This is a genomic window from Nocardia sp. NPDC049149, assembly GCF_043197455.1.
In the GTDB taxonomy this organism is placed as follows: Bacteria; Actinomycetota; Actinomycetes; order Mycobacteriales; family Mycobacteriaceae; genus Nocardia.
This window is the reverse complement of record NZ_JBICTD010000002.1, coordinates 755,365-978,756: the sequence shown is the minus strand read 5'-3', so window position 1 is coordinate 978,756 and position 223,392 is coordinate 755,365. Positions and strand designations below refer to the sequence as shown.

Here is a 223,392-nt window from a genome sequence, read left to right as displayed (position 1 = left end):
CCCGCACAAGTTCGCGCTCGGCGTGATCGGTGTCGGCGTCTCGTTCCTGCTGTTCATGCCGCTGTCCACGTTCAGTGGGCGGTCGGTTCCCGTGCTGCTGGTCTTCGTCGTGCTCGCCGGGTTCGTGATCTCGGAGCTGCTGCTCTCGCCGATCGGTCTTGCGGTCACCACCCAGCTCGCACCGGAAGCTTTCCGGGCACAGATGATGGCGCTGTACTTTTTCTCGCTTGGCATCGGCACGTCGATGTCGGGTACCTTGGCCCGGTTCTATGACGCGGACCACGAAATCGCGTACTTCGGCATCACCGGAGCCGTCGCGGTCTGTGCCGGACTGATCGTGGCCGCACTTTCGCCGTGGATCAGCAAGCACATGGAAGGCGTGCATTAGCCTGCGTGCCGGGCACGTAGGACAGCTCGACAGAATTACCTGAGGTGAGGAGAACGTGTGGCGATCCGCAAGCCGGACGGCGCGACAGGGCAGGCGGCTGCTCGATGGGGCGGTCTGTTCCGCACCAAATCCGTCGAACAGTCGATCAAGGACACCGACGAACCGGATTCGAAGCTCCGCAAGGACCTGACCGCCTGGGACCTCACCGTCTTCGGCGTCGCGGTGGTGATCGGTGCGGGCATTTTCACCCTCACCGCGCGCACCGCGGGCAACGTCGCGGGGCCGTCGGTGTCGCTCGCGTTCGTCTTCGCCGCGATCGCCTGCGGACTGACGGCGCTGTGCTACGCCGAATTCGCGTCGACGGTGCCGGTGGCGGGCAGCGCGTACACGTTCTCCTACGCCACCTTCGGTGAGCTCGTCGCCTGGATCATCGGCTGGGACCTGATCCTGGAATTCGCGCTCGCCACCTCGGTGGTCGCCAAGGGCTGGTCCCAGTACCTCGGCGAGGTGATGGGCACGACCCCGGTGGTGCACCTCGGTTCGCTGAGCTTCGACTGGGGCGCGGTGCTGCTCATCGCGATCCTCGGCCTGCTGCTCGCCACCGGCACCAAGGTGTCCTCGCGGGTGTCCGCGGTCGCGGTGGCGATCAAGTTGAGCGTGATCGCGCTGGTGCTGATCGTCGGCGTCACCTACTTCAAGTCGGAGAACCTCACGCCCTACATTCCGCCGTCGCAGCCAGGCGCCGAGGGCGAAGGGCTGCGGCAGTCGCTGTTCTCCTTCCTGACCGGTGCTGGCCACAGCAGCTTCGGCTGGTACGGCCTGCTCGCCGCGGCCAGCCTGGTGTTCTTCGCGTTCATCGGTTTCGACGTCGTCGCGACCACTGCGGAGGAGACCAAGAACCCGCAGAAGGCGGTGCCGCGCGGCATTCTCGGCTCGCTGCTGATCGTGACGATCCTGTACGTCGCGGTGTCGCTCGTGCTCACCGGCATGGTGCCCTACACCGAGCTGTCCGGTGGAAACGCCACTCTGGCAACGGCCTTCGCCATCCACGGCGACACCTGGGTGAAGAACATCATCTCCATCGGCGCGCTCGCCGGGCTCACCACCGTCGTCATGGTGATGTTCCTCGGCCAGACCAGGGTCCTGTTCGCGATGTCGCGCGACGGGCTGATGCCGAGGAAGCTCGCGCACACCGGCAAGCACGGAACGCCGGTGCGCATCACCGTGATCGTCGGCATCGTCTGCGCGGTGCTCGCCGGGTTCGTCGACTTCGGCACGCTCGAGGAAATGGTCAACATCGGCACGCTGTTCGCGTTCGTGCTCGTCTCGATCGGCGTGCTGATCCTGCGCCGCACGCGTCCTGAGCTGCCGCGTGGCTTCCGTGTTCCGCTGGTGCCGGTGATTCCGGTGCTCGCGGTGCTCGCCTGCCTGTGGTTGATGCTGAACCTGTCCGTGGAGACCTGGCTGCGGTTCCTGGTCTGGATGGCGCTCGGTTTCGTCATCTACTTCGCGTACAGCCGTAGGCACTCGGTGCTTCGCAACACTCCCGTGGAATAGCTCGTGCGACGACGCCCCGCCGCCTGCGGTTGCCAGCGGCGGGGGCGTCGTTCGTCCGGCGGCGCGCGGTAGCGTGACACGGTGTCGCAGCGGGAACTCGTCGTCCTCGGTACCGCCAGCCAGGTACCGACCAAGCAGCGCAACCACAACGGGTATCTGCTGCGCTGGGACGCCGAAGGCGTGCTGTTCGATCCGGGCGAGGGGACGCAGCGGCAGATGACCTACGCCGGGGTATCGGCCACCGACATCACGCGCATCGCGATCACGCACTTCCACGGCGATCACAGCCTCGGGCTCGCCGGTGTGGTGCAGCGGATCAGCCTCGACAAGGTGCCGCACCCGATCGACGTGTGGTTCCCGGCGTCCGGAGCGCAGTTCTACGACCGACTTGTCAACGCCACCTCCTACTTTCACCAGGCCGAACTCCGTCCGCGCCCGATCGGCGAGCCCGGGGTCCTCGATGTCTCCGACGCGCCGTTCGCCGTGTCGGCCGTCCGTCTCTCGCATCTCATCGACACCTACGGCTATCGGCTCACCGAACCGTCCGGCCGTCGCATCCTCCCGGATCGCCTGCGCACCTTCGGGCTGAGCGGTCCGATCGTCAGCGAGCTGCAACGGCTCGGCAGTGTCGAAGTATCCGGCCGCACAGTCACACTCGACGAGGTCAGCGAACACCGCCCGGGCCAGAGCTTCGCCTTCGTCATGGACACCCGCCTCTGCGACGGCGTCTACGAGCTAGCCGTGAACGCCGACATGCTCGTGATCGAGGCCACCTTCCTTGACTCAGACGCCGGCCTCGCCGCCGAGTACGGTCACCTCACCGCAGGCCAAGCCGCCCGCGTCGCCGCCGAAGCAGGAGCGAGAACCCTTGTCCTCACCCACTTCTCCCAGCGCTACCGCGACCTGTCCGCGCATCGGGCCGAAGCCGAGAAGCACTTCTCCGGCGCGATCCACATCGCCGCCGACCTCGACCGAATCCCGCTGCCGCCCAGACGATAACCCCCGCTCACCGCAGGTTCCGGCCGCCGCCATTTGGTCATATGCCCGATTAATCCGGACTTTGGTACGACACGGTGCACAAGTTGAAAGGTCAGAATTCCGGTACACCCGTACGAGTCGGTACGCTGTCCCAGGCGCGCCCCCATAGCCCAATTGGCAGAGGCAGTGGACTTAAAATCCATTCAGTGTCGGTTCGAGTCCGACTGGGGGCACAAGATGGCTCTGACTCGGGCTCAGCTCGGGGTGGGTAGCGCTTCGAGCGGGATGCTGGAGCGGTCCGGTCGGTCGACAATCCGCGTCGCCCGGCCTTGCTGGATGGCGGTGAGGATCTCGGCCGCCCACTGTGCCGGATTGTGGTGTCCGAGAAGAGCGCTGAGTCGAGCCAGTCGTTTCCGGCGTTCCACGGCGGGCAGCGTCAGTGCGCGGTGCAGGGTGTCGACCAGGTCGGTGGGTGAGTTCGGTTCGGTGAGTAGGGCTCCCGCTGCCAACTGGTCGGCGGCTCCGGTGTGCCGCGAAAGCACGAGCACGCCGGAACCGCCCGTCGCGGTCTGGGCGGCGATGAATTCCTTCGAGGTCAGGTTCATGCCGTCCTGCAGTGAAGTCACCCAGAACACATCCGCGGCGAGGTAGTGGTCGATCACTTCGGGGAAACTCAGGAATCGCGGGACGTATTCGATGGGTTGCCACGCGCCGACGGCCCAGGCGCGGTTGAGCTCATCGATGCGTCGCTCAAGCACCTGTCGGGTCGCGTCGTAGGCGGTGATGCCCGGCTCGGGTGGCGGGCAGACCAGCCGGAATCGGAGCGCACCGCGCAGCTCGGGATAACGGAGGAGCAGCCCGGCGACGGCGTCGACCTTTTGCACCGGAGCCTTGATGTAGTCCAGGCGTTCGACTGAAAGCACAACGAGCCCAACGGTTTTTCGGCGACCGCGCGGTCTCGTTCGTGCCAGCTTCTCGATGGCCGCGCGGTCGATACCCAGTGGATGGACCCCCACCCGCGGTGGTTCGGCGAGGTCGGCGAGTGACCCGAGGAAGCGCTCGGCGAAGACGTCGGTGTGGAAGCCCGCCCAGTCCAGACAACCGAGCGCGGTGCGGATCTCGGCGGCGGGCGGCAGTGCCGCGAAGACATCCGGCTCCGGGAACGGTGTGTGGTGGAACAGGCCGATCCGTAGGTCGGGGCGTGTTTCGCGGAGTCGGGCCGGTACCAGCCACAGGTTGTAGTCGTGCAGCCAGACGGTCGCGCTCGGTGCGGCCCGGACGCTGATGTGGTCGGCGAAGCGGGTGTTGACCGCGCGATACGCGGCCCAGGCGGTGGGGTCGAAGCGCAGCCGATGCGGTTGGGACATCAGGACCGGCCACAGTGCTTCTTTGCAGGTCCTGTGAAAGTAGCCGCTCCACTCGGCCGAGCTCAGCGGGAGGAAGGCGAGGGGAAGGCCGGTGTTGTGCTCGTCGAGGTGCGCGACGGATTCGTTGGGCTCGATGACCACGCTCGTCGCCCACACACCCTGCAGATCCGCGGTGAACAGGTTGTTCAGGGTGGGCAGGATGCCGTTGGGACTCGTCGGCGTCCGCCAGCCCTCCGGAGTCCAGGTGACCGGTGCGCGGTGATATCCGACCACCAGGGGGTAGTCGGCTGCGACCCAGCCGAGTTCGTGCAGTGCCGCGAGGATGCCCGCGGCACCGGCCTGGTCCGGTCGATGCGCCGCTTCCGCCGCGGGTACCTCTGCCGCCAGGGCGCGTTCCGCGTTGCCGACGATCACGCCGTGTGCGCCGCGGCCGAACATCGAACGATCATTGCCGGAGTCGCCCGCGACCAGTATCGAATCCATCGGCCAGCTCTGGTCTTCGGCGAGCGCGACGAGTGCGTTTCCCTTGTTCGCGTGGCGGGGCAGCACGTCGAAGTAGGTGTTCGCCGAGTACTGCCATGAGCAGCCCAGTGCACCGACGGCGTCGATCAGTTCTCGCGTCAGCGCTGCGGGTGGCAGGTGGAACGAGCAGCGGCCGTGCTGGGAAACTTCCTGATAGCGCAGTGCCGGAAACTGATTCAAGGCAACGCGGACTCGGTCGGCGCCTGGCCAGCCCGCGCGTAATCCCGCCTCCAGCTCGGTGACGGGGGTCAGGTCTTCGCCGTCGATGATGCTAGCGCCGACATCGGCGATGATCCACCGCGGGTGCGGCACAAGAGGATCGCGCAGCACTTCACGGATCGACTCGATTCCGCGACCGGTCGCGAAGACTACCGTCACCTCAGGATGACGGGTCAGCGTGTTCCGCAGCCGTAGCCGATCGGCGGCGCTGCCGCCGAGCAGGGTGCCGTCCAGGTCGGTGACCAAGACCTTGCCACGACCGCTCGCAATGGTGCCGCACCATCGATTGCCGGGTGAACTGGCTTCCGGCTCAACTATTTTGGAACCCTCGCCGGTTGCCATCCACCCGATAATAGCAGGGGCACATCATCGAATCGGGAGAGACTTCAGACCAAGCGTGCGCGCGGCACTCGATCCAGCCACTGTGCGAGCTCCGTCAAGTCCGGTGCGGCACTGGATCCCAGCGCCGTGGTAGCCGCCGCGCCGCAGGCCACCGCGGTGGCCAGGCAGTCGGGCAGCGGGTGTCCGGCCAGGTGCGCGTGCAGGAAGCCCGCATTGAAGCAGTCACCCGCGGCGGTGGTGTCGACGACATCGACCGGGATTGCGTCGATCTCGCACCGTTGGCCCTGCCGGACTGCAATGGCGCCACCGCTGCCCCGCTTGACGACTACCGTATCCACCAGGCCCGCAAGGATATCGATGGCCGCGTCGAGGGTCGGCGCGCCGGTCAGTCGCTGTGCCTCGTCGGCGTTGGGTGCGAAAATGTCTACGGTAGTGAGGATCTCGCGCACCGTTGGCGTGTCGAGCGTGCACGGAACGTCCTGACAGTCCATGAACACCAAGGTGTCGAGCAGCTGGGCGACCTGGACGGCGGCCAGCACAGATTCGCCGTAGAGCAGCTGCGGCAGGATCACTAGTCGTGGCCGATGCTCCCGCAGCACCGCCGCGAGCGGGTACGGCGCGATCGGGTCCTGATAGCTCACCATCGCCCGATCCTCGGGCGAGGACAGTGCCGCAGTGACGCTGCGCACCGGCACAGTGTGGAACCGAAATCCGGTGTCGTCCAGTCCTTCTGCCCGCGCGGCCGCCAAGACCTGCGCACTGAACAGATCGGTGCCGAAGTCGGTTGACCAGACCACCTTGTGCCCCAGTCTTCGCATCGCCATCGCGGGCGTGAACGCTCCACCGGGCAGTAGTGCGAAGCCGCGAGCAAACACCTCGGTACCGGGCCGGACGGGCCGGGACAGGCCGTGAAAGACGAGATCGGCGTAGTAGGCGCCGACGACGAGCACCTCGCCACGGTGGCGGCGACTGTTGGATGAGGTAGCGGCATCGACCCGCCCCGCCGGGTCCGTTCCCATCCGGCGACACTAGCAAACGGCGCGGCTCCACCGCCGATTTCTCGAACGAGGGATTCATGCGCACCAGCTGGTCCGGCACTCGCCTGCCGGACATTATCTTTTGCGATTGTGTAGGGGCGTGGCAATTCTTGTCAGGTACGCGTTCGGCCACTAGCCAATGAATAGCTGTGACAACAGTTAACTCGGAGTAATTCGGCGCACGCCATCGTGTACGCACTCGAATATCAGGGAATTCACCCTGCGAGCTTCGAATTACTTATGTACTCATTGGAACTGCGAGCGCGATAGCTGTTGACGCCGGCGCGCAGCGCGGTGATCTTCGCTTGGACCGGGTTGCGTGGATTCCAGACGACGCCGAATGTGCACTCGGTGAGGTCCTCGACGTGGAGATAGTGGAGATCTGGTCGCGGATACAGGGTGGCCGTGACGGCAGGCACGAAGACGATCACGCCGCCGAGTGAGACCGTGGACAGCACGGACTGGAAGCTGGAGCCTTGGTGGGCGGCGAAGCGAACCGGGGTGCCGTCGGGGCGGGGGTTGGCCGCCCAGAAGTCGTGCCCGGCGCGGAAGGTCGGCGGCACCAAGCTGATAACCCGATGGTCGGCAAGATCCGCCAGGCATACGGAGGTGCGGCCGGCCAGTGGATCGTCGCTCGAGACGCACACCATCCGAGGTTCGATGCTCAGCGGTTCGCTGTGCAGGTGTTCCGGTACGGGCAGATGGGTGAAGGCCGCGTCGATCTCGCCGGACTCGAGCGCGGACAGCAGGTCGGTGAGCCGATCCAGCACCCGAACATCCGGGCCGGGAACGGGATTGGGGTCGGTGAGCGCGGCAATGACGCCGCGGGCGGGTGGCACTGCCGCGAAACTCTCGCAAACCCCCAGCCGCAGGCGTTCGCTGCCTGATGTCATGCGGCGCACGATGTTTCGGAGATAGTCGGCGGCATCGACGACATTCCTGGCCGCGACAAGCACTGCTTGACCCGCGGCGGTCAACTCGACGCGGCGGCTGGTCCGGTGGAACAGCTCGACGCCGAGTCGATCCTCCAGCGAGCGGATCTGCTGGCTCAGCGCAGGCTGGGTGAGATGCAGCTTGCTGGCGGCGCGCCCGAAGTGAAGTTCCTCGGCAAGCGTCAGCAGCAGTCGGAGCTGATGGGCGGTCGGATCGTCTATGCCGGCCAGCGGATTATGAGCTTGATCCATAGCCGATACATTATCAAACTGCGCCGAATTCTAATCGTTACTCCATTGTCTGGTCGCATGCACAACTGGCAAGCTGTTGAAGACTCGCCGCGCAGCAGCAGAGTCCGCTCCGCTAGATGAAGGCACGCCATCGCGACCATTCGATCGGCCATCCGCTAGCTCGGGGATTGCTGTGCGCCGGGTCGGTGTAGTTCGGTCGATGGGTAGTGGCAGAAGCAGCTATTTCCCAGTGTATTCGCCCGAGGGGAAATCGAGCTAGAAATTGGGGGTGATGCCGTGCCTATGGCCGATTTGGACAAGCCGTGGGTGCGCATGCGCACCGAAAACGATGAAGACACCTCGCTGAAAGGCTGGACTAACCAACCCGGGAACGCGGCGGCGTCGATCGCCGCGACGCGGACGGCGAGGAGCCGACGATGACCGTCAAAGTTGGGTTGGTGTGGGACGCAGCCGGACCCGTCGAGGCCGGGCGCGGTCTGTTGGAGTTCGCTCAGGTCCACGGGCTCGACGCCTTCATGGTTCTCGACCACCTGATCAACACTTTTCCGAGCCAAGCCTGGGATACCGACTTCACCTACTTGGCGTCCGCCCTGTCCACGCCGGACCAGTGCCTCGACTTCGCAACGGTGCTCGGCAGTTTCGCGCCGCATGCGGGTCCGGTGCAGCTCGTCGTCGGTGTCACCGACCCGCATCGCAGGCACCCTGCGGTGTTGACGCAAACGGCGCTCACGCTCGCGCAGTTCGCCGAACAGCCGCCAGTTCTCGGGATCGGGACGGGAGCGCTGGAAAACCTCCAGCCGTACGGAGTGCCGCACGATCATCAGGTCGACCGGGTCGAAGAGGCACTGCAGATCATGCGGATGCTGCTGGACGGTGCGGGCCCGCACGACTTCGAGGGCAACCACTTCACCCTGGATCAGGCACTGATGGGCCTGCGCGCCCCCGAAGGTCGAGAACCGCGACTGTGGGTCGGCGCCAACAGATCTCGGATGCTCACACTGACCGGCCGCTATGCGGATGGCTGGCTGCCATCGGAACTCGTGGCACCGGACGAGTACGCACGCAGGCTGAGTGTCGTCCGGAAGGCTGCGGTGGCGGCGGGCCGGGATCCGAGCGCGATCGTGGCTTCCGGCGGTGTGCCCATCGTGGTCGCCGAAACCGATGCGCAGGCCCATGAACTGTTGCAGGCCAACCCGATTCGTTTCCTTGCTCTGCATGCGGGCGCCGATGCGTGGGCACGGCGCGGTGCCGTGCATCCGTTCGGTGCCGAGTACCGGGGACTCACAGAACTGTTGCCCCATGCGCTGACTCGTCATGAAGTACAGCAGGCAATGGCCGCCGTTCCTGAACAGGTGGTGGCCGATCAGGTGCTTGTCGGAAGCAGGGAGACGGTGCTCGACCGGATAGGTGAGCTCGTCGAGGCAGGCATGGAACACCCGATGCTGATTCCGGCTTCCGCGTTGGCCTCTCCCGAAGCCGCGGCATTCACCCTCGAAACAGTGGCCTGGCTCGCTCGCGAACTCCGGGCGCCCGCACCGATTGGCGAAACAATCTCATGAGCAGTATTGGCATTGTCGGGACCGGGATTTCCGGGTTGCAGCTCGCATTGCGGCTGCAGCAACTGGGGATCGATGTCACCGTCTACTCCGCGCAGGATCCCGACCAGCTCGCATCCGGGCGGCCCCGCAATTTCCCAGCACGATTCGGCGCGACCCAGCAGCGCGAGGCGCAACTCGGCGTCTTCGACTGGGATTTCGCCGACGCACAAGTGCACAGGTGGGATGTGGCGATCCAAGCGGGCCCACACGAACTGACGTTCAGCGCGGATCTGCGGCCGCCGTCGAGCGTCGTCGACTTCCGCGTCTACCTGCCACACCTGTGCGCCAAGTTTGTCGAACGGGGCGGGAATGTCGTGGTCGGCGAACGGCCGATCACCGAGTTGGCCGCGCGGCACGACCTGATGGTTGTCGCCAATGGCGACCGCTCGATGCGGGAGCTGTTTGCGCGGGACGAGACCCGATCGGTGTTCGACGGTCCGCAGCGGATCCTCTGCAGCGGTTTGTATTTCGGGATCAGCGAGGAAACACCGCATTCGCTGGATCTGTTCCTGCTCGCCGGTGTCGGCGAGATCTTGCGGATGCCCTTCTACTCCCCGCAGGGGCGGGCCGACGTGCTGGCGTTCGAGGCCGTCCCCGGCGGACCACTCGAAGCGATCTCGCACGTCGACTCCGACGCCGATCCCGAGGCCTTCTATCGCGATGTGCTCAAGCTGCTCGGCGAATTCGCGCCTGGGCTGCGGGAACGCATTGATACGCAGGCGTTCTCACTCATCGGACCGGGCGAAGTTGCGCAAGGCGGCATCACCCCGGTGGTCCGCCAAGGGTGGGCAAGCCTGCCGGACGGCAAGTCCGCGCTCGCTATCGGCGATGCGTGGATCACAAACGATCCGCTGACCGCGCAGGGCGCGAATCTCGGCTCCTACACCGCATTCGAGCTCGCCGACTTGATCAGCAGAGCATCAGGTCCGTACGACGAGCGATTCTGCCGGGAAACATCCGAGCAGCTCTGGGCGCACGCACGCGACGTCGTCGACTGGAGCGCCGCATTCCTCGGGCCGCCGCCGCCCCATGTGGTCGGGCTGTTCGGGAAGGCGGCCGAGGACAAACGGGTCGCGGAAGCCTTCGTCAACAACTTCAACGACCCGGTCACTATGTGGCGCACCCTGTCCAGCCCAGGAGGAACCGAGTCGTTCCTCGCAGAGTTCAGCTACACCAGTCCTGCGTCAACGCCGTAGCACGGATCGGGTGGCGTTCGCCGATCCTTGCTCTGACAGAGAAGAGAATCATGCGGCTCAGTATTGCTTCACTTGCCTTGTGCGTCTTCGGAATTACGACCGGTGAGTTCGTTATCGCCGGCATTCTTCCGGATCTCGCGACCGATCTCGGTGTGTCGATCCCGGCTGCGGGTCTGCTGGTCACGGCGTACGCCATCGGAATGATCGTGGGCGGGCCGACGTTGACCGCGCTCACCACACGGTATCCGCGGAAACCCTTGATGGTGGTGCTGCTCGCCGTCGCCGTCGTCGGCAACCTCGTCTCGGCCCTCGCGCCGTCCTACGCAATCCTGTTCGTAGCCAGGGTGATTGCCGCGAGTATCACCTCGACGTTCTTCGCCAACGCGGTCGTCACCGCCATCGCGACGGCGCCGGAGGGCAAGCAGGCGTCGACGGTGTCGAAGCTGGTCTTCGGCATGAACGTGGCAATGATTCTCGGCGCCCCCCTCGGCACCTTCATCGGTTCCCATTACGGCTGGCGTGCCACCTTTGCGGCGATCGCAGTGGTGGGTGTGATCGGGTTGCTGCTCGTGCTGCAGCTGGTGCCCTCCGTGCCGAACTCGGGTGGGTCGGTCGCCAGTGAGCTGCGCGCATTCCGCAATCGCGACTTGCAATTGGCCCTTGCGGTGTACGCGGTCGCCAATGCGGGGATCTTGATGGTGTTCACCTACTTCGCACCACTGCTCACCGACGTCAGCGGGTTCTCCAGCGGCAGCATTGCGATATGGCTGCTGGTGTACGGCGTCGGCGCAACGGTCGGCAACCTCGTCGGCGGTCGACTGTGGGACCAGGCGAAGATGCCCTCACAGATCGGGCTGCTCACGCTGATGGCCGTCGCGCTCGCCGTCATGTGGGTGACGAGCAGCAGCACGGTGATCATCGGTGTACTGGTGTTCATCATCGGCGCACTCGGCTTTGCGGTGATACCGGGGATGCAGGCTCGCGTGCTCGGCATCGCCAGTGCGGCACCAACTCTCGCCCTGGCGGTCAACGCGTCGGCCTATCAGGTGGCGGCCGCGTTCGCGGGGTGGATGGGTGGCCAGGTCATCAATACCAGCGGGCTGCGGTCGATGTATCTGGTGGCAGCCGCGATCACGGTGGCAGGCATCGCGCTGAGTGGCCTGGCGTGGTATCGGGATCGTGTCGCTGTGGAAGCCGAGAGCGCGCAAGTGCCGGTGGCCGAGCCAGGGAAGGCAGAAACTCACTAGGCGCAATCGGGCCTGGTCAGCGTCGACACCGCCGAATAGCACTTCGGCGGTGTCGACTTTGGTGTTCAACAACAATATGGGCTCCGCTCGATTCGGGGGCTTGGTCGTCGACCAAGCCCCCGAAAGCATGTCATCGATACCACCGATGTTTGATCAGCACTTTCTGTCGAAACATTCGCGCCACGACCAAAAGGCGACAATGGCCTTTCCGTCCAGTGTTGTGATCGCCGTGAACATTACCCTCATGCCCATGGTATGGGGGTCTTGTGTATTCTGGGCACGCTATGCTTTCCCGGCTGCCATATTTCTGATTCGTTTGCCCTGGTCAGCCCATCCGTTGCGACGGCATATTCGCGAAATAGAATCGCGGAGAATTAGTTCTTTTATTTCACGGCGAGTTCGCTGAGCGTGAAACTCTACACCCGGTGTCCGAGACGGGTATATGACAAAGTTCAGTCGGTGAAACAGACTTGCAGGCTCAATTGAACAGAGTTACGATGATGATGTTCTTCGATTTGAGCGTGTAGAGATTGGGGGGCCGTTTTCTGGCCGCACGCCCGGGGGTTTAGATCGTCTCCCGTGCTTTAACGGCCAAGTCGTATATCGACATTCTTCGATGCATGCTGTTCGGGCGTATGCAGATAGCGGCGGCAAAGATTCCGCTAATAGGCAACGCGATACTTGATGGCCACCGCGGAAGGATCCGCAGTGTTCATAGTTACATTGTATGCAGCCGATTGCGCCGTGGATCCGATATTGAGCTCAACAATATGCGGTGACCAGGCGATCTTTCCAGCACAGGTGCTCGGACGGACTCGGGCGGTACGCCAAGAAGCGACCGCCAGCTTTCTGTGCCGGCCGTATGGGTCCGTGCCACCGTAAGTCATCGAAAGTAGTTATGAGCGTAACCGTCGGTAATAGTTCTGAATTTGTTCACAAGCCTATGTCGGAGTCGATAACACCTCCGCTTCCCCTGGCCGCCGAGGCAGTCGCCACAGACGTACTCCGCCTGGTCTTCGCCAGGCGTCGAAGCGCCGAACCGGACGCGGCCTGCGATGTCGGGCCCTGTGGCGAGTGTTTCGCGCCGCATCTGAAGAAGGTGATCGGGTTTGTCGAGGCGGGCAAGCCGGTGCACTTCGTGATTCCCGCCTTTCCGGCCAAGTCGCGCAATCGTCGCAAAACCCTTGGGCGACTGCCGGATATGGCTGAGACGTTGGCGATCGAGTCGCTGCAGGGATTCTGCGATCAGGTGTCAGCGGTGTATGCCCCTGGCGCGATCGTCACGATCTGCTCGGACGGTCACGTCTTCAGTGACTCGCTGGGCATTCCTGACCCGAACGTCGACGAGTATGCCGCTGAGCTGCGCCGGGTGATCCGGTCCACCGGCGGTGGCTCGATCGGCTTGTACGGGTTGCGTGATGCGATGCCGGGTCTGTCGTGGGATGCGCGGCGTGCTCGGCTGCTCGAGGAGTTCGCCACGAGCATCGAGGCGATTCGTGAGTCGGTGAAGACGGATCCGGCGATGCGGCGGATGTTCAACGGGATTCACCGGTTCATGGTGGAGGACAACACGGCACTGATGCCGGAGTTGAGCGCGACCCAGCGGCGGAATCGGTCGAAGGAGACCGCCTACGAAGTGGTCCAGCGCAGTCAGGCATGGAGCGGCCTGGTCGCCGGGGTGTTCCCCGACGCAGTGCGGCTGTCCATCCATCCGCAGACCCATCACAGCGGCAAGATCGGCTTCCACCTGCTGCGGACCCCGGACAACTGGCTGACCCCGTGGCACGGCGTCGTGCTCGACGACGGCACGAAGTACACGCTGATCAAACGCGCCGAGGCGGAAGACCTTGGCGCACGCCTGATCTGGCGCAACAGCCGGCCGAGCCATTTCGTACTCGCAACCCGAGGAACACTATGACCAACCGCGTCCATTCGTCCGTGCTCGACGGGACGGATCTCTCACCCTTTGCCCGTATTGTCACCGCGCCTGCCGCCGGGCAGACCCTCGCCGATCTGCCGATCGAAGATCTGCTCGCGACCGTGCTCGCCACCAAAGTGACGGTGCTGCGTGGTTACGGTCTGCTCGACAAGCCGGAGCTCGAGCAGTACTGCCGCGCCGCGGGGGAGCTGTTGAAGTGGGACTTCGGCACGATCCTCGACCTGGTGGTCCGGGACAACCCGCAGAACTATCTGTTCGACAAGGGTGACGTGCCGTTCCACTGGGACGGCGCGTTCGCGGCGCAGGTGCCGCGGTTCTTCCTGTTCCAGTGTGTACAAGGCAGTGCACAAGGTGCGGGCGGCGAGACCGTGTTCTCCGATACCACTGAGGTGTATCGCGAAGCGCCGCAAGAACTCAAGGATCTTTGGGCGCAGACGACGATCACCTATCGGACCGACAAGCTCGCCCACTATGGCGGACTGGCCAAGTGGCCGCTGCTCGGTACGCACCCGGCCACCGGTGAGACCACCATCCGCTACGCCGAACCGCTTGATCCCACAAAGTATCTCAACCCGCTGTTCCTCACCCTCGAGGGGATTTCACCCGAGGACGGCGTCCGGGTGATGGAGGACCTGCGCGAGCGGCTGCACGACCCGCGCTACTGCTACGCCCACCCCTGGGAGACCGGCGACATCGTCGTCGTCGAAAACCACGCGCTGCTACACGGACGCAACGGATTCAGCGGATCCGCCGAGCGCCACGTACAGCGCATCCAGATCGTCTGATCGTCTGCTCGTCGAAAGGTCTACTATGCCAACACCTGTCACCGAAATGGCTACCGAGTACGACGTCGTGATCATGGGCGGCGGCCCGGCCGGGTCGACCCTCGCCGCCATGCTGTGCCGCGACACCGATCTGCGGGTTGCCGTCTTCGATCGGGAAGTGTTCCCGCGTGAGCACATCGGGGAATCCGGCGCACACCCCCTGGTGCCGGTCCTGCAAGCCAGTGGAGCCCTGGAGAAGGTGCTCGCCAGCCAGTGCTGGATTCAGAAGTTCGGCGGAATCTTCCAGTGGGACAACGATCGACCGTTCGTTTCGCTCTTCGAGCACGCCGACTACCTGGTCGACGGGGTGAACCGCTGGTCGATTCACGTCAACCGGGAAGAGTTCGACACCGTTCTGCTCGATCACGCCGAGGACAGCGGCGCACATGTCTTCCAAGGGGTCCGGATCACCCAATTCGGGTACGGCGAAGGTCACGCGACCGTCGTACTGGAAGACGGCACCGCGATCCGCGCAGGCTATTTCATCGACGCGTCGGGCCGGGCGAATTCGGTGGCCGCGCGTGGATCGCAGCGGGACAAGCAGTGGCTCTCGGAATACCGCAACATCGCGGTGTGGTCGCACTTCCGCAACTGCATTCCGGCGCAGCAGATTCCGGGTGACTGGAATGTGTTCCGGGAGAAGAACCAGTCGCCCATCTACTGCACAGCCTTCGAGCACGGTTGGGTCTGGTACATCCCGACCCCACGGGACATCGATGGGGTGCGCGAGAACGTCTGGTCCATCGGCATCGTGACCAACCCGGACACGATATCGCGGGTGAACCTGCGTGATCCGGAGATCTTCGTCAAGGCACTGCACTCGATCCCGGTGCTGCGTGATCTGATCGTCGATGCGGAGCCGATTCGCCCGGAAATGCTGACGGCGACGAACTATTCGCGGATCAGTGACCATTTCGGGTCGTTCGATGAGCGTTGGCTCGCGGTCGGGGATGCCTCGTACTTCGTGGATCCGTTGTTCTCGTCCGGGATGTCGTTCGCGGTGACCCAGGCGTGGGCGGCGGCGCTGGTGTTGCGCAAGAGTTTCGATGCTTCGGTCGATGAGCAGACCAAGCGCGACCTGTGGCGCGACTACGACGTCGAATGGCGGGCCATGGCCGAGACATTCGCGCTCGGCATCGACCAGTGGTACCACGAGATCTCGCGCACCCATCCGACCAGTACGTACTGGCAGCGCGAAAATCGCACCGGCACATTGGAAAACGCCACCGAGGCCACCTTCCAGGCGTTGCTCAACACGGCGCTGGTCCCCGACCTGCTCAACGTGATGACCAACGGCAGCCGGGATCCACGCGATCTGGCCACCGAGGGGCCTTACCTGCAAGCTGTGAGTGCCGCCGACACCGTGGAACTCGCCGCGGCGGAACGGATTTCGCTGGCGCCACAGACCAGGATTCGCGCGAGCGTCGCCGCCGACATCCCCGGATTCAAGGGCATGTCACCACCATTCGAGATCCCGCAGGAAGCACGCGACGGACTCGCCCACTATTGGCTCGATCCGATCGCCAACACCGATTCGGCGCCGTCCCCGCTGGTCGATACGGTGCCGTGTCACCGCTTCTACTCCAGCGAGGACCCCGAGATCGAGGTGCGCTGCCTGGAACGCGATGGCGGACAGGCACTGTGGGACGCGCTCTCGAACGGTCCGGTGCTGTGGTCCGAGCTGGCGCCGACGCTGTCGGCGCTGCAGGGGCGGGCGATCAAGCGATTGCTCCGCGCGGGCCTCGTTGTCACCGAAACCAATGGTCAGAGCGGCGGTGCGCAGTGACCGCCCCGACCACCCCGATCCTGAGGAGAGTGCGATGAGCTCCGACTTGCTCACCACCATCGGTGCATTGGCGCCACAGCTGACCGGCGCTGCCGACAAGGCCGACACGGACCGCAGGCTGTCCGACGAGACCGTCGCTGCGATGCAGGCGGCGGGTGTGTTCCGGGTGTCGGCGCCCAAACGGTATGGCGGCGGGGAGGCTTCACTCCGCACCCACCTCGAGGTGGCCTCTGCCGTTGCCGCGATGGACGGCAGCGTCGGCTGGCTGACCGGGCTGTGGAACGGCAACAACTGGTGCGTAGCCCATTTTCCGGAACAGGCGCAGGACGATGTGTGGGGCAGTTCGCCCGATACCTTGATCAGCGGCACCCTGAAGCCCAGCGGCCCGGTCCGCCAGGTGCCCGGTGGCTACCGACTCAGTGGCGCATGGAGTTATGCCTCCGGGATCTGGCACGCGTCGTGGGCGATCGCGTCGGCGGTCCTCGAGGATGGTCCTGCGGCTTTCCTGGTGCCGCGTGAGGACTTCGAGATCGTCGACGAGTGGCACATGACGGGGATGCGGGCGACAGGCAGCAACCGTTTCGTGGTCGACGACGCCTTCGTGCCTGAGCATCGCGTCATGCGGCTCGGCCCGCTGGTGGCGGGTGCGAACGCTACCGACGCCGGCGCCGCTGCGGCGTTCCGCACCGCCATGGTGCCAACGCTGGTGTTGATGGTCGTCGGCCCGCAGCTCGGGCTCGGCCGCGCTGCCCTGTCCCACGTCATCGCCGGTGCGGGGAACAAGGGCATCGCCTTCACCAGCTTCGACCGCCAATCCGACTCTGTCGCTTTCCAGCTGCAGATTGCTGAGGCGGCCACCGCATTGGACACCGCCGAACTGCATGCCTACCGTGCCGCTGATGCCATGGACGTGCACGCCGCCGAGGCCGTCTATCCTGACGAGCTGCTCCGTGCTCGCTACCGTGCCGACGCCGCGGTAGCCGCACGCAGCGTGAACCGTGCGCTGGAAGTCCTGATGACCGCACACGGTTCGAGCGGCTTCGCCGATGCCAGTCCGCTCCAACGCATTTGGCGTGATGCCAGCGTGGCCGCCCGCCACGGCATGCTCATCCCGCAGGTCAACCTGGAGATCTACGGCGCGGCGCTGGTCGGCGCAAAGAACACGGTGAGCCCCTTCGCCTGATTGTGGAAATTCGAATGGCCCCGCGAGCCAAGTCAATTCGCCCAAAGGGGCCATTCGGATCCACCGACCTCGCTGCGGTCAGCCCCACCACTCGCCGGTGGGGACGCCGTGGGAGGTGGGGGTGCCTGGTTCGTTGGCGCTGGTGACGATGACGGTGTTGCCGCCGAGACGTTTTGCCACGTACATGGCGTCGTCGGAGAGTTGGAGTAGGTGTCTGCCCGCTGGTTCGGTGCATTGGGGGTCCATCCGGGTGCCGTCCCAGAGGGCGACGCCGACGCTTGCGGTGACCTCGACGGGGAGATTCGGCATGGTCGCGATGGCGGCGCGGAGGCGTTCGCCGATCTCGTCGGCGGGGTCGAGCAGGTGACCGACGAGCGCGAACTCCTCACCGCCGGTGCGGGCGACGAGGGCATCGGGGTCGACGGTCGCGCGTAGGCGTTGCGCGGTGGACACGAGGACGTCGTCACCGACCGCGTGCCCGAAGGTGTCGTTGACGGTCTTGAAGCGGTCGAGATCCACTGTCGCGAAATAGCATGCCCGCGTTTCGCGCCGCCGAGAGAAGCGGCGGCGCGAATCCGAGCAGTCGACGTGGCGTTGCATGTGGTAGTCAAGGCCGCGCCGATTCATCAGGCCGGTCAGCGGATCGGTCAGGGCGTCGCGGCGCAATACCCAATGGCAGAACTGCACGATCGGCAGCACGAAAATATCGACGACAAACGACACGAGCACCACAACGACACCGAGCGCGACATCGCCGGCCCCGTGCCCGTTGCCGAGCACCATCATCAGCGACAACACCACGATCGACAGCAGTGACCAGCCGACGTGCCACAGCAGAAACCGCGGCCCGTGGAAAATGGTCACATAACCCCCGGTGACCACGAGCAGCGCACTGCCCATCGCGCCGAGCAGCCGGTCCTGCACCATGACGTTGTTGGCGGTGATGGCGATATCGACCATGGCGATCAGCACCAGTGATTCGGCTTCGCCAGGCCACGGCAGCAACCACCAGCGCAGCGTCCACAGCACCGCGGTCGTGGCGACGATGCCGCCCTGGATCTCGCCGGCCGTTCCGTGCTGCCCGGCGGGGGAGCACAGCGCGACGATCGTGATCGCCAGCATGACGAGACCCGCGCAGCCGACCATGATCTTCAGCGGCCGCAAGGCCGAATGCGCCCCGATCGTGTCGACCAGCCAGCGATAGTCGATGCGCTCGCTCCACCAGGATCGGAGCACCGACCGACTATCGCCCACCAATTCACCGCCTCACACGGCAACCGCGCCCGATCGGGTTGCGCAGATTGTTGGAACGAGCACCGGCCATAGGCGCGGAGCGCAACCGACCCTACCAAGATTCTTCCATTTGGCAATACTTGTCTGGGGCAACCCCTACGCCGCCAACGTCATTCGCGAGAATTGTCCTTATATCCTGCCGTGCAATTCAATCGCAGTATTCGGCTCCGCTGTCTGCACACTGCTGAATAAGCGTTGCCGCAAGCCATTTCTCGTAATGATCGGACGACCAGCCGCTCCGGCGTACCAGGAGGTCGTACACCTCAGGACCGGACAGGGCATACACGGCGGTGGCGAAGGACTCGATGTCCGCGATCGGCGCGGGGGCCCCGGCCGCCGCGGCCTCGACGATCAACCGCATCCCGGCGGCCCGTTGCTGATGCGCCTCGCTGTACAGCTCCCGCAGCGCAGGCTCGGCGTCGGCGGCCGCCGCGAGCACGCGTTCGATGCCTGCCTCGCGGTCGCAGATGATGCGCATGTTCCGCGCGTGCAGCCGCAGCACCTCGTCTCGGTTCGTGGCTTCGAGCGCCTCGCGGAACCACGGTCGATCGAGCATCGGAATCGGTTCGTCGTCGCCGACGAGCCGCAGGTCCCGCAGCGATTTCAGGATCTCCACCTTGGATCCGCACGCAAGAAACACGGTCGCACGGGCGACGTTGGCCGCTCCGGCGATCGCGTCGACGGAGGTCGCCGCGTAGCCGCGCTCCAGAAACAGCGTCTCGGCCGCGTCGAGGATGTCGGACCGCGTCGCGGCCGCTTGGAGCTGACGACGAGTGGAGCGTTGTCTGGGTTTGACTTCGCCGGGCATAAGTCAACACTAGCCATATAGTGACTAGCATGGCAGTCTAGTCAAAAGACTGGCAGTCCGGAGGAGGCGGCGATGGATGCGCGAGAGATCATGGAGGGGGAATTCCAGATGCTCGCGACGGGCGACCTCGAGCTCGCCCGTCAGGTGATCGCACCGGATCACATCAACTACATGGCGGTCGACGAACCCCCGGCCTGTCGCGAAGTCGGCGTACCCGGCCTGATGGCCACCGGCGTCTGGCTGCGCACGGCCTTCTCCGGCCTGGGCTGGGACATCCTCGACTTCATCGAATCCGACGATCGTGCGTGTATCTTCGCCGAGATGTTCGGTGTGCACACCGGACCCTTCATCGTCTACCCACCCGGCGAAAAGCCCAAGGTGTTTCCGGCGACCGGGCGGGAAATCCGGGTGCGGCAGGCGCATTTCGCCACGTTCCGCGACGGAAAGACCACCAGCCACGTGGCCGTTCGCGACGACATGACGATGATGACCCAGCTCGGTTACCTGCCGCCCAATCCACGGTCGGCGCTTAGACTCGCCAAACACGCACTGCTCGGTTACAACAGGCGAGCGGTCAGCGAGGTCACCCGCGCGGCGGCCGAGGCCGCCCGCGACGCCGCCACGGTTGTCGGCGCACCGGTCCCGCAGTCACCAGGACCGCACTGACGTCGGCCCACGGCCTGCTCTCGGGCGGGCGCAACCCCGGGAATGCCCGGTGAGCATCGGACGGCCTTTCCGGACAAGAGGATTCGCAATGCCAGAGGACAAAGGAAACCGACATACTTCGCCCGAGGGCGGGCATCAGCTCACCGCGTCGCACCGTCGGCGCGCGGTAGGTTCGCCACGTCCCCTCGCGCCGGTGCGTGATTTCTACGGCAGGGAGCGGGAACTGGCGACGGTCGCGACGCTCCTGCTGGACGGCACTCGACTGATCACCCTGGTCGGCCCCGGCGGAATCGGCAAAACCTGTCTGGCCAACGAAGCTGTCCGGAAATACCAGAAGTCGCGCCGGGTGCCGGTCTACTGGGTGCGGTTGGCCCGATTGGCCAGAAACAGCGACGTACATGTCGTCGAGGAGGAGTTCGCCAGGGCCGTCGTCGATGCGGGCTGCTCCGGCCGATCCGCCTGGGATGCCCTGGTCGAGACGCTGAGTGACCCGGCGGGCGGCCGCGCCGGCCAGGCGATCCTGGTGGTGGACAACTGCGAGCACGTGCTGGCGGCGGCGGGCCAGGTGATCAACGATCTGCTGGTCGCGGTGCCGGGGTTGACGGTCCTTGCGACCAGTCGCGAGCCGATCAGCTGGTCCGATGAGCGAGTTCTCGAAGTCCCGCCGCTCGCGCAGGCGCAGGCGCTCGCGTTGTTCCGCCGTCGCGCCGAGCTGGCAGGCCACCTGATCGCCACGCACGAACAGATCCAGCACGCCACCTCGATTTGTACCCGGGTGCACAACAATCCGCTGTATATCCGGCTGGCCGCGGCGCGGCTGCACCGGCAGCCGTTGTCGATGCTGCTCGGCGAGCTGACCGGTGAATCGGGCGACCGCCGCCTGCGCTGGTCGGACGGGCCTCGGTTCGGCACCGAGGAACGACATCGCCGCATCGCCGATGTGATCGCCTGGTCGTACAACCTGTGCACCGCCAAGGAACGGCTGCTTTTCGAGCGGCTCGCGGTCTTCGCCGCGGGCAACGACACCCAGTCCGAGGACGCTGTCGGCGCCGAGCTCGAGAGCGGCGGCGCGGGCAGGGAGGCGATCGAGGCCGTGTGTGCCGACGAGCATGCCGACCGCGGCCCCGAAGTGCTGACCAGAGCCGAGATCGGCGAGCTCCTCGAACGGCTGGCCGACCAATCCCTGGTCTTGCGGCACCGCACGCGGACGGCGGTGCGCTATTCGCTGGTGGAGAGTTTCCGCGTCTTCGCGACCGAACGGATCCGCGAGCGGGCCTCGCGCAGCGCGCCCGACGAGTGGGCGCGGTTGGTCGCCAGGCACCGCCGCTATTACCGGGACAAAATCGTTGCGGCACAAGCTGAATGGTTCGGTCCCGCAGAGCAGGAGCTGCTGCGGTGGGCGCAGACCGCAAGGACCGATTTGCGGTGCGCCATCGACGAGAGCCTGCACACGCCCGAAGCCGCCGCTGAAGGCCTGCAGATCGCCATCGGCATCGTCACCCTTCGGCTGCCGATGCTGAACGGGTCGCTCGGCGAGGCACGCACCATGATCGAGCGGACGGCGGCGCATACCAGGCCGGGATCCGCGCTGCACATCGAAGCAAAAGCGTTGATGGCCTGGCTCAGTTTGATGTGCGGCGGATACCAGGATGCCGAGCGACTACTCGATGAGTGCGTCGCGTTGTGTCTGCCCGACCCGGCGGCGTGTGCGGACTGGCGCGCGTGCCCCGAACGCGATCACGGCCTGCCCGCGCGGGTGGAATTCGTGCGCGGCGCCGAGTTGTTCCTGGTGCAGCATGACCCCAGAGCGCTGCTTGTCCTGCGCCGCGCGCGGGAAAAGTTCACCGCGGCAGGCGATCTCAGTGGCGCGGCGACCAGCGAGCAGGCCGAGGCGCTGGCGGCCGGGATGCTCGGCACGCCTGAGCAAGCGCTCGAAACCGCCAACGCCTATCTCGAACGCGCCAGTAGGGCGGGGGCCAGGTGGGCGACGTCGTGGGCACAGTGCATTCTCGCGCTCGCGCTGACCAAGTACGGCGATCCGCACGAGGCGCTGGCGATGGGCAGCAAGGCGCTGCACGGTCATCTCGCCATCGGCGATCGCTGGGGAGCGCTGATGGGGGTTCGCATCCGGATGTCGGCGCTGGCCAGGTTGATCGAGGACGCCCGAACCGGGGGAGGGTCGGCACGCTCGCGGCAGCTGACCGAATGGGCGACCGACATCGCCCGGCTGTTCGGCGGCGCCGCCGAACAGCACAAACGGATTCCCGCCATGCAGGGCAACCTCGATCCCTTCGCGGCCAGCACCGAGGCGGCCGCCGCTGCCGCGCGAACGGTGTTGGGCGAGCGCGCTTTTGCCCTCGCCGCACACGAAGGCGCCGCGTTGCGGCCCGAGCTCGACGAGGTGACCAAGCTTGCGGTCGGCGACCTGCCACTCGATCGGTCGTCGACCAGACTCCGCACCCAGCACCATGCCGTCGCGCAGTGGCACGGGTTGACCGCGGCCGAGCAACAGGTCGCGGTGCTCGCGGCCGCGGGCTGGACCAACACCGCGATCGCGGCCAGGCGCGGCAGTTCGACCAAGACCGTTGACGCGCAAATGGCATCGATCTTCGACAAGCTGCTGATCAACTCCCGCGGCCACATCGCAGAACTGGTGCCGGTCGAGATGCGCCCGAAAGTCGCCGAGGAGTCGAACCGGCGCCCCAGGCGCGCCGACCGGGCGCGGCGCGCGCGTTACGCACGCACGGCACGGTAGTCACGCCAACCCCAATACCGCCTCGCGACCTGCGAGGCGGTATTGGCGTGTGCGCACCACTGCACTATCGAAGCCGAGCGCTGGCTTCGAGCTGCCCGCGATCAGGGGGGATATCTATCACCACCGGTGGTGATATCCCTACGTAGCCGCGTGGTTTACCGATGCCCCGGGTTTGCCTACAGGCTCAGTCTGATTGACGTGCGCTGAACGAGGCACCGGGCGGAGCGTCCCGAACCCATTCCGATTGCGGCCATTGCGGCGCGATCGTGACGCGAGGCTTGGCCCGACATCAGTACTTCGCCGCGTCGACTCGCGGTGCGAGCGATAGGAAATACATGTCTGTCCACAAGGCGGTAATTCTCGCAGCAGGAGTCGGCCGGCGGCTCAGCGGTGCGGTGCCCAAGGCGCTCACTCCGGTGAATGGGGTGCCAATCGTCCACCGAGCACTTGCGCGATTGGCCTCGGTCGGTGTCCGGGAGACCGTCCTGGTGGTCGGGCATCGGGCCGACGAGGTGCGCGCTGCGGTCGGTGTCGAATTCGCGGGAATGCAGGTGTCATACGTCCTGGCGGACCGCTATGACACGACGAACAACGCGTACTCGCTGTGGCTTGCCAGGCGGCACCTGACCGACGATGTCTTCGTCCTCGACGGCGACGTGGTGTTCGACGCCGAAGTCCTGACCCGCCTTGCTGATTCGCCGGAATCGGCGGCGTCGGCCGTCGCCGCATGGCAGCCGGGCATGAACGGCGCGGGCGTGATCGCGAAGCCCGACGGCCGCATCGACCGTTTCCTCACCGCATACGACAGCACCGAGGCGCCGCACGGCGCGCTCAAGACGATCAATGTGCATCTGCTCCGTGCGCAGTACCTGCGCGCCGAATTCGTTCCGGTGCTGGAAGAACTCATCGACCGCGGCCAGGAGAACGAATTCTACGAGTCCGTGCTCGCCGTCACCGCGGCAAACGGCACCGTCGGGGTGCACGCGGTCGACTGCACCGATCTGCGGTGGTGCGAGGTCGATGACACGAGCGATCTGATCGCGGCGGAGTATTCGTTCAGTGAAGCGGCGCAACGATTGTCGTTCCTCGAGCAGCTGCACGGCGGCTATTGGCGATTCGATGTCGCCGATCACTGTCTGATGATCAATCCGTACTTTCCGCCGAAACCATTGCTGCGCAGGCTTGCCGCCGACCTCGAGACGTCGCTGCTCAACTATCCACTCGGTCAGGCCCCCCTGCGGCAGCTCCTTACGGCGGCAACCGGCACCCCCGAGCATCAGCTGGTGGTCGCCAACGGCGCTTCCGAGCTGATCACCGTGCTCGGCAGGTTGCTCGACGACGTGGTGCTGATTGTGCCGGGGTTCAACGAATACGAGGCCGTGTTCGCCCGCAAGCGACGGCATCGCGTCGAGCTCGCGCCGCCGGACTTCGCGTTCGAGGTGGATCGCTGCGTCGACACCGCCGTGCGGGCGCAGGCGAAGGCGGTGATCCTGACGTCACCGAATAATCCGACCTCCCGGGCGATTCCGAAGGAAGACCTGCTCCTGCTCGCCAAACAATTGGCCGACCACGAGATGCGGCTGCTGGTCGACGAGTCGTTCATCGAGTTCTGTCCGCTGGAATCCACCGTGCAGACCGAGCTCGACACCCACCCGAATCTGACGGTGATCAAGAGCATGAGCAAGGCTTACGGCGTCGGCGGCCTGCGATTGGGGTACCTGGCCACCGCGGATACCGAGCTCCGCGATCTGGTGCGCGCGGAATTGCCGGTGTGGAACATCAACGGCCTTGCCGAGGAATTCCTGCGCAGGCTGCCCGGATTCGCCACGGAGTATCGGGCGAGTCTGGAGCGGGTGCGATGCGACCGCGACGAGTTCTATCGCGAGCTCTGCGCGGTGCCCGGTCTCACCGTCATCGAGCCGGATGCGAACTTCATTCTGGTCCGCCTACCCAACGGATGGCACGCCCGCGAGGTCGCCGAAGCGATGCTGAGCCGGTTCGGCATCCTGGTCAAGGATTGCTCGGGCAAATCCATGCCGGATGCCGATCGCTACGTGCGCATCTCCTGCCGAACCGCTCCGGAAAACCACCGGGTGGCAACGTCTTTGGCAGCGGTGCTGGCCACGGCGACCGCCGGACTCGATGCGGCAGTTGGTTTTTGACATGGACGTGCCACACACCAGGCAGGACATCATCGACCGGCTCTACCATGCGGGGGCCGTCACGCACGCCCTCTTCGCTGCGCTCGGCATTCGCTACACGATGCTCGGCGGCACGCTGCTCGGCGCCTTCCGGCACGGCGGTCTGATCCCATGGGATGACGACATCGACTTGGCCATGCGCATCGAGGACGTCGAAATGCTCACGGGGCCAGGCTCGTATCTGTTGGCCGAGCGCGGATTCGCGGTCGCGGACTCCGGGCACTTCCTCAAGATCTTCGCGCTCGACAGCCCGCTGGAGACGCTCGGTGACCCCTTCGACACCGTGCCGTTCCGTTATCCGTTCGTGCACCTGTTTCCCATGGCCACGATCGACGACAAGATGGTCTACCACACCGCGGCGGCCCGCTTCCGCTGGCCGCACGACTATTTCGAACCGGCTGAATTCGATCGGCTGGAGCGCAGGAACTTCGGTCCGCTGCGCCTGTCCTGCGTGCCGGACGAGGCCGCCCGACGGTATCTGGACAACCTCTACGGCGCCGACTGGTGCACCCGAGTCCAGGTGCACGAACCGCACGGCACGAACGGACACACCATGTGGAACGCGCCAGTCGGCGTGTTCGCCCCGGCCATGCCCAGCTCGAAGGAAGGTTACTGATGAACCCATCGTCCACCTGGAAGCAGGTCTGGGACAACCGAACTCTTGATCGGACGGCCGGGTCCACCCTGGCTCAGCTGATGGCGGCCGACGGTCTCGACAGCGCGTTCAGCCGGCTCGGGACGGTGGCCTGGACCGACTTCGTCGGCGAGGTCGTCGCACGGGTCGCCATCACACCCGACCGCTCTGTCTTCGAAGTCGGTTGTGGTGCAGGGGCATTCCTGTACGGACTCGATCAGATGGGCTGCCGGGTCGGCGGCATCGACCAGTCGGCCGCCCTGGTCGACATCGCACGCGACGCGTTGCCCCGTGGCGAATTCGCGGTCGCCGACGCGGCGGACATCGAGCCGGAGCCGCAGGCCGACATCGTCATCTCGTGCGGCGTGTTCCTGTATTTTCCCTCGCTCGACTATGCACGCACCGTGATCGCGGCGATGGCCGCGAAGGCGCGGCACGGCGTCGCCATTCTCGACGTGCCCGATGTGGCCAAAGCCGATGCTGCACAGCAGTTCCGGATCGAGGCAGCTGGTGGGGAGGAGGCATACGCCGACCGCTACCGAGGACTGGAGCACATGTACTACGAGCGGGGGTGGATGCGCCGAGAACTTGCCGCGGCCGGTTTGACGAATATCGCCATCGTCGACCAGCACATCGAGGGCTACGGCAACGCACCATTCCGATTCAACGCCTTCGCCTTTCGGCAACCGCCTGGCCCTTCGACGGATTCCGCGGCGTAAGGATCGGGTGGGCGCGATGCGTCACTTGCGTGCCGTGCTCTGGGATCTGGACGGAACGATCCTGGATACGGAGAAGCTGTGGTGCGACGCCGTCGACGACTTCGTCGTCGAGCGAGGCGGCACGATGACCGCGACGGACCGCGGGCGGCTGGTCGGGGCGACCGTCCCCGAGGTGCTGCATACGATGCTGGAGCTGTCCGGGGTTGCCGCGAGCCCGCCTGCGCTCCGGGATGCTGATGCGTGGCTCGGCCATCGATTGGCAGGCCGATACGCCGACCCGGTGCCGTGGCGGCCGGGCGCGCAAGCGGCGCTGCGCACCGTTCGCGCCGGAGGTCTGCGCCAAGCGCTGGTCACCAACACTTCGCGGGAACTGGCGGATATCGCGTTGGGCGCCATCGGAACCCAGTATTTCGATGCCTCGGTCACCGGCGACGACGTTGCGCACGGCAAGCCGGCACCCGACCCCTATCAGCGCGGCGCCGAACTGCTCGGCGTGCCGCCGGACGAGTGCGTCGCGATCGAGGATTCGCCGACCGGCGCGGCGGCGGCGAGCGCGGCGGGCTGTGGTGTGCTCGTCGTGCCCTGCGACGTTCCCGTCACGGCGATCAAGTACGGCCAGGTACGGCGTTCGCTGGACCACCTGAGCGTTTCGGATCTGCAGCGGGTGCCTACTCCAGCCAGGTACCCGCTTGGTGCGCCTGCCAGAATTCGTCGGCGACAAGACCGAACCACGTTGTGAGGTCGACGTTGCTCTTCCCTGGCACCGGCACGAGCTGACGCCCGACCACGCTGCCCATCTCTTGTATGGCGGCGTCCGGCATGGCGGCGCCCGGTACGGCGTCGGGCGAGAGGGAGTTTTGGGCGAACCAGCGAAGAAGAAAGTTCGACGATCTTGTTGATGCGAGGGGTGATCGCTGGGGTGTGGCCTGGTTGAGCCTTGAAGTCGACTAGGCCCGATGGCATCGCCCACCAATCATTTTCACCGAACTTGGCAACCGTATCGTAGATTATCCGTACCGGTGCTTGATGGTCGTTGTACCGAACGATCTCGATGTTCTTGACGAGGTTCTTCAGGCGTTCGACCAGCGCCCGAAACACCCAGCCGTCCCAGCTCACTTATCGCCCGTCACCTTGTCGACCACGTTGGCATCGCAGTGCCAACGTGCTGAAAGATCAACTGATTGTAATCAATCCCCAGCTGTGGAAAGCCTGGCGGCGGGCGGCATTGAAACTTCTGCACGCCGACATGCGGCAAGCGGGTGCCTGATTTGAGCTGTGAGTTAGCTATGGTGTGGTGGCTTTCGCTGGTGCGCTTCGGTATTTGGCCCTGTCGTCGACACATGCGAGGTTGCTGTGCAGTATCTGGCTTCGAGGATTGCCCGCTGGGTTGTTGCGCTGGCCGTGGTCGCGATCGGGTCGACCGTGGTGGCTTGGCCTGTTGCCGCACAACCGGATTCGGTGCCGGTGCAGCCGGTGCTGCCGTTCGGGGTGCTGCCCGCCGCGCCAGAATACGATCCGGGCTTCTACCAGCCGCCCGCCGAGGTGGTCGCCGCGAAGCGGCCGGGGGAGATCATTGCCGCGCGGGAGGTACACCTGGGCTTCTACTCGGTGTTGCCGATCAACGTGGATGCCTGGCAGCTGTCGTTTCGCTCGACCGACCATCTGGATCGGCCGATCGCGGCCGTGACGACGGTGATGAAGCCCCGTGGCGGCGACGGCGGTCAGCCGTGGAACCTGCTGTCGTATCAATTCGCGGTGGACAGCGAAGGTCCCCGGCACTGCGCGCCGTCCTACGTGCTGCGGCAGGGTGCGATGCCGCCTGCGCCGGTGATCGGCTCGCTGCTCGTCGGCACCGAATTCCTTTTTCCCATCACGGCTTTGGGCGCCGGGTGGGTGGTGAACATGCCCGACTTCGACGGGCCGGACATGGCATTCGGCGCCGGCCCGCTCAACGGACGCATCACGCTGGACAGCATTCGCGCGGCGGAGAACTTCGCACCCCTCGGCTTGTCCGGTCCAGAGACGAAAACGGCGTTGGCCGGGTACTCCGGCGGCGCGATCCCGTCCGGCCATGCCGCGGAACTGCACTCGTCCTACGCCCCCGAGCTGAACATCGTCGGCGTCGCCGCGGGCGGCATCCCCGCCGACCTCAGGGCCATGCTGCTACAGGCCAGCGGCAATTTGGCTTCCGGACTGCTGCTCAGCGGAATATTCGGTGTCGAGCGGGAATATCCCGAGTTGGCGGACTACCTCGAACGTCACATGAGTGCGCCGTTGAAGGCATTGCGCTCGGTCAAATCCGGTCTGTGCTATCTGTATTCGCTCCCGGTGCTCCCATTCCTGCCCTATGAGCAGATGTTCGACATTCCCGATCCGTTCCACGGCCCGGTGCCGGATCAGATCTTCGACGCGCTCCGGATGGGCCATGCGGTGCCGAAGGCGCCGATGTTCATGTTCAACGCCAACCCCGACTGGGTCGTCCCCGTCGGCACGGTCAACGCGCTTGTCGACTACTACTGCCGTGATCCCGAGGCGCGCGTGCGGTACACGCGCGACCACTTCAGCGAGCACATCACGGCCGAATACTTCGGCATGGCACAGGAATTCCTCTGGCTGAAGGAGCGCTTCGACGGCGTCCCGGTGGCCGCCGGGTGCGAAATCCGTGACGAGGGTTCGATGCTGCTCGATCCCGCGAGCTGGCCGACCTGGCTGCAGACCGCGGGCACTCTGCTCGCGGCCGCCGTGCAACAGCCCATCGGCCAGCGCTGAGTACTACTTCGAGCCCTGGAACCTGCGCGTCGCGTCTCGTGGCTCGGATGTGACGGCCGCACGGGCATATTCGCCGATGCGGGTGTGATTGAAGAGCAGGTTGAGCACGAATGCCGTTCCGGCGCCGAGGGTTACGCCGCTGGTCAGCAAGATCTGTGCGGACGTCGGGAACTTGCTGAACATGCCGGTGGCCATTTCGGGCACGAGGCCGACGCCGACCGAGGTGGCCACAATGGTGGCATTGATTCGGTCGGCGAGGTCGGCTTGCAGCAGGGTTTGGACCCCGACCACGGCCACCGTCGCGAACAGCACCAGCCCGACGCCGCCGACCACCGGCTTGGGTATCAGGCCGGCCACCACCGCACCGAAACGCGGTAGGACACCCAGCATTACGAGGATGACGCCGCTGGTGGCGGTGACGTACCGGCTGACCACCCTGGTGGCCGCGAGCGACCCGACGTTCTCGTTGAAGACCGTGTCGATGAACGAGACGAAGACGCCGCCGAGCACACCGGACAAGCCGTCACCGACCAGCCCGCGCGCGACATCCGCCTTGCTGATCCGTTTTCCGGTGATCGCACTGACCGCAAGCATGCTGGCCGTCGACTCGGCGAACGCCACGGCCATCACGATGCTCATCGACACCACCGCGGTGATCGGGAACTCCGGTGCGCCGAAGTGGAACGGCGTCGGCACGCCGACCCAGGCGGTGTCGCCGAGATCGCCGATCGCAACCAGCCCCATCGGGATGGCGATGACAATGCCGATCAGCAACGCGATCAGCACGCCGAGTTGCGACCACACCCCGCGGCCGAGGCACAGGAATCCCACCGCGATCGCGATCACGGCCGTGGCCAGCCCGATATTCGACGGTGTCGCGAAGGTCGGCGCCGTCGCGTCGGTGCCGACGATCAGGCCGCCTGCCACGCCGATCAGTGAGATGCCGACCACCGTCAGCACCGTTCCGGTGACCAGCGGCGGAAAGAACCGCACGATGGCGGCGAACGGCCACGCCAACGCCACCCCGATCACGCCGCCCGCGAGCATGGCGCCGTAGACCGCATTCAGCCCGTACTCCTTGGCAATGAGGATCATCGGCGTCAATCCGACAAAGGTCGACCCGCAAACGATGGGCAGCCGCACGCCGGCCAGCTTGCCTAGCCCGAGGCTCTGCACGACGGTGATGATCCCCGCAACCAGTAGGTCGGCACTGATCAGCAATCCGACGGTCGCCTGATCCAGCCCGATGGCCGCGCCGAACACCAGCGGAAGGGTGATGCCGCCGGTGTACATGATCAAAACATGTTGAATGCCGAACGCCAGCTGCCGCCCGAACGGCAACGGCATATCGACGGGATGCACTGCGGTCATCGCTACAGAGATACCACTCTTCAGTTAATTGTCAGCACACTTGAAGTTTCTAGTTGGCGACGTACTCCGCACCGCCGCCCTCTCTTCTATGTGATGGACGGGCGTCATGGCGTGAGACTCAGCCCACTCTTGCTCATGAGACATCGGCGGTCTAATGTCTCTAGTGAGACACTTTGTATCCAGTGTCTCGATGGGCAGGGTTTCTGAGGAGTCAGAGAAGGGCTTGCGCATGACCGATTCGACGATGACGGATCCGTGGGGATCGCCGCGGACCAAGACGGTGACCTGGTACGACCCGGCGGCTCTCGCGGCGGCCGCGAAGGGCATGTCGGGTCTGGAGTTTTTGCGCGCCATGTCCGAAGGGAAAGTTCCGCCTGCCCCGATTTCCAGCCTCGTCGCGCCCAACTGGAGTGAGATGAATCCCGAGCCAGGGAAAATCAGCTTCAGCTGCACGGTGGACGAATCGACATACAACGCCAATGGTTTGGTGCACGGCGGACTGGCGTGCGCCCTGCTGGACACCGCGGTCGGCTGCGCCGTGCAGACCACGCTACCTGCCGGGGTCGGCTACACCTCCGTCGAGTTGAAGGTGAACTATCTGCGGCCACTGCGTCCCGAGGCGGGGCCACTTCGCGTCGTCGGCCGGGTCACCAAGCCGGGGCGGCGGATCGCCTTCGCCGAGGCCGAGATTCGTGATGCTGCGAATGCTCTGCTGGCCACCGCGTCCAGCAGTTGCTTGATCATCGGTGGCTGAGGCGGATCAGCCCGGGTTGTCCGGGTTCTTACCTGCCCCGAGTCGTGCGGCCAAATCCGTTGCGAGCTGGTCGAATCGGTCGTCCCCGGTGCGCCAGGTGAGGGCGGTGTGCATCTGCAGGGGTAGGTCGTCGATCGCCAGGACGACGAACTCCGTAGTGTCGATTCCGGGGCGTTGTGCGAAGGTCGCTGGAACCAGGGCGAACCCGTGGCTGTGCCGCAGCGCTACCAGCATGCCGCCGATGTCCTTGTAGCGGTGCGTGTCGTCGTGGACCACGCCGGCGTCCAGCAGCCTCTCGTAACTTTCGGCGAAGACGTCGAGTTCCCAATGCTTCGGGCCGCGGATCCAGGTGAGGCCGAGCAGGTCGGACAGCTGCAGCGAGGTCCGGCCCGCAAATCTGGTGACTTCGACGAGGGCGTGTAGCGATTCGGTGGACACCCTTCTGGTGCGTAGGCCGGACCCGTGCGAGGTGATGTGCGACAACCCGATGTCCACGCTGTTGTTGTGCAGGCCGCGGTCGATGTCGACCGAGCTCATCTGGGCCACGGAAAAGGCATAGCCGCCCGAAAGCTCGGTGATGGCATGTGAAATCTGCTGTACCAGAACGGGATGGAGCACTTCGGGAATGGCAAGGCGGACGGCGGTCTTTCCGTCCTTGGACGCGAGTCGTGCCGGGATGGAATCGAATTCGGCCACCACGGTCTCGGCCATCGGTAACAGCTTCTCGCCTGCCGGGGTGAGCCGGACGTGGTGGGTGGAGCGATCGAAAAGTGATACGCCGAGTTCCTTCTCCAGCGTCCGGATGCGCTGACTGAGTGGCGGCACGGAGATGTTCAAGGTGCGTGCGGCCCGGGTGAAGTTCAGCTCCCTGGCTACGGCGAGAAAGTACCGCAGGTGGTGCATCTCCATGCCACATCGTAGCCAGATCTTCGCTGGTGTTATCGGCCTGGTTATACCGGGGCGTATCAGATGGTCATTCCGTTAGCTCAGGTAACTATCTAACGTCGGAGAGGACGTAGAGGTGACCGACGGAAGGACGAATGATGAGTGCCGCGATCGACATCGGCGGACCCGCGACAGGGCCGCTGCAGGGTGTGCGGGTAATCGACCTGTCCACCGTGGTGATGGGCCCGATGGTCGGCCAGATCCTCGGCGACTTCGGCGCGGACGTGATCCGGATCGAGCCGCCGTTCGACACCGCCCGCATCTCCCCGGCGAACCAGAGCCGAAACCCGGGAATGGGACCGCTATATATGCAGGTCAACCGGAACAAGCGCAGTGTGGCGCTGAATCTGAAGGATCCCGACGGGCGGGCGGCGTTGCTCGACCTGATGGACGAGGCCGACGTGCTGCTGACCAATATGCGTGGCGATGCGCTGGAACGACTCGGCCTGAGCTACGAACAGATCAAGCAGCGTTGCCCGCACCTGGTGTATGCCCACGCGCAGGGCTTCAGCTCCGAGTCCTCGCAGGCGCGTCGGGCCGCCTACGACGAGGTGATGCAGGCGGTGACCGGTCTTGTCGATCTCAACGACCGCGCCGCGGGCTCTGTGCAGTTCTTCCCCACCTTCATCGCGGACAAGACCACCGGGCTCTATCTGCTCGGCGCGCTGCTCGCCGCGCTGTATTACCAGGCGAGAACCGGTGAGGGGCAGTTGATTTCGTTGGCGATGGCGGACACGGTGATCGCGGTCAACCTGCTCGAGCACCTGGCCGGTGGGATGTTTGTCCCGCCAACGGCGCCGATGGGCAACCCGCTGAGTCTGAGCCGTGAGCACGTCGCGCTGCGCACCGCCGACGGCGCGATCGCGGTGTGCGCCTACAACTACGACGACATTCGCAACCTGCTGATCGGTGCGGGATGCCGGGATTTCGCGGCCGATCCGCGGTGGGATTCCACGACCATCGAACGCGAATCGTTCTACGAAGGCATGCAGGCGGTCATCGCGCACTCGACGTCCAGGACGACCGCTGAGTGGGAGTCGTACCTGGCCGGTCTGGACATGGCGTTCGGCCGGGTGGTCCGCATCGACGACCTGCCCGAAGACCCGTACGTCCGGGAGGTCGGACTGATCGACGAGGTCGAGCACCCCACCGAAGGACGGATCAAGGTGGTCGCCAACCCGGCCCGCTTCTCCCTGACTCCGGTCAACATCCGCCGACTGGCCGAGCAGGCCGGGGCCAGCACCGATGACGTTCTCCAGCAACGGAAATCAGCCCCGGTCGCCTAGACCTCCGCACCCGTCGACGACGACAAAGGAAATACACACAATGAAACTCGAACTCGCTCCCGAGGAACTGGCGTTCCGCGACGAACTGCGCGCGGTGTTCTACGACGAGGTCCCCGCCGATATCCGCGAACGCTCGGCGCACGGTCAGGCCACCCGTGACGACCTCGTCACCGCACAGCAGATCCTGAACAAACACGGTCTGGCCGTGCCGAACTGGCCGGTGGAATGGGGCGGCAAGGACTGGAGTCCGCTGCAACGGCATCTCTACACCGCCGAGCTGCAGCGTTCCGCGGTGCCAGTTCCGTTGGCGTTCAACGTTTCCATGGTCGGCCCCGTCATCGCGGCGTTCGGCAGCGAGGCGCAGAAGGCCCGATTCCTGCCCGCCACCGCCAATCTCGACATCTGGTGGTCGCAGGGGTTCTCCGAGCCGGAAGCAGGCTCCGACCTGGCGTCGCTGAAGACGACCGCGGTCCGCGACGGCGACCACTACGTGGTCAACGGTCAGAAGACCTGGACCACCCTCGGCCAGTACGGCGACTGGATGTTCCTGCTGGCGCGCACCGACCCGCAGGCCGCCCGCCCGCAGCACGGCATCTCGTTCCTGCTGGTCGACATGGCGACGCCCGGTATCGAGCGGCGGCCGATCCGGCTGATCGACGGCAGCGTCGAGGTCAACGAGTTCTTCTTCGACAACGTCCGAGTGCCGGTGCAGAACCTGGTCGGCGAGGAGAACCGCGGCTGGTCCTACGCCAAGTTCCTGCTCGGCAACGAGCGCAATGCCATTGCGGGGGTGGGGTATTCGCAGCGTGTCTTCGGGGAACTGGTGCAGCGGGCCGCGGCGGTCGACCTCGGCGCCGGTCCGCTGACCGAAGAGACCGGTTTCCGGAGCAAACTGCACACCGTCCGCTTGCGCCTGCTGGCCCTCGAAGCCACTCAGCTGCGCGTCACTGCCTCCTCGGCCGACGGCAAACCCAATCCGGTGTCGTCGATGCTGAAGCTCGAGGGCAGTCGCCTGCAACAGGAGATCGCCGCCCTGCACTTGGAGGCGGTCGGATCCGACGCGCTGCTCGTCGGCGGCCGCGACGGCGGTGACCCCGCCCTGCACACCGAACTCGCCGACAACGTCGCGGGCTCGCACTACCTGAACCTGCGCAAGGTGTCGATTTTCGGCGGCACCAACGAAATTCAGCGCACTGTCATCGCCAAGACCATCCTGGGCCTGTAAGGAATCGCCGTGAATCTCGAACCGAACGAAGACCAGAAACTGCTGTTCGACACCGTCGATGCCTTGCTGGCCAAACACTATGCTCCCGAATTCCGGGCGCACGCGGTCACCAGTGACCTCGGCTGGAGCGCGACGGTGTGGTCGGCCCTTGCCGAACTCGGGCTGACCGGCCTGACCATCGCGGAGGAGTACGACGGTGTCGGCGCCGGACCGGCCGAAGCCTATGTCGTGCTGCAGGCGCTCGGCCGCCACGCCGCGGTGGAGCCGCTGCTCGACGGTGTTTTCGTGCCGTCGTGGTTGATCGGCGACCTCGGCACCGAGGCGCAGCGATCCGAGCTGCTGCCGCGGTTGGCCGCGGGCTCGGACATCTTCGCCGTAGCGCACGCCGAACCGAACCGTGTCTGGGACCGCACCCCGTCGGTCACCGCGACCGCCACCGAGGACGGTGTGGTGCTCGACGGCGTCAAAGCCCCTGTGCCGCATGCCGATCAGGCCGCGGTCCTGCTGGTCACCGCAGTCGACGCCAACGGCCGGGTCGGTGTCTACCTGGTGGACAAGGCGGCATCGGGTATCGCCCGCGTCGACGGTCGGGCCACCGATTGGACCCACGCCTCGGATGTCACGTTCACCGCCACCCCCGCCACGGTACTCGGTGTCGTCGGTGACGCCGCGAAGGATGCGTTGGCGCGCACGTTCGCCCGCGCTCGCATCGCCGTGGGCGGTGAGGCGATCGGTCTTGCCGAGTCGGCGCTGCGGGACACCGTCGAATATCTGAAGCAGCGCAAGCAATTCGGCGCGCCGCTCAAGGTGTTCCAGGCGCTGGTGTTCCGTGCGGTCGATGTGTACGCGGAGGTCGAGCTCGCCCGGTCGTTCGCGCTGTGGGCGACGGCGGTCACCGAGGCAGGCGGCGTCGACCCGGCCGTTGCCGACGACAGCTTCGTGTTCGTCTCCGATATGGCTAAGCGCGCGGCGGAGGAATCCATTCAGTTGCACGGCGGCATCGGCATGACCTTCGAGGCGGCGGTCGCGCACTACGCCGCCCGCCTGGTCGGGATCACCCAGAGCTATGGCGGTGTGGCCGCCACCCGTCGCCGCGCGCTGTGGAGCACGCAGCTCGTCACGACCCCCGAAGCGTTGGTCAATTAAGGCCGCGAGCGCGCCGACCGACGTGTCCGCTCGGCGCGCTCGTTCCGCTTCTGCCGGATGCCGTTGTGCGGCAGGGGCCTTCATCAACAGGAGGACAGGAAGATGTCGAAGGTAGCTATCGTCGGCGCAGGCGTGATCGGCGTGTCGTGGGGGCGGCTGGCCCGCAGGCACGGCTGGTCGGTCGTATTCAGTGATCCACGGCCGGATCTGGCGGAGCTCGTCGCGAAGAACTTCCCCGGCGACGCAGCCGTCACCGTCGCGGCCGATCTCGCGACGGCGGTCGCCGGAGCCGACCTGGTGCAGGAGAACGGCCCGGAACGGCTCGAGATCAAGCAGCAGCTGTTCGCCACCATCGTCGCGGCCACCGGCCCGGACACCGTGCTGGCGACCTCTAGTTCGTCGATCGCGGCCACCCTGATCGCCGCCGAACTCGACGACGCCGCAGCAGCCAAAATCGTTGTTGGCCATCCATTCAACCCGCCGGAACTGATGCCGCTGGTGGAAGTGGTTCCCGGCGAACGAACTTCGGCGGCGACCACGGACCGGGCGGTGGCGATCTACCGCAGCTGGGACCGGACTCCGGTGGTGCTGGGCAAGGAGTTGCCAGGTTTCGTCGCCAACCGGCTGCAATCGGTGCTTGGCCGGGAAGCGCGATGGTTGGTCGAGCAGGGCGTGGTCGATGTCGCACAGCTGGACACGATCCTGCAGAACTCATTGGGATTGCGCTGGTCGACGATCGGGCTGTTCGAGGGCAACGTCCTCGGCGGCGGTCCGGGCGGTGCCAGGCATCTGTTCGCCGGGGTCGGCGCCGTCACCGGCAAGATCCAGTTCCACGACCCGGACCCCGCACAGGTGCCTGCGCTGATCGAGCAGATCGAGGCGACTTACGGCACCGGGCAGGACGTCTACGACGAATTGTCCGCGAAGCGGGACACCCGCACCACCGCGGTGCTTGCGGCGCTGGCGGCCACCGAGGCCCGAACGGGCAACTGACACCACGAGATCGAGGAGTTCAGATGTTCAATGCCTTGCTCGCCTTGGATTTTCTCGGTGGTCGTATCGAGCGGATCGAGCTGGCGGATGGCGCGGTCACCACGATCGTGTCCGACACCGGGCCCGCGCCCGACGGCGTCGGGCACGACGCGACCACCGGCCGCATCTACTGGACCACCATGGGGCGGCCCGAGAAGGTCAGTGCACCAACCAGTCTCGGCGAGGAATACGACTTCTCGAAGCCGAACGGTTCGCTGCGCTCGGCCCTGCTGGACGGCTCCGACATCCGAGTCGTCGTCCCGCCCGACGGCACGATGACCACCGGTAAGCAGCTCACCGTCGACCCGGCGGCCGGGTACGTGTACTTCGCCGATCGGGAAGGCAGCCGGGTCAGCCGGGTCGGCATGGACGGCGCAGGCAAGGTCGACCTCGTCGTGAACCTCCCTGCCGACGATCCGGCCAACAACTGTGTCGGTGTGGCTGTCGACTCGGCGAACGGGCACCTGTACTGGACGCAGAAGGGCCGCGCCAAATCCGGCGAGGGCCGAATTCTGCGGGCCGGACTGACGATTCCGGCCGACCGAACCGCCGAGAGCCGCACCGATATCGAGACACTGTGGCGCCAGCTGCCCGAGCCGATCGATCTGGAGATCGATCCGATCGCCGGGTACCTGTACTGGACCGACCGCGGCGCACCTCCGAACGGCAATACCCTCAATCGCGCACCGCTGCCCCAATCAGGTGACCATGGGCTACAACCCGAGATCCTCGCCGACGGGTTCGCGGAAGCCATCGGCCTAGCTGTCGATTTCGACGCGGGTATCGCCTACGTCGCGGACCTCGGCGGCACCATCCGAGCGGTCGCGCTCGACGGTTCCGGCTCCGATCGTGTTGTCGCGCACAGAGACAAGCGCCCGTTCACCGGCATCACCGGAGTATGAGACGTCGAATCCGGTTTTGCACCAGTGTCATTCGACGTTCCGCTGTCAGTTGTGCACCGTGTGCTCGCCGATTATTCCGCGAAGGGCGTGCCTGGCGGTGGCGTCGACCGCGTCGGGGCTGTCCAGGTAGCCGGCCATCAGGATGCCGTCCCGCAAGTACACCAGTTGGCGCGCAGTCGATTCCGGTTCGGGATGGTCGAGTGCGGTGAGTAGTCCGGACAGGGTGGTGCGCAGCCAGGTGCGGTGTGCGGTGACGGCTTGCCGCACGGGGTGTGTGCGGTCGGGGTATTCGCTGGCGGCATTGATAAAGGGGCACCCTCGGAAACCGGGGCCGCACGAGTATGCGGCGATCGCGGCGAAGAGGGCGGGCAGCGCCTGCTGCGGTTCGAGGTCTGCGGTAGCGCCGAGCAGCGCGGCCCGGGTGGTCGTGTCCTTGTGCGCCAGATAGGCGACCACCAAGTCGTCCTTGGATCGGTAGTGCCGATAGAAGGTGGCCTTGGTGACGCCGGCCTCGGCGATGAGCCGTTCCACGCCGACGGCGTGAATCCCTTCGGCATAGAAGAGCAGGACCGCCGCGTCCAATAGCCGTTGAGCTGGGGGAATGCCTTTCTCCGACACCATGGCGGTCAGGGTATCAGACCGGTCTTTCTACTACCCGGATCCGAGGTGGTCGCCCCATTTGACAGAGAACGACCGGTCTGTCTACTGTTCCTCTCGCAAGTGGAGATACCGGTCGTTCTACCAGTGAGGAAGAATCATCATGAACAGCGCCAACTCGTCCAGCAACTTCCGTCGTCGCGTCGGCCTCGTTGCCGCGTCGGCCGCAGCCGCAGGCGTGGTCGCCGCGACGCCTGGTATCGCCGCGGCTCAGCCGGCCACCGGATCGGCCGGGGGACAGCGGCCGACCGTGGTGTTGGTGCACGGCGCCTTCGCCGATTCCAGCAGTTGGAACGGCGCGATCGGTGATCTGTCCAGGGACGGCTACCGGGTCATCGCGGCCGCAAACCCGTTGCGCGGCCTCGACAGTGACGCCGACTACGTCGCCAGCATCGTCAAGGATGTCGCCGGTCCTGTCGTGCTGGTCGGCCACTCCTACGGTGGATCGATCATCAGCAAGGCGGCCCGCGAGGCCGGAAATGTCAAGAGCCTGGTCTACATTGCCGCCTCCGCGCCGGACGAGGGGGAGAACACCCTCACCGCGGGCGGCCCGGATCTACCGCACACCGAGGTCGGCAAGGCGCTGTGCCCCCACCCCATCCCGGATGGCGTCGACCTTTACCTCGATCACGGCAAGTTCCACGACACCTTCGCTCAGGACGTGCCTGTCGAACAGGCCGCACTGATGGCTGCCACCCAACGGCCGGTCAAGGCGGGCGCTTTCGAGGGCGTCTTCACCGGTCAGCCCGCATGGAAGTCGCTGCCGTCGTACTACCTCGTCTCCGGCGCTGATCACGTCATCCACCCCGACGCGCAGCGCGCCATGGCCAAGCGCATCGGCGCCAAGAAGGTCGTCGAGGTCGACAGCTCGCACGCCGTCGCGGTGTCGCATCCCCGCGAGACCGCCGACCTGATTCGCGCTGCCGCCCAGTAAGTAAGTCGAGGCCCGTTGCAGCGCAACGGGCCTCGACCTGGTGGCTGGGCTCGGTCAGGCAGCCGCGAGGCGGCGGCGTTCGAGCACGGAGGCCACGAGGTAGCCGCCTCCGCCCGCGACGGCGAGCACCCAGAAGAGTCCGGGCGTGCCGAAAAACAGTGCGGCAGTGGAGGTCAGCGCGAGCCAGGTGCCGAGGGTGTAGTGCAGGACGTTGCGGCGCACAGCGCCCTCGCCGAGGTAGAGCAGGCCGACGATGAGGCCGGAGCCGACGGGCCACAGCATGGTCTGCAGGTCGGGGTGTTCCACCACGGCGGCAAGGCCGGTGATGGCGAGGAAGAGGGCGACAAAGGCGCTGGCCCAAGAGAATCCGAGCAGTTTGCCGGAAAGGATGTCGGCCGTGCTCGCGCCGCGCTTGGCACGATTGGCGGCGCGAATGCTGTAGCCGATGCCGACGGCGAGTCCGCTGCCGAGCAGGGCAAGCGGCAGCCAGCCGGGCAGGGAGAGGAACGGATCGTCGCCTTTGGAAAGGGCTGCAGCGCCGTGTCCGAGCAGGTAGGCGGCTCCGAAGCTGACGTAGGCCGCGAGGTTGTCGACTTCTCCGACCCGGATGGTCGCGAGTTCCCGTGGGTGACCGGCGTCGGTGGCGTGGGTGGTGAGGGTGGTGTTCATGGCGGACTCCGAATCCGATCGCGTTGGGTTACGACTGTAAGGCTACGCATGTAACCTTATGAACCGCAATGGCTAACACCGATAAGCTTTCGCCTGTAAGCTAACGGCATGGCAAACACTGTGACCGGCGCGGACGCCCCGACCAGGGCCCGCAACCGCCGAGGCGAGGGTGCGCGCCTGCGCGACGAGATCGTGCAGGCGGCCGTCGAGCTACTCGATGAGCACGGGGACGAAAGCGCGATCACGTTGCGGTCGGTCGCCCGCCGCGTCGGGATCGCCGCCCCCTCGATCTACCGTCACTTTCCCGACCAGCCGACCATCATGCTTGCCCTCGTCCAGCAGGCTTTCGCCGAGTTGGAGCAGCGGCTGCGCGCGGCGAGGGACGATGCTGGCGCGGATCCGCGGCAGCGGCTGTTCGCCGTCTGCCACGCGTATCTGGACTTCGCGCAACAACATCCGCAGCGCTACCGCACCATGTTCGGCGGTGTCTGGATGCCTGCCCTCGGCGAAAGCGCCGTGACCGCAACAGATATGCACCTGCTCGGCCAGCAGAGCCTGCGGCTGCTGAGTGATCTCCTCGACGGCTGCGTCGCCGCAGGCCATGCCACCAGCTCCGACGTGTCCGCCGACGCCGTCGCCCTGTGGCTCGGGCTGCACGGCCTCGCTCACCAGCGCGCATCGACCGTCGCCTTCCAGTGGCCCGCCGACATCGCGGACCGCCTCATCACCACCCTGGCGCACCTGCACGACTGACGCGCTCGTCCGGTGTGCGTCCTGCGATTTCGGGTACTCAGGTCTTGGAATGGTCATGTGCGGGAGGGTATTTCGATCATGTACCGAGACCAGATCGAAATCGTGTGAGGAGAGGCCATGTCATCTGATCAGAAACAGCCGAAACGCGACCGGCGTCGGTCGAACAGGACGATCCGGGGCGTCACCGTTCTCGCGCTGCTCATTGCTCCGACCCTGGATCCGCTCGGCGCGGCGGCCCGGCCGATCGGGCCCTATGACGTCGGCGGCGCGATCGAGGTCGAATACGACGAGTCCGGCGGGTTCACCTTCTTCGGCAACCCGGTGAACCCGGAGTCCGATGCTGCACGCGGCGGACGGTGGCAGGCCTTCGAGAAGGGCAGCGCGATCTACTGGCATCCGCTGGTGTCCGGCGCGCACGCCAACCAGATCGGCGGCGCGATTCGCGCCAAATGGGGCGAGCTCGGCTGGGAGAACGGTGCATTGCGGTATCCGACCACCAGAGAGTTGCCGACGCGAAAGCCCGGACGGTTCAACCACTTCGAGGGTGGGACGATCCACTGGTCGAGCGCGACCGGTGCGCACAACACGTGGGGCGCGATCCGCGACAAGTGGGCCACCCTCTCGTGGGAGGACGGCCGACTCGGCTTCCCGGTCACCGACGAGTTCGTGGCCAGAGGCAACGGGGCGGGACAGCATTTCCAGGGCGGCTCGATCTACTGGTCGTCCAGCACCGGGGCCCGCGTGGTGGTCGGCGCGATCAGAGATGTGTGGGCCAACCAGAATTGGGAGAACGGCCGATACGGATACCCGATCAGCGACGAATACGACTACAACGGTGGCCGCGCCCAAGATTTCCAAGGCGGCCGCATCGAGTGGTATCCGCAACCCCGCTGATCCGATCAGGGGCGATGATTTCTCGAGATGCACGGCGTCCATTCACACGAGGACCACACAGGAGGGATCGCGATGACGGATGCACAAGACCCACAGCCCTCGGACATCCCCGACGACCGGGATGTCTCGCTCGATCGCCTCGAACCGTTGCTGGGTGCATGGGGAGTCGAGGTCTTCTTCGCGGCAGACTTCTTCGGCCCGGGCAGCCCGGCCGTCACCGACCGGAGCGGCACGACCACCTACGAGTGGATGAAGACCAAACGCTTCCTGGTGGAGCGTTCGATCATCGACAACCCTGCGGCACCGGACACGATCGTCATCATCGGCGCCGCAGGGGACGGGGAGTTCGTCAGGCACCACTACGATTCCCGCGGCGTCAGCCGCACCTACCAGATGAGTCTGGACGACGGCGTCCTGCGCATGTGGCGCATGGAACCCGGCTTCTCCCAACGCTATACCGGCACGTTCAACGAAGACGGCAGCCGGATCACCGGCGCATGGGAGAAATCAGCCGACGGCAGCACCTGGGAACACGACTTCGATCTCACCTACTTCCGCAAGGAGAGCTGAGCTACCAGCGCCCGCAACCCGCATGGGCCTGCGCGATGCGGCTAGCTCGTGCCTGCGGGGAGCTGGCTCCAATCGATACCCAGCTCGCCCTTGTCCGCCAGAATCGCCTCCCACCAGTCGCGGTGGTCGCGGTACCAGGCGACCGTCGCGGCCATCTCGGGAGCGAACTCGCGGGTGGGCCGCCAACCGAGTTCGGTTTCCAGCTTCACCGGGTCGATAACGTAGCGGCGGTCGTGGTTCGGCCGGTCGGGGACGTGCTCGATCCATTCCTCGGGATCCAAGCCCAGTTCCGTCACCACGAGGGTGGCGATGTCGAGGTTGCTCACCTCGTGCCGGGCGCTGATGTCGAAGATCGGCAGGAGGCCGGGATCGGTCGCCGCCGCGGCCGGAATCGGATCGAGTTCCGCATGCAGCACCCGATGCACCGCGGCGCAGTGGTCGGCCACGTGCAGCCAGTCCCTGGACTGCAGCCCGTCCCCGTACACCGGGATCTTGCGGCCGCGCAGGACGTTGGTGACCGCCAAGGGAATCAGCTTCTCCGGCAGCTGGTACGGCCCGAAGTTGTTGGCGCAGTGCGTCAACCGGATGTTCATGTCCGGATAGGTCGCCATGTAGGCGCGCACCATCTGATCACCTGCTGCCTTCGCGGCGCTGTAGGGCGTCTTCGCGTTCAGCGGTGACCGCTCGGTGAACCACCGCGCCTCGGCGGGCAGCTCGCCGTACACCTCGATCGTCGACACGTGCAGATGCGACCGCACCGGATGCAGTCGACTGCATTCGACCATCACCTGCGCACCGAGCGCATTGGACCGCATGAACGCCGACGGCGCCAGGATCGCCCGGTCGTTGTGCGACTCGGCCGCGAAGTTCACGACATGGTCGGGCCGATACCGCCGATACAGCGCGTCCATCGCCTCGAAGTCGGCGATATCGGTCTGCTCGAAGGTAATTCGGTCGCGCACCGGGTCGAGGTTGGCCCGATTTCCGGCGACGCCGAGGTAATCGACCGCGATCACCTGCGCGTCGGGTTCCCACTCCAGCAGCAGGTGCACATAGTTGGCGCCGATGAAGCCCGCGGCACCGGTGACGAGATAGACGGCCATGGTGATTCACCCTATAGGCCTGCGTCGGCGCTACGGGAAGGTCAGCGGATCCTGGATGTTGAAGGTGTAGAACTCGCTGCCGTACCAGTACAGGACGGCCATCGACGCTTCCGGCGGCTCCACCCGGCAATACTCGAGATGGGTCATCGGGATGGATTGCCTGTCTGCGAGACAGACCCACGGATTCTCCGAATCCGGATAGGGGCCATTGACCGCGAAACGCTGCCAGGAAATCGCGATGGTCTCCGGTCCATTCCACATCCAGTCCGGCCTTCCGAATGTCCACCAGAAATAGCCGAATGAAGCCGAGAGCGCGAGAACCGTGGCAGCAATCGTCGCCCTGAACAGCTTCAGCAGCATTGGACTCCTCGCAAGCGGTGGAATGGTTCGAAGAATCCTACGATGACGATCCGAGTTTTTCGGACCCCGTCGACCACCGTCCGCGTTGCGTTTATGGAAAGGGGTAATTCCGGCCCACGCCACAACTATTGGCAGGTCGGCGGCGCAATGATGCCGCGCTGGCAGCGACGAGCTACCCTGGAATCGTGGGCGTGATCGGCGAACTATTTCCGGGGCAGAAGCTGGCCGACGAGGGCAGCGAGGACAGCGACGGGCAGCAGCATCGTCCCCGCGTCGATCTCGACCTCGACGCCGGCGTCGTCCGGCTGCGGAGCGCGCAGGCGCCGACCGAAGAACCGGCAGGCGACGACTGAGACGGGGTATCCCCTCAGCCGCGTTCATCTTTGATCGTCCGGACCACCTCGGCGATCCGGATGTTGATCAGCGACGTCAATTGGCGCAGATCCGCGGGCGCCGCGATCGGCGCCGACTGATCGGCGATCACATAGCGCCCGTCCTCGTCGAGATCGCGCCAGTGCAGCCGGTGGCGGGCGATGCCGCGCGGGCCGAACCGTGATCGGCCCTGCACGACCTCGATGGTGCCGAGACGCGTCACCGGATGCGCGAGGAATTCCGCCGAGCGATCCCACGTCGTCCCACCGGCCACCGCGCGGACGATCGACTCGCGGACCCGATAGTCCAGTTCGTCGTGCTCCGATGGCGCGATCAGCTCGACGTCCGACCGCCTGCCCGCGCAAGCCGCAGGCAGGGCCGCTGCTACCACTCGAGCCAAATGCAGTGCCCCGCACTCGGTTACCGTGAACCCGGCGCTGTGCCGCAACGTTTCCCCCGGTGCCTGCACCACCAGGCAGCCTCGCTCACCGGACCGCACCGCGAGCATTCGAATACTGCAGGCGGGGTCGCTGGGGTCGCGGCCGCCGTGGCCGCGCACCTCGATCGCGATGTCCGGCTCGGTCAACATCGCGAACAGTCCGCCGAGTGTTTCCTTCTCGTGGCGTAACCGTTCGCGGGTCTCGGCCTTCTCCTGCAGGAAAGCGCGATAGCTCGGCGTCCGGCTGGTGAAGGTGAGCGGCGCTGGCAGGAAATCCTGGCGCATCTCCTCCCACAGCACGAGGAAATCCAGGTCGGTGAAGGTCCGCGCGCAAGTCATTGCTGCAGGACAGCGTGATACGCCACGGGGTCGCCACCGATCGCTTCGTCGATGTTGTCTTCCGAGCTCAGGAATTCGGCCCGCTTGTGTTCCGGACGACCGCCCAGCAAGCCTGCACCACCGATCGGCGGCGCCATCCCCGGTATGCCCGGCGACATTGCGCCGGCCGAGCCTGCGGAGACCACCGGCGTGGCGGGGGCGACCGCGGCGCGGGGGAACAGCTTTGCCGACTGCTGGACGAGGCTGCGCGGCATCGGCCCTGGACCGGGACCGCCGATCCCGCCGGTGGGTTTGCTCGGTTTGGCTGGGTCGAGCGCGGACGAAGGGAGCGGCGGGAGAACCGGATTCGGGGCGAGAAGCGGCTGCGCCAGCTGGGTGCCTTGCTGCAGCAGCGAATTAGCCTGGGAGAACAGGCGGTCCAGTGACGGTTCCGCCCGTTGGTTGGCACGGGCCTCGGAGGTCGGCTTCGGGTCGCGGTCGGTCGTCTCGGTCGGACTCTGCTGAATCCGTATCTCCGGCGGGGTACTTCGCGCCTCGGGCAGGATCGGTATCGCGAGGCTGGAGCCTGTCAGCCCCGGCTCATAGTGTTTCAACCAGGCGAGGATGGCGTCGTTGACGATCTTGTCCTCGGCCGCGCTGCCCGGCTCGGCGGGGCGGGGGCTGGTCGGCATCGCCACCTTGGTGTGCGCCAGCCAGCTCGACGCGTAATTCAGGCTGCCCGCGACCTGGCGCATCGCACCGGACAGGGCATCAACGTTGTCGCGGTACGCATTTGCCGCGTCGATGGCGGCGTTGATGGCTCTACCCGTCCATGCGCCCTTCTGCTCCATCTCCTGGAGCTGGTCGGCGAACGTGGTGAACGCCGTGTTCAGTCGTTCGGCCATCCACCCCCAGGTTGCCGCGGTGTCCGTGGGTGGTTGGGGGTGCATGCCCGCGCCTGCGAGGTAGAACCACTTGACCGTCTGGCCGTAGGGGTTCTCCGCGTCGATGGGATCTGTGCCTACGGGTTGGGGCTTGGGTGCGTCCCGCGGCGGCGTGTTCTTGCCTGCGACGGGCGCCGGCGGATAGGCGGCGCCACGTAGCTGCGCGCCGGACGCGATCTGGCCGATCGTGACTTTCCCGTCCTCTTCGGAATCACGGAACAGTTTTCCCGCGACGACGAAGTGCTCGCTCATCGCGGTCAGAATTTCCTTGTGCGCAACCAGAATTCGACCTAGGTCGTGCGCGGATCTGTCGTACCTCGCCGCGAGCGTCATCGCGGAGTTCAGATGGCCGTTGTCGCTGAACCCGGTGTGTACCCGGATGTCGCTGAGCCGATCTTCGACCGCAAGCACCGCATACAGCGCGTCGGCGGCATACTCCGCCGCAGTGCGCGCCGCCTCCGGGTCGAGCCGCAGTTCACCCTCGCGTGCCCGGTGTGTCAGTCCGGGCCACGGGTTGACCGACGAAGCGTCGCTGTCCATCCTCGACTCCTGAACTCTCGCATTGTGCCGCCCCTCAATATCGGGCGTCACCCACGTGAATTCAATACGAGCCCGTCAATTCCACATCCATCCCGAATAATCGAAAAATCATCGAGCACCACCGGGACCGAACCGCGCAACGGCATCGTCGACGATGGCGCTGAGGCGAGCGTGATGGGCGCCCTTCCAGTAGGCCTGGCCGCAGTCGACACACTGCGCGAAGGTGTCGTAGGTCCGCTCGGTTTCATCCGGAATCTGTTCGCGCACCGCAGCTTTGTCCGCGTCGGCGAGCTTGCCGTTGCAGGCCGTACAGCGAGTCCACGGGGCCAGCGGTGGTGCGAAGCGAGACAGTACGTCATCGAGCTGCTCAGCCGGGCGATGGCTGTATATGTAAGCGCCCGCGAAGATCTCTCGACGGCGCAGCAGTCCGCGATCGCGTGACAGCAGCACGCGCTGCTCGGTCGCCGACCGCGTGGCTAATGCGGCATCCCCGATATCGGGGTTCTCGTACACAGTGTCGATCCCGAGTAGCCGGAGCCGCCGCGCCAACGTCCCGAGGTGAATATCGAGCAGAAGGCGCAGTGGCTCAGTCGTATTCAGCGGGCGAACCAAGCCGTGCACCTCGACCACCTCGCCATCGGACGGAATGTGCGACCGGCCCGAGGGCCGCCCGTCGACCAGCAGCGCGCCGACCTCGGTGAGCGGTACCCCGAGTGACTCGACGACGTGTCCGAGGGTCGACATCCCGTCGATCCGCACGGCGGTTGGCCCGCCGCGCAGTGCGGCAGCGACGAACACATGCAGGTCGGGTGCGAAACCGATTGCTATCTCCCCAGCATTCACCTGGCAAGCATGACAGGAGAACCTGGAGCCGCCGTCTTCCTGTCAGTCCTGAAAGCGGCAGGCGCCTGCGTAGGGCATTGTTGCCATGGGGGATTCGACTACGCCGGTGCCGTAGGTGGAGGCGTGGATGACCTTGCCGTCGCCTGCGTAGATGGCGGAGTGGCCGCCGCCGTAGAACGACACCACGTCGCCGGGGCGCAGATCCTCCTGTGCGACAGGGGTTCCGGCGGCAAGCTGGTCGTAGCTGGTGCGGGGCACCGAGACGCCTGCCTGCTCGTAGGACCACTGGACCAAGCCGGAGCAGTCGAAGGCGTCGGGGCCTGCCGAGCCGCCGCTGTAGTTTGCGCCGAGCTTGGCGCGGGCCGCGTCGACCGCCATCTCGCCGGTCGACTTGTGCGGGGCGAGTTTGGGCTGCACGGGTGTTGGTGAATTGAAGCCGGGAAGCCCTGTCAGGCCGAGCTTTTCGAGGCCTGGGAGGGCTGGGAGCGCGAAGGTGATTCCGGGAGCGGAGAACTCGATCGGCGCGGGAGCTGCGGGTTCCGCGCTCTCCTGCTGCGGTATCGAGACCGGCATTCCGGGAATGCCTGCGGGGATGGCGATTTCGTTCGGCACTTCGATGTTGCCGAGGCCGGGGACGGTGACCGTCTGTGCCGAAGCCTCTCCTGCGGTGCAGAGCAGGGCGCCGAGTGCGGCGACGAGGACAACTCCTGCGGCAAGTGCCCACCAGAGCAGCTGCGGCAGGAAGCGGGTAGTTCGGGGTTCGTCGTTCTTCGAAGCCATGATCAGGTCCTCCGATGGTCATATCGAAGGCCTTGGCGGGCCACGCAACGCCGCACCGATGGCGAACCGGACTTCACCAAAGTCTTCGAATAGATTCGAGAACATCACGGTGAGCTGTCAGTCCAAGCCGGATCCGATTTCCCATCATTCGACACAAACCCGCCGAAACATATTCAGACACACGCTAAAACAATAACAAAACGATAACGTCTTGCGTTATTGATGGCGAAAACCCTTTTTGACCTGGGGATATGGCAATGATAATTTCCGCCGTATTTCGCGGGTGGAGTCCGTTGCGGCTCCGGTCATTCCGGCTCCGACCTGCGTCGGACACCGCAAAACACCTGTTGAACGGCGATTTTCGTCGGTTATGGGGCATTGCCGTCGATACCCGGCAGGGCCGAGTCGCCAAGGTCGCGGATGCGCCTGCGCCAGCCTGGACGCGGTGCTCGGGCCGCCTTACCGTCGAGACATGGCTTCCTCTACTGCGGCACCGCTGTCCACCGCGGACTTCTGGGCCGACGCCGACCGTCACCTGGTCCGCTACGCGGGCGCGGGCACCTTCACTCCCGAGATCATCGCCCGTGCCGCAGGCAGCTTCCTGTACACCGAAAGCGGCAGGGAGATACTGGATTTCACCTCGGGCCAGATGAGCGCGATTCTCGGCCACGCACATCCGGAGATCGTCGCGACGGTGCGGCGCCAGGTCGGCGAGCTGGACCACCTGTTCAGCGGCATGCTCAGCCGCCCTGTGGTCGATCTGGCCCGCAGGCTGGCGGCGACGGTGCCTGCGCCGTTGGAGAAGGTGCTGCTGCTGACCACCGGCGCCGAATCCAACGAGGCCGCGTTGCGCATGGCCAAGCTCGTCACCGGCAAGCACGAGATCGTTTCCTTCGCCCGTTCCTGGCACGGCATGACGCAGGCGGCGGCGAGCGCGACCTACAGCGCGGGTCGCAAGGGCTACGGCCCTGCCGCGCCGGGGAACTTCGCGATTCCGGTGCCGAGTGCGTTCCGGCCCGACTGCACCACCGCCGGTGATGATTTCGACTGGCGTCGCCAGCTCGACCTCGCGTTCGAGCTGATCGACGCCCAGTCGGTCGGTAGCCTGGCCGCCTGCCTGGTCGAGCCGATCCTGAGCTCGGGTGGCGTCGTCGAACCGCCGCCGGGGTACTTCGCCGCGCTCCAGCAGAAGTGCCGCGACCGCGGCATGCTGCTGATCCTCGACGAAGCGCAAACGGGCTTGTGCCGCACCGGAACCTGGTACGCGTTCGAACGCGACGGCGTGGTGCCCGACATCCTCACCCTGTCCAAGACGCTCGGCGCCGGGCTGCCGCTGGCGGCCGTGCTGACCAGCGCGGAGATCGAGCAGGCCGCGCACGAGCGTGGCTACCTGTTCTTCACCACACACGTGTCGGATCCGCTGGTGGCCGCGGTCGGCAACACCGTGCTCGACGTACTCATCCGAGACCGGCTCGACGAGCGCGCCGCCGAGCTCGGTGGTGTACTGCGCCAAGGGCTTACCGACATCGCCGAACGGCATGACGTGGTCGCCGACATCCGCGGCCGCGGCCTGCTCGCCGGTCTGCAACTGCATGAAACGGCAAGGGGCTCTGATGAACTCGGTGCGCTGATCACCCGCCGCTGCCTGGAGCTTGGCCTGCACATGAATATCGTGCAGCTGCCAGGAATGGGCGGTGTCTTCCGCATCGCCCCTGCGCTGACCGCAACGGAGGGGGAGCTGTCGCTCGGCCTGTCCATCCTCGACGACGCGATCGGTTACGCTTCGGCGCGCCTCTGACGCGCTGGTCAGGTGAGGTTGCCGTCGATGCAGAGGCTCGCGGTTCGGCCGGACGGGCCGGGCCGGGTGGCGCCGGAGTCGAAGGCCCACTCGGAGATCGGGGCGGCGGCCTTCCAGAAGACGGCGCCGTTGCGGGCGGTCACCACCTGATAGACGTCCTCGTGGCCGCCGATCAGCTGGCTGCCGACGCAATAGTCGTTGTAGCCCGTGCCTGGTTGCCGCGCGCCCGCGCTGAACAGGCCGGTGGGGTTGGTGTAGGAGCCGGGGTTCGCGACGGTGCTCGACGCTGAGTCGGTGCGGCCCCGCGACCAGAACGGTGCGCCGCGGTCCGTGCCGCACCGGTAGTTCTGGCCGCCCGCGACGATGGTCGTGCCGGGCGGGTAGGCGGTGCCCGCCCATAGGCATGGCTGGTTGCTCGCGGTTGCCGTTGTCGCCGTTGCGGTTCCGGCGCCGATGACGGTGCCGCCCGCGACCGCAGCGATCGCGAGGAGCGCGAGGGCTCTGGTCCGCGCGGAGTGGCGTGCGGCCCGGTGGGTGGTAGTCGGTTCAATGGGGGAGGGGTGTTGCGTCATGGCCTCGTTGCCTTTCTGCATATCTACTGAGATCAATAGTAGATGACGCGGAGATGCACTTTTGCTGTCGACCAGGTGAGACGTCAGAGAAGTGACCGACATCGCAGCTTGAATAAGATTTTCCTGAGTATCCGGCATGCCTGACGTGACACTGCCCGCGTCAATCTCACGTTGAGTGCTCAAGCAAGGTACGCATCTATCTAGTAGATCGCCTGCCACTGAGAGAGTTGGCCCAATAAGTCGGGGCAGTCCCGACGGTAACCGGGCCACCACTGCGCCCGATGTGCCGACCAGAACCGGTTGAAATGGGGAAGTGGCGTGCGTCGTTCGCTGAAAAACACTGTGCTGTCCGCGATCACGGCAGCGACACTGCTGATGGGAGCCGAATTGCCGGGCGGCACTGCCCATGCCGCGCCCTTGGGGCCGAAGGAGTGCGAGGTCGTCGACGGACGACAACCGCAGACTGCCACGCCTGAGGAGGTGGGGCTCGACGCCGACGCGTTGCGTGCGGCGATGGCCTTGGCGGCGGACCGGAGTCGACGCAACATCCAGGTGTTCCGCAACAACTGTCTGATCGCCGCCGGTCCGAACAATGCGCACACCGGCGGGGTCCCGTGGAACCTGTGGAGCGGCACCAAGAGTGTGGTCTCGCTGATTGTCGGCATCGCCATCGATGAGGGCAGGCTGCGGCTCGATGACCCGATCGATCGCTACTTGCCTGCCGGGGTCGGGGACGCCGCGCACCGCGCGATCACCATCCGCAGCCTGCTCACCGAGACCTCGGGCCTGCGCGTCGCGGTGGCCGCCGAGGGCGTCACCGGGGTGGCGCAACTCGACCCGAACGTGGTGGCGCAGGCGATGGCGATCCCGATCGACCGCCCGCAGGGGGTGGAATGGCGATACAGCCAGCGCGGCGTCGACCTGCTGCTCGCGGTGGTGCAGCAGGCGGTCGGGATGGATGTGCAGGCCTATGCGCAGCAAAAACTGTTCGCCCCGTTGGGTATTCAGCGCACCGACTACTACTGGGGACGTGATCGCGCCGGGAACACCTATGGTCACGCGCACCTGTTGCTGCCGCCCGACGACTACGTCAAACTCGGCCTGCTCGTCGTGAATCGCGGTGACTGGCACGGCAATCGGGTCGTCTCCGCCGACTACCTGGCCCAAGCTGCCCAGCCGACCATGGCGGCCGAATGCTACGGCTTCCTCTTCGTCGTCAACCCATCCCGCTGCACCATCGATCTGCCTGGTCTGCCCGCGGACGCGATGAAGATCTCGGGGATGATGCGCCAAGACAGCTTCATCGTGCCGAGCATCGGCCTGCTGATCACCTCGACCGGTGTTGCCGATCCCGATGGCACGGTGAGCTATACCCACGATGTGCTGCGCGGCATCGTCGGCGCGTTCAGGGAGCCGCGGCTGCCGGACCCCGGACCCTATGTGCCACACCCGGATACCAGCATCGCCGACCCGTCGATCTCGAATCCGGCTGCCGTTCTCGGCGCGCTGGGCATCGGGTCGTACGCCTATCCGGGCTGTGGACAACTGGAGTGCCTCGGCAGGCCGCTCGCGGCGCCGTTCGGCGACTGGCCGCCCGGCTGCTTCGTGGTCGGTTGTTTCGGCCCGCACCCGGACACGCCTGGAATCCGGTAGTCGCGGTGAGCGTCGTCACAGGAAATTGCACTTTCTGAAATTTTGCAGTTCGTGCTAGATTTTTTCGCATGTCATCGCCCTCCCGTGACGAGGCCCCGCTCGGTCTGCGCGCCCAGAAGAAGCGCAGGACCGCGCTCGATCTGTGCATGGCCGCGCGCAGGCTTGCCGTCGAGCGCGGGCTCGATGCGACCACCGTCGAGGACGTCGCGAAGGTGGTCGGGGTTTCGCCACGCACGTTCTTCAACTACTACGAGACCAAGCTCGACGCGGTGGTCGGCCCGGTGCAGGACATCGGCAGCCCGGAAGGCCGCGAGGTGTTCATCGCCGGCGGGCCGAGCGGCATCCTCATCCAGGACCTCACCTGGCTGTTCGCCGCCACCCTCGAGCCGGAAGCCGAAGTGCGCGAAGCCATCTCGCTGGTGGTCGAGCTGATCAAGACCGAGCCGCGGGTGCTCACGGCATTCATGGCCGTCGGCGTACGGCAGGAGAACGCGGTCGCCGAACTGCTCTCCGCCCGCGCGGGCGCACCGGTCACGCCCGAATTCGCCTCGCTCGCTTCGGGAATCATGACAACGCTCACCACGCGGGCCGCGATGTCCTCGACCGGTGACTCGGCCAAATCGCTGACCGCCGCATTGCACGAGCAGTGCGCGATGGCCGCCCAATTGTTCGAAGGGCCTGACGACAGCAGCACAAGGAGAGGTGTCAAATGACAACGGCTGACTCGCCGCCCACCCCAATTGTCCTGACCCAGAAGCGCATCTGGCTCATCTTCGGCGCGCTGATCGCGGGGATGTTCCTGGCCAGCCTCGATCAGATGATCGTCGGCACCGCCATGCCGACCATCGTCGGCGACCTCGGCGGCGTCTCTCACATGGCGTGGACCGCGACGTCCTACCTGCTGGCCACCACCATCGTGATGCCGATCTACGGCAAGTTCGGTGACATGTTCGGCAGGCGTTGGCTTTTCCTGTTCGCGATCACCGTCTTCACCGCCGCGTCCGTCGGCGCCGCCGTGTCGACCGGCTTCTGGGAGTTCATCGTCTTCCGCGGCCTGCAGGGTGTCGGCGGCGGCGGTCTGATGATCCTGGCGCAGGCCGTGATCGCCGATGTGGTGCCCGCGAAGGATCGTGGCAAGTACATGGCGCCGATGGGCGCCGTGTTCGGCATCACCTCGGTGGCCGGACCGCTGCTCGGCGGCTTCTTCGCCGACACGCTCGGCTGGCGCTGGTGCTTCTGGATCAACGTGCCGATCGGTATTGCGGCGCTGGTCGTCGCCTTCCGCTACCTGAGCATCCCGAGCCATCGGCCCAAGACCAAGCCCGACTACCTCGGCGTGGTCCTGATGTCCGCCGCGACAACGCTGTTGATCCTGATCACCGACTGGGGCGGCAAGCAGTACGCCTGGGGGTCGACGACGATGGTGACGATGATCGCCGCGCTGGTGATCGTGGTGGCGACCTTCGTGCTGGTGGAGGCGCGGGCCGAAGAGCCGATGCTGCCGCTGTGGCTGTTCCGCAACCGGACGTTCGTGCTGACCTCCGCGATCGGCCTGCTCGTCGGCCTGGTCATGTTCGCCGCGCTCGCGTTCATTCCGACCTACTTGCAGATGGCCACCGGCGCCTCGGCCTCGGTCTCCGGCCTGCTGCTGATCCCGATGATGGTCGGCCTGATGATCGCGTTGATGGGATCGATGACCGCGATCACCAAGACCGGTAACTACCGGATCTACCCGCCGCTCGGCGCGCTGATCATCATCGTCGGGATGCTCTGGCTGACCCAGCTCGCGGCGAACACCCCGATGTGGGTGGTGTCGGCCATGCTGTTCGTGATGGGCGCAGGCCTCGGCCTGATCATGCAGATCATCGTGCTCGTCGTGCAGAACGCGGTGGCGCCGGACCAGATCGGCACGGCGACAAGCGCGAACAACTACTTCCGTGAGATGGGTGGTGCGATCGGTGTCGCCATCTTCGGCTCGATCTTCACCAGCAGGCTGACCGAGGGACTCACCGACGCGTTCGTCGCCAACGGTCCCGCGGTGGCCGCCGCGAAGCTCGATCCCGGCGCACTGGTGCCCTCGGTGGTCAAGAATCTGCCTGCGCAGCTGCACGACGCGATCGTCGGAGCCTATGTGCACGCGCTGGTTCCCGGCTTCTGGTACCTGATTCCCGGCGCGGTGCTCGCGTTCCTGCTCGCGCTGTTCATCCCGCAGTTGAAGCTCTCCGACGAGGCGGGCATGATCGCGCGCGGCGAAGCGGTGATGGCGGAAACGGTGTCGGGCGAGCAGGTCTCGGACGGCGACGACGAGCCGGATCCGCGGCTGGTCGCCGAACGTCGCTGACTCGCGGCACCTGGGCGGTAGGGCAGTTGCCCTGCCGCCCAGGTGCTTTCAACGTCGAGGGCAGGGGTTTCCGGTGAAGGCAGGGTCGAGCGCCTGCTCGATGATGTAGGCGACGGTGGGTGACTGCGGCAGCGTGTCGTGTTTGAAAGTGTCTGTGGGGCACAGGTCTTGGACCCAGACATTGTGGACGGTCGCGCCGGGCCCCGCGGCGAGGAAGGTAGCCTCCGGCGGGACGGAGGCGTCGTCCTGAGTGCTGGCGATCACGGTGTAGTCGACGCCGGGATCGGTGTCGCCGCCCGCATTGACGCTGCGCACGAAGTCGCTGCCGGCGAGCTGCTGCGCGGCCGCGGCGCCAACGATGCTCGTCAGCCCGGCGTCGAAAACCGGTGCGCTACCTGGCGGTAGCCGCTCGGCCACCGCACTGAGGGCGGAGCCGGAGCCATGGTTGGTGCCGACGAGCGAGATCAGCTGCCCGACCTTGCTCGCACCGCCGTTGAAGCGCAAGTACTGCCGCGACATCAGCGCACCCTGGGAGTGGCCGACGAGATCGACCCGCGCCGCGCCGGTGGCGCCGAGGACGCGGTCGACGAAGGCCGCGAGTTCGCCTGCGGACGACCGGATGTCGCCGGTCCCGTACACACCGCGGAGGGCGCCGAGCGCGCTCGTGGTGTCGCGGCCGTAGTTCACCGAGAAGACGCAGTAGCCTTCGGCTTTCAGCTGCGGCGCGAGCACGTCCCAGTCGTTCTGATTGCCCCAGGTGCCGTGCGCGAGCACCACGGGCCTCGGGTGGACGGCGGTGGGGACGCACGACCAGTCGTTCGATCCGGCAGGCGAGATGCTGCCATCCGGGTTCTTGCCGACGCCGAGCCCGGGGTCGGCGTCCTCGGCGGTGGTCGTGCCGCCGGGCCGGTCGGTGTGTTCCGGCTGCGGGTGGGCGGCAGCCGAGGCGGGCACGGCGCAGAGCAAGGCGGCGGCCAGGACTGTCACGCCTAGGTCGTGCGGACGGAATCGCATCGGGTGTGTGCTCCCGTTCGTTCGAGGACGAGCCCGATCGATGCGCCGCCGGGAGGCCGGCGCGGACGGCTCGCCCGCCACCGTGCAACGGGGCTACCTGGCCTGCTCGGCCAGCGAGCCGGGAGAGTGGGACAGACGGGAGGCTGCGGTACTACTCGTCCTCCAGCCGCAGGCGGTTGGCCTGTTGCAGGGTCGACAGCAGCGCCAGCGTCGACTCGGCGCCTTGATTCTCGTTGATCCCGGTGGGTTCCAACCCGTCGCAGCAGCCGCCGCTCGCCGGGTCGATCAGCGGTGTGGAGATGTCGTTCGCGCCGCGGAACCAGGCCTCGCACATCCGCACCGCGTCCTTCCAGCGTTGGTCGCTGGTGTCGTCGTAGGCGCGGGCGCAGGCGTCGGCCAATGCGCCGACCTCGATGGGCTGTTGATCGAAGCCCGGCCGCCGCTCGCCGGCGGCCCAGCCGTCGATCGGCGTGACCGACAGGTGGTCGCCCGCGGTCTCGATCTCGAGGAGCCAGCGCAGCATCGCGAGCCCGTCGGCGTGCGTGCGGCCCTGTCCCGGCTCGGCACCTGCCACCAGAAGTGCTTCGGCCAGCACCGCATTGGCGTAATGCAGCCGAGGTTCCGGCCACCGCCAGTCGAGCCTGCGGGTCGGCGGGCCGATCACCGTCGCGGCGTCGGCCAGCAGTGCGCGAGCCGCCGCGTTTCCGGGATCGGCCGTGCGCACCTCGGCCGCGCCGAGCGCGGCGTAGGCCATCGCGCGCCGCGACCGTGAGCGCTGCCGTGCCGCGATGGTGAAGTGCGGCAACGCCTGCTCGGCCAGTTCCGGCTTGCGCGCGACGACCGAGCCGAGCGCCCAGAGCGCACGACCCCAGTGATCTTCGACGCCCGGTTCGTCCTGCCAGCTCAGATCGGCGCCGCGCCGGTTGTGGCAGCGGCCGTCCTCGGTGAGCGCGTCGATGACGAAACGCGCGTAGATCGTTGCGAGTGCGTCCAATTCCGGCGTCGGTTCCGGTTCGCGGACCACCACGACGAGGGCGCGAGCGACGTCGTCGAGGCTGTAACCGTTCTCGTGCCGGGGTGTGGTGAATTTGGCGTGCTCGAAGATGCCGTGCTCATCGCTCAGTCGTAACAGGTGGGCGTAGGAGATGGTGCTCGTACTCTTGCTCTTCGCTTCGGACCGAACTGACACAATGTCAGCCTTTCTGCTTCGAGGCAGCGCCGACGGTGCCGCTGTCTGCAGCCATTCGATTGGCTGATCGTGTCGCACTGAATCGCTCGGAATCCACGCCGGAGTACGACACGGGCGGATCGACCACTAGGCCACGATCTTAACACCTGAGCCGTGCCAGAAAATCGGCGCGCCCGGTTCCGGCGCGAATTGTATTGTGCGGACATGAGTTCAGTGAGACTCGCAGATGAGTTCTGGAGTTGGCGGTTGGCCACCCTGCCCGACTCCAGCGACGACCTGCCGAGGGTGGAACGGCCGAACGGATGGTTGCCCGACTGGTCGCCCGCGGCGATCGAGCGGCGCAGGGACGTGCTGGCCGACCTGACTCGCAGGCATCGTGGGCTCGATCTGTCCGCGGCGCCGGTCGCGGAACAGGTCGACGGCAGGTTGCTCGGCGTTGCGCTCGCCAAGGTGCATTGGGAGCTGGAGGTGATCCGGGCCTGGGAGCGCGATCCCGGGTTCTATATCCAGCAGAGTCTCGGCCCGATCTACGTGGCGCTGCTTGTGCCGCCGCCGTTCGACGACGCCAGGGCGGCGACGATTCTCGCGCTGCTGCGCCACGTTCCGGTCGTCCTCGACGACGCGCGGGCGAATCTTGCCGACCATGCGAGCGCGCCGTTCGCGCAGAGCGCGGTGCGGCTGCTCGACGAAGCGGCCGGTTCGCTCGATATCGCGATGACGGCGCTGATTCCTTTCCTGCCTGACGAATTCGCTGCCGAGCTCCCTGTTGTGGCCCGAGTAGCCGCCGATGCCGTTGCGACTTATCGGGATTGGCTCGTGTCTGCACTGCCTTCATTCGGCAATGCAGAACCCGTCGGGCCGAATGGTCTCGACTACTTTCTGCACCACGTTGCGCTGCTTCCCTATTCGGCACAGCGGGTGCGCGCGATGGCGCGGCAGGAATGGCATCGAGCCATCGCCACCGAGGCCGTGCTTCGTACCCGGCATCGCGATGTGCCTGCGGCGCCGCTGCCCGCCGATGTGCCCGAGCAGGTGGAACGCCAGAGCGCCGACGAGGCGCAGGTACGCGAGTTCGCGGCCGAACGCGGCCTGTTGAGTCAGCCGAAGACGTTGCGACACTATCGATTCGCACCGCTCCCGCCCTATCTCGCGCCGCTCACCTGGCTCGGCGTGTCCGACGACCTGACCGGGCCGAGTAGAATGGACGACGACGCCACCCGCTATGTCCCGCCGCCGCACGACGAACTCCCGTATTTCGACCGGGCCGCCGCGGTCGACCCGCGCACTGCGATCGTGCACGAGGGCGTGCACGCCCAGCAGGTGGCGATCGGCTGGCACCACGACAATCCGGCCCGTCGCCGGTTCTACGACTCGGTGCCCAACGAGGGCATCGCCTTCTACTACGAAGAGCTGATGCTGCAGGCAGGCCTGTTCGACGACGCACCGGCGAGCGCGATCTTCGTGGCAAACGCCATGCGGCTACGGGCCTTACGCGTCGAGATCGATATCGCGCTCGCGCTCGGCGAGCTCACCATCGAGGACGCGGCGCACCGGCTGGCGGTCACGGTGCCGCTCGATGACGAGACGGCCTGGGACGAGGCGGTCTTCTTCGCCGGCTTCCCCGGCCAGGCGCTGAGCTACCAGATCGGCAAACTGCAGATTCAGGACCTGCTCGCCACCGCGGTGCGCGAACACGGCGACGCGTTCGACCTCCAGGAGTTCCACGACCGCCTCTGGCGCGAAGGCAACGTCCCCCTCGCACTGCAGCGTTGGGAGCTGCTCGGCCTCCGCGACCACCTCGACGAGGCCGACCGGCTCGCCCAGCCGTAGCGCTCAGGCGTTCGCGGGCAGCTCGGTGCCTGCGCCCCGGCGGCGGATGGCGACCAGGTCGTGGCGGGCCGCCGGGAGTGTCTGGTCCTCGACGCCTTCGACGAGAAAGCCTGCGTCGGCGATCATTTGACGGTCGTCGACACCGGGCTGGCCCTCGCTGGTGAGGTAGTCGCCGAGGAACATCGAGTTGGCCAGGTGCAGCGCCAGCGGTTGCATGCTGCGCAGGTGGATCTCGCGCCCACCGGCCAGGCGCACCTCCACGTCGGGAAAGTAGAAGCGGAACAGCGCGAGGATGCGCAGACAACGATCCGGTGTCAGGTCCCAGCGGTCGCCGAGCGGCGTGCCGTCGAACGGGATCAGGAAGTTCACCGGCACCGAGTCCGGATCGAGATCGCGCAGTGCGACAGCGAGATCCACGATGTCGTCGTCGGATTCCCCCATGCCGAAGATCGCCCCGGAACAGGGGGATAGGCCTGCCGTTGTGGCCCGGCGCAGGGTGTCGACCCGATCGTCGAAGGTGTGGGTCGAGCAGATGTCTGAGTAGCGCGCCTCGCTGGTGTTCAGGTTGTGGCTGTAGGCATGCGCGCCTGCGGCGGCGAGGCGTTCGGCCTGCCCGTCGGCCAGCAGTCCGAGGCAGACGCACACCTCGACCTGGGGATTGTCCTCGGTGATCGCGGCGATCGTGTCTTCGATGCGCCGGATGTCCTGGTCGCCGGGACCTCGGCCGCTGGCCACCAGGCACACTCGCTTTGCGCCTGCCTTGACCGCCTGGTTCGCGACCTCGGCGGCCTTGGCCGGGGTGATCCACGAGTACTTGAGCACCTCGGACGCGGAGCCGAGGCGCTGCGAGCAGTAGCCGCAATCCTCCGGGCACAGGCCGCTTTTCATGTTCACGATGGTGTTCAGCTTCACCCGCCGCCCGAAGAACTCACGCCGCACCCTGGCGCCTGCCGCGACCACGTCGAGCAGTTCGAAGGATTCGGACAACACCGCGAGCGCCTCGGCACGCGTCGGGGTCTCGCGTCGTATTGCTTTGTCCGCCAAGTGATCCAGTTGTTGAGCCGTCATGGCGGCCACCGTACCAACAGACTTGAACAGTGTTCAAGTATTTTCTTGAACGGTGTTCATGTGTACCCTTGTTCAGGGGAAATGCTGCTGGCTTTCGGGTATCACCACCAGCCGGTGGCCAGTTGGAGTGCGAGACTGGAGGTGCCGAGGACGACGGCGAGGATGCCGCCGAACAGCAGTGGGCGGGCGCCTGCGGTGCGTAGTTGCTGCCAGGTCAGGCCGGTGCCGATGGCGGCGAGGACCGCGGCGATGAGCCATCCGCTGAGCCGGGCCAGCGGAGCGGTCAGTGAGTCCGGCAGTATGCCGAGTCCGGCGATGAGGGATGCACCGAGGAACAGCACGACGAACAGCGGAAACACCTGGCGTAGTGGTGTGTTCGCTGCGTGATCGGGTGCGCTGCGGCGCTTCGCGAGGTGCAAGCCGACGCACAGCGGGACGATCATCAGGCTGCGGACCAGCTTGACGATCACCGCGAAATGCGCTGCGGCAGGACCGAAGACGACACCGGCAGCCAGCACCGAGGAGGTGTCGTTGATGGCGGTACCCGCCCAGAGCCCGAATGCTTCCTGTGACAAGCCGAGTAGCCGACCGAGCGGTGGATAGACCAGAACCGCAACGACATTGAAGACGAAGATGGTGGCGAGCGCGTAGGCGACCCGGTGGCGATCCGGCTTGAGCACCGCGGTGGCGGCCGCGATGGCGGAGGCGCCGCAGATGGTCGTGCCGACCGCGACCAGGGTCGCCGACTCACGATCGAGGGCGAGCAGCCTGCCGACGACCACCGCGGCGACAGCGCCTGCGACGAGCGTGCCGATCAGCACCACGGCGGTGTCCCGGCCGACAGTGAGCACCGAACCGACCGGCATGCCGAGGCCGAGCAGCACGATGGCGGCGGCGAGGAACCGCTGCTTGGTCAGCGTCAGCCCCGGCCCGAGCGGTCCGGTGTCGGCGACGAATCGGCGTCCGACGACACCGACGGCAACACCGCCGAACAGGGCGAGCACCGGCCCGCCGACGATCGGCAGCACGGTGCCGAGCAGGGTCGCTACGGTCGCCAACGCCGCCGCCACCAGCAGGCCGGGACCGAATCGACGGAGATGCGTCATCTCTCAGACGATCGTGCACGCACCGCGGGCCGGGTAGCCGCCGATTCGCGACGACCCCATCAGCGCCGCTGATGAGCACCCGTGCGGTTGAGGGGATGCCAACAGTGTTGGGCGCGACCATAATCGGTGTGATGACGCTATCGCCGGGGACGCCTGAACTGGAGGTGCTCGATCTGCTCGTCTCCGTCGCGGAGCTCGGCAGTCTCGGCGCGGCCGCGCGCAGGCACGGCATCAGCCAGCCCGCCGCGAGCATGCGGATCAGCACGCTGGAGCGTCGGCTGCGGTTGCGCCTGCTCGACCGCAGCCCGACCGGGTCGGCGTTGACCGATGCCGGACGCTCGGTGGTCGGGCACGCCCGCTTGGTGCTCGAGGCCGCGCAGGCCTTCACCGCCGGTGTCGCCGCGCTGCACGCCGCCGAGGTGCCCCGGCTGCGGGTCGCCGCGTCCAAGACGATCGCCGATCATCGGATTCCGCAGTGGCTCAACGCGTTGCGGGCCAGCTGTCCGGAGGTGGCGGTGTCGCTCGAGGTGGACAACACCCGCCACGTCGAGGCGCTGGTGCGTGACGGCGCGGCCGATATCGGATTCGTGGAGGGCCCGCACCCGCCCTCCGGCCTCGGCAGCCGGGTGCTCGGCGCGGATGAACTGGTGGTCGTCGTCGGGTCGGCCCATCCGTGGGCGCACCGCCGCACGCCGGTCACGCTGCGCGAACTGGCGACCACCCCGCTGCTCTGGCGCGAGCCGGGTTCCGGCACCAGGGACACCGTCTGGGAGATCCTCGGCGCCGAATGTCAACCGGCCAGGCCCGCCGCCGAGTTGGGCTCTGCGGTGGCGATCTCCGCCGCGGCACGGGCTGCGGTGGCACCTGCGGTGCTGAGCAGGCTGATCGCGGCGCCCGATCTGACGAGCGGCACGCTTGTTGAAGTGCCCGTTGCGGATTCGGTGGTGCTGTCCCGGAAGTTTCGCGCGATATGGCGGCGTCAAACACCGCCGTCCGGCGCGGCGGGAGTGCTGGCCGAGCATGCCGCGCGGCTGGAGGCGCGCGACGCGCGGCATTGGTGATTCAGCAGGCTTGGGCCCGACGGGTTATCGCGCCAGTCCGTGGGCGCGCGCAATGAGTCGTTCCATCACTGTGCGCGGCAACAACTTACGCACCGCGAACAGGACGGGGGCGTTGCTGCCGACAGCGTAGAGCGGGCCGGGGCGCTCGGCCTCGATCGCCTTGACGATGGTGTCCGCAACCCGTTCGGCGGTAATGCCTTTCGCCTGCTGCTCATCCAACTTGGCCATGAACGAGGTGAAGTCGGCGGTGTGCGGCGAGCCGTCGGTCAGGTACTTCGTCCTGCGCTCGAACAGCCCGGTATTGATCTGACCTGGCTCGACCGTGGTGAGCCACACGCCGAACGGCGATTCCTCGAATCGCGCCGCCACTGCGAAAGCCTTCAATGCCGCCTTGGTCGCCGCGTAGGAGGAGCGGTACGGCATCGGGAAGCTCGCGATCATCGACCCGACCATCACCACCCGCCCGTACCCGCGCTCACGCATGCCGGGCAGCACCGCCTGCGTCAACGCCACCGGCCCGAGCACATTCAGCCGGAACAGCCGCTCGATCGCGTCGGCGGGCAGCTCGGCCAGCGGACCCGCCTGGCTTTCGCCCGCATTGTTGACCAGCACATCGATCTCGCCGAGCCCGGCGACGAACGCGTCGATCGACGCGCTGTCGGTCAGATCGAGCGCCCGGTACTCCACTCCGGCGGCGCGGGCGTCCTCGCCGAGACCTTCAGGTTTCCGGCTCGTCCCGATCACCCGATAGCCCCGCGCGACCAGTGCGGCTGCCGTCGCCTTCCCGATCCCGGACGAAGCGCCGGTGACAACTGCGGTGCGCGGCATAAGCATCTCCTTCGGCAGCGGCCTCTGCCTGACGATAGCGCGTTCGGCGTACGCCGGTGTTTGTCGATGCCAGGAATGGCGGCTGCGCGCCGACCGGCGTAGGCGCGGTGGTGGGGCAAACACGAGCGCAACAGCGGGTAGCGCAGGGGAGATGGCGACTTGAATTCTGCGGACGGGTGTGCGAGCGGTCGTTCGGGGTTCTGCGGTATCGGGGAGTGCGGGCCTCGCCACAGGCAGGCACCGCCGCGGCGCTCTGAGCTGGGACAACACACTTAGGCTGCGGACGGCGGACGCGTGCCCCATGGCGATCCGTGCCCGGATTGGGCTGTTTTTCAGCGGTTTCCGGTCGGGTGTGTTGGGGCTAGGGTTGGCCGGTCGCGACGGGGCTCGCCATCGTCGCAGGATGCTGGCCGATGTGATGCCCGAGGAGCATGTAGTGGTTGCCGACACTGTTCGGGAGGAGCAGGCGATCCGTCAGCTGACGGATCGGTTGGTCGAAAACTTCAGCGGCACTTACTCGGTGGAGCAGGTCGAGGCGGCGGTGGCGGCCGCCCGCAGGCGATTCCAAGGCCATCCGGTGCGCCAGTTCGTCCCGATCCTGGTGGAGCGCACCGCGCGCCGACAGTTGGAACGCCCGGCCGAGATGGCGGGTGCGGTTGCGGTGCAGGCCGATCCGGCGTACACGACGATGCCGCCGCACCGGTGGCCGACGACGGATGAACGCCTCAGGAAGCAGGTGCCCGAGCCCGCGGAAGGCGGTCTGCCCGAGTCGCGGCGGGAAACCTGGTCCGCGAACAAGCGTTTCGCGCCCGCGGCGGTCGCTGCCGTGGTCGCGGCGCTTGTGGTGGTGACCGTCGTGACGCTCGCGCTCGCGATCCGCAAGCCCGGCCCTGCGCCGACGCCTTCGCTCGCCGCGCCGGTCGGCCCGGTCAAGGTGGTGCGCGGCGTGGTCGGCTCCGAGAAGCTGCCGTTCTTCCAGGATCCGAAGGTCGCCGAGGTGCTGGCGCGCAACGGGGTGAAGGTCGAGGTCGATCCGGCGGGGTCGCGCGAGATCGCCACCTCGATCGACCTGGCGAAATACGACTTCGCCTTTCCGTCCAGCGAACAGTCGGCACAGCGAATTCAGCGGCAGCGCAACGTGACCGCGAAATACACGCCGTTCTCCTCGCCGATGGCGATCGCGACATTCACGCCGATCTTCGACCTGCTGACCAAGGCAGGCGTGGTGCGCCCCGGTCCGGTGCCGACGTTCGACATGGCCAAGTATCTGACGATGGTCGGCAACCGCACGCGGTGGGACGACCTGCCGGACAACACCGCCTACCCGGTGCACAAGAACTTGCTGATCTCCACCACCGATCCGCGCAGCTCCAACTCCGCCGCGATGTACCTCGCCATCGCGAGTTATGTCGCGAACAACAACGCGATCGTGCAGGGCGACTCGGCCGAGCAGAACGTCATCCCCACGGTGGCAAGGCTTTTCGTCGGCCAGGGGTACACCCAGAACAGCAGCGAAGGCCCGTTCGAGAACTACCTCACCGGCGGCATGGGCCCGACGCCGATGGTCTGGATCTACGAGGCGCAGTTCGTCGAGGCCACCGTGCGCGGGCAGGTCAAGCCCGACATGACGCTGCTGTACCCGTCGCCGACCATCCTGTCCCGGCACACCGTTGTGCCGTTCGACGATGCAGGGGATCGGCTCGGCAAGCTGCTGGCCACCGACCCCGACTTGCAGCGGCTCGCCGCCGCACACGGCTTCCGCACCGGCGACGCCGCTCAGTTCGGCACAGTGGCGGCCGAGCACAACATTCCGGTCGCCCCTGACGTCCTCGACGTGATCAGCACGCCCACCTTCGACACCCTGGAGCGCCTTCTCGACGGAGTCGGCAAGTCCTACAACTAGATCCAGCGTCGGCGATCGCACGGCTCAGCTGATTCCCGCTGCGCGCGCGGCGATTCCGTCGAGCACGCAGTTCAGGCCGAACTCGAAACGCTGATCCGCGTCCGGATCGACGGCATCGCGCACCCGGCGGCCGAACTCGGGATACTCGCCGCCGGCGAGCACCTCGTGAAGGTAGGGCGCGACGGCCTGCTGCCATTCGACCTCGGTGAGACCGGTTCGGTGCTGGGCCCTTTCATCGGCCAGCTGCTGGGCGACGGCGCCGAACACGTAGGCGTGCACGGTGTCGACGATGGCCGCGGCGAGCGTGATGTCGCGGGTGTGCGCGCCCGCGGCGGTGAGTGCCACGTCCTGCAGGCGTAGGGAATTCGCGCCGAGTGCCGGGCGGCCGGTCAGTTCGGAACCGAGCCACGGATGCCGGACCAGCGTCGCGCGCAGGTGTGCGGCGACCGCGGTGAGGTCGGCGCGCCAGTCCCCGGTGAGCGCGGGCGGTGCGTTCTTGCCGTGCACCGCATCGATCATGAGATCGACCAGATCGTCCCGGCTCGCCACGTAGCGGTACAGCGATGCGGTGCCCGAGGCGAGCGCGGTGGCGACTCGGCGCATGGAGACCGCGTCGAGGCCCTCGCTGTCGGCCAGGTCGATGGCGGTGTCCACGATCCGCGCGACGCTGGGCGCGCGGCGGCTAGGTGCCCGTTGCTCCTTGGTCCACACCAGCCCCGGCGTCTTGGTCATCGCATCCTCCATTGCACAGTTCTCAGCCTTATGGTTACAGTGTAGCCGTAATGAGCACACTGTAGCCATAAGGAGCGCGCATGGCCGAGACAAGAGTTCCCGTGCTGATCGCCGGTGCCGGGTCGGTCGGCATGAGCGCCGCGGTTTTCCTTGCCTACCACGGGGTTTCCGCGCTGGTAGTGGAGCAGGAGGCAGCGCGGTCGATTCACCCGCGGGCCACCGGGCTCGGCCCACGCACCATGGAATTCCTGCGCCAGGTCGGGCTCGCGGACGAGGTAGACGCGGTGGCCGTCGACATGTCGGCGGGCAGCCTCGGCAAGATCTCCGGCCCGACGCTCGCCGCGGTGGACCTGTCCGGGATCCCGGACGCCCCGCCGATCCGGACCGGCTGGGGCTCCGGCCAGATCAGCCCGGCCTCGATCCGCGGCGTCTGCGCGCAGGACCGGCTGGACTCGGTGCTCGCGCCCGCCGCGGTGGAACGTGGTGCGGCGATTCGGTATTCGACGCGGTTGGTGACGTTCGAGCAGGACGCCGACGGCATCACCGCGCGGCTCGACGACGGGACGACGGTCCGCGCGGACTATCTGATCGCGGCCGACGGAGCGCGCAGCGGAGTACGCACCGCGCTGGGCATCGGCACCACCGGTCCAGGGGCGCTGGGTAATCCGAAGATCAGCATGCTCTTTCGCGCCGACCTGCGGCCGTACACCCAGGGTCGGCACTTCACCACCTGCGACATCACCGGTCCGGACGCGCCGGGCATGGTGGTGACGGTCGATGGTGCGAAAGAGTGGATATTCCATACCGATTACCACCCGGACGCGGGACAGTCGCCCGCCGACTTCACCGAGCAGCGGTGCCGCGCGTTGATCCGCACCGCGGTCGGCGACCCTACCTTGGATGTGCAGCTACTCAGTCGGTTGCCTTGGCGGGCACGGGGTTTACTTGCCGACACGTTCCAGTCGGAGCGAGTCTTCCTGATCGGCGACGCGGCGCACACCGTACCGCCCCAGGGCGCGTTCGGTGTGAACACCGGTGTCGCCGACGCACACAACCTTGCATGGAAGCTGGCCGCGGTCCTGCACGACCAGGCCGGGCCCGCACTGCTGCGGACCTATACGGCGGAACGTCGATCGGTCGCCGACTACACCCTCGGCCAAGCGTTGCTGCGGGTGGCCAACCCACGGCTGCACTGGGATACCAGCCCCGAGGCCGGAGCCGCCCGCACCGCCGTCGGTATGGCCGCCGCGCCGGTGGTGCAGCTCGGCGGCCGCTACGACTCGACCGCGGTGATCGATCCCGACGTCCGGTTGCCCGATCTCGAGGACATCGATCGCGTCCTGGACGGCACCCCCGGCTCCCGGCTCCCGCACCTCTGGATCGGCGAGCGCCGATCCACCCTCGATCTCGTCGCGACGGGCTTCGCGGTGCTGGCAGGCCCGGCCGGTGACCATTGGGTGCCTGCGGCGCAGCAGGTCGCCGATCAGCTGCGGATCCCGCTCGTGGCCACCGTGATCGGCGTGCCGGAGTGGCCGGGACGGGTCGGTATCGCCGCCGACGGGGCGGTGCTGGTGCGTCCGGACCAGGTCATCGCCTGGCGGTCGCCGACCGCACCCGCCGATCCGGCCGGTGCGCTCGAGCGCGTGCTCCGCCAGGTCCTCGATCGCTGAATGCGAGCCCGACCTGCGCGTGCGCGGGTTCGCCTCGGTGCTCGGAGCAGCTGAGATGTGCATGAAAGGCCGGTGAGACGTCCGCGCTGAAGTATTGCCGACAGCACAAGTCGCCACTACTCGAAGGAACGTCCATGCATCGCCGAATTCTCTGCACGATCGCGCTCGCCGCCCTGGTCACCGCCGCAGGCGCAGGCTGCTCCGACGACAAGAGCAGCAGCGCGGGCACGAGCAGCGCGCCGGGAACGAGCAGTGTGGCGGCGGCCGGCTCCGCCGGTGACTACTGCCACGCGGTGGTCGAACTGTCCCGCAGCACCCGTGACCTGGCCTTGAAGCCGGATATCTCGCCTGCCGAATACGGCAAGGCGGCCGATGAGTTCGACAAGGTGAAGGCGATCGCGCCCGCGCAGGCCGCCGCCGACCTCGACACGATCGGTTCTGGTTACCGCGCGATCTCGAAGGGGCAGGCCACCATCCAGTCCATCGGACCTGACATCGCCAAGGCGAGCCTGCACCTGTCCGAGGTCAACCGCACCGAGTGCATCCCCGGTGCGCCCAAGTAGTTCGGCGCCAGGGTGATTCGGTTCCGCGGCGGACACAGCGCCACCGGAGTCGCTGCGTCAATGGCGACGCACCGCCACGGAACCGAAGCCGCATCGTGACGACAGTCAGTGAAGGAGGTCGAGGTGGACTCGACGAATTCCGCTATCCGCCTGCATGTGCACCGGTGGGGCGACGGACCACCGGTGGTCTTGGTGCACGGCAGCATCCTCGGCGGTCGCGAGGCCTGGCGCGCCCAGCGCCCGCTGACCGACCGGTGGACGCTGCTCGCGCCGGACCGCCCCGGCCACGGCGGAACACCCTACGCGCGACAGGATTTCGAGCCGGAGGCGCGGCTGGTCGCCGATCAACTGCTCGACCGGCCCGTGCATCTGGTCGGGCTGTCCTACGGCGCGATCGTGTCGATGTACGCCGCAGCACACCGGCCCGAGCACATCCGCTCGCTCACCGTTGTCGAGCCACCGTTGTTCGGCATCGCCCGCGGTAACCCCGACGTCGATGCCATGGCCGCGGCGACGCGGGAGCTCATCGAAGGCGTCGATGTCCCCGCGGACGTGGCGTTGCGTGGATTCTTCGACCTTGTCGGAGTTCCGGTGGAGCTCGGCGAGCCGATACCCGAGGTGCTGCTCGCGGGAATGCGGCAACTCCAAGGCGCGCGCCCGCCCGACGAGGCAGCGCCGCCGGTGCATGTGCTGCGAGCGGCGCAGTTCCCGATCCTGTCGGTCTCCGGCGGGCACGCGCCCGCCTTCGAGGCCGTGTGTGACGCCATCGCCGAGCAGACCGGCGCCGAACGCGCGGTGTGTCCGGGCATGGGCCACCTGGTTCCCGATACCGGCGAGCCGTTCAACGCCCTGGTGGAGAAGTTCTTCCATCGTGCGTGACCGGAGCGGCCGGAGGGGAGTCGGTCCGGAGTGGTGCCTGCCGCACCGGGGCAACGAATGTCCCGGTGCGGCCGACTGATCCGATCAGCGCTGGCCGAGCATGCCTCGCATCATGTCGATTTCGGCGCGCTGGCCGTCGATGATGGCCTTGGCCAACGCCTTCGACTCGGCATTCGTGCCGCCCGCGAGTTCGGTCTCGGCCATCGCGACCGCACCGGTGTGATGCTCGATCATCATGGTCAACCACTGGCGATCGAAGTCGGGGCCGGACGCGGCCTGCAATGCGGTCATCTGGTCAGTGCCCATCATTCCCGGCATGTCGTGACCGCCGTGGCCGCCCGCGCTCGGCGCAGGCTTGCCGAAACTCTGTAGCAGCGTGGTGATCTGCTGCATCTCCGGTGCCTGCGCCTGCTCCACCTTCGTGGCCAGTGCGCGCAGCTCCGGGTTCTGGGTCCGGCTCGGCACCAGCTTCGCCATGTCCACCGCCTGCGCATGATGCGGGTACATCATCGTGAGGAAGGTGACGTCGGCATCGTTGAAATCACCACGGGCCGCGGGCGCTTTCGATGATGCGGGGGTGCTCGACGTGCTGTGATCCATGCCCGGCATGGAGTTGTTCGTGCCGGAGTCGTTGTCGCTACAGCCCGCGACGAGCAGGGCAGTGGCGGCGACGGCCGCGGTGACGGCGGACGTGATCCGGGTACGGGTGATGAACATGGTTGTGCTCCTTGCGATATGCGAATGATGGGGACAGGCACGACTCAGCGGCGACCATCGGAAACGGTCGCCGGGTACCTGTCAGATCCGCAGAATCGACAATTCGGCAAGGGAGAGCACCGTCCACGGCGGTGCCCGCTCGCGCCGCCGCCGCAGAGACCGGGGCCGCGCGAGGCCGGTGCCCGGCCGATCGAGGGCCATCCGATAGAGCAGGACCAGCCCGAACAGCAACGCGATCGTGGACAGGATGAACACGCATCCGTGCATCCCGCCGTGGGCGCCCGCGCAGCCGCCGCCCGCGCAATCCGCCCCTCCCGCACCATGATCGGGCATCGGGAACATCGAGCCGAGCGCGGACATCGCCATCGGTGGGGTGGCATCGTGCGCAAGCGGCTGACCGAGCCCATGCCCGGCAGCTGTGGCCGTAGCGTCTGGTGCGCCGATGCTGTGCCTGCCGACTGCGCCGGGCTGTCCTGGCGAGCCGTGCTGAGCGGCGGCCGTGCCATGAGCGGTGGCAGGCAGCCGACTGCTGTGCTCGTGATCCGGCCGCGCGAACACTGCCGCGTGCATCGCCACGATCCCCGCGAGCAGCAACAACACACCGACTGCCCGGGCGAACCGGGTCACCCTGTGTGGGAGCTGCTGTTCGAGCACGCGGCCAGTCTAGCGTCGGCTCGCAATACCCCCTAGTGGTACTCGCCCTATCCGGTGTAGATGTCGATGACCAAGCGGGTCGGGTTGCTGAGCGTGCTGACCGCGAACCCGGGCCGATCCGCGTTGACGCCGATGAACGACTGGGTGGTGCCTTCGAACACGAGGGTCCGATAGACGCCCGCGATCCCCGGCGCGCTCGGATCGGTCGCGGGGTCCGGCCCGGCATACGGCGTCACCGCACTGTCGAACGGGTATGCCGAGCCGAGGATCTGCACCTCCAGGATGGAGACGCCCGCCACGTCGACGACCTTGCCGCTGCCGTCCTGCACGGCCCGGTCGGCGTACTGCACGACCCAGCCGGGTGTGCCCTGACCGCCGAGGTCGTAGACCACCCGGTCGAAGCCGGGCTGCCTGCCGATTCTGATGCCGGTGACCGTGAGGCCCGCGCCGTTGGAAGCCGTGCTGCGTTTGGGATGCGCATCGCGCGGGGTGGTCGGCTCGACGGCGAGGGTGCCGGTCGTCGTTCCCGGCGCCACGCTGTTCGCGCTGGTTCCGTCGATGTCACAGCCGCTGAGCAGCGCTGCCGTCAGAAGCAGTGCCGCGGGAGCGGTGATCATCCCCACCATGCTGTTGCGCATGGGGCTGATGGTAAACGCCGCGCGGCACGGCATGCGGGATTTCGCGAGGCGCGACGTCTGCGGGGCTGTGGGGTTTCTCGATGTTTGCCAATGGACATCCATGGCGGATGAACCGGGCATGGGTCTGGCTCGTTGTTGTTGATGACCGGACGCGACCAAGCGTCAATTGATCCCTCCGGAGGACTCGAATAATGCTGTCGACCAAGCACTTCCATCGCGCCGCGCTGCCATTCGCCGCTGCCTCGGTCATTCTCGCCGGTGCGCTGAGTGCCTGTGGAAGCTCGGGCACCGCGAAGCCTGCCCCCGCTCCTGCCCCGGCGCCCGCGGCGGCGACCTCGGTCGTTGCGCCCGCGGGCGCGCCGCAGAGCCAGGCGCCCGCCAAGACCCAGGGCTGGCTGAAGGTCTACCGCGGAACCGCGCCGACCGGCACGAATGCCCTGCAGCTCGCGATCGCCGACAATAGTGCTGTCGGACAGTACGTTACGGCGACCGACCGCGCGGTCTACCGCTTCGACAAGGACACCAACAACCCGCCCGCCTCGAACTGCGCAGGCGAGTGCGCCACCACCTGGCCGCCGCTGCTCGTGCAGCGGGATCAGGCGGTGTACGCGGCGGGTGTCGACCCGCAACTCGTCGGCTTCATCGAACGTGCCGACGGCGCATGCCAAATCACGATTGCGGGCTGGCCGGTCTACTTCTTCGCGAAGGACCAGAAGCCTGGCGATCTGCTCGGGCAAGGCGTCGGTAAGGTCTGGCACGCGGTGACCCCTGCTGGCGGCAAGGCTGGCGTCAATTAGTCGAATCCGGTGCAGTGCTGGCGATTTCGCTGTACGCCTGGCCGCAGGGGAGGTGCGGAATCGCCGATTGACCGGCCCAGGTGTGACGAAGGGGCAACGATCTAGCACACTTGAGAGGTGACAGATATCGAGGAAGTGCTCGGCCGGCTGCGGCGGTATCCCGATGTGGAGGCATTGAACCTCTACGCCGTGGATGCCGCCGATCGGCTGATCCTCGATGTGGCCGCCGATGCTCTCGCCAGCGCCGATAGCGGAAAGATAGCTGTGATCGGTGACGCCTACGGTGCACTGACCATCGGCGCGATCGCGGCACACGACCTGCGCGGGCTGCGGGTACACCAGGATTTACTGACCGGTGAGCTGGCGCTTGCCAACAACGCACGGGCGCTCGGGCTCGCCGATCGCTACACCGCGCACCCGCTCGGTCGAGCCCTGCTTGCCGACGCCACCGTGGTGTTGCTGCGGCTCCCGCGCGCGCTGGCCGGGCTCGTCGAGGTCGCCGACGCCATCGCGCGCTATGCCGATCCCGAGGTGGTGGTGTTCGCGGGTGGCCGGGACAAGTACCTGACGAAGTCGATGAACGACGTTCTCGCCGCATCGTTTTCCGAGGTCAGGGCGAGCCGCGGCAGACAGAAGTCGCGGACCCTGCTGGTCAGCGGGCCGAAACCGGTGGGCGATCCGCCCTTTCCGGTCTGTGAACGAGTCGAGGACCTCGACATCGACGTGGTCGCGCACGGCGCCGCATTCTCCGGCACCCGCCTCGACATCGGCACCCGATTCCTGCTGCAGCACCTGAAATGGATGAAGCCCGACGCACGCGAAGCCGTCGATCTGGGCTGCGGCACCGGGATACTGGCCGTCGCACTGTCCAAGGCGCGGCCGGGCATCAAGGTGCTCGGCACCGATCAATCGGCGGCCGCGGTCGCCTCAGCCCAGGCGACGGTCGCCGTCAACGGGGTCGCCGACCGGGTGACCGTCGTCCGCGACGACGCGATGTCGACGGCGGCGGACAACAGCGCCGACCTGGTGCTGTGCAATCCGCCGTTCCACGTCGGCGCCGCCGTGCACACCGGATCGGCGATCAAGATGTTCGCCGAAACCGGCCGGGTGCTGCGGCCGGGCGGCGAGCTCTGGACGGTCTTCAACTCCCATCTGAACTATCGCGGGGTCATCGAGCGCATGGTCGGCCACACCGACGTGATGGGTCGAAACCGTAAATTCACGGTCACTCGGTCCGTGCGTGGTTTACACGACGCGCCGCAACGGTAGAGTCCGAAATGTCCGCCTGGTCACGCCCCCGTGGGAACTTGTGCCGGGCAGCAGACGTTGGACCAGACAGTTGGTATCGAGCGAAGGCTCGACGGACAGCGGCAACGACCAGAAAGGGACGCACGTGCGTACCACTTCGAATCCGGTTTTCAGAAACCTGCCTCGGCAAGAGGGCGGTGGCTACGCCAATTTCGGTTCGGGCGTCGCCGGTGCGGGCCAAATGGGCCAGCTGGGACAGCAATACGGGAACCAGTACGGCCAGCAGTACCAGCCGCAGCCCTACCAGCAGGCGCCCGCCACCCGGGCGATGACCATCGATGACGTGGTCACCAAGACCGCGATCACGCTCGGCGTGCTTGCGCTGTCGGCGATCATCTCCTACGGCCTGACCAACGCGAACACCTCGCTGGCACCGCTTTTCGTCATCGGCGGCGGCCTCATCGGCCTGGTGCTCGTGCTCATCGCGACCTTCGCCAACAAGATGGACAACCCGGTCCTCGTGCTCTCGTACGCGGTCTTCGAGGGTCTGTTCGTCGGTGCGCTGTCGTTCATGTTCACCAACATCGAGTTCGGTGGTGTCGGCGGTAGCGCGATGATCGCGCAGGCGGTGCTCGGCACCTTCGGCGTCTTCGCAGGCATGCTCGTCGTCTACAAGACCGGCGCGATCCGCGTCACCCCGCGCTTCACCAGGATGATCGTCGGCGCCATGATCGGCGTGCTCGTGCTCGCGCTCGGCAACTTGATCGCCAGCTTCTTCATCTCCGGCGGCCTCGGCCTGCGCGACGGCGGCCCGATCGCCATCATCTTCAGCCTGGTGGTCATCGCAATCGCCGCGTTCAGCTTCCTGCTCGACTTCGACGCCGCCGACCAGCTGATCCGCGCCCAGGCGCCGGAGAAGGCGGCCTGGGGCGTCGCGCTCGGCCTGACCGTCACCCTGGTCTGGCTGTACGTCGAGATCCTGCGCCTGCTGAGCTACTTCAACAACGACTAGTAGTCCGAAAGCTAATGGCCCCCTTCCTGACTCAGGAAGGGGGCCGTTGCTTTTCAGCTTCTCGGGCTAGCTCAAGCGCTCGATGACCATCGCCATGCCCTGGCCGCCGCCGACGCACATGGTCTCCAGACCGAACTGCTTGTCGTAGGTCTGCAGGTTGTTGATCAGCGTGGTGGTGATGCGGGCGCCGGTCATGCCGAACGGGTGGCCGAGCGCGATCGCGCCGCCGGAGACGTTCAGCTTGTCCTCGTCGATCTTCAGCTCGCGGGCCGAGCCGAGCACCTGCACCGCGAACGCCTCGTTGATCTCGACCAGGTCGATGTCGTCGATCGACTTGCCCGCCAAGGCGAGCGCGCGCTTGCACGCCTCGATCGGGCCGAGGCCCATGATCTCCGGGGACAACCCGGAGACGCCGGTGGACACGATGCGAGCCAGCGGAGTCAGGCCGAGCTCCTTGGCCCTGGTGTCGCTCATCACGACCAGCGCGGCGGCGCCGTCGTTGAGCGGACAGCAGTTGCCCGCGGTGATCGTGCCGTCGGGGCGGAACACCGGCTTCAGCTGGCTGACCGCCTCGTAGGTGACGCCCGCGCGCGGGCCGTCGTCCTTCGCGACGATCGAGCCGTCCGGCAGCGTGACCGGGGTGATCTCGCGTTCGAAGAAGCCGTTCTTGATCGCTTCCTCGGCCCGGTTCTGCGAGCGGACGCCCCAGCGGTCCTGCTCCTCGCGGGTGATGCCGGTGAAGCTCGCCACGTTCTCCGCGGTCTGCCCCATCGCGATGTAGGCGTCCGGGAGCAGGCCGTCCGCGCGCGGATCGTGCCAGGCGCCTGCGCCGCCCTCTGCGGTCTTCGCGGTGCGCGCCTCGGCGTCGGCGAAGAGCGTGTTCTTGGTGTTCGGCCAGCTGTCGGCGGAACCGTTCTTGTACCGCGACACCGTCTCGACGCCCGCGGAGATGAAGACGTCACCCTCGCCTGCCTTGATCGCGTGGAACGCCATCCGGGTCGACTGCAACGACGAGGCGCAGTAGCGGTGCACGGTGGTGCCTGGCACCAGGTCGTAGCCGAGCTCGACCGCCACGATGCGGGCGATGTTGAAACCCGACTCGCCGCCGGGCGAACCGCAGCCGAGGATCAGGTCATCGATCGTGTTCGGGTCGAGGGCGGGCACCTTGTCCAGCGCCGCGCGGACGATCTGGGTGGTCAGGTCGTCGGGCCGCATGTCGACCAGTGATCCCTTGGCCGCCCGGCCGATGGGGGAGCGGGCGGTCGAGACGATGACAGCCTCAGGCATGAGGACTCCTTTGTCGGAAGGTACGTGCGAACCGTTGTTGTTACTCGCGAGTTCGTATCGAATCTACGTCGCGCCCCGATGACCGGGAAGCGGCGGGGGTCGCCTCGTCGAGTGCCGTCAGCAGCACCGGAAGTAGTTGCGCCGCCGCGAGTTCGTAGCCTGCGGCCGACGGATGGAACCCGTCGGCGGCGAACAGCAGTTCGGGCTGTGCCCGGAACTCGGGAGCGAGCAGATAGCCCATCGGGACCGGCCGCCCGCCCGCGACGGTGGTGGCCACCGTCTGCGCGCGGGCCAGCCGGACACTCCAGTTGTGCACCACGGTGCGCAGCGGCTGCGGAATCGCGGTCACCGTGCCGAGATTCGGGCAGGTGCCGACCACGACAACGGCGTCGGCCATGTGCAGCCGCGCGACCGCGGCGGCCAGCCTGCGGGCCGAGGCGCGCACCGAATGCTTCTTGGTGATGTCGTTGGCGCCGATCAGGATGACCGCCGCGTCCGGCGGCGGGCCTGCCACGAACATGGCATCCACCTGACCGGACAACCCCTTGGAGGTGGCGCCGGAGATCGCCTTGGTGCTCAACCGGATTCGTTGCCCGGTGGCCACCGCGAGGCCACGGGCCAGTCGCACGCCGGGCACCTCGTCGGCGACCACGCAGCCGACACCGGCCGCGGTGGAGTCACCGAAGATCATCAGGTGCAGGTCCGCGTGCTTGCCGGTGCGCCACCGCTCCGGCTCGAGGCAGCCCGCGGTGTAGATGCCGTCGGCCTCAGGGGGTTTCGAGGTATCGCGGCCGATCACGCCACGGGCGACGCCGGCCTGTGCCATCAATAGTTTGGACGCTGCCCACCATGCCGTGGTCGCTCCGGAGCCGGCCAGCACGGTCGCGGCACCGGTCACCGCGGCGGTACGCCAGCCAATGCGTGGTGCACTCACAAGAGAAAATGTACCGACTTTAAGCAGGCGGGGCAGCAGGAGCAGGAACGTTGAACCAGCCGTAAGCCGGGATACTCGCCGCGTCGGTGGTGACGGTGACCTCGATGCGGCCCGGCCCGGTGTCCTGGAACAACGCGTACTGCATGCTGCCGTAGAGCCCGGTCACCACGGTGTTGTCGTAGCGGCCCACCGCCCCGGTGGTGGTGTTCCGCCAGGCCACCGTGGTGTTGACCTCGCACAACGGAGCCAGCGGGTAGTCGCCAGGCCCGATCCCGATGACGGGCAGTGCGCGCACGTTGAGGATCGCCCGCCCAGGCCAGGCGGGGCTCACGTCGGCCCAAGTGCGAATGGTGGTCCCGCACAGGCCGCCATACGCGAGCGTCGGCACCTGCGGGAACTCGATGGTCACTGCCTTGGCCTGTGCGCCAGGTCCGACCAGTGCGGTCACTGCCGCGCCGGCCAGAACAACGCCGGCACGGGCGATGTTCGGCTGCTTCATGCTCACGAATCCTAAACGGAGGTTGAACAGTTCCCCCTGTTTGTCGAGCTCTGGGGTTTTCCGCGTGGCGTGCGCGAACTCACACTGCGGTCATCTGGAACGATGGGGCCCATGCGCATCGCCGACCATGTCGTGGACCTCATCGGCAATACGCCGCTGGTCCGGTTGAACTCCGTTGTAGGCCCCGATGCCGGACTGGTGGCCGCCAAGATCGAATACCTGAATCCGGGCGGTAGCTCCAAGGACCGGATCGCGGTGAAAATGATCGATGCCGCCGAGAAGTCCGGCCAGTTGCGGCCAGGCGGCACCATCGTCGAACCGACCTCAGGCAACACCGGAGTCGGGCTCGCGCTGGTCGCCCAGCAGCGCGGCTACCACTGCGTCTTCGTCTGCCCGGACAAGGTCAGCGAGGACAAGCGCAACGTGCTGCGTGCCTACGGCGCCGAGGTGGTCGTGTGCCCGACCGCCGTGGCCCCGGAAGACCCGGCCAGCTACTACAGCGTCTCCAATCGCCTGGTCGGCGAGATCGATGGCGCGTGGAAGCCGGACCAGTACTCCAACCCCGGCGGCCCGGACAGCCACTACGAGACGACCGGCCCGGAGATCTGGCGCGACACCGAAGGCAAGGTCACCCACTTCGTCGCGGGCGTCGGCACCGGCGGGACCATCACCGGCACCGGCCGCTATCTCAAAGAGGTGTCCGGCGGCAAGGTGCAGATCATCGGCGCCGACCCGGAGGGCTCGGTGTACTCCGGCGGCACCGGACGGCCGTACCTGGTCGAGGGTGTCGGCGAGGACTTCTGGCCCTCGGCCTACGACCCGGCCATCCCGGACGAGATCATCGCGGTCTCCGACGCGGACTCGTTCGACATGACCCGCCGCCTCGCCCGCGAGGAAGGCCTGCTGGTCGGCGGCTCGTGCGGCATGGCCGTTGTCGCGGCCATCGAGGTCGCGCGGCGCGCCCCGGACGCGGTCGTCGTGGTGCTGTTGCCCGACGGCGGCCGCGGCTACCTGTCGAAGATCTTCAACGACCAGTGGATGAGCTCCTACGGGTTCCTGCGCGACCGGCTCGACGGCAGTGCCGAACCGTTGGTCGGGGATGTGTTGCGCGGCAAGTCGGGTGCCTTGCCCGACCTGGTGCACACCCACCCGTCGGAGACGCTGCGCGACGCGATCGAGATCCTGCGCGAGTACGGGGTGTCGCAGATGCCGGTCGTCGGCGCGGAGCCGCCGGTGATGGCAGGCGAGGTCGCGGGCAGCGTGTCCGAGCGGGATCTGCTCTCCGCGGTGTTCGAAGGCCGTGCGCACCTGACGGATTCGGTGGCCAAGCACATGAGCCCGTCGTTCCCGTTGATCGGCGCAGGCGAGCCGATCTCCTCCGCGACCAAGGCGCTGTCGGACACCGACGCGCTGATGGTGGTCGACGACGGCAAGCCGGTCGGCGTCATCACCAGGCATGACCTGCTCGGCTTCTTGAGCACCGGCAGCCTGGGTCGTTGATTCGGAACTAACTGTTGCCCTTGGCTTTCCGCCCACCGAACCCGTCTCGGTTCGGTGGGCGGCGGCCAGCGGCTCAGTCGCGCCGGACCATGCCTGCGATCGGCACCAAGAGCAATACCGTTGCGCCACCGAGTAATCCGAAGGCGAGCCGGAAGTCGCCTGTCTCGTCGCGCAGCGCGCCGACCAGGACGGGTGCCACCGCCGCGGCGGCGTAGCCGACGAAAAACGCCATGGCGCTGTAGCGTCCGGCTTCGGCCACATCGCGGCTCATCGACACCGGCACGGTGAGCACCAGGGTGAACAGGCCGCCGTGGCCGATGCCGAGTGCGACGATCCAGAGCCAGGTGGCGGTGGCCGGGCTCAGTGCGAGCCCGAGGAAGCCGACGGCCGTCAGCACTGTGGTCAGCGCGAGCCCGACGCGCTTGTCCCTGTGCTCACCGAGCAGCGCCGGAACCGCGAGCATCGCCACCACCTGGATCGAGATCATGGCGGTGAGCAGGAAACCCGCGTAGGCCTCGCGATATCCGGCCGCATCGTGCAACAGCGGTGCGACCCAGGCCAATTCGCAGTAATACAGCGCCGAGTTGAGCGCAGCGAGCACGGTGATCCGCCATGCCGTCACGCTGCGCAACGGCAGGCCCTTCGTCGCGGGCCCCTGCGGTCCCGACACATCGTCCAGGCGCAGCGCGGACCGCGCCGCAGACCACAGCAGGATGCCTGCGACGGCGAGTACCGCCCACGACGCCAGCGCGCCCGGCCAGGAATCCAGCGCGTCGGCTAGCGGCGCGCTGCTGCCTGCGGCGACCGCGCCGCCCAATCCGAGTCCCGCGGTATAGATGCCGGTGACCAGCCCGGCGCGCTCGGCGAACCGCGACTTCACCACCGCGGGCAGCAGTGTCTGCGCGACGGCGATGCCGGCGCCGACCACGGCGGCGCAGCTGAGCTGCAGCCAGGTTGCGGTGCCGAATCCGCGTGCGGCAGTGGCGATTGCGACCACCACCAGGCCGATCAGTACGCCGCGTTGCAAGCCGAAGCGGCGGCCGATCGCCGCCGCGACGGGCGCGCACAGACCCATCGCCAGGGTCGGGACGGTGGTCAACAGGGCGACCCCGGTAGAGGACAAGCCGAGGTCTAGGCGAATCCGATCGACCAGCGGGGACACCGCGGCGATGGCGGGGCGCAGATTGGCCGCGGCGACGAACAACGCCATCGTTGCAAAGGCGAGGGCGGCGCGGTCTTTGGTGGTCGGTGTGGGGCGGTCTCGAAGTGTGGTCATGACGGGTACCTCAATCTCGGACATTTAATGTCCAAGTTATAGCACAGTCTCGGACATTTTCTATCCGAGATATGCTGTCCGCATGAAGATGTCCAACGGCGTCGAATGGGCCATGCACTGCTGTGTTTCTCTCGGTCAGGCGGTCGACCCGGTGCCCGCCGCCCGGTTGGCCGAGTTGCATGGCGTGCCGACGGCCTACCTCGCCAAACATCTCCAGGCGCTGTCCCGGGCCGACATTGTGCGCTCGGTCCCCGGCCCGGCCGGCGGCTACGTGCTCACCCGTGCCGCCGACAGCATCACCGCCCTCGAGGTGGTCGAGGCGGTAGACGGCACCGACCCGGCCTTCCGCTGCACCGAGATTCGCCAGCAGGGCCCGCTCGCCCTGCCCGCGAAAAGCTGCCGTGTGCCCTGCGCGATCGCCCGCGCCATGGCCGCCGCCGACGCGGCGTGGCGGGCGGCCCTCGCCGCCATCACCATCGCGGACCTGGCCGCGAACATCGACGCCGACAGTAGCGGCACCGCGCTGACCGACCTGCGTGACTGGCTGACCACCGGCACGCGCTAACCCTCGAATGCCTGTGCACTCCAGGACTGTTCGGCACGTCGACTCGGTGCGTCGCTGACCTGGATGCTTACCTCCGCGTTGGTATTGGACGGAAAAGTGCGTACTTGCCGGTCCGTTCGGTGTGCACCAAGACTGAAGTCGGTAGTCGGCGACCGTCGTCGAAATATCTTGGAGTGGAGCGACTATGACCGACCGCACGCCGGTGACCGTGGTTGGTCTCGGATCGATGGGCAGCGCGCTGGCGAAAGCCTTTCTCCGTGCCGGGCATCCGACCACGGTGTGGAACCGCAGCCCGGAGAAGGCGGCATCGTTGGTGGCGCTTGGTGCCAGGCACGTCGGCGAGATCGCCGAGGCGGTCGCCGCGAGTCCGCTGATCATCAGTTGCCTCATCGGATTCGAGGCCACCGCCGAGACCCTGGCGCCGGCCTGCCATGCGATCGGTGGGCGCACGCTGATCACGGTGAACAGCGGGGCTCCGGCAGGGGCAAGGGCACTGGCCGCATGGGCCGCAGAGCACGACGCCGGTTTTCTGGGCGGCGCGATCAAAAATGTGCCTGCGGCCGTTGGTAACCCGGATACGCTGCTGTACTTCGGCGGTAGCCGTGCGCTCTTCGACGAGCACGCCGAAACCCTGCGGGTGCTCGGCGGCGACCTGGAGCATCTCGGTCCCGAGCCCGATCTGGCTGCCCTGTACGAGGCCGCCGTCGGCGCGACCCTGCTGCCCGCGCTACTGGGGTTCTTCGAAGGCGCCGCGGTGCTGTCCGCGCGTGGCTTGCCTGCGAGCTCGATGGTGCGGCACGCGACCAAGTGGCTGCAGATGATCGAATCCCTGCTGCCCGTCCTCGCCGAGGAGATCGACACCCGCGACTACACCAAGCTCGGCTCCTCGGTCGCGTTGTTCCATTCGGCCAACGACGACGACCTCGCCCTCGGCACCGAAACCGGCGTCGACATGGCCTGGCATCGGCCGATGTTCGAGCTCCTCGGCCGCGCGATGGACCAAGGATATGGAGACAACAGCATCACCGCGCTCTACGAACTGCTCCGCGGGGATCGAGCCGACGAGCACGATCTTCGCGGCAGGCTCGCGGCCGGGGCCGACTAGCTTCGTCGCGTCGCGTCGCGTCGCATCCGCACGCTCAGCGGGCAGTGCGCTGCGTGGTGATCCGGCCGACCACCCATGCGACCAGCAGCGCGACGAGGAACGACAGGAGGGACGCGCTCATCCACGCCTGCTTGGTGAAGTGCAGGCGCTCTTGGATGTTCACCCAGAAGTCGGTCCACACGCCGGCATCACCCGGATTGATCAGCTGATAGACGGTGAACCCCGCGAGCCAGGCGACGATCATGCCCCACCGCGACGGTGCGTCGGCGGCGGTGTTCCACTCGCCCTTCGCCCGCAGGAAGAAGTCGCCGACGAGCACGCCGAGCATCGGCACGAACACCGAGCCGATCAGCCCGAGGAAGCCGAAGTAGTTGCCCATGTTCAGCAGCAGCGCGAGCACGGTGATCAGCGCGCCGAGGCCTATCGACAGGACCCGGCGGTCCAGGCGCGGCGCGAGATTCTGGATCGAGACCGCGGTGGAGTACACGTTGGCGAACGACTGGTCGGCCTCGCGAAGCACGAACACAAAGAAGAAAAGGCCGCCGAGAGTGACAGCGAGGAAGGGCGAGTACTGGCCGCCGCCGGTCGCCCGCGCCAGCGCGAACAGCCCGAGGATATAGGCGACGATCTGGGTGAGCGCGTAGGCGCCGCTCGCCGCGCCGAACGCGGAGCCGGTGCTGCGCGAATGCCTGGTGTAGTCGGCGGCCACCGGCACCCAGGAGATCGACACCGCAAGCGCCGCGTCCGTGGCGATCCAGAAGAGGTTCCAGTCGACGCCGAACGGACCGCTGCCGTGCGGGCCGGGATTCGCGGTGAGGTCGGGCAGACCCGCGCGGAAGAACTGGATGTAGAACCAGATCAGCGCGATCACCACGCCAGCGGTGACGAACCGGCGCAGCATCCGCACCGAGCCGAGCGGCCAGATCGTCAAGACTGTGGTGAGGACGCCCGCGGCGACGACATACAGCCAGTGCGGGCCGCCGCCGAACAGTTCGTCGGCCGCGTCACCGATGACGATCAGCTCGAAGGTGCCCCAGCCGATCAACTGCGCGATGTTCAAAACCGTTGGCAGGTAGCTGAGTTTCGCGCCGAACAGGCCGCGGAGCAGCACCATCGCCGGTTTGCCCGTCTTAGCGCCAGGCACGGCGGCCAGGCCGAGCATGACGCCGCCCGCGACCGTGCCGACGATCATCGCGAGGATGCCCGCGGCGATCGAGAGCTGCGGTGCGCCCTCGGCATTCGGCGCGAGCACGGTATATGCGCCGGAGAAGGCGATGAGGCTGACGCCGAGATTTGCCCAGAATGCGCTCTGGTCCCAGAAGGACAGCACTTTCGGGGCGGGTTCGTCGAGGGTGAACGGAGCTTCGTGCCGTTCGGCGGTGGGCAAGGTCGAGGCAGACATGACCGAAACGCTCTTCCTACGCCGGCATTACCCGGACAGGTTCAGGCGGTCGGCGAAGCGTGGGGTCCGCCCTCTCAGCCCGGCCGTGCCCGAGCTCCCGCGATAGGGGTTTGTTCGGGCAAATGGTACACGTGACGGCTTCGCGCGTGGTCCGGTCCGTAGGTGGCTGCTAGGTGAACAAATCGCCAGCTGGGCATTCGCTCAATTATTTCCAGATAGAATCATCGGGGACACGAGGTTGTAACAAGATCCGGCAATCCTGCGTCTGAGCAGGGAATTGATGGCATGCGTCGGGGATCACATTAGCTGTTAACCCTGATAACGGAGTCGTAACGGTCTGTTCATTCGCTAGGGCAAGGATTCTCAGGTATGACTCGGAAGCAAGGGATCGGTTGGGTCGCTCTGCTGGCCTCGGTGCTTGCCGGGGCGGAGTTGCTCGACTGGATACATTTTCCAGCGCCCCAAATGATCCTGGCGATCGTCGTCGGTGGCGCGCTGGCGTTGATGGGGAAGCTGCCAGCCCCGCTGCCTCGCCAGGTTTCGGTCGGCGTGCAAGCCATGCTCGGCGTGCTGATGGGTAGCTATCTCGAGGTCTCACTGCTGTCCAGCATCGGCTTGGCGCTCATTCCGGTGCTTGCGGTCACGGTGATGACGCTGGTGATCAGCCTGCTGGTCGCGGTGGTGTTCGCCCGAGTTGCCCACGTGGAGTTGCCAACCGCCACGCTCGGCCTGCTGGCCGGTGGATCCGCGGCCGTGGTGGCCTGCGCCGACGACATGGACGCCGATCCGCGTCAGGTCGCCTTCATGCAGTACCTGCGGGTCGCCCTCGTCGCAGTGAGCGCACCCGCCCTCGGCGCCTTTCTGAACAACAGCAGTAGCGGATTGAGCTCCGAGCGAGTCACTCTCGGTGGCGCGGTCACCAACCCTGATCTGCCCTACTGGATGATCGTCGGTCGCGGCGATCAGGTTGCCGGACTGTCCATTGCGGTGATGCTGTGCATCGTCGGCACCAAGCTCGGCAGGCGGCTCAACATGCCGAGCCCGGCACTGATCGGGCCGATGCTGGTGACCGCGCTGCTCACCGCGCTCGGCGTCAGCCACGGATACGCGCCGACCAACCTGTTCAAGGACCTGCTGTTCGTGCTGATCGGCTTCGAGGTCGGCACCCGGTTCACCAGGACCGTCGTCACCGAGATGGCCAGGATGATTCCCGGCATGACGGTCACCATCGTCGCCCTGTCTGCGATCGTCGCCGGATTGGCTTTCGCCGTAGCGACCTTCGTCGATCTCGAGCTCTCCGACATCTATCTGGCCACGACCCCCGGCGGCATCAACGCGGTGCTGGCGACCGCCGAGTCGATGGATGCGAACCTTCCCCTGATCACCTGCGTGCAGAGCATGCGATTGCTCCTGATGGTGCTGATGCTTCCGCTGTTGACCCGCGGCATGCGCTGGCTGTCCGCGCGCCAGATCCGCATGATGCAGCCAGAACTGGTCGCCTGAGGTCGTTCTCAGACATCCACGATCAAGTCCGTCCATTCGTCGGCGAGCGACGCGAGCCGGTACCACGCCGCGTGCACCCGGTCGTCGGACACCTTCTCTGCGGTGTGCAGGAGATGGCTGGCGTGCACGTGCGCCGCGGCCATCCGATCGACGGTCGCGCCGAGTGATCGGGCGCGCAGCTGCTCGGTGTACCGGCGGCGCGGCAGCTTGGTGGCCACCCACGCGTCGATGGCGGCCACCAACTCGGCACGGCGGCAATCTATTCCGGCGGCCCCCAGCGGATCGCGGTGGCGCTGCCTGTGCAACGTGGCCAGCGCGCGGGCCCAGTCGATGAGCGGATGGTCGGTGACCGGATCGCTTGCCTGGCCACCGAAGGCGGCGACCAGTTCGCGTTGATCAGGCAGCGGCCGCGTGCCGCCACGGCTGGGGCGATGGCCACGATCACGCACGAACATCGCGGGCTCCTCGGCGCATCGCGATGCGGGGGATCGGGGTAGTGCCGACGGCGTCGGCGGACAGTGGGGTCATGGTGCACCTCCAGGTGTCGGGCGGGAGGCATTGCCCTGATGCCGGATCCGGAGCTAAGCGTGCGCCAGCTGTCTCGGCGTGTCGGTGTCGGACAGATGGCACGTCGATGACAGGTCGTAACAATCTTCTCCGCAAACCGTCGGGTCGGTTGTGAGGTTGGCGAACCGAACGGCGCGGGCTACGCGCCTGGAAAAGGTAGATGTCGCGCCGAATGCGCCGATGTGGCAAATTATCTGCAAACAGCTGGTTCGAGTAATGTCGCCGGGGTATAACCGGCCATGAAGCCGCCTCGGCAAACTGCCTTGGCGTAATCGGATAGCGAAGGGACGGGCATGTACACCTCCAGTTTGGCTATCGATTTCCAACAAGGCCTCTCGGACGCGTGGAGCTCCGTCGCCACGTTCGTCCCCAAGCTGGCCGGATTCCTTGTCATCCTGATCATCGGCTGGATCGTCGCGAAGATCGTCTCGACGATCGTGGACAAGGTGCTCGACCGGCTCGGCTTCGACCGGCTGGTCGAGCGTGGCGGACTCAGGCAGATGATGTCGCGCAGCCGCTACGACGCCTCGGATCTGCTGGCGAAGCTGGCCTACTACGCGATCCTGCTGATCGCGCTGCAGCTCGGCTTCGGCGTCTTCGGTCCGAACCCGGTGAGCGATCTGCTCGACGGCATCGTCTCGTGGCTGCCGAAGGCGGCGGTCGCGATCATCATCGTGGTGATCGCGGGCGCGATCGCGTCCGCGGTGCGTGACCTGGTCGGCAACATGCTCGGCGGGCTGTCCTACGGCGCGATGATCGGCCGCGTTGCCGCGGTGTTCATCTGGGGCGTCGGCCTGGTCGCCGCGTTGAATCAGATCGGCGTTGCCACCTCGGTCACCATGCCGATCCTCATCACCGTGCTCGCCACCATCGGCGGTGTCCTGGTGGTCGGCATCGGCGGTGGCATGATTCGGCCGATGCAGCAGCGCTGGGAGAACTGGTTGAGCGGGCTGGAGGAGGAGATGCCCGCGGTCAAGGGGCACGCGGAGGCGTACTCGCGTGGCCGCGAGGATGCCTCGCGCGAACAGCTCTGGATGGACCAGCAGGCCAGCCGTGGTCAGCACGGGCAGCAGTGGGATCAGGGCGCGATGCAGGGCGGCGGATCCTACCGGCAGTCCGGTGAGTACATGGGCTACCGCGATCCCGGCGACGCGCGCTGATCTCAGGTTCAGGTCACAGTGCGTCCGCGCTCGGTTCCGGCCGAGCGCGGACGCACTGTATCGAAGTCGTTGTGCGGCAACGCGGTATCCGGCGGTAGCAGGAAATCAGGCAGACACGTGCGCCGCGTGCAGGCACACGCTCGCCAGCCGCAGCTGCGCCCAGCCAGCATTCGCCCAGCTGTCGAGGTCGTCGGGCGCCGCGCTGGTCAGCGCCTGCCTGCCGGGTTCCTGTGCTTCGCGCACCTGATCGACGAGCCCGCGGGCGTATCCGGCAAGCAGCACGCTGACCGGGACCTTCGCCGCGTCCTCGACACCGTGCTCGAGAATGTCGCGCACGGCCGCCGCATGCTGGTCGAGGGCGGCCGAGAGCGCAGGCAGCTCGGCGGCGGCGGCCAGTGCGGGCACCCCGTGCGTCTTGTGTAGGCGGGTCAATATCTTGCGTGCCGACACTTCGAGCAACGCCGGGCCGAGCGAAAACATGTCTCATGCTAGCAATCGCTCAGTATTTATGAAACTGTGATGCTCCACTACGTCAGATATGTCGTATTAGTGCGGCTCAGCAAACATGCCGCACGAAAAGGCTTGCCGGAGAACCGGATTCTCCGGCCCGGGCGGGCCGCCCGGACCGGCAGCGAATCCGCCGCACCGACCCGCCGGGTTACCGGAAGGCGTTCGCGTCGGTCAGTGCGCGGCCGAGCACCAGCTGGTGCACCTCGGCGGTGCCCTCGTAGGTGAGCACCGACTCCAGGTTGTTGGCATGCCGCAGCACCGGGTAGTCCAGCGTGATGCCGTTGGCGCCGAGGATGGTGCGGCACTCGCGGGCGATCGCGATGGCCTCCCTGGTGCTGTTCAACTTTCCGGCGCTCACCTGCTCCGGGGTCACCGCGCCGCGATCCTTCAGCCTGCCCAGGTGCAGGGCGAGCAGCTGGCCCTTGCCGAATTCGAGGGCCATGTCCGCCAGCTTGGCCTGGGTCAGCTGGTAGCCGGCCAGCGGCTTGTCGAAAACCTCACGGGTGCGCGCGTATTCGATGGTCGAGGCCAGGCAGTCGCGGGCCGCGCCGAGGGCGCCGAAGATGATGCCGAAGCGGGCCTCGCTCAGACAGGCCAGCGGCGAGGCGAGCCCGCGTGATTCCGGCAACACCGCCTCGGCGGGCAGCCGGACGTCGTCCAGGTCGAGTTCCGCGGTGATCGAGGCGCGCAGCGACAGCTTGCGGTGCATCTCACGCGCGTTGAACCCGGGCGTCCCCGCCGGGACCAGGAAGCCGCGGATCCGCTGCGTGCCCTCGTCCTCGGTCTGCGCCCACACCACCGCGACGTCGGCCACCGAGCCGTTGGTGATCCACATCTTCGAGCCGTTGAGCACCCAGTCGGCGCCGTCGCGCTTGGCCCTGGTCCGCATGCCGCCGGGGTTGGAGCCGAAGTCGGGTTCGGTGAGCCCGAAACAGCCGATCGCGCGGCCAGCCGCCATCTCGGGCAGCCACTGCTGCTTCTGTTCCTCCGAGCCGTACTTGTGGATCGCGGTCATCGCCAGCGAGCCCTGCACCGAAACCATGCTGCGCACACCGGAATCGACCGCCTCCAGCTCCTGGCAGGCGAGGCCGTACATGGTGGCCGACATGCCCGCGCAGCCGTAGCCGTCCAGATGCATGCCGAGCAGTCCGACCTTGCCGAGTTCCGGGGCGATCTCCCGAGCCGGGAAGGTGCCCGCCTCGAACCAGTCCGCGATGTGCGGGCGCAGACGTTGCGCCGCGAAGGCCGCGACGGTGTCGCGGATCTCGCGCTCGTCGTCGGACAGGAGGGTATCGATCGCGAACAGTTCTTCCACAGTGACCATGGGTCAAGACTAAAGGGGCCGGGTGCGGTTGAGAGCAGGGTCACTAGGCTTCGATGCCGTGAATTTTCCGACACATGCCCTCTAGCTGTGTAAATAGATCGGTTTCTGGCTGAAGGAAGGGCGATCCATCCTGTCGGCTGGTGGACGTGATCCAGATCTTCGTCACTGTCGGGTATGTCTTCGGGGCCCGCCGGTGTTGTCGACTGTGTGAAACGGGGCCTTCCCGTCACGCGCCGGTGCGACCGAGCTTGGAGTTGCCGGTTGATCGCTCCCAATTAGGCTGGGGTTCATGAGTGAGCTGGGGTTCTCCACACGTGCCGTGCATGCCGGATTCGATCCAGACCCGCAGACCGGTGCGGTGAACGTACCGATCTACGCGAGTTCGACGTTTGCCCAGGACGGAGTCGGCGGTCTGCGCGGCGGTTTCGAGTACGCCAGGACCGGAAACCCGACCAGGTCGGCGCTGGAAGCGAACCTCGCCGCCCTCGAATCGGGCACCTACGGCCGGGCCTTCGCCTCGGGCATGGCCGCAACCGACTGTGCGATCCGCGCCACGCTGCGCCCCGGTGATCACATCGTCATCCCGGACGACGCCTACGGCGGCACCTTCCGGTTGATCGACAAGGTGTTCAGCCAGTGGGGTATCGAGCACTCGCCCGCCCACGTGTTCGACGTGGACGAGATGCGCGCGGCGATCCGGCCGAACACCAAGCTGGTCTGGGTGGAGACGCCGACCAACCCGCTGCTGAGCATCGGCGATATCCCGGCGCTGGCCGACATCGCGCACGCCGCGGGCGCGAAGCTGGTGGTGGACAACACCTTTGCCACCCCGTACCTGCAGCAGCCGCTGCTGCTCGGCGCGGACATCGTGACGCACTCCACCACCAAGTACCTCGGCGGCCACTCCGACGTCGTCGGCGGCGCGCTGATCACCAACGATCCCGAGCTCGACGCGGCATTCGCGTTCCTGCAGAACGGCGCGGGCGCGGTGCCTGGCCCGTTCGACGCGTTCCTCACGATGCGCGGCACCAAGACACTGGCCGTGCGGATGGATCGGCACTGCGACAACGCCGAGACCCTGGTCGAGTTCCTGTCCGGGCATCCGGCCATCGCCAAGGTGATCTACCCGGGCCTGCCCGAGCACCCCGGCCACGAGATCGCCACCAAGCAGATGCGCCGGTTCGGCGGCATGATCTCGGTGCGACTACACGGCGGCGCCGACGCGGCCCGCGAGTTCTGCTCGCGCACCAAGGTTTTCACGCTTGCCGAGTCGCTGGGCGGGGTGGAATCGCTGATCGAGCATCCGGCCGCGATGACGCACGCCTCCACCGAGGGCTCCGAGCTGGAGGTGCCCGCCGATCTGGTGCGGCTCTCGGTCGGCATCGAGGATGCCGCCGACCTGCTCGCCGATGTCGCCCAGGCGCTGAAGGACTGAGGCCGACCGAGATGGCGAAGCGGCCGCACCTGGGTTCCGGGTGCGGCCGCTCGTGTCTCAGGGGACGTGCTCGGGCGAGTCGCGGTGCGACCAGGCCCGCAGCGTCAGCTGTGGTAAGGCTCCGCGCTGACCAGGGTGACCTTCATGGTGTTGCCGTTGGGCAGCGTGTATTCGCGGGTCTCGCCGACCTTGGCGTCGATGAGCGCGCCGCCGAGCGGGGACGCAGGCGAGTAGGTCTCCAGCTTGGAGTCGTTCAGGCCCTCTTCGCGGGTCGCGATGAGGAAGGTCTCGGTGTCGGACTCGTCGCCGTCGTAGTAGACCTTGACGACCGAGCCGGGGAGTGCGACGCCGGACTTGGTCGGCGCGACGCCGACCTTGGCGTTGTTCAGCAGCTCTTGCAGCTGGCGAATGCGCGCCTCCTGCTGGCCCTGCTCCTCGCGCGCGGCGTGGTATCCGCCGTTCTCCTTGAGGTCACCCTCTTCACGACGTTCGTTGATCTCGGCGGCGATGACGGGACGATTGGCGATGAGCGCATCGAGTTCGCCCTTGAGCCTGTCGTGCGACTCCGGGGTCAGCCAAGTCACTTGCGTCTCAGTCATCTCGATCACTCCCTAGTAGTTGTTCCCGGCAGGCCGGGATTCCCTGATAACTGCCGCAGTACCCACCCGTGGGGCGGGCACGCACCAGTCGACGGCTAGAGCGATCCTGGGAAGTTCGTCGAACCCCGACAGGCTTTAGTTCCGGGCAAACTGAGAACCCGGAACTGATAGCGCTGGCCGCCAATGCAGCAAACACGGCTCCGAACCCCGGAACCGTGTATCAGGCCATTTTAGCATGAATCACAAACATGCAGGTCGGAGTTAATTTCGAGGAACAATGGTACGGCAAAAGGGGCAAATCACCCTGCTCGAAGATAGCTGGGCACCTGCCCGCTGCACGCGTAGATGCTGCTCGAGGCGGGGCGCGAGGACGCCTTGACCGTCGTGGTCAGCTCGATCGTGCCGCTGGTCGACGGCTCGACCAGCACCTCGCGCCTGCCGACCTCGACGCTGTCGCGGGCCATCGCGCGGACGAAGCAGACCACCGGCTTGCTCGGGTCCTTGCGGGTGACCTTGATCCGGACGCTCATCGTGGAATCGTCGAGGACGGTGTAGCCGAGCTGCTCGGAGTCGATGTCCTTGGGGCCGTACTTCTGGTAGCCGATGAAGGCGACGACACACCCGAGCAGCACCACGGCAACGGTGAGGGCGACCGGTGTCCAGCGACGGCGTACCGCCGGGCGTGTCCCATACCGGTCGGTCGGCCTTTGGCTCGTCACCGGAGTAGCCGCCTCTTCGCGCTCGGTCAAAAGATCGCTCCCGGGGGGTACGTCGGAACAAAAGTCGGTCGAATGGAACTATAGGGAACGAAGACCCGACACCCGCGAGCGAGAGCGACGGTGAACGAGACGTGAGTGGCCTTCGCCTCATGGCGGTCCATGCCCACCCCGACGACGAATCCAGCAAGGGTGCCGCGACGACCGCACGCTATGCCGACGAAGGACACGAGGTCCTCATCGTCACGCTGACCGGTGGCGAACGTGGCAGCATCCTGAACCCCGCGATGGACACCCCTGGCATCCTCGACCGGATCGACGAGGTCCGCCGTGAGGAGATGGCCGCGGCGGCGCGTGCGCTCGGCGTGCGGCAGCAGTGGCTCGGCTTCGTGGATTCCGGCCTGCCGGAAGGTGACCCGCTGCCGCCGTTGCCGGAAGACAGCTTTGCCCTGGTGCCGTTGGCTGAGTCCACCGAGGCCCTCGTCCGGGTAGTGCGCGAGTTCCGGCCGCACGTGATCGTCACCTACGACGAGCTCGGCGGTTACCCGCACCCCGATCACATTCGGTGCCACGAGGTGTCGGTCGCGGCCTACGAGGCGGCGGGCGATCCCGAGCAGTTCCCCGAGGCCGGTGCGCCGTGGACGCCGCTGAAGCTGTACTACACCCACGGGTTCACCGCGCGGCGGATGGAGGTCTTCGCCGAGGAGTACGAGCGCATCGGCGAGCCGTTCCCGTTGCAGGAGTGGCTGGACCGGATGCGCAAGTACGTTCCCGAGCGTGGCGACGTGTTCGCCAGGGTCACCACCCAGATCGACTGCGCCAAGTACTTTCCGCAGCGCGACGATGCCCTGCGCGCGCACGCGACGCAGATCGACCCGAACGGTGCGTTCTTCGCCATCCCGCTGGAGATGCAGCAGCGGCTGTGGCCCACTGAGGAATTCGAGCTGGCCAAGACCAGGGTGCGCACGGCGCTGCCGGAGACCGACCTGTTCGCGGGTATCGAAGACGAGCAGCGGTGATGCTGGTACTGCTCGCTCAGACCCCAGGCACCCCGACCGGACCCGAGTTCGGCAAGGCGTCGCCGCTCGGGTTGGTCATCATCCTGATCCTGCTGGCAGGCACCGTGCTGCTGGTGCGGTCGATGAACAAACACATCAAGAAGTTGCCTGCGACCTTCGAGCCGGAACATCCCGAGCCGGACCAGGAGGCCGACGAGGGGACCGAGCACGGCATCACCACCCGGCCCGACGAGTCCGGGCCGGGCGGCCGGGCCGACAAGACCTGACCTCGGGTCGCTGAGCTGTTGCTTGTCACGTTTTCGCGTGCTGTGTCGTCAATGGGGTAGTCGCGGCACGAACCACAAAATCGCATGAGCCCGGCGGACGAGAAGCGGTGCCATGCAGGGGCTCGAATTCACGACGTCGAATTGTCGATTTAGGTGTTTCGCTGCTTCGCGCCAATTTTGATCATGGACAGCAGTGAAAGTTAGGAATCGGCAATGGTATTCGAAGAACTGCGTAGTGCACTGCCCGGCCGGGTGCTGCTTCCTGGCGACGAGGGGTTCGACGGGGCCGCCCGTCCGTGGTCGCTCGCGGTGACCCAGCCGGTGGCCGCGGTGGTGCAGGCCGCGGACGCGGATGATGTTGCCGCAGTGGTGCGGTACGCCGCGCGGGCAGGCGTCCCTGTGGTGGCGCAACCCACCGGGCACGGTGCGTCCGGTGGGATCGATAACGCGATCCTGCTGCGCACCAAGGGGCTCGGTGGTGTGTCCATCGATGCCGAGCGTCGGATCGCGAAGGTGGGCGCCGGCGCGCAGTGGGGGCAGGTGCAGGCCGCGGCGTCCGCGCACGGGCTGACCGGTCTGGCGGGTAGCAATCCGGTCGTCGGGGTCACCGGGTACACACTCGGCGGCGGGCACGGCTGGTTCAGCCGCAAGTACGGGTGGGCCTCGGATGCGGTGCGCGCGTTCGAGATCGTGGACGCGACGGGCGGGCAGGCGCGGGTCACCGCCGAGAACGATCCCGAGTTGTTCTGGGCATTGCGTGGTGGCGGCGGCGACTTCGCCGTCGTGACCGCGCTGGAGTTCGAGTTGTTCCCCGCGCCGGAGTTCTACGGCGGCCGGATGATGTGGCCTGCCGGCAAGACCAGGGCCGTGTTCGAGGCGTTCCAGGAGATCACCGCGGCGGCGCCGGACGAGCTGTCGGTGTGGTTCCATCGCTTCCAGTTCCCGGACGCCCCGCCCATGGTCGCGATGGATGTCGCGTACCTCGGCGCGGCCGACGCGGGCCGCGCGCTGGTCGCCGGTCTGGACGCGATCGGCGATGTCATCGTGGACAAGCGCGGTGTGCTTCCGGTCAGTGCCGTCGGCGACATCACCGCCGAACCCACCGACCCGAGCGCGTCGATCTCGCGTGGTGAACTGCTCACCGATCTCGGCGACGCGGTCGTGAAAACTCTGGTGGACGAGCAGATTTCCCCGCTGGTCGACATCCAGATCCGCCATCTCGGTGGTGCGCTGGCGCAGGCTGATCCTGCGGCGGGTGCGCGGGGCCCGGTGGCCGAGCCCTACCTGCTCTACACCCTCGGCCTGGCGCTGCCGCATCTCGTCGACGCGATCCATGCCAGGAACGCCGAGATCGTCGACGCGATCGGCGGGCACATCAGCGGGCTGAAGCCGTACACCTTCCTGACTCCGGCGGAGTCGGCCGCGGCGGCCTTCGACGAGGCGGTGCTCGCCCGGTTGCGCGCGCTCAAGCAAGCGCGTGATCCGCAGTCGACTATTCGGGCCAACTACCCAGTGCTCGGGTAGTTCAGGCGGGGCCGCCCGCGGGTATACGAAATGGCCGCGACTCGGTAGGCGTGCTCTGGTCTCGGCGAAGTGACGAATTCGACGCCGCACGACACCATTCGGTGGAATGCGGCGTCGAAATCGTCTGCCCCGAAGAAAGAATGTGTGGTGCACCCTACGGTCACAACAACGGGGAGACAACAGTTTTCATGTCTACTAAAGACCCACGTTGCGTGTGTACCGCCCGCATTGCACACTGTACCGAGATGTATTCGGCCTGCGACTCCGCTTTATCCATCGGTCATCGAGAAGCACACTGCTGGCAACCTATTTCGCGTCGAGCAGCTTTCGCAACGGCCTCCATATGTCGCCCGCCTGTGTTACCAATTCAGCCAGACCGTTCGACCGAAGGAAGCTCATGGACAACGTGATCGGACAGATCGACCGTGCACTCGACGCGACGAGCGTGATCGTCGCAGCCCTGGACGAGAGTTCCTTGGCCGCGCCGACGCCGTGTCGGGAGTGGGATGTGCGTGCCGTGCTGAACCATACGGTGGGCGGCATGCACATCTTCGCGGCTGCGCTGAGCGGCACGGATTCGGGCGCCGATCACGAATCCGATTGGCTCGGCGGCGATCCGCAGGGCGCGTACGCGGCGGCGGCGGAGGTGGATCGGGCGGCCTGGCATCGGCCAGACGCGCTGGACAACACGGTGAGCATCTCGCTCGGTGCGTTGCCCGCGCCGATGGCGGCGCTGGTGCACCTGACCGAGCTGGTTGTGCACGGGGTCGATATCGCGGTCGCCATCGGCAGGGCGGATCTGGCCGACGACGTGCTGTGTGGCGAACTTCTCGCGACCATGCAGGCCAGGGGCGGCATCGACCAGTTCAGGGCGCCGGGCATCTTCGGCGCCGAAGTTGTTGTCGAGGAAGGGCAGCCCGCGCATCGCAGGCTGCTCGGTTACGTCGGACGTGAGGTGCTGGCGCGGACCCCGTAGCGGCGGGGCCCGCGTCGGGCTAGCGGATCCGCACTACCGACGAGGCCGCGAGGAGCAGCAGCTCGTTCGATGCGGGTCGCTGGTAGCTGAGCCTGCCGGCGTGGCTGCGGTGCAGTGCATGCTGCTCGGCATGGCGCGAAGACGTCGACGCGTCGCAATTTCGGACATTTCGGGCTGCGTCGTCGTCGTTCGGACGTGCGATGGTGAATTTACGCATGGCAATTCCGCCCTTTCCGGCGAGAGGTAGGTTTATCGGCCCGATTTCACGCGCGCCCACGACATTTCGGACACACGCGAAAAGCGTGCGCCACGGGGTGCGCGTTCAGGCGCGTCGGAGTTCGGCAGCACAACAGCCGCAGGCCCGAGGAACAATCGAGCCCGCGGGTCGATCGGCGGCGGGCAGCTCTACCGGTCGAGCTCCCGAATCCCGCCGACTCGGCCATGACTTGAACCCGCGCCCCGAGGGCGCGGATCAACCGTTGTCTGCGATCTTGACGCGCTCTGCACTGTATCCATTCGAATTCCCCCGGCGCATCCTATTTTCGGCGGGCTCGTGGACGCCGCACGTCCACCGGCCGCCCGGTCAGTGCCGAGTGTCCGCAGCGGAGGTCGGCACGGCTCAGTATGCGGCCGTTCTTCCTCGGGTCCACCCACGCGAGCGCCGTCCCGCTCCGCCTTCGGAATCCCAGCGCTGTTCTGCGGTGGTCATGTCACTCGCGGCGAGGGGTGTGATGACCTGGAGGGTCAGGTGGGCGCCGCTGACTCCGAGGATTTCGAGAGTGCGTGCGGCCATGTGCCGATAGCCGTCGAGCCGCACCTGACGCCCGGCGAAGTCGAGCTTCCTTGGCGCGGTGGCCCATTCATCGGTGTGGTAGATCACTCGATGAATCGAGCCGAGCCGGGGAACCAGCGTCGTGAGCAGACCAGGCAGCTCGCTGGCGAGGTCTCGACTGTGTGGCCACCAGAACCCGTCGTAAGCCCCGGTACCGCGACCATCGAGCTCGAGCCGCAGTCGGTGGGTGGGCGACGCGTGTGGACCTGGGTTGGTTTCGGTTGATTGTGACGTCATGATCGACACCCCTCTCGCGGGCTCTACAGTGTCATTCTACGCTGTAGGCCTCACTTGTAGTTGAGTGCAAGTCTGCTGGTACGCACCTCGATAGCGCCATGTCTACATTGTAGGACTACACTATGAACCTACGGTCGTTGAGCGGCAGGGGTTTGCCTCCTGCTCTCCTCTGTCCGTTGACCGCGCACCACCTCGAGATCGGACGCGAAGTCATGAGGACTTCTCTTGTGAAGCAATTGCCGTCGACCGTGCGCGGCCCCGCCGAGATCGCCACATCGAGCGAATCCTCTTGTCTGGCATGCCCGCACGCGTGGGAAGCGCACGATCCGATAGGAGTCCGGTACTGCGCCGCGACGAAGGAACGTGGGCTGGATCGAGCGTGCGTCTGCGCCCGCCCGGCCGGTCACGAGAACACCTACTACCGATAGGAAACACGTCAATGACAGTGCAAACGCCGTACGAGCGTCGAGTGATTCGGGTGAGGGACGTCGTCAAGGCGCACTCGGGGCTCGACGACAACGCTGCGAACGAACTCGCCGTGCAGGTGCTACACGCACTCGATTCGATCCCCGAGAAAATTCGCTGACTCGACACGCAGAGACCGGCGGTGCGGACCGCCGGTTTCCGGCTGCGTGGCGAGCCCGGCGATGGTCATGGTGATTCGGGCGGCGATGGCAGGGCGCCGGCGAGCCCGGTGAGCAAGATGTCGAGACCGCGTTCGAGCTCTTCGACGCCGTCGTAGTCGGCCAGCTCCGAGGCGAGGCTACGGAGCATCGGAAATTCGCCGATCGGTAGGCGATACAGGCCCAGGCGCAGCAAATCGGTTGGCTCCTCGGGGCGTTCGACGATTTCCTGCAGTTCGGTGAGGACGTGGCCGTAGAGGAATCCGAACAGCGCGCGGTAGATGTGCAGGGCGTCGATTCCGGTGAAGTCCGCCTTGGTGAGCAGGCTGAGGATGTGTTCCAAGGGCCGTAGGGTGCCGACCGGGCGCAATCCGAGCGGGGTGGCCAGCGGATGGGTGACCAGCAGTGGAACCATGTGGGGGTGGTCGACCGCGATGCGGCGGAAATCGCGCGCGATCAGTCGCAGTTGATGACGCCAGTCCGGATCGGCAGTGTCGACGGTGATCTGTTCCCACATGATCTCGGCGACGCCGTCGAGTACCGCGGCTTTGTTTGCGGCGTGTCGGTAGAGCGCCATCGGATCGCGGCCGAGCATGTCGCCGAGGCGACGCATGGACAGTCGGTCGACACCGCCTGCGTCGATGATTTCGAGCGCGGCCGCCAAGACCGCGGCCCGAGTAAGTGGGCTGTGGTGAGTTCGTGAGCCTTCGACGGGGGGCCCGTCGCGCGTTTCGTTCATTCAGCACCTCTCGACCCGAATTCCGAACACTGGCCGATCGGTCCTCGTCGCGGCCTTCCTCGTGTCCACTGGGACGTGGACGTACCTCAAGTAGACGCCGCGCGGTATCAGCTGTCAACGTTGTAGGGCTACGTTTTTGAATACAACTGTAGGTCTACAACGTTGACATAACGTTCGAGCTGTCGTCTACTGGGATGGGCCACACCGAAATCGCCGCTGGCGCATGGCGTATTCCCACCGGCGATTCGGTGTTCGACCACATGGAGGTGGGCAACGTCATGCAGGACGCGCGATGGTGGATCCGATTGTCGGCTATCCAGGTGCGTTGGTCGGAGGCCGACACCGCGTTCGTCGCCCGGTCCGAGCAGCTTCCCGGCCTGACCTTCGCCGATTCGTGCTCCTCGCTGGCGGCGGTGGACGGACTGCTCGAACTCATCGAACGTTCCTGTGCGACAGCCGGGGTGCCCGAACCTGGGTGAGCGCTGCTTTCAAGAGTGTCAACGCACTTGCTGCGCCGACCACCGCCATCCAGGCCGGTAGCGGGTAGAAGACGAGACGTTCGGTGATTCCGACCTGCAGGCCGATGGCAAGCAGTACCGCGCCGGTGATTCCGGTCGCAGCGCAGAGTGCCGACCACACCGCGACGAGTCGCCGCTGCTTCCAGAGCCAGACCGCAAGCAGGATCAGTACGATGTGCCGCGAGACGAATGCGGGAAGTACTGCCAGAAAGTGCACGACGGCACCGTCATTGGACGGGAACACGGCCGTTGCCGCCGTGCTGAGTCCGATGATGACGGCGAGCACGACAATCGACCACTGCCGTCGTCCGTGCGGAATATAGTCCCGGAATCCGATCGCACCGACGATCGTGATCAGTCCGAGCGCGACGAACGCCGCGTTCATGACCACGTGCAACGGCGAGCACATATTCGGGGTGCAGGTGGTGACCCCCAGATCGCTGATCGTGTCGTGGCGGAAGCTGTAGGCGGTCGGCCAGGCGGTCGCGGTGACGAGTTCGGCGAGCAGGTAGGCGAATATCAGCGTCCACGCGAACCCGGCGGCGGCATGGCGGAGAAGATGTGGTCGACCGGGGGTGTCCGATCGAGACGTCGCCGAGTCGGCGAGATGGATCAAGGGGGTCACGGGGTCTGGTTTCGCGGTTGGCTGGTGGCACATGTCGATGACGTTGGGGTTCCTGGCCAGGTCATACCCGATCTCTATGCGTGCAGGTCGAGCTGATGAAACTCCGTAGGTTCATAGTGTAGACCTACACTGTTGACATGATCTTTCCGGTGGTGTCTACTTGGAGAGAGTCAGCAGATCCGTGCGAAAGGTTTCGACGTCGACCCTGTTCGCCGTCGTCGATGCTCGGGTATCCGCCACCGACTTAGCCGGATTCGAGGCAGAACCCATGAGCAAGCAATCGGTATCGACCCTCACGAGGACGCCGAGTAGTCGCCTTCGCGCCGACTGCTACGACAATCTCGAGCCGTTGTTCGCCGAGCTCGCCGCGTTGGAGCCCACCGATCACCGGCGAAAAGCCTTGCGGGATGACCTGATCGAACGATGCCTGCCGCTGGCCGAACATCTCACTCGCTGGTTCACCGCCCCTGCGGAGAACGTCGACGATGTCCGGCACTGTGCTCGGGCAGGGGCGGTGCTTGCCGTCGACGGATTCGAACCAGACTGTGGCACACCGTTCCTGGCCTTCGCGGTGCCCACGATGATGGGCGAGATTCGCCTGCGCTTCCGGGGCGCCACCTGGTCGGCGTGGATGTCGCAGCGGCGTGAGCACATCCGGCAAACGATCGACCCTGTCGTCGATATGCTGTGCCGGCGCCTCGGTCACATGCCCACCGTCACGGAAATCGCCGACGAGCTCGGCGTCGACCGCGTCGATGTCACTCAGGCGCTGGTCGCCCGCAACGCTTCCCGCGCTTCCTCGTTCGGGGAGCGCGGCACGGATGTCGATTCCTGCGCGCCGGGCAGCCTCGGTGCGGCGGAATCGGACTACCGTCTCGTCGCTGACCTACTGAGCGCGCGACCCTTGAGCAGTGCGCTCGCCGAGCGGGAACGCCAAGTACTGATCCTGCGGTTCGCTCAATTCCAGCGCCAGATCGCCGCCGCCGAACTGTTCGGCGTCTCGCCGACGCAGGTCGCCAGTGCCTTGACCAGAGCGCTGAACATGTTGCGTGAGCAGACAGTGCACGACTGACCAACCATTGCCGACGCCGCTTGGCGTGCAACAGGTTTCGCTGAATCTGCGGCAGTCTCGCCGGCGCAACCGGGTCGACGCCCCCTGCTTGGCTGCGTCGACTACTACAGGAGGTATGAAATGAGATCATTCGCAACCAATCGCGGGCAGACACGCAGAATCAGCCGGTCGAGAATGCCGGGCCTTGTCGCGGTGCTGCTGCTCGTGTGGCTGATCATCGGTGCCGTCGCCGCAGGGCAACGGGACTATTTCGACAGTGCACCGACCAACTGTGCAGGCACCGGGACCATCGCGGTAACCATCCTTGCCGGACCGCTCAACTATCTCGGCATGAACCCGAAAGTCGGCGACTGCCACGTCGACGTGCCGCAACCCAGTCAGTAACCCCCTTCGGTGCCGGGTCGGCTAATGGTGCAGGGCGGCTGCCGTGCGCAGCGCCGCATGGCCCCGTCCGCGCCTGACGTCGGTTCCAGCGGAGAATCCGTTGCGGCCGTGGCGATCTGGCTTCGGCGCTGCTTCGGGTGCCTTGCTCAGGAGATGGTCGGGCATGGCGAGCTTGTTGATGGTGCGCAAGGTCTGCAGGTATTGGTGCAGCAGCGGGCCGGTGGTGTAGGGGATGTTGTACTTGTTGCACAGCGCCCTGACCCGCACGGCGATTTCGGCATAGCGATTGCTCGGCAGGTCGGGGAACAGGTGGTGTTCGATCTGGTAGCAGAGATTGCCGCTGAGGAAGGCCAGCACCGGGCCCGCGTCGAAATTCGCGGTGCCGAGCATCTGTCGTAGATACCAGTCCGCCTTTGTTTCGTGCTCCAGCGCTTCAGGCGTGAACTTCTCTGCGCCGTCGGGGAAATGGCCGCAGAAGATCACCACGTAGGCCCAGAGGTTGCGCGCGATATTGGCCGTCAGATTCGCGGCGAGGGTGCGGCGCCAGCGGCGCCCGCTCAGGCTCGGAACAAGGACGTAGTCTTTGCCGGTCTGCCGGGCGATCTTCTGGATCAAGGCCTTCGTCTCGGCGGTCCGCGCGGCGGGAGTCGCTACGCGCTCCTGCTCGGAGTACAAGTCGTGCAGGGCGATGCCCCATTCGAAAGTGGCTGCCAGTAAGAGGTTTTGCAGCGGTTGCAGCAGCAAGCGCGGCCGCCACGGCTGGTCTCGGGTCACTCGCATGACGCCGAAGCCGATGTCCTCGTCCATACCGAGCACGTTCGTATAGACGTGATGACGGAAGTTGTGCGAATACCGCCACTGCGACGACAGCCCTGCCATATCCCATTCCCAAGTGTTGGAACGGATTTCGGGATCGTTGAGCCAATCCCATTGGCCGTGGCCGACATTGTGGCCGATCTCCATGTTCTCGATGCTCTTCGCGGTCGCCAAACCCGCGGTGCCGAGCAACCAGCCGAGCTTGCCCCGGCTCACGGCGATCGTCAGCCGGGACGCGGCGTCGAGGATGCGTTGAAAGGTGATGGTGCGCCGGATGTATCGCGCATCTCGCGCCCCGCGTCGCGCCTCGATATCGCGGCGGATCTCATCGAGCTCGCGCCCGAGCGCCTCGACATCGGCGGGGCTCAGATGCGCGTAGACCGCGACTTCTGTGATTGCCATATGTTCCTCTCCCGCCTCCCGGTACCGGCCGTGTGGACAAGCCGAGGAGAATTCGACATGCACCGGGGCGGAGTGCGGGTTCAGCGCCGCAGCGTGTTCCGCACCATGTCTAGGGCGCGCTGCAACGCACTCCGCCCGTGCGCCGGTGCGGCGCCAACGGGCCCGCGCTGCCCGGTGTCGAGGTGCTTGTCGAGGTGGACCCGCGCCGTGCGCAGTCGGTCCGTGAGCTTGTTCCTGCTGGTCATGGATTGACTTCCAGTCCCCGATTCCGCGGTGTCGGCTGCGGAGAGCCTGTTTCGAATACGCGAACCGGTTGCCTTCAGCCTATGCGCGAAGACAGCGTATGTCTACGTCGTAGTATTACGGCGTAGACTCAGTGCTGATCTGCGCCGTTATTGCGGGGTAGGTTCGCAGCGAGGCCGGTGAGCAGGATGTCGAGGCCGCGCTCGAGTTCGGCGGCGCCGTCGTAGGCCGCCAGTGTCGGTGCGAGTCCACGGAGCAGCGGGAACTCCCCGATGGGCAGCCGGTACAGGCCGAGTCGCAGCAGATCGTCGGTCTCCTCGGGGTTCTCCACGATCTCCTGCAGTTCGTTGAGCACATGCCCGTACAGGAACCCGAACAGCGCGCGATAGATATGCAGCGCATCGGGTCCGGAGAAACCGGCATGCGTCAGCAGCGTCAGCACATCCTCGAGTGGCTGCAGCACCGCCTTCGGGCGCAAGCCGAGCGGTGTCGCCAGCGGCCGGGTCACCAGCAACGGCACCACTCGGGGATGTGTCAGCGCGAGTTCCCGGAAATCTCTTGCCACCGAACGTAACTGGGACATCCAATCCGAATCTGTGGCATCCACCGACAACTGCGCGAAGACGACCTCGGCCACGCCGTCCAGCACCGCGGCTTTGTTCGGCACATGTCGGTAGATCACCATCGGATCCCGCCGCACCGCCTCGGCCAGTCGCCGCATCGACAGCCCGTCGACCCCGTCCCGATCGACGATCTGCAGTGCCGCCGCCAGCACCGCCGCTCGCGTGATCGGGCCATCACCCTTCCCGTCGCCGGCGTCGGCGGAGCCGGATCGGGTGCGGCTGTTCGGCTTGTCGGCCATATCGGGTGCCTCCTTCAGTGGAAGTTGCCCACTGTACTACGAGGCAGTAGACCTACAGTGTTGACACCCTGTTCGCGCACGCGTGTACTGAGAGGAACGCACCGCGCGACCGGGCACTCGGCTCGGCGGTCGAGGGCAGGAGTTCCACCATGACACCGATGCGGTTGTATCACCGGCATGCCACGCGTCATCGCGTCCGGCCCGAGTACACGCCGCGGCTGCGGCTGCGCCCGAAGGGCAGGCCGGACGCGTACATCGACGGCGCCTGGTGGCCCCGATCCGACGATCTCAGTGCCGAATTGCCGGACCTACTGGCGGTTTTGGCGGTTCGACTCGGGCTGGTCTCACGCGTTGTCTACGACCAGGCGAGCTGGCCGCCCGCCCCCAGGCAGATCGCAGTGAACGACCATCCGGTCCTACTCGATGCCTACCCGTTCGAACTCGGCAACACGATGTACGTCCACGGCAGCGCCGGAGAAATGATCGTGCTCCAGGTGATCTCGTCGACCACCGACGCCGACACCGCGCACACGGCCCTGATGGCCGCGGTCGAGCTCCCGGACCCCGCCGATCCGGTCGTGATCTGAAGGGGCAGTCGTAGCGCGCAGGTCAGTCGGTCGCGATGGCGAGGGTCTGCTTGCGCGCGTGCTCGTACTCTTGGCGAGTCTGTGCGATCAGGTCTGGGGCTGTGCGGGTTTCGGTGACTCCGGAGACGCTGTGGCCCGCGCTCCATGCGTCGCGCGGATCGAGTAGTCGCTGCTGATCGAACCCGCCGTTCGCTTGTTCGCCGTCGACCGACTCCAGCCAGGAGCGCAGCACATTGGTGGGCAGGCCGGTCAGCTTTGCCGACGTGGTGACGTCGTCCATCGTGGCATCGACCAGGGCACTGCGGTATTCGTCGCCGGCCAGACTTTCGGTGGTCGCGATGAATTTCGTCCCCATGTAGCCGAGGTCGGCGCCGAGGACCCTGGCCGCCCAGAGCGCCGCACCGTCGCTGATGCCGCCCGCCAGCACGATCGGCCCGTCGAACCGCGCACGCACCGCCCGCACGAACGAGAACGGATTGGCCCACCCGGTCTGCCCGCCCGCGCCCGCGGTGAGCAGGACAAGGCCGTCCACACCGGATTCCAGCGCCCGATCCACGTGCCGCAGGCTGGCGACGTCGGCATAGACCTGGCATCCGGCGCGATGCAGCGGCTCGACGATCGGGCCTGGCGCGCCGACGCTGGCAATCACCAGTTCGACGCCGTGCTCGATCAGGCAGGCCACATCCTCGTCGCGGCGGCCGTTGCTGCGGTGCGCGATCACGTTGGCGGCGAAGGGGATACGCAGGTCGGCGGCGGAGATCCGGGTCAGCCAGCTGCCGAGTTCCTCGGTGCTGTGCGCATTGTGCGTCGGGAACGAGCCGATCACGCCGCCGCGGCAGGCGGCGATGGTCAGCTCGGGACCGGAGACCTTCGTCATCGGCGCGACGATGAGCGGCAGCGCCAGCTCGGTGAGTGCGATCATGGTGTCAGGCCGTGCCTTCCGGGGTCGTCTGCTTGACCAGTTCCGGATCGTACAGCCGCGCTATCGTGTCGGCGTACTTGTCCGCGATGGGCTTCGTGATCTGCTCATGACGCCGGTCGCCACGGCGCGCAGCATCCCTCGAGGTCTGGTGGGCGCTGCAATACCGAAAAGTCCTCGAACGCTGAACCTTCCGGCTATCGGTCGACCTGCGCGATCATCCCGTCGCGGCGGCGGTGAGTGCGCTGTCGAGCACCGTCGCCGCGCGCTCGGCCTGAGCCATGGTCACCACCAGCGGAGGTTTGATCTTCAGCACGTTGTCCGCGGGTCCGTCGGTCGACAGCAGTACGCCTTCGCGTTTGGCCAGTTCGACAACGCGTTTGGCGAGAGCACGGTCCGGATGTTTGCTGCGCCTGTCGGTGACCAGATCGACGCCGAGGAACAGGCCGCGGCCACGCACGTCGCCGATCGCAGGGTGCCGGTCGGCGGACGCGGTCAGCATCGCCTCGAGCCTGCCACCGACGAGCTGCGCGTGCGCCATCAGTCGTTCGTCCTCCACCACGTCGAGAACGGCCAGCGCGACCGCGCAGGACACCGGATTCCCGCCGAAGGTGTTGAAATACTCCATGCCCGTGACGAACTCACGTGCCACCCGAGCGGTGGTGATCACGGCGCCGATGGGGTGACCGTTGCCGATCGGCTTGCCTACGGTGACGATGTCGGGAACGACGCCGTGGCGCTCGAATGCCCACATATGGGTGCCGACCCTGCCGAAACCACACTGCACCTCGTCCGCGATGCACAGTGCGCCCCCGGCCCGCGCGGTCGCGTACGCGTCCGCGAGATACCCGTCGGCGAGTTCGATCTGCCCGGCACAGCCCGGCATCGACTCGTGGATGAACGCGGCGGGCGGGGTTCCCGCGCCGGTCAGATCGGCGCAGTGCGCGGCGAGCTCGGCCACGTATCGCGGCCCGTCGGCGCCGAACTGTCCGCGGTACGGATCGGGCACCGGGCACACGCGGACCCGTGCGCCGGGGCCGCTGCCACCGGACCGGTTGAACTTGTACGGGCTGATCTCGATGAGCGAGCTCAGGTTGCCGTGGTATGCCCAGTCCAGCACCAGCGTGTGATCGTGCCCTGTCGCGGTGCGGGCGAGTCGCAGCGCGAGGTCGTTGGCTTCGCTGCCGGAGTTGGTGAGAAACACCGTATTCAGCGGGTCGGGGAAGGTGGCCGCGAGACGGCGCGCGTATTCGGTGATGTTCGCGTGCAGGTATCGCGTGTTGGTGTTCAGCGTGTTCGCCTGTGCCGATAGCGCTTCGACCACGCGAGGGTGACAGTGCCCCACATGGCAGACGTTGTTCACCAGGTCGAGGTAGCGCCTGCCGTGCGCGTCGATCAGTTCGGCGCCTTGGCCCGCCACGATGTGCAGTGGCTCGGCGTAGCTCAAGGACAACGTGCCGGACAGGTTCGCTCTGCGGCGCGCGGCGATGGCGGCCGCGGTGCGGTGTGGTCTGGCCGCCGCCATCGCCGGAAGGCGTAGCAGGAGGTTCGGATCCGGGGAAATGCTCTCCCAGACATCCACCTCGCTCGGGTGCACGGCGTCCGGGAGATCCGCGGCTCGGTCGAGCAGTGTGGTGAAAAGTTGCACATGCACAGCTGATTCGCCGTCATCGATGCGACCGAGTAGGTCGCCACGCTGAACACGATCGCCTGCGGTGACGGTTCGCGCGCCACAATGCCTGAGGCGCAGCCAAAATGGCGTTCCATCTGCGGTGCGGTGCTCGAGCAGCAGCGTTGCGCTCTGATCGTCCACCGCGGTCACGGTCCCGTCGAGTGGGCAGCACACTGGTTCGCCGGCAATGCCCGACAGGTCGACACCGATATGCACACCAGTTTCGTGCTCCCCGCGATACCGGCTGACCGTCGCAGGCGCCGTGTGCAGTATCGGCGCGGGATCGCAGTCCGCCGAACGCAGCCACGACACGATGGCGCGTTCGACGGCGACGGGCCGGTACCCGCAGGCATCGCGTAGCCGTGCGTGCAGCAGTGGTCGTGGGTAGCCTGCCAGCGCGGCGACGAGTTGCCGGATCTGCGGCTGGCTGATGTCGAGATACTCGTTACCCGGGTCTGCGGCGCGCTGTTCGGCAGCATTGGCGATGCTGATCGCGAGCCGGATGTCGACGAGATCGGGTAGCAGTGCCAGTTCGGTTGCGGTCAGCGGAGATTCGCCGTGGTACCCGGATACCACGGCTGCTGCGGCCGACAGCGGGTCGGCGACACCCAACTGGGCGTAGGTCATCGCCACCGCCACACCGCACACCCGTGGTGCGCGGACGATATCGCCGAGATCGATGATGCCTGCGATGGCGCCGTCGTCGGCGACGATCACGTTGTAATCGTTGGCGTCGTTGTGGATTGCCTGTTGTGGCAGCTGTCGCAGGGTGGGCAGCAGTTCGGCCAGCCGGGCCAACGCGTGGTCGACCACCGGACGGTCTCGATCGGTCAGCAAGGGCAGCACCCGGGTCAGCTCGGTGGCGTGCAAGGGATTCCAGCGATACGGACGGTCGAGCCCGGGGTGCTCGAAGCCGGCCAGCGTCGCATCGAGCCGGGCGACGGTGGCGCCGAGGGTGAGGAGTTGCCCAGTATCGGCGGGCCTGGCCTCGGCCCATACCCGGCCGTCTACCCAGTCGAGGAGATGAACCACCCTGGGCATGCCGTCGACCGTGGTGGTCGCCGAGTTCCGCAGCGTCGCAGTCGGAATCGGTGCGGCCACGGCCCCGAGGTAGGCGTGCACCGCATCTTGCAGCGCGACCTCGGGTGCATCGGCTTCGGCGGCATACACCTTGAGCAGGTATTTCGGCCGCCCATCGACATCGAGCCTGGCATTCACCTGGCACTCGCCCGGCAGTGGGGTCGCCGTCGCCACCACGCCGAACAGATCTTCGGCAAGGGGTGCAAGTGTCTCGGCGGACGGCACGGCAAGGCGCTCTCTGGTCATGGGATCAGAAGTTATGCGGCACAACGGTTTATGTCGACAGATACGGAAGGTCCGGTGGCGAAGTACCCGCAGGTAGGCCATGTCGGGCGGCCTATCGGGACGATGAGTGTTGCTTCGATGATCGAGCGGTGACGGTGTCGAGTATTCCGTCGCTAAGGGAGTGCGCGGTCGCCCCGCCAGTCCGCGATGCGCTGGCCGATGTCGGTGGCGGGTGGATCGCCGTCGAGCCACTCGCGTGCGATGCGGTACCAGTTGGCGGTGGCGCCCAGCTGGCCGAGGATGCCGAGCACCATGAATTCGACGCGGCGGGGGAGCGCGTGCTCGGCAGGCAGGCGGAGCGCGTCGACACCAGGCTGGGTGCGGCGCGGATCGACCGCCGCGGCGAACGCGCCGGTGGCCAGTGCCGGGGTGATGGTGATGTCGGCGTCGGTGAGCGACCAGTCGACGGCGGCATTGATGTAGTCGAGGCATTCGGCGGCGGTGAGTCCGGCTGCGGGGTCGAAGACGTTGCCGTCGACGAGCATGGCCAAAAGGTCGTCCGCACGGCCCGCCGCCGCGGCCCGCAGGCATCGGCGTTCGAAATCGACCAGGTCGGGGTCCATCTGCCGGTAGAGGCCGAAATCGAGGAAGGCGAGCGTGCCGTCGTCGCCGAGCAGCATGTTGCCGGGGTGCGGGTCGCCGCAGAACTCGTTGTCGGTGAAGATCGAGCCGATGTAGAAGCGAAAGACCAGTTCCCCGATGCGGTTTCGCTCGGCGGCGGGCAGCTCACGCAGGTGTGCGAACGAGTGGCCCGCGAAGTATTCGGTGACCAGGACTCGTCGGCTGGACAGCTCGGGGAGGCTGTCGGGGATGCGGATGAAGGGATGATCGCGGAACGACTCCGCGACCCGGTGCTGCGTGAGTGCCTCTGCGCGATAGTCGAGTTCGCTCTCGATGCCGAGCCGGATCTCTTCCATCAATGGAGTCGAGGTGAACGCGGGCAGCAGCGAGCGCGAGAGCTTGGCGAACAAGGCGAGGTTCTGCAGATCCGCTCGCACGGCACGGTCCACCCCGGGGTATTGCACTTTCACCGCCACCACGCGCCCGTCGTGCAGGCGTGCTCGATAGACCTGGCCGATGGATGCCGCGGCCACCGGCTCCGCCTCGAATTCGGCGAAATGCGTGGCGATCGGGCCGAGGTCGGCTTCGATGACCTTGCGCATCGAGGCGAACGGAACTCGGGGCGCCTGGTCGCAGAGGGTGCTGAGGGTGGCTCGGATCCGGTCGCGATGCGGTTGCGGCAACAGCTCCAGATCGGCAAGCGCCAGGGTCTGCCCGATCTTCATGGCGGCGCCCTTCATGCTGCCGAGCAATGCCACCAGGTGTTCGACTGCCTGGATCGTTGCTTGTTCGGCCAGCAGTTCCCTGGCCCGCTCGGAACGTCCGATCATCGACAGCCGGGTCTTCGCCACGCGCATCGCGTGCGTAGTGGCCGCGCCACCGAGCATTCGGCCGCGGTCGAGCCTGCCGGTGGGCATCGAATCGTCGATCATGATGGGCGCCAGGACTATTGGGGGCCGAGCAGGGTGCGCGCGGTGGCGACGGCGGATTCCACGTACTTCGCGCGGACGGCCGGGTCGGTGAGATCGCCGCGGAGGATGCGCAGCAGTCCGCCGAGTGCGAGGCTCAGCAGCAGGTGTGCGGCGAAGTCGACATCGGCATCCGCGCGGAGGGCTCCGGCGTCGACCCCGTGTCGCAGCGTGATGGCCGCTGTCGCTTCCAGATTCGCGCTCAGGCCGAGCAGCCTGGCTCTGATGTCCTCGTCCTGAATGCCCTCGACGAGCATGCGCACGGCGTGCGGTCGTTCGTCGGCCATGGTGAACAGGCGGGTGGCCACGGTGCGAATGCTCTGCTCGAGATCGTCGATCGAACCGTGTGCGAGCGTGCGGGTTTCGGTCACGATCAGCAGGCTGACCTCGTTGACGGCTTGGTCGATCACGCCGTCGAAGACGTCCTTCTTACTGTCGAAATACTGGTAGAACGTGCCCTTTCCGAGTCCAGCGCGCTGGGTGATGTCGGCGATACCCGCCTTCGTGTAACCGATTTCCGCGAAGACCTCCGTCGCGGCCTCGACGAGGTCCGCATGCCTGCGTTGCACGAGGTCGGGGTCGACGGGTCGGCCCCTGCCTCGACGTTCCGAAACGGTCACTCCGGTAGCTTACCGGCTCCCCATGCCCGATTCATATTGACGACCGACGCGTCGGTCGATAAATTAGAGCCAGGCGGAATTGTCCCAGACAGAGTGGTGGCGGACATGGCAACAGCAACGAGCAACGACCGGCGACCTGCGGCATACCCCAAGGTCAGACGCATCAAGTTCCGCTTCGGCGCGACCGAGTCGCACGGGAAGTACTTCGTCGAAAACGACATGGTGTTCAGCCATTTCGTCGCAGGTCTCTCGGCGGGATTCCCGGCCGGGGAGGAGAGCTTCATCCGATCGGTGCGCCGGTTCGCCGACCAGATCACCGATCCGGTGTTGAAGAAGCGGGTGGCCGCGTTCATCGGACAGGAAGCGATGCACGGGCTCGAGCACCGGCAGCTCAACGAGCGCCTGTTCGCGCTCGGCTACGACTTTCTCCGATGGATGGACACCGAGGAGTACCGCGCCGGGCTGACCCGGCTGGAGCAGCGGCTGCCCGCGACCGTCCACCTCGCCATGACGGCCGCGGCGGAGCACTACACGGCGGTGCTCGCCGAGCGGATGTTGACCAGCGAAGAGATCCAGGCGATTCCGGCGGAGCCGGAGATCTGGAACCTGATGTATTGGCACGCCTACGAAGAGATGGAACACAAGTCGGTGGCCTTCGATGTCTACCGCGAGGTGGGCGGATCGGAGGCCACTCGCATCGGGGTGATGCTCGCGATGTATTTGCTGACGATGCCGCTCACCTTCAGCAATCTGCTGGTGTCGCTCGCGCGGGACCCGATCGCTCGCAGGCAGCCGGTGGCCGTGGCCAGGCAGAGCTGGGAGCTGTTCCGCGGTCCGGTGTTTCGCGGAGTGCTGGTCGAACTCGCCAAATACCTGCGGCCCGGTTTCCACCCCGACGACATCGACACCACAGCGGTGCTGCGGCGGTGGCAGGAGCAGCTCTTCGGCCCCGACGGCACGCTCGTCGATCACCTCAAATAGGTCGCGGAATCAGCGCCTCGTCAATCAGCTTGTCACGCAAGGAATGTCATGAGTAAACCAACAGCGTCGTTGCCAACCTCGGTCGCCTACCCGAAAGTTCGGCGGATGCGCTTCCGGTTCGGACAGCCGGAGCCGATCCAGCGGCATTTCATCGAAGGCAATATCGTCCTGAGCCATCTCGTCGCCCTGCTGTCGGGCGGCTTCCCGCCGGGCGAGGAGTCCTTCATTCGTTCGGTGCGCCGCTTCGCGGACGAGATCACCGACCCGGCGCTGAAGAAGCGGGTGGCCGGATTCATCGGGCAAGAGGCGGTCCACGGCAATCAGCATCGGGTGCTGAACCAACAGCTCATCGAGCTGGGTTATCTGTTCGTCAAAGTGGCTGACTTCCCCAAGGATTCCCGTCGGGAGAAGACATTCATCCGCGCGGAGCGGCTGCTGCCGCGGCACCTGCACCTGGCGTTGACCGCCGCCGCCGAGCACTACACGGCGACCATGGCGCAGCGGGTGCTGTCCAACGAGGAAATCCGGGCCATACCGGGGGATCCCGAGGTGTGGCATCTGCTCGACTGGCATGCCTTCGAGGAGCTGGAACACAAATCCGTGGCGTTCGACGTGTTCCGTGCCGTCGACGGGTCCGAGGAGACGCGCATCCTGGCCATGGCGGTGATGTATTACGGGGTTATCCCGTTTCTGTCCATCGCCGTGATCGCCTCGATCCTCGCCGATCGCACTGCATGGCATCCGATCACGGTGACCAGACAGGCGATCGAGCTGTTCCGTGGCCCGGTGGTGCGCGGGTTGATGAAAGAGCTGCGCACCTACATGGTCCGCGACTTCCACCCCGACGACATCGACACCACCGCCCTCCTGGAGCAGTGGCGGCTCGAATTATTCGGGACCGATGGCCAATTGCGCGATCGAGTCAAGTAGCAGGCGCGGGAACCGGGATCGGATCAGACCATGGGTAACAAGAACGGCAATACCCCTGTGCCGGTGCAGGCACGGCCGGACCACGAGGTCGTCGTCATCGGCGCCGGGTTCGGCGGGATCGGCACCGGAATCGCATTGCAGAGAAAGGGAATTCACGACTTTCTGATCGTGGACAAGTGGGACCGGGTCGGCGGCACCTGGCACGCCAACACCTACCCGGGTGTTGCCGTGGATATCCCGTCGTTCATCTACAGCTTTTCCTACGAGCAACGCGGCGACTGGTCCCGGATCTACGCTCCCGGCGCCGAACTGCGCGACTATGCCGACGGCATGGTGGACAAGTACGGGTTGCGTGCGAAGCTCAGGCTGAACACCACCATCGTCGCCGCGAATTTCGATGAGGCCAACAGCATCTGGCGGCTGGTCACCGACGGCGGTCAGGAGATCACCGGGCGCTACGTCGTCATGGCGGTCGGCGGGCTGGAACGCCCGAAGATGCCGGACATCGCGGGGCTGCACGATTTCACGGGCAGCCTCGTGCACACCGCGATGTGGGATCACGATCTGTCGCTCGCGGGCAAGCGGGTCGCGGTGATCGGCACCGGTGCCACTGCGTTACAACTGATTCCGGCGATCGTCGACGATACCGCGCACCTCACCGTTTTCCAGCGCACCCCGATCTGGGTCTTCCCCAAGAACGACGCGGAAGTGGGTTCACTCGGCCGCGCCCTGCTGAGCAACAAGCCGTTGCGCTCGGCGGCGCGCTTGCTCGGCACCGTGGCCACCGAAGTAGCGATGAGCGGGAATCTTGCCGGGCCTGCCTGGCTCGGCACCGCGCTACGCCAGGCCGGTGAGATCCCGGTGCGGCGGTGGATGCGCAACCAGGTCGACGATCCGGTGCTCCGGGAAAAGCTCACGCCGAAATACGGATTGGGCTGCAAACGGCCCTCGATGTCGAACGACTATCTGAAGACCTTCAACCGTGCCGACGTCAGCCTGGTCACCGATTCGATCGAGCGGATCACCGAGCGCGGGGTGCGCACCGTCGACGGGGTCGAGCACGAGATCGACGTCTTGGTCTGCGCGACGGGGTTCAAGCTGTGGGACCGTGGTGCGGTCCCGCCCTTCCCGGTGCGCGGGCGCGGCGGCATGGAGCTCGGTGCCTTCTGGGACGCCCATCGCTTCCAGTCGTATCAGGGCGTGTCGGTTCCCGGCTTCCCGAACGCGTTCACCATCACCGGGCCCTACGGGTTCGTGCTCGGTTCCTACATCTGGATGATCGAGGCCACCGCGGCGCACCTGAGTCGCACGATCGCCGAGGCGGGCCGCCGGGGCGCCGACGTCGTGGAGATCCGGCAGGAAGCGCACGACCAGTACTTCCGGCACTGCCTGCGGCGCCAGGAACGGAACTTCCTGTTCACCCCGACCTGCGCCGGTTCGAACACCTACTACATCGACAATCACGGCGACTCGCCGTTCCGCCCCACCACGCACGGCGAAATGTACTGGCACAACCGGCATTTCGATCTGGATGTGTACCGCTACTCGATCGGCTCCTCGCCTGCCGCCGAGGTCGTCGCCACTGCCAAGGAGTCGGTGTGAAACTCAACAATCTGCAGCCTCGCCTCGTCGTGGTGACCGGTGCGGGCAGCGGCATCGGCCGGGCCATCGCGATCCGCTTCGCGCGCAAGGGCGCACACGTCGTCGTCTCCGACATCGATCTGGACGCCGCCTCGGCCACCGTCGCGATGATCCAGGCAGCGGGCCGCACCGCGAGCCCGGCCCGGCTCGACGTCACCGACCCCGCGGCATGGCGCACCTTCGCCAGGGACGTCCTCGCCGATCACGGGGTGCCCGATGTGCTGGTCAACAATGCCGGGATCATGGTCGGCGGCGCGTTCGTCGACCTGGAACCCGAGGACTGGGACCTGCAGCTCGGCGTGAATCTGATGGGCGTGGTGCACGGCTGCCGCACGTTCGGCGCGATGATGATCGAGCACGAGATGCCGGGCCATATCGTCAATATCGCCTCGGCCGCCGCATTCACGCCGACACCGGCCTTTCCCGCCTACTCGGTGTCGAAGGCGGGCGTGAAGATGCTCACCGAGTGCTTGCGGCTGGAGTTCGGGCCGAAAGGCATTGGCGTCAGCGCGATCTGCCCCGGCGTCATCAACACCGACATCGGCAAGCACGCCACCTACGTCGGCATCGACCAGGACCTCGTCGCCAGGGGATTGCAGGTCAGCGAGAAGATCCAAGAATTTGCCGCCAAGCTGCCGTTTTCGCCGATGAGTCCCGACCTGGTTGCGCGGGCCGCGGTGCGCGCCATGCGATTCGACTTGGCCGTCGTACCGGTTCGTGCTGAGGCTTGGCTCGGCTACTTCCTGTTGCGCCTCGCACCCGGCATCAACCGGAACATCGCCCGGTCCTTCACGACGCAGCGGCTCGAGGAGCTCGGTGTGCGCGCACTGCGCTTGCTGGGTACCGAACCCGTAGCGCAGGGCACCGCTGTGCCCGCCGCGGCGACACCGGCCGGAGCCCGGTCATGACCGCGAGGCGCGAGTACCGGTTTCCGCGACCCGGTGGGGTCTGGCTGCACATCACCGAATGGGGCGCGCCGATCGGCAAGGTCACCGTGCTGCTCCTGCACGGCTGGGGGCTGTCGAGCCGGTCGTGGGAGGACGTTGCCGAGCTGCTCGTCCGGGCCGATCCGGCGCTACGCGTGATTGCGTACGACCATCGCGGGCACGGACTTTCGGCACGGACGCGGGCCAGTCTGGAAATGCTGGCCGATGATCTGGCTGACGTGGTCACCGACCTCGCGCCGAGCGGGCCGGTGGTATTCGGTGGTCACTCTATGGGCGGCATGACGCTGATGACGTTGGCTGAACGGCACCCCGAGCTGGTGCGGTCCCGCACCCGAGGGGTCGCCATGGTGGCCACCGGGGCAGGCGAGCTGCCTGCGACGGGTCGTGCACTGCTACTGCGCTTTCCGGCACTCGAATCCCTGGTCGCCGGTCTGATCGCGCGCACGAGAATGCCTGCCCGGCCGCTGTTTCTGCTGCGGCAGCTCAACCGGTTCGGCATGTTCGGCGCCAACCCGCGCCGCCACGACCTCACCCGCGTTGTCTGGCAGGCGGCACAGGCGCATCCACGGGCCGTCGCCGACATGGGCTCGTCTATGTTACGGCACAACCGTTTCCACGTCCTTGCCGGGTTCGCGGCGGTCGAGACCGTCATCCTGGCAGGCACCCGCGACACCATCACCCCCGTGCGCTACGCGAGGGCCCTCGCTGCGCAGCTGCCTGATGCGCGACTGATCGAGTATCCAGGTTCCGGTCATCAGCTGCCGTACGAGCGGCGCGAGGAGATCACCGAGCACCTGCATGTGCTCTGTGGCGCCGTCGCACCGCGCGAGGAGGTGGCGGTATGAATCCCCGTGCGCACCAGGTGAAGATCTGTGACGTCATCGCCGAGACCGCCGACGCCGTCACGCTCGTCTTCGACATCCCGGAGGATCTCGCCGGGCGATTCAGCTATGCGCCAGGCCAATTCCTCACGCTGCGTGTGCCGAGCGAACGCACCGGCTCGGTCGCCCGCTGCTATTCGCTGAGCAGCAGTCCGCACTGCGATGACCGGCTCGCGGTCACCATCAAACGCACACCAGGGGGATACGCCTCGAACTGGTTGTGTGACAACATCACCGCGGGCTCGATGATCAGCGTCTTGGAACCGGCGGGCGCCTGCACGCCGCGCTCCCTGGACGCCGACCTGCTGCTGTGCGCGGCGGGCAGCGGCATCACCCCGATCATGTCCATCATCCGATCGGTGCTTACGGCGGGCACCGGGCAGGTCGCGCTGCTCTACGCCAACCGCGAGCCGAGCTCGATCATCTTCGCCGACGAGCTCGAGCGGCTGGCCCGTCGATTCCCCGAGCGCTTGACCGTTACGCACTGGCTCGAATCCGGTCGTGGATTGCCGACCGTGGACGGCGTTGCGAACCTGCTGGTCCCGTATCGGACTAGGGATGTATTCCTCTGCGGCCCCGCCGGATTCATCGACGTCGCAACGGCCGCGGCGGCGCAGCTTGGCCTGCCGCAGCGCAATATTCACCAGGAAAAATACCACTCGCTGACCGAAAACCCCTTCGAAAAAACAGCACTCGCGCCGGTGCGCCGCGCGACCGGCGACTCCGCCACCGTGCGCGTCGACATCGACGGAGAGACGGTCGTACTCGACTGGCCGCGAAACCGGAAGCTCCTGGACGTCCTCCTCGACCATGGTCTCGACGCCCCCTACGTCTGCCGCGAATCAGCCTGCGGAACTTGCGTCTGCACTGTCCGGCAGGGCCGCACCCGCATGCTCATGAACGAGTCCCTCATCGCCGACGAGCTAGCCGCAGGGCTCACCCTGGCCTGCCAAACCCTGCCGGAGTCCGACGACCTGCACATCGCGTTCGACCAATAGCGCCCGCGAGCACTCTGATTCGTTACCGCGAACCGGCGTTGTCGCGCAGTGTGCTGGCCTGCGCGGCGGTGGTTTCCTGCGCTACCGGTCGGCGGTGATGAGGGCGTGGAGCTCGTCATGCCGATAACCCGGCGCATTGGCGGGAGTGGGACGCAGAGGCGCTGGCGGCGGCGACGGCGCGGGATGTGCCGATCCTGTTGTCGATCGGGTAGGCGAGCTGTCACTGGTGTCATGTGATGCGCAAAGGCTACTAGCTGCGTTTGTGCAGGTAGCGCATCTTATTCGAGGAAACGCAACCAGATTTGGTTGCGTTTCAGTTGCGTTTAAGGTAGCGTTTCCCCGATGGCCCGGACTTTCGCACAGCTTCTGGACACGCTCCGTTCGCTCGGTGGTGACTTTACCGATGTTGAGGTGAAATCCGCTGCCGGCGGTCTCCCGGAGTCACTTACTTCGACGCTGTCCGCCCTGGCGAATCAACCAGGTGGCGGAACGATAGTCCTCGGCCTGGACGAGAACCGCGGCTTTCGACCGGTCGGGCTGACCAACACGCAAGAGTTGAAGCAGGGCTTGGCGAAAAAGGCTCGGGCATTCACGCCGCCGATCCGGCTGACGATCGCCGACGAGACTGTGGAAGGGCAGCCGGTCGTGATGGCAATCGTTCACGAATGCGACGAATCTGCGAAGCCCTGCCGAATAAGTGCGACCGGTGCGGCGTTCATGCGTGGCTACGATGGCGATTTCAAGATGTCGGCTTTGGAGGAGCAGGCGTTTCTGTCGGCTCGGAATCCGCCGATGTTCGATCGCGCTCCGGTGCTGGGTGCGACCAGGGCGGAACTGGACGACCAGCTGGTCGAGGACTTCACACGCAATGTTCAAGACCGTGATCGAAATGGGCTGGGACGCTTCAGCGGGGACGAACTGCTCCGGCGGGCCGGGGCGTTGACCGCTGACGGAATTCCCACTGTGGCTGGACTGCTCGCCCTTGGCATCTACCCTCAAGAATGGCTGCCGCGCTACGTAATACAAGCTGCTGCCGAGCCGTTGGCAACCGATCGCCCCGGGACGCGTGCACGCAATCAGGTAACTATTTCGGGTCCGATACCAAGGATGCTGGATGCTGCTCTGGACTGGGCTCGGCAAACCTTCGACACCGCGATCGTTTCACAGCGGGATGGCACCGTTGTCGACGTCCCCGCATATCCCTTGGCGGCGTTCCGTGAGCTGATCGCGAACGCCCTTCTCCATCGCGACCTCGACAGCTGGTCAGCTGGAATGGCCATCGAAGTACGTCTTCGCCGGGACCGGCTCGTTGTTACCAATCCCGGTGGTCTCTACGGAATCACATTGGATCGGCTTGGTAAGGAAGCGGTGACATCGGCCCGAAACATGTGGCTGGTCAAGATCTGCCAATACCTGAGGTCGCCCGAGTCCGGAGGGCGAGTCATCGAGGCGTTGGCCACCGGAATTCCCACCATCACCGAGGCGCTCGACGCCGCCGGACTCCCTCCGGCTCAATACGCCGACTCCGGGATCCGATTCACAGTTGTGTTGAAAACCGGAACCTACACCGGCGCTCCACAGGTCGGTAGCAAGGCCGACCTTATTGGTCACACTCCAGCCCAGACCGACCGGCCGACGCTCAACTCGACCCAGCAGAAGATCGCCGACCTGCTCGCCGAAGGACCAGCTACCGTTCCCGAGTTGCAAGCCACGGTAGGACTCTCGGCACAAGGAATCCGGAAGGCGCTCAACGGAATGCGACAAGCAGGGTGGGTTGAACAGGTAGGTGGCGCGGGCCGGCGCACCACCTACCGGTTGACGAAATAGCCTCGGCTTCCTCGACCGCGTCATGTGATGGCGCACTACTCTTCAGGTGATGGCGCACGAGTCCGCAGCCTGGTGGCGAGACAGGTTTGTCATTCTGGCAAGTCCGGATTTGTGGGTCGAGGTTGAGCGGGCGGAGTGTGTTGTGTGTCGGCGCAATACAGGAGGGTTGATGGGTATGAACCAATTGGCAAGTGCGACATCGCCTTATCTGCGTCAGCACGCTGACAATCCGGTGCATTGGCGGGAGTAGGACGCTGAGGCGCTGGCCGAAGCGGCCACCAGGGATGTGCCGATTCTGCTGTCCATCGGGTACGCGAGCTGCCACTGGTGTCATGTGAGTTGCGAAGTACCATAGTCTTCGAAAGGTGTTGCTACCTGCGGAGATGCGATGCAACCTGACGAAGATTCCCGACTGTCGATGGTGTCGTCCTCGCCAGGTTGGACACGGAGATCCGGGGAGTGTGCCCCGTAGTTCGTGTCGGCAACCCAGAACAATTCGCCGACACGATCGCCGAATGCTCCGGGCCGCCATCATTTCAACTGGCCGTACGGAACGATGTAGTTCTGCGCACCCAGGCTCCGCCAACCGGTCTCGGATGGTTCCAGGGACGAACCGCTCCTGGTGCGATCTTTGGGCCACGGCTCTCTCAGATGAATCTGTATGTCATCCTGCAGAATTCGCGCCAGCTCCATCGCGAAGCCTTCCGCCGAGGTGCTCTCCGATTGGCTCGGATCGAGGGCCGCCGAGGTGCCCGCGTCCGGAACGGCGACACTCACCCATGCGCTCGGTGCAGGCCGACCGATCTCCTCATGGAACTCCCGCCAGTCATCGGGATACCCCGTGTCGACCCGCGCCCGTATACCAAGGGAATTCTCGATGTCAGCCGCAAGGCCGTTTCAGCCGACGAGGCCAAGCGGATTTCCACGGAGCGGTATGAGGAGTTCGATATGCGGCGTCGGCAGATCGAGAACGAAGCCGACGCCGTCGAGCTCCTTGAAGCCATGCAGCGTGAGATCGAGAAGCGTGCCGAATAGCTGACGCAATGATGCCGCGGCATGAGGCGCGATCATGACCGCGGCATCATCTCTCGCTGTGTTGACCAGCGAATCAGTTGGGCGCTCTGCGCGTCGAGCGGGATAGCCGTGGCGCGCAGGAGGGCGAGCACCTCCTGGATCGCGTCGAGAACAGTCGAGGTAGTGCGTCGCTGATGGTGTGGTGGCATCATCAGCGACGCTGTCGGCAGGGGATGCAGTCTGTGTGGATCAGCGAGCGATCGAGATTGCGAAGGGCGCGAAACCGCTGGATCGGATCACGTGGGGTACGAACAAGATTGCGGCTTCGGTGGCACGTGCGGTCTCGATCCCGCCGAGGTCCGTGATCCACTCTTGGTGCCAGCCGAGGTCCGTGAGCAGCCCTCGGACTACCTGTTTGGCCTCCGGGTCTTTGCCGGAGAGGAACGCGGTCGGCGTCTGGGTGAGCGCGGCGGGCGCGGTCATCACCGAGTGCAGCATTGTGTTGAGCGTCTTGACGACGTGGGTCTCGGGGAGCGCCTCCTGGAGTTGCTCAGCGAGGCTCGAGCCGGGGTAGAGGAGATCGGCGGGCAGTCCGTCCGGTCCGTCGACGGTGGCGTTGGCGACGTCGACGAGGATCTTGCCGCGCAGTTGCTCGCGCAGCGCGGCGAGCCGCTCCAGCGAGCCGGCGCCCGGCGTGGCATTGATGACGATCTGCGCTGTCTGGACCGCGTCGGTGGCAGCGCCCGGCGAGCGGTCCGCCACGGTCACTGTGTGCCCGGCCCGGGTGAGGGCGGTGGCCAGGCCGCCGCCGACGCGGCCGCCGCCGAGAATGGTGATAGTGCTCATGCTGAAGTCCTTACGGTTTCTGTTCTGGTCTGGTCAGCGGGAGAGGGTGGCGACCGCAGTGGCGTGCACGCCGGGCGCTGCGGCCAGGAAGCTGTCGCTCTCCAAAGTCCAAGGGCGGCCCTCGGCGTCGGAGATCTGTCCGCCGGCCTCGGCGACGAGCAGCGCCCCGGGAAGCAAGTCCGCGCGGGCACCGGCGAACTGCCAGAAGGCGTCGATCCGGCCGGCGGCCACGTTCAGCAGGTGCAGGGTGGCGGGCACGGCTATCCGCACCACGAGCGCGTCGACGAGCATCTCGGTGATCGAGGAGCCGATCCGCCGCACGACATTCTCGTCCTCGTCCGGCCTGGCCTGGCTCGTGGCCACGATGCTCAGCCCGAGGTCCGTGGTCCCCGACACGTGCAGCGGCTTACCGTCGCGGTGGGCGCCGGCGCCGGCGAGCGCGGTGTAGGTCTCGCCGGTCAGGGGCAGGTGGACCGCCGTGAGCACCGGTTGGTTGTCGCGTACGAGGGTGGCGGTCACCGCCCACTCCGGCAGAGCGTGCAGGTGGTTGATGTTGCCTTCGACCGGATCCACGATCCACCATTCGCCGGCTGGCAGAGCGCCGCCGTCCAACTCCGCCTCGACCCAGCGGGCGTCCGGGCGCAGGGCTTCGAGGCGGGGGCGCAGGATGTCGAGAACTGTGTCGTCGTTGGCGGCGAGCGCGCGCATCAGCTCTTCGCGGGTCTGGTAGCGGACTACGTCGCCGAAGCGCTCCCGCAGTGCCGAACTCGCCGTGCGTACGGCGATCGCGGTCTGTGCGAGCAGGTTGGCGTCCGAGGCGGCCGCTGTGACAACACCGGTGTTTCGAATCGTTTCGGGCATGGTGGTGCTCCAATCCGAGCAAGGGGTATGAGGTCAATCGGGCGGAAATCGTGGCTTCTTGCGCCCGCATCTCGAACATTAGGAGCAGTCATCATTAACATCAAGTGCATGTAAAGCACGGCTAGCATGACTCTCATGCAATTGGATTTGAATCTGCTCGCCGCGCTCGACGCTCTCCTGGAGGAAGGCAGTGTGGCCGGCGCGGCCGACCGACTCCACGTCACCGCGCCCGCGATGAGCCGAAGCCTCGGCCGAATCCGGCGCACGACGGGGGATCAGATCTTGGTGCGCACTGGACGCACGATGACCCCGACGCCCTACGCGCTCGCGGTCCGGGAACAGGTGCACGACCTGCTGCGGCAGGTCCATGGTGTGCTCGCGCCAAGCCGTGAACTCGACCTGGCGACGCTCGAGCGCACCTTCACGCTGCGCTGGCACGACGCACTGGTCGCCCTCAGCGGCCCCGCCCTGCTCGCTGCCGTGCGCGAGCAGGCGCCGGGCGTTCGTCTGCGCTTCATCGCGGAATCGAGCATCGACACCCCCGAGTTGCGGCGCGGCGAGGTCGACCTCGCCGCGAACGCGGACCGCCCGACCGCACCGGAGATTCGCTCCGCTGAGGTGGCCGAGACCCAGCACGTCATTGTCGTACGGCGGGGGCACCCGCTCACCCAGGTCGAGACCGTCACCGCCGCGCGGTATGCCGCGGCCGAGCACATCACCGTCTCGCGGCGCGGAAAGCTCGGCAACATCCTCGACGAGGCTCTCGCACGGCTCGACCTCGCCCGACGCGTGGTGGCGACCGCGCCCACCGAACGAGCCGCGCTCGAGTTCGTGCGCGGCTCCGACCTTCTCGTCACCGCCCCCGAATCCACGACGCGTTCGGTCGCCACAGATCTCGGCCTGGTCCTGCTCCCGCTCCCGTTCGACCTGCCGCCTGCCCGGGCGTACCTGTCATGGCATCAGCGCTATGACACCGACCCTGCGCACATCTGGCTACGCGATCTGGCGCGGACCGCGTTGACCAGTGCGATGAGGGCTCCCGCCTCGGTCAGTGCGTGATCCCGCCGGCGAATTCTTTCGACCGATCACCAAACCGCATCCGGGACAGCGCTTTCGGCTGCATAGGAGGGCCTCGAACAAACAGTGATCCGGAAATGACGTGCGCGAGCAGATGATGGATGTCGCCTCTTCGGAGGATGCAGAGGAAGAACGTGCTCTGCCGACCATGCATTAGATGAAGCGGAGCAAAGACGCGATGTACCCCGTATCCGGCGACGGTCGCAGGCTCGCGCGCCATATCTTGCTGTTTGCCGCGGTGTTGACTCTGGTCACCGGTGGTATCGCCGCTGCAGTGATGGCATCGTGGTCCGGGCCACCGCGGATCGAGGTCGGCCAGTGCGCGAAGCTGTCCGGCCTCAACTACCGGCCGGAGCTCGTGCCGAAGGAGTGCGGCGATCCGGACGCGAATTATGTAGTGGCACTGCGGGTGGACCGATCGAGTCGGTGGTTGTTGTCGAATACCCCTGTGTCGCAACGGGTCGACCACGCCAGCCCGGACTGCCCGAATCGGGACTACGTCAGCTTCTATGAGGCCAGCCCCGACGATTACACGCTGTGTCTGCGCCTCAACGTCGCCGAGGGCGACTGCGTCAGCGACGATGCCTTGCTGGCCGCCGCCAAGGTGTCGTCCTGCCGCCCGGGCGTCGATTTCAAAGTGAATCAAATATTCGCCGGGCGCGCCGACCGATCCGTGTGCGGCATCACCGCGTCCGCGCGCGACACCATCCTCTATCCGAAGCCGGATCCGTTGACGCTGTGCTTGACTCGGGTCCGATAGTCACGGCCGTGTGTCGGACGAGCGGGGTAGAGCCTCGGAACGTCCGTTCTATGCCGCTGCTCGGGCGTTCGGGAGCGGGGTCGGTGGCCCCATCCCGGTTCTGCGCCGAGTTCGCCGCCTGTTACCGGCTCGGCGCCAACCACACGATCCCGAGGGACTCAGCGGCTCGGATCGAGGGCGGCTGAGGTGCTGCGGGGTTTCGGCGGGCACGCGCTGCGTCGGAGTCTGCTGGGTCGCCTCGTCGGAGGTGATGCCTGCGGGTCATCGTGTGAGACGGTGGAGGTATGAATCGGCTCGGGAACGCGACTTCTCCGTACCTGCGACAGCACGCGGGCAATCCGGTGCATTGGCAGGAGTGGACTGCCGAGGCGTTGGGGGAGGCGCGGGAGCGGGATGTGCCGATCTTGTTGTCGGTGGGATACGCGTCGTGCCACTGGTGTCATGTGATGGCGCACGAGTCGTTCGAGGATGCGGCGACTGCGGAGCTGATGAATGCGAATTTTGTCTGCATCAAGGTGGATCGGGAGGAGCGGCCCGATCTGGATGCGGTGTACATGAATGCCACGGTTGCGATGACGGGGCAGGGCGGGTGGCCGATGACGTGCTTCCTCACGCCTGCGGGGGAGCCGTTCTACTGCGGGACGTACTACCCGAAGCAGCCGCGGGGTGGGATGCCGTCGTTCACGCAGTTGCTCACCGCGATCACCGATACCTGGCAGCACCGGCGGGGCGAGGTGGACCAGGCGTCGGCGCAGGTGACCGAGGCATTGCAGGCGCAGGCGGCCGGACTGCCCGATGCGGATTTCGCGATCACCGCGGAACTGCTCGATCATGCGGTGGCCGCGGTGTTGCGCGACGAGGATCCCAAGCATGCCGGTTTCGGTGGCGCGCCGAAGTTTCCGCCTTCGGCGTTGCTGGAGGGCCTGTTGCGGAGCTGGGAGCGGACCGGTGCCGCGAACGTCCTCGGGGCGGTGCATCGCACTGCGGAGGCCATGGCGCGCGGCGGCATCTACGACCAGTTGCGGGGTGGGTTCGCGCGGTATTCGGTCGACGCCGCCTGGGTGGTCCCGCATTTCGAGAAGATGCTCTACGACAACGCCCAATTGCTGCGTGCCTACGCGCATTTGGCGCGGCGCACGAAAACCGACGCCGGTGCACCGGAATCGCTCGCGCATCGAGTCACTCGGGAGACCGTGCAGTTCTTGCTCGACGATCTCGGCACCGAGCAGGGTGGGTTCGCGTCTGCTCTCGACGCCGACACTCATCTCGAACCCGGTAAGCCGGGGGTCGAGGGCGCGACGTACGTGTGGACGCCTGCCGAGTTGATCGGCGAGCTGGGTCCCGACGACGGCGCTTGGGCCGCAGCGGTTTTCGGCGTCACTACCGCCGGGAACTTCGAGCACGGTACCTCGGTGCTCACCCGGTACACCGATCCCGACGACCATGTTCGGCTCGAACGAATCCGCGACACCCTACGCAAAGCGCGCGACGGCCGTCCGCAGCCGGACCGCGATGACAAGGTGGTCACCGCGTGGAACGGCATAGCCATCACCGCTCTTGCCGAGGCAGGTGCCGCATTCGATGCGCCGGAGTGGGTGGCCGCCGCCGCTCGCTGCGCGCGATTCCTGTTGTCCGAGCACGTGATCGACGGCCGGGTCCGCCGCGCCTCGCTGAACGGCGTCGCTGGATCATCGCCCGGCGTGCTGGAAGACTACGCCTGGCTGGTGACCGGCCTGCTCGCCCTGCATCAAGCCACCGGCGAACGTACCTGGCTCGACGACGCACAGCGCTTGTTGGACAAGGCGATTCAGCATTTCGCCGACCCCACTGTGTCCGGCAGCTGGTTCGACACCGCCGACGACGCCGAAACCTTGGTCACCCGCCCGCGCGACCCCATCGATGGCGCCACCCCGGCCGGTGCGTCCTCTCTCGCCGAGGCACTGCTCACCGCCGGTGCCGCAGGCGACGTCGACCACGCCGTGCCTTATCGCGCCTTGGCCGCCCAGACCCTCCAGCGCGGCGCGGTCGTGCTGGCCCGCGCCCCACGGTCGGCAGGCCAGTGGCTCACGGTCGCCGAGGCGGCCCTGCGCGGCCCGCTCCAGGTCGCCATCGCCACCGAAGCACCTAGCAAGCCAAGCGAATTGCTCACCACCGCCCGCGCCACCGCTCCGGGTGGCACGGTGATCCTTGCGGCCCCGCCGAACTCGGCCCCGCTCCTGGCCGACCGCCCCCTGCTGCATGGCGAACCCGCCGCCTACGTCTGCCGCGGCACCGTCTGCGACCTCCCGGTCGCCACCGCTGCCGAGCTACGCGCCGCCCTCGAACGCCCCTGACGTCCACAGAGGTTCGACACGGTGCACAGCACCTACAACTGCTGTGAACCGTGTGGACCCTTTGTGGTTCCGTCGTTCACGCGAGACGGTCAGTCGGTTTCCGTTGGGGTGGTGGAGACTTCGACAATCGTGCTGGGGTCGATGGCCGGTTCGGGGTGAACGATGGGCGCCTCGGGCCGGGTGGTGTTCCGGGTCTTTGTGACGGCACGCTTGTCGATATCGGTCCAGCACGCGGTCGGCTGCTTCATACCGCGCAGCAGGATCGTTTCGTACAGAGCCCATTTCGCGCGCTCGTGCGCGGCAGCGGCCTCGATGACGGAGCCGCTCACCAGGATTCGGCGCGGCACCTCTTTCGCCTCGGTGGTGAGCCTGGCCGCCTCGTTGACGGCGTCGCCGATGACGGTGTATTCCAGGCGGGTGTCGGAGCCGACATCGCCTGCGAAGACCGGGCCGTGTGCGACACCGATCCCGATATCGAGTTCGCCGGCGGCGACCACCTCGTCCCGGATGCGGCGGGCCGCCCGCAGCGCGGGAGTCGCGTTGTCGCGCAGGGCGATCGGGGCACCGAAGATGCACAGCGCCGCGTCGCCCTCGAACTTGTTGACCAGTCCGTTGTTCTCCTCGGTGGCCGCGACGACGGTCGCGAGCAGCCGATTCAGCTTGGCGACGAACTCTTCCGGCGGCAGCCCGGTGGACAGTTCGACCGAGCCGGTCACATCGACGAACAACGCGGTCACCGTGCGCACATCGCCGGTGAGGTCGAGGCCACCGGCGAGCGCGCGCTCGGCCACCTCGGTGCCGACGTGCCTGCCGAACAGATCGCGCATCCGTTGCCGCTCGGACAGATTCGCGGCCAGCTCGTTGACCGAGTTCTCCAGCCGCCCGATCTCGCTGGTGCTGCCGACCGGAACCCGCACGTCCAGATCGCCTTGGGTGATCCGGTCGAGCGCCGCGCGCAGCATGCGCATCGGCGAAGCCACCGCGCGGGCCAGAAAGGCGGTCGCCAGCGCACCGACGCCGAGTCCGACGATCGACAGATAGATGGCGGTGCGCACCCGATCGTGCGGGTCGGCCACCGGATTGGCCAGCACCACGATCAGCATCAGCAGCGGAAGTGCGGACGCCACGGCCCAGCTCACCACGACCCGGACGAGGACCGAGGAACTCCAGTGCATGGTCGGCCCGAGCACGGCGGCCACCACCGGGATGGTCGGCCGGATCAACCGATCGACGATGAGGAAGGTCAACCCCACTGATTCGAACCCGCCGAGGGCGAACAGTGCCGCTGTCACCATCGGATCGGTGTTCGGTGCCAGCTGGACGAGGATCAGCGGCCCCAGGATGATGCCGATGCTCCACACGGCCAGCGCCCGCGTGGTGATGATGATCGGCAGGCGAAGCACCTGTCGCGCTTCCGCTTCGGTCGGTCTGCGTCCGGCGTCCAGCCAGCCGAAATGCTGGCTGCGGTCCCGGACGGCGAGCACGACCCCGAACGCAAGGCCCAGCGCGGGATAGATGCCAACCACCGCCGTCGACCGCAACCATTCGGCGCCGAGCCTGGTGAGCGAGCCGCTGAGCCACAACTCGATCACGATCACCGCGAGACCGCTGAAGTTGGTGGTGATCACCACAGCAGCCAAGCCCGCACGCGCTTTGAGCGCCCAGATGACGAGGCGCGCGATCATGTCGCCAGGCTTCGGGACGACAAGAAACCCGCTGCGGGGGCGGTCGATGGGATCGGCACGATGGCCGTCGATGGGATCGGCACGATGGCCAACGCCGACAGCGCGGCGCTAGGGGCGGCACCGAGGTAGAACACGAACAACGAGCTTAGAACCAGCCCGACCGCAAAAGCCGGTTTCCCGGTGATCTTGTCGAACGCGTCGGCCGCAGGCTCTCTGCCGCCGGACGGGTTCGTGCCGGTCAGCGCAACACGACGAGCCAGACCGCGACGTAGTGGGTCAGCGCGGCGAGCACCGTCGCGGCATGGAAGAACTCGTGATGCCCGAACACGGTCGGCCACGGGTTCGGCCATTTGGTCGCGTAGAGGATCGCGCCGCCGCTGTAGAACAGTCCGCCGATCAGCAGCAGGATCAGCGGTGCGATGCCGATGTTGGTGTTCAGCTGCCCGGCCACCGGCACGATCGCCCAGCCGAGCAACAGATACAGCGGCACGCCGACCCAGCGAGGCGCGGTGGGCCACAGCAGTTTCAGCGCGACGCCTGCCAGCGCGCCCGCCCACACCACGATGAGCAGCCTCTGCCCGGTGCGACCTGGCAGGCCGAGCAACGCGAACGGCGTGTAGCTGCCCGCGATGAACAGGAAGATCATCGAGTGGTCGGCCCGCTTCATCCGGATGCGTGCCTGCACAGTCGGCCAGGTGACCCGGTGATAGACCGCGCTGATGCCGAACAGCCCACACACCGTCAGCCCATAGACGAGGGTGGACCAGCCCGCGGTCGCCGAGACGGTGGCCGCCTTCGCGATCAGCACGATGGCGGCGACGGCCGCGATGCCGACCGCCCAGGTGTGGATCCAGCCGCGCATCCGCGGCTTGAAGAGCGCATCGATCGGCGTGCCGTCCGCCACTCCGGTGTCGGTGACGCCGATGGATTCGGACACGAGCTACCTCCTGGTTGAACCGCCCGGTAACCTACGGCGCCGTAGGTTACGGCCCTGGCGTCACTGTACCGGGATATGCGGTCGCTGCCGAGATCGCGCCGCTAAGGCGTAGGGTGGCCCGCGTGGAGCTTCCGGTTCAGGTGCGGGGTTTGCCGTATCGCATCTACGAGGCCCGGCTGACCAAGCAGCTGGCCGGCAAACAACATCCCCGCCATGTCGCGGTGATGTGCGATGGCAATCGACGGTGGGCCCGCGAGAACGGTTTCACCGATGTGAGCCACGGCCATCGGGTCGGCGCGGTGAAGATCGCCGAACTCGTCGGCTGGTGTCAGGCCGAGGGCATCGAGATGGTCACCGTCTATCTGCTGTCGACGGAGAACCTGCTGCGCGATCCCGACGAGCTCGAGACGCTCTTCGAGGTGATCACCGACGTCGTCGAGGAACTGTCGGCGCCGGAACAGAATTGGAGCGTGCGGGTCGTCGGATCGTTGGACGGGCTGCCCGAGCTGGTCGCCAAGCGGATCCGCACCGCGGCTGAGCGCACCGAGGGTCGCGATGGCGTGCACGTGAACGTGGCCGTCGGCTACGGCGGCAGGCAGGAGATCACCGACGCGGTGCGCTCGCTGGTCCGTCAGGAGATCGCTGCGGGCGAAACCGGCGAGGATCTCGTGCAGTCGATCACCGTGAACGCGATCGGTCAGCACCTCTACACCTCGGGCCAGCCGGACCCTGATCTGGTCATTCGCACCTCCGGTGAGCAGCGCCTCTCCGGATTCCTGCTGTGGCAGAGCGCATACTCGGAGATATGGTTCACCGAGGCGTACTGGCCGGAATTCCGGCGTGTGGATTTCCTGCGGGCGCTGCGCGACTACGCGGCCAGACACCGCAGATTCGGCATCTAGCGCCGCCGATCAACGCACCAGGCCGCCCGGAAGGGGCTCTGGCTCAGCGGCGTTCGAGCCTGCCCCGATCGGCGGACCGATGAGCGACCTCGACAGCCGATCCGACGGTTTCCGGGACCCGGCGGCCGACGACGATCGTGCGCCGGTGTCCTACATCAGCTACGAAGACTTCGGGCGCCGGTTCCTCGAATACGCGGCCACCGAGGAGCGCATCCTCGGCGCGTTCGACCAGTTGACCGGCGCCGCATTCGATTTCGGCCCGATCGGGGTCGGCCCAGGCCGGTTGGCGAAGGCGAGTGCGCAGGTGCTGCTCGGACAGGCGCAGGTGCACCGCGATATCGAGGACGTCATCTCGTTCCAGCTGAAGATTCCGCTGAGCGTCGACATGCTCATCGATCTGGCGTTGGACAAGCACCGCTTCGAGGTCGACGGCCACATCCACCTGCACCTGATCGTGCGCGCGGCCGCACCGCTGCGGGTCGTCATCGAGATCGCCACCCCGCGCTCGAGCGACGTCAGGATCAACGTCGCCACCGGCACTGTCCGCGGGCAACTACTGCGCATCGTGGCCAGCGTCGATCAGGAGATCCGGCGATTCATCGCCCGCTATATCGCCAAGGAGATCCGCAAACCGCACATTGCCGCGGCCCGCGATATCAATGTGGCGAAACGCCTCGACGAGGCCTGGAAATTGTAAGCGGGATCACAATTTCCGCAGTCGCAGCCTATTGATGCTGTGGTCGGCGTCCTTGCGTAACACGAGGGTGGCGCGTGGCCTGGTCGGCAGAATATTCTCCACCAGATTCGGGCGGTTGGTGTTGTTCCAGATCTCCTGCGCCGTGACGGTCGCCTGCTCGTCGGTGAATCCGGCGTAGTGATGGAAATGCGCGTTCGGGTTCGCGAACGCGGTCTTGCGCAGCGCGAGAAACCGTTGCACATACCACTTCTCGATGTCCTCGATGCGGGCATCGACGTAGATCGAGAAGTCGAACAGGTCGGAGACCATCAGCCGTGGCCCGGTCTGCAGCACGTTCAGGCCCTCGACGATGAGAATGTCGGGCTGGCGCACACAGTGGAACTTGTCCGGCACGATGTTGTAGGAGATGTGCGAGTACACCGGCGCACACACCTCGGGCGCACCGGATTTCACCTCGGTGACGAAGCGAAGCAGCTTGCGGCGGTCGTAGCTCTCCGGGAATCCCTTGCGATGCATGATGCCGCGCCTGGTGAGTTCCGCGGTGGGATAGAGGAATCCGTCGGTGGTGACCAAGTCGACGCGCGGGTGGTGATCCCAGCGCGACAGCAGCGCCTGCAGCACACGCGCGGTGGTCGACTTCCCGACCGCGACGCTGCCTGCGACGCCGATCACGAAGGGCACCTGCTGATCGGGGTGCGTCTCGCCGAGGAAGGTTGCGGTCGCGGCGAACAGTCGTTGCCGCGCGGCCACCTGCAGATGGATGAGGCGAGCGAGCGGCAGATAGACCTCGGCGACTTCTTCGAGATCAATCTGTTCGCCGAGGCCGCGCAGGCCGATCAGTTCTTCCTCGGTGAGCACGAGGGGAGTCGACTTACGCAGTGTGCGCCACTGTTTCCGGTCGAATTCCACATACGGGCTCGGCTCGCTCATTCGTGCCACTTACCCGACGCTCCAGTTCGGCAAACACGCACCCATACCGTCTAGCTTTCGCCGCATGACCGAATTCTGCTCTGCGTCAACATCGTGAGAAAAGCGGGGTACCTCTACCGGGTGGTAACCGGATGGATGATGCCGCATTCCGGCAGGTATTCGAGGTCGATAGGCGGCGTCGGCGCCGCACCCGGCCGCCGGTCGCATGCGGCTAATGTCGATCGGATGGAAGCGCATCCACTCGTGACGGAGTACCTGCGGCTCGGCCTGGCATTCGACCGGCTCGAGGACGGGTTCGTCGACGCGTTCACCGGAGATCCGGCGCTGCGCCGCGCGGTCGCCGACGCACCGGCGCCCGAACCGCGGCAGCTGGCCCGCAAGGCCGCCGCACTGCGCGACGAACTGCCCGAGGCAGGCCTCGGCGCGGAGCGCACCGAATTCCTGGATGTGCATCTGCGGGCGCTGGAGTGCTCCGGTCGCAAGTTCGCGGGCGACGACATCGGTTTCGTCGATGAGGTGCGTGCCTACTTCGACGTGGACATCGCCCCCGGCGACGTCGAGGACTACCGGGACGCGCATCGGCAGATGGACGAGGTGCTGGCGGGCGACGGTCCGCTGGTCGATCGGGTGGCCGCGCACCGCAAGGCCGACGAGATTCCGCGGGAGCGCCTGTCCGCCTGTGTCGAAGCGTTCTCCGGTGCGCTGCGTGAACTGGTGCGCGACCGTTATCCGCTGCCCGATCACGAGCACGTCATCTACGAGGTGGTCGGCGACAAGCCGTGGTCCGGCTTCAACTACTACCTCGGCAATTTCCACTCGCGGGTCGCGATCAACGCCGACCTCAAACAGCACATGGCGCACCTGCCGCACCTGATCGCGCACGAGTCCTACCCCGGTCACCACACCGAGCACTGCCGTAAGGAGGCCGGGCTGGTCGCGGCCGGGCAGGCCGAGCAGACGCTGTTCGTGGTGAACACCCCGCAGTGTCTGATGGCGGAGGGCCTCGCCGACCTGGCGCTGCGGTCGATCGTCGGGCCTGGCTGGGGCAGGTGGGCGCAGGAGATCTACGCCGATCTCGGACTGCGCTTCGACGGCGAACGGGCGGAACGACTTTCGAACGCTTCGGCGAAGCTGCTCGGCGTGCGTCAGGACGCGGCGCTGCTGCTGCACGATCGGCGGCGCAGTACGGACGAGGTCGCCGAGTTCCTGCAGACCTGGGGCCTGACCACCCTGGAACGGGCGCGGCAGTCGCTGCGTTTTCTGTCCTCGCCGCTGTGGCGGGCCTATATCTCGACGTATGTGGAGGGGTACCGCCTGCTCGGCGGCTGGCTGGACCAGGCGGTGGATGCCGACGAGCGGACCGACCGCTTCCGGCGGCTGCTCGACGAACCACTCACCCCTGGGGCGATTCGACGCGGCTGATGCCTGGCGGCCGTGCGCCACCAGGCATCAGCCGGCTGTTCGATCCTGCTTGTTAGGCGGTGGGGCAGTTCTGGCCTGCCGAGATGGAACACATGGACTGCAGCAGCGCCTTGAGCAAGGTTTCGATCGGGCTGGCTGCGACAGGGGAGAGCAGGAACATTGTTACCTCTGGGTAGTGAGTCGGGAGAGTCTTGATCAGACTAACCGGTCACTTTGCCCGACCTTGTCGTCCGTGGGGGTGCCCCTAGTTTTAGGGGCATGACCCGTGCCGTGCTGTGGCGCAATCGGTTTCAGGCGTCGGCGAAGGTGATGCGTACCGAGATCGGGTCGCTCTCGAGCGCCTTCATCGTCCATTCCGCGGCCGATTCGGGGACCCGGCCCTTGGCGAAGCTGCGGGCGCGCGCGACCACGTCGTCGTCGGGGACGAACGCGGCTGTTCCCGTGTACCAGCGCTTTCCTTGGCGCAGCCGGACGTTCGGGTCGGCGGCGATGTTGCGCGCCCAGCCGGAGCGGCGGCCGTGCTGGGAGATCACCCATGCGCCGTCCTCGTCGAACGAGGCGGTGACCGGAACCCGGCGTGGTTGGCCGGATTTGGCGCCGATGGTCTCCAGTTCCGAGATGAAGGCGGAGCGAATGCCGATCCGATCCAGCAATGCGACGGCGGGATTGGCGAAGTAACGGCCGATGAAACGCTCACGCCGGAACTTGCGAACCGCAGCTTCGGTACTGCGTGCACTCATAGCGAATACTCCTTTGGTTCAGCGGTTTCCCCGGAGGATGACGCAGGTGGTGGTGCCGTGCGCGACCAGCCGGCCCTGTTCGTCGACGACGCGGCCCTCGGCCGTCGCGGTGGTGCGGCCGACGTGGATGGTGGTGCCGGTGGCGGTGAGCCGCTGGCCGTCGGTCGGCACGGCGCGGATGTAGTTGACCTTCAGCTCCAGGGTCGTGTACCCGACGCCCGCGTCCAGCGTGGTGTGCACCGCGCACCCCATCACCGAATCGAGCAGCGTCGCGCAGATGCCGCCGTGTGTGGTGCCGAGCGGGTTGGCGAAGTCGGGGCGGGTCCGGACCGCGAAGACCACCCTGCCGTGTTCGAGCTCGTCCACCTCCATGCCGAGCATGTCGCCGATGAACGGTGGACGATCCGTCCTGGTCATCCCGATCCGCAACAGTTCGAGGCCCGACAACTGGGCGAGATCGATGGTGGCTTCCGACATGAAATCCGTCCTTTCGATGAACCGATCGGTCCACATCTGTCATGATTGGAGCATGAACCGATTGGTTCACGCAACCACGTGTGAGGAGGACGCCGCGTGAACGTCGAACGCGTCGCGTCGCGGGATGCGCGCCGGACGGCGGTGCTCGGATGAGCGCCGGTCCACGCACCCGCTTGATCGAGAGCGCCATCGAACTGGTCCGCGAGCAGGGCGTGCACGCGGCGGGCCTTGCCGCACTCCTCGAACGGGGCAAGGCCTCGCGCAACTCGCTGTACCAGCACTTTCCGGCCGGAAAGAGCGAACTGGTCGAGACCGCGACCAGGATCGCGGGCACCAGGCTCAGCGCGGTGATCGACAAGATCATTGCCACCAAGCAGCCCGGCTACTGGCTCGACGCGATGACCGGCTGGTGGGTCACGGCCCTGGAAACCAGTGCGTTTCGCACCGGATGCCCCATCGTCGGTGCGGCCCTTGCCGAATCGGAGCCGGGAGTCCAGGCCGCGGCGGGCGAGGTGTTCACCGAATGGCACGACAAGCTCGGCACGGGACTGGTCGCGGCAGGCGTGCCCGCCGAGGAGGCCGGCTCGCTCGCGAGCTTCGTTTTCAGCGCACTGGAGGGCGCCATCGTGCAGTCGCGCGCGATGAAATCGACGCAGCCGCTCGACGATGCGCAGAAGCAGTTGACCGTGCTGTTGGCGCGCTACCTGCCGCCGGAGCCGAAGGCGTGACACGTTGTGGCGGGCCGACACGGTGGCGTCGATCAGGCGATGGCGACTACGAGACGTGGGATGAACCCCGTGCCGGACACCACACCGGCGGCCCATAGACTGATGCGGTGACGCAGACGACGGCCTCTGTCAATACTCAGTCTCTCGGTGAGCTCGATCCGGAGCTGGCTGCCGCGATGGCGGGCGAGCTCGCCCGCGAACGCGACACCCTCGAGATGATCGCCTCCGAGAACTTCGTGCCACGCGCGGTGCTGCAGGCACAGGGCAGCGTGCTGACCAACAAGTACGCCGAGGGCTATCCCGGCCGTCGCTACTACGGCGGCTGCGAGCACGTCGACGTCGTCGAGACGCTCGCCCGTGACCGCGCCAAGGAGCTGTTCGGCGCCGAATTCGCCAACGTGCAGCCGCATTCCGGCGCCCAGGCCAACGCCGCGGTGCTGATGGCGCTGATGAACCCCGGCGACAAGCTGCTCGGCCTCGACCTCGCGCACGGCGGTCACCTGACCCACGGCATGCGGCTGAACTTCTCCGGCAAGCTGTACGAGACGCACTTCTACGGCGTGAGCAAAGAAGACCACCGCATCGACATGGACGAGGTGCGCAAGATCGCGCTCGAGACCCGTCCGAAGGTGATCGTCGCAGGCTGGTCGGCCTACCCGCGGCAGCAGGACTTCGCCGCGTTCCGCGCGATCGCCGACGAGGTGGACGCCTACCTCTGGGTGGACATGGCGCACTTCGCCGGCCTGGTCGCCGCAGGCCTGCACCCCTCGCCGGTCCCGCACGCGCACGTGGTCTCCTCCACCGTGCACAAGACGCTCGGCGGACCGCGCTCCGGCCTGATCCTGGCCAAGCAGGACTTCGCCAAGAAGCTCAACAGCGCGGTGTTCCCCGGCCAGCAGGGCGGACCGCTCATGCATGCGATCGCCGCCAAGGCCGTCGCCTTCAAGATCGCGGCGGGCGGTGAGTTCAAGGACCGCCAGGAGCGCACCCTGTCCGGCGCGAAGATCCTCGCGGAGCGGTTGACCGCCGCCGACGTCACCGGCAAGGGCGTCAGCGTGCTCACCGGCGGCACCGACGTGCACCTGGTGCTCGTCGACCTGCGCAACTCCGAGCTCGACGGCCAGCAGGGCGAGGATCTGCTGCACGAGATCGGAATCACGGTGAACCGCAACGCGGTTCCGTTCGACCCGCGTCCCCCGATGGTCACCTCGGGCCTGCGCATCGGCACCGCCGCGCTGGCCACCCGTGGCTTCGGCGATGCCGAATTCACCGAGGTCGCCGACGTCATCGCGACCGCGCTGGCAGGCACCTCCGACGTGGAAACGCTGCGGGGCCGGGTCACCAAGCTGGCGCAGAGCGTTCCGCTGTACGAGGGTCTGGAGGACTGGCGCCTGCTCGGCTAGTCGCAGGCGGCCACGCGAATTCGTTGCCGGGCTCGTCCATCACGGTCTAGGTGACCTGGTGGGCGAGCCCGAGTCATATGCGGAGTCGATCGTCGCGCCATTTGGTTTGCTAGCCTGTCGCTCAATGCGGGCTGTATAGCCCCGCTGACGTTCTCGATACCCGGTATCGGCACGCTGATCGGCGAAGGTATCGAGCGAACGCTCAGGTCATGACCGATTCAGCGGGAGGCAACCTGTGGTCGATAGGCGCATAGGTCGAATGGTCGGCGCGGTCACGATATTTGCCGCAGCAGTGCTGAATGCGACCGCGCCGGCCACCGCCGAGGTAGCGGGAACCTATGTGTCCATTGGTGAGTCGAGCGCGGCGGGACCCTTCTTCGGCAGGCAGCTCGACCCGCTCGGCTGTTTCCGCTCCGACCGCAACTACGCACACCTGACCGCCGAGGCGCTCGGTCTGACGCTGCGGGACGCGAGCTGCTCCGGTGCGGCGATCAACGATATGTATGTGGCCCAGTCGCTCCTGTTCGACGCCGCGAACATTCCGCAGCTCGACGCGGTGACCGAGGACGCGACGATCGTCTCGGTGGACATCGGCATCAACGACTATGTCGCGGGCGGCTGGTCCGCGTCGGCGCTTGCGCCGAAACTCGATGCGCTGCTCGACGATATCCGGGCACGCGCGCCGCACGCGACGGTCTTCGTGATGGGCAAGTTCCAGCGACTGCGCGCAGGCGGCTGCTTTCCGAGGGTGCCGTTGCCGCCGGACCTGGCCGAGCAGTACTACCAAGGCATCCAAGCCCTGAATGCCTTGCTGGCGGAGCGGGCTGCCGTCCACGACGCGATCTTCGTCGACGTCTATCCGGCGAGCATCGGCCACGACGCCTGTGCACCGGAGGATATTCGCTGGGTCGAAGGAGTCCTTCCGGAATCGCCCGCACAGCCGATGCACACCAACGAAGTTGGGCACTATCAGGAGGCGCTCCTACTCATCGACGCGATCCGTGCGCATGCCTGATCGCGCCGAGTCCCGGCCGCGCCCTTAGGCAATTGCGCGGGCGCACCTGATCCCGGACCGCGTCCGCGAGATCAGTTGGTGGGCAATGCGATGCCCATGGCGGCGGCAAGCGCTGCGAACGTCGCCCGCTCGCCGATGGCTCCCGACCGCCCAGTCATCGCGGCCATGGGCGTGTCTCACTGCGCGACCGGGCGATCGGCGTCGAAGGTGCCCAGCGATTCACCCGGCGTCGAGCCTGGCCCGTGCCCGCTGCACCGCGTCGTCGAGGTAGCGGCCGATATCGGTGCTGGTGCCTGGCCGGATCATCAAGGCGCGGTTGGCGGGGACCTCGTGGTAGCGGCCGTCGGCGGTGTCGATCCAGCGCAGTCGGCCGGTGCGCAGTGGTTCGGCGTTGCGCGGGCCGAGTAGGACCGCTGCGGTGCCGCGGGCGGTGCAGGACTGGCGCCAGAAGCGGCGGTAGCGCTCCTTGACCTCGCTGGACGGGGCGTTGCCGAACGGGTCGGGGCGTTCGTCGTTGAGGTCGTCGAGCAGGAAACTCTTTTCGCCGGTGGTGCCTGCGGACACGTCCGGCAGCAGTCGCACCAGTTCGGCGACGAGTTGGTCGGCACGGCAGCGGCGCAGCTGCACCCGGCCGCCGTCGGGGGCGGGCGTCTGCTGCGCGACGATGCCGGTGCCGCCGCGGGTGGCGCAGCCGATGGCCCGCATCTCGGTGCCGTCGCGGGCGTTGTCGGTGCCGAAAAGTTCGATGCGCCAATCAGGTCTGGCCAGCACCGTGATGGCGCGGGCCAGCGGCTGCCGTTCCGCGCGGGCCAACTCGTCGCGGAATTCCTGTTGGTAGGCCTGATATTCGCGCAGGCCGGGGAAGCGACTGAGAAAGCGGAACGGAAATGGCAGCCGATCGAGGCCGGTGCCGAACCACGCGGCGGCGAACTGTTCGGCCGACAGCGACCACTGCGCCATCAGTCGACCCCGAGTACCGGTGGCACCGTTGGCTTCACCTCACCGATCAGTTCCTTCGCGTGCTCCTCGGTGCGCAGGTATCGCGGCGACTTGTGTTCGTCGTCGTCCTCGCGCTGGCTGCCTCGACCCGGCGGGAACATGCCAGAGTAGCCTGCCGCGCCGGGGGCACCCGTGCGGACAGGAGCAGCGGCGGCGGGCTGAGCGCTCGTCGACCCGGGGGTGGTGCTCGGTGGTGCGGGGCGCGAAGTGCCAGGGCCCGGTTCGGGTTTGGCGTTCGCGACGGCGTCTTGGCGCCCGCTCGGACCGGGCGCACCCGTACTCGTGCTGCTCGGCGACCCGTTCGCGGCGGCGGGGACGAGGGTCGGCGGTGTCGGCGACGGCGCGGTGCTCGGCAGGGCAGTCGGGAAGGCACTGGCCGGAATGGTCGAGGTCGTTGTCGGTGAGGTGGTCGTGGTGGAGGCGGGAGTGGTTGCCGCAGGCGTGGTGCTCGTGCCGTTGGTAACCGATTGTGGCGTAACCTCTTCCGACTTCTTCTCCGGCTCGCCGGTGCCGGTGCCGGCCTTTTCGGTCTGCTCGCCGGTGGTCGAGGTGTCGGAATCCGTAGTGCCCGAGCCTGTTTCGGTACCCGGCTGGCCGGTGCCGGTCTTCGAGCCGCTGTCGGTGCTCTTACCCGGCACAGTGCCGGTGTCCAGACCGGTGTCGCCGCCGGGGGCAGGCACCGAAGCGGGACTGATCGGCGGCGGCAACGTCGGAATCACCGGGGCGGTGGCGCCATACGGCTGGATGTACTGGGTGGTCATCTCGTCGCGTGCCTGCTCTTCGCCGGTGTTCCGCAGTTCCGGCCCGCGCGGGTTGGTCGAGGTGTCGACCACCTCGGGCACCGACGCCTTGAACTTCGAGGCCGCGCTCGCCGCGAGCGACAGTGGCGTGCTCTGCGCGTCCAGCGTCTCGCCGAACTCGCCGACCCGCGTCGCATAGTCTCGGATGCCACGCACCGCACTGTCGGCCGCCGCACCCTCCCAATGCTGTTCGACCGCCTTCTTGATGGCGGACTCGAATTGATGACCCGCGTCGGTGACCGCTGACGCGATCTTCGACCAGGAATCGAACGCGCTGGAGAGCCCGTCCGGGTTCATCGAGTCGGCCGCCTGCTTGATCTCGGCGTGCGTAAAGCTTTGCGCGTTCTCGGGATTGGTGATCGCGCGGCCATCGGTTTGTCTCATGATCGCTCCCCGGTGGGGTTGTTCAGCTGCCTGCGGGCAGCAGTGGTGCGACTGATTGGGCAATTTCGGTAGCGATATCGCAGGGCGCCAGCTTGCGTGGGTGTTTGCCGCTCGGGTCGTCGACCACGATGTAGAGCGAGCCGCCCTTCATCTCGACATTGACCGTGCAGCCGCCGGGGACATCCGGCCTTGCCTCATAGCGCAATGCTTTTCGGCCTGCGACCGAGGCGTCCGCAGCCGAGGGGAACTTCTCGCGCACCTGATCGAGGGTCCCATTGGTGGTTTCGATGGTGAAGCCGTACCCGGACTTGGCGACGTAGCGGCATCCCTTCCAGCTGATCCCGCTCGCAGCGTTCTGCTTGGGCGAGGGCGGGAGCCCGTCCCACTGATGCTCGGTCAAGAAAGTGGGCGTCAGGGCGGTGCACGGGTCGAACGCGGTCTGCGCGTTCGCGCTGGTCTGCGTGCCGGGGGCGGTGGACAGGGTGGGCGAGGTCGGCGTGCCGGACGCGCGCTCGCCAGTGCACGCGGTCAGCAGTAGTAGTCCTGCCGCGGTTGCCGCGAAACCGATTCGCGGAGTGATCTTTCCGCCGAGTCCGAGCGTCATACGCGGAGCTCCCGCATCTTGGCGGCAAAGGCGGCGTCGGTGCGCTGGTAGGTGTCACAGATAGTCTGGAACAGTGTCCGGATCTCCTCGGCGACCGCGATGTAGTCGTCCAGTGTGGCGTAGGCATTGTTTGGTCCACCGAAGGCCTTCTCGCGGAACAGTTGTACGAGTTCGACCGCCGAGGAAAGACGGGCGTTGTCCTCGCCGAGTCCCCAGTGCGCCTTCTCGGCGAGTTCACGAGCGTCGGTTCGGGCACCGGTGAGCTGATTGATCAACTCCTGGCACGCTTTATCGATATCCACGAACCCTTGCGGGTCCATCCGCACCTGTAGCGCCCCGGTCTTCGCTGCTTCGATGTACCCGGGAAACGGGCTGTCCACCATCACCGTCCCCTTCCGTGAGTGCCCTCTGACCATATAGACGCGCCCCGCTCCGCGTCGGTTCCATCGAAACACAGCCTATTTTCCGGTGTCGGTGATTCGCCGCATCGACGGCGCGAACCGGTCGGTTTCGAACGAGCGTGTCTCGGCCGAAACCGTCGTGCCGCCAACGGTTTCAGTGCTCTTCGCGAGCGCCGACCAGGGTCGGGTAATCCTGCAGATCGATGTCGTTGGTCACCTTGTCGATGTACTTGAACATCAGCGTGAACAGCCGGGAATTCAGGAACCAGTTGCGCACCTTGATGCCACGCGCGGTCCGCGGCGCGAGGAACTTGCCCGCGTTGCTGTTGTCCGCGACCTTGGCGTGGTCCTTCATGATCTCGTTGTACCGCGCGAACGCCACCGCGTAATCGCCGTCGGCAAGCGCGAGTTCGCCTGCGAGGACATACGCGCCGACCACGGCGAGCCCGGTGCCGAAGCCGCCGAGGGTGTTTCCCCACGCCGAGTCGCCGATCAGCGCGACGCGGCCCTTGGTGTAGGCGCCCTTCAGCCGGACCTGGCTGAGGGAGTCGAGGTAGAAGTCGTCGAAGTCGGCCATCTCGTCGAGCATCCGTGGCACCTCCCAGTTCGTGTCGGCGAATACCCGCTCGACGATGCGCTTTTGCGCGTCGGTGTCGTCGCGGGAGTAGTCGAGCTGGGGGGAGGCGAACACGTAGAACTGCTGGGCTTTCGGGCCGCCGCTGACGGCCATTTTGCCTGGCGCGCTGTGGCCGTAGGCGATCACGCGTTCGTGCGGTCCGGTCGTCTCCGTGTTCCACGGGCTCGCCCCCGCGACGCAGTAGTAGTAGCCGAGGAATTTGACGAGGTCCGTTTCGGGCCCGAAGGTGAGTTTGCGTACCCGGGAATGGATGCCGTCGGCGCCGAAGACCAGGTCGAAGGTGCGGGCCTGGCCGTGCTCGAACTCGACGTACACCCCGTCGGAGAGTTCGGTGAGCGCGCTGATGGAGTCGCCGAACAGGTATTCGCAGCGGTCGACGGTGCGCTCGTACATGATCGCGGCCAGGTCGCCACGCAGGATCTCCACGTCACCGCCGGTGAAGTCGCCGGACATGACGGCAAGCTGCTTGCCGTTGTCGTCGACGTAGATGGTGTCGGTGGTGCCGGTGCGCCGCTCGTTGACGTCGTCGAGGATGCCCATCCGCTCGAGCACGGTGAATTGGGTGTGGCCCTTGAAGTCGATGGCCTGGCCGCCTTGCCGCAGCGCGGGGGCCCGCTCGATCACGGTGACGTCGAAGCCGTAGCGGTCGAGCCAGTAGGCGAGGGCGGGACCCGCGACGCTGGCGCCGGAGATGAGAACGGACTGGTTACGCATGCTGACTCCTGAGATCTGATCTGTGTCCATCGGATTCTGTTTCCGTTGGACACAGATCAGCGTATGGTAGACACAGTTTCGAGTCAAGCCATTCGTCGAGAGGATCTGGTGATGCCGACGCCGACCACCGTCCAGCTGCTGTGGGGTACTCAGCCGCGACCCAAGCGCGGGCCGAAGCCCGCCCTCTCGTTGGCCGGAATCGTGGCCGAGGCGATCGCCATCGCCGACGCCGAAGGGCTGACGAACCTGTCCATGCAGCGGCTGGCCGAGCGTCTCGGTTTCACCAAGATGTCGCTGTATCGGTATGTGCCAGGCAAGGAACAGCTGACCGCGCTGATGCTCGATGCCGCGATGGGCACGCCGCCGGATACCGCGGCGGTGCAACAGAATTCGAGCGAAGAACGCTGGCGGAGCGGGTTGCGGCTATGGGCCGAAACGATTTTCGCGCAGTACATGGCGCATCCATGGGCCATCGAGCTCACGACGGGCAGGCGTCCCTTCGGCCCCAACGAGCTCGGCTGGACCGAGAGCGCGCTGATTGCCCTCGCCGACACCGGCCTCACCGGCTCGGAACGACTCGACACCATCGTGTTGCTCAACGGCCACGCGCGCAGCCTCGCGCAGCAGCTGCACTCCCTCGGTGGCGAGCAGCCTGCGCTCGAGTTCGCCGAGCAGTTCACCGAGATGATGACCGCGGCGGGGGAGGGTTTTCCCGCTGTGCGTGCCGCCTTTGCCGAGGAGGCTGCGGCCGCGCAGGCTCCGCCGTCATCGGGCGGTCCGAACGACGCGCTGAACTTCGGCATCGACCGTGTGCTGGACGGGCTCGGCGTCCTGATCGCCCGTCGGACGTCGGCGAGCGGGCGGTCATAGCTGCCTGCCGGCGCGGGACGGAGCGTGCTGCGTCGGCCTGCCTGCGCGCGATATTCACGAGTTCGGACCTGCCGGACGGTGTGCCCGAGGGCCTATCGTCGGAACATGACCCAGGAACTCGAGCTACAGCAAGACGCGATCACGACGGTGCGGGAGTTTCTCACCGCGCTTCAGCTCGACGCTGCCAAGGAGGCCGTCGAGTTGCTCCATCCGGACATCGTCTGGAAGAACACCTCGCTGCCGGATGTGCGTGGCATCCGCCGAGTCGGTGGCGTGCTGCGCGGATTGGAGCGGGACTGGGCCGGTTTCGGGGTCGAGATCCACCACATCGCCGCCAGCGGCGACATCGTGCTCACCGACCGCACCGACATCCTGCGGTTCGGTCCGGTCAGCATCGCGTTCTGGGTGACCGGCACCTTCGAACTGCGCGACGGCCGAATCATCCTGTGGCACGACCACTTCAGCTGGGAGAACTTCCTGCGCGGCACAGTCGTCGGCGTCGTGCGCGCCGCACTGCCGCGCCGCTGAAGCTCAGTCGCGAATATCCTGCTGGGCGAGCAGCTTTCGCCACCGCTCGACCGAGTCGATCATGTCCCTGCCGACGAATTCGAGGAACTGGCTGGTGTTGCGCGCACGGGCGCCCGCCGGTGTGTCGACGCCGAGCATCTCGGCTCCGCGCGTGGCGATCTCAGCGAGGTCGTAGACCTGCTGCGCGCTCGTCAATGTCGCACGGACCCAAGCGTGTTCGTCGACGATGTAGTGCTCACGGCGACTGTTGGCCTGCCGTTCCCGGCGGATCAGTCCCTGGGTTTCGAGCTGGTTGACGGCGGTCGAGACGGTCGCCGCGCTCACCTGTAACCGCTGCACGAGGTCGGCGGCGGTGCGGCTGCCACTGTCGGCGAGGTACAACTCGGCGAGCACCGCGCCCGAGCTGCGCGGAAGCCCGGTCCGGACAAGCAGTTTGATGAACTGCTCGCTGAATTCGCGCACCGCCGCATCGTCCGCCTCGGCCGGTCGCGGCGCCTGCACGGGCGTCCGGCGTCTGCGCGCTCGCTGCGCGGTCGCCAAGTGGGCGCGCTCGGGCCGGTAGCGGTTCGGGCCGCCGTTGCGGCTCACTTCCCGGCTGACCGTCGACGTCGGCCGCGCCATCCGCCGGGCAATCTCGGCATAGCCGAGACCTTCGCGCAGGCCATCGGCGATCTGCCTGCGATCCTCTTTGGTCAGCCTGCCGCCGGGCATGCGCGCCTCCCTTTGTCCTCTCCGCTGCGAGGTCCAGTATTGCGCTCAGCGGCATCTCATTGCAACGACACGATTCGGCACCTTGCATTCATGCGCAGCGTCATTGCAATTCAAATCTATTATCTAGCAGCATATTTGGTAGGAAACCTGGCGAGATTCGTTGAAGCTTCAGTGAACGCAACGTAGCGTTTTGCGTGAACTAAAAATTCACGTTCACCAAGGAGATCGCCATGAACGAGTCTCTGTCCGAGGCTGTCGAACTGCCGACCACCCGCCCCTCCGGATGTCCCTTCGACCCACCGACGGAACTGTCCGCTTTGCGCGAGCGCCGACCATTGGTCCGGATGCGCTTTCCCGACGGCCACGACGGCTGGCTCGCCACCGGTCACGCGACGGTGCGCGCGGTGCTCGCCGATCCCCGTTTCAGCGTGCGCTACGAGCTGCAGCACTACCCGCTGGCGGATACCGGCGCGATGCCGCAGGCGATGCCGGGGGACATGCTCGGATTCGATGCCCCCGAGCACACCCGCTACCGCAAGCTGCTGGTCGGCAAGTTCACGGTCCGGCGGATGCAGCAGCTCACCGCGCACGTCGAGGAGATCACGGCGGCGCACCTGGACGCGATGGCGCGCGACGGTGGTCCGGTCGACCTGGTCCAGGCTTTCGCGTATCCGATCCCGGCATTGGTGGTCTGTGAACTGCTCGGCGTCCCGTACGTGGATCGCGACAATTTTCAGCGGTTCGCGTCGTCCGCCAACGATCTGAACGTCTCTATGGACGAGCGGATGGCGGCCTTTGCCGCAGTGGCGGAGTACATGCGGGGGCTGGTCGTTGCCAAGCGCGCGGCGCCGACGGACGACGTGCTCAGTGACCTCGTCGCCAGTGATCTGGACGAGGGCGAACTCACGGGCCTCGGCACCCTGCTGCTCGGCGCGGGCCTGGACACCACGGCGAACATGCTCGCGCTTGGCACATACGCGTTGTTGCGCAACCCCGAGCAGTGGGCGGCCCTGTGCGACCGGCCCGATCTCGCCGACCTGACGGTCGAGGAGCTGATGCGCTACCTGAGCATCGCGCACACCACCACCCGGACGGCGATCGCCGACGTCGAGCTCGACGGCCAGCTGATCAAGGCGGGCGAGTCGGTCGCGTTGTCCATCCAGGCGGCCAATCGGGATCCGGTCAGATTCGACGAACCGGACACCCTCGATGTCCGCCGCACCGCGGTCGGCCAGCTCGGCTTCGGCTACGGCGTCCACCAGTGCCTCGGCCAGCAGCTGGCCCGGGTCGAGATGCGAGTTGCCTTCCCCGCGTTGGCGACTCGCTTCCCGACGCTACGCCTTGCCATCCCGGACGACGAGGTCGCGTTGCGGCACGACTCCGACATCTATGGCGTGCACGCACTTCCGGTCACCTGGTAGGAGGGGAGCCGATGGATATCACCATCGACAGGGGCCGCTGCGTCGGCGCCGGGATGTGCGTGCTGCTCGTTGCCTCGGTGTTCGATCAGGATGCCGAGGACGGCAAGGTGACCTTGCTCGACCCCGCGCCGCGGCCCGATGCGCGCGCCGCGGTGCTGGAGGCCGCGCAGGTCTGCCCGTCCGGCGCGATCACCGTTGCCGCGGACCAGAACTCGTAGGCGCGGCTCAGCCCCGTTCGATCAGGTACTCCAGATAGAACGGCCGCAACACCTCGGCGACCTCGCCGTCGCCCGCATGGAAGTAGTCGTCGATCAGCGGAAGCACGTACTTGATGTCGGCTTCGCTCTCGCCGAGGTTGCCCGCGGCGGCCTCGGCGGCCGGGATCGAGCTGAGCAGTCGCCACAGGAACTTCACGTCCCCGTGCCGCACCGCCAGCTTCACCGCACGATCGTGCAGTTCCTTCGACGACAGCTTCTCGAGGTCTTCGTTTCCGGCCATAGCAGCGACTCTAGTTGGCGGTGCCGCTACACAGCTATGACCTGGCCACTAGGGGATCAGCGAGTGAGGTTTACGACAAATTCACGGACACGCCTACCTGTGCGGGAGCGGGGAACCGTAGTTCGGCGGTAGCGTCGGAGGTGCGGGCCGCGGCGGTGTGGCTCGTACGGGAGGTCCTGAACCGTGACTGAGCTAATCAGTTCGAGAGGGCCGGCACCCGGCCCTCGTGGCATCTGACGGCAACGTCAGGTCCCATCAGGACGGACCGGTCCAGCGAGATCGTTCGTGCGGGTGCCGCGCGGACACAAAGGAGCCCACCGTGACTGCTGCACGCTCCGTTCCCGCTCCCTCGGCGCAATCCCGTTCCGCGAAAGGCGGAACCGCCGCGAAGGGGGCCCGCCCCTCGCATTCCCTCGCCAATACCTTCGTCATCGATACGTCGGTCCTTTTGTCCGATCCCTGGGCTTTCACCCGGTTCGGCGAGCACGACGTCGTCCTACCGCTGGTCGTCATCAGCGAACTCGAAGGTAAACGGCATCACCATGAATTGGGCTGGTTCGCGCGGGAAGCCCTGCGCAACCTGGACGATCTTCGCCTGCAGTTCGGCAGGCTGGATCAGCAGGTGCCGATCGGCACCGAGGGCGGAACGCTGCAGGTGGAACTGAACCACACCGATCCCGCGGTCCTTCCGGTCGGATTCCGCACCGACACCAATGATTCCCGAATCCTGGCGTGTGCACTCAACCTGGCGGCCGAGGGCCGCGAGGTGGTGCTCGTGTCCAAGGACATTCCGCTACGGGTCAAAGCGAGTGCGGTGGGCTTGCAAGCCGACGAGTATCACGCACAGGACGTCGTCACCTCCGGCTGGTCCGGCATGGTCGAACTCGACGTCAGCTCGGCGCAGATCGACCAGCTCTACTCGGAGTCCGTGCTCGATCTGGACGACGCCCGAGAACTGCCGTGCCACACCGGAATTCGGTTGCTCGGCAGTAGTTCCAGCGCACTCGGCCGGATCACCCCGGACAAGCGGGTGCAGCTGGTGCGCGAACGCGAGGCGTTCGGCCTGCACGGCCGTTCCGCCGAGCAGCGCATCGCGTTGGACCTGTTGCTCGACGAGAGCATCGGCATCGTCTCGCTCGGCGGCCGGGCAGGCACCGGCAAATCCGCGCTCGCGTTGACCGCGGGCCTGGAAGCGGTGCTGGAACGGCGAACTCAGCGCAAGGTCGTGGTCTTCCGTCCGCTCTACGCGGTCGGCGGCCAGGAACTCGGCTATCTGCCGGGCAGCGAGAGCGAGAAGATGGGCCCCTGGGCCCAGGCGGTCTTCGACACGCTCGACGGGCTGGCCAGCCGCGAGGTGATGGAGGAGGTGCTCAGCCGCGACATGTTGGAGGTGCTGCCGCTCACCCACATTCGCGGTCGCTCGCTGCACGATTCGTTCGTGATCGTCGACGAGGCCCAGTCACTGGAGCGCAATGTGCTGCTCACGGTGCTGAGCCGACTCGGGACCGGATCGCGGGTCGTGCTCACCCACGACGTGGCCCAGCGCGACAACCTGCGCGTCGGCAGGCACGACGGCGTGGCGGCGGTGATCGAAAAGCTCAAGGGTCACCCGCTGTTCGCGCACATCACGCTGACCCGTAGCGAGCGTTCGCCGATCGCGGCGCTCGTCACCGAGATGCTGGAGGAGTACGGGCCGAGCGCGTAACCATCCACAACGGGGATGGCAGCCGGCGAAGCCGGCGGGGCGGGTCAGCTCCGAGTGGTGTGTTTCACCTCACAGTGGCCGGGTAATATCCCCGCGATAGCTGTTCGGTATGACCCGGCGTGTCACTTGTTGATTCGCCGGGTCATTGCTGAACATCGGCCTAGGCTGCCAGCGGCGTCACCGAGTCGGCGACGTCCTCGGTAGCCACTTTCGAGAGGATGGAAATGCACCACTTCGCTCGACGAACGGCTGGATACACTGCCCTGCTCGCCGCCGCTGGACTGATCGTCGCCGGCTGCAGCAAGGACGACAACAAGAACGACAACAACGCCGCGGCGGTGACAACCTCCGCCGCAGGCATGCAGCACGGCGAGGAGCACGCCTCCGGTGCCGCGGAAGAGACCAAGATCGCCACGCAGGCCGGTGACCTGACCGTCTCCGGCGCGATCTTCGACAAGTACGTGCAGAACGGCGGTCCGACCGGCGCGCTCGGCGCCCCGCTGGAGGCCCAGGAGTCCGGCCCGAACGACGGCAAGTACCAGGACTTCGTCGGCGGCACCGTGTACAAGGCCAAGGACGGCGAGGCGCACATCGTCTGGGGCGAGATCCGCAAGGCTTGGGAAGACAACGGCGGCGCCATGGGCAAGCTCGGCTACCCGACCAGCGACGAGAAGGACATCGCGGGCGGCAAGGCGAGCGACTTCTCCGGTGGCACCATCACCTGGGTCGACGGCAAGACCACCGTCACCATGAAGTAGGTAGCCGGTTCGGTGTCCGGGGCCGCTGTGGTCATTCACCCAGCCGGTTTCGTCGGCTGCCCTCCCGCTGCCGCGGTCTCGGACGCCTGTTCAGTCTCATTCAACGACTGCCCGGATCTCGGGCTCACCCGCTAGGTTGGCTAGGTGCAAACTCTTTTGACCGATCGTGAGCTGCTCGAATCGCTCGCATTCGATGTGGAAGCCGTCCTGCGTCGTCACATCGACGCCGCCGACGGGTGGCAGCCGCACGACTACGTGCCGTGGGACGACGGCCATAACTTCGCATTCCTCGGTGGCATTGATTGGGAGCCGGAACAATCCGAGCTCAGCGACGTCGCCAAACTTGCGTTGACCATCAGCGTGCTGATCGCGGACAACCTGCCCGCGTACCACCGCGAACTCGGCAAGTACCTACGCACCGGCGCCTGGTGGCGCTGGGTCGGCCGGTGGACCGCCGAGGAAAACCGGCACGAGATCATGATCCGCAACTACCTCATGACGACCAGGTCGGTGGACCCGGTCGAGCTGGAGCGGATGCGGATGGCACACATGACCACCGGTTTCCGCCGGCCAGGTATGCACCTGCTCGACGTGCTGGCCACCTGCGCGTTCGAAGAGACCGCCGCCGCGATCCGGCACCGTAACACCGCGGCGCTCGGGGAGAATCCGATGGTCACCGCGATCGCCGAGCGGATCGCTCGTGACGACGAGATGCAGGCTGTGGTCTTCGCCGACCTCGTCGCCGCCGGTCTCGACCTCGCGCCGGATCAGGCGCTGCGCGCGATCGCCGACCGGGTCGCCGACTTCGCGGTGCCGTCGGTGACGCTGGCCGACGGCCGCAACAGTGACGACGTGCTCGCCGAGGCAGGGATCTACAACCGGGCCGACGAGGATGCGTTGGTGTTCAAGCCGCTGTTGCGGCGGTGGAACGTCTTCACGAGGACCGATCTCGGCGAGGTGGGCGAGAAGGCCCGCGCCGAACTCGCGCATCTGCGCGACTGAATTTCCGCCGGTCGGCGCAAGGATTTGTGGCGCCGACCGGATTACTTTCTTGATTCGCAAAAAAAGGATGAAACACGCGTCGCGTTGCCTGCGATTAGCTGTGTACATCCGCTTTCTGCGGAGGCAAGAAAGGAAAGAAACATGATCACAGCACTCGTTGGCGGCCTCGTCGCACTGTTCGGTCTCGGCGCGACTTCGTTCCTCGCCGCTCTCGGCATCTTCCTGTGATGTCCCGCGCGGGCAAATCTTCAACAGCTGATCTGCCCGCGCAGAGTCGTGTAAACGCCGCGTCGGAATACTCGTAAGAGGCTCCGACGTGGCGTTTCACCTTCTACCTAAGAGGGCTGCTACTTACCGTCTTTCACCTTCGCCATCGAAAGAACGTCCAAACGGCGGTCGAGTTCTGCCTCGGTGAGTTTCTCATCGAGCAGCCCACGATCGATAACCGTCTGGCGAATTGTCTTCTTGTTCTTCAATGCTTCCTTCGCGACCGCGGCGGCCTCCTCGTAACCGATTGCCGAATTCAGCGGAGTCACAATGGAAGGCGATGATTCGGCAAGAGTGCGCAAATGCTCTTCGTTGGCGACCAGCCCACGCACACACTTGTCGGCGAACAACCGGGAGACATTGGCGAGCAACCGAATCGACTCCAGCAGGTTGCGCGCCATCACCGGAATGTAGACATTCAGTTCGAAGGCGCCGTTCGCGCCGCCGAACGCGACAGTGGCGTCGTTGCCGATCACCTGCGCCGCCACCTGGGTAACCGCCTCTGGCAGTACCGGATTGACCTTGCCCGGCATGATCGAGCTGCCCGGCTGCAGATCGGGCAGCTGCAGTTCGCCGAGTCCGGTGAGCGGCCCCGACCCCATCCAGCGAATATCGTTCGCGATCTTGGTGAGACTCACCGCGATGGTGCGCACCGCACCGGACGCCTCGACCAGCCCATCGCGGGCGGCCTGCGCCTCGAAGTGATCCTGCGCCTCGCGCAGCGCGTCTATACCGGTCGAGCGGACCAGCTCCGCGACCACCTTGGCGCCGAAACCGTCCGGTGCGTTGAGGCCACTGCCGACCGCGGTGCCGCCGATGGGCAGCTCGCCGAGGCGCGGCAGGGTCGCCATCACTCGCTCGATGCTCGCGGCGATCTGCCTGGTGTAGCCGCCGAATTCCTGGCCGAGGGTGACCGGAACCGCGTCCATCAGATGGGTGCGGCCCGACTTCACCACGGTCCGCCACTGAGTTGCCTTGTCCAACAGCGCAAGTCGCAGATGTTCCAGCGCGGGAACGAGATCGGTGATGACCGCCTCGGTGGCGGCCAGGTGCACGGCGGTCGGGAAGGTGTCGTTGGACGACTGCGACATGTTGACGTCGTCGTTCGGATGCACGGTGACGCCGTTCGCCTTCGCGATCGAGGCGATCACCTCGTTGGCGTTCATGTTCGAGCTGGTGCCGGAGCCGGTTTGGAACACATCGATCGGGAACTGGTCGTCGTGTTTGCCGTCGGCGATCTCGGTGGCCGCGGCAATGATGGCGTCGGCCTTCGCGGGATCGAGCAGGCCGAGGTCCCGATTCACCGTGGCGCAGGCGGCCTTCAGCAGGCCGAGCGCCCGGATCTGCGCGCGCTCCAAGCCGCGTCCGCTGATCGGAAAGTTCTCAACGGCCCGCTGGGTTTGCGCCCGCCACAGGGCGTTGACCGGCACCCGGACCTCACCCATCGTGTCGTGCTCGATGCGGTACTGCGTCTCCTCCGTCATGTTTCCGACCATATGCCCGACTGGCCCCGAGTGGGGCTGCCACGCCTGAGGCGATTCGCACAGTGCGGGACTCGCCCCGGTGGGAATACGAAAGACGCGCGAGCCGGGTGGCTCACGCGTCTTTCGTGTCGTCGAACCCTCGTCGAGGGCGGCAGATCAGGGTAGTGGCGGCACCGCGTCCTCGTCGCCGATGAAGTCGACCGAGGAGTACTCGCGCAGCTTGGTCAGCCGGTGGTAGGCGTCGATCATCCGGACCGTGCCGGACTTCGAGCGCATGACGATCGACTGGGTAGACGCGCCGCCGCTGTAGTAGCGGACGCCGCGCAGCAGGTCGCCGTCGGTGACGCCGGTGGCGCAGAAGAAGACGTTGTCGCCCGCCACCAGGTCTTCGGTGGTGAGCACCCGGTCCAGATCGTGGCCCGCGTCGATCGCCTTCTGGCGCTCCTCGTCGTCCTTCGGGGTGAGCATGCCCTGCAGCGCGCCGCCCATACAGCGCATCGCGGCGGCGGCGATGATGCCCTCCGGGGTGCCGCCGATGCCGACCAGGATGTCGGTGCCGGAATCGGGGCGGGCCGCGGCGATCGCGCCTGCGACGTCACCGTCGGAGATCAGCCGGATGCGCGCGCCCGCGTCGCGGACCTCCTGGATCAGCTCGGCGTGCCGCGGCCGGTCCAGGATGCAGACGGTCAGGTCGGACTTCGACGAGTTCTTCGCCTTGGCGACCCTGCGGATGTTCTCGGCGATCGGGGCGGAGATATCGATCACGTCGGCGGCATCGGGACCGACCGCGATCTTGCTCATGTAGAACACCGCGGACGGATCGAACATGGCGCCGCGCTGCGCGACCGCGAGCACCGCGATGGCGCCGGGCGACCCCTTCGACATCAGTGTGGTGCCGTCGACCGGGTCGACCGCGAAGTCGACCTCGGGACCGGTGCCGTCACCGACCAATTCACCGTTGTAGAGCATCGGCGCGTGGTCCTTCTCACCCTCGCCGATGACGACGATGCCGCGCATGGACACGGAGTTCACCAGCTGCCGCATCGCGTCGACGGCGGCGCCGTCACCGCCCTCTTTGTCGCCGCGTCCGACCCACCGGCCTGCGGCCATCGCACCGGCCTCGGTGACGCGGACCAGCTCGAGTGCGAGGTTGCGGTCCGGTGCCTCGCGGCGGCTCGGTGTCGGGGTTGCCGTCATTGCGGGGTGCCTCCTGTGCGTCGATAGAACTCCAACGGCTCACGCATGGTCCCTGGCCGCGCGAACCGGTCCGGACGATTGTCTCACTCGAAGTGAGACGCCCGTACACCCTGCTCACGATCGGGGTGCGAGCGGGAGCACCGACCGCGCAAGTGGATACTGAGTGCGTGTCCCCGCAAAAGCCACGCATCCTGAACGACTATCGGGACCTGTTCTGGTCGCTGATCCCGCTGGTGTTGATCGCCGTGGTCTTCGCGGGCCTCGCGAGCCAATGTAGTTTCGCCGCAAACGGTCCGACGCAGGGGCAGATCCCGCACTTCGATGTGAAGGCGGCGCTCAACGCCGACGCGCGCACCCTCCCGTTCCCGATCAGGAACCCGGCCGTGCCCGCCGACTGGAAGCCGAATTCGGGCAGTCGTGAATCCATCAGCGGCACCGGCGGCGGACCGATCAGCACTGTCGGCTACATCACTACCCAGGGCACCTACATGCGGTTCAGCCAGAGCAATGCCACCGAGGAGGCGCTGGCCCGCTTCGTCCTCGGCGGCCCCCGCTACGGCAGCGGCACCGAACAGGTCGCAGGCCAGAAATGGGTCGTCTACGCCGAGCCGGGCGCCGAGTCCGCATGGGTCGCCGACTTCGGCCAGTCCCGCGCCCTCATCACCGGCGCAGGCAACAAAGAAGCCTTCACCACCCTGGCCCAAGCCATCACCACCACCCAACCCATCGCCAAGTAACGCTGCTGCCTCGTAGGGGCGCCGAATACTGCTTGCCGCTTGGGTTTTGGGCAGAACTGCGCGTTAGCGGTGGCTGACGACGTTGACGACGGCGCCGCTGGGGTCGCGGACGAAGAAGCGGCGGACGCCCCAGTCTTCGTCGCGGATCGGGTAGACGATGTCGGCGCCCGCCGCGGTCATGGCGGCGTGCACGGCATCCACATCGTCGACCTCGACGCTCATGGTCGGCTGTGGATCATGCGCATCCTGGGTGAAGAGCAAGACCTGGGCGGTGGGGTTGGACGGCGAAGCCATCGTGACAACCCAGCCGAGGTCCATGACCTCTTCGAAACCGAGCCGCCGGTAGAAGTCGCGGCTGCCTTGCATGTCAGGGGTGCGGATATCGGGGGTGGCGCGGCGGATCGTCACTTCTCGTCCTCTAAATCGGTGCGCGACAAGGCATCCTCGACGCGTTTCCTGGCGCCGGCCAGATGTTCCTCGCAGCGGTTGGCCAGCGCTTCGCCGCGTTCCCACAGCGCGAGCGACTCATCGAGGTCGAGGCCGCCCTGTTCGAGCATCTTCACGACATTGACCAGTTCGTCGCGGGCGCGCTCGTAGCCGAAGGTGGCGATCTCGGCCAGTTCGGTCTCGGCATCCTTGCCGGCTTCGGCCAAGGTCAGCTCCTCCTCATTCGGTGTTCGTGTTGTCGTTCTCGGCTGCTTGCCTGCCCAGCGCCTGGGTGCCGAGCGCGGCCGCGGTCACCGCGCCGTCGGCGACCCTGATGCGTAGCTGGCTGCCTGCGGGTGCGTCATCGATGGTGCGCACCACATGCCGTTCGGTGCCTGCGACACGCTGCACGACAGCGTAGCCACGGGCCAGCGTCGCCGCCGGTCCCACCGCGGTGAGCTTCTCGCGCAGATGGCGGGTCGCGGTGGTTTCGGTGCGCAGGAACTGTTCGGCAGTGCGCCGGGCCGAGGCGCGCAAACGCTCGATTTCCTCACGGCGACGGTCGATTTCGCGCAGCGGGTCGGCGAGCACCGGACGTGACCGCAGCTGGGTCAGCGCGCGCGTCTCCCGGTCTACCCAGCCGCGCAGCGCGGCGGCCGAGCGGGCACGCATCTCGCGCACGCCCGCCAATTCCGCGGCGGCATCGGGCACCACTCGCTTGGCGGCGTCGGTGGGGGTCGCGGCGCGCAGATCGGCGACGAGATCGCTGAGCGGGTTGTCGGGTTCGTGGCCGATCGCGCTGACGATCGGCGTGGTCGCGGCGACGATGGCGCGGCACAGCGCCTCGTCGGAGAAGGGCAGTAGATCCTCGACGCTGCCGCCGCCGCGGGCGAGCACGATCACCTCGACGGCCGGGTCACGGTCGAGCTGCGCCAACGCCTCCAGCATCTGCGGCACCGCGGTCGGGCCCTGCACCGCGGTGTTGCGGATCTCGAAACGCACTGCGGGCCAGCGGTTCCTGGCCACGGTCAGCACATCGCGTTCGGCGGCGCTTGCCCGGCCGGTGATGAGCCCGATTGTTTTGGGCAGGAAGGGGAGTGGGCGCTTGAGCCGGGGATCGAAGAGCCCCTCGGCGGCCAGCAGCGCCTTCAGCCGCTCGATGCGGGCAAGCAGCTCGCCGATGCCGACCGGCCGAATCTCGATGACGCGCAACGACAGTGTGCCGCGCCCGGTGAAGAAGGAGAGTTTGCCGTAGACCACGACCCGGCTGCCTTCCTGCAGCGGGATCGGGGACTTGCGGATGAGGTCGGGATCGCAGGTCACCGAGAGCGACATGTCGGCCGACGGGTCGCGCAGCACCAGGAACGCGGTCCTGGTGCCGGGTCGCAGCGAGATCTGCGTGATCTGGCCCTCGACCCAGATGCTGCCGAGCCGGTCGATCCACTGCGCCACCTTGAGGGAGACGGAGCGGACCGGCCACGGCTGTTCGGCGGAGTTCGCCGGTGCGGCGGGAGATGGTGCGGCCTGCTGATTCGACGCGGTAGGCGGGGGCGACTCCGGTTGGCCGGCCGCATCCCGGCCAACCGTCGACGAAGGGGTCCGGGGTTCGGTCACTGGGCCCGCACGGTGGCGATCCGGTTCGTCAGCATGGTCACGAACGGCGCCCTTGCGCGGGTCTGCTGCTCGTAGTCCAGCAGTGCGGTGAGGTCTTCGACGGTCAGCATGCGCAGGCGGGCGCGCAGCTGGGCCAAGGTCATGGCGGCGTAGTCGTAGCGGATGGCTACTTCCGGCGCGACGATCTCCTGCGCGGGTTCTTCCGTCGCGGCGATCGGGGTTTCCGGTTCCGGCTCAACGGTTTCCGGCTCGATGGTGCGCACCGAGGTGGTGTGCCCGTTGCGTTCGGTCGCGCGGGCGGCGGCCTCGGCGGGCAGGGATTCGCGGGCGGCGAAGGTGGGCGATGGGGGCTCTTCGGCGTCGTACCGGTCGAAGCGACTGGCACGCGTGCTGCTCGGCGCTTGCTCCGCGTCGAGGTCCTCGTCGAAGGTTGCCCACTCCGGCTGTTCTTCCGGAGCATTGGTCAACCGGTCGAAGACCGCGTCGCCCTTGAGCGCGAGACTGGTGACGAACTGCTGGAAATGCATGGTCGTCTGCAGCATCTGACTGATGGCGGTAATCGGCAAATTCATTGCGGCCGTGGGTAACCGACGAGTTTCCTCAATGGCGTAAACGGCGGCACCGGCGGCTACCCTTGCCAGGAACGGTGGTCGAAACATGGTCCTAGCCTGCCCGAAATGGCGTGCTGTGCAAAGGTCGGGGCTCACGGGACCGATTCTGGACCATGAAACTGTGCATCGGCACAACGCCTCGCCGCCGCGGACCGAGTTCTCATTGCGGGTTGCCGCCGGGGTGATCGGCCCACGCCTGGGCTGCGGATGTCACGCTGGGTCTGAACTGCGGCCAAGCGGGCCTGCATGGTGACGCATCACTACCTCCTCCGGCCCTGACCGCTCAGTCGCGGGCACGTAAGCTGTGGGCATGTCCACGGCCATACCCCTGAACGTCGGAATCACCCGCTCGGCGGGTGCCGGAACCACCGAGTCCGTTGGCAAGCGCGTGCTGCTAGCGGAGCCGCGTGGGTACTGCGCCGGCGTGGACCGGGCCGTGGAAACCGTCGAGAAGTCGCTGGAGAAGCACGGCGCACCGATCTACGTGCGCAAAGAGATCGTGCACAACCGGCACGTCGTGGAAACCCTGCGTGCGCAGGGCGTCATCTTCGTCGACGAAACCGACGAGGTGCCGGAAGGCGCGGTCGTGGTGTTCTCGGCGCACGGCGTTTCGCCTGCGGTGCACGAATCGGCCGCCGCCCGCAACCTGCACACCATCGACGCGACCTGCCCGCTGGTGACGAAGGTGCACCAGGAAGCGAAGCGTTTCGCCCGCGACGACTACGACATCCTGCTGATCGGTCACGAAGGCCACGAAGAAGTCGAAGGCACGGCAGGCGAGGCGCCCGAGCACGTGCAGCTGGTGGACGGCCCCGCCTCGGTCGACAAGGTGACCGTGCGCGACGAGTCGAAAGTGATTTGGCTCTCACAGACCACGTTGAGCGTCGACGAGACGATGGAAACCGTCCGACGCCTGCGTGAGCGTTTCCCGACGCTGCAGGATCCGCCGAGCGACGACATCTGCTACGCGACCCAGAACCGTCAGGTCGCGGTCAAGGCGATGGCGCCCGAATGCGACCTGGTGATCGTCGTCGGCTCCCGCAACTCCTCCAACTCGGTCCGGCTGGTCGAGGTCGCGCTCAACGCGGGCGCCAAAGCGTCCTACCTGGTCGACTACGCCCGCGAAGTGGACCCGGCCTGGCTCGACGGCGTCAGCACCGTCGGCATCACCTCCGGCGCCTCGGTCCCCGACATCCTGGTCCGCGGCGTGCTCGACATGCTCGAGGAACACGGCTTCGCCGACGTCCAGCCAGTAACCACCGCCAACGAAACCCTCGTCTTCGCGCTGCCCCGCGAACTGCGCACCACCCGCCGCTGACACAGGTCCGGCAACCTGCCGCTCACTGCGAGGTGTGGGGTGGCGGTGCCCAGTTCGATCCGCTGAATCTCAGCGCCGGCGGAGGCGTGACAGTCACGTGGTGACGTAGTCGATCCGCTGAACCCTTGCACCAGCGGAGAGGCGTGACAGTCACGTGGTGATTTACTCCTCGCCCAGCTGATGCACGACCAACCGCATTCCTCCGTAGCGGGACTGCCGTTGCGGCACAACGGGTTCCGACGCCCTCAGTCGGTGTAGCCGGTGGTGGCCGTGGCGCACTCCGCCACGGGATTGGCATGGGACGCTGGAGATTACCGGGCAGCCGCTCGAGATCTGGGTGACCTTCTCCGGCCAGGACGCGGGCACCATCGACAGCCAGCGGTAGAACGCGTCGATCGGGTAGTACTTCTGCTTGCAGACGTAGCTGAGGCAGGGCCCGATCACGCTGCGGCGCAGGGTGTGCGCGACGGTGGCTGCGTTGGCGTGAGAGAAGTGGTGGGTGTCGCGGGTGCGTGTTGCAGCCATTTCTCTCACGCCAAGGGGTTCAGCGTGACGTCAGTTGCCCGTCGCGTTCGTAGAGCGCTGGTCGCGAGGCGGGCGTGCTGCGGGCGGCTACAGGTTTTCGGGTCTGCGGCGTTCGGTGCGGCTCGAATCGCGTTCGCGGTAGCGGACATTGGGCTGAGGGTGGGGTGGGGGGAGATCGCTGCGGCGGCGGGGAGTGGCGCCTCTGGGGGGTTCGGCGTCGCCGCGGGGGGCGGCGGCAGCCGGGCGTCCGCCGGTGCGGGGTGCGGGACGACCTTCGCGCGGGCGTGGGGAGGCGACGCGGGGTGGGGCGTCGGCTACCGAGGGTGCGGGGCGGCGGGTCGGGCGTGCGGGTTCGTCATCCACGTCGATATCGAGGTCGTCATCCGGGTCGTCCTTGGGACGGCGGGTGCGCCGGCGCGGCGACTCGGCGCGCGACGAACGGGTGCGGCCGGGGGAGCGCTTGGCGGGGGTCCGGCCCCAGCTTTCGCCGCGCGACTCTTGTGCGTCTTCCGCCATTTCGCTGCGGCGGTGCATCAGGATGCGTGCGCCGCCGATCAGCAGGACGAGCACGGTCGCGATCATCATCGTCGGGAACCGCATCACCAGCGGGATCGCCAGGTTGCTCAGGATTTCCACGATCGAGCCCGCCGAGCGGCCGGTCAGCTGCTGGTAGGCCAGCGGGACCGCGACGCACAGCAGCAGCGGTGGCAGCACCATGGTGGTGAACAGCCCGCGGTACCGGACCATGAGCACTGCTGCCACGCATCCAGCGATGTACAGCGCGGCGAACGTACCGGTCAGGTCCGTACTGTCGCCGTGGGCATCGATCAAGAACCCTAGAAACGTACAGGCAACCGCGATCAGGACCGCCGCGCCCACCGGGATCCCCGGGATCGTCGGCAGGATCGAACGATGCGGCGCGGGCACCCGGGTTCGCACTCGTTGGGAAGCAGCCACACGATGAACACTAACTGTCGCCGCGCCGAGCGGCGCTACGGCACGGCCGTTGCAGCCACTCGCCGCCGCGCCGAGCAGGCAGCACTGTGACTACTCGCGCGCCGCGGTCGGTTTCCGGATCCCACAGACCGTTCATACGGTTCACAGAGGTTCTGGGCTCTGTGAACCGCATGAACGGTCTGTGGTACCGCTCCAGCACCCTGCGGTCCGGACCTGCGGCTGACGGTGCGAGCACCGCCCGGGTGGTGGCCAGTCGTCGGCGTCGGCCAATACCCTTGCCGTCCTTGCCGTCCTTGCCGTCCTTGCCGTCCTTGCCGTCCTTGCCGTCCTTGCCGTTCTTGCCGTTCTTGCCGTTCTTGCCGTCCTCGCCGTCCTCGCGGAACGGATGAGCCGGCCAGGCTTTGTCCGCTCAATCGGTGTCGGCGAAGCCGACTGCGCGCGGCCAGGTGTCTACTCGGTGGATCGCGGGAACTTCTTGCTCCGCGATTTCCAGGTCGTGCAGTTTGCGGGCGGTGACCATGACCCGTGACTCGACGGAGGCGACGGTGTAGTTGAACGCGTCGACGGCCTTGCCGAGCTGTGCGCCGAGTCGATCCAGGTGCCGTCCTGTCATGCCGAGCCGCGCGTACAGCTCCTTGCCCAATTGCTGAACGGTTGCCATATCGCGGGACAGTGCCTCCTGCCGCCAACCGAAGGCGACTGTGCGGAGCAACGCGATCAGGGTGGTCGGCGTCGCGAGAATGACGTTGCGGCCGAAGGCGTATTCCAGCAAACCGGAGTCGGTGGTCAGTGCGGCGTCGAGGAACGGGTCGCCCGGCACGAACAGCACCACGAATTCCGGTGCCGGATCGAAGGCGGCCCAGTACGCCTTGTCGGCCAGTTGGTCGATGTGTCCGCGCAGGTGTTTCGCATGCCTGGTCAGATGTTCGGCCCGCAGGTCGGGGTCGTCGGCCGTGCTGGCGTCGAGGTAGGCGCTGAACGGCACCTTCGCGTCGACCACGATGTGCCTGCCGCCCGCGAGGTTCACTACCAGGTCGGGGCGGACGTTGCCGGTCCGGTCGGTGGAGCCGTCACCGCGGGCCGCGCGGGTCACCTGGGTGTCGAAATCGCAGTGCCGCGTCATGCCTGCCAGCTCGACCACTCGCTCCAATTGGATCTCGCCCCAGCGCCCGCGAATCTGTGGCGCCCGCAGCGCGGCGACGAGCTGACTGGTCTGGCTGGTCAGCTGCGACGAGGTGCGCTGCATGCCCGCGACCTGCTCGCGCAGGCTCGAATAGGCGTTGATCCGATGATGTTCGACCTGCTGAATGTGGTGGTTGAGCGCGCCGACCGCTTCGCGAAGCGGGTCGACCAGCGCACCGACCGCGTGCGAATGCCTGCGTGCCGCATCTTCGTTCGCCGCGTTGAGCGACTGCCGCAGCAACCGCTCGTTGTCGCTGGCCGCCGCGAGTCTCGCCTCTGCCGCCGTCGCCCGATGCCCGGCGCGCGCGGCATGGCCGAGCCAGCCGAGCCCAACCCCGGCGGCGAATACCAGCATCAGTGCGACGAGCATCGGTGCGGTCATAGCGCAGATAGTGCCGCACGCCACCGACAAAGCGGGGCGATCGGCAATCTGCCAGCGCTGTGTCGGCTACCACCGGGTGCTGCCGGAGGACATCGGTCAAGCCGTGCATACGTGAATCCCTGGCGCTGACCGAGTGTCTCGATTGAATTCTGTCGGTGCACTCGCCTACGGTTTCGCGGCATGCGGATGCTGCACACGTCGGACTGGCACATCGGGCGCACGTTCCACGGGGTCGATCTGCTTGCTGACCAGGCGCGCGCACTGGCCGCGATCGCGGAGCTGGTGGCCGAGGCGTCGGTCGATGTGGTGGTGCTGCCCGGCGACGTGTACGACCGGTCCATTCCGAGTGCGGACGCGATCGCGGTGTGCAACCGGGGATTCGAGGCCATTCGCGCGGCAGGCGCCAGGATCGTCGCGACCTCGGGCAACCACGATTCACCTGCGCGGCTCGGCGCCGGTGCGAGTTTCGCGGCCGCGGGCGGGCTGTATCTGCGCACCACGGTCGCCGACGCCGACCGGCCGGTGTTGCTGGAGGACGCGCACGGGCCGGTGGCGTTCTACGGCATCCCCTATCTGGAGCCGGACATCACCCGCGCGGAACTCGGTGTGCCACAGGCGCGTTCGCACGCCGACATCCTCGACGCGGCGATGCGCCTGATCCGCGCCGATATCGCGCGGCGCGAGTGCACCCGCACCGTGGTGCTCGCGCATGCCTTCGTCGTCGGCGGCGAGGCGACGGGTTCGGAGCGGTCGATCTCGGTCGGCGGCGTGGAGACCGTGCCGATGTCGGCCTTCGACGGCATCGACTATGTCGCGCTCGGTCACCTGCATTCGCCGCAGACGCTGTCGGAGTCGGTGCGCTACAGCGGGTCCCCGCTGCCGTACTCGTTCGCGGAGAGCTCGCATCGCAAGGCGGTGTGGCTCGTCGATCTCGATGCCGCCGGGCTGCATTCGGTCGAGCGCCGCGACCTGCCCGTGGTGCGCGGGCTCACCAGACTCACCGGCACGCTCGACGAGTTGCTCGCCGACGAGGCGCACACCCAGGCCCAAGAGGACTACGTATCGGCAGTGCTCACCGACGCGACGCGTCCGGTGGACGCGATGCGCAAGCTCCGCGAGCGCTTCCCGCACGCGGTGCACGTGGAGTGGGTGCGACCGGAGGGCAACCCGGAGTTGCGCTACCGTGAACGGGTGCACGGCCGCCGCGACACCGAAGTAGCGCAGAGCTTCCTCACCGACGTGCGCGGTGTGCCCACCGACAGCGAAATGGCTTGGCTGGAGCGAGCACTCGCCGCCGCCGTCGCCGAGCCGGATCGGGTGCTGACCGCGACGGAATCGGCCACGGAACTGTCCGCTTGAACGAGCGCCTGCGAGTGAATCGAACACGCAGCCGAGCATCGCTCGGTCACGGAGCGGCCGAGCGTCAGCGAGACGCAGTCGTGCACAGCCGACGCTTTGTCGCGCCGCAGGCGGCCACTCGATGAGGCTGCACCGGCTGGAGATGACCGCGTTCGGCCCGTTCGCCGAGACCACGGTTGTCGACTTCGACGCGCTCGGTGCTGACGGCCTGTTCCTGCTGCACGGGCAGACCGGCGCAGGTAAGACCACCGTCCTCGACGCGATCGCGTTCGCGCTCTACGGCCGGGTGCCTGGCGCACGCGGGGAAAGTAAACGCCTGCACTCCGATCACGCCGCGGAGCAGACTCCGCCGCAGGTGATGTTGGAGGCGACCCTCGGCGGGCGGCGTCTGCGGTTGACCCGCATCCCCGAATTCGAACGCCCGAAGCTGCGCGGCACCGGCATGCGCACCGATCCCGCCAAGGCGACGCTGGCCTGGCTGGACGGTCGCGGCGAGAACCTGTCCCGCATCCCCGATATCGGTGACGAGATCATCCGGCTGCTCGGCATGAGCGCCGATCAGTTCTTTCAGGTGGTGCTGCTCCCGCAGGGTGATTTCGCGCGATTCTTGCGGGCGGACAACGAAGATCGCGAGAAGCTCCTCGAAAAGCTTTTCGACACTGAACGATTCGGCACGGCCGAACATTGGCTGGCCGACAAGCGCCGCGCCTCCACCGCCGACCTGGACTCACGCAAACAGGCCATCGACCGATTGATCGCCAAGGTCGGCGTCACGGCGGGGGTGAGCGGGGCGGAGACGGCGAGCCCCTTGGATGCGGTCGCCTGGTCCCAGGACCTCCTCGCCACCGCACGCACCGACCTGACCGCCGCGGCGGCGACAGCCGAACGCTGCCAACAGGAGTCGGCACAGGTCCGAACCCGCGCCGAGCAGCAGCGCCGTCTGCACGAGCTACGTCGCCGAATGGACACTGCGCGTACACAACTCGACGACTACATTGCCAACAAAGACCACCGCACTGCCTTGCAAGCCGAGCTCGACCTGGCCCGCCGCGCCGAACCGGTCGCCGCCGCCATCGACGAAGCGCGCACCGCCGTCATGCTGATGCGCCGCCAGGATGCCGAAACGGTCAGCGCAGCAAGAAAGTTGGCTGCCCGCCTGCTGGAACCCGCCGGCGCTGACCTCGCAGGTGCCGAACTGGTCGAAATCGAAGGCGCGCTTCCTGATGCGGGCGACCGAGGCGGCGCTGAGACGGGCACCCCGACCATCAGGGACGACGCTGACATCGACGGCGCGATCCGGCAGTGGAGTGCGCTGATCGGTGGTCTGGACGAGATCCAGTCCGACGCCACGGCCGCCACTCGGCTCACCAAGGAGCTGGCCGGACTGCGCGATGCGGACACGGCGCTCAACACTCAGGTGACGAAGCTGACCCGGCTGCGCGAACAACTCCCCGGTGCCCTCGCCACCCTCGATGCTCGCCTGAACGAAGCCACGCGCGCGGCCGCCACGTTGCCTGCGCTGACCGCCGAATGTGAGCGCCTGCAGACCGCCGCCGCGGCCGCGGTCGAACTCGCCTCGCGCAAAACAGGTTTGGACCACGCCAGGGTCGAGTGGGAGTCGGCGCGCGCCGCGCACAACGATGCCAGGGAACGCGTTCTCGACCTGCGTGAGCGCAGGCTGGCTGGTATGGCGGCCGAACTCGCGGACGGTTTGGCCGACGGCAAGCCCTGTGCCGTTTGTGGTTCCGCCGACCACCCGTCACCTGCCCAACCGACAGCGGGCGCCGTCTCCAAGGACGCTGAAGACGCCGCTATTGCCGCCGAACGCGCCGCCGAAGACGCCCGCGACCGGGTGCAGGCCCGAATCTCCAGCCTGGAACGCGACATCGAGGCGCTGACCGCCCGCGGCGGCGACGCCGACCGCGTCGAGCTGGCCGCAGCCCTGCGCGCCGCCACCGACCGCTACGAAGACACCGCGGAACTCGCCGCCCTCGCCGACGGCCTGACCGCCGAACTCACCCGCCTGCGCACCGACGAGACCCGCCTGCACGACGAACTCCGCGAATCCGATTCCCGCCGAAGCGCAGTCGCCGCGAACATCGCCGCCGCCACCACCCGCCTCGCCGAACTCACCGCCCGCCTGCGCACCGCCGCGGGCGGTGACGAAACCATCGACCGCCGCCGCACCCGCCTCACCGCCCTCATCACCGCCGCCACCACCCTCCGCGACGCCCGCGCCGAAGCCGCCGCAGCCCGCGAACAGGTCGCCACAATCGCCGACCGAGTCGAAGCACTGGCCCGCACCGCCGGTTTCCTCCCCGCCCAGGACGTCGACCAACCGCAACCAGCAACTGCCACGCACACCGAAGCGCGGCCCGCCGCGACCGATTCTGGTGTCACGGCAGGCGATTCGGCTGCGAGCCCGACGTGTGTCTCGGATTCCGCTGATGTGCAGAGCGGCTCGGGAGATCCGGCCTGCGCTTCGCGGGGGTCGAGGCCCACCGGTGTGGAACCGGCCGACGGTGTTGCGGCGGTGGATGCCCCGGCTGCGGCACCCTCCGTGACGTCGAATTCGCCTACCGCACAACAGGCTGCAGGTGCTGGTGCGCTGCGCGACGATGTGGCTCGGTTGACTGCGATCGCGCGGGTGGTTACTGCCGCGAGTCGTACTGCGCAGCGGCAGGCGGAGATCGAGGCGGAGCTGGTGGCTGCCGATCGTGCTCGCGCGCATGCCGAAGCCGTGCTGGCGGAGCCGGACATTCAGGCTGCGGGGGCTGCGGAGGTCGGGGACCTGGCTGAGTTGGATGCTGAGGTGGTGAGCGCGCAGGCACAGGTCAACGCCGCCGTTTCCGTGCATGCGGAGGCGAGCAGGCGGGTGAACTTGCTCGAGGATCTCGGCGGGCAGCTGTGGGCGGCGGTGGATCGGATCGCGCCGTTGCAGCGGACGCACGATGAGCTCGCCGCGCTCGCCGAGGTGGTCGCGGGCCGCGGCGAGAACAATCGCCGGATGTCGTTGCGCTCCTACGTGCTTGCCGCCCGCCTCGAAGAGGTCGCGCAGGCGGGTTCGCTGCGCCTGCGCCGAATGTCGGCGGGCCGTTACGAATTCGTGCACTCCGACAAGGCGGGCCCGCGTGGTCGCCGCGGCGGTCTCGGCCTGGACATCCGCGACGACTACACCGGCGCGATCCGCCCGGCCAAGACCCTCTCCGGCGGCGAAACCTTCATGGCTTCACTGTCTTTGGCCCTCGGCCTGGCCGACACCGTCGCCGCCGAATCCGGCGGCCTGGTGCTGGACACCCTCTTCATCGACGAGGGCTTCGGCGGCCTGGACGCGGACACCCTCGACGCGGTGATGGGCGTGCTCGACGAGCTCAGGGCGGGCGGCCGCGTAGTGGGCGTCGTCAGCCACGTCGACGAGATGCGTCAGCGCATCCCGAGCCGCCTGCACGTCCGCCGCGGCCGATCCGGCTCTCACCTCGAAGCCACCGTCGCCTGACCGTCGGTACTCATCGTCCGGCATCCGCGCGGCCTGGTCGATAAGATCGCGCGGCCCGGTCACCGGGTACACCGGCGCGCCGGACATCGTCGAGTGGGAACTGGTGGCGGCATTTCGCGAAGCCTCCGCCACCAGTTCCCACTCGATCCCCAGGCGGGTGTTGAAGTCGAGGGCGGGTCGAGGTCGAATAGGTCGATGAGTGAGTTGGTGGGGATCAGCGAGGCGGCTCGGCGGTGCGGGGTGGCGGTGTCCACCCTGCGGTACTGGGAGGAGCGCGGGCTGATCCAGGCCACCGCGCGGCGAGCAGGTGTGCGTCAGTTCGACGCCGATCAGATGTTGCGCATCGGCCTGATCCAGTTGTGGCAGGAGTTCGCCCTGCTGAGTTTGGACGAGATCGCGATCATGCTTGCCGATGAAGCGGTGCTTGCCGACGATGCGGCGCCGTCACGGGTGGTCATGCGGGAGCGCATCCGCGCCATCGAGGAGCAGCAGCGTCGGCTCGCCGAAGGGAAGGCCCATCTGGAGCACTCGTTGAAGTGCACGAGCCCACATCCGGCGGGCCGCTGCGATTTCATGCGCGAGGTGGTGCGGCAACGCATGTCCGGCAATCGAGTCGATCCCAGCGACCTGGACTATCCCGCCTAGTCTCCACGGTTGCGCTCAAGGCGGCTTCAACCGCAACAGTGACGGGCATGACCCGAACTCTCGAACCACCACCGACCACCCGGGCGGCCTCGCTTCCGCTGCTGGTGACGGCGTTCGTGCTGGTGAGCTTCAACCTCAGAGTGTCCTTCGCCGGTCCAGGTCCGCTGGTCCCCGTACTCGGCCTCAGCCACGTCGGCGCATCGGTGCTGACGATGTTGCCCGTGCTGTGCATGGGCTTGTTCGCCTCGTTCGGGGTGCTGGTGCGTAACCGATTCGGCGAGGAGCGCGCCTTGTTTCTGGCGATGGCGGTGCTCGCGTGCGGCGTCGTGATTCGTTCGATCGGTGCTGTGTTCCCCGCACTCGGCACGGGGGGCCTCTTCGCAGGCACCATCGTTGCGGGCGCGGGTATCGCGGTCGGCAATGTCATCACCCCGGTGCTGGCGAAGAAACGCTTCCCCGCGCCACGCATCGGCATGATGATGGGCGTCTACGGCCTGGTGGTCAGCGTGGGAGCCGCTGTGGCCGCGGCGATTTCGGTGCCGGTGTATCACCGCACCGGGTCGACCTCGCTGGCGCTCGGACTTGCACTGATCCCCGCGCTGTGCGCCCTCGTCGCCTTGGTGCCGCAGCTGGACCGTCCGCACGTCCGCACGACTGTGAACACCTCGTGGGGCTGGCTGCTGCGAAACCCGTTGGCGTGGAGCATCACCGGCTATCTGGGCGGGCAGTCGCTGCTGCTGTACACGATCTTCGCCTGGCTGCCGTCGGTCTACATCGCCCGCGGTGTCAGTCAGACCACCGCGGGCTTCTACTTGTCGATCTGCGCGCTGACCCTCGCTCTCGGCGGCTTCGCCGCACCACCCCTCGCGGCCAGGCGGGCAAGCCAGCGCATCCACCTGGTGGTCGCGGTAGCGCTGTGTTTCTTTGGGGTGCTAGGCATTCTGGCCGCCCCGGTGGCGACGGCGCCGGTGTGGCTCGTCATCCTCGGCGTCGGCCTCGGTGCGGGCCAGACGCTGCCGAGCATGCTGTTCGTGCTGCGCACCCGCGACCACCACACCGCGACGGCCCTGTCGACGAAGTCGCAGACGCTCGGCTACCTGATCGGCGCCACCGGCCCGCTGCTCGCCGCCGCGCTGTACTCGGTGTCGGACTCCTGGACGTTGCCGCTGCTCGGCCTACTGGCGTTGCTGGTGGTCAACGGCATGCTCGGGCTCGCGGCCGGTCGGGCGCGCTACCTCGAAGCGCCTGCGCGACAAGCCGTCACGCTTCGTGATCGAGAAGCCAGCGCTTGACCGGCAGCCCCCAGCGGAAGCCGCCGAGCGCGCCGCCGATGCGAAAGATGCGGTGGCATGGGACGAACAGGGCCGCGGCATTGCGCGCACAGGCGTTGGCGGCGGCCCTGGTGGCGTCGGGTCGGCCGGAGATGGCGGCGAATTCGGTGTAGGTGATGGGCGCGCCTGCGGGCACCTTGCGGAGCACATCCCAAGCGTGCATGAGGAATTCGCCGGAATGCTGCCGCACCGGGATCGGATCGATCGCCGTGAGATCGCCTTGGTGATAGGCGATGACCGCACTGGTCACCGCGCCGAGGTCGTCCCGTTGCCGCAGCTCGCCGGGGCGCAGGCCGGGATGGACCACGGTGCACAGGTAGTCCACGTCGGTGGTCCATCCGCCGGCGAGCACGGCTCCGTCCGCATCGACCACGGCGGTGAACGGCCCGATCGGTGTGTCGACGGTCGCGAAATCGGCAGTGGTGGTGCCGATGTGCTGTGTGGTTGCTCGAATAGTGCTGGTGGCGGTCATGTTCGGGTGCTCGCTTTCGAGGAGGCGGCCTTGGCCGCTGCGGCGGTGGAGCGGTCGGCGCGATCGGTCAGCGCCGCTTTCCACAGGTGCATGGACAGATACGACCGCCACGGCATCCAACGGCTCGTGTCGGCGAGGTCGAGGCCGAGCACCGCTGCGCCCTGCCGAACCACCAGATCGGTGCTGAGCAGCACGTCCGGGTCGGCCAGCAGACGCATCGTCACGTAGTCGGCCGTCCACGGGCCGACGCCGTCCAGCGCGAGGAGTTCGCGCCGCAGGTCGGCGGCGGTGCGGCCTTGGTGCAGCGCGAGTTCACCGCTGGCCAACGCCTCGGCAGCGCCGATGATCGAGCGAACCCGTCGGGTCGGACCGGTGAGCACCTCGGCGCCGCGTTCGGCGATCACCGCGGGCGTGGGAAACAACAGCGGGATCGGACCGTCGACCTGCTCGCCGAGCGCCTCGACCAGCCGCGCGGTGTGCGTCGCCGCCGCCGACACCGAGATCTGCTGCCCGATCATGGTGCGCAACAACAGTTCCGGTCCGTCGAGGCAGCCTGGCACGCGGATGCCCGGCGTGAACACGGGCCGCCTGCCGTCGACCGGGTCGGGCGGCGTATCGGCGTCCGGCGGCGAGCCCGCGCCCGCGTCCGGCAGCCGGGTGGTGTCGGGGGTGGCGAGCTCGGGTCCCGAAACCCGCTGTCCCGGAGTCACACCCAGCGCCTCGTCGATACCGATCGGATCGGCGTCGAGGTCGAGCAGATGCCGCAGCCGCGCCACCGTCGGCGCCAGATCGCGCATGTCGTGCAGTGCCAGTTCGGCCCGCACATGATCGCGTTGGAAGCTGAGCCTGGCCGTCGCATGGCCGTGCGGGGTGCGCAGATTGCGCGTGTACGCGCGGTTCTCCCAGAGCTCCATGCCCGGCGCGACATGGGAGGAGAGGAACCATTCCAGCCAGGCCCGGTCGAGTGGTTCGCGATAGGGCAGCCGCAGGCTGAGCGAACCGTTGACCGCGGGGGCCTGGCGTCCGTTCGAGCTGGATTTGGCTCGATGCGCTTCGGCCCGCATGGTGGTCGGGCTGACCGCGAACACCTCGCGCACCGTGTCGTTGAATTGCCGAATGCTGGCGAACCCGGCCGCGAAAGCGATGTCCGACATGGGCATTGGGGTCGTTTGGATCAATAGCCGCGCCGTATGAGCGCGGTGCGCGCGGGCCAGTGCCAGCGGGCCTGCGCCGAGTTCGGTGGTGAGCACCCTGGTCAGTTGTCGTTGCGAGTAGCCGAGAGTGGCGGCAAGCGCGGGCACACCGCCGCGCTCGATCACCCCATCGCCGATCAACCGCATCGCGCGCGCGGCCAGGTCTGCGCGGGTGTTCCACAGAGGTGAGCCGGGTGCCGCGTCAGGCAGGCAGCGACGGCACGCGCGGTAGCCCGCCTGTTGCGCGGCCGCCGCGGTCGGTAAGAACGACACGTTCGCGCGCTTCGGCGTGATTGCCGGACACGATGGGCGGCAATAGATTCCGGTGGTCCGCACTGCGGTGAAGAATTGCCCGTCGAATCGGGAATCTCTGGTCGACACCGCGCGGTAGCACCGCTCGAAATCCAATACCGTGATCGTCACGTCAACCACAATGTCAGGTAAGGGCACGCTCTGCTAGCGGAAATCTGCCATTACCGACCGAATCGGATGCACCGTGCACGAGGCATCGTCGCGCGGTACACCGAGGAAAGGTGGCGAGCGGCGCCCTCATCGCGCCGCCCGCCAAGCCTCAACAGCAGCGATTCGTTGGATTGTTGTCCGCGTCCGCATGCCGCGTGCGCCAGTACTCGCGCTCCGTCGGAATCTCGCACCCGGGATGGTTGCGCGCGAGATGGTCGACGTACCGCCGATAGTCCTGCCCGCCGAGGATCGAGTTGAACCACCATCCGACCTTGCGCAACGCAGTCACTCCGGCGCTGCTCGCTCGACGCAATCGTCCGCGGGCAACCGGCCGGGCCGACCGATCATCCTGCGAGACAGCGCCTTCGATTGCCGGCTCCAGGTCGATCATCCCCATCTCGGCGGTGTCGATCGTCGGAATCGGGATGGTGTCGGTCGTCCCCGGCGCGGCGTTGTCGATCGTCGGCACCGAGGAGGTGTCGATAGTCGGCGGCGCGGGGTTGTAGACCGTCGGCACGGGGGTGTCGTTCGTCGGCGCCGCGGCGGTCTCCACCGCAGGCGCCGACGCAACCTCGATCGTCAATGGCCCGCTTTCACGGCGGCGCCCGGTGCTCGCACCTTCCCTGAAGCGATCAGGGCGTCCCATTCCTGCTGCACCTCCTTTTCGGCAGGCGTGGCCAGGAAACCCTTCGGCGCGAAGATCTTCGACGGTTCGTCTTCCGTCTCGCTGCTCGGTCCGCCGCCCGCTCGCCACGCCCGCACACAGACGACGGCACCGACGACCGCGACGATCAGCACCAGCACCGCGAAGATGATCGACAGGCTGCCCTGGATGAACGTGTTGCGCACGACCTTCTCCATGTCGTCCGCTGTCTTGGCGGGCGCCAAGACCTTTCCGGCATCGGCGGCGGCGCTGTACAGGCTGTGCGACTTCCAATAGCCGATCTTCGGGTCGTCGGAGAAGATCTTCTGCCACGACGCCGTCATCGTCACGGTCAGATCCCAGACCAGCGGGATCGCCGGTATCCAGGCCCACTTGAGCAGGCCCTTCTTGATCACGATGGTCAGCACAACGGTGAGCGCGATCGCGGCGAGCAGCTGGTTGGAGATGCCGAACAGCGGATACAGCGTGTAGATGCCGCCGAGCGGATCGGTGACACCCATCAGCAGCACCGACCCCCACGCGGCGACCACGATCGCCGAGCAGAGCCAGGCGCCGGGCCGCCAGGACGGATCCTTGAACTTACGGGCGGGCCCGCCGAGGTTGCCGAGCGAATCCGACAGCATGAACCGCGCGACACGGGTGCCCGCGTCGATCGTGGTGAGGATGAACAGCGCCTCGAACATGATCGCGAAGTGGTACCAGAACGCCTTCAGCCCGGTGCCGCCGAGGAACCGGTGCAGCACCTCGGACATGCCGACGGCCAGCGTCGGCGCGCCACCGGTGCGCGAGACGATGCTGGTCTCGCCGACGTCCTTGGCCGCCTGCGTCAGCTCGGCCGGGGTGATCGGATCTCCGCTCAGGCCAAGGCTGTTGGTGTAGGCGGCCGCCTTCTCCGCGGTGCCGCCGGTGAGTCCGGCGCTCGCGTTCATCGCGAAGTACAGGTGCTGGTCGATGATGCTCGCGGTGATGATCGCCATCACCGCGACGAACGACTCCATCAGCATGCCGCCGTAGCCGATCATCCTGGCGTGCGACTGCTTCTCCAGCAGCTTGGGGGTGGTGCCCGAGGAGACGAGCGCGTGGAAGCCGGACAGCGCGCCACACGCGATGGTGATGAACAGGAACGGGAACAGGCTGCCCGCGAACGCGGGACCGGTGCCCGAGGTGGCGAACTCCGAGACCGCGGGCGCCTTCAGGACCGGCATGGTGATCAGCACGCCGACGGCGAGCAGCACGATGGTGCCGATCTTCATGAAGGTCGACAGGTAGTCGCGCGGCGCGAGCAGCAGCCACACCGGCAGCACCGAGGCGACGAAGCCGTAGGCGATGAGGAACCAGGCGATGGTGGTGCCCGAGAGCGTGAACCAGTCCTGGCCCCAACCGGATTCGGCGACCCAGTTGCCGGAGATGATGGCGAGCAGCAGCAGCGCGAAGCCGATCAGCGAGACCTCGCCGACCTTGCCTGGCCGCAGGTAGCGTAGGTAGACGCCCATGAACAGGGCGATCGGGATGGTCATCGCGATGGAGAACACGCCCCACGGGCTGCCGCCGACCAGCACGCCGTTCTTGTCCGGTGTCGCGGCGAGCGCGTTCACCACGACGATGCCGAGCACCGCGAGCAGGATCATCATGATCACCAGCACGGCGATGATCGCGGCGACGCCGCCGACCACACCGAGCTCGTCGCGGGCCATTTGGCCGAGGCTGCGGCCGCGGCGGCGGGTCGATGCCCACAAGACCAGGTAGTCCTGCACCGCACCGGCGCAGACGACACCGAACACGATCCACAGCGTGCCGGGCAGATACCCCATCTGAGCGGCGAGGACGGGTCCGACGAGCGGGCCTGCGCCCGCGATGGCGGCGAAGTGGTGCCCGAAGAGCACCCGCCGGTCCATCGGCATGTAGTCCTTGCCGTTTTCCAGGATCTCGGCAGGCGTGGCCTGGTCGTCCCTCGGCTTGGTGATCTTGTGTTCGATGAGCCTGGAATAGAACTGGTAGGCCAGCACATAGGTGCACACGGCCGCGACCACGATCCATACCGCGTTGACCGACTCGCCACGGGAGATGGCGAGGACGGCCCAGGCGAGCGCGCCGACGAGGGCGATCGCGGCGAATATGCCCTTCTTGACTGGGGTGATCGGCGAACGATCCACGACGCCCACCGGAGGTAGGTCGGGATCAGTCCGGAGGTATTCGATGGTCGCCATGCGAACTACTCTCCCGGGAAATCGAGCTGGACTTGCTGAAACGTTGACAACGTAGCCGAACTGAAGCGCGTGTGAGCCGGACTTAGGGAAGTCTGAACATTGCGACGGGAATCGTGCCTGGTGTGGTGGGTCGGATCGGTTCATCCACCGAACCGCATCGTCCTACGAATCCGCGCGACGCGCTCCGGGCACGACGGGTACGGGTGGCCCGCGGCACGCAGCTACCTGGCCAGCCGGTGTTCACGGCCGCCGCTGATCGCTCGTGCGACTGGGCGTGTTCCCTCGCACTCTCGTGTTGCTCTCCGTATGCTGCCATGCTGGCTCGCACATTCCGCGATCGGTCCCGCGATGTCGGCCGAGCGTCACGTTCCACCCGCATGTCCTGGCTGTCAGCGCTGTGGAGGAGCCCGTGTCACCGGTTCGTCGTCGCACCCTGCTCGGTTCGGCGCTGGCCGCTCCGCTGCTGGCCGCGACCGGCTGCGGATCCGCCGACGACGCGTTGACCTTCTTCTTCCAGGCCAGGCCGGAAGAGGCACGGGTGCGGCTGCGGATCATCGAGGAGTTCCGGAAGCGTCACCCGGACATCAGGATTCGGACGATCATGTCCGGGCCGGATCCGCAGCAGCAATTGCTCACCTACTGCGCGGGCGGCAAATGCCCCGACGTGATCATGGCCTGGGAGCTGCTGTATGCCGGGCTGGCCGAGCGTGGGGTGTTGCTCGATCTGCGGAGCTTGCTCGAGCGGGAACCCGGATATGCCGAGACCTTGCGCAAGGACAGTTATCCGGCGTTGTACGACACATTCACCTATGCAGGCGGTCAGTACGCCCTGCCGGAGCAGTGGTCGGGGGTGTTCCTCTATTACTCCCGTGAGTTGTTCGCGGCGGCTGGGCTGGCACCGCCGGCCCGGTGGCGCGATGCCTGGTCGTTCGACGAATTTCTCGATGCTGCCCGCACTCTCACCCGGCCGGGGCGCACCTGGGGGTTCGCCGACGCTTGGGTGCCGTACTACTCGGCCGCCTGCTTCGGGATGAACAACGGGGCGGAGTGGTTCACGCCGTCGGTGGCGCCGACCAGGACCAACCTCGGTGATCCTCGGTTCGCCGCCGGGTTCCAGTTCTACGCCGATCTTGCGGTGCGGCACGGGGTGGCGCCGAAAGTGGGTGACCGGCTGTCGATTTCGGCGCAGGATCTGTTCCTCGGTGGCCGCGCGGCGATGGTGCTCGGCGGACACTGGCTGTACTCGGAATTCGCGGGGCAGGGGATTTCCCTCGATGTCACGGTGCTGCCGGTCGGGCCGCACGGTGGGCCAGGCGGGATTACCGCCGTCGGCAGCACCGGGCTGTCCATCGCGGCGAACAGTCCACGGATCGAACAGGCCTGGGAATTCGTCAAATTCGCCACCGGCCCGGTCGGGCAGGAGATCATCGCCGCGTCCGGGCTGTTCGTCCCCGTGCTGAAATCCGCGATGACCTCCTCCGGTTTCGCCGCAGCGCACCGCGACGTCGGTAACCTCGCGGTCTTCACCGAAGGCCCCGAAAACTCGCGCCCCTTCCCGATAACCCCCGCCTGGGGCAAGGTTTCCGCCCTCCTCGAACGCGGCGCCAACCGCGTCCTCCGAGGCGCTGCCCCCGCCACCTCCCTGACCCCCGGCTTGACCTCCGACATCGACCTCCTCCTCGAGGACCGATGAGCACGAGTGGCACATGGCTGCGGCAAAGTGCGAGAAGAGCTCTCCATGGTGTGCCACTCGTCGCCGAACGCGGGCGGCTGGCGCGGAAGCGAGAGCTGGCGGGGTGGGGGTTCGTGGCGCCGAATGTGGTGGCGGTGGCGGTTTTCCTGGTGTTTCCGCTCGGGTTTTCGTTGTATACGAGCTTTCAGGCGTGGGATCTGTTCCGGCCGATGCGGTTTGTCGGGCTGGACAACTATCGGCGACTGCTCGGCGGGGATCCGTTGTTTCTCATCGCGCTGCGGAACACCGCGGTGTTCACGGTGCTCACGCTGGTGCCGACGGTGGTGATCGGAGTGGGGATCGCGGCGGCGTTGCAGCGGAAGTTGGCCGGTATCGGGGTCTTTCGGACGGTGGCGTTTCTGCCGCTGGTCGCATCGACGGTGGCGATGGCGGTGGTGTGGCGGTTCATCTTCACCGGCGACGGGATCCTCAACGGTGCACTCGGGTGGGTCGGTGTCGGTCCGGTGCCGTGGTTGACCGATCCGGAACTGGCATTGGTTTCGCTGAGTGTCGTCACCGTGTGGAAGAGCGTGCCGTTCGCGACGGTCATCCTGCTCGCGGCGATGCAAGGGGTGCCGGAGCAGCTCTACGAAGCGGCGAAGATCGACGGAGCCGGTGCGCTGCGCCGGTTTTCGGCGATCACGGTGCCGTTGATCCGTGGGCCGCTTTCGTTCGTCTTCGTGATCACCATCATCAACTCGGTGCAGGCGTTCGACCAGGTGTATGCGCTCACCGGAAGTAACGGCGGGCCGGAGACCGGCACTTATCTGCTGGGAATCATGCTGTTCCAGAACGCCTTCGGGTTCTATGAGCTGGGGTATGCCTCGGCGCTCGCCTGGGTGATGTTCGCGATGCTGTTGGTGCTGACGCTCATTCAGTTGCGGTTCGCTCGCCGGGATGCGGTGGAGCTGTGAGGGTTGGGATGGTGCGCACCGATCAGGATGTGCCTGCGCGTGAGCTGCCGGTTGCGCCGAGCCGAGGGCGCGTCGAGCGAGCGACGGTGCGGCGCATCGTGCATGGGGCCGGGATCTACGCCGTGCTCATCGGGATCGCGTGGTGTGCGCTGGCGCCGATCCTGTGGGCGGTGTCCGCGTCGCTGAAGCGGGACGGAGAGCTCGCCGACCGAGCGCTGCTGCCTGCGCACCCGCAGTGGTCCAACTACCGCGAGGTGTTCGATCTGCTGCCGCTCGGCCGGATGCTGCTCAACACCGCGATCTACGCGGGCTGCGTCACCGCGGGGCAGGTATTCTTCTGCTCGCTGGCTGGGTATGCGTTCGCGCGCTTACAGTTTCGGGGCCGCGAGCTGCTGTTCGTCGCCTACCTCGCCACCCTCATGGTGCCGCTCACCGTCACGGTGATCCCGCAGTTCCTGCTGATGCGGGCCTTCGGCTGGGTGGACACGCCGTGGGCGATGATCGTGCCCGGCCTGTTCGGCAGCGCATTCGGCACCTACCTCATGCGCCAGTTCTTTCGCACGCTGCCAATAGAGTTGGAGGAGGCGGCCATTCTCGACGGCTGCTCCACCTGGCAGGTCTACTGGCGGGTGCTGCTTCCGCATGCGCGACCCGCGCTGATGGTGCTCGCCGTGCTCACCTGGATCACCGTCTGGAACGACTTCCTCTGGCCGCTGGTGATGATCCAGCGCAACGAGATAGCCACCGCCACACTGGGTCTGGTACGCCTGCAGGGGCAGTACACCACCCAGTGGCCGATCCTGATGGCCGCGGCGATGATCCTGTTGCTGCCACTGCTGGTGGTCTACGCGATCGCTCAGCGCGCCTTCGTCCGTGGCATCGCCATGTCCGGCCTCGGCGGCCGCTGAACCGCCGAGCCCGGTCGAGAGCGCTTGTGCGCAAGTCTTATTCGCCCCAGTAGGTGCCGAAGCTCCACAGGTTGCCCTCCGGATCGCGGACTACGAAGCCGCGCGAGCCGTAGTCCTCGTCGCGCAGGGCGCGAATCACCTCGGCGCCTGCGGTTTTGGCGCGATCGAACAGCGCGTCGGGGTCGTCGCAGACGAGATAGACCGAGTCGTTGCCCGTCGCACGTTCGCCGAACGGGCTGTCGTTCTTGCCCGCGCTGCCGAACATGATGCCGCCGCCGAGCGGCCAGCGCATTTCCGCGTGCTCGATGATCGACGGGTCGTTGTCGCGGGCGTAGAGCGCGGTCAGCCGGAAGCCGAAGGCCTCGACGAGAAAGGTGGACATCGCGCGGGCGTCGCGGAAGGTCAGCGTCGGCCAGACGGCGGTGCGTGCGGCGGTTTCGCTGGCTGCGGTGGTTGCAGTGGTCGCTGGATTCGTCATGCCTCCAGCCTCACCCGGCGGCCCGCTCCCGGTCTTGGACGGATGGAACCTCGGCGGCCAGCCATGCCGTCGGGCTGGTCCCGGCGAGTTCGGCGAAGTCACGATTGAGGTGGGCCTGGTCGTAGTAGCCGCAGGCGGCCGCAACCTGGGCGATCGAGACGTGCGACGGAATGCGCTGGATCATCCGCCGTGCGCGTTCGAAGCGAGCGATCCGCGCGGCCAGCTTCGGGCTCAGCCCGAACTCGTTGTTGAACCGACGCGCGAGATGCTGTCTGCTCCACCCGATTTCCTCGGCAAGCGGACCGACCGCGAGCGTTCCGCCGGAGCCGACCAGCGTTCGCCATGCCATCGTCAGCTCGGGACCGACCAGCCGATCCGGGTAGGCGATGCGGGTCAGGATGCGATCGCATGCGGCGAAGCGGTCCGGCCATGAGTCCAGTTCCTGCAACTGTTCCCACAGTTCGCGACCGACCGGGCCGACCACCTCCGAGCATTCGACCGAGGTGTCCCAGAGCGCCGCGGCGGGCACGCCGAACAGCACCCGGCTGCCGAGCGGCGTCAGCCCGACCGTGACGCCTTCCTGATATCCCTGATGGGCGATGAGCGCCGTGCTCGCCTGCAGACCGCTGAGCACGCACCGGTATTCCGCGGGCGACTGCTGGGGATTCGTCTGCGCGACCACATCGATGGTCGGCCCGATGCTGATGATGAAGGTCATGTACGCCGAAGGCAGGCCGCGATGCAACCCGGCCGCCAATCCAGGCACCCGGTAGCCGACGTAGCTGTCGATGAACGCCGCGAGCATGGGTGCCGGCCGCGCCGTCACCACCTCGGTGCTCGGCTCCATGCCGGTCACGCTACCCCGCTGACCAGCAATCGCAAGGTCAGCCGAGGTGGATGTGCTTGCCGATGGACGCAGGATCGGCGGCCAGGTCGAGCAGGCAGGTGGCGAGGTCTTCGCGGGACATGCGGATGCCGAAGGTGACGTTGCGGTCGACGGCCTTTCGGTACGAGCCTTTCGCGCGGTTGTCGGTGAGTTGCGGCGCACGCACGATCGTCCAGTCCAGCGCCGAATCGCGGACGACCTGCTCGGCCGCCGCCATGTCGGTCAGGCTGTGCCGCAGTAGTGGTCGCAGGATCAGCGGTTTCACCACGTATCGGGTGCACCAATCATCGCCTGGCCCTGCGACTCCCGCGCTGTTGCTGATCAGCACCAGGCGGCGCGCGCCGGTCGAAACCATTGCTTTGGTGATCGACATGGCGGCATCGGTGCACACCGAGGTGGGGCCGGATTCGCGGGCGCCGATGGTGTCGAGCACCGCGTCGGCGCCGTCGACGGCCGTGGTGATCTGCGCCGGGTCCATCGGATCGGCGACGATCACGCGGAGTCGGGGGTGGTCCGAGAGGGTGTGTGCGCCGCGAACCACAGCGGTGACCTGATGTCCGGCCGCGAGTGCCTTGGCGAGTGTGCGGCTGCCGGTGTTGCCGGTCGCGCCGAAAACGGTGAGGTGCATGTCCGATCCGATCAGGTTGGTGAGTACTTACTAACCTAGGATGGTGAGTGCTTACTAACCTGTCAACCCCGGGAGGGCGTGTGGGAACTCGAGACCAGATCCTCGACGCGGCAGCGGAGATCATGCGCACCCGCGGCGTCATCCACGCGACCACCAAGGAGATCGCCAAGGCCGCAGGGTATTCCGAGGCTGCGCTCTACAAACACTTCAGCGACAAAGAGGAGCTGATCCTCGACGTGCTCAAGCATCGGATGCCCGGCCCAGCCGAAAACCGGCTGGTGCCAGGACAATCGAGCGTCGAAGAGAATCTCGCGGCGATCGCACGCGGCGCTCTGAGCTTCTATCAGCAGTCCCTTCCGCTGCTGGGTGGCCTGCTCGCGCAGCCGCAACGCATGGCAGCACACCGTGATTCGATGCGCAGGCACGGCGCGGGCCCCGGGCACGCGATCGCGGGCATCGCCGAATACCTCGGTGCCGAACAAGAACTCGGCCGGGTCAACGCCGACATCGACGTGCACACCGTCGCCGCCCTCCTCGACGGCGCCTGCTTCCACCAGGCATTCCTGCGCTACTACGACGCAGGACCCGACGCCACGCCCGCCCCCGACACCCTCGCGGCCGCCCTGGCCAACACCCTCGTCCGGCCTCTCCTCCCCTGAACTGGTGCACGAGTGGCACACCACGGAGAGCCGCTCTCGTGTTTTGCCGCAGTCATGTGCCACTCGTCGGCTGGGCGATCGGTGAGATGGCGCACGTTGGGTGTCGGCAGCTATGAGGCGGTGCGGGTGGGTGGTTACCGTTGCGTCTTCTTTGAGTTGTGGAGGTGTGGTGCGTCGGGTTCAGTACGAACGCAGCGGTGGTCCTGAGGTGCTCGAGGTCGTGTCGGTCGAGGTGCCGACCCCTGGGCCTGGGGAATTGCTGGTCCGGGTCGACGCGATCGGGGTCACCCTTCCGGTGGTGCGGAAAGTGCGCGAGCAGCGTGCGCCGATCGCGCTCGGCGGTGAGGTCGCGGGTGAAGTGGTCGCGGTCGGTGACGGTGTCACCGGGTACGCGCCCGGCTATCGCGTCACCGGGCTGGTGTTCGGCCACGGCTACGCGGACTACGCGCTGCTCTCGGTGGCGATGGCCTCGCCGATCCCGGACGGCGCGTCCGCCGTCGACGCCGTCGCGTTGGTGCGCAGTGGCTTGGTCGCGCTCGGTGCGCTCGACGCGGCCGACCCCAAAGAAGGTGAGTCGATGCTCGTCACCGCGGCGGCCAGTGGTGTCGGCCATCTCGCCGTGCAACTCGCGCGGGTACGCGGCGCGGCACGGGTGGTCGGTGCGGTGTCGGATCCGGCGAAGGCACAGTTCGTGTGGGAACTCGGCGCGGACGACGTGGTCGAGTACGGACAGGAGTCGTGGGGTGAGCCGGTCGACTACGTGCTCGACGCGGTCGGCGGCGACCTGCTCGGACCTGCGATCGCCGCGCTCGTTCCCGGCGGCAGGCTCGTCGCCTACAGTTCCGGCGGCGGCACCATTCAGGCCTACGACCTGCTGGTCGGCGCCAAATCGGTGGTCGGTTTCCAGATGGCGCGCATCGCGCGCGAGCAGCCTGCGCGGTACGAGTATTGGCGCCAAGAGCTCTGGCAGTACTTCGCCTCCGGCCAGCTGCGGCCCGCGGTGCACGCGGAATTCGCGCTGGCGGACGCGGCCGAGGCGCATCGGGCGATCGACGAGCGACGCAACCTCGGCAAGGTCGTGCTGATTCCCTGATCGAGGTGGCTGCGGGCAGGCGCGGGTCGGGGGACCGCGTCTGCCGCGTAGACTCCTGGTCTCGTGAGTCTCACCCTCGGAATCGTCGGCCTGCCCAACGTCGGAAAGTCGACGCTGTTCAATGCGTTGACCAAGAACGACGTGCTCGCCGCGAACTACCCGTTCGCGACCATCGAGCCCAACGTCGGCGTGGTCCCGCTGCCCGATCCGCGGCTGGAGAAGCTGTCCGAGATCTTCGGTTCCGAGCGCATCGTGCCCGCCGTCGTGTCGTTCGTCGACATCGCGGGCATCGTGAAGGGCGCCTCCGAAGGCGCCGGGCTCGGCAACAAATTCCTCGCGAACATCCGTGAGGCCGACGCCATCTGCCAGGTGGTGCGGGTGTTCGCCGACGACGACGTGATCCACGTCGACGGCAAGGTCGACCCGGCCTCCGATATCGAGGTGATCGAGACCGAGCTGATCCTCGCCGACCTGCAGACCCTGGAAAAGGCGGTCCCGCGGTTCGAGAAGGAAGCCAAGATCAAGAAGGATCGCAAGCCGATCGCCGACGCCGCCAAGGTCGCGCAGGAGGTCCTGAACGCGGGCACCACCCTGTTCGCCGCGGGCAACAAGGTGGATACCGAACTGCTCAAAGAGCTTTCGCTGCTAACCACCAAGCCGTTCCTCTACGTCTTCAACGCCGACGAGTCCGTCCTCACCGACGAGGCGAAGGTCGCCGAGCTGAAAGCCGCTGTGGCGCCAGCGGATGCGGTGTTCCTCGACGCGAAGGTCGAAGCGGAACTGCTCGAGCTCGACGACGAATCCGCCCTCGAACTCCTCGAGTCCATCGGCCAAACCGAGCCGGGCCTGCACGCCCTCGCCCGTGCCGGCTTCCACACCCTCGGTCTCCAGACCTACCTCACCGCAGGTCCAAAAGAGTCCCGCGCCTGGACAATCCACCAAGGCGACACCGCCCCCAAGGCTGCCGGCGTCATCCACACCGACTTCGAACGCGGCTTCATCAAAGCCGAAATCGTCGCCTTCACCGACCTCGTCGAAGCAGGTTCCATGGCCGCCGCCAAAGCCGCAGGCAAGGTCCGTATGGAAGGCAAGGACTACGTCATGCACGACGGCGACGTAGTCGAATTCCGCTTCAACGTATAACCGCGCCGTCGACGAACGAGTAGCCCATCGGCGTTCGGGCGAACGCGGGAATTAGGCACTCCGATGAACGGCCGGGGCCCGATGGTTATCGGGACCCGGCCGTTGTCATCAGGACTGGCTGTTACAGCGGGGATTCGTGTTCGTGTCCACTGTCACGGTGTGCGATGGCGTACCCGCCAGATATTCCTGCGCGATGATGTTGTGCGCGCCCTTCTTGATCGGGGTCCAGGTGGTCGTCGCGTTCCCCGACTCGTCGGCTGTGGGGCTGACCTTCGGGAAGGAATCCCGAGTGCCTTCGAGTGTCCCGTCGGCGTCGAAGAACACCACCGCCTTTCCCGGATCAGCGTGCGCGACAACGGTATACGAGCACCCGGCCGCGGTCGGCGTGACATCGATACCGGTAACGACGGCACCCGCTCGCGGCGCGCCGAGCGCGACAGCCGCCGCGGTCGCACCGAGCGCGGTCAGCACGACGCTTGCCCTCTTGGAAACAGACACAGTGAAATACCTCTTCTCCAAAATGTTGACTTCCCGACGACGAACCGGGCAAGTATTGCAATGGAGATATTCGGGCTGTAGCCCCCGATTCCACGGCCTTGACAAGAACTCACGGCCCGAGTGGAGTCCGGCCGGAATATTTAAAACTCTACTATTCGGTCGAGCGCCGAACCATACCCGAATCTATTCCTGAGTTTCCAGTGCTGGAAATTCACGCGCTGCACCGAACCCCTGCGCCGCCGGGCCGAGCTGCTACGCCAACTCGCCAACCTCTCTGCCGCGCAAGCCAGCCCGCTCGTCGACACCGCTGCAGATATTGGATGTCAAGGGAGTCGAATTCAGGTTTAACGTCTAGGTCGCTAAATCCTGGTGGCAGGCAAAGTTAGTGATCCCAGGCACCCCGCCTGGGATCACTCGCGCCGTCGATTGCTAAATGTATTCGCAATTCGAAGCCCAACGGCAGGCATCCGTAAGGCCAGCGGGGCAGGACTATAAGAATCTCTTGGATATATTTACGATATCTTTCGGTGTTTCTATCTTCTTCAAAGTGTCCCCCGTTCAACTGAAGAGCAAATAGTTCAGAGCCAGTATAACCGGCCGGCGTCGGAATCCGCACCTGGTAGCCGCTCGGAAGTCGCAGCTCGATCGAATGTGTGAAGACTTCCCGGAACGCGAAAGCATCAATGGATTCCTTCCTGCCTGGTAGATAGGTTGTCCCGGCAGGGTCTTCGATGTCGCCGAACGGCACCAAATCGACTACCATTCCTGCGATCGAAAAGCGGATATCAGTGACCCCCGACCGGGGTAGCGCCGCGATGATCCGTCGGTATTCGGCATCGCCGGCGACTGCGATGGCAATGTCGACATCGCTTGTGGAGCGAAGTAGATCGGTGTGCCCGAATGCGGTGTGCAACAGGTCGCGACACTGCGCGCCGATGACCATCATCGAGGTGTCGTAAGTCTTCGTTCCCGTGACCAATGCTGCGACAACGCTGTCGACCAGATCGAACGATTGGCTACCGATACGGCCAGGGTTAAACAAGGTGATCCCTCCTCAAGGTTCTCGCCACCTCGGCTTGTCGTGCCTCCTTGGAGGTCAGGAGATCGGCATAGACCAGCAGCGGAGGAGCCGCAGACGTGACGAAGGCGCCCTGTTTATCGAGTGGGATTGCGCCATCGGGGGCTTTCCAGAACCTCTGGCGAACCTCGATATTCGGGTTGTTGGACTTCTGCCAGCGGTTTCGGACGGCCACCGTGAGGTCGAAGTGCTCGGTATAGATGGTGAGTGTCTGTGGCTGCCGGATCATTCCGACGGCAGATTCTCCACTCACGAGATCCCCCGGAAGGGGCCTCCAGCTCTCGATACTTCCGTGGAAAGCGAGCAGCCGAAGTTTCGGCAGGAGAGCGCCCCGAAACGCAGCGGACCAGAGATCGATCAGTTCATCGCGGCGGCGTAGTGATTTGCCGACCAGGTAGTCGGAATCCTTCATGATCTCGAGCGTCGACTGCGCGATCCCGACCGATGTTCCAGCGGCCTCTGCAATCCGGCGAACCGGCATCTCCACCATGTCGGGCCAGGAGAGCAGCGCGAACAGAACCTGCATCCGCCTAGCACTGAACAGGTTGGCGTCCGTGGAGCGATGAGTCGGCTCCTTGGTTGGACTGCGCCGTCCTCGGACATCTATGAGCACCGGCAAGAACTCCAGATGCACATTTCCTGCGTAGTCGAGATAGTCGATGTCTGCGGCCACAAGGGCTTCAGCGGTGCGGCTGCTGATTCGTGGACCGGTTACCAGCAGTCGATGCGTGCGGTCCAGCTGGTCAACTCGCGCTAGTTCGGACAGGGTCACATGCGGTAGCCAAGCCATCCGATAGATCGCCTCGAAGCCGTGACGGCTCACCGTGACGATGGCTGTCTGGTCTGATGTCCAGCGCTGCACGGAGAGCTCGATCGAGTACGGCGCCAGTGTCTGGGCCAACGCGCGTTCGATGTCATCGTGCTGCGTTCGGTCGGTCATGCTGTTCAGTTTAGTTGAACAGAGAGAAATATTGAACACCGACGAGGCTGAGGTTTCCGAACCCGGACTGCTCGCCCTGGCCGTTGGGCTCTGACCTTATTCGGCTCCGCAATGCCGTCGAATTCCGCTTCAACGGTCACGATGTCGACCTCGCTGGTCAACCGGGCACCCGTCGGGGTGCGGGCTTCGACGGGTGCCCCGAGTCGGTGTTGTTCGCCGCGACGTTGTCCAGGTTTCTGCTGGGTCTTCGGCGAGTGCAGATAGGCGTCGGCTTCTCGTCTGGCGAGCCCTCCACTCGAGCACACAGCGGCACAGCGCAATTCGTCGCTGCTGGGAAGGCCGTCCAGAATAGAGTCGGGTCAGTCGCGCCGGAGGCCCGCATGGCGCGGCGATGGATGGCCCCGCCTGGCGGCGGCGCAATGGTCCGCTGGCTGGGCGAGCCCGTTAACCTTCCGCGGACTCCGCTGACCCGCTTCGGACCGCGCAGGTCGCGTCCGGTGAGTGTGTGAGATCGTTGGCAAGCGGGCGCAAACTGGGCGACATGCGCCCGAATTGTGTCCAGGAGGGTCACCACGGTGGGGAGCGATAGCTGTTACGAGGCATACGAAGTCGACCTGTGGGAACGGCTGGCCGGACTGCTGCCCTCAGCCGAGGATGCCGAGGACTTTCGCGACTGCCGAGAATCCGGCCATCAAGAAGCCGGGCTGTGGATCTTGATGCAACGGCTCCTCGAACACCAGATTCCGATCAACGACCGAATACGCGCCGAGATCGAAATTCTCGCTGAGCAGTGGGGCGAACGATTGGCCCGCCATGACCAAATCGCCGCGTGCGTCAGGGATTCCACCGCTGAGGGTTCCATACGACTACTCCCCGATGATCGCGCGACACCGGTCGATCCAGCCCAGGTCGGCATCACCGACCCTGCGCTGACAGGTCTTCTCGTTATCCCATGGCTTGAATGCTTGCGATGCGACCTGGTGCTAGCGCGGGTCCACGCGCAGGAGCCGTGGGGAGACTCGAGCTATTCAGCCACCCGTTACATCGTCTGGCATCGCACCGCGTCGGACGATGCGCTCGCGACCTTCGACGCGGCCGACCTGCATAGTGCCTTCCAATTGCTCCTTCGCTGCCCTTGATCCGACTTGCTGGCTGGCCCGCGAGAAGCGACTGAGGAGGAGAGGCGTGCTCTGTCGTTTTGATGTGCATAGAGTCGGGATCGTGGATTTTCTGGACAGGCTCCGGCTGGATGTGCCTGTTGTGCAGGCCGGCATGGGTGGGGGAATTGCTGGTGGTCGCCTTGCTGCCGCTGTTGCGGCGGCTGGAGGGCTCGGGACCATCGGCATGATGCCTCCGGTTGAACTGCGTGCCGCGATCGCGCGGGTGCGTGAGGAAGCCTCGGGGCGGGCTGTGGTGGTGAATCTGCTGATGCCGTTCGCGCGTCGGCATCACGTTCGGGCTTGTTTGGACGCGAGGGTCGACGCTGTTGTGGTGGCGTTCGGTGGCGATCGCGCGTTGGTGCGTGAGCTGCAGGACGCCGGGATCTTCGTGCTGACGATGGTCGGAACTGAGGAACAAGCCCGCACTGCTGTGCAGTGGGGTGTCGACGGCTTGATCGCCCAGGGGCGCGAAGCTGGTGGACATCTGGTGGGAACCGTTGCGGCGCTCGAGTTCCTCCCGCGCGCCGTCGCGATTGCTCAGGACCGGCCCGTGTTGCTCGCGGGCGGGGTTGCGGTCGCCGCTGACACGGCCGCCGCGTTGGCTGCCGGCGCGGCAGCGGTGGTGGCGGGCACCCGGTTCTTGCTGACTGACGAGTCCGGAGCTCACCCGGAATACCAGCGGCGGGTGCTTGATGCGCGGATCACCTTGGAGACCACGGTGTTCGGGCTCGGATGGCCTGCCCGCCATCGTGTGGTGCCGAACGCCGTGACCGCGCGGTGGTGTCGAGAGGACGGCGCGCCGCGGCGGGCGCCCTCGCTGATCAATGCGTGGAGTGGTCCGCTGGCGCGACTGACGCCGGAGAAGTTGAACGGATCGGTGTTGCGTCTGCAACGCCCTCAGCTGCCGTTGTTCAGCCCGGTCGCGCCGCTCGAGGGTGAGCCGTCGGCGTGGGTGAATCGGGCAGCCTTGTATGCGGGTGACTCAGCGCTCCGGATGACCGAGGTGGTCTCGGCGAAGCAAGCGGTGGACGAGCTGGCTGCCTGAATCTGCTCGTCGAACTCGACATGCAGTGATCGGCGGGGCGGCCAACGGATGGGCGGTCGCGCGCTGAGGTTGTTCGGCTTCGTTTGCGCGCCAATCGAACTCTTCGGTCCAGTAGGCGGCCAACTCGCGCAGGGTAGTCCGGGGCGATATGAAATCTAGCAACGCTAGACAGGCTAGCGGGGCGATGCTATCGTTGCTTCATCTTCTAGCGATGCTAGATTCTAGGAAGAGGGAAGTTGAAATGCTCGTTCTCGCCGGTCAGATCGTTGCCGTTGTCGCCGTTCTTGCTAATGCTGTTGTCTATGGCACCGATGTTTGTGGGGCTGTGATCACTCGGTCTGTGTACCGCAAGCTGGATGATGCGGCCGTGACCTTGAGTGCGGGATGGGGGCACTACTACGGGGACAGGCGCATGCCGGTTGTCGGTGCGGGCGGTGTGGTTACTGCGGTGCTCACGCTGCTGATTGCGGTGTTGGCCGGGAACGTCGGCGCTGCTGTCGCGGCGGGGGTCACGGTGGTGGCGTTGCTGACCTGGCTCGCCTTCTATGTTCGCATCGCCAAGCCGATCAATGCTCAGCAGACCGCTGCTGCGCAGAGCGGCATTATTCCGGCCAATGCTCGTGCGCTGCAAGACAAGTGGGACAGCATTCTGAAGTACCGGGTCGCCCTGCAGTTCATTGCCCTTGCCGGACTGTGCGCCGCACTGATCCTGTTCTGATCGCAGAGCGCGGATACGCGTTCGGCGCAACAACTTCCGGCTGATCGCCGGGTATGCATCCGATATCACTGAGGAGTGACATGACCTTCACCAGCAATGAGCAGCAGTTCCTCGCCGAGGCCGGAATCGGCAGGCTGGCAACGGTATCGCCCGACGGCGTTGTGCAGAACAACCCGACCAGCTATCGGGTGAACGCCGACGGCACGATCGATATCGGCGGCATGCGGATGCGGGGCAGCCGAAAGTATCGCAATGTCGAGGCGGGCAGCCGGGTGTCGTTCGTCATCGACCAACAGGTTTCCTTGGAGCCCTACGTGATTCGCGGCATCGAGATTCGCGGCACGGCCGAGGCGCTCGATGACGAGGAGCCGCCGTTCCCACCGCAGGAACGCGCGGTGATCCGAATTCACCCCGAACGGGTCATCTCCTGGGGCATCGACGGCGGATCCTTCGACTTCGCCAGCCGCAGCGCCGAGTAGTCGGACGTCGCGGGTAGCCCGCTGGGCTACCCGCATGGGGGTGGGTGACCGGCTCTCCCCTCCAAGTAGTGAGCCGGTCACCCACCGCCATCCGGTGGGTGTTTTTTGGTTGTGGCAGTGGCGAATTGGGGTGGGGTTGATCCCGAGGCGGATCTACCTTGGGACACCAAGGTACGTTACGAGGATGACCTTGGCCTGTCAAGGTAAGGTGGGATAGTGACTTCCAGAGTGCGCAGGTCGCCGGATGAGGCTCGCCGGTTGATTCTCGATGCGGCGGCCGCGTTGCTCGCCGAGGGTGGGGTGGCCGCGGTGCAGGTGCGGGCGGTGGCGGCGCGGGTCGGGATGACCGATGCCGGGATCACGCATCATTTCGGCAATCGGGAGAAGTTGCTCACCGAGTTGCTCAAGCATGGCGGGCGCCAGGTTCGCACGGCGTTGCGAGAGGTGCTCGCGGCGTGGTTGGCGCGCGGCGCGGATCTGCTCGAACTCGTCGAGTCGCTCGAAGAGTTGTATCGGTGCGGGTACGGCGAACTTGCGGTGGCGATGCACGCGGCGGGCTGGCGGGATCCCGGCAGCGGCATGCTCGATCCGGTGGTCGAGGCGCTGCATCGGCTTCGCCCGGAAGGCAGTTCGGTCGACGACACGCGGCTCGCGGTGGCGGCGCTGCATCAGGCGATGGCGACCGAGGCACCGTACGGCGCGGCGTTTCGGCGCAGCGCAGGCCTCACCGCCCCCGCGGCGGACGACTCGACCGCCGCGGTGCGCTGGTGGGCTCGTCAGCTGGAACTCGCACTCGGCATCGAATCGGATCGATAGGGTCGCAGGCTACGCGTGCACGGACGCGCCGGGGGATTAGCGCGGGGTGAGGCGGATTACCGGGTAGACCTTGTCGGCCTTGCTCTGGTACTTCGCGTAGCGCGGTTGGGCGGTGGTGATGTGCTGCCATGTCAGCTCGCGGTCGGGGCCGTCGAGCCGGTGCGGTGTCACCGGCACAGTGCCGGTGCCGTGGGTTTCGATCGATACCTGATCGGGGTGCGCCGTCCCAACGCTAGCCACGACGCCCTGACCAGCGCTTCTTGATTCCTGATCGGTCTGATCGGCCGGGGTACGACGTTCACCGAATCGGCGAAGGATCTGCACAGAACGGGCACATTTCTGCTGGGTGAGTGCGGCTACGCTGCGGCAGTGCGGTGGAAATCGGTGGTGGCGTGGCTGGCTGTGGTGCCGGGTGTGGTGTGGGCAGTGGTGCGGGTGGCTGGGCTGGATACCTGGTACCCGATGGTGCAGTTGATCGCGTTCACGCCTCAGGTTGCGGCGATCTCTGTGGTGCCGGTGGTGGTGAATGTGCTGTTGCGGCAACGGTATGCAGCCATCGCTGCCGGGCTTGTCGCGATCGTGCTCGCGGCCTGCGTTGTGCCGCGCGCAATTTCGGATGGTGATCCGCTGAATGGTGCCAAAGGCCAAGAGCTGCGGGTCATGTCGGCGAATCTGCTGATGGGCAAGGCCGATGTGGCCGAGTTGGCGCGGCTAGCCAGTGACGTAGATGTTGTTGCGGTGCAAGAGTTGACGCCGGAGTTTGCGGAGTCGTTCGGCAAGTACTTCCCGTACCGGGTGGTGTATCCGGCGCCGGGTGTCGGCGGGTCCGGTGTCTTCTCGCGGTTGCCGTTGCGTGACGCAGGGGTGCGGCGCAATCCGTGGGGATTCCTGCAGGCGATCGCGGAGATACCGGAGCACGGTGTGTTCGTCGAGTCGGCGCATCCGGCGGCGCCGTCGAGCAGGGCGGCGGTCGAACCGTGGCGGGAGAGCTTTCGCCGCCAGCTCGGCGCGACTCCCGACGGACCACTGCGGATCCTCGCGGGCGACTTCAATGCCACCATCGATCACTCCGTGATGCGCGACCTCGTCGACTCCGGCTACCGCGATGCGGCGCAGGTGGTGGGGAAGGGACTCGTCGGCACCTGGGGACCCTATGACGGGGACCGGATTCCGCCGGTGACGCTGGACCGAGTGCTGGCGGACCGCCGGATCGGCGTCCGGGACGTGCGGGTGCTCGACCTGCGCGGCTCGGATCACCGTCCGGTGCGCGCCGTTCTGGTGTTGCCGTAGGACGAATTCAGCCGAATCCGGCTGGCTGCGAACGGGATCCGTAGACCCGTGTACGGCGTTCGGAGGACAGACGCTGAGGCGGTGGTGCTGGGAAACTGAGCGAACAGGGCTGTCGAACAGTGAAAGAGGGCCGTCGTGTTCGAGACCGGAGAGCTGAGGAAGGCCAAGCGCGAACTCCTCGACACCATCGATCACTATTCCTGGGCGGCGGCCAAAGGCGAATTCGACAACGCGGAGCGATTCGAGGCGTGCGCATCCGGAATTACCTTCGCCGCAGCGCGATACGGCGAATTGGGGGGCGATGTCGAGCGCCTCATTCGAAAGTGCCGGTCGCGGGTGAAGGCCAAATTCGATGCCGTTGAGGCCGAATACTGCAGCAGGACGGGCAGGCTGCTGTTCGCGGACAGCAGGCGCGAAACCGACCGGGTGGTGGAATCGGTGGTGTCGATCGTGCGGTATCGGTACGCGTGAGAGCCGCCGTTGTTCGGCCGCGAAACCGGTGGTAGGTCCGTAAAATTCGAGGGTGGAGTACCGGGTCAGCGCCGCAGACCGGGCCGCGTTCAAACGGTGCCGTCGGCAATGGGATTTCGCCGCGGCGATACGCCGCAGCCTCCGTCCGCGTCGGCCTGCGACCTTCGATCTCGATCGTGCGGTGCGGGATGCACTGGCCGTCTACTACTTCCCCGGGATGTGGGACTGGGCGTCGACGATCGTATTGCCGCTGGTCGGTAAGGCGCTCGATGATTCGCTCGGCCGTCAGCGGGCGGCGATCGGCGTCGACCGATGCGGCGACGCCGAGTGGCAGGCGATCTGCGACCGTGCCCACTTGGTCGTGGAGCGCTACTTCGGCTGGGCGCCGATGGTCGATCGCTTCTCGCCGATCCGGGTGGAAACCGACTTCGACGCGGTCGTGCCGGATCCGGCCGCTCCCGAACGTGGGCTGGTCGGTCCTGGCGGTGGTGGGATCCACTACACCGGGCGCATCGACCTGCTCGCGATCGATGCGCACGACCGCTACTGGATCGTCAGGCATCGCGTGCTCGACGAGCCCTTCCCGCCGACGGAACAGCTACTGCTTGACGAGGATTCGGTGACCGGGTGCTGGGCGTGGAGTCGGTTCTATGACGGCATGGAGGTGGCGGGGACGATCTACAACGAACTGTCCGCCAGTCCGAGCGGGGTGCCGATGCCGCAGGCCGAGCGACGCCGCGGCGGCATACCGCAGCACGAGCCGAGCGGCGGCGGGCGAGGTGTCTCGTCGCCGCGCCGCGCCTACGTGCGTGGCAGGCCTGCGGAAAGCACCGAACGGATCGACCAGACCGAGCGAGACGGGCTGCGGCGCACCGTCATCAGACGGGATGCGGCCGAGATACGGTCGGCCGGTGCGCAATTGGCTGCGGAAGTGCTGGACATGATCAGTGTCGATGTCCGCGTCTATCCGAACCCAGTTCCGGCGCACTGCTCGGCCTGCGCGTTCGTCGCGCCGTGTTTGGCGGTGCACGACGGGCGGCCGGTCGAACCCCTCCTAGCGTCCGACTATCGGCCGCGGCCCGCGATCGCGGTCGAGCGCGGGCGGCTCGGCGGCACGCCCTTCGGGGTCGGTCGCGGATGGGTTCCCGGCCGGGAGGAGTAGCCGCCGATTTGACTTCAACCTTTGTTGAGGTCCGACGCTTGCTCTGCACACCTGTAAGCGTCGAAAGGAATTGTCATGACCGAGAACCCGGTACAGCTCGCGGTAATCGTCGGTAGCACCCGGGCCGGCCGTTTCGGCCCGACCGTGGCCAAATGGTTCGTCGACCACGTCGACCGGCGTGCCGACGTGGCCGCCGACCTCATCGATCTCGCCGAGGATCGGCTGCCGGTGCAGATGTCGCACGAGATCGAGCCGGAAGCGGCGCGGGCACTGGACACCGTCGGCGCCCGGCTGGCCGCCGCCGACGCGTTCGTCGTGGTGACGCCCGAATACAACCACAGCTACCCGGCGCCATTGAAGAACGCGATCGACTGGCATTTCACCCAGTGGCAGGCCAAACCGATCGGATTCGTTTCCTATGGCGGGGTTTCGGGCGGCCTACGTGCCGTGGAACACCTCCGCCACGTGTTCGCCGAACTGCACGCCGTCACCGTTCGCGACACCGTGAGCTTCCACGGCGCCGCCCAACTCTTCGACCCCACCGGCAAACCCACCGAGCCCGCCGCGCCCGCGGCTGCCGCCGATCAACTCCTGAACCAACTCGTCTGGTGGGGGTCGGCCCTTCGTACGGCTCGAGCCGTACGCCCCTACACCGGCTGACACGGCCAGCCGCCGACGCCGAGGTGCAATCGTCGTACGGTACGAGATCGCTAGTGGGCGACCGGGATTGGTTGCCCGCAGCTATTCGATGTCGGGGTATCGGCGAGGTGGTCGGCGAACCACTGCAGCACCCGCGGTGAGGTGACCTGCTCGTTCTTGTCGTCGTGGCCTACGCCGGGATTCCACTGGGCAGTCACTCGCGTGCCCGCGGCACAGTACCGATCGATAAGGGCCGCAGTGAGTTTCGGTGGGACGAGCTGGTCGTCGAGTCCGTGCGCGAGATAGACGGGAATACCGGCCGGCATGTCCGGGGCTCGGTTCGCTTCGAAGGCGCGCCGCCACCCTGGGTCACCGAGCGGGTCGCCTTTGAAGTAGTCACCCATGCCCTGCGCGGCGATCAACCGGGGCACCATGGCAGCGGGAGGTGTTGCGGCGCAGGCGGCCTCGGCCATTTCCCGATTGCGTAGCGCGGCCGCAGGGGTGATCAGCGCATTGAGGTCGAGCTCTGGATAGACCTTCGCGTACTCGGTGGTGAGGAACGGCGCGACCGCCCAGCCTTTGAGAAGTTGGGGCGGGAGCTCGCGCAGAATGCCCGCCACGTCGGAGGCCGGGGCGTTCGCCGCATCGGCAACCAGATGCAGTTCGGGAGCATAGGTCGGAGACTGTGCCGCGGCCGCCAGCGAGATGAGCCCGCCCTGGGAGACGCCGTAGATCACCATGTCGGCGCCTGCTCCGGTGCCGGGCAGCGTGCGCGCGGCGCGCGCGGCATTGAGCGTGTCGCGGCCCTGGTCAGCCGTGACGAGATAGTGCTCGCCATCGCCTGTGCCTGCCGCACCGGCGTAGTCGGTCGCGGCGACCACCCAGCCGCGTCCGAGTGCGTCGTTGAGCCACGGCATCGAATCGGCGATACGCGATATCCGGCTCGGCGCACAGTCGGCGCCGAGGCCGACGGTGCCGTGTGCGAAGTTCAGGATCGGCCGGTTGGCGCCGGGGCCCGGCGGGGTCCAGATCATCCCGGACGACACCGTCGGCGCACCACGTCCGTCCTGCGACCAGTACAGGATGCGCTGCCCGGTGCCGCGCACGCCGGGCAGCGACATGGGTGACGTGCGGATGACCGTCCCCGGCGCCGCAGGTGAAATACCTTGTGGCACAGCATAGAAGGCGTCCAGTCGCCGCTGCTCCGCATCCTGGCCGACGGCGTGCGCGACGACGGTCCCGTACCAGCCCACCGTCACCGCGAGCACGACCAACTGGACGGTCGCCGCCGCTGGCCGCCACCATCGCAGCGCACCGGCCCGTGGCAGCGGTGTGGTGAGCCGAAGCCCGCGCACGATCATCGCCGCACCGGTGCTCAGCAGCGCAATGATCGTGTACGCGGTGAAATCCAGTCCGGTCCGGAACGGCAGCGTCGCGAGGATCACCCCGGCAAGCACCTGCCAGCCCGCCAGCGGTGCGGACGCCACCAGTACGTCGTCGCGGCGCGTCCCCGCGAGCAGGCCACAGATCCCGACGGCGAGCCAGCACGCGCCGACCCACACCAGCGCCACGGAAACCGGCATCGTCAGCGCGGCAAGACCGACCACGGCGAACCCTGCGGCAAGCACGGCCTCGACGCTCAGCAACCGCCGTGTGCGCGGACCTGACTCGGGCTCAGCCGGTCCCGCATGGTCTGCGGACGGATCCGTCTTCGCCGACCGCCCCGCGAACCACCAGCGCACCGCCGCTGACGTCGCGAGCATCAGCATCGCGACGGCGACGACCACCCGCCCCGCGACCAGCGAGACACCGAAGGGCGAGAACAGCAGCCCACCCGCCACCACCACGGCGACACCGGGCGCCCACCACGCGATCCCGCGTGCGTCCCAGGTCCGGGCATTGCTGCCGCGCTGTGTCCTCGGTTCACTCACGACTCCGCCTAGCTGCCGCGCGCACGCCGCGGCCTCCGCTTCACCATCACAGCAAACAGCTCGTTGCCGACAACTCTACGGACGGCACGGCCGCGGTCGATGTGATCTTCGTCGGGCCACGAATCCCGTGGTCAGCGGTTACGCCACCGCCGCATGGCCCACTGCCTGGCCGACGGGCTCACCGCGAGCACCGGGAGAAACAGCAGGAAACCGGCGAGGGCGACCGGGATCAGCAGGTAGATGAGCAGCTCACCGAGAACTTGGATGATGGTGGGGATGGCGAACGGCACGGCCAGCACTGCCAGCGCAATCGCCAGCGGATAGGCGCCCGCCGAGGCCGCGCCCATCGCCGCGAACGCGAATCCGGCCGCGAGCACCAGTCCGAGCAGGGCGACGAGATAGTTGTCCCACCACGCAGGTTGTTTCGTATGAATGAGAACGCCTCCCGGTCGTTGTACCGACCCAGCCGGAAAGCCTAGCGCGGTACCGCGTTCTCGATGAGCAGATCGCGGATTATGTTGCCCTGCTCGGCAACTCGACAGCATCGACGGTGACGGCGGGCTCGTCGGGTGTTTCCTTGCGGGTGTTCAGCCAGGCGCCGGCGAACATCAGTGCCGCACCGGCGATCTGCACCGGTTCGATCGTTTCGCCGAGCAACAACCACGCGCAGCCCAATCCGAAGGCGGGCACCAGGAACATGGCGGTGGCCGCGGTGGCCGGCCCGACCTGGCCGACGGCGCGGTAGTAGAGGACATACGCCAGCGCGGTCGGCAGGATGCCGAGATACAGCTGGTTGCACCAGAATTCGAGGCCGAGGGTGGACCACGCCACCTCCGGCAATGCGGGCGCGGCGAGCACGCCGAGCGCGATCGTGCCTGCGGCGGTCGCATAGAGCGTCACGGTCGGCGCGGAAAACCGGGCGAGCACCGGCGCCCCGAGCATGGTGTATCCGGACCAGCAGGCGGCGGCGCCGAGGAAGACGAGGTCGCCGAGCAGCCGATTCCCGTTGTCGGACGACGGTATACCGATGAAGAACACGACACCGCCTGCCACCGCGACGGCCAGGCCGAGCGCCCGCGGGCCGGACAGCCTGGTGCGGCCGAGCGCGGCCAGGATCGCGACGGTGATGACCGGGCTCGACATCGGCACGATGACGCTCCCGTCCGCGGCGGGCGCCAGGGACAGGCCGAGGAAGAACAGGACGTTGTAGCCGAAGACCCCGATCAGTCCGATCCCGGCGATCTGGGCCGCGTCCTTCAGTCCCACCCGGCGTGGCCGCAGCACGACGAGCAGGACGAGGGCGCCGATCAGGAACCGGAGAAACCCGGCGACCTCGTGCGGCACGTCGCTGACGGCGAGCTTCGAGGAGGCGAACGCGCTGCCCCACAACGCCATGACCAGCACAAGCAACAAACGGATACGCATGCCGACGATCCTGGCTGCGACACCCCTGTGCGGTATTGAACGCTGGTGCGGGGAGAATGAAGGAGTGGCCGAGGGTGAATGGGTGACGTACCGGCGGATGCCGCACCGCCCCGTCGAAGTGATGCACGCGCACTTCGAGCGGCATGCCTATCACCTGCACAGCCACGAGACGTACTCGTTCGGCCTCACCGAGTTCGGCGCGCAGGGCTTCGACTGCCGGGGTGCGTCGCGGGTCAGCGCGGCGGGCATGGTGATGGCGTTCAACCCGGACGAGCCGCACGACGGCCACGCCGCCACCGACGTCGGCTTCACGTATTCGATCGTGCACCTCGGCACCGAGCTGATAACCGACGTGCTGTCCGATCAGTCGGGCAGGCCGACCGGCCTGCCGCTGTTCACCGATCCGGTCCTGCCCGATCCGCTGTTGTCCTCGGCGGTGCGCAGGCTGTACGCCACGCTGATCGGCCCCGGCACCGAGCTGGCCGCCGACGAGGCGTTGGCGGCGACGGTCGCCGCCATGGTGCGCCGCGGCGCCCGCCGCCCGCTGGTGAGTTCGGCGGCCGTCGTCCGCGGCGGCGCGGTCACCGATATCGCACGGCGGGTCCGCGCCACCCTCGCCGACCGCTACCTCGACCCGCTGTCCATGGACGACCTCGCCGCCGTCGCAGGCTGCAGCCGGTTCGCCATGTACCGCGCCTTCCGCGCCTGCTACGGCATGGCCCCGAGCGAATACCAGCGCATCCTCCGGCTCCGCGCCGCCCGGCGGTTGATTGCCGCGGGCCGCCCGATCGCCGCGGCGGCCACCGAAGCGGGCTTCGCCGACCAGGCCCACCTGATCCGCTGGTTCCGCCGCTGCTACGGCATCACCCCCGGCGTCTACGCCAACGCAGCCTGAATTCAGCCCTGGGAACAGCTATTTCGCGCGGTTTCTGTCGTAGGTGTTCTATACCGTCTGCCAGGTACGGCCGATCGGTATGTGGGAGGACACCATGGGGTTGGCAGAAGTGATCACCGTTCGTGAGGTGGCGAGGACGGTGGTCGAGCTCGGGCTCGTCGATCCCTCGGAGCCCGAACGCCGCATGGACGAGGAGGTCTTCGAGGAGACGCTGGAGTACTTCGGTTACTCCGATCGGGATGCGCTGCTGGGGCTGCTCGGTGAGCTCGGAATCCGATATGCCTACGACTACAAGGCTTTTCGGGGGATCGGTCGGGTGGACGATGGCGCCAGGGAAGTCTGGTACGCGGAGGAGCTACAACGCATCGCCGCATGCACCCGCGGGCTGATCACCATCACGAACGTCGCGCTGCGCCCGGACTCATTGGAGTTCGATTGCAACGGAAACCGGGTGAGCTGGCCCGTCTATCCCGGTGACGACGAAGACGTCGAAGCCTCACTGGTGTTCGCCACCTACACATTCGGTCTCGTTCCCGTCGACTCTTCGGCGCGGTGGTGCGCCGTCGAACCGGTGGACGAGGACTACAGCGCGGAGCTGGTCTTCGGTGATCCGGTCGCGCTCGGCCAATTGGGTGAGCGTTTCGGTGTGATCTTCAGCGACGCCTAGGCTGCGGCGCTGCCGTCGGAGTGGACCGGCGCGGCAAGGTGGGCTGCTTGCCGCGCCGAACCCGTTGTCGCACTTCGCGAATGGCTATACCTCCAATTCTTCTTCGATACTCTTGAGGCGGTGCCTGGCCAGCGCGAGGTTGGCCCGGCCGCGGTCGAGTGCGAGATAGAGGAACAGGCCCTTGGATTTTCGGCCGGTCATCGGTCGGATCACATGGTACTGGCCGGACAGGGTGATGAGGATGTCCTCGATCTCGTCCTTCAGGCCGAGCTGGTCGATGGTGCGCATCTTGGCCCGCACCACCTCGGTATTGCCGGCAGCGGCCACCTGCAGGTCCAAAGCCTTTGAGCTGCTGAGCATGCCGAGCGCCATGCCGCTGTTGTAATCGACGACAGCGGCGCCGACGGCGCCGTCGATCACCATCATGTCCTTGAGCGCCAGATCCATATTGCTCATATTCGTTCCTTTCGGTCGGTGTTTGTTGTCCGGTGTTTTCCGGAGTCGTTCGCCATCGCCGCCAGATGTTCGGCGACGGCACGGGCCACCGGACGTGACTCCAGGTGGAGCCGTCCGACGTTCACTTCTGGGCCGGCGAGCACGGTCAACGAGGTCCAGCCCGCCGCGTAGATCACGACGTAACCGGCGGTGCCGCGGACCACGACCTCGTGGAAACCGCCGCCGTGCGCGGTGGTGGCCAGCCGATGCGACAGCGATAGCTGTGCCGCGGCCATCGCCGCCATCGCGGTGGGCTCGAGATGGGTGGGCAGATCGTGCGCGACGAGCAGCCCGTCGCTGGATGCCACTAGCACGCCGGTCAGCTGCGGAGCCCGCTCGCGCAGCAACTTCAGCTCCGCGAGCACCACCGCATTCTGTTCCGGTTCGGACATCGCCACCTTGGTCAACCTTCCCATCAATTCGCCGAACATCTTCTTCCGCGCGGTCACGCAAGCTCCTCCAAAGCTGCCCGCAGCCGGACGAGGAGGTGGTGGTCGATCGGGTCCGTCTCGACAGGAATCGACACGGGCTGGCGCACTCGACGGCGCAGCGGCCGTGCGGTTTCGGCGACCCCGGCCAGGCTCGGCACGAGCTCGGCGCGCGCCGGGTCGACGGTCATCGCGGGCCTGGCGATCACGGGGGGTGGCTCGATCAGTCCCGCTGTCGTCAGGTCTCGCACCGCCATCAGGCAGCCGTAGGTGGTGCGGCCGAGGTCGCGGGCGATCCCGCTGACGCTGCGCCGGGTGTCGGCGGTGGCGAGCACCTCGGCCTGGCCGCCGGTGAGCATGACGCGCTTGCGCCGAATCCGTTGGGCGGGAACGACAGGCGCGCGATCGACGAGTGCGGCGGGCCACGGTCCGGAATCCGGGTCGCCGCGCCGCGAACACTCCTGCACAAGGGCGTGCGGGGTGACGTGGCAGACCGTGGCGAGCCAGTGCGGCGGCGCAGGCCGGAATTCGAGGTCGGTGGGGGAGCCGAGCAGGAAGTAGGCGGCGTCGAAAACCGACAGCAATGCCAGGGCTTCCAGCCGGGGACGGCCCAGCACACCATCGGGATGCCCGGCTTCTGCCTCGCGCCAGTCATCGATATTCGCCACGCCCGCGGCAACGACGAGCCGATCGAGGCCGGTGGTGCAGCGGCAGTCGGCAGAGGCGATCGCACCGTCGGTGAGATGAAATGCGCCGTCGCGCATGCGAAGTACTCCCGTGCGACCTTCTTTTTCGAGCCTGCGCAGTTCGACCGCCAGTTCACCGCCCATGGCCGTCCTCGGCAAATTCGGCGAGAATGGCGCGGAGTTGGAATCGAGCCATCCCCAGATTGCCGGTGTCGTCGAATAGCACATGTACGAAAAGTCTGCCGTCGAAGTCGCCGTTCACCAGATTCAGCAGATGGAATCCCCGTGGCCCGCTGACGATGATCTCGGCGATGTCGTCGCCGTCGCGGTCGGCCGCGAGTGCCGGACAGTCCAGAACCGCGCGGACCACGTCCGTCGTGGTGGCGGCGGCCTCGTTGGCGTCGATGAGTTCGTGCCTGCCCGCTGCGGCGATCGCGAGTCCGCTCGCGCTGTCCACCAGGGTCACGCTGTGCGCGCCGGGGATGTCCATGATGCGTTCCAGACAGCCGTCTATACCGAATACCGCGCTACCGCTTGTCATCTGAAGGTTTCGCCACCGCTTGTCATTTGAAGTTTCAGCACTGGCGACGCTACATAATTTGCCGGAAAGATGTAAGGCCAAATCGGCAGAATCTCGGGGGCGGAAGCCATTTCCCCCGGACAGCACCCCAAGAATACCTTGCAGTATTGAATACCCCTTGGTATTCAATACCTTTCGGTATTCGACCATTCTTTCGGATTGGTTCATCCGATGTCGTACTTCCCGTCCGTTGCCCGCTCGCGGCCGTCCGGGCAACCTGCGGGCGTGCCGACGGCTGCGTCAGGGCAACCGCCGAGCATGCAGGCTAGGACAACGGCGCCAGGGTGGCGCCGAGGAAGAACACGTAATCGGGGCTCTCGGTGAAGTTTTCGGAGGTTTCCTCGCCGATGTACAGGTCGAGGTGGCGTGCGCCGCCGAGGCTCGGGGCGAAGCCTTCGGCGATGGACCATTCGACGGCCTGGAATTTGGCGCAGGTGTCGGGGTCCGCGGTGTTGAGGACGCCACAGTCGGTGAGCCGCAGGCGAAGTCCGGGGGTGAGGTCGTCGGCGGCGGCGCTCTGGAACGGCCGCAGCACCTCGCCCGCGGCGTCGCGTGGCTGCGAATCGAGCCAGAAGCCGGTGTCGTAGGACCAGTTCAGGTAGGCGCCCGCGTGCTCGCCGCTGGTGATCCGGCCGGTGCCCTCGTCGCGCACGGCCTCGATGAAATCGGTTGGCAGCGTGCCGAGTTCGGCGTCGGAATCGGTGCATGCGAGATCGGAGCAGCCGTGCACCGTTTCGCGCGGCCCGTCGTGGTACGACTCGACCGGGGTGTAGTACACCGTGACGGTCCAGTCCGACCATGCGTCCGCCTCGGTGACATCACATCCCGCCGTCGCAAGCACCGCGACGGCGACCAGACCAACACCCAGCCTCACGGAGTAATCGTACGGGCGTCGGCGGCTGGCCGCCGCCCGCGCGGAGTCGGTCGGGAACGTCGGCGCCTCGGTCGCTAGCGGACCTCGGGCGGGCGCGGCCACGGGTTGTTCTCGATGTGCTCGACGGACTGGTTGAACCGCGCGATCAGCCTGCTCAGTTGGTCGACATCGGTGTCGGACCAGTCGGCGACCACCGCGCCGATCCCTTCGCGACTCTGCAGGCGATCCGCGGCCAGCGCCGCGTTGCCCTTGACGCTGGCCTGGATCTTGCGGGCGATGCCGCCGTCCGGATCGGGGACGCGGTCGACCAGGCCCTGCTTGAGCATCGCGGCGACCTGGCGGTTGATCGTGGAGATGTCGAGCTGGAAGGCCTCGGACAGCTCCTTCAGGCTCAGCGGTGCGTCGAATTCCAGCCTGGTCAGAATCAGAAAGGCCGAGCGGTCGAGCTGGAAGCCTGGGCGGCGCAGCACCGACGCGGGGAATTGCCTGGCGAGCAGGGTCAGCTCGAAGACCAGGCGGGACAGCGCTGCGTTGGTGGCAAGACCGGAATCGGACATGACCCTCACTATGTCGTGTCTATCACGGCGATATCAAATTGTGCACCATACACAACGTGTGTAGCGTGCACATTCGTGAGTGTAACTGCCGACGCGTCCTCGACCGTCTCCGAAACCGACGACCGACGGCGTCCCAATTCTGCCGTCCTCATCGCGACTCTCGGCATGGTCGGCGTCGTCGTGTCGCTGATGCAGACGCTGGTCATCCCGATCATCCCGACGCTGCCCGACCTGCTGAACACCTCGGCGTCCAACGCCTCGTGGGTGGTCACCGCGACGCTGCTCGCCGGTGCGGTGGCGACGCCGATCAGCGGCAGGCTCGGCGACATGTTCGGCAAGCGCCGGGTGCTGTTCGTCAATCTGCTCGCGCTGATCGCGGGTTCGATCGTCTGCGCGAGCTTCTCCTCGCTGGTGCCCGAGATCGTCGGGCGGTCGCTGCAAGGCGCCGCTGTCGGTGCGATTCCGTTGGGCATCAGCATCATGCGCGACGAATTGCCCGCCGAGAAGGTCGGTGCGGCGATGGCGATCATGAGTGCGACGCTCGGCGTCGGTGGCGCGCTCGGCTTGCCGCTTGCCGCGGCGATCGCGCAGAACGCGGACTGGCACGTGCTGTTCTGGACCGCGGCGGGCCTCGGCGTCGTCTGTGCCGCACTGTGTTTCGTCTTCGTGCCGGAGTCGCCGGTGCGCACCCCGGCCCGCTTCGATTTCGGTGGCGCGGTCGGTCTCTCGATTGCCTTGCTCGCCTTGCTCATTCCGATCACCAAGGGTGCGGACTGGGGCTGGGCCAGCGCGAAAACGCTGATCCTGTTCGCGGTGTCGGCGGTGGTGTTCCTCGGCTGGGGCGCCTTCGAACTCCGGCAGCGTTCGCCGCTGGTCGACCTGCGGGTCTCGGCGCGGCCGCGGGTGCTGTTCACCAACGCCGCCTCCATCGCGGTCGGCTTCGCGCTGTACGGCATGTCGCTGACCTTCCCGCAGCTGCTGATGGCGCCCGAGCAGACCGGCTACGGCTTCGGCCTTACCATGGTCAACGCCGGATTGGCCTTGGCGCCAACCGGATTCGTGATGATGCTGCTCTCGCCGGTGTCGGCGAAGCTGTCGGCGGCGCGCGGCCCGAAGATCACCCTCGCGCTCGGCTCGGCGGTGATCGCGGCGGGCTACCTGTGCGCCGTGGTGCTGATGAACAGCGTCTGGGAGATCATGCTCGCCTCGATGATCGTGGCCGCCGGTGTCGGCCTCGCCTACGCGGCGATGCCCGCGCTGATCATGGGCGCGGTGCCGGTCACCGAGACCGCCGCGGCGAACGGGCTGAACTCGCTGATGCGTTCGGTCGGCACGTCCACCTCGTCGGCGGTGATGGCCGTGGTGCTTGCACACATGACCATGCAGCTCGGCCCGCACGTGTTCCCGTCCCGCGACGGGTTCCACACCACGTTCCTCATCGCGACGGCCGCAGCCATTGTGGCGATCGTGCTGACCGCCATGATCCCGATGCGCAAGGCGGCGGACGCGGCGACAACGGTCGGGCACGCCTGACCCGAAAAGCGCTGAGGCCGACCCGAGTTCGCTCGGGTCGGCCTTCTTGTCATTCCGGCGGCACGGCGGCGGCGTAGCGGCGGGCGATGGTGCGGATGTGGTCGACGAGTTCCGGCGGGCCGTCGACCCGGAAATCCATCATCAGCATGCTGAGGTAGATGGCGATGGTCTCCATGGCGTCGGCGCCGGTCAGCAGGATGCAGGTGTTCGCGTCGACCGCTTCCACCACGCCCACCGCGGGATTGATGCGGGCGATGACGGTTTCGGCCGGGGCCAACACGGTGACCCTGGCATTCACCTTCCAGCCGGTGCTGGCGATATGGCGCATGACGAAGGCGACCAGGTCCTCGTCGGGGAGGGCCCGGGGTGCGAAGCGGCGGCTGCCCGCGCCGGCCCGCTGGATTCTGGCGACGGGAATCGCGCTCCAGGAATGGGTTTCGAGGTGGTAGGCGACCAGGTACCAGCGACGCTGCCAGTTGATGAGCCGATAGGGCTCGATCTCCTCGGTGCGCTCCGTGTCGTCCTGGTCGAGCAGGACGGTGGCGCCGTCGCGGATACCGCCTGCGAGCGTGGTCAGCACCGCGGCGGGGACCGGGGCGTCCGGTTCTCTGGATCCGGTGGTGGCCGGTCCGATAGCGGTGGCTTCACGGAGCGCGGTCACCTTGCGCTGCAAGCGTTTCGGCAGGATCTGGTCGAGCTTGGCCAGCGCCCTGCTGACGTTCTCGCTGATATCGGCGATCCCGGTGGCCCCGTCCTCGGCCAGGCCGACGGCCACCGCGACGGCCACCGCCTCGTCGTCGTCGAGCAACAGCGGCGGCATGGTGGTGCCGCGACCGAGCCGATAACCGCCGACCGCGCCCCGCTGCGCCTGCACCGGGTAGCCCAGATCGCGCAGGCGTTGGATGTCGTGGCGCAGCGTGCGGTCGGTGATCGACAACCGCTCCGCCAGCTCGCGCCCGGTGTGTGCGCGGTCCTGCAACAGGGCAAGCAACCGCAGCACCCGTAGTGTGGTCGGCGTCACATTTTACCTCCGAAAAATTAGGAACGAAACTAGCCTAATGGCCACATAGGCTGATGTCAGAAGCAAGAACAACCCAAAGGAACTGACATGAACGCCACCTCCGCCACCTCCGCAATCGCCACCCTCAGCCCGGTGTGGCGCGACGTGCTCGCCGACTCGTACCGCGCACTGACGACCGTGGTCGCCGGCGTCCGCGACGACCAGTGGCAGCTGCCGACCCCGTGCTCGGAATGGAACGTGACGCAGGTGCTGCAGCACGCCGCGGGCGATCAGCTCGGCTTCGCCGCGTTCCTCGGCATCGGCAACGGCCCGTCGGACAACCCGTTCGAGCCGTCCGGCCACCTGGACGGCGCGCCGCAGGCGCTGGTCGAGGACGCGGTCGAGCAGGTCGCCGCCGCGTGGGCGACGGTCGCCGACGACACCGAGACCGTGCCGACCCCGCTGCCGCACGGCGCACTGGCCACCCCGGTCGCCGCCGTGATGTGCGCATTGGACGCCGCGGTGCACGCATGGGACATCGCGATCGCCACCGGCCAGCCGTCGCCGCTGACCGACGAGCTGGCCGGGCACCTGCTCACCGCCGCCCGCACCGCGCATCCCGCGCCGGGCAGCGGAGTGGAGGCGGAAATCGTTGAGCCGCTGCGCCAGTGGGGCGCCTACGCGGCGGTCGTCGAGGGCAAGTCCGACGGCTCGGTGGTCGCCGAGCTGCTGAGCTACCTCGGCCGCGACCCGCGGATCTGAGCCATGAGGGTGTGCGGCCAGGCGCCGCGCACCCTCGCCCGTGTCTGTGGCGTCAGTTGAGCCGCGGCGCGGGTTGCCCGGCGTCGACGGCGAGAAGGTTTGTGCCCCAAGGTTGCCGGGTGCGGTTCCTGATCATCGGGCGATGCCCCGGCATCACCTGGCCGTGACGAAGCCCTCGGCGACCATCCAGTCCCTGGCGACATCGGCAGGCTCGCGTCCCTCGACGTCGACCTGCCGATTCATCTCGGTGATGGTCTCGTTGGTGAGTCGCTGGGAGATCGGCGCGAGCACGGTGGCGATCTGCGGGTGCGCGTCGGCGAACGACTGCCGCATCACCACCGCCGCATTGTATTTCGGAAAGAAGCCCTGATCATCTTGCAGCAGCACCAGATTCAGCGCCGGTATGCGCCCGTCGGTGGCGGCGACCGAGCCGAACCGGCATTGCTTGGCATCGGCGGTGGCCTGATAGACCACCTGATCGGTGACGATCTGCTTGGGCACCTTGCCTGCGTCGATCCCGTATTTGCGGGTCAGGCCGGGGAATCCGTCCTGGCGCACGTTGAATTCGGTGCCGACGCAGATGGCCGCGGCACCCGGATCGGAGCTGGCCAGCTTCGCGTAGTCCGACAGCGTGCGCACCCCGGTCTCCTGCTGGGTGCGCGAACTCATCACCAGCGCATAGGTGTTGTTCATCGGCGCCATCGCGGTCCACAGCATGCCGTGCGCGGCACGATCGGCTTCGCGGACGGCCTCGAACTGACCGACCTCGTCCGGGATCGGTTGCTCCTTGCCGAGGTAGTTCACCCAGCCGGTGCCGGTGTAGTCGTAGGCGACGTCGATCTGCCCGTGCAGCTGGGCGTCGCGAAGACTGTTGGAGCCCTGGATGTTCGTGAGGTCGCGCACCTGCGCACCCGCCGCCGACATGGCGAACTCGATGAGGTAGCCGAGGATGTTCTGCTCGGTGAAGTCCTTCGACCCGACGGTGATGTTCACTCCGTCGAGCTCGGGGATCGGGCCGATGCTGCCCGGCCCCACCCGCAACGGTACCGCGCCACCGGATTCCAGGCCGCACCCCGCGATCAGGATCAGCCCGCTGACCAGCGCAAGCGCCCGCGACCACCGGCTCACTTCAACCCCCTCGGCCCGAGGAACTGTTCGGCGAGCGCGCCGAGCCAGTCGACGAGCAGCGCGAGCGCGACGGCGAGCACGGCGCCGACCACCAGCGTGACGTTGTCGCGCAGCTTGTAGCCGGTGTCGATCAGGATGCCGAGACCGCCCGCGCTCACCAGGAACGACAGCGTCGCGGTACCGACCGCGAGCACCAGTGAGGTGCGCAGACCGGCGAGGATGTAGGGCACCGCGAGCGGAAACTCGATGCGGCGCAACACCGTCAGCGCCGACATGCCCTGCCCGCGCCCGGCATCGATGAGGGTGCTGTCTACTTCCTGGTAGCCGAGGATCGTGTTGCGCAGCACCGGAAGCAGCGAATAGAACGCGACCGGTGCGACGCCGATCCAGAACCCCGTGGTGCGGGTGACGAGATAGAAGAGCACGATGAGGCCGATGGCGGGCGCGGCCGCGCCGATATTGGCGATGCCGACGAAAACCGGCGCGAGGCGGCGATATCCGGGGCGGGTCAGCAGGGTGCCGAGCGGCACCGCGACCACGATGACGATCAGCACGACGGTCGCCGAGATCAGCACGTGCTGCCGGGTGACGCTCGCGATGTTGTCCGCGTTCAGGCTGGCCTGCTGGGTGACGGTCAGGTCTCTGGCGAAGGCCCACACCAGCACACCGGCGGTGAGCGCGAGCACGATCACCGGCTGAAAGAACAATCGGATGCGTTCGGCCCTGCGCTGCGCGGCGGGCGCGGCCGCCGCTGTGAGTGCGGTCTCGGTGACTGCGGTCATGGCGTGTCATCCGTTGCGGCGCGGCCGGTTCCGTGCTCGGCACGCAGCGCCGAGAGGTGCGCGACCAGGGTGTCGATGCTGATCAGTCCGGCATACTCGCCGCGCTTACCGGTGACCACCGCGTTCGCGGTCTGGTCGGAAAGCAAGGCCTCCAACGCATCCTGCAGCGTCGACTGCAACGACAGCGGTTCACCGATTGGAGTTCCGATGCCGCGCAATGACTGTGCGTGCGCAAGATGCTCGCTCGACACCCAGCGCAGCGGCCGCCGCTGCTGGTCGAGCACCAGCGCCCACGGCCAATCCTTGTCGGCCAGTGCCGACCGCAAGACCTCGACCGGCTCGTTCTCGGTGGCGGTCGGGCATTGCCCCAGTTCGACATCGCGCACCCGGGTGAGCGTGAGCTGCTTGAGCGAGGCACCCGCTCCGACGAAACCCGCGACCGTGTCGTCGGCGGGCTCGGCCAGGATCGCCGCTGGGGTGTCGTACTGCAGGATCCGGGATTGGTTGCCGAGCACCGCGATTCGGTCGCCGAGCTTGACCGCCTCGGTGAAGTCGTGCGTGACGAAGACGATGGTCTTGCCCAATTCGCCTTGCAGCCGCAACAACTCGTCCTGCAGCAGGCCGCGGGTGATCGGGTCGACCGCGCCGAACGGCTCGTCCATCAGCAGCACCGGCGGGTCGGCGGCGAGCGCGCGGGCCACGCCGACGCGTTGCTGCTGACCGCCGGAGAGCTGGCGCGGGTAGCGGCCACGGTAGGTGTCGGGATCGAGGCCGACCAGGTCGAGCATTTCGTCGGTGCGCTCGGCGATCCGCTTGCGATCCCAGCCGATCAGCCCCGGCACGGTCGCGACGTTCTTGGCGACGGTCAGGTGCGGGAACAGCCCGGCCTGCTGGATCGAATAGCCGATGCCGCGGCGCAGCTGGTCCGGATTCATCGATGCGGCGTCGCGGCCGTCGATGGTGATGGTGCCCGAGGACGGCTCGATCAGCCGGTTGATCATCCGCATGGTGGTGGTCTTGCCGCAGCCGGACGGCCCGACGAGGACAACGATTTCGCCTGCGGGGATGGTCATCGACACCCGGTCGACGGCCGGATCACGTTGGCCTGGATAGTGTTTGGTGACGGCGTCGAGCACGATCTCCGCGCCGGACACCGCCGATGTGCCACTGCCGGAACGCGTTTCGGTGTCAGTCACGGATTCCCCTCGAGGTGGTGAGACGTCCGACGAGGACGTAGATCCCGTCAAGGACCAGTGCGAGCACGACGATCAGGACCGTGCCGACCAGCGCCTGTGGCACCGCGTTCGGGCTGCCGAGCCGCGCCAGCCCGGAGAAGATCAGGTTGCCGAGCCCCGGTCCCTTGGCGTAGGCGGCGATGGCGAGGATGCCCATGGTCAGCTGGGTGCTGACCCGCATCCCGGTCAAGATCGCCGGCCAGGCCAGCGGAAGTTCGATGGCCGCGAGGACCCGGACCCGGTTCATCCCGACCCCGCGGGCCGCGTCGGTGACCGCGGGATCCACCGAGGACAGCCCGATGATGGTGTTGCGCAGGATCGGCAGCAGCGCATAGAGCACCATTGCGCTGATGGTGGGGCCGACGCCGAGGCCGAGCACCGGAATCAGCAGCCCGAGCAGCGCGAAAGACGGCACCGTGAGAATGGCGCTGGCGAGCGCGGTCGCGATCGAGGAGCCCAGCGGGCTGCGATGCACCGCGATGCCGATCAGCACCGCAACGAGCGTGGCGATGAGCACCGACTGCAGCACCGCCGACACATGCAGATAGGAGTCGATGAGCAGCTGATGCCGCCGGTGCACCACGAAAGTCCACAGCGTGTCCAGGGTCGTACCTCCCCGTCGCCCGGTGTCCTGGGGAGACTAGCGCGGATCAGGCTCGGCCGGACGGTATTTCGTCCGGTTCGGCGTGGTGGACGATGCCGTGGCGGGACTGGGTTCCGATCCGAGGGAACCGTTGCGGGGGTTCGTTCGTCCAAGTCAACAAGGGCCGGAGACGGTTGTGATCGCGATGAGGCGGGGAACGATGGCTGATCGGAAGTCGAGCACCTCACATGGGGTGCGGTATCACCGGGCGGGTACCTCGCACGGCGAGCCGCAGCAACGGCGGCGGGTCGGTCCATGGCTTGGGGTCGGGGTACTGGTGCTCGTGCTCGCGCTCGCCGGGGTGTTCGGAGTCCGCTGGTGGCAAGAGCGGTCAGCGCCTGCGATCGCCGGCGAGCGCGCCACCGAGTTCCCCGCGCTGGACCGGTCGGCTTTCGATCCGACCCAAACCGCGGTGGTCACGGTGGCCGAGCGAGAGTTTCGTGCACAGGGCGCCGGCGAAAAGTACGCGGAAGGCGTCAGTGAGCCGTGGTGCGCGGACTTCGTCAGCTGGGTGATGCGCGAGGCCGGTGCGCCGCTGGCCAACCCGAACTCGGGATCGTGGCGGATTCCCGGCGTGTACACGCTGCAGGAGTATTACGCGAGCACCGGCCGATTCGTGCGGTTCGGCGGCTACCAACCGCGCACCGGTGACGTGCTGCTCTACGACGACACCAGCCCGTTCAACCAGCACACCAACATCGTGCTCCGGGCCGACGGCGGCCGGGTGACGACCATCGGCGGCAACGAATTCGGGCAGATCACCCTCCACACCTTCGCGCTCGCCGAGGTGCCCGGCATTGTCGGATTCGGCCGATTGTGACAAGTCTTGCGAACCCGCTGTCCGATAGGACTGTCCGGGGGAGACCAGCGCGGATCAGGCTCGGCCGGACGGTATTTCGTCCGGTTCGGCGCGGCGATCGGCGCGGTGGCACGAGTGGATTTCGATCCGCAGGAACCGTTTCGGGGCTCAGGTGGCCGGGGTTCCGGGCGGCATGACGGCCGCCCGGAATCAAGCTCCGATGTCAGACAGCCGATCTGATGTCGGTGTGCACGAAGTCGTTGCCCTTGTACAGCAACGGTTTCTTGGTGGCGGTGGCGAGTGCGTAGGCGAAGCAGTCGCCGAGGGCGGCCGACATCGACCGATTTGGTCCACTGTGAGAATTCTTGCCGTCGAGCTGTCCGATATGCGTGAGCTGGTGGGCCGGGAATAGCCCTACGATGGGAGCTGGCGGCGCCCGGCAGCGCCGTCGCCGATCCCCGCCCTGTCTCCCCCTCATCGACAGGACGGGGATCTCGGGTTCAGCCGCGTGCAAGTTTCGGGCAATGTCGGTCGCGTACCCTCTCGGGTGTCCATTCAGAGATGAGGGTTTCGGAAATCTGATGCAGCCGACCGACGAACCGAGTAGCGATCCGGCCTGGATCGACTATGCCGATTTCGGGGAACGCTTCGTCACCCACGCGGTGACGAAGGACCGCATCGAGGCCGCGGTGTCCGGGATGACCGGTCGGGGCATTGCGATCGGCCCGTTCTCGATCGGCCCGGCAGGCCTCGCGGGCTTCGTCGCCGAGGGCAAGGTCGGCACGCCGACGGTGCTGCACAGCGGCCCGCATGTCACGTTCGACGTGACCGTCCCGGTGTCGCTGGCGCTGAAGGTCATGCTCGGCGGCAAGAAGCTGCGGCTGGAGGCCCGCGTCGAGATCGACCTGACGCTGCACGCGCGCACCGCCGACCCGCTGCTCATCGTCATCGACATCCCGCCGATCACCCAGCGCGACATCAGTTTTGTGCTGCGCGCCCAGGCCGTCGATGCGGCGTGGGAGATGCTGCTCGACCCGATCGCCGGTCTGGTCCAGCGCGAGGTCGCCGCCAGGGTGAACAGCATGCTCGCCGATCCGCAGGCGCGTCGCGCCAGGGTCTTCGATGTCGAGGCGATGGTGAACGGCACCAAGTCGGAGCATCGGGAGCAAGCCGAGTTCGACTGGATCGGCTACGACGAGTTCGGGCACCAGTTCTTCTCGCGCATCGTGACACGGGATCGCGTGTTCGATGTGGTCGAGCGGATGGCGGGACGACCGATCGAGGTCGGTCCGTTGAAGACCGGGCCGCGCAAGTCGGCGACGCTCACCGTGCGCGGGAGTGTGCGGGTGCCGCAGCTCGCCGACAAGGCGGACACACCGCGGTCGTTCGATCTGACCCTGCCGGTGAGCCTCGACATCACCGTCGACGTGCTCAAGGCCAACCGCTACCGCGCCGACGTGGAGGTGCCGCTCGTGTTGACCGCGCGGGCCGCCGATCCGCTGCTCGTCGTCATCGAGGTGCCGCCGCCCGACGCGGACGATATTCGGCTCGAGTTCAAGGCGCACGGCATGCGTGCGGCGACGCTCGGCGCGCTCGCCGGGATCAAGAAGCAGGTCATCGCCCAGGTGGCCGGGGTGGTGAGCAAGGAGTTGTCGGACAGCTCCGGCCGGACGATCGACGTCGCTGCCCGCATCGATGGCACGGGCACCGGACGCTGATCCGCTGGCGGCCGCCGCCACCGTGTGACTGATGTGACTATGGATGCCCCGTGGGTCTGGCGGTTCCCATGTGAATATGGTGAAATGAGTGCACGTTCGAGGCTCCCGGCGCGCACATAATCTTGGGGAAGGTGCGCCGGGCACGCTATCCATGGTCGGGGTTGGCGAAGGAGTCCTGCGATGCGTTCCAATTCTGTGTCCCGGCGTGAGCTATTCGGCTATGCCGCTGCCGCCGTCGCGGTGGGGGTGACCGCATCGGCGGCGCCCGCGTCCGCCACCGGAGCGTTCGGCACGCTGATCGACTACGCGGGCGGCGTCCCGTCGGCCGAAGCCATCAGGGCGGCCGGGCATCTCGGCGTGATCCGCTACGTCTCCGACCGCCGCCCCGGCGCGGAATGGATGGCTGGCAAGCCGCTGCTCGCCAACGAGGTAGACCAGCTGCACGCGGCGGGTCTGCACATCGTGTCCTGCTATCAGTTCGGCAAAGCGGCCACCGCGGACTGGCGTGGCGGCATGGAAGCAGGCAAGAAGCACGCGCAGCGCGGGCTCGACTTACACAGGGCCGCAGGCGGTCCCGACGGTGTTCCGATCTACGCCTCGATCGACGACAACCCGTCCCCACTCGACTTCACCACCATGATCATGCCCTACATCCTCGGCTGGGAGTCGGTGCTCGGCAGGGAGAACACCGGCATGTACGCCAACGCGCCGACCATCCAGCTCGCCACCGACGCCGGACTGGGTTCCTGGTACTGGCAACACAATTGGGGCACCGAACCGGGTTACGTGCACCCCGCCGCGCACCTGCACCAGTTCGAGATCGACAAGCGCAGCATCGACGGCATCGGCATCGACCTCAACAACGCACTGCAGCCGAACTTCGGCCAGTGGTAAGGCGCAACGCGATTCGGAGCACCGGCTAGGTCTGGCAGTGACTCAGCGGGGTTTCCCGCAGATCGGGTTCGTCGTCGGGCACGACCCGCAGGGTCGGCCTGCTGTCCGGGGCCTCGTGATCGCCGAGCCAGGAGAACAGCGACCAGCGGGACAATCCGGAGAACGCCGATCCGAGGCTGGTGAACGAAAACGAGGAGATGGCCGAGCCGAAGGACCCGACCGAGCCGATCGACAGCACCGACCCGACGCTGCCGATCGAGAGGATCGAATAGGCCGAGCCGATCGAGAGAATGGATCCCTCGGATCGGAAGGACAGAATCGATCGATGAGAGTGCCTGCTCCGGATGGAGCGGCCGGGCCGTATCGAATGTTCGATCGTCGCCATACTTAGCGGTTTACCACACTCCCCGCGTCATCACCGCGATTCCGCACTGTCATGTCGCGGAGACGACAAAGGCGGCGACCCGGGATGGAGTCGCCGCCTTTGTTCGAGAACTCATGCGACCGTGAAGAATCCCAGGGTCGGCAGGAACGAGCAGGTGCGCGGTTCGGCGTCGGCGGCCTTGGTGGTCAGCGACCCGGAGATGACCGCGACGACCCGGCCGAAACCGGTGTCGGCGATCGCGGACAGCGTGGCAGGCCCGCCGGGGTTGATCTTGGCTTCGTCGGTCAGCGGCAGGACACCGGTTTGGCGGGTATCCAGGTTCATCCACTGCACCGTCATCGGCGGGTTCTGTTCGGCCGTCGGCGCTTTGGTGCCGAGCGCGGTGAACACGAATCCGGCCTGGCCCGGCCGCGGTCCGGGCGGCGGCAGCTGCGCGGGGCCGGGGACGGCGAGTGCGGTGCCGATGGAATCGGCGGTCGCGCCGATGCAGCCCTTGCCGATGGTCGGGTACAGGAACTGCGCGATGACCGGGCCTTCCTGCGGCAGTTCGGGGCCACCGCCGCCGCTGCCGTCCAGGAAGGTGATGATCCGTTCCAGCGTCGACTTGATCTGCGGCGGCAAAGGCAGCGTGGCAAGCAGATTGCGGGCCTGTTCGAGGATGGCCGACTGGGGGCCGCCTGCGATGTCGGCGGGACCGGCGATCGAGCCGACGATGGCCGGTGCAAGGGCGGCGAGGGCGTCGACCGGGACACCCTCGGGCACCATGGGCACGGAAATCGGGGTCGCCGCAGGCGCGGGCGCGGGCGCGGCGACTGCTGTCGTCGGCGCGGCAAGCGTGGCGCTCGCCGCGATGGCGAGCGCGGACAATGCGATCCGCGATCCTCGGGTGCGAAGCACTGGTCTAGCCGTCCTTACCTCGGGTACATCTGGGCCGATGCTGAAAAGCCATCGTTTCGGGGGTCACTCTAGGGACATCGCGGCTATGTGTACAGCTGCAGCGTCCCGCAGGTCGTGCGGACGATCAGTGTTATCAGACGGTAGCGCGCGTCAGGTGTTACTGGTGTGAAAGGTGATGCAAATGTTATCAGCCATTCGAGGGCGGAGCCGCGCGGATTCGCGCTGCGGTTAATCTAATCGGAGCTGTCCGTTCTTGTCGCCGAAAACCCGCATTGCCGGGTGCCTGGCCGACGCACCGCATCCGAGTCGAAAGCCTGCGATTTGAACCGTCACCTCCGATGGGCTGTGCTGGCACTCGGGCTATCCGTGCTGGCCAGGTTGGCCTGGATGCTGTTCTCGCCGAACGGGATCAACGTGGTCGACCTGCACGTCTACGTCGACGGGTCGGCGTCACTGCTCACCGATCGGCTCTACGACTTCACCTATGCGGAGAAGACCCCGGACTTCCCACTGCCTTTCACCTATCCGCCGTTCGCCGCGCTGCTGTTCTTCCCACTGCACTATCTGCCGTTCAACGTCGTCGCGGTGGGCTGGCTGCTCGCCACCATCGCCGCGTTATATGTCGTGGTGCGAATAGCTTTCGAGCTGATCCTCGGCGAAGAAGCGGCGCGCGACCCAGGCAACAGAGCCACCATCATCGGCTGGACGGCGCTGGGTCTGTGGATGGAGCCGGTGCGCACCACGATGGACTACGGCCAAGTGAACGTCTTCCTTGTCCTCGGCGCGATGCTCGCGGTGCGCAGCTCGCGCTGGTGGGTGTCGGGCGGGCTGGTCGGCATCGTCGCGGGGATCAAGCTGACGCCCGCGATCAGCGGGCTGTATTTCGTTGCCAGGCGGCGCTGGGCGGCGGTGGTGTGGTCGGCGGTGGTGTTCGGCGCGACGGTCGGGATCAGTTTCCTGGTCGCGCCGCACGAGGCGCGCCGCTACTTCGGCACCCTGCTCGGTGACGCCGATCGGATCGGCCCGGTCGGCTCGGTGTGGAACCAGTCGTTGCGCGGTGCGCTGAGCCGAATCCTCGGCTACGACGTGGAATCCGGGCCGTGGTGGATCGCGGGCGTGCTCGTTGTCATGGTGCTTGCGTTCCTGGCCTGGCGCGCGCTCGGCCCGGACGACCGGATGGGCACGCTGATCATGGTGCAGTTCTTCGGCCTGCTCGTTTCGCCCATTTCCTGGTCGCACCACTGGGTTTGGCTGCTGCCGACCGTGCTGTGGCTGCTGTACGGGCCGCTGCGTGCGGTGCGTGGCGCCAAGATCATGGCGGGCTACTGGTTGGTGAACACGCTCATCGGCGTGCCGTGGGTGCTGTCGTTCGCGCAGGATTCGATCTGGACGATTCCCAGGCCTGCCGTGCTCGCATGGCTCGGCACCGTCGACGTGTTCGGCGCGCTGGTTTTCTTCGGCTGGGTGATCTGGTCGGGCCGTTCCCGGTCCGTGCCGGACGAGGCGGCAGCGCGCGTGGCCAGTGCAGGCGCCACGCGCGCCGCGTAGTGCCGGGTCAGCTCAGCTTGGCCGCGAATCCGTCGATCTGGCGCGCCAGGTCGACGTCGAGTGCGGTGAGCCCGCCCGAGTCGTGCGTGGACAGCGCGAAGGTGACCTTGCGCCACCGGATGTCGATGTCGGGATGATGGTTCGCGGCCTCTGCGGCCGCGGCGACCTCCCTGACGAGCTCGATGCCGGTCAGGAAGCTGGTTGCTTGGACGGTGCGGGTCAGGACGTCGCCGTCGCTGGTCCAGTCGGGAAGTCCGGTCAATGCCTCGGCGAGTTCGGACTCGGTCAGCAGGGGAGCACTCATAGCTCCGGTTCTACACCTACGCCGAGAGTGATATCCGTCATTCCGCCACCGGTCGGTGCGGGCTCCCAGTCGGGCCGGCCGGTAGCGTGCGAAAACGTCAGGCGGCGCGCGCCTGCTTGAGTGCTTTTTTGAGGTCTTTACCGCAGATGCCTGCGGCTTCGCACTTCTTCATCCGCATAATGACAACAGGGCATTTCACGCAGCGCGTCTTCTTGCGACAGCACTTCTTCTTGGGTTTCAAGCTGGAAACCTTGGATGCTTTGACCTTGCCCACGTCGGTTAGCATACCCTAAGTCGAACGCCTCAAACTTGGGGGTGACCTGATCACGGGTAGGGTGTATACGGCCGCAATGCCCGGTGAGATTTCTATTCTCCACCTGTTTGCAGGGGTCGGCCGTACCTATACCTAGTCAGCAGGAGGAATCAGCGTGTCGTCTGCGCGCGATTTTCGCAACGTCGCCATCGTGGCCCACGTCGACCACGGTAAGACGACGCTGGTCGACGCCATGCTCCGCCAATCCGGCGCCTTCGCCGAGCGTGCCGAGCTCGTCGACCGGGTCATGGACTCCGGTGATCTGGAGCGCGAGAAGGGCATCACCATTCTCGCCAAGAACACCGCCGTGCACCGGCATCACCCCGACGGCTCGGTGACCGTCATCAACGTGATCGACACGCCGGGCCACGCCGACTTCGGCGGCGAGGTCGAACGCGGCCTCTCCATGGTCGACGGTGTCGTGCTGCTGGTGGACGCCTCCGAGGGCCCGCTGCCGCAGACCCGCTTCGTGCTGCGCAAGGCGCTCGCCGCGTCGTTGCCCGTGATCCTGGTCGTCAACAAGACCGACCGTCCCGACGCCAGGATCGAGGAGGTCGTCGAGGAGAGCCACGACCTGCTGCTCGACCTGGCCTCCGATCTGGACGACTCCGCCGCCGAGGCCGCCGAGCTCGCGCTCGACCTGCCCGTGCTCTACGCCTCCGGCCGCGAAGGCAAGGCGTCCAAGGAGCGTCCCGAGAACGGGCACGCACCGGACGCGGAAAACCTCGACGCGCTGTTCGAGGTGCTGCTCAACAACATTCCGGCGCCCAAGGGCGACCCGGCCGCGCCGCTGCAGGCGCACGTGACCAACCTGGACGCCTCCGCGTTCCTCGGTCGCCTCGCGCTGGTCCGCATCTACCAGGGCGAGCTGCGCAAGGGCCAGAACGTCGCCTGGATGCACGGTGACGGCACCAAGCAGGTGAAGATCACCGAGCTGCTGCAGACCATCGGCGTCGAGCGGCAGCCAGGCGAGGTCGCGGTGGCCGGTGACATCGTCGCCATCGCGGGCATCCCGGAGATCATGATCGGCGACACGCTCGCCGATCTGGAGAATCCGGTTGCGCTGCCGCGCATCACGGTCGACGAGCCCGCCATCTCGGTGACCATCGGCACCAACACCTCGCCGCTGGTCGGCCGGGTGCAGGGCCACAAGCTCACCGCCCGCATGGTGAAGTCGCGCCTCGATCAGGAACTGGTCGGCAACGTGTCGCTGCGCGTGCTCGACATCGGCCGCCCGGACGCCTGGGAGGTCCAGGGCCGTGGCGAGCTGGCGCTGGCCATCCTGGTCGAGCAGATGCGCCGCGAGGGCTTCGAGCTGACCGTCGGCAAGCCGCAGGTGGTCACCAAGCAGGTCGACGGCAAGGTGCACGAGCCGTACGAAGAGCTCACCGTCGACTGTCCCGACGAGTACCTCGGCGCCGTCACCCAGCTGCTGGCCGCCCGCAAGGGCAAGATGGTCCAGATGGCCAACCACAGCGCGGGCTGGGTGCGGATGGAGTTCATCGTCCCGTCGCGTGGCCTGATCGGCTTCCGTACCGACTTCCTCACCGAGACCCGAGGCACCGGCATCGCCAATGCCGTTTCGCACGGCTACGCGCCGTGGGCGGGCGAGATCCGGGCCAGGCACACCGGCGCGCTGGTGTCGGACCGGGCCGGTTCGGTGACCCCGTTCGCGATGATCCAGCTTGCCGACCGCGGCCAGTTCTTCGTCGAGCCGGGCGCGGACACCTACGAGGGCATGGTCGTCGGCATCAACCCGCGTGCCGAGGATCTCGACATCAACGTGACGCGCGAGAAGAAGCTGACCAACATGCGCAGCTCGACCGCGGACGTGTTCGAGACGCTGGCCAAGCCGCTGCAGCTGGATCTGGAAGCCGCGATGGAGTTCTGTGCCGACGACGAGTGTGTCGAGGTCACGCCGGAGGTGGTCCGGGTGCGCAAGGTGATTCTCGGCGCGACCGAGCGCGGCCGCGAACTGTCGCGACGGAAGGCTCGGGACCGGGCCGCGCTGTAGTCGCCGCAGTAGAGTGCGCATCGTGAGCTCGGAGGGATCTCGACGCGCGACCTGGCGCGCAGTACTGATCATCGTGACGGCGTCGTTGACGGTGTTCGCCGGTTGCACGGCGAACCCGCCACCGCCCATCGAAAGTACCGACAGCCCGAAAACCACACCGGCCAAACCGGGCAAGAGCACGGTGGTCGTCGCGGTCGACACCATCGGCATCGGGTTCAACCCGCACCTGCGGTCGGACCAGTCGCCGGTCACCGCCGCGCTCGGTTCGATGGTGCTGCCGAGTCCGTTCCGGCCGGTGCCGAGCCCGGCCGCGCCGGGCGCGACCGACTGGGTGCCGGACACCTCGCTGATCGCGTCGGCCGAGGTGACCGCGCAGGAGCCGTTCACGATCACCTACAAGCTCCGTGACGAAGCGAACTGGTCCGACGGCGCACCGATCGCGGCGGAGGACTTCCAGTTCCTGTGGCAGCAGATGATCGCGCAGCCGGGGGTTGTCGACTCCGCAGGCTATCGATTGATCACCGACATCAACTCCGCCGAGGGCGGCAAGCTGGTGAAAGTGACCATGCGCGCGCCGTATCCGGCGTGGCAGCAGCTGTTCGCCAACCTGCTGCCCTCGCATCTGGCCAAGGATGGGCCCGGCGGGTTCCAGGACGGCTGGGTGAAGCGGATCCGGGTGTCCGGCGGGCAATTCTCGATCAAGAACATCGACCCGCGGCGGGAGGAAATCCTGCTGGAGCGCAACGCGCGCTACTGGGGCACGCCCGCGGCGCCGGACGAGATCCTGCTGCGTCGTGGCGGCACGCCCGCGCAGCTGGCGGAGTCGTTGCGCACCAACGACGCTCAGATGACGCTGGTGCACGGCGGCGTCGCCACGCAGGCGCAGCTCGCGGCGATCCCGTCGATCCGCACCGCGATCATGCCGCAGTCGCGGACGTTGCAGCTCGCGCTCAACGGCCGCACCGGGCCGGTCAGCGATATCCGAGTCCGGCGCGCGGTGCTCGCCCTGCTCGATCCCGCGCTGCTCGCGACGGTCGGCGCGCAGACCGGTGGCTGGGTGGATCCGGTTCGCGCACAGATCCTTTCGCCGTCCGATCCGGGCTATCAGCCGACCGCGCCGCCGCGCCTGGCTCTCGAGGAAGCGTTCGCGTTGCTCGCGGAGGCAGGCTACGGCCGGGCGCCGGAGCCGCCGCCGGTCAACTCGCCGACCTCGCCTGCGCCGACGCCGCGGCCGATCGCGAAAAACGGTAAATCCCTGTCGATTAGGATCGGCGCGGTGGACGGCGACACCACCGCCATCGCGGTCGCGAACACCGCGGCCGACCAATTGCGCAGTGCGGGAATCGATGCCACGGTGCGCAGCATCGCGGCCGACGAGCTGTACGGGCGTGAGCTGGTCGAGGGCAGCACCGACGCGATCGTCGGCTGGGAACGGGCAGGGTCGGACCCGGCCACGGTGCTCGCGTCCCGCTACGGCTGCCCGCCGCCCGAGCTCGGCACGGGAACCGGTACCGCGCAACCGAACTCGGACCTGGTGCGGCGCGCACCCGCCAACCTGTCCGGTCTCTGCGACCCCGGTCTGCAGCCTGCGATCGACGAGGCATTGCGCGGCATCGATCCGGGCCGGGTGCTCGCCGATGCCGAGCCGAGGCTGTGGGCACTGGCCACCGTGCTGCCGATCGTGCAGGACAACCTGGTCGCGGCGGCCGGACCTCGGGTCGACGGCGCGTCGCTGAGCGGCAGCATCCAGGTCGGCATCTTCGGTGATGCCGGACAGTGGCGAAAGATCCCGTGACCGGCGGCCTGCTGCTGGTGCATGCGCACCCGGACGACGAATCCATCACCACGGGCGGCACTATCGCGCACTACCGCCGTCGCGGCGTGCCGGTGACCGTGGTGACCTGCACGCTCGGCGAGGAGGGTGAGGTGGTGGGCGACGAGTGGGCGCAGTTGACCGCCGACCGCGCCGATCAACTCGGCGGCTACCGCATTCTCGAATTGACGCGCGCGCTGGCGGCGCTCGATGCCGGGCCGCCGCGGTTCCTCGGCGGTGCGGGCCACTGGCGCGATTCCGGCATGGCAGGCACGCCTGCGGCCGAAAAGCCAAGGGTGTTCGTGCAATCCGGCGCCGAAGCGGTGGACGCGCTGACCAAGGTGCTGCTGGAGCTGCGGCCGAAGGTGGTGATCGGCTACGACCCGAACGGCGGCTACGGGCATCCCGACCACATTCGGGCGCATCAGATCGCCGCGGCCGCAGTGCATGCCGCCGCCGACCGCGGCTGGGACACCCCGAAGTTCTATTGGACCGTCACCGACGCGGACATGCTGCGTCAGCACACGGCCGCGCTGGCCAAGCGCACGGTCGACGGGCTGCCCGGCCGGCTGCCCGCGGGCTGGCGGCTGCCCGCGGACGGCGAGCTCGCATGCGTCCCCAGCCACACGGTGACGACCACCATCGACGTGTCCGACGTGCTGGCCGCCAAGCGTGCCGCCTTGCGCGCGCATGCCACCCAACTCACGGTGGCGCCGTCGGGCCGGGAATTCGCGCTCACCAACAATGTTGCTCAACCGGTACTGCCGGAGGAGCATTACGTGCTCGTGCGTGGTCGGCGGGGCAAGATCGGGTCGGACGGTCGCGAACATGATCTCTTCGCCGGACTCGATTAGCGAACTTCCATCAATGGCCGCAGATTCCTGCCGCAGTTCCTGCCATGTTTAGGCGAAATTACCGAATGACTTCCTGAACGCCCGCTGAGCTGCGGATATCTGTAGCCTAAGGGTTGCTGTTTGACCTATCCGGTACGCCGGGTACCGTTCCCGTGATCTCGAATTCTCGATGTGGAGGGCGAAGCGGTTCATGACGGCGGTCGGCGACAGGTCTCATCTCAGCGATGAGGACGCGGGATACCACAAGAGTCTCAAGCCTCGACAGCTGCAGATGATCGCCATCGGCGGCGCCATCGGCACCGGCCTGTTCCTCGGCGCGGGCGGCAGGCTCGCCAACGCCGGACCCGGCCTGTTCCTCGTCTACGGCGTCTGCGGCTTCTTCGCGTTCCTGATCTTGCGTGCGCTCGGCGAACTGGTGCTGCACCGCCCCTCGTCCGGTTCGTTCGTCTCCTATGCGCGTGAGTTCTTCGGTGAGAAGGCCGCGTTCATCGCCGGCTGGATGTACTTCCTCAACTGGTCGATGACCGGCATCGCCGACACCACCGCGATCGCCCAGTACTTCCACTACTGGTCCGGGTTCAGCAGCGTCCCGCAGTGGGTGCTCGCGCTCATCGCGCTGGTCCTGGTGCTCAGCATCAACCTGATCTCGGTGAAGTGGTTCGGCGAGATGGAGTTCTGGGCCGCGCTGGTGAAGGTGTTCGCGCTGAGTGCGTTCCTGATCATCGGCACGATCTTCCTGATCGGCCGGTTCACCGTGCAGGGACACCCGACCGGGCCGAGCGTGATCACCGAGACCGGCGGGTTGTTCCCGACCGGGATACTGCCGCTGGTCGTCGTGGTCTCCGGCGTGGTGTTCGCCTACGCCGCCGTCGAATTGGTCGGCACCGCGGCAGGCGAGACCGAGAACCCGGCCAAGATCATGCCGCGCGCCATCAACTCGGTGATCGCCCGCATCGCGATCTTCTACGTCGGCTCGCTGGTGCTGCTCGCCCTGCTGCTGCCGTACACCGCCTACACCGCCAAGGAAAGCCCGTTCGTCACCTTCTTCACCATGCTCGGCGTGCCAGGCATCGGCAGCGTGATGAACCTCGTGGTGCTCACCGCCGCGTTCTCCAGCCTCAATGCCGGGCTGTATTCGACCGGCCGCATCCTGCGCTCGATGTCGATGAACGGCAGCGCGCCGAAGTTCACCGGTGTGATGGGCCGCAACGGCGTTCCCTACGGCGGCATCCTGCTGACCAGCGGGATCGCACTCATCGGTATCGCGCTGAACGGTGTGGTGCCGGACCAGGCCTTCGAGATCGTGCTCAACATGGCCTCGCTCGGCATCGTCGCCTCCTGGGCCACCATCGTGCTGTGCCAGCTGCAGCTGTGGCGCTGGTCCCAACAGGGCAAGGTGACGCGCCCGGCGTTCCGCATGTTCGGCGCGCCCTACACCGGCCTGCTCACGCTGGTGTTCCTGTTCTTCGTGGTGGTGCTGACCGGCTTCGACTATCCGGTGGGCACCTGGACCGTGGCGTCGCTGGTGCTGATCATTCCGATGCTGATCGTCGGCTGGCTGGTGGCGCGCAAGCGGGTGCTGTCCATCGCCGAGGAGCGGATGGGCTACACCGGCGAGTTCCCGGTGGTCGCGAACCTCCCGATGGACGGCGAGAAGTGATCATGCGGGTCCCGGCCGCGACAGTGCCGGAATAGACTCGCTCCCATGCAGTACAACTGGTCGGTCCAGGACGCGATCGTGGCGTTCGTCGAGAGCATGAAGCCGAACTGGCCCGCGCAGCACGAGCTGTACCTGTCGGCATTGCACGGATTCGTCGAGATGCAGAGTCACCTCCTGACCCTCCTCGGCTTCCCTCCGGTGCCGTGAGGGCCACCATCGACGATCAAGCCACGGCGATCGCCAAGGCGCAGGCGTCGCCAGGCTCGCTCGGCACGGTCATCCTCGTGGTGCTGGTGCTCGACGCGTTCATCACGCTCGCGCTGGAGGTCCTGTACCTGCCCACCTACGTCGGCAGCACCTCGGTTCCGATCGCCGGCGTGCTGGCCGGTGTGGTGAACGTGCTCCTCGTCATGGGCGTGCGCAGCGTCTCGCAGCGCGTCGCGGCGATGTTCTTGCCGTTGGCCGCATGGACTTTCGGCTTCCTGGTCTGCGCGACCACCGGGCCAGGCGGCGACATCATGCTGGCCAGCGATTGGCGCACCTTGCTGCTGCTGTTCTGCGGACTGGTGCCGCCGCTGGTGTACCTCTACCTTCGGCTCAATACTGCGGTGTTCAGCCGGACCTAGTACCTCGGCCGGGATGCTCGCTCCGCCCGTCAGCGCTTGTCGAGTCGGCTTGTCCGGTCGCCGAGTTGGCCGGGCGTGACCGACTCGATGAGCGCCAACGCCTGGTCGAGTTCGATGTCGAGCACGTGATAGCGCTTCTTGCCCGCCGCGGTGGCCGCGACGACGGTGGCGACGCCCGCGCGACGTTGGAAGAAACTCTGCCGGACGGTCCAGCCGATCACGCCGGGAGCTTCCAGACAATCCCGGTCCCGGTCCAATGAGCCGGAGCGGGTGATCAACCAGGCTGGGCCGGTGGCGGTTTCGGGCAGGACGGTGTGGCCGAGGCCGCGGTAGCGATCTTCGGCCAGCGCGATCGCCAACGGGACGAGCAGGATCGGCACGCACCACCACCATGGCGAAAACTCAACGCCCGCAAGCGAAACGATCAGCATGACGGCCGCGGCGACGGCGATCGGCGCGAGCGTGCGGTTGTACCGCCTGCGGCGCGCGACCGGACCGTGCGCGAGCAGCGGGGCGCTGCCGGGATGAGCGCTCGGCTGCGGGGCAATGACCTTGTCCTGGTAGTCATTCGGTGCCAGCAGGTGGCCGAGCGTGTGCTCGATGGCCGGGCGTGGCGCCTGCGGGAGGATCTTCTGACGCGGGTTTTCGCCGACCATGATGGCCTCGAGTTCGGCGGCGCCCGCCAGCCGCAGCAACAGCGGTTCGTTCACCGTCGCGCCGCGGAAGCGCGCCAGATCCAAGGTGATCTGGCGGGTGGTGAACAGGCCGTGCCGCAGCTGCAGGGTCCGGCCGTCGTCGAGGACAGTCAGGCCGAAATACGTTGCCAGATATCGGGCGCAGCCGGCGGCGCTGACCACGAGCACGATCACGACGACCAGGGCGACAGCGCTGATCGCGACGATCATCGCGCCGCCGTTCTCCACCCGGCGCACCGCGTCCGAGCGGAACAGCACCTGCCCGACGCCGTACTGGAAGGCGAGGCCGACGATCGGTGCGATGATCGCGAAACCGGTCAAGGACAGCGGTGCGTACCGGACCCAGCGCGGCTGCCAGTGCCCGATCTCACGGGCCGGTGGGCTCGCCTGATCGTCCTGCGGCACGGCATCATTCGGGTCCGCGTCGGTAACCGTTTGTCCGGCAACGCCGTTCGGCGCCGCCGTGTGCGCGAGTAGCGCGGCCCGCAGCTCGGGAACCAGCCGTGCGTCGAGCGCGTCCAGCTTGAACTTCTCGCCCGAATCCGCCTGCTGTCCGGTGCCGATGGCCAGCACCGCCAGCCCGAGCAGCCGATGCAGCAGGTCGGCTTCGATATCCACCGAGCGGATTCGGGAGCGCGGCACCGACAGCTTCTTGCGCTGAATCAGCCCGGTGCGCAATTCGACATGGGTCGGCCCGACCCGATAGGTGGTGGTGAACCAGCGGGTGAGGGCGAACCCGACGATCAACGCCAGCGGGATGATGCTCCACCCGTGGTTGCCGCTGCTGGTGCCGAGGATCACCGAACCGATCAGCACCGGGATGAACTTGACCACCTCGGTGACCGGATGTACCAGCAACATTCGCTTGTCCAGCCGCGCCCACGGCTGATCCGTCTGCGGTGCGACGGTAGATAGCCCTTCGCTCACGTCGCGTCGCCCCGATGCTGGGCGGCGATCCTGGTCAGCCGGGTCACGGTCTCCTCGGCCACCGGAAAGTCGAGGCCTTCGATGCGCACCGCGCCCGCGGAGGACGCCGTGGTCACCGTCACGGTGGCCAGCCCGAACAACCGCTCCAGCGGTCCGCGTTCGGTGTCGACGGTCTGCACCCGGGAAATCGGCGCCACCCTGCTCTCCTGGGTGATCCAGCCGACCCTGGTGTACACGGCATCCTCGGTGACCTCCCAGCGATGGACCGCATAACGCCACCAGGGCACCGCCCCGATATTCAGCGCCGCGAGCGCGAGCACCACCAGCAAGATCGCGAGCTGCCAACCCCGGTTGCCTGCGTCGAGCACCGCCCAGACGAGCAGTCCGGCGAACGGAAACATCCAGAAGAGTGCGGCCTGCACGGACCACAGCAGTTTGGCCTTCGGACTGGGACGCCAGGCCGGATCGGCCAGAATCGTGCGCGGCTGCGACATGCTGCCCATGCTTCCATGAACTCGCGCTGGTGGGGACGCCGAACGAGTGCGGCGCGGCGCGGCCCCGGCGGCGAATACGTATCGGAAGCGGGAATATCCAGGGCTCGCAGGAATAGTGCCGAGCCGCAAGCAGTTGTCAACGCTCACATGGTGCCTCGCTGTCCAGGGCGCCGTGATGAGCGTGGGCTGATCGGTCCGCAGCGTTGCGGTCGTTACGCTCAGTCGTCAGCACTGGAGGGAGACACATCGGGATGTGTAGCGCATGATCGAGACCGTGACTGATCTAGCTAACCCGAGCGTCCCACCCGCACCGCCTACTCCATCGGCCATGCGCCGGGCGTTGCGACGGGCCCGTGACGGTGTCACGTTGAACGTGGACGAGGCGGCGGTGCTGTTGCACGCGACCGGCGACGACCTGATCGACCTGAGCCACAGCGCCGCCAGGGTGCGTGATGCGGGGCTCGAATCGGCGGGGCGCCCGAAGACGATCAGCTACTCGCGCAATGTCTTCATCCCGCTCACCAAGCTGTGCCGGGACAAGTGCCACTACTGCACGTTCGTGACCGTGCCGGGCAAGCTGCGCGCCGAGGGCAAGGGCATGTTCCTCGAGCCGGACGAGGTGCTCGATATCGCGCGGCGCGGCGCGGCGCTCGGATGCAAGGAAGCCCTGTTCACGCTGGGCGACCGCCCCGAGGACCGCTGGCCGGAGGCCGCGCAGTGGCTCGACGAGCGCGGCTACGACTCCACCCTGGACTACCTGCGCGCCGTCTCGATCATGGTGCTCGAGGAGACGGGACTGCTGCCGCACCTGAATCCCGGTGTGATGTCGTGGGAGGAGATCTCCCGGCTCAAGCCGGTCGCCCAGTCGATGGGCATGATGCTGGAGACGACCGCGACCAGGCTGTTCACCGAGAAGGGCAACTGCCACTACGGCAGCCCGGACAAGGACCCCGCGGTCCGGCTGCGCGCCATCACCGACGCGGGCCGCCTTTCGGTCCCGTACACCACCGGCATCCTGGTCGGCATCGGCGAGACGCTGACCGAACGCGCCGAGTCGATCATGGCGATTCGCAAGCAGCACAAGGCTTTCGGGCATATCCAGGAAGTCATCATCCAGAACTTCCGTGCCAAGGACGACACCGCGATGCGCGACGTCCCCGACGCGGGCATCGAGGAATTCCTGGCCACCATCGCGGTGACCAGGCTGCTGCTCGGCCCGGACGTGCCGGTGCAGGCGCCGCCGAACCTGGTGTCGCACGAGGACTGCCAGGCATTGATCGATGCGGGCATCGATGACTGGGGCGGCGTGTCGCCGGTGACGGTGGACCACGTGAACCCGGAGCGGCCGTGGCCGAATCTGGACACGCTGCGCGAGATCACCGAAGCGGCCGGATACCAACTGGTGGAACGGACCTCCGCGCATCCGAAGTATGTGCGGGCGGGGAGCCCGTGGATCGATCCGCGGATCGGCGTGCACGTCGCCGCGCTGACCGATCCGGCCACCGGCCTGGCCAACTCGGACGCGATGCCGGTCGGCCTGCCGTGGCAGGAACCGGACCAATCCTGGGAATCCGCAGGGCGCGTCGACCTGAACACCTCGATCGACACCGAGGGCCGCAACACCGAGAGCCGTAGCGACTCCGCGCTCGGCCAGGACGTGGTCGGCGCGTTCGGCGATTGGGACACCATCAGGGAGCAGGCCCGCGATCTCGCCGTCGCGACGCCGGAGCGGCTCGATTCGGATGTGCTCGCCGCGCTGCGTGCGGCCGAGCACGATCCGGCCGGGCTCAGTGACGCCGAGTATTTGGCGCTGGCCACGGCCGAGGGCGCGAATCTGGAGGCGGTCGCCGCGCTGGCCGACCAGCTGCGCCGTGACACCGTCGGCGACGACGTCACCTACGTGGTGAACCGGAACATCAACTTCACCAACATCTGCTACACCGGCTGCCGGTTCTGCGCGTTCGCTCAGCGCAAGGGCGATGCCGACGCGTTCACGTTGAGCATGGACGAGGTCGCCGACCGGGCATGGGAGGCGCATGTCGACGGCGCCACCGAGGTCTGCATGCAGGGTGGCATCGATCCCGATCTGCCGGTCACCGGCTACGCCGACATCGTGCGCGCGGTGAAGCAGCGGGTGCCGTCGATGCACGTGCACGCCTTCAGCCCGATGGAGATCGTCAACGGCGCCTCGCGCGGCGGGCAGAGCATCCGCGATTGGCTGGTCGCGCTGAAGGAGGCTGGGCTCGACACCATTCCCGGCACCGCGGCGGAGATCCTCGACGACGAGGTGCGCTGGGTGCTCACCAAGGGCAAGCTGCCGACCTCGGCCTGGATCGAGGTGATCACCACCGCGCATCAGGTCGGTCTGCGGTCCAGCTCGACGATGATGTACGGCCACGTGGACAACCCGAAGCACTGGGTCGGCCACCTGCGCGTGCTGCGTGGAATCCAGGACGAGACAGGCGGTTTCACCGAATTCGTGCTGCTGCCGTTCGTACACCAGAGCGCCCCGCTGTACTTGGCGGGCGCGGCAAGGCCCGGCCCGACCAACCGGGACAACCGGGCCGCGCACGCGCTGGCGCGGATCATGCTGCACGGGCGGATCGACAACATCCAGACCAGCTGGGTGAAGCTCGGCACCACCGGAACCAGGGTGATGCTCAACAGCGGCGCCAACGATCTCGGCGGCACCCTGATGGAGGAGACCATCTCCCGGATGGCGGGCTCCCAGCACGGGTCGGCCAAGACGGTCGCCGAGCTCGTCGATATCGCCGCGGGCATCGGTCGCCCGGCTCGGGAACGGACCACGACGTACGGCCTTCCGCAACACAAGGTTTCGGCGTTGCCGCTTTCGGTCGGCTGACGGCGTAGGCTGGCCGGGTAACGGCCGCGAGCCGTCGCCGACGATAGTCGGGGCCTGCCGTTGCGATCGAATTCGAGCGTCGGCGGGCCGGCCACGGACTCGGTGGACCGATGGTGACGAGGCCGGGCGCGGAATGCCCAGCTCCGGGCGGTGCTTTCGGACAACCTCAGTGTCGTGCGGAACATCGGAAGTTAGGCAAGGCTGACCCGGAGTAGCGTGGGGTGTCCGGATAGGGTTTCGCTGGGCGGACTATCCCCGCAAGGTGAGGACAGACTAGGAGAACGGCAGTGCCGTACATCATCGCTGAACCGTGCGTTGACGTGAAGGACAAGGCATGCATCGAGGAATGCCCCGTGGACTGCATCTACGAGGGTGGTCGCATGCTGTACATCCATCCCGACGAATGCGTGGACTGTGGTGCATGTGAGCCGGTGTGCCCGGTGGAGGCGATCTTCTACGAAGACGACACCCCGGACCAGTGGAGCGGATACGTGAACGCCAACGTCGACTTCTTCGACGAGCTCGGTTCGCCCGGTGGCGCAACCAAGGTCGGCAAGGTCGACTACGACCCGCCGTTCATCAAGGAACTACCGCCCATGGCGAGTGAGTAGTTCTGTGCCTGCACGTCGTTGGGTCAGCAGTCTGCTCCCTGATTTTCCCTGGGACACCATCGCTTCGGTGAAGGCCAAGGCCGCGGCGTACCCGGGTGGCATCGTTGATCTGTCCGTTGGCACGCCGGTGGATCCGGTCGACCCGCTGATTCGGGAGGCGCTGAGTTCGGCGTCGGCCGTGCCCGGCTATCCGGCCACGCACGGCACACCCGAGCTCCGCGCGGCCGCGGTCGACTCGCTCGCCCGGCGCTACGGGATCACCGGGCTCGACCCGGCGGCGGTGTTGCCGGTGATCGGCACCAAGGAGCTGATCGCCGGACTGCCACGGCTGCTCGGCCTCGGTGCGGACGATCTGGTCGTGATCCCCGAGGTCGCTTATCCGACATACGAGGTCGGCGCGCTGCTGGCCGGCGCGCAGGTCGCCCGCGCCGACGGACTGACCCAGCTCGGCCCTCGGACGCCCGCGTTGATCTTCGTGAACTCGCCGTCGAACCCGACGGGACGCGTGCTCGGCGTCGACCACCTGCGCAAGGTCGTCGAATTCGCCAGGGAACGCGATGTTGTCGTCGCCTCCGACGAGTGCTACCTCGGCCTGACGTGGGACGGGCGGGCGGTGTCCATTCTCGATCCCGAGGTTTCGGACGGCGACCACACGAACCTGCTTGCCGTGCACTCGCTTTCGAAGACCTCCAACCTGGCCGGTTATCGCGCGGGCTTCGTCGCTGGCGACCCGGCGCTGGTCGCCGAGCTGCTCGAGGTGCGCAAGCACGCGGGCATGATGATGCCGTTCCCCATCCAAGCCGCGATGACCGCTGCGCTCGGCGACGACACGCACGAGGCGCAGCAGCGGGAGCGTTACCGCGCCCGCCGGGACGTGCTGCGAAAGGCCTTGGCGGCAGCAGGTTTCCGCATCGACAATTCGGAGGCGGGCCTCTACCTGTGGTCCACTCGCGGTGAACCGTGCCGAACCACCCTCGACTGGCTCGCCGACCGCGGCATCCTCGCCGCCCCCGGCGACTTCTACGGTCCCACCGGCGCCGAACACGTCCGCATCGCTCTCACCGCGACCGACGAGCGCATCGCCACCGCGGCGCAGCGGTTGACCGCGGGCTGAGCTGCGCACCGCGACGACACGCCACCCTTCGCTGACGATCGGCAGCGCTCTCCCAGCCGTGGGGGAGCGCTAGCCTGAAGTATGGACGCTGTCACGGTTGTTCCTGTTCCAGTCAACGAGCCCGTGCATTCCTACGCACCGGGCAGTCCCGAGCGGGAACGGCTTGTCGCCAAGCTCGCCGAGATCGCCGCGGACTCGGTCGAGATACCGCTGGTGATCGACGGTAAACACCGGCCGGGCAGCGGCGAGCGGCACACGGTCGTCGCACCGCACCGGCACCGTCATGTGCTTGGCACCTACACCGACACCACGCCGTCGGAGGCCCAAGCCGCGATCGACGCCGCGACCGCGGCCGCACCCGGCTGGCGGGCGGTGCCG

220 protein-coding genes, 1 tRNA gene, 2 pseudogenes and 1 riboswitch (2 of these 224 cut by a window edge) are annotated in these 223,392 nt (G+C 66.8%); of the genes and pseudogenes, 122 read left to right on the top strand and 101 right to left on the bottom strand.

The features are described 5' to 3' along the window. The 4 genes from ACGFNJ_RS10310 to ACGFNJ_RS10295 form a co-directional block, all read left to right on the top strand. Positions 1–388, top strand: partial view of a peptide MFS transporter gene (locus tag ACGFNJ_RS10310; RefSeq protein ID WP_393445656.1) — the 3' portion only. 1,079 nt of this gene lie to the left of the window's left edge; the window shows 388 of its 1,467 coding nt (coding positions 1,080–1,467); its start codon lies beyond the left edge, outside the window; the stop codon is at positions 386–388. Between the two features lie 57 nt (positions 389–445). Further along, a complete protein-coding gene (locus ACGFNJ_RS10305) occupies positions 446–1,945 on the top strand; it encodes an amino acid permease (protein WP_393445654.1) in 1,500 nt (499 codons plus the stop codon). 81 nt (positions 1,946–2,026) lie between these two features. Then, the gene (locus ACGFNJ_RS10300) at positions 2,027–2,944 is read left to right on the top strand and encodes a ribonuclease Z (protein ID WP_393445652.1); all 918 of its coding nucleotides are present in this window, start codon (positions 2,027–2,029) and stop codon (positions 2,942–2,944) included. Positions 2,945–3,082: 138 nt separating this feature from the next. Next, positions 3,083–3,156, top strand: a tRNA-Leu gene (locus tag ACGFNJ_RS10295). Positions 3,157–3,177: 21 nt separating this feature from the next. Here the strand turns inward: ACGFNJ_RS10295 and ACGFNJ_RS10290 are convergent. The 3 genes from ACGFNJ_RS10290 to ACGFNJ_RS10280 all read right to left on the bottom strand — a co-directional run bounded on the left by ACGFNJ_RS10290 (position 3,178) and on the right by ACGFNJ_RS10280 (position 7,594). Beyond that, positions 3,178–5,373 (bottom strand): HAD-IIB family hydrolase, encoded by a 2,196-nt coding sequence (locus ACGFNJ_RS10290; protein ID WP_393445650.1) that lies wholly within the window; start codon positions 5,371–5,373, stop codon positions 3,178–3,180. Positions 5,374–5,417: 44 nt separating this feature from the next. Further along, positions 5,418–6,392, bottom strand: a complete 975-nt coding sequence (locus ACGFNJ_RS10285; RefSeq protein ID WP_393445648.1) for a carbohydrate kinase family protein — start codon at positions 6,390–6,392, stop codon at positions 5,418–5,420. 233 nt (positions 6,393–6,625) lie between these two features. Beyond that, positions 6,626–7,594: a LysR family transcriptional regulator gene (locus ACGFNJ_RS10280; protein WP_393445646.1), complete on the bottom strand. Its 969-nt coding sequence runs from the start codon at positions 7,592–7,594 to the stop codon at positions 6,626–6,628. A 416-nt stretch (positions 7,595–8,010) separates the two neighbouring features. Between ACGFNJ_RS10280 and ACGFNJ_RS10275 the strand changes: the two genes are divergently transcribed. From ACGFNJ_RS10275 to ACGFNJ_RS10245, 7 genes are all read left to right on the top strand, one after another. Continuing rightward, on the top strand, positions 8,011–9,153 hold the full coding sequence (locus ACGFNJ_RS10275) for an LLM class flavin-dependent oxidoreductase (RefSeq protein ID WP_393445644.1): 1,143 nt from the start codon (positions 8,011–8,013) through the stop codon (positions 9,151–9,153). Beyond that, entirely contained in the window at positions 9,150–10,388 is a 1,239-nt protein-coding gene (locus ACGFNJ_RS10270) for a styrene monooxygenase/indole monooxygenase family protein (RefSeq protein WP_393445642.1), read from the top strand. The genes ACGFNJ_RS10275 and ACGFNJ_RS10270 overlap by 4 nt, the downstream gene beginning before the upstream one ends. A 50-nt stretch (positions 10,389–10,438) precedes the next feature. Beyond that, entirely contained in the window at positions 10,439–11,635 is a 1,197-nt protein-coding gene (locus ACGFNJ_RS10265) for an MFS transporter (protein ID WP_393445640.1), read from the top strand. Between the two features lie 943 nt (positions 11,636–12,578). Next, entirely contained in the window at positions 12,579–13,553 is a 975-nt protein-coding gene (locus tag ACGFNJ_RS10260; RefSeq protein WP_393445638.1) for an L-tyrosine/L-tryptophan isonitrile synthase family protein, read from the top strand. Then, the gene (locus ACGFNJ_RS10255; RefSeq protein WP_393445636.1) at positions 13,550–14,359 is read left to right on the top strand and encodes a TauD/TfdA dioxygenase family protein; all 810 of its coding nucleotides are present in this window, start codon (positions 13,550–13,552) and stop codon (positions 14,357–14,359) included. Before ACGFNJ_RS10260 ends, ACGFNJ_RS10255 begins: the two co-directional genes overlap by 4 nt. 25 nt (positions 14,360–14,384) lie before the next feature. Beyond that, on the top strand, positions 14,385–16,184 hold the full coding sequence (locus ACGFNJ_RS10250) for an NAD(P)/FAD-dependent oxidoreductase (protein ID WP_393445634.1): 1,800 nt from the start codon (positions 14,385–14,387) through the stop codon (positions 16,182–16,184). 34 nt (positions 16,185–16,218) lie between these two features. Beyond that, complete coding sequence (locus tag ACGFNJ_RS10245) at positions 16,219–17,367, top strand: acyl-CoA dehydrogenase family protein (RefSeq protein WP_393445632.1); 1,149 nt, start codon at positions 16,219–16,221, stop codon at positions 17,365–17,367. A gap of 78 nt (positions 17,368–17,445) precedes the next feature. On the opposite strand, the gene ACGFNJ_RS10240 is transcribed toward ACGFNJ_RS10245, so the two are convergent. Further along, positions 17,446–18,603, bottom strand: a complete 1,158-nt coding sequence (locus ACGFNJ_RS10240) for a GGDEF domain-containing protein (protein ID WP_393445630.1) — start codon at positions 18,601–18,603, stop codon at positions 17,446–17,448. A 205-nt stretch (positions 18,604–18,808) separates the two neighbouring features. Continuing rightward, on the bottom strand, positions 18,809–19,468 hold the full coding sequence (locus ACGFNJ_RS10235) for a TetR/AcrR family transcriptional regulator (RefSeq protein ID WP_393445628.1): 660 nt from the start codon (positions 19,466–19,468) through the stop codon (positions 18,809–18,811). Between the two features lie 72 nt (positions 19,469–19,540). Here ACGFNJ_RS10235 and ACGFNJ_RS10230 point away from each other — a divergent pair, with 72 nt between their 5' ends. From ACGFNJ_RS10230 to ACGFNJ_RS10200, 7 genes are all read left to right on the top strand, one after another. Further along, positions 19,541–20,134 (top strand): ester cyclase, encoded by a 594-nt coding sequence (locus ACGFNJ_RS10230; RefSeq protein WP_393445626.1) that lies wholly within the window; start codon positions 19,541–19,543, stop codon positions 20,132–20,134. A gap of 88 nt (positions 20,135–20,222) precedes the next feature. Further along, on the top strand, positions 20,223–22,889 hold the full coding sequence (locus ACGFNJ_RS10225; RefSeq protein ID WP_393445624.1) for a LuxR C-terminal-related transcriptional regulator: 2,667 nt from the start codon (positions 20,223–20,225) through the stop codon (positions 22,887–22,889). A 335-nt stretch (positions 22,890–23,224) separates the two neighbouring features. Continuing rightward, positions 23,225–25,051, top strand: a complete 1,827-nt coding sequence (locus tag ACGFNJ_RS10220) for an aminotransferase class I/II-fold pyridoxal phosphate-dependent enzyme (RefSeq protein WP_393445622.1) — start codon at positions 23,225–23,227, stop codon at positions 25,049–25,051. Between the two features lies 1 nt (position 25,052). Further along, positions 25,053–25,706: a LicD family protein gene (locus ACGFNJ_RS10215; RefSeq protein WP_393445620.1), complete on the top strand. Its 654-nt coding sequence runs from the start codon at positions 25,053–25,055 to the stop codon at positions 25,704–25,706. Then, complete coding sequence (locus tag ACGFNJ_RS10210; RefSeq protein WP_393445618.1) at positions 25,706–26,443, top strand: class I SAM-dependent methyltransferase; 738 nt, start codon at positions 25,706–25,708, stop codon at positions 26,441–26,443. The genes ACGFNJ_RS10215 and ACGFNJ_RS10210 overlap by 1 nt, the downstream gene beginning before the upstream one ends. A 16-nt stretch (positions 26,444–26,459) precedes the next feature. Continuing rightward, complete coding sequence (locus ACGFNJ_RS10205; protein ID WP_393445616.1) at positions 26,460–27,182, top strand: HAD family hydrolase; 723 nt, start codon at positions 26,460–26,462, stop codon at positions 27,180–27,182. 614 nt (positions 27,183–27,796) lie between these two features. Beyond that, a complete protein-coding gene (locus ACGFNJ_RS10200) occupies positions 27,797–29,212 on the top strand; it encodes a lipase family protein (protein WP_393445614.1) in 1,416 nt (471 codons plus the stop codon). Positions 29,213–29,215: 3 nt separating this feature from the next. Here the strand turns inward: ACGFNJ_RS10200 and ACGFNJ_RS10195 are convergent, their stop codons facing one another. Further along, on the bottom strand, positions 29,216–30,583 hold the full coding sequence (locus ACGFNJ_RS10195) for a nucleobase:cation symporter-2 family protein (protein WP_393445612.1): 1,368 nt from the start codon (positions 30,581–30,583) through the stop codon (positions 29,216–29,218). Positions 30,584–30,812: 229 nt separating this feature from the next. Here ACGFNJ_RS10195 and ACGFNJ_RS10190 point away from each other — a divergent pair, with 229 nt between their 5' ends. Next, complete coding sequence (locus ACGFNJ_RS10190) at positions 30,813–31,337, top strand: PaaI family thioesterase (RefSeq protein ID WP_393445610.1); 525 nt, start codon at positions 30,813–30,815, stop codon at positions 31,335–31,337. A gap of 6 nt (positions 31,338–31,343) precedes the next feature. Here the strand turns inward: ACGFNJ_RS10190 and ACGFNJ_RS10185 are convergent, their stop codons facing one another. Then, positions 31,344–32,246: a LysR family transcriptional regulator gene (locus ACGFNJ_RS10185; RefSeq protein WP_393445608.1), complete on the bottom strand. Its 903-nt coding sequence runs from the start codon at positions 32,244–32,246 to the stop codon at positions 31,344–31,346. Positions 32,247–32,380: 134 nt separating this feature from the next. Between ACGFNJ_RS10185 and ACGFNJ_RS10180 the strand changes: the two genes are divergently transcribed. The 5 genes from ACGFNJ_RS10180 (at position 32,381) to ACGFNJ_RS10160 (ending at position 37,873) form a co-directional block, all read left to right on the top strand. Beyond that, a complete protein-coding gene (locus ACGFNJ_RS10180; protein ID WP_393445606.1) occupies positions 32,381–33,568 on the top strand; it encodes a CaiB/BaiF CoA transferase family protein in 1,188 nt (395 codons plus the stop codon). A gap of 40 nt (positions 33,569–33,608) precedes the next feature. Next, the gene (locus ACGFNJ_RS10175; RefSeq protein WP_393445604.1) at positions 33,609–34,793 is read left to right on the top strand and encodes an acyl-CoA dehydrogenase family protein; all 1,185 of its coding nucleotides are present in this window, start codon (positions 33,609–33,611) and stop codon (positions 34,791–34,793) included. A 9-nt stretch (positions 34,794–34,802) separates the two neighbouring features. Next, positions 34,803–35,939, top strand: a complete 1,137-nt coding sequence (locus ACGFNJ_RS10170; protein WP_393445602.1) for an acyl-CoA dehydrogenase family protein — start codon at positions 34,803–34,805, stop codon at positions 35,937–35,939. Positions 35,940–36,041: 102 nt separating this feature from the next. After that, positions 36,042–36,932: a 3-hydroxyacyl-CoA dehydrogenase NAD-binding domain-containing protein gene (locus tag ACGFNJ_RS10165; protein WP_393445600.1), complete on the top strand. Its 891-nt coding sequence runs from the start codon at positions 36,042–36,044 to the stop codon at positions 36,930–36,932. Positions 36,933–36,955: 23 nt separating this feature from the next. Further along, complete coding sequence (locus ACGFNJ_RS10160; RefSeq protein ID WP_393445598.1) at positions 36,956–37,873, top strand: hypothetical protein; 918 nt, start codon at positions 36,956–36,958, stop codon at positions 37,871–37,873. Positions 37,874–37,918: 45 nt separating this feature from the next. On the opposite strand, the gene ACGFNJ_RS10155 is transcribed toward ACGFNJ_RS10160, so the two are convergent. Next, positions 37,919–38,494 carry a TetR/AcrR family transcriptional regulator gene (locus tag ACGFNJ_RS10155; RefSeq protein WP_393445596.1) on the bottom strand — a complete coding sequence of 192 codons (576 nt, stop codon included), beginning with the start codon at positions 38,492–38,494 and terminating at the stop codon, positions 37,919–37,921. Positions 38,495–38,633: 139 nt separating this feature from the next. Here ACGFNJ_RS10155 and ACGFNJ_RS10150 point away from each other — a divergent pair, with 139 nt between their 5' ends. Further along, on the top strand, positions 38,634–39,464 hold the full coding sequence (locus ACGFNJ_RS10150) for an alpha/beta fold hydrolase (RefSeq protein ID WP_393445594.1): 831 nt from the start codon (positions 38,634–38,636) through the stop codon (positions 39,462–39,464). A gap of 54 nt (positions 39,465–39,518) precedes the next feature. On the opposite strand, the gene ACGFNJ_RS10145 is transcribed toward ACGFNJ_RS10150, so the two are convergent. Beyond that, positions 39,519–40,133 (bottom strand): ABC transporter permease, encoded by a 615-nt coding sequence (locus ACGFNJ_RS10145; RefSeq protein WP_393445592.1) that lies wholly within the window; start codon positions 40,131–40,133, stop codon positions 39,519–39,521. Between the two features lie 108 nt (positions 40,134–40,241). Here ACGFNJ_RS10145 and ACGFNJ_RS10140 point away from each other — a divergent pair, with 108 nt between their 5' ends. From ACGFNJ_RS10140 to ACGFNJ_RS10130, 3 genes are all read left to right on the top strand, one after another. After that, positions 40,242–40,886 carry a TetR/AcrR family transcriptional regulator gene (locus ACGFNJ_RS10140; RefSeq protein WP_393445590.1) on the top strand — a complete coding sequence of 215 codons (645 nt, stop codon included), beginning with the start codon at positions 40,242–40,244 and terminating at the stop codon, positions 40,884–40,886. Positions 40,887–41,003: 117 nt separating this feature from the next. Continuing rightward, a complete protein-coding gene (locus ACGFNJ_RS10135; protein ID WP_393445588.1) occupies positions 41,004–41,780 on the top strand; it encodes an LGFP repeat-containing protein in 777 nt (258 codons plus the stop codon). Between the two features lie 72 nt (positions 41,781–41,852). Further along, the gene (locus ACGFNJ_RS10130; protein WP_393445586.1) at positions 41,853–42,350 is read left to right on the top strand and encodes a hypothetical protein; all 498 of its coding nucleotides are present in this window, start codon (positions 41,853–41,855) and stop codon (positions 42,348–42,350) included. 41 nt (positions 42,351–42,391) lie between these two features. On the opposite strand, the gene ACGFNJ_RS10125 is transcribed toward ACGFNJ_RS10130, so the two are convergent. Together ACGFNJ_RS10125 and ACGFNJ_RS10120 are read right to left on the bottom strand one after the other, a co-directional pair. Then, positions 42,392–43,453 (bottom strand): dTDP-glucose 4,6-dehydratase, encoded by a 1,062-nt coding sequence (locus tag ACGFNJ_RS10125; protein WP_393445584.1) that lies wholly within the window; start codon positions 43,451–43,453, stop codon positions 42,392–42,394. A 30-nt stretch (positions 43,454–43,483) separates the two neighbouring features. Continuing rightward, positions 43,484–43,813, bottom strand: a complete 330-nt coding sequence (locus ACGFNJ_RS10120; protein ID WP_393445582.1) for a hypothetical protein — start codon at positions 43,811–43,813, stop codon at positions 43,484–43,486. 185 nt (positions 43,814–43,998) lie between these two features. Between ACGFNJ_RS10120 and ACGFNJ_RS10115 the strand changes: the two genes are divergently transcribed. Continuing rightward, positions 43,999–44,166 carry a hypothetical protein gene (locus tag ACGFNJ_RS10115; protein ID WP_393445580.1) on the top strand — a complete coding sequence of 56 codons (168 nt, stop codon included), beginning with the start codon at positions 43,999–44,001 and terminating at the stop codon, positions 44,164–44,166. A 14-nt stretch (positions 44,167–44,180) separates the two neighbouring features. Here ACGFNJ_RS10115 and ACGFNJ_RS10110 read toward each other — a convergent pair whose 3' ends face one another. From ACGFNJ_RS10110 to ACGFNJ_RS10095, 4 genes are all read right to left on the bottom strand, one after another. Then, the gene (locus ACGFNJ_RS10110) at positions 44,181–44,963 is read right to left on the bottom strand and encodes an ESX secretion-associated protein EspG (protein WP_393445578.1); all 783 of its coding nucleotides are present in this window, start codon (positions 44,961–44,963) and stop codon (positions 44,181–44,183) included. Then, entirely contained in the window at positions 44,960–46,426 is a 1,467-nt protein-coding gene (locus tag ACGFNJ_RS10105; protein WP_393445576.1) for a hypothetical protein, read from the bottom strand. The genes ACGFNJ_RS10110 and ACGFNJ_RS10105 overlap by 4 nt, the downstream gene beginning before the upstream one ends. A 108-nt stretch (positions 46,427–46,534) precedes the next feature. Continuing rightward, positions 46,535–47,269: a Mut7-C RNAse domain-containing protein gene (locus ACGFNJ_RS10100; RefSeq protein ID WP_393445574.1), complete on the bottom strand. Its 735-nt coding sequence runs from the start codon at positions 47,267–47,269 to the stop codon at positions 46,535–46,537. A 42-nt stretch (positions 47,270–47,311) separates the two neighbouring features. Beyond that, a complete protein-coding gene (locus ACGFNJ_RS10095; protein ID WP_393445572.1) occupies positions 47,312–48,049 on the bottom strand; it encodes a C40 family peptidase in 738 nt (245 codons plus the stop codon). Between the two features lie 472 nt (positions 48,050–48,521). Here ACGFNJ_RS10095 and ACGFNJ_RS10090 point away from each other — a divergent pair, with 472 nt between their 5' ends. Continuing rightward, complete coding sequence (locus ACGFNJ_RS10090; RefSeq protein WP_393445569.1) at positions 48,522–49,847, top strand: aspartate aminotransferase family protein; 1,326 nt, start codon at positions 48,522–48,524, stop codon at positions 49,845–49,847. An 8-nt stretch (positions 49,848–49,855) separates the two neighbouring features. On the opposite strand, the gene ACGFNJ_RS10085 is transcribed toward ACGFNJ_RS10090, so the two are convergent. Beyond that, entirely contained in the window at positions 49,856–50,419 is a 564-nt protein-coding gene (locus tag ACGFNJ_RS10085; RefSeq protein ID WP_393445567.1) for a hypothetical protein, read from the bottom strand. Between the two features lie 318 nt (positions 50,420–50,737). On the opposite strand from ACGFNJ_RS10085, the gene ACGFNJ_RS10080 reads away from it, so the two are divergent. From ACGFNJ_RS10080 to ACGFNJ_RS10070, 3 genes are all read left to right on the top strand, one after another. Continuing rightward, positions 50,738–52,072 (top strand): serine hydrolase domain-containing protein, encoded by a 1,335-nt coding sequence (locus tag ACGFNJ_RS10080; protein ID WP_393445565.1) that lies wholly within the window; start codon positions 50,738–50,740, stop codon positions 52,070–52,072. Between the two features lie 68 nt (positions 52,073–52,140). Beyond that, a complete protein-coding gene (locus ACGFNJ_RS10075) occupies positions 52,141–52,785 on the top strand; it encodes a TetR/AcrR family transcriptional regulator (RefSeq protein WP_393445563.1) in 645 nt (214 codons plus the stop codon). Then, positions 52,782–54,413 (top strand): MDR family MFS transporter, encoded by a 1,632-nt coding sequence (locus tag ACGFNJ_RS10070; protein ID WP_393445561.1) that lies wholly within the window; start codon positions 52,782–52,784, stop codon positions 54,411–54,413. The genes ACGFNJ_RS10075 and ACGFNJ_RS10070 overlap by 4 nt, the downstream gene beginning before the upstream one ends. A 48-nt stretch (positions 54,414–54,461) precedes the next feature. Here ACGFNJ_RS10070 and ACGFNJ_RS10065 read toward each other — a convergent pair whose 3' ends face one another. Continuing rightward, positions 54,462–55,427, bottom strand: coding sequence for an esterase/lipase family protein (locus ACGFNJ_RS10065; RefSeq protein WP_393445559.1), 966 nt, complete (start codon positions 55,425–55,427; stop codon positions 54,462–54,464). Positions 55,428–55,578: 151 nt separating this feature from the next. Next, complete coding sequence (locus tag ACGFNJ_RS10060; protein ID WP_393445557.1) at positions 55,579–56,616, bottom strand: glycosyltransferase; 1,038 nt, start codon at positions 56,614–56,616, stop codon at positions 55,579–55,581. Positions 56,617–56,820: 204 nt separating this feature from the next. Here ACGFNJ_RS10060 and ACGFNJ_RS10055 point away from each other — a divergent pair, with 204 nt between their 5' ends. Continuing rightward, the gene (locus tag ACGFNJ_RS10055; RefSeq protein WP_393445555.1) at positions 56,821–58,446 is read left to right on the top strand and encodes a DUF885 family protein; all 1,626 of its coding nucleotides are present in this window, start codon (positions 56,821–56,823) and stop codon (positions 58,444–58,446) included. 3 nt (positions 58,447–58,449) lie between these two features. On the opposite strand, the gene bioB is transcribed toward ACGFNJ_RS10055, so the two are convergent. Both bioB and ACGFNJ_RS10045 read right to left on the bottom strand, forming a co-directional pair. After that, on the bottom strand, positions 58,450–59,514 hold the full coding sequence (gene bioB / locus ACGFNJ_RS10050; RefSeq protein WP_393445553.1) for a biotin synthase BioB: 1,065 nt from the start codon (positions 59,512–59,514) through the stop codon (positions 58,450–58,452). 101 nt (positions 59,515–59,615) lie between these two features. Continuing rightward, positions 59,616–60,620 carry a YeiH family protein gene (locus ACGFNJ_RS10045; RefSeq protein ID WP_393445551.1) on the bottom strand — a complete coding sequence of 335 codons (1,005 nt, stop codon included), beginning with the start codon at positions 60,618–60,620 and terminating at the stop codon, positions 59,616–59,618. A gap of 131 nt (positions 60,621–60,751) precedes the next feature. Here ACGFNJ_RS10045 and ACGFNJ_RS10040 point away from each other — a divergent pair, with 131 nt between their 5' ends. Further along, positions 60,752–61,681 carry a LysR substrate-binding domain-containing protein gene (locus ACGFNJ_RS10040; protein ID WP_393445549.1) on the top strand — a complete coding sequence of 310 codons (930 nt, stop codon included), beginning with the start codon at positions 60,752–60,754 and terminating at the stop codon, positions 61,679–61,681. Between the two features lie 24 nt (positions 61,682–61,705). Here ACGFNJ_RS10040 and ACGFNJ_RS10035 read toward each other — a convergent pair whose 3' ends face one another. Further along, positions 61,706–62,509 carry an SDR family oxidoreductase gene (locus tag ACGFNJ_RS10035; protein ID WP_393445547.1) on the bottom strand — a complete coding sequence of 268 codons (804 nt, stop codon included), beginning with the start codon at positions 62,507–62,509 and terminating at the stop codon, positions 61,706–61,708. Between the two features lie 403 nt (positions 62,510–62,912). Between ACGFNJ_RS10035 and ACGFNJ_RS10030 the strand changes: the two genes are divergently transcribed. After that, positions 62,913–64,412 (top strand): three-helix bundle dimerization domain-containing protein, encoded by a 1,500-nt coding sequence (locus tag ACGFNJ_RS10030; protein ID WP_393445545.1) that lies wholly within the window; start codon positions 62,913–62,915, stop codon positions 64,410–64,412. A gap of 24 nt (positions 64,413–64,436) precedes the next feature. On the opposite strand, the gene ACGFNJ_RS10025 is transcribed toward ACGFNJ_RS10030, so the two are convergent. Continuing rightward, complete coding sequence (locus ACGFNJ_RS10025; RefSeq protein ID WP_393445541.1) at positions 64,437–65,144, bottom strand: TetR/AcrR family transcriptional regulator; 708 nt, start codon at positions 65,142–65,144, stop codon at positions 64,437–64,439. 80 nt (positions 65,145–65,224) lie between these two features. Between ACGFNJ_RS10025 and ACGFNJ_RS10020 the strand changes: the two genes are divergently transcribed. The 3 genes from ACGFNJ_RS10020 (at position 65,225) to ACGFNJ_RS10010 (ending at position 68,256) form a co-directional block, all read left to right on the top strand. Continuing rightward, positions 65,225–66,814, top strand: a complete 1,590-nt coding sequence (locus ACGFNJ_RS10020; protein WP_393445539.1) for an FAD-dependent monooxygenase — start codon at positions 65,225–65,227, stop codon at positions 66,812–66,814. 134 nt (positions 66,815–66,948) lie between these two features. Then, positions 66,949–67,377: a hypothetical protein gene (locus tag ACGFNJ_RS10015; protein ID WP_393445536.1), complete on the top strand. Its 429-nt coding sequence runs from the start codon at positions 66,949–66,951 to the stop codon at positions 67,375–67,377. 123 nt (positions 67,378–67,500) lie between these two features. Next, on the top strand, positions 67,501–68,256 hold the full coding sequence (locus tag ACGFNJ_RS10010) for an alpha/beta fold hydrolase (RefSeq protein ID WP_393445533.1): 756 nt from the start codon (positions 67,501–67,503) through the stop codon (positions 68,254–68,256). Positions 68,257–68,340: 84 nt separating this feature from the next. On the opposite strand, the gene ACGFNJ_RS10005 is transcribed toward ACGFNJ_RS10010, so the two are convergent. The 3 genes from ACGFNJ_RS10005 to ACGFNJ_RS09995 form a co-directional block, all read right to left on the bottom strand. Then, positions 68,341–68,973, bottom strand: a complete 633-nt coding sequence (locus tag ACGFNJ_RS10005) for a DUF305 domain-containing protein (RefSeq protein WP_393445529.1) — start codon at positions 68,971–68,973, stop codon at positions 68,341–68,343. A gap of 81 nt (positions 68,974–69,054) precedes the next feature. Then, the gene (locus tag ACGFNJ_RS10000; protein ID WP_393445526.1) at positions 69,055–69,627 is read right to left on the bottom strand and encodes a hypothetical protein; all 573 of its coding nucleotides are present in this window, start codon (positions 69,625–69,627) and stop codon (positions 69,055–69,057) included. A gap of 47 nt (positions 69,628–69,674) precedes the next feature. Next, positions 69,675–70,265, bottom strand: a complete 591-nt coding sequence (locus ACGFNJ_RS09995) for a hypothetical protein (protein ID WP_393445523.1) — start codon at positions 70,263–70,265, stop codon at positions 69,675–69,677. Positions 70,266–70,456: 191 nt separating this feature from the next. Between ACGFNJ_RS09995 and ACGFNJ_RS09990 the strand changes: the two genes are divergently transcribed. The 3 genes from ACGFNJ_RS09990 to ACGFNJ_RS09980 all read left to right on the top strand — a co-directional run bounded on the left by ACGFNJ_RS09990 (position 70,457) and on the right by ACGFNJ_RS09980 (position 73,322). Next, positions 70,457–71,062 (top strand): hypothetical protein, encoded by a 606-nt coding sequence (locus ACGFNJ_RS09990; RefSeq protein ID WP_393445521.1) that lies wholly within the window; start codon positions 70,457–70,459, stop codon positions 71,060–71,062. A gap of 117 nt (positions 71,063–71,179) precedes the next feature. Then, positions 71,180–72,331, top strand: coding sequence for a class I SAM-dependent methyltransferase (locus tag ACGFNJ_RS09985; RefSeq protein WP_393445520.1), 1,152 nt, complete (start codon positions 71,180–71,182; stop codon positions 72,329–72,331). Between the two features lie 124 nt (positions 72,332–72,455). Continuing rightward, entirely contained in the window at positions 72,456–73,322 is an 867-nt protein-coding gene (locus tag ACGFNJ_RS09980) for a Bax inhibitor-1/YccA family protein (protein WP_393445519.1), read from the top strand. A 66-nt stretch (positions 73,323–73,388) separates the two neighbouring features. Here ACGFNJ_RS09980 and ACGFNJ_RS09975 read toward each other — a convergent pair whose 3' ends face one another. From ACGFNJ_RS09975 to ACGFNJ_RS09965, 3 genes are read right to left on the bottom strand one after another with little or no spacing between them, the layout of a single operon-like run. Next, entirely contained in the window at positions 73,389–74,609 is a 1,221-nt protein-coding gene (locus tag ACGFNJ_RS09975; RefSeq protein ID WP_393445518.1) for an acetyl-CoA C-acetyltransferase, read from the bottom strand. Positions 74,610–74,649: 40 nt separating this feature from the next. After that, positions 74,650–75,543, bottom strand: coding sequence for an SGNH/GDSL hydrolase family protein (locus ACGFNJ_RS09970; RefSeq protein WP_393445516.1), 894 nt, complete (start codon positions 75,541–75,543; stop codon positions 74,650–74,652). A gap of 19 nt (positions 75,544–75,562) precedes the next feature. Further along, positions 75,563–76,042 carry a hypothetical protein gene (locus ACGFNJ_RS09965; RefSeq protein WP_069164647.1) on the bottom strand — a complete coding sequence of 160 codons (480 nt, stop codon included), beginning with the start codon at positions 76,040–76,042 and terminating at the stop codon, positions 75,563–75,565. 111 nt (positions 76,043–76,153) lie between these two features. Between ACGFNJ_RS09965 and ACGFNJ_RS09960 the strand changes: the two genes are divergently transcribed. After that, the gene (locus ACGFNJ_RS09960; protein ID WP_393445514.1) at positions 76,154–77,542 is read left to right on the top strand and encodes a cystathionine beta-synthase; all 1,389 of its coding nucleotides are present in this window, start codon (positions 76,154–76,156) and stop codon (positions 77,540–77,542) included. 73 nt (positions 77,543–77,615) lie between these two features. Here the strand turns inward: ACGFNJ_RS09960 and ACGFNJ_RS09955 are convergent, their stop codons facing one another. Beyond that, entirely contained in the window at positions 77,616–78,818 is a 1,203-nt protein-coding gene (locus ACGFNJ_RS09955) for a CynX/NimT family MFS transporter (RefSeq protein WP_393445512.1), read from the bottom strand. A gap of 82 nt (positions 78,819–78,900) precedes the next feature. Between ACGFNJ_RS09955 and ACGFNJ_RS09950 the strand changes: the two genes are divergently transcribed. Beyond that, entirely contained in the window at positions 78,901–79,383 is a 483-nt protein-coding gene (locus ACGFNJ_RS09950; protein ID WP_393445509.1) for an RrF2 family transcriptional regulator, read from the top strand. A gap of 184 nt (positions 79,384–79,567) precedes the next feature. Continuing rightward, positions 79,568–80,488 carry an NAD(P)-dependent oxidoreductase gene (locus tag ACGFNJ_RS09945; RefSeq protein WP_393445507.1) on the top strand — a complete coding sequence of 307 codons (921 nt, stop codon included), beginning with the start codon at positions 79,568–79,570 and terminating at the stop codon, positions 80,486–80,488. 34 nt (positions 80,489–80,522) lie between these two features. On the opposite strand, the gene ACGFNJ_RS09940 is transcribed toward ACGFNJ_RS09945, so the two are convergent. Beyond that, positions 80,523–81,890 (bottom strand): purine-cytosine permease family protein, encoded by a 1,368-nt coding sequence (locus ACGFNJ_RS09940; RefSeq protein ID WP_393445504.1) that lies wholly within the window; start codon positions 81,888–81,890, stop codon positions 80,523–80,525. Beyond that, positions 81,887–82,001: riboswitch (TPP riboswitch) on the bottom strand. Its footprint overlaps the gene before it by 4 nt. Before the next feature lie 258 nt (positions 82,002–82,259). Between ACGFNJ_RS09940 and ACGFNJ_RS09935 the strand changes: the two genes are divergently transcribed. Next, positions 82,260–83,393, top strand: a complete 1,134-nt coding sequence (locus ACGFNJ_RS09935) for an AbrB family transcriptional regulator (protein ID WP_393445502.1) — start codon at positions 82,260–82,262, stop codon at positions 83,391–83,393. An 8-nt stretch (positions 83,394–83,401) separates the two neighbouring features. Here the strand turns inward: ACGFNJ_RS09935 and ACGFNJ_RS09930 are convergent, their stop codons facing one another. After that, positions 83,402–83,848: a DUF4254 domain-containing protein gene (locus ACGFNJ_RS09930; protein ID WP_393445500.1), complete on the bottom strand. Its 447-nt coding sequence runs from the start codon at positions 83,846–83,848 to the stop codon at positions 83,402–83,404. A gap of 405 nt (positions 83,849–84,253) precedes the next feature. Between ACGFNJ_RS09930 and ACGFNJ_RS09925 the strand changes: the two genes are divergently transcribed. Beyond that, on the top strand, positions 84,254–85,120 hold the full coding sequence (locus ACGFNJ_RS09925; RefSeq protein ID WP_393445498.1) for a hypothetical protein: 867 nt from the start codon (positions 84,254–84,256) through the stop codon (positions 85,118–85,120). Between the two features lie 105 nt (positions 85,121–85,225). Here the strand turns inward: ACGFNJ_RS09925 and ACGFNJ_RS09920 are convergent, their stop codons facing one another. Further along, on the bottom strand, positions 85,226–85,600 hold the full coding sequence (locus ACGFNJ_RS09920; RefSeq protein ID WP_393445496.1) for a DUF6401 family natural product biosynthesis protein: 375 nt from the start codon (positions 85,598–85,600) through the stop codon (positions 85,226–85,228). A 178-nt stretch (positions 85,601–85,778) separates the two neighbouring features. After that, a complete protein-coding gene (locus tag ACGFNJ_RS09915; protein ID WP_069164639.1) occupies positions 85,779–86,954 on the bottom strand; it encodes an acyl-CoA dehydrogenase family protein in 1,176 nt (391 codons plus the stop codon). Positions 86,955–87,243: 289 nt separating this feature from the next. Between ACGFNJ_RS09915 and ACGFNJ_RS09910 the strand changes: the two genes are divergently transcribed. Next, the gene (locus ACGFNJ_RS09910) at positions 87,244–88,389 is read left to right on the top strand and encodes a cystathionine gamma-synthase (protein WP_393445493.1); all 1,146 of its coding nucleotides are present in this window, start codon (positions 87,244–87,246) and stop codon (positions 88,387–88,389) included. 104 nt (positions 88,390–88,493) lie between these two features. Here ACGFNJ_RS09910 and greA read toward each other — a convergent pair whose 3' ends face one another. Both greA and ACGFNJ_RS09900 read right to left on the bottom strand, forming a co-directional pair. Beyond that, entirely contained in the window at positions 88,494–88,988 is a 495-nt protein-coding gene (gene greA / locus ACGFNJ_RS09905) for a transcription elongation factor GreA (protein ID WP_014988087.1), read from the bottom strand. A gap of 299 nt (positions 88,989–89,287) precedes the next feature. Beyond that, positions 89,288–89,737 (bottom strand): DUF4307 domain-containing protein, encoded by a 450-nt coding sequence (locus ACGFNJ_RS09900; protein ID WP_393445490.1) that lies wholly within the window; start codon positions 89,735–89,737, stop codon positions 89,288–89,290. A gap of 119 nt (positions 89,738–89,856) precedes the next feature. Between ACGFNJ_RS09900 and mca the strand changes: the two genes are divergently transcribed. From mca to ACGFNJ_RS09880, 4 genes are all read left to right on the top strand, one after another. Next, complete coding sequence (mca, locus tag ACGFNJ_RS09895; protein ID WP_393445931.1) at positions 89,857–90,723, top strand: mycothiol conjugate amidase Mca; 867 nt, start codon at positions 89,857–89,859, stop codon at positions 90,721–90,723. Next, positions 90,723–90,989: a hypothetical protein gene (locus tag ACGFNJ_RS09890; protein WP_393445488.1), complete on the top strand. Its 267-nt coding sequence runs from the start codon at positions 90,723–90,725 to the stop codon at positions 90,987–90,989. The genes mca and ACGFNJ_RS09890 overlap by 1 nt, the downstream gene beginning before the upstream one ends. Before the next feature lie 213 nt (positions 90,990–91,202). Beyond that, positions 91,203–92,513: an FAD-binding oxidoreductase gene (locus tag ACGFNJ_RS09885; RefSeq protein ID WP_393445486.1), complete on the top strand. Its 1,311-nt coding sequence runs from the start codon at positions 91,203–91,205 to the stop codon at positions 92,511–92,513. A 397-nt stretch (positions 92,514–92,910) separates the two neighbouring features. Continuing rightward, positions 92,911–93,489 carry a TIGR03086 family metal-binding protein gene (locus tag ACGFNJ_RS09880; RefSeq protein WP_393445484.1) on the top strand — a complete coding sequence of 193 codons (579 nt, stop codon included), beginning with the start codon at positions 92,911–92,913 and terminating at the stop codon, positions 93,487–93,489. 619 nt (positions 93,490–94,108) lie between these two features. On the opposite strand, the gene ACGFNJ_RS09875 is transcribed toward ACGFNJ_RS09880, so the two are convergent. After that, positions 94,109–94,558 carry a DUF5994 family protein gene (locus ACGFNJ_RS09875; RefSeq protein WP_393445482.1) on the bottom strand — a complete coding sequence of 150 codons (450 nt, stop codon included), beginning with the start codon at positions 94,556–94,558 and terminating at the stop codon, positions 94,109–94,111. Positions 94,559–94,680: 122 nt separating this feature from the next. Here ACGFNJ_RS09875 and ACGFNJ_RS09870 point away from each other — a divergent pair, with 122 nt between their 5' ends. Beyond that, positions 94,681–94,986 carry an RGCVC family protein gene (locus tag ACGFNJ_RS09870; RefSeq protein ID WP_393445480.1) on the top strand — a complete coding sequence of 102 codons (306 nt, stop codon included), beginning with the start codon at positions 94,681–94,683 and terminating at the stop codon, positions 94,984–94,986. Between the two features lie 11 nt (positions 94,987–94,997). Then, complete coding sequence (locus tag ACGFNJ_RS09865; protein ID WP_393445478.1) at positions 94,998–95,144, top strand: DUF6307 family protein; 147 nt, start codon at positions 94,998–95,000, stop codon at positions 95,142–95,144. Positions 95,145–95,209: 65 nt separating this feature from the next. On the opposite strand, the gene ACGFNJ_RS09860 is transcribed toward ACGFNJ_RS09865, so the two are convergent. Beyond that, complete coding sequence (locus tag ACGFNJ_RS09860; RefSeq protein WP_393445475.1) at positions 95,210–95,920, bottom strand: TetR/AcrR family transcriptional regulator C-terminal domain-containing protein; 711 nt, start codon at positions 95,918–95,920, stop codon at positions 95,210–95,212. 194 nt (positions 95,921–96,114) lie between these two features. Here ACGFNJ_RS09860 and ACGFNJ_RS09855 point away from each other — a divergent pair, with 194 nt between their 5' ends. Continuing rightward, complete coding sequence (locus tag ACGFNJ_RS09855; RefSeq protein ID WP_393445473.1) at positions 96,115–96,399, top strand: hypothetical protein; 285 nt, start codon at positions 96,115–96,117, stop codon at positions 96,397–96,399. Here ACGFNJ_RS09855 and ACGFNJ_RS09850 read toward each other — a convergent pair. Continuing rightward, positions 96,353–97,063, bottom strand: coding sequence for a DUF998 domain-containing protein (locus tag ACGFNJ_RS09850; RefSeq protein WP_393445470.1), 711 nt, complete (start codon positions 97,061–97,063; stop codon positions 96,353–96,355). The two genes, ACGFNJ_RS09855 and ACGFNJ_RS09850, sit on opposite strands and share 47 nt — an antisense overlap. A 268-nt stretch (positions 97,064–97,331) precedes the next feature. Between ACGFNJ_RS09850 and ACGFNJ_RS09845 the strand changes: the two genes are divergently transcribed. Then, a complete protein-coding gene (locus tag ACGFNJ_RS09845; RefSeq protein WP_393445468.1) occupies positions 97,332–98,135 on the top strand; it encodes a sigma factor in 804 nt (267 codons plus the stop codon). 174 nt (positions 98,136–98,309) lie between these two features. After that, the gene (locus ACGFNJ_RS09840; RefSeq protein ID WP_393445929.1) at positions 98,310–98,519 is read left to right on the top strand and encodes a hypothetical protein; all 210 of its coding nucleotides are present in this window, start codon (positions 98,310–98,312) and stop codon (positions 98,517–98,519) included. Positions 98,520–98,540: 21 nt separating this feature from the next. Here the strand turns inward: ACGFNJ_RS09840 and ACGFNJ_RS09835 are convergent, their stop codons facing one another. The 3 genes from ACGFNJ_RS09835 to ACGFNJ_RS09825 all read right to left on the bottom strand — a co-directional run bounded on the left by ACGFNJ_RS09835 (position 98,541) and on the right by ACGFNJ_RS09825 (position 100,842). Then, positions 98,541–99,737, bottom strand: coding sequence for a fatty acid desaturase family protein (locus ACGFNJ_RS09835; RefSeq protein ID WP_393445465.1), 1,197 nt, complete (start codon positions 99,735–99,737; stop codon positions 98,541–98,543). An 80-nt stretch (positions 99,738–99,817) separates the two neighbouring features. Beyond that, complete coding sequence (locus ACGFNJ_RS09830) at positions 99,818–99,982, bottom strand: hypothetical protein (RefSeq protein WP_393445462.1); 165 nt, start codon at positions 99,980–99,982, stop codon at positions 99,818–99,820. Between the two features lie 128 nt (positions 99,983–100,110). After that, positions 100,111–100,842, bottom strand: a complete 732-nt coding sequence (locus ACGFNJ_RS09825; RefSeq protein ID WP_393445460.1) for a TetR/AcrR family transcriptional regulator C-terminal domain-containing protein — start codon at positions 100,840–100,842, stop codon at positions 100,111–100,113. Between the two features lie 149 nt (positions 100,843–100,991). Between ACGFNJ_RS09825 and ACGFNJ_RS09820 the strand changes: the two genes are divergently transcribed. Beyond that, positions 100,992–101,429 carry a DUF5994 family protein gene (locus ACGFNJ_RS09820; protein ID WP_393445457.1) on the top strand — a complete coding sequence of 146 codons (438 nt, stop codon included), beginning with the start codon at positions 100,992–100,994 and terminating at the stop codon, positions 101,427–101,429. A gap of 22 nt (positions 101,430–101,451) precedes the next feature. Here the strand turns inward: ACGFNJ_RS09820 and ACGFNJ_RS09815 are convergent, their stop codons facing one another. From ACGFNJ_RS09815 to ACGFNJ_RS09800, 4 genes are all read right to left on the bottom strand, one after another. Next, positions 101,452–102,351: an NAD(P)H-dependent flavin oxidoreductase gene (locus ACGFNJ_RS09815; RefSeq protein WP_393445455.1), complete on the bottom strand. Its 900-nt coding sequence runs from the start codon at positions 102,349–102,351 to the stop codon at positions 101,452–101,454. 214 nt (positions 102,352–102,565) lie between these two features. Further along, complete coding sequence (locus ACGFNJ_RS09810) at positions 102,566–105,346, bottom strand: aminotransferase class III-fold pyridoxal phosphate-dependent enzyme (protein ID WP_393445452.1); 2,781 nt, start codon at positions 105,344–105,346, stop codon at positions 102,566–102,568. A 152-nt stretch (positions 105,347–105,498) separates the two neighbouring features. Next, positions 105,499–106,875 carry an ABC1 kinase family protein gene (locus ACGFNJ_RS09805; protein WP_393445927.1) on the bottom strand — a complete coding sequence of 459 codons (1,377 nt, stop codon included), beginning with the start codon at positions 106,873–106,875 and terminating at the stop codon, positions 105,499–105,501. 17 nt (positions 106,876–106,892) lie between these two features. Further along, positions 106,893–107,534, bottom strand: coding sequence for a TetR/AcrR family transcriptional regulator (locus tag ACGFNJ_RS09800; protein WP_393445450.1), 642 nt, complete (start codon positions 107,532–107,534; stop codon positions 106,893–106,895). A 105-nt stretch (positions 107,535–107,639) separates the two neighbouring features. Here ACGFNJ_RS09800 and ACGFNJ_RS09795 point away from each other — a divergent pair, with 105 nt between their 5' ends. The 9 genes and pseudogenes from ACGFNJ_RS09795 to ACGFNJ_RS09755 form a co-directional block, all read left to right on the top strand. After that, positions 107,640–108,515, top strand: coding sequence for a metal-dependent hydrolase (locus tag ACGFNJ_RS09795; protein WP_393445447.1), 876 nt, complete (start codon positions 107,640–107,642; stop codon positions 108,513–108,515). A gap of 48 nt (positions 108,516–108,563) precedes the next feature. After that, a complete protein-coding gene (locus ACGFNJ_RS09790; protein ID WP_393445445.1) occupies positions 108,564–109,445 on the top strand; it encodes a metal-dependent hydrolase in 882 nt (293 codons plus the stop codon). Positions 109,446–109,475: 30 nt separating this feature from the next. Continuing rightward, a complete protein-coding gene (locus ACGFNJ_RS09785) occupies positions 109,476–111,047 on the top strand; it encodes a flavin-containing monooxygenase (RefSeq protein WP_393445443.1) in 1,572 nt (523 codons plus the stop codon). Further along, positions 111,044–111,994 carry an SDR family NAD(P)-dependent oxidoreductase gene (locus ACGFNJ_RS09780; RefSeq protein WP_393445441.1) on the top strand — a complete coding sequence of 317 codons (951 nt, stop codon included), beginning with the start codon at positions 111,044–111,046 and terminating at the stop codon, positions 111,992–111,994. Before ACGFNJ_RS09785 ends, ACGFNJ_RS09780 begins: the two co-directional genes overlap by 4 nt. Next, entirely contained in the window at positions 111,991–112,878 is an 888-nt protein-coding gene (locus ACGFNJ_RS09775) for an alpha/beta fold hydrolase (protein ID WP_393445439.1), read from the top strand. The genes ACGFNJ_RS09780 and ACGFNJ_RS09775 overlap by 4 nt, the downstream gene beginning before the upstream one ends. Next, complete coding sequence (locus tag ACGFNJ_RS09770; RefSeq protein WP_393445437.1) at positions 112,875–113,912, top strand: 2Fe-2S iron-sulfur cluster-binding protein; 1,038 nt, start codon at positions 112,875–112,877, stop codon at positions 113,910–113,912. The genes ACGFNJ_RS09775 and ACGFNJ_RS09770 overlap by 4 nt, the downstream gene beginning before the upstream one ends. A 113-nt stretch (positions 113,913–114,025) precedes the next feature. Then, positions 114,026–114,121 (top strand): annotated as a pseudogene (locus tag ACGFNJ_RS09765) (DUF255 domain-containing protein); the annotation flags it as partial. A gap of 133 nt (positions 114,122–114,254) precedes the next feature. Continuing rightward, on the top strand, positions 114,255–115,739 hold the full coding sequence (locus ACGFNJ_RS09760; RefSeq protein WP_393445434.1) for an ATP-binding protein: 1,485 nt from the start codon (positions 114,255–114,257) through the stop codon (positions 115,737–115,739). Between the two features lie 175 nt (positions 115,740–115,914). Continuing rightward, positions 115,915–116,076: pseudogene (locus ACGFNJ_RS09755) on the top strand (DUF255 domain-containing protein); the annotation flags it as partial. A 194-nt stretch (positions 116,077–116,270) separates the two neighbouring features. Here ACGFNJ_RS09755 and ACGFNJ_RS09750 read toward each other — a convergent pair. After that, positions 116,271–116,516, bottom strand: a complete 246-nt coding sequence (locus ACGFNJ_RS09750; RefSeq protein WP_393445431.1) for a hypothetical protein — start codon at positions 116,514–116,516, stop codon at positions 116,271–116,273. 33 nt (positions 116,517–116,549) lie between these two features. On the opposite strand from ACGFNJ_RS09750, the gene ACGFNJ_RS09745 reads away from it, so the two are divergent. Further along, entirely contained in the window at positions 116,550–116,774 is a 225-nt protein-coding gene (locus ACGFNJ_RS09745) for a hypothetical protein (RefSeq protein WP_393445429.1), read from the top strand. A gap of 228 nt (positions 116,775–117,002) precedes the next feature. Here the strand turns inward: ACGFNJ_RS09745 and ACGFNJ_RS09740 are convergent, their stop codons facing one another. After that, positions 117,003–117,599 (bottom strand): NADPH-dependent F420 reductase, encoded by a 597-nt coding sequence (locus tag ACGFNJ_RS09740; protein WP_393445427.1) that lies wholly within the window; start codon positions 117,597–117,599, stop codon positions 117,003–117,005. 33 nt (positions 117,600–117,632) lie between these two features. Beyond that, positions 117,633–118,460 (bottom strand): inositol monophosphatase family protein, encoded by an 828-nt coding sequence (locus ACGFNJ_RS09735; protein ID WP_393445425.1) that lies wholly within the window; start codon positions 118,458–118,460, stop codon positions 117,633–117,635. 135 nt (positions 118,461–118,595) lie between these two features. Between ACGFNJ_RS09735 and ACGFNJ_RS09730 the strand changes: the two genes are divergently transcribed. The 3 genes from ACGFNJ_RS09730 (at position 118,596) to ACGFNJ_RS09720 (ending at position 122,630) form a co-directional block, all read left to right on the top strand. Further along, complete coding sequence (locus tag ACGFNJ_RS09730) at positions 118,596–119,519, top strand: LysR family transcriptional regulator (RefSeq protein ID WP_393445423.1); 924 nt, start codon at positions 118,596–118,598, stop codon at positions 119,517–119,519. Between the two features lie 175 nt (positions 119,520–119,694). Then, entirely contained in the window at positions 119,695–120,297 is a 603-nt protein-coding gene (locus tag ACGFNJ_RS09725; protein WP_393445421.1) for a hypothetical protein, read from the top strand. Between the two features lie 284 nt (positions 120,298–120,581). Further along, entirely contained in the window at positions 120,582–122,630 is a 2,049-nt protein-coding gene (locus ACGFNJ_RS09720; protein WP_393445417.1) for a thioredoxin domain-containing protein, read from the top strand. An 89-nt stretch (positions 122,631–122,719) separates the two neighbouring features. Here ACGFNJ_RS09720 and ACGFNJ_RS09715 read toward each other — a convergent pair whose 3' ends face one another. Together ACGFNJ_RS09715 and ACGFNJ_RS09710 are read right to left on the bottom strand one after the other, a co-directional pair. Further along, positions 122,720–124,315 (bottom strand): adenylate/guanylate cyclase domain-containing protein, encoded by a 1,596-nt coding sequence (locus ACGFNJ_RS09715; protein WP_393445415.1) that lies wholly within the window; start codon positions 124,313–124,315, stop codon positions 122,720–122,722. Between the two features lie 238 nt (positions 124,316–124,553). Further along, a complete protein-coding gene (locus ACGFNJ_RS09710; protein ID WP_393445925.1) occupies positions 124,554–125,177 on the bottom strand; it encodes a hemolysin III family protein in 624 nt (207 codons plus the stop codon). A 188-nt stretch (positions 125,178–125,365) separates the two neighbouring features. Here ACGFNJ_RS09710 and ACGFNJ_RS09705 point away from each other — a divergent pair, with 188 nt between their 5' ends. Both ACGFNJ_RS09705 and ACGFNJ_RS09700 read left to right on the top strand, forming a co-directional pair. After that, positions 125,366–126,154, top strand: coding sequence for an isoprenyl transferase (locus ACGFNJ_RS09705; RefSeq protein WP_141717848.1), 789 nt, complete (start codon positions 125,366–125,368; stop codon positions 126,152–126,154). A 79-nt stretch (positions 126,155–126,233) separates the two neighbouring features. Beyond that, positions 126,234–126,851 carry a hypothetical protein gene (locus ACGFNJ_RS09700; RefSeq protein ID WP_393445413.1) on the top strand — a complete coding sequence of 206 codons (618 nt, stop codon included), beginning with the start codon at positions 126,234–126,236 and terminating at the stop codon, positions 126,849–126,851. Between the two features lie 6 nt (positions 126,852–126,857). Here ACGFNJ_RS09700 and coaA read toward each other — a convergent pair whose 3' ends face one another. Beyond that, entirely contained in the window at positions 126,858–127,790 is a 933-nt protein-coding gene (gene coaA, locus ACGFNJ_RS09695) for a type I pantothenate kinase (protein ID WP_069164613.1), read from the bottom strand. 216 nt (positions 127,791–128,006) lie between these two features. On the opposite strand from coaA, the gene ACGFNJ_RS09690 reads away from it, so the two are divergent. Beyond that, entirely contained in the window at positions 128,007–129,203 is a 1,197-nt protein-coding gene (locus ACGFNJ_RS09690) for a DUF885 domain-containing protein (RefSeq protein WP_393445410.1), read from the top strand. A 290-nt stretch (positions 129,204–129,493) separates the two neighbouring features. Here the strand turns inward: ACGFNJ_RS09690 and ACGFNJ_RS09685 are convergent, their stop codons facing one another. Beyond that, the gene (locus tag ACGFNJ_RS09685) at positions 129,494–129,943 is read right to left on the bottom strand and encodes a nitroreductase/quinone reductase family protein (protein ID WP_393445406.1); all 450 of its coding nucleotides are present in this window, start codon (positions 129,941–129,943) and stop codon (positions 129,494–129,496) included. 18 nt (positions 129,944–129,961) lie between these two features. Beyond that, positions 129,962–130,420 carry a PaaI family thioesterase gene (locus ACGFNJ_RS09680; protein ID WP_393445404.1) on the bottom strand — a complete coding sequence of 153 codons (459 nt, stop codon included), beginning with the start codon at positions 130,418–130,420 and terminating at the stop codon, positions 129,962–129,964. Positions 130,421–130,569: 149 nt separating this feature from the next. Here ACGFNJ_RS09680 and ACGFNJ_RS09675 point away from each other — a divergent pair, with 149 nt between their 5' ends. The 3 genes from ACGFNJ_RS09675 to ACGFNJ_RS09665 all read left to right on the top strand — a co-directional run bounded on the left by ACGFNJ_RS09675 (position 130,570) and on the right by ACGFNJ_RS09665 (position 133,566). Beyond that, entirely contained in the window at positions 130,570–131,148 is a 579-nt protein-coding gene (locus tag ACGFNJ_RS09675) for a TetR/AcrR family transcriptional regulator (RefSeq protein WP_393445402.1), read from the top strand. Between the two features lie 107 nt (positions 131,149–131,255). Continuing rightward, the gene (glyA, locus tag ACGFNJ_RS09670; RefSeq protein WP_393445399.1) at positions 131,256–132,551 is read left to right on the top strand and encodes a serine hydroxymethyltransferase; all 1,296 of its coding nucleotides are present in this window, start codon (positions 131,256–131,258) and stop codon (positions 132,549–132,551) included. 259 nt (positions 132,552–132,810) lie between these two features. Continuing rightward, positions 132,811–133,566: an SGNH/GDSL hydrolase family protein gene (locus ACGFNJ_RS09665; RefSeq protein WP_393445397.1), complete on the top strand. Its 756-nt coding sequence runs from the start codon at positions 132,811–132,813 to the stop codon at positions 133,564–133,566. Positions 133,567–133,785: 219 nt separating this feature from the next. Here ACGFNJ_RS09665 and ACGFNJ_RS09660 read toward each other — a convergent pair whose 3' ends face one another. The 5 genes from ACGFNJ_RS09660 to ACGFNJ_RS09640 all read right to left on the bottom strand — a co-directional run bounded on the left by ACGFNJ_RS09660 (position 133,786) and on the right by ACGFNJ_RS09640 (position 138,105). Beyond that, complete coding sequence (locus ACGFNJ_RS09660; RefSeq protein ID WP_393445395.1) at positions 133,786–134,526, bottom strand: ESX secretion-associated protein EspG; 741 nt, start codon at positions 134,524–134,526, stop codon at positions 133,786–133,788. Next, the gene (locus tag ACGFNJ_RS09655; RefSeq protein ID WP_393445393.1) at positions 134,526–135,749 is read right to left on the bottom strand and encodes a hypothetical protein; all 1,224 of its coding nucleotides are present in this window, start codon (positions 135,747–135,749) and stop codon (positions 134,526–134,528) included. The genes ACGFNJ_RS09660 and ACGFNJ_RS09655 overlap by 1 nt, the downstream gene beginning before the upstream one ends. 22 nt (positions 135,750–135,771) lie before the next feature. Continuing rightward, positions 135,772–136,353 (bottom strand): DUF3558 domain-containing protein, encoded by a 582-nt coding sequence (locus tag ACGFNJ_RS09650; protein WP_393445391.1) that lies wholly within the window; start codon positions 136,351–136,353, stop codon positions 135,772–135,774. Then, positions 136,350–136,736: a hypothetical protein gene (locus ACGFNJ_RS09645; protein WP_393445389.1), complete on the bottom strand. Its 387-nt coding sequence runs from the start codon at positions 136,734–136,736 to the stop codon at positions 136,350–136,352. The genes ACGFNJ_RS09650 and ACGFNJ_RS09645 overlap by 4 nt, the downstream gene beginning before the upstream one ends. Positions 136,737–136,908: 172 nt before the next feature. Continuing rightward, complete coding sequence (locus ACGFNJ_RS09640; RefSeq protein ID WP_393445387.1) at positions 136,909–138,105, bottom strand: FAD-dependent monooxygenase; 1,197 nt, start codon at positions 138,103–138,105, stop codon at positions 136,909–136,911. Positions 138,106–138,216: 111 nt separating this feature from the next. On the opposite strand from ACGFNJ_RS09640, the gene ACGFNJ_RS09635 reads away from it, so the two are divergent. Together ACGFNJ_RS09635 and ACGFNJ_RS09630 are read left to right on the top strand one after the other, a co-directional pair. Continuing rightward, on the top strand, positions 138,217–138,975 hold the full coding sequence (locus ACGFNJ_RS09635) for a TetR/AcrR family transcriptional regulator (RefSeq protein ID WP_393445385.1): 759 nt from the start codon (positions 138,217–138,219) through the stop codon (positions 138,973–138,975). A 105-nt stretch (positions 138,976–139,080) separates the two neighbouring features. Further along, positions 139,081–139,503, top strand: a complete 423-nt coding sequence (locus ACGFNJ_RS09630; RefSeq protein WP_393445382.1) for a limonene-1,2-epoxide hydrolase family protein — start codon at positions 139,081–139,083, stop codon at positions 139,501–139,503. Between the two features lie 3 nt (positions 139,504–139,506). Here ACGFNJ_RS09630 and ACGFNJ_RS09625 read toward each other — a convergent pair whose 3' ends face one another. Next, on the bottom strand, positions 139,507–140,214 hold the full coding sequence (locus ACGFNJ_RS09625; RefSeq protein WP_393445380.1) for a MarR family transcriptional regulator: 708 nt from the start codon (positions 140,212–140,214) through the stop codon (positions 139,507–139,509). A gap of 230 nt (positions 140,215–140,444) precedes the next feature. On the opposite strand from ACGFNJ_RS09625, the gene ACGFNJ_RS09620 reads away from it, so the two are divergent. Beyond that, positions 140,445–141,635, top strand: coding sequence for a cytochrome P450 (locus ACGFNJ_RS09620; protein ID WP_393445377.1), 1,191 nt, complete (start codon positions 140,445–140,447; stop codon positions 141,633–141,635). Between the two features lie 11 nt (positions 141,636–141,646). Next, positions 141,647–141,853, top strand: a complete 207-nt coding sequence (locus ACGFNJ_RS09615) for a ferredoxin (protein WP_393445375.1) — start codon at positions 141,647–141,649, stop codon at positions 141,851–141,853. 7 nt (positions 141,854–141,860) lie between these two features. Here the strand turns inward: ACGFNJ_RS09615 and ACGFNJ_RS09610 are convergent, their stop codons facing one another. Further along, positions 141,861–142,133, bottom strand: coding sequence for a hypothetical protein (locus ACGFNJ_RS09610; protein WP_393445373.1), 273 nt, complete (start codon positions 142,131–142,133; stop codon positions 141,861–141,863). 319 nt (positions 142,134–142,452) lie between these two features. On the opposite strand from ACGFNJ_RS09610, the gene ACGFNJ_RS09605 reads away from it, so the two are divergent. The 3 genes from ACGFNJ_RS09605 to ACGFNJ_RS09595 all read left to right on the top strand — a co-directional run bounded on the left by ACGFNJ_RS09605 (position 142,453) and on the right by ACGFNJ_RS09595 (position 145,598). Continuing rightward, positions 142,453–143,838, top strand: a complete 1,386-nt coding sequence (locus ACGFNJ_RS09605; RefSeq protein WP_069164599.1) for a PhoH family protein — start codon at positions 142,453–142,455, stop codon at positions 143,836–143,838. A gap of 224 nt (positions 143,839–144,062) precedes the next feature. Next, complete coding sequence (locus ACGFNJ_RS09600) at positions 144,063–144,596, top strand: LGFP repeat-containing protein (protein WP_393445370.1); 534 nt, start codon at positions 144,063–144,065, stop codon at positions 144,594–144,596. A gap of 144 nt (positions 144,597–144,740) precedes the next feature. Next, a complete protein-coding gene (locus tag ACGFNJ_RS09595; RefSeq protein WP_393445368.1) occupies positions 144,741–145,598 on the top strand; it encodes an acyl-ACP desaturase in 858 nt (285 codons plus the stop codon). Positions 145,599–145,945: 347 nt separating this feature from the next. Here the strand turns inward: ACGFNJ_RS09595 and ACGFNJ_RS09590 are convergent, their stop codons facing one another. Then, positions 145,946–147,349, bottom strand: a complete 1,404-nt coding sequence (locus ACGFNJ_RS09590; RefSeq protein ID WP_393445365.1) for a class II fumarate hydratase — start codon at positions 147,347–147,349, stop codon at positions 145,946–145,948. Between the two features lie 156 nt (positions 147,350–147,505). Then, complete coding sequence (gene glpX / locus ACGFNJ_RS09585; protein ID WP_393445363.1) at positions 147,506–148,546, bottom strand: class II fructose-bisphosphatase; 1,041 nt, start codon at positions 148,544–148,546, stop codon at positions 147,506–147,508. Between the two features lie 167 nt (positions 148,547–148,713). Here glpX and ACGFNJ_RS09580 point away from each other — a divergent pair, with 167 nt between their 5' ends. Continuing rightward, complete coding sequence (locus ACGFNJ_RS09580) at positions 148,714–149,283, top strand: DUF4245 domain-containing protein (protein WP_393445361.1); 570 nt, start codon at positions 148,714–148,716, stop codon at positions 149,281–149,283. Positions 149,284–149,346: 63 nt separating this feature from the next. On the opposite strand, the gene ACGFNJ_RS09575 is transcribed toward ACGFNJ_RS09580, so the two are convergent. From ACGFNJ_RS09575 to ACGFNJ_RS09560, 4 genes are read right to left on the bottom strand one after another with little or no spacing between them, the layout of a single operon-like run. Then, positions 149,347–149,691: a VOC family protein gene (locus ACGFNJ_RS09575; RefSeq protein WP_069164595.1), complete on the bottom strand. Its 345-nt coding sequence runs from the start codon at positions 149,689–149,691 to the stop codon at positions 149,347–149,349. Beyond that, on the bottom strand, positions 149,688–149,936 hold the full coding sequence (locus ACGFNJ_RS09570) for an exodeoxyribonuclease VII small subunit (RefSeq protein WP_069164594.1): 249 nt from the start codon (positions 149,934–149,936) through the stop codon (positions 149,688–149,690). The genes ACGFNJ_RS09575 and ACGFNJ_RS09570 overlap by 4 nt, the downstream gene beginning before the upstream one ends. Positions 149,937–149,949: 13 nt before the next feature. Beyond that, a complete protein-coding gene (gene xseA, locus ACGFNJ_RS09565) occupies positions 149,950–151,323 on the bottom strand; it encodes an exodeoxyribonuclease VII large subunit (protein WP_393445358.1) in 1,374 nt (457 codons plus the stop codon). After that, positions 151,320–151,982, bottom strand: coding sequence for a lipid droplet-associated protein (locus ACGFNJ_RS09560; protein ID WP_393445355.1), 663 nt, complete (start codon positions 151,980–151,982; stop codon positions 151,320–151,322). Before ACGFNJ_RS09560 ends, xseA begins: the two co-directional genes overlap by 4 nt. 262 nt (positions 151,983–152,244) lie before the next feature. Between ACGFNJ_RS09560 and ACGFNJ_RS09555 the strand changes: the two genes are divergently transcribed. After that, the gene (locus ACGFNJ_RS09555) at positions 152,245–153,252 is read left to right on the top strand and encodes a 4-hydroxy-3-methylbut-2-enyl diphosphate reductase (RefSeq protein WP_393445352.1); all 1,008 of its coding nucleotides are present in this window, start codon (positions 152,245–152,247) and stop codon (positions 153,250–153,252) included. 162 nt (positions 153,253–153,414) lie between these two features. On the opposite strand, the gene ACGFNJ_RS09550 is transcribed toward ACGFNJ_RS09555, so the two are convergent. From ACGFNJ_RS09550 to ACGFNJ_RS09540, 3 genes are all read right to left on the bottom strand, one after another. Then, positions 153,415–153,777 (bottom strand): hypothetical protein, encoded by a 363-nt coding sequence (locus ACGFNJ_RS09550; protein ID WP_393445349.1) that lies wholly within the window; start codon positions 153,775–153,777, stop codon positions 153,415–153,417. An 87-nt stretch (positions 153,778–153,864) separates the two neighbouring features. Then, positions 153,865–154,734, bottom strand: coding sequence for a DUF6542 domain-containing protein (locus tag ACGFNJ_RS09545; protein ID WP_393445346.1), 870 nt, complete (start codon positions 154,732–154,734; stop codon positions 153,865–153,867). A gap of 409 nt (positions 154,735–155,143) precedes the next feature. Then, entirely contained in the window at positions 155,144–156,298 is a 1,155-nt protein-coding gene (locus tag ACGFNJ_RS09540) for a DNA recombination protein RmuC (RefSeq protein WP_393445342.1), read from the bottom strand. A 180-nt stretch (positions 156,299–156,478) separates the two neighbouring features. Between ACGFNJ_RS09540 and ACGFNJ_RS09535 the strand changes: the two genes are divergently transcribed. The 4 genes from ACGFNJ_RS09535 to ACGFNJ_RS09520 all read left to right on the top strand — a co-directional run bounded on the left by ACGFNJ_RS09535 (position 156,479) and on the right by ACGFNJ_RS09520 (position 163,090). Next, entirely contained in the window at positions 156,479–157,657 is a 1,179-nt protein-coding gene (locus ACGFNJ_RS09535) for an exonuclease SbcCD subunit D (protein ID WP_393445340.1), read from the top strand. A 121-nt stretch (positions 157,658–157,778) separates the two neighbouring features. Then, entirely contained in the window at positions 157,779–161,153 is a 3,375-nt protein-coding gene (locus tag ACGFNJ_RS09530; RefSeq protein WP_393445337.1) for an AAA family ATPase, read from the top strand. Positions 161,154–161,348: 195 nt separating this feature from the next. Continuing rightward, the gene (locus ACGFNJ_RS09525) at positions 161,349–161,798 is read left to right on the top strand and encodes a MerR family transcriptional regulator (protein ID WP_393445334.1); all 450 of its coding nucleotides are present in this window, start codon (positions 161,349–161,351) and stop codon (positions 161,796–161,798) included. A 47-nt stretch (positions 161,799–161,845) separates the two neighbouring features. Next, entirely contained in the window at positions 161,846–163,090 is a 1,245-nt protein-coding gene (locus tag ACGFNJ_RS09520) for an MFS transporter (RefSeq protein ID WP_393445332.1), read from the top strand. Here the strand turns inward: ACGFNJ_RS09520 and ACGFNJ_RS09515 are convergent. The 4 genes from ACGFNJ_RS09515 to ACGFNJ_RS09500 form a co-directional block, all read right to left on the bottom strand. Next, positions 163,059–163,601, bottom strand: coding sequence for a methylated-DNA--[protein]-cysteine S-methyltransferase (locus ACGFNJ_RS09515; RefSeq protein ID WP_393445330.1), 543 nt, complete (start codon positions 163,599–163,601; stop codon positions 163,059–163,061). The two genes, ACGFNJ_RS09520 and ACGFNJ_RS09515, sit on opposite strands and share 32 nt — an antisense overlap. Then, complete coding sequence (locus tag ACGFNJ_RS09510; protein WP_393445328.1) at positions 163,598–165,217, bottom strand: DNA-3-methyladenine glycosylase 2 family protein; 1,620 nt, start codon at positions 165,215–165,217, stop codon at positions 163,598–163,600. The genes ACGFNJ_RS09515 and ACGFNJ_RS09510 overlap by 4 nt, the downstream gene beginning before the upstream one ends. Before the next feature lie 148 nt (positions 165,218–165,365). Then, positions 165,366–165,839: a YbdD/YjiX family protein gene (locus ACGFNJ_RS09505; RefSeq protein WP_393445326.1), complete on the bottom strand. Its 474-nt coding sequence runs from the start codon at positions 165,837–165,839 to the stop codon at positions 165,366–165,368. Continuing rightward, the gene (locus ACGFNJ_RS09500) at positions 165,836–168,127 is read right to left on the bottom strand and encodes a carbon starvation CstA family protein (RefSeq protein ID WP_393445324.1); all 2,292 of its coding nucleotides are present in this window, start codon (positions 168,125–168,127) and stop codon (positions 165,836–165,838) included. The genes ACGFNJ_RS09505 and ACGFNJ_RS09500 overlap by 4 nt, the downstream gene beginning before the upstream one ends. A gap of 409 nt (positions 168,128–168,536) precedes the next feature. On the opposite strand from ACGFNJ_RS09500, the gene ACGFNJ_RS09495 reads away from it, so the two are divergent. The 3 genes from ACGFNJ_RS09495 to ACGFNJ_RS09485 are packed head-to-tail and all read left to right on the top strand — an operon-like array spanning position 168,537 to position 171,681. Further along, on the top strand, positions 168,537–169,820 hold the full coding sequence (locus ACGFNJ_RS09495; protein ID WP_393445322.1) for an ABC transporter substrate-binding protein: 1,284 nt from the start codon (positions 168,537–168,539) through the stop codon (positions 169,818–169,820). 50 nt (positions 169,821–169,870) lie between these two features. After that, complete coding sequence (locus ACGFNJ_RS09490) at positions 169,871–170,773, top strand: carbohydrate ABC transporter permease (protein ID WP_393445320.1); 903 nt, start codon at positions 169,871–169,873, stop codon at positions 170,771–170,773. Then, positions 170,770–171,681, top strand: a complete 912-nt coding sequence (locus ACGFNJ_RS09485; protein ID WP_393445318.1) for a carbohydrate ABC transporter permease — start codon at positions 170,770–170,772, stop codon at positions 171,679–171,681. The genes ACGFNJ_RS09490 and ACGFNJ_RS09485 overlap by 4 nt, the downstream gene beginning before the upstream one ends. 37 nt (positions 171,682–171,718) lie before the next feature. Here ACGFNJ_RS09485 and ACGFNJ_RS09480 read toward each other — a convergent pair whose 3' ends face one another. From ACGFNJ_RS09480 to ACGFNJ_RS09470, 3 genes are read right to left on the bottom strand one after another with little or no spacing between them, the layout of a single operon-like run. Beyond that, a complete protein-coding gene (locus ACGFNJ_RS09480) occupies positions 171,719–172,159 on the bottom strand; it encodes a VOC family protein (RefSeq protein WP_393445316.1) in 441 nt (146 codons plus the stop codon). 10 nt (positions 172,160–172,169) lie between these two features. Further along, positions 172,170–173,006 (bottom strand): helix-turn-helix domain-containing protein, encoded by an 837-nt coding sequence (locus ACGFNJ_RS09475; RefSeq protein ID WP_393445313.1) that lies wholly within the window; start codon positions 173,004–173,006, stop codon positions 172,170–172,172. Between the two features lie 37 nt (positions 173,007–173,043). Then, complete coding sequence (locus tag ACGFNJ_RS09470) at positions 173,044–173,673, bottom strand: NAD(P)-dependent oxidoreductase (RefSeq protein WP_393445310.1); 630 nt, start codon at positions 173,671–173,673, stop codon at positions 173,044–173,046. An 80-nt stretch (positions 173,674–173,753) separates the two neighbouring features. Here ACGFNJ_RS09470 and ACGFNJ_RS09465 point away from each other — a divergent pair, with 80 nt between their 5' ends. The 3 genes from ACGFNJ_RS09465 to ychF all read left to right on the top strand — a co-directional run bounded on the left by ACGFNJ_RS09465 (position 173,754) and on the right by ychF (position 176,568). Then, positions 173,754–174,332 carry a TetR/AcrR family transcriptional regulator gene (locus tag ACGFNJ_RS09465; RefSeq protein ID WP_393445308.1) on the top strand — a complete coding sequence of 193 codons (579 nt, stop codon included), beginning with the start codon at positions 173,754–173,756 and terminating at the stop codon, positions 174,330–174,332. Positions 174,333–174,501: 169 nt separating this feature from the next. Next, positions 174,502–175,425 (top strand): zinc-binding alcohol dehydrogenase family protein, encoded by a 924-nt coding sequence (locus ACGFNJ_RS09460; protein ID WP_393445306.1) that lies wholly within the window; start codon positions 174,502–174,504, stop codon positions 175,423–175,425. Positions 175,426–175,488: 63 nt separating this feature from the next. Then, entirely contained in the window at positions 175,489–176,568 is a 1,080-nt protein-coding gene (ychF, locus tag ACGFNJ_RS09455; RefSeq protein WP_393445304.1) for a redox-regulated ATPase YchF, read from the top strand. Between the two features lie 108 nt (positions 176,569–176,676). On the opposite strand, the gene ACGFNJ_RS09450 is transcribed toward ychF, so the two are convergent. From ACGFNJ_RS09450 to ACGFNJ_RS09435, 4 genes are all read right to left on the bottom strand, one after another. Continuing rightward, on the bottom strand, positions 176,677–177,066 hold the full coding sequence (locus ACGFNJ_RS09450) for a hypothetical protein (RefSeq protein WP_393445302.1): 390 nt from the start codon (positions 177,064–177,066) through the stop codon (positions 176,677–176,679). Positions 177,067–177,448: 382 nt separating this feature from the next. Next, complete coding sequence (locus tag ACGFNJ_RS09445; protein WP_393445300.1) at positions 177,449–178,108, bottom strand: hypothetical protein; 660 nt, start codon at positions 178,106–178,108, stop codon at positions 177,449–177,451. After that, entirely contained in the window at positions 178,101–179,084 is a 984-nt protein-coding gene (locus tag ACGFNJ_RS09440; protein ID WP_393445297.1) for a type IV toxin-antitoxin system AbiEi family antitoxin, read from the bottom strand. The genes ACGFNJ_RS09445 and ACGFNJ_RS09440 overlap by 8 nt, the downstream gene beginning before the upstream one ends. A 644-nt stretch (positions 179,085–179,728) precedes the next feature. Continuing rightward, the gene (locus ACGFNJ_RS09435; RefSeq protein ID WP_393445294.1) at positions 179,729–179,899 is read right to left on the bottom strand and encodes a hypothetical protein; all 171 of its coding nucleotides are present in this window, start codon (positions 179,897–179,899) and stop codon (positions 179,729–179,731) included. A 406-nt stretch (positions 179,900–180,305) separates the two neighbouring features. On the opposite strand from ACGFNJ_RS09435, the gene ACGFNJ_RS09430 reads away from it, so the two are divergent. The 4 genes from ACGFNJ_RS09430 to ACGFNJ_RS09415 all read left to right on the top strand — a co-directional run bounded on the left by ACGFNJ_RS09430 (position 180,306) and on the right by ACGFNJ_RS09415 (position 183,302). Beyond that, positions 180,306–181,289 (top strand): nitronate monooxygenase, encoded by a 984-nt coding sequence (locus ACGFNJ_RS09430; protein ID WP_393445292.1) that lies wholly within the window; start codon positions 180,306–180,308, stop codon positions 181,287–181,289. Positions 181,290–181,530: 241 nt separating this feature from the next. Beyond that, entirely contained in the window at positions 181,531–182,007 is a 477-nt protein-coding gene (locus ACGFNJ_RS09425; RefSeq protein ID WP_393445288.1) for a DUF1772 domain-containing protein, read from the top strand. A gap of 80 nt (positions 182,008–182,087) precedes the next feature. Beyond that, the gene (locus ACGFNJ_RS09420) at positions 182,088–182,486 is read left to right on the top strand and encodes a PPOX class F420-dependent oxidoreductase (RefSeq protein ID WP_393445286.1); all 399 of its coding nucleotides are present in this window, start codon (positions 182,088–182,090) and stop codon (positions 182,484–182,486) included. 216 nt (positions 182,487–182,702) lie between these two features. Continuing rightward, entirely contained in the window at positions 182,703–183,302 is a 600-nt protein-coding gene (locus ACGFNJ_RS09415) for a TetR family transcriptional regulator (RefSeq protein ID WP_393445282.1), read from the top strand. Positions 183,303–183,338: 36 nt separating this feature from the next. On the opposite strand, the gene ACGFNJ_RS09410 is transcribed toward ACGFNJ_RS09415, so the two are convergent. Then, on the bottom strand, positions 183,339–183,542 hold the full coding sequence (locus ACGFNJ_RS09410; RefSeq protein WP_393445280.1) for a nitroreductase/quinone reductase family protein: 204 nt from the start codon (positions 183,540–183,542) through the stop codon (positions 183,339–183,341). Positions 183,543–183,671: 129 nt separating this feature from the next. Here ACGFNJ_RS09410 and ACGFNJ_RS09405 point away from each other — a divergent pair, with 129 nt between their 5' ends. The 4 genes from ACGFNJ_RS09405 (at position 183,672) to ACGFNJ_RS09390 (ending at position 186,885) form a co-directional block, all read left to right on the top strand. Continuing rightward, positions 183,672–184,592 (top strand): endonuclease/exonuclease/phosphatase family protein, encoded by a 921-nt coding sequence (locus tag ACGFNJ_RS09405; protein WP_393445278.1) that lies wholly within the window; start codon positions 183,672–183,674, stop codon positions 184,590–184,592. 135 nt (positions 184,593–184,727) lie between these two features. Beyond that, positions 184,728–185,063, top strand: a complete 336-nt coding sequence (locus tag ACGFNJ_RS09400) for a hypothetical protein (RefSeq protein ID WP_069166325.1) — start codon at positions 184,728–184,730, stop codon at positions 185,061–185,063. 52 nt (positions 185,064–185,115) lie between these two features. Next, the gene (locus tag ACGFNJ_RS09395) at positions 185,116–186,225 is read left to right on the top strand and encodes a hypothetical protein (RefSeq protein WP_393445276.1); all 1,110 of its coding nucleotides are present in this window, start codon (positions 185,116–185,118) and stop codon (positions 186,223–186,225) included. 75 nt (positions 186,226–186,300) lie between these two features. Continuing rightward, a complete protein-coding gene (locus ACGFNJ_RS09390; protein WP_393445274.1) occupies positions 186,301–186,885 on the top strand; it encodes an NADPH-dependent FMN reductase in 585 nt (194 codons plus the stop codon). A gap of 50 nt (positions 186,886–186,935) precedes the next feature. Here the strand turns inward: ACGFNJ_RS09390 and ACGFNJ_RS09385 are convergent, their stop codons facing one another. The 3 genes from ACGFNJ_RS09385 to ACGFNJ_RS09375 form a co-directional block, all read right to left on the bottom strand. After that, complete coding sequence (locus tag ACGFNJ_RS09385; protein WP_393445272.1) at positions 186,936–188,795, bottom strand: lipase family protein; 1,860 nt, start codon at positions 188,793–188,795, stop codon at positions 186,936–186,938. A gap of 131 nt (positions 188,796–188,926) precedes the next feature. Further along, positions 188,927–189,172, bottom strand: a complete 246-nt coding sequence (locus ACGFNJ_RS09380; protein ID WP_069166321.1) for a hypothetical protein — start codon at positions 189,170–189,172, stop codon at positions 188,927–188,929. Positions 189,173–189,308: 136 nt separating this feature from the next. Beyond that, positions 189,309–190,220 carry a DMT family transporter gene (locus ACGFNJ_RS09375; RefSeq protein WP_393445270.1) on the bottom strand — a complete coding sequence of 304 codons (912 nt, stop codon included), beginning with the start codon at positions 190,218–190,220 and terminating at the stop codon, positions 189,309–189,311. 64 nt (positions 190,221–190,284) lie between these two features. On the opposite strand from ACGFNJ_RS09375, the gene ACGFNJ_RS09370 reads away from it, so the two are divergent. Together ACGFNJ_RS09370 and ACGFNJ_RS09365 are read left to right on the top strand one after the other, a co-directional pair. Next, positions 190,285–191,115 carry a helix-turn-helix domain-containing protein gene (locus ACGFNJ_RS09370; protein ID WP_393445268.1) on the top strand — a complete coding sequence of 277 codons (831 nt, stop codon included), beginning with the start codon at positions 190,285–190,287 and terminating at the stop codon, positions 191,113–191,115. A 94-nt stretch (positions 191,116–191,209) separates the two neighbouring features. Further along, complete coding sequence (locus tag ACGFNJ_RS09365; RefSeq protein ID WP_393445266.1) at positions 191,210–191,782, top strand: hypothetical protein; 573 nt, start codon at positions 191,210–191,212, stop codon at positions 191,780–191,782. An 84-nt stretch (positions 191,783–191,866) separates the two neighbouring features. Here ACGFNJ_RS09365 and ACGFNJ_RS09360 read toward each other — a convergent pair whose 3' ends face one another. From ACGFNJ_RS09360 to ACGFNJ_RS09335, 6 genes are all read right to left on the bottom strand, one after another. Beyond that, positions 191,867–192,238: a hypothetical protein gene (locus ACGFNJ_RS09360; protein WP_393445264.1), complete on the bottom strand. Its 372-nt coding sequence runs from the start codon at positions 192,236–192,238 to the stop codon at positions 191,867–191,869. Further along, the gene (locus tag ACGFNJ_RS09355; RefSeq protein WP_393445262.1) at positions 192,235–192,726 is read right to left on the bottom strand and encodes a roadblock/LC7 domain-containing protein; all 492 of its coding nucleotides are present in this window, start codon (positions 192,724–192,726) and stop codon (positions 192,235–192,237) included. The genes ACGFNJ_RS09360 and ACGFNJ_RS09355 overlap by 4 nt, the downstream gene beginning before the upstream one ends. Further along, the gene (locus ACGFNJ_RS09350) at positions 192,723–193,535 is read right to left on the bottom strand and encodes a hypothetical protein (RefSeq protein ID WP_393445260.1); all 813 of its coding nucleotides are present in this window, start codon (positions 193,533–193,535) and stop codon (positions 192,723–192,725) included. Before ACGFNJ_RS09350 ends, ACGFNJ_RS09355 begins: the two co-directional genes overlap by 4 nt. Continuing rightward, positions 193,525–193,932: a hypothetical protein gene (locus ACGFNJ_RS09345; RefSeq protein ID WP_393445258.1), complete on the bottom strand. Its 408-nt coding sequence runs from the start codon at positions 193,930–193,932 to the stop codon at positions 193,525–193,527. Before ACGFNJ_RS09345 ends, ACGFNJ_RS09350 begins: the two co-directional genes overlap by 11 nt. 304 nt (positions 193,933–194,236) lie before the next feature. Beyond that, the gene (locus ACGFNJ_RS09340; RefSeq protein WP_393445256.1) at positions 194,237–194,845 is read right to left on the bottom strand and encodes a hypothetical protein; all 609 of its coding nucleotides are present in this window, start codon (positions 194,843–194,845) and stop codon (positions 194,237–194,239) included. A 74-nt stretch (positions 194,846–194,919) separates the two neighbouring features. Then, entirely contained in the window at positions 194,920–195,402 is a 483-nt protein-coding gene (locus tag ACGFNJ_RS09335) for a MarR family winged helix-turn-helix transcriptional regulator (protein WP_393445254.1), read from the bottom strand. A 75-nt stretch (positions 195,403–195,477) separates the two neighbouring features. On the opposite strand from ACGFNJ_RS09335, the gene ACGFNJ_RS09330 reads away from it, so the two are divergent. Further along, the gene (locus ACGFNJ_RS09330) at positions 195,478–196,935 is read left to right on the top strand and encodes an MFS transporter (RefSeq protein ID WP_393445252.1); all 1,458 of its coding nucleotides are present in this window, start codon (positions 195,478–195,480) and stop codon (positions 196,933–196,935) included. Positions 196,936–196,984: 49 nt separating this feature from the next. Here ACGFNJ_RS09330 and ACGFNJ_RS09325 read toward each other — a convergent pair whose 3' ends face one another. Next, the gene (locus ACGFNJ_RS09325) at positions 196,985–197,956 is read right to left on the bottom strand and encodes a helix-turn-helix transcriptional regulator (protein WP_393445250.1); all 972 of its coding nucleotides are present in this window, start codon (positions 197,954–197,956) and stop codon (positions 196,985–196,987) included. An 87-nt stretch (positions 197,957–198,043) separates the two neighbouring features. Here ACGFNJ_RS09325 and ACGFNJ_RS09320 point away from each other — a divergent pair, with 87 nt between their 5' ends. After that, positions 198,044–198,697: a TIGR03086 family metal-binding protein gene (locus ACGFNJ_RS09320; RefSeq protein ID WP_393445247.1), complete on the top strand. Its 654-nt coding sequence runs from the start codon at positions 198,044–198,046 to the stop codon at positions 198,695–198,697. Between the two features lie 153 nt (positions 198,698–198,850). Here ACGFNJ_RS09320 and ACGFNJ_RS09315 read toward each other — a convergent pair whose 3' ends face one another. The 4 genes from ACGFNJ_RS09315 to ACGFNJ_RS09300 are packed head-to-tail and all read right to left on the bottom strand — an operon-like array spanning position 198,851 to position 202,446. Further along, positions 198,851–199,825, bottom strand: coding sequence for a glycine betaine ABC transporter substrate-binding protein (locus tag ACGFNJ_RS09315; protein WP_393445244.1), 975 nt, complete (start codon positions 199,823–199,825; stop codon positions 198,851–198,853). Then, positions 199,822–200,607 (bottom strand): ABC transporter permease, encoded by a 786-nt coding sequence (locus tag ACGFNJ_RS09310; protein WP_393445241.1) that lies wholly within the window; start codon positions 200,605–200,607, stop codon positions 199,822–199,824. Before ACGFNJ_RS09310 ends, ACGFNJ_RS09315 begins: the two co-directional genes overlap by 4 nt. Further along, entirely contained in the window at positions 200,604–201,803 is a 1,200-nt protein-coding gene (locus tag ACGFNJ_RS09305) for an ABC transporter ATP-binding protein (RefSeq protein ID WP_393445238.1), read from the bottom strand. The genes ACGFNJ_RS09310 and ACGFNJ_RS09305 overlap by 4 nt, the downstream gene beginning before the upstream one ends. Beyond that, positions 201,796–202,446, bottom strand: coding sequence for an ABC transporter permease (locus ACGFNJ_RS09300; protein ID WP_393445923.1), 651 nt, complete (start codon positions 202,444–202,446; stop codon positions 201,796–201,798). Before ACGFNJ_RS09300 ends, ACGFNJ_RS09305 begins: the two co-directional genes overlap by 8 nt. Positions 202,447–202,645: 199 nt before the next feature. Between ACGFNJ_RS09300 and ACGFNJ_RS09295 the strand changes: the two genes are divergently transcribed. From ACGFNJ_RS09295 to ACGFNJ_RS09285, 3 genes are all read left to right on the top strand, one after another. Further along, positions 202,646–203,305 (top strand): CHAP domain-containing protein, encoded by a 660-nt coding sequence (locus tag ACGFNJ_RS09295; protein WP_393445236.1) that lies wholly within the window; start codon positions 202,646–202,648, stop codon positions 203,303–203,305. 560 nt (positions 203,306–203,865) lie between these two features. Next, the gene (locus ACGFNJ_RS09290; RefSeq protein WP_393445233.1) at positions 203,866–205,002 is read left to right on the top strand and encodes a hypothetical protein; all 1,137 of its coding nucleotides are present in this window, start codon (positions 203,866–203,868) and stop codon (positions 205,000–205,002) included. Between the two features lie 180 nt (positions 205,003–205,182). Further along, entirely contained in the window at positions 205,183–205,896 is a 714-nt protein-coding gene (locus ACGFNJ_RS09285) for a DUF1906 domain-containing protein (protein ID WP_393445231.1), read from the top strand. A gap of 25 nt (positions 205,897–205,921) precedes the next feature. Here ACGFNJ_RS09285 and ACGFNJ_RS09280 read toward each other — a convergent pair whose 3' ends face one another. Both ACGFNJ_RS09280 and ACGFNJ_RS09275 read right to left on the bottom strand, forming a co-directional pair. Further along, entirely contained in the window at positions 205,922–206,281 is a 360-nt protein-coding gene (locus tag ACGFNJ_RS09280; RefSeq protein WP_393445229.1) for a hypothetical protein, read from the bottom strand. A 111-nt stretch (positions 206,282–206,392) separates the two neighbouring features. Further along, positions 206,393–207,178: a hypothetical protein gene (locus tag ACGFNJ_RS09275; protein WP_393445226.1), complete on the bottom strand. Its 786-nt coding sequence runs from the start codon at positions 207,176–207,178 to the stop codon at positions 206,393–206,395. Between the two features lie 345 nt (positions 207,179–207,523). Between ACGFNJ_RS09275 and ACGFNJ_RS09270 the strand changes: the two genes are divergently transcribed. After that, entirely contained in the window at positions 207,524–208,726 is a 1,203-nt protein-coding gene (locus ACGFNJ_RS09270; RefSeq protein WP_393445224.1) for a mannosyltransferase, read from the top strand. Positions 208,727–208,733: 7 nt separating this feature from the next. Here the strand turns inward: ACGFNJ_RS09270 and ACGFNJ_RS09265 are convergent, their stop codons facing one another. Together ACGFNJ_RS09265 and ACGFNJ_RS09260 are read right to left on the bottom strand one after the other, a co-directional pair. After that, positions 208,734–209,030, bottom strand: coding sequence for a 4a-hydroxytetrahydrobiopterin dehydratase (locus tag ACGFNJ_RS09265; RefSeq protein WP_393445222.1), 297 nt, complete (start codon positions 209,028–209,030; stop codon positions 208,734–208,736). Between the two features lie 97 nt (positions 209,031–209,127). Beyond that, positions 209,128–209,304: a hypothetical protein gene (locus ACGFNJ_RS09260; RefSeq protein ID WP_167837709.1), complete on the bottom strand. Its 177-nt coding sequence runs from the start codon at positions 209,302–209,304 to the stop codon at positions 209,128–209,130. A 154-nt stretch (positions 209,305–209,458) separates the two neighbouring features. Between ACGFNJ_RS09260 and typA the strand changes: the two genes are divergently transcribed. From typA to ACGFNJ_RS09230, 6 genes are all read left to right on the top strand, one after another. Continuing rightward, a complete protein-coding gene (gene typA / locus ACGFNJ_RS09255; RefSeq protein WP_393445219.1) occupies positions 209,459–211,357 on the top strand; it encodes a translational GTPase TypA in 1,899 nt (632 codons plus the stop codon). A gap of 22 nt (positions 211,358–211,379) precedes the next feature. Beyond that, the gene (locus tag ACGFNJ_RS09250) at positions 211,380–213,152 is read left to right on the top strand and encodes an ABC transporter family substrate-binding protein (RefSeq protein WP_393445216.1); all 1,773 of its coding nucleotides are present in this window, start codon (positions 211,380–211,382) and stop codon (positions 213,150–213,152) included. Next, entirely contained in the window at positions 213,134–214,024 is an 891-nt protein-coding gene (gene mshB, locus ACGFNJ_RS09245; RefSeq protein ID WP_393445213.1) for an N-acetyl-1-D-myo-inositol-2-amino-2-deoxy-alpha-D-glucopyranoside deacetylase, read from the top strand. Before ACGFNJ_RS09250 ends, mshB begins: the two co-directional genes overlap by 19 nt. A 190-nt stretch (positions 214,025–214,214) precedes the next feature. Further along, complete coding sequence (locus ACGFNJ_RS09240; RefSeq protein ID WP_393445211.1) at positions 214,215–215,684, top strand: amino acid permease; 1,470 nt, start codon at positions 214,215–214,217, stop codon at positions 215,682–215,684. A 45-nt stretch (positions 215,685–215,729) separates the two neighbouring features. Then, entirely contained in the window at positions 215,730–215,891 is a 162-nt protein-coding gene (locus tag ACGFNJ_RS09235; protein WP_167837710.1) for a hypothetical protein, read from the top strand. After that, complete coding sequence (locus ACGFNJ_RS09230; protein ID WP_393445206.1) at positions 215,888–216,310, top strand: hypothetical protein; 423 nt, start codon at positions 215,888–215,890, stop codon at positions 216,308–216,310. Before ACGFNJ_RS09235 ends, ACGFNJ_RS09230 begins: the two co-directional genes overlap by 4 nt. A gap of 29 nt (positions 216,311–216,339) precedes the next feature. On the opposite strand, the gene ACGFNJ_RS09225 is transcribed toward ACGFNJ_RS09230, so the two are convergent. Both ACGFNJ_RS09225 and ACGFNJ_RS09220 read right to left on the bottom strand, forming a co-directional pair. Continuing rightward, the gene (locus ACGFNJ_RS09225) at positions 216,340–217,866 is read right to left on the bottom strand and encodes a PH domain-containing protein (RefSeq protein ID WP_393445921.1); all 1,527 of its coding nucleotides are present in this window, start codon (positions 217,864–217,866) and stop codon (positions 216,340–216,342) included. A 62-nt stretch (positions 217,867–217,928) separates the two neighbouring features. Next, positions 217,929–218,426: a PH domain-containing protein gene (locus ACGFNJ_RS09220; RefSeq protein ID WP_393445203.1), complete on the bottom strand. Its 498-nt coding sequence runs from the start codon at positions 218,424–218,426 to the stop codon at positions 217,929–217,931. Between the two features lie 262 nt (positions 218,427–218,688). Between ACGFNJ_RS09220 and ACGFNJ_RS09215 the strand changes: the two genes are divergently transcribed. From ACGFNJ_RS09215 to pruA, 4 genes are all read left to right on the top strand, one after another. Further along, positions 218,689–221,289: a bifunctional FO biosynthesis protein CofGH gene (locus tag ACGFNJ_RS09215; RefSeq protein WP_393445201.1), complete on the top strand. Its 2,601-nt coding sequence runs from the start codon at positions 218,689–218,691 to the stop codon at positions 221,287–221,289. 287 nt (positions 221,290–221,576) lie between these two features. Next, positions 221,577–221,900, top strand: a complete 324-nt coding sequence (gene fdxA / locus ACGFNJ_RS09210) for a ferredoxin (protein WP_014987978.1) — start codon at positions 221,577–221,579, stop codon at positions 221,898–221,900. Between the two features lie 4 nt (positions 221,901–221,904). Beyond that, a complete protein-coding gene (gene dapC / locus ACGFNJ_RS09205; protein WP_393445199.1) occupies positions 221,905–223,014 on the top strand; it encodes a succinyldiaminopimelate transaminase in 1,110 nt (369 codons plus the stop codon). An 81-nt stretch (positions 223,015–223,095) separates the two neighbouring features. Next, positions 223,096–223,392, top strand: partial view of an L-glutamate gamma-semialdehyde dehydrogenase gene (pruA, locus tag ACGFNJ_RS09200; RefSeq protein WP_393445197.1) — the start only. It continues 1,344 nt past the right edge of the window; the window shows 297 of its 1,641 coding nt (coding positions 1–297); it begins with the start codon at positions 223,096–223,098; the stop codon falls past the right edge of the window.

Excerpts from the sequence above, each read along its gene's own strand:
- ACGFNJ_RS10140 (WP_393445590.1), top strand. The coding sequence starts at position 40,242 with ATGGCAAACACTGTGACCGGCGCGGACGCCCCGACCAGGGCCCGCAAC.
- ACGFNJ_RS09660 (WP_393445395.1), bottom strand. The coding sequence starts at position 134,526 with ATGGCGCAGTGGTCGCTGTCGGCCGAACAGTTCGCCGCCGCGTGGTTC.
- ACGFNJ_RS09845 (WP_393445468.1), top strand. The coding sequence starts at position 97,332 with ATGAGCAAGCAATCGGTATCGACCCTCACGAGGACGCCGAGTAGTCGC.
- ACGFNJ_RS09835 (WP_393445465.1), bottom strand. The coding sequence starts at position 99,737 with ATGGCAATCACAGAAGTCGCGGTCTACGCGCATCTGAGCCCCGCCGAT.
- ACGFNJ_RS09235 (WP_167837710.1), top strand. The coding sequence starts at position 215,730 with ATGCAGTACAACTGGTCGGTCCAGGACGCGATCGTGGCGTTCGTCGAG.
- ACGFNJ_RS09335 (WP_393445254.1), bottom strand. The coding sequence starts at position 195,402 with ATGTCCGATTCCGGTCTTGCCACCAACGCAGCGCTGTCCCGCCTGGTC.
- ACGFNJ_RS10290 (WP_393445650.1), bottom strand. The coding sequence starts at position 5,373 with ATGGCAACCGGCGAGGGTTCCAAAATAGTTGAGCCGGAAGCCAGTTCA.
- ACGFNJ_RS10015 (WP_393445536.1), top strand. The coding sequence starts at position 66,949 with ATGCATCGCCGAATTCTCTGCACGATCGCGCTCGCCGCCCTGGTCACC.
- ACGFNJ_RS10280 (WP_393445646.1), bottom strand. The coding sequence starts at position 7,594 with ATGGATCAAGCTCATAATCCGCTGGCCGGCATAGACGATCCGACCGCC.
- ACGFNJ_RS09350 (WP_393445260.1), bottom strand. The coding sequence starts at position 193,535 with ATGGGCGGTGAACTGGCGGTCGAACTGCGCAGGCTCGAAAAAGAAGGT.
- ACGFNJ_RS09775 (WP_393445439.1), top strand. The coding sequence starts at position 111,991 with ATGACCGCGAGGCGCGAGTACCGGTTTCCGCGACCCGGTGGGGTCTGG.
- ACGFNJ_RS10045 (WP_393445551.1), bottom strand. The coding sequence starts at position 60,620 with ATGACGCATCTCCGTCGATTCGGTCCCGGCCTGCTGGTGGCGGCGGCG.
- ACGFNJ_RS10275 (WP_393445644.1), top strand. The coding sequence starts at position 8,011 with ATGACCGTCAAAGTTGGGTTGGTGTGGGACGCAGCCGGACCCGTCGAG.
- ACGFNJ_RS09855 (WP_393445473.1), top strand. The coding sequence starts at position 96,115 with ATGGGCCACACCGAAATCGCCGCTGGCGCATGGCGTATTCCCACCGGC.
- ACGFNJ_RS10110 (WP_393445578.1), bottom strand. The coding sequence starts at position 44,963 with ATGACTTGCGCGCGGACCTTCACCGACCTGGATTTCCTCGTGCTGTGG.
- ACGFNJ_RS09860 (WP_393445475.1), bottom strand. The coding sequence starts at position 95,920 with ATGAACGAAACGCGCGACGGGCCCCCCGTCGAAGGCTCACGAACTCAC.
- ACGFNJ_RS09790 (WP_393445445.1), top strand. The coding sequence starts at position 108,564 with ATGAGTAAACCAACAGCGTCGTTGCCAACCTCGGTCGCCTACCCGAAA.
- glpX (WP_393445363.1), bottom strand. The coding sequence starts at position 148,546 with ATGACGGCAACCCCGACACCGAGCCGCCGCGAGGCACCGGACCGCAAC.
- ACGFNJ_RS09310 (WP_393445241.1), bottom strand. The coding sequence starts at position 200,607 with ATGACCGCAGTCACCGAGACCGCACTCACAGCGGCGGCCGCGCCCGCC.
- ACGFNJ_RS10270 (WP_393445642.1), top strand. The coding sequence starts at position 9,150 with ATGAGCAGTATTGGCATTGTCGGGACCGGGATTTCCGGGTTGCAGCTC.
- ACGFNJ_RS10020 (WP_393445539.1), top strand. The coding sequence starts at position 65,225 with ATGGCCGAGACAAGAGTTCCCGTGCTGATCGCCGGTGCCGGGTCGGTC.
- ACGFNJ_RS09760 (WP_393445434.1), top strand. The coding sequence starts at position 114,255 with ATGGCCCGGACTTTCGCACAGCTTCTGGACACGCTCCGTTCGCTCGGT.
- ACGFNJ_RS09215 (WP_393445201.1), top strand. The coding sequence starts at position 218,689 with ATGATCGAGACCGTGACTGATCTAGCTAACCCGAGCGTCCCACCCGCA.
- ACGFNJ_RS09820 (WP_393445457.1), top strand. The coding sequence starts at position 100,992 with ATGACACCGATGCGGTTGTATCACCGGCATGCCACGCGTCATCGCGTC.
- ACGFNJ_RS10135 (WP_393445588.1), top strand. The coding sequence starts at position 41,004 with ATGTCATCTGATCAGAAACAGCCGAAACGCGACCGGCGTCGGTCGAAC.
- ACGFNJ_RS09885 (WP_393445486.1), top strand. The coding sequence starts at position 91,203 with ATGGTATTCGAAGAACTGCGTAGTGCACTGCCCGGCCGGGTGCTGCTT.
- ACGFNJ_RS09685 (WP_393445406.1), bottom strand. The coding sequence starts at position 129,943 with ATGAGTGCACGCAGTACCGAAGCTGCGGTTCGCAAGTTCCGGCGTGAG.
- ACGFNJ_RS09360 (WP_393445264.1), bottom strand. The coding sequence starts at position 192,238 with ATGAGCAATATGGATCTGGCGCTCAAGGACATGATGGTGATCGACGGC.
- ACGFNJ_RS10245 (WP_393445632.1), top strand. The coding sequence starts at position 16,219 with ATGAGCTCCGACTTGCTCACCACCATCGGTGCATTGGCGCCACAGCTG.
- ACGFNJ_RS09995 (WP_393445523.1), bottom strand. The coding sequence starts at position 70,265 with ATGCGCAACAGCATGGTGGGGATGATCACCGCTCCCGCGGCACTGCTT.
- ACGFNJ_RS09735 (WP_393445425.1), bottom strand. The coding sequence starts at position 118,460 with ATGCCCGAAACGATTCGAAACACCGGTGTTGTCACAGCGGCCGCCTCG.
- ACGFNJ_RS10085 (WP_393445567.1), bottom strand. The coding sequence starts at position 50,419 with ATGACGCAACACCCCTCCCCCATTGAACCGACTACCACCCACCGGGCC.
- ACGFNJ_RS09425 (WP_393445288.1), top strand. The coding sequence starts at position 181,531 with ATGCTCGTTCTCGCCGGTCAGATCGTTGCCGTTGTCGCCGTTCTTGCT.
- ACGFNJ_RS09665 (WP_393445397.1), top strand. The coding sequence starts at position 132,811 with ATGGTCGGCGCGGTCACGATATTTGCCGCAGCAGTGCTGAATGCGACC.
- ACGFNJ_RS09655 (WP_393445393.1), bottom strand. The coding sequence starts at position 135,749 with ATGAGACAAACCGATGGCCGCGCGATCACCAATCCCGAGAACGCGCAA.
- ACGFNJ_RS09390 (WP_393445274.1), top strand. The coding sequence starts at position 186,301 with ATGACCGAGAACCCGGTACAGCTCGCGGTAATCGTCGGTAGCACCCGG.
- ACGFNJ_RS09965 (WP_069164647.1), bottom strand. The coding sequence starts at position 76,042 with ATGAAGCAGCCGAACATCGCCCGTGCCGGCGTTGTTCTGGCCGGCGCG.
- ACGFNJ_RS10185 (WP_393445608.1), bottom strand. The coding sequence starts at position 32,246 with ATGGAGATGCACCACCTGCGGTACTTTCTCGCCGTAGCCAGGGAGCTG.
- ACGFNJ_RS09865 (WP_393445478.1), top strand. The coding sequence starts at position 94,998 with ATGACAGTGCAAACGCCGTACGAGCGTCGAGTGATTCGGGTGAGGGAC.
- ACGFNJ_RS10180 (WP_393445606.1), top strand. The coding sequence starts at position 32,381 with ATGAGTGCCGCGATCGACATCGGCGGACCCGCGACAGGGCCGCTGCAG.
- ACGFNJ_RS09520 (WP_393445332.1), top strand. The coding sequence starts at position 161,846 with ATGACCCGAACTCTCGAACCACCACCGACCACCCGGGCGGCCTCGCTT.
- ACGFNJ_RS09945 (WP_393445507.1), top strand. The coding sequence starts at position 79,568 with ATGACCGACCGCACGCCGGTGACCGTGGTTGGTCTCGGATCGATGGGC.
- ACGFNJ_RS09880 (WP_393445484.1), top strand. The coding sequence starts at position 92,911 with ATGGACAACGTGATCGGACAGATCGACCGTGCACTCGACGCGACGAGC.
- ACGFNJ_RS10190 (WP_393445610.1), top strand. The coding sequence starts at position 30,813 with ATGACCGATTCGACGATGACGGATCCGTGGGGATCGCCGCGGACCAAG.
- ACGFNJ_RS10205 (WP_393445616.1), top strand. The coding sequence starts at position 26,460 with ATGCGTCACTTGCGTGCCGTGCTCTGGGATCTGGACGGAACGATCCTG.
- ACGFNJ_RS09840 (WP_393445929.1), top strand. The coding sequence starts at position 98,310 with ATGCCGGGCCTTGTCGCGGTGCTGCTGCTCGTGTGGCTGATCATCGGT.
- ACGFNJ_RS09935 (WP_393445502.1), top strand. The coding sequence starts at position 82,260 with ATGACTCGGAAGCAAGGGATCGGTTGGGTCGCTCTGCTGGCCTCGGTG.
- ACGFNJ_RS09715 (WP_393445415.1), bottom strand. The coding sequence starts at position 124,315 with ATGATCGCGCGCCTCGTCATCTGGGCGCTCAAAGCGCGTGCGGGCTTG.
- ACGFNJ_RS09740 (WP_393445427.1), bottom strand. The coding sequence starts at position 117,599 with ATGAGCACTATCACCATTCTCGGCGGCGGCCGCGTCGGCGGCGGCCTG.
- ACGFNJ_RS09365 (WP_393445266.1), top strand. The coding sequence starts at position 191,210 with ATGGGGTTGGCAGAAGTGATCACCGTTCGTGAGGTGGCGAGGACGGTG.
- ACGFNJ_RS10125 (WP_393445584.1), bottom strand. The coding sequence starts at position 43,453 with ATGGCCGTCTATCTCGTCACCGGTGCCGCGGGCTTCATCGGCGCCAAC.
- ACGFNJ_RS10105 (WP_393445576.1), bottom strand. The coding sequence starts at position 46,426 with ATGGACAGCGACGCTTCGTCGGTCAACCCGTGGCCCGGACTGACACAC.
- ACGFNJ_RS09620 (WP_393445377.1), top strand. The coding sequence starts at position 140,445 with ATGAACGAGTCTCTGTCCGAGGCTGTCGAACTGCCGACCACCCGCCCC.
- ACGFNJ_RS09920 (WP_393445496.1), bottom strand. The coding sequence starts at position 85,600 with ATGTTTTCGCTCGGCCCGGCGTTGCTCGAAGTGTCGGCACGCAAGATA.
- ACGFNJ_RS10250 (WP_393445634.1), top strand. The coding sequence starts at position 14,385 with ATGCCAACACCTGTCACCGAAATGGCTACCGAGTACGACGTCGTGATC.
- ACGFNJ_RS09280 (WP_393445229.1), bottom strand. The coding sequence starts at position 206,281 with ATGGCGACGATCGAACATTCGATACGGCCCGGCCGCTCCATCCGGAGC.
- greA (WP_014988087.1), bottom strand. The coding sequence starts at position 88,988 with ATGACTGAGACGCAAGTGACTTGGCTGACCCCGGAGTCGCACGACAGG.
- ACGFNJ_RS09535 (WP_393445340.1), top strand. The coding sequence starts at position 156,479 with ATGCGGATGCTGCACACGTCGGACTGGCACATCGGGCGCACGTTCCAC.
- ACGFNJ_RS09220 (WP_393445203.1), bottom strand. The coding sequence starts at position 218,426 with ATGTCGCAGCCGCGCACGATTCTGGCCGATCCGGCCTGGCGTCCCAGT.
- ACGFNJ_RS10230 (WP_393445626.1), top strand. The coding sequence starts at position 19,541 with ATGGATGCGCGAGAGATCATGGAGGGGGAATTCCAGATGCTCGCGACG.
- ACGFNJ_RS10210 (WP_393445618.1), top strand. The coding sequence starts at position 25,706 with ATGAACCCATCGTCCACCTGGAAGCAGGTCTGGGACAACCGAACTCTT.
- ACGFNJ_RS09475 (WP_393445313.1), bottom strand. The coding sequence starts at position 173,006 with ATGGAGCCGAGCACCGAGGTGGTGACGGCGCGGCCGGCACCCATGCTC.
- ACGFNJ_RS09550 (WP_393445349.1), bottom strand. The coding sequence starts at position 153,777 with ATGGCTGCAACACGCACCCGCGACACCCACCACTTCTCTCACGCCAAC.
- ACGFNJ_RS09480 (WP_393445316.1), bottom strand. The coding sequence starts at position 172,159 with ATGACGAATCCAGCGACCACTGCAACCACCGCAGCCAGCGAAACCGCC.
- ACGFNJ_RS10155 (WP_393445596.1), bottom strand. The coding sequence starts at position 38,494 with ATGGTGTCGGAGAAAGGCATTCCCCCAGCTCAACGGCTATTGGACGCG.
- mca (WP_393445931.1), top strand. The coding sequence starts at position 89,857 with ATGGCGGTCCATGCCCACCCCGACGACGAATCCAGCAAGGGTGCCGCG.
- ACGFNJ_RS09625 (WP_393445380.1), bottom strand. The coding sequence starts at position 140,214 with ATGCCCGGCGGCAGGCTGACCAAAGAGGATCGCAGGCAGATCGCCGAT.
- ACGFNJ_RS10165 (WP_393445600.1), top strand. The coding sequence starts at position 36,042 with ATGTCGAAGGTAGCTATCGTCGGCGCAGGCGTGATCGGCGTGTCGTGG.
- ACGFNJ_RS10225 (WP_393445624.1), top strand. The coding sequence starts at position 20,223 with ATGCCAGAGGACAAAGGAAACCGACATACTTCGCCCGAGGGCGGGCAT.
- ACGFNJ_RS10095 (WP_393445572.1), bottom strand. The coding sequence starts at position 48,049 with ATGGCTTCGAAGAACGACGAACCCCGAACTACCCGCTTCCTGCCGCAG.
- ACGFNJ_RS09940 (WP_393445504.1), bottom strand. The coding sequence starts at position 81,890 with ATGTCTGCCTCGACCTTGCCCACCGCCGAACGGCACGAAGCTCCGTTC.
- ACGFNJ_RS09420 (WP_393445286.1), top strand. The coding sequence starts at position 182,088 with ATGACCTTCACCAGCAATGAGCAGCAGTTCCTCGCCGAGGCCGGAATC.
- ACGFNJ_RS09470 (WP_393445310.1), bottom strand. The coding sequence starts at position 173,673 with ATGCACCTCACCGTTTTCGGCGCGACCGGCAACACCGGCAGCCGCACA.
- ACGFNJ_RS09830 (WP_393445462.1), bottom strand. The coding sequence starts at position 99,982 with ATGACCAGCAGGAACAAGCTCACGGACCGACTGCGCACGGCGCGGGTC.
- bioB (WP_393445553.1), bottom strand. The coding sequence starts at position 59,514 with ATGACGGCTCAACAACTGGATCACTTGGCGGACAAAGCAATACGACGC.
- ACGFNJ_RS10150 (WP_393445594.1), top strand. The coding sequence starts at position 38,634 with ATGAACAGCGCCAACTCGTCCAGCAACTTCCGTCGTCGCGTCGGCCTC.
- ACGFNJ_RS09795 (WP_393445447.1), top strand. The coding sequence starts at position 107,640 with ATGGCAACAGCAACGAGCAACGACCGGCGACCTGCGGCATACCCCAAG.
- ACGFNJ_RS10215 (WP_393445620.1), top strand. The coding sequence starts at position 25,053 with ATGGACGTGCCACACACCAGGCAGGACATCATCGACCGGCTCTACCAT.
- ACGFNJ_RS10145 (WP_393445592.1), bottom strand. The coding sequence starts at position 40,133 with ATGAACACCACCCTCACCACCCACGCCACCGACGCCGGTCACCCACGG.
- ACGFNJ_RS09770 (WP_393445437.1), top strand. The coding sequence starts at position 112,875 with ATGAATCCCCGTGCGCACCAGGTGAAGATCTGTGACGTCATCGCCGAG.
- ACGFNJ_RS10285 (WP_393445648.1), bottom strand. The coding sequence starts at position 6,392 with ATGGGAACGGACCCGGCGGGGCGGGTCGATGCCGCTACCTCATCCAAC.
- ACGFNJ_RS09375 (WP_393445270.1), bottom strand. The coding sequence starts at position 190,220 with ATGCGTATCCGTTTGTTGCTTGTGCTGGTCATGGCGTTGTGGGGCAGC.
- ACGFNJ_RS09710 (WP_393445925.1), bottom strand. The coding sequence starts at position 125,177 with ATGCGCGGCTGGATCCACACCTGGGCGGTCGGCATCGCGGCCGTCGCC.
- ACGFNJ_RS09530 (WP_393445337.1), top strand. The coding sequence starts at position 157,779 with ATGAGGCTGCACCGGCTGGAGATGACCGCGTTCGGCCCGTTCGCCGAG.
- ACGFNJ_RS09875 (WP_393445482.1), bottom strand. The coding sequence starts at position 94,558 with ATGACGTCACAATCAACCGAAACCAACCCAGGTCCACACGCGTCGCCC.
- ACGFNJ_RS09295 (WP_393445236.1), top strand. The coding sequence starts at position 202,646 with ATGGCTGATCGGAAGTCGAGCACCTCACATGGGGTGCGGTATCACCGG.
- ACGFNJ_RS09675 (WP_393445402.1), top strand. The coding sequence starts at position 130,570 with ATGAGCGCCGGTCCACGCACCCGCTTGATCGAGAGCGCCATCGAACTG.
- ACGFNJ_RS09925 (WP_393445498.1), top strand. The coding sequence starts at position 84,254 with ATGTACACCTCCAGTTTGGCTATCGATTTCCAACAAGGCCTCTCGGAC.
- ACGFNJ_RS10070 (WP_393445561.1), top strand. The coding sequence starts at position 52,782 with ATGACAACGGCTGACTCGCCGCCCACCCCAATTGTCCTGACCCAGAAG.
- ACGFNJ_RS09930 (WP_393445500.1), bottom strand. The coding sequence starts at position 83,848 with ATGTTCGTGCGTGATCGTGGCCATCGCCCCAGCCGTGGCGGCACGCGG.
- ACGFNJ_RS09990 (WP_393445521.1), top strand. The coding sequence starts at position 70,457 with ATGCTGTCGACCAAGCACTTCCATCGCGCCGCGCTGCCATTCGCCGCT.
- ACGFNJ_RS09500 (WP_393445324.1), bottom strand. The coding sequence starts at position 168,127 with ATGGCGACCATCGAATACCTCCGGACTGATCCCGACCTACCTCCGGTG.
- ACGFNJ_RS09825 (WP_393445460.1), bottom strand. The coding sequence starts at position 100,842 with ATGGCCGACAAGCCGAACAGCCGCACCCGATCCGGCTCCGCCGACGCC.
- ACGFNJ_RS09555 (WP_393445352.1), top strand. The coding sequence starts at position 152,245 with ATGTCCACGGCCATACCCCTGAACGTCGGAATCACCCGCTCGGCGGGT.
- ACGFNJ_RS10030 (WP_393445545.1), top strand. The coding sequence starts at position 62,913 with ATGCTGGCCGATGTGATGCCCGAGGAGCATGTAGTGGTTGCCGACACT.
- ACGFNJ_RS09540 (WP_393445342.1), bottom strand. The coding sequence starts at position 156,298 with ATGACCGCACCGATGCTCGTCGCACTGATGCTGGTATTCGCCGCCGGG.
- ACGFNJ_RS09560 (WP_393445355.1), bottom strand. The coding sequence starts at position 151,982 with ATGTTTCGACCACCGTTCCTGGCAAGGGTAGCCGCCGGTGCCGCCGTT.
- ACGFNJ_RS09815 (WP_393445455.1), bottom strand. The coding sequence starts at position 102,351 with ATGATCGCACTCACCGAGCTGGCGCTGCCGCTCATCGTCGCGCCGATG.
- ACGFNJ_RS10160 (WP_393445598.1), top strand. The coding sequence starts at position 36,956 with ATGTTCAATGCCTTGCTCGCCTTGGATTTTCTCGGTGGTCGTATCGAG.
- ACGFNJ_RS09285 (WP_393445231.1), top strand. The coding sequence starts at position 205,183 with ATGCGTTCCAATTCTGTGTCCCGGCGTGAGCTATTCGGCTATGCCGCT.
- ACGFNJ_RS10090 (WP_393445569.1), top strand. The coding sequence starts at position 48,522 with ATGGCTTCCTCTACTGCGGCACCGCTGTCCACCGCGGACTTCTGGGCC.
- ACGFNJ_RS09265 (WP_393445222.1), bottom strand. The coding sequence starts at position 209,030 with ATGAGTGCTCCCCTGCTGACCGAGTCCGAACTCGCCGAGGCATTGACC.
- ACGFNJ_RS09320 (WP_393445247.1), top strand. The coding sequence starts at position 198,044 with ATGAACGCCACCTCCGCCACCTCCGCAATCGCCACCCTCAGCCCGGTG.
- ACGFNJ_RS09590 (WP_393445365.1), bottom strand. The coding sequence starts at position 147,349 with ATGACGGAGGAGACGCAGTACCGCATCGAGCACGACACGATGGGTGAG.
- ACGFNJ_RS09240 (WP_393445211.1), top strand. The coding sequence starts at position 214,215 with ATGACGGCGGTCGGCGACAGGTCTCATCTCAGCGATGAGGACGCGGGA.
- ACGFNJ_RS09645 (WP_393445389.1), bottom strand. The coding sequence starts at position 136,736 with ATGGTGGACAGCCCGTTTCCCGGGTACATCGAAGCAGCGAAGACCGGG.
- ACGFNJ_RS10175 (WP_393445604.1), top strand. The coding sequence starts at position 33,609 with ATGAAACTCGAACTCGCTCCCGAGGAACTGGCGTTCCGCGACGAACTG.
- ACGFNJ_RS10235 (WP_393445628.1), bottom strand. The coding sequence starts at position 19,468 with ATGCCCGGCGAAGTCAAACCCAGACAACGCTCCACTCGTCGTCAGCTC.
- ACGFNJ_RS10005 (WP_393445529.1), bottom strand. The coding sequence starts at position 68,973 with ATGTTCATCACCCGTACCCGGATCACGTCCGCCGTCACCGCGGCCGTC.
- ACGFNJ_RS09650 (WP_393445391.1), bottom strand. The coding sequence starts at position 136,353 with ATGACGCTCGGACTCGGCGGAAAGATCACTCCGCGAATCGGTTTCGCG.
- ACGFNJ_RS09810 (WP_393445452.1), bottom strand. The coding sequence starts at position 105,346 with ATGACCAGAGAGCGCCTTGCCGTGCCGTCCGCCGAGACACTTGCACCC.
- ACGFNJ_RS09745 (WP_393445429.1), top strand. The coding sequence starts at position 116,550 with ATGGAACTCCCGCCAGTCATCGGGATACCCCGTGTCGACCCGCGCCCG.
- ACGFNJ_RS10025 (WP_393445541.1), bottom strand. The coding sequence starts at position 65,144 with ATGACCAAGACGCCGGGGCTGGTGTGGACCAAGGAGCAACGGGCACCT.
- ACGFNJ_RS09225 (WP_393445921.1), bottom strand. The coding sequence starts at position 217,866 with ATGTTGCTGGTACATCCGGTCACCGAGGTGGTCAAGTTCATCCCGGTG.
- ACGFNJ_RS09700 (WP_393445413.1), top strand. The coding sequence starts at position 126,234 with ATGAGCGACCTCGACAGCCGATCCGACGGTTTCCGGGACCCGGCGGCC.
- ACGFNJ_RS09690 (WP_393445410.1), top strand. The coding sequence starts at position 128,007 with ATGGAAGCGCATCCACTCGTGACGGAGTACCTGCGGCTCGGCCTGGCA.
- ACGFNJ_RS09680 (WP_393445404.1), bottom strand. The coding sequence starts at position 130,420 with ATGTCGGAAGCCACCATCGATCTCGCCCAGTTGTCGGGCCTCGAACTG.
- ACGFNJ_RS09910 (WP_393445493.1), top strand. The coding sequence starts at position 87,244 with ATGAGTGAGCTGGGGTTCTCCACACGTGCCGTGCATGCCGGATTCGAT.
- ACGFNJ_RS09960 (WP_393445514.1), top strand. The coding sequence starts at position 76,154 with ATGCGCATCGCCGACCATGTCGTGGACCTCATCGGCAATACGCCGCTG.
- ACGFNJ_RS09525 (WP_393445334.1), top strand. The coding sequence starts at position 161,349 with ATGAGTGAGTTGGTGGGGATCAGCGAGGCGGCTCGGCGGTGCGGGGTG.
- ACGFNJ_RS09635 (WP_393445385.1), top strand. The coding sequence starts at position 138,217 with ATGCCGACGCCGACCACCGTCCAGCTGCTGTGGGGTACTCAGCCGCGA.
- ACGFNJ_RS09435 (WP_393445294.1), bottom strand. The coding sequence starts at position 179,899 with ATGGCGGGCCAATCGTTCGCCCCACTGCTCAGCGAGAATTTCGATCTC.
- ACGFNJ_RS09870 (WP_393445480.1), top strand. The coding sequence starts at position 94,681 with ATGAACCTACGGTCGTTGAGCGGCAGGGGTTTGCCTCCTGCTCTCCTC.
- ACGFNJ_RS10220 (WP_393445622.1), top strand. The coding sequence starts at position 23,225 with ATGTCTGTCCACAAGGCGGTAATTCTCGCAGCAGGAGTCGGCCGGCGG.
- ACGFNJ_RS09290 (WP_393445233.1), top strand. The coding sequence starts at position 203,866 with ATGCAGCCGACCGACGAACCGAGTAGCGATCCGGCCTGGATCGACTAT.
- ACGFNJ_RS09515 (WP_393445330.1), bottom strand. The coding sequence starts at position 163,601 with ATGACCGCCACCAGCACTATTCGAGCAACCACACAGCACATCGGCACC.
- ACGFNJ_RS09345 (WP_393445258.1), bottom strand. The coding sequence starts at position 193,932 with ATGACAAGCGGTAGCGCGGTATTCGGTATAGACGGCTGTCTGGAACGC.
- ACGFNJ_RS09915 (WP_069164639.1), bottom strand. The coding sequence starts at position 86,954 with ATGGTCACTGTGGAAGAACTGTTCGCGATCGATACCCTCCTGTCCGAC.
- ACGFNJ_RS09975 (WP_393445518.1), bottom strand. The coding sequence starts at position 74,609 with ATGCCTGAGGCTGTCATCGTCTCGACCGCCCGCTCCCCCATCGGCCGG.
- ACGFNJ_RS09950 (WP_393445509.1), top strand. The coding sequence starts at position 78,901 with ATGAAGATGTCCAACGGCGTCGAATGGGCCATGCACTGCTGTGTTTCT.
- ACGFNJ_RS09600 (WP_393445370.1), top strand. The coding sequence starts at position 144,063 with ATGCACCACTTCGCTCGACGAACGGCTGGATACACTGCCCTGCTCGCC.
- ACGFNJ_RS10075 (WP_393445563.1), top strand. The coding sequence starts at position 52,141 with ATGTCATCGCCCTCCCGTGACGAGGCCCCGCTCGGTCTGCGCGCCCAG.
- ACGFNJ_RS09890 (WP_393445488.1), top strand. The coding sequence starts at position 90,723 with ATGCTGGTACTGCTCGCTCAGACCCCAGGCACCCCGACCGGACCCGAG.
- ACGFNJ_RS09725 (WP_393445421.1), top strand. The coding sequence starts at position 119,695 with ATGAAGCGGAGCAAAGACGCGATGTACCCCGTATCCGGCGACGGTCGC.
- ACGFNJ_RS09720 (WP_393445417.1), top strand. The coding sequence starts at position 120,582 with ATGAATCGGCTCGGGAACGCGACTTCTCCGTACCTGCGACAGCACGCG.
- ACGFNJ_RS09440 (WP_393445297.1), bottom strand. The coding sequence starts at position 179,084 with ATGACCGACCGAACGCAGCACGATGACATCGAACGCGCGTTGGCCCAG.
- ACGFNJ_RS10265 (WP_393445640.1), top strand. The coding sequence starts at position 10,439 with ATGCGGCTCAGTATTGCTTCACTTGCCTTGTGCGTCTTCGGAATTACG.
- ACGFNJ_RS10040 (WP_393445549.1), top strand. The coding sequence starts at position 60,752 with ATGACGCTATCGCCGGGGACGCCTGAACTGGAGGTGCTCGATCTGCTC.
- ACGFNJ_RS10035 (WP_393445547.1), bottom strand. The coding sequence starts at position 62,509 with ATGCCGCGCACCGCAGTTGTCACCGGCGCTTCGTCCGGGATCGGGAAG.
- ACGFNJ_RS10120 (WP_393445582.1), bottom strand. The coding sequence starts at position 43,813 with ATGCTGCTGAAGCTGTTCAGGGCGACGATTGCTGCCACGGTTCTCGCG.
- ACGFNJ_RS10055 (WP_393445555.1), top strand. The coding sequence starts at position 56,821 with ATGAGTTCAGTGAGACTCGCAGATGAGTTCTGGAGTTGGCGGTTGGCC.
- ACGFNJ_RS10065 (WP_393445559.1), bottom strand. The coding sequence starts at position 55,427 with ATGCGATTCCGTCCGCACGACCTAGGCGTGACAGTCCTGGCCGCCGCC.
- ACGFNJ_RS09640 (WP_393445387.1), bottom strand. The coding sequence starts at position 138,105 with ATGCGTAACCAGTCCGTTCTCATCTCCGGCGCCAGCGTCGCGGGTCCC.
- ACGFNJ_RS10260 (WP_393445638.1), top strand. The coding sequence starts at position 12,579 with ATGTCGGAGTCGATAACACCTCCGCTTCCCCTGGCCGCCGAGGCAGTC.
- ACGFNJ_RS09615 (WP_393445375.1), top strand. The coding sequence starts at position 141,647 with ATGGATATCACCATCGACAGGGGCCGCTGCGTCGGCGCCGGGATGTGC.
- ACGFNJ_RS09730 (WP_393445423.1), top strand. The coding sequence starts at position 118,596 with ATGCAATTGGATTTGAATCTGCTCGCCGCGCTCGACGCTCTCCTGGAG.
- ACGFNJ_RS09630 (WP_393445382.1), top strand. The coding sequence starts at position 139,081 with ATGACCCAGGAACTCGAGCTACAGCAAGACGCGATCACGACGGTGCGG.
- ACGFNJ_RS09610 (WP_393445373.1), bottom strand. The coding sequence starts at position 142,133 with ATGGCCGGAAACGAAGACCTCGAGAAGCTGTCGTCGAAGGAACTGCAC.
- ACGFNJ_RS10255 (WP_393445636.1), top strand. The coding sequence starts at position 13,550 with ATGACCAACCGCGTCCATTCGTCCGTGCTCGACGGGACGGATCTCTCA.
- ACGFNJ_RS10195 (WP_393445612.1), bottom strand. The coding sequence starts at position 30,583 with ATGACCGCAGTGCATCCCGTCGATATGCCGTTGCCGTTCGGGCGGCAG.
- ACGFNJ_RS09955 (WP_393445512.1), bottom strand. The coding sequence starts at position 78,818 with ATGACCACACTTCGAGACCGCCCCACACCGACCACCAAAGACCGCGCC.
- ACGFNJ_RS10130 (WP_393445586.1), top strand. The coding sequence starts at position 41,853 with ATGACGGATGCACAAGACCCACAGCCCTCGGACATCCCCGACGACCGG.
- ACGFNJ_RS09785 (WP_393445443.1), top strand. The coding sequence starts at position 109,476 with ATGGGTAACAAGAACGGCAATACCCCTGTGCCGGTGCAGGCACGGCCG.